This is a genomic window from Dysosmobacter sp. Marseille-Q4140, assembly GCA_018228705.1.
Taxonomy (GTDB): domain Bacteria; phylum Bacillota; class Clostridia; order Oscillospirales; family Oscillospiraceae; genus Oscillibacter.
This window is the reverse complement of record CP073694.1, coordinates 2385480-2616165: the sequence shown is the minus strand read 5'-3', so window position 1 is coordinate 2616165 and position 230686 is coordinate 2385480. Positions and strand designations below refer to the sequence as shown.

Sequence of the window (230686 nt, the reverse complement as noted above, 5' to 3'; positions counted from 1 at the left end):
GAGCCGCTCTGCGCTGCCGCGGCCAGCTCCTTGCTCTCTTTTGCGATTTCGCTGAGAGATTTGCAGTCGGCATTAAAAATCGTGGGCACGATCAGGCCGCGGGGCGTGTCCACCGCCATGCCCAGGTGCACGTGGTCGAAATACCGGATTTTGTCCCCCAGGAAGTGGGCGTTGAGCGCGGGATGATTTTTCAGAACCCGGGAAACCGCAAAAAGGACCATATCATTGTATGTAATAGACGGCAGGCCCAGCGTTTCCTGCGCACCCTTGAGCTTCTTGCGGTACGCAATGATCTCACTGGCATCAAAAGATGTGTGATGCGTCAGCTGAGCCGATGTGCTAAGCGATTTCTGCATGGATGAGGCAATCAGCTTGCGGATGTTGGGCAGGGGCTCATCGCGGTAACCTGCGGAAGGAACTTCCGCGGCCGTTTGGACGGGCTCCGGCTCACAGGAGCCAGTGCGGGGCGCCATCAGGATATCGCGCTCCAAAATCCTTCCGTGGGGCCCGGTGGGTACGGCCGCGGCGGGATCTACGTGAATCCTCTCTGCGGTTGCCCGCGCGCGGGGAGAAATACCGGTTATGGAAGAGGCGGCCGATTGGCGTTCGGGCGTGGCTGCGGAGGCAGGCGTTGCCGGCGGGGGGGCAGGGGAATTTTGCGCTTGCGAAGAATCCGCTTCTTTTTTGTTTAAAAATGCGGAGATATCTTCCCCCTGCTCGCCGATTACCGCGACGGTATCCAAGCAGGGAATATCATCTCCGGGTTCGCACAGCGTTGCCAGGAGAATGCCCGCTGTTTTTGCTTCTTCCTCAAAGGTGGCCTTGTCCGTCTCGTAAGAGAACAATACGTCCCCGATTTCGACGGGATCACCAACTGCCTTTTTCCATTCGCCAAACAGACAGCTCTCTACGGACTGCCCTTGCCTTGGCATAATGACTGCTGTCGCCATGTTTTAGCCTCCATTTACCACAGTGATTAACATTATAACTATTACGTGTTATAAATGTTATATAAAACGTTATCATTTAAGAAATGAAAAGTCAAGCGTTTTTAAAGAAGTTTTTTCAATGTTACTACTTTTTGCATAATATTTGGCGTTTTTTACAAAAAATTTTTTAAAAATTTATCAGAGAAAGCAGAACGCAAGAAGGATATTTTCCTTGACCTTTTTTATGTTCTATGATATCAATATTATAACGAACGTTATGATTGTTTTCATTTATAACATCTAAATGTTATAGATATGTGTTTGAAATCCAATCAATAGGAAAGAGGGATTGCTGACATGATTGGTTGCTTACCTGAAAGCCCCACGGAACGTGTCAAACAGTTAAAGGATGAATTTCTCTCTTTAACTCCGGAGATGTGCTGTGAGCGCGCGGTCATTTATACAAAGGTCTATCAAGAAAATGAGTCTTTACCCACCGTTTTGAAACGGGCCAAGGCCCTGCGGAAGACCCTGGAGGAAATGAGCATCTTCATTCAGGACGGAGAGGTGATTGTAGGACATCCCGCCTCCCAGCCACGGTCTGCGGAAGTGTTTCCGGAAGTGAACATCGAGTTCATGAAGGAAATCGATTTGTTTGAAACGCGGGAATATAACCGTTTGAAGGTTTCCCCTGAGGTAAAGGCGACGCTCCTGGAGCTGGAGCCCTATTGGCAGGGGAAGTGCCCGCACGATTATCTGATGCAGCGGCGCAGCGAAGCCATCCGGCAGGGTTTTGCCATGGGGCTGCTCTCAGACCCCCACGAGTGGAGCGGATTTGCCCATGTCGCTATGGATTACCGCAAGCTTCTGACGTGCGGCGTGGAAGGAATGCAGGCCCAAATCGCGGCTGCGAAGGGTTCTCTGAAGCCGGAAGACCCGATGTATGAAGACAAGCTGGCCTTTTACCAGGCGGAGGAAGAGATCTGCCAGGGGATGCTGGCCATCGCCAGAAGATATGCCGCTTTGTCCAGAGAGAAGGCCCTGCAGGAGAGGAATCCGGAGCGCCGTCAGGAATTGCTGACGATGGCAGAGGTTCTGGATCATGTCCCTGCGAAACCTGCCGCCACTTACCAGGAGGCACTCCAGACCGTTTGGCTGATGCAGGTAATCCCCCAGATTGAATCCAATGGTTTTTCCATTACACCGGGCAGATTTGATCAATACTGCAATTCTTACCTGGAAAAGGATCTCCAAGCGGGGACCATCTCCCTGGAGTACGCACAGGAGCTGACGGACCTGTTTTTCCTGAAGTTCTGCGAAATTCTGCGGGTTGACAGCAAGGGAGCCGCGGAGGTAAATGCCGGTTATGCCTCCGGACAGAATTTGGTGGTAGGCGGCGTAGACGCCGACGGCAATGACGCCACCAATCTCCTGTCCTATGTATGCCTGATGGCCAATCGCCATATTCGTCTGAATCAGCCGAATTTTACAGTCCGGCTGCATGAAAACACACCGGAAGAGTTTCTGGCCAAAGTGGTTGAGAGCATCGGAAGCGGCAACGGAATGCCGCAGGTTTTGAATGACAACTGCATCATTCCCTCTTTGGTGGAACACGGCATCCCGCTGCGGGAGGCGCGGGATTACATACCGGTGGGCTGCGATGAAATCAGTGTGCACCGGCACTGGGCCAGGTGCAACGGCGGGTATATCAACCTTGCCAAGCTGCTGGAAATCGCCATGAATCACGGAACGGATATTAAATACGGAATTTCTCTTCTGGAGCTGGATAAGGAACAGCCCGCCACCTTTGAGGATTTCTATCAGCGCTATCTGCATTGCCTCAAAGTGGGGGAGCAGCTTCAGATTGAAGAGTCCCTCCTAAGCGACCAGATCCACCGGGAGATTCTGCCGCTTCCCTTTGTCAGCCTCTTCTTGGATGACTGCGTCGCCAGAGGTTTGGATTGTACCAACGGAGGCGCCGTGTACAACACCACCGGCCTTGTGGCTGTGGGAACCGCCACGGTTGCGGATTCTTTGTATGCCATCAAGCGGCTCGTTTACGATGAAAAGAAGATGACGTTGGATTCACTGACCGAGATTTTGCGCAGCAATTTCGCGGGTCAGGAATATCTGCGGCAGTTCATTATGAACCGCTTCCCCAAATTCGGAAATGACGAAGACTGCGTGGATCGTCTGGCTGTCGGGATCACGGATGCATTTGCGGATGAATTGGAGAAACACCGCAACGGCCGGGGCGGGGCGTTCTGGGGAGCGCTGTACTCCGTAAGCGCGCAGGTGGGCCTTGGCAATGTCTGCAGCGCTACCCCGGATGGCCGGCTGGAGGGGTTGCCGCTGTCTGACGGCCTCACCCCCATGTATGGAATGGACCGCAGCGGACCGACGGCTGTCCTGGCGACGCTTGCCAAGATCCATCAAAAGCGGTTCCCCAATGGCATCATTGTCAACCAGCGGATGAACGGCACCCTGTTTAAGACGCCGGAAGGGCGGCGGAAAATGGCACAGCTGCTGCGGGCGTTTGTGGCCTCCGGGTCTTTCCACTGGCAGTTCAATATTGTAGACAACCGCGTTTTGCTGGCCGCGCAGGAAAATCCCGATGAATATCGGAGCTTGGTCGTCCGGGTTGCTGGATACAGCGCCATTTTTGTGGAACTGTCCCTCAAAGCCCAAAATTCGATTATCGAGCGTTACGAAGCGGATCTGGCATAATGTGAGGTATCTATGGGGGTTATTTTTGATATCCAGCGTTTCTGTATTCACGACGGCCCGGGTATTCGGACAACGGTATTCCTGAAGGGATGCCCTCTGCACTGTATCTGGTGCTCAAACCCGGAATCCCAGCAGGCGGGTCCGCAGCTGATGTTCAGCAAGGACCGCTGCATGGCCTGCGGCGCATGCGTCAGTGTTTGCCCGCAGCATCAGCCGCCCTCCTGCGAAACCTACCAGCCGGATCTGTGCTGCCTTTGCGGAAAGTGTGAAGCGGTCTGTCCCAAAACCGCCATTGTGCAAAAGGGCCGCAGCCTTTCTGCGGCAGAATTGGTGGAAGAGGTCCTCAAGGACCGCACGGTTTTCCAATCCACCTGCGGCGGCGTCACATTCTCCGGGGGAGAGCCCTTCGCGCAGCCGGAGTTTTTGCATGAGTGCCTCACCCTATGCAAGCAGGCGGGGTTGGATACCTGCATTGAGACCACGTGCTATGCGCCCTGGAAAGCCATTGCTGCTTGTGCCCCGTACATCGATCACTTTTTGTGCGATGTAAAAAATCCGCGCAGCGACCGGCATCAGGAATTCACTGGGGTTCCCTGTGAAATGATTTTGGAAAATGTGTCGCGCCTGATTGCGACACAGGCGGATGTCACAGTCCGGATTCCCGTGATTCCCGGCTTCAATACGGATCAGGAGAGCATATCCGCATTTATTACGTTTTTCCGCGCCTGCCAGCCCCAACAGATTGAGCTGCTTCCCTACCATTCCTTTGGAGAGAAAAAGTATGAACTGCTCCGGCGCTCATACCCAGGAGCTGCGATTCCGGGCGAACAGGCCCAGGATTGCGCGCAAGAACTCCAACAGGCACTGCAAGCGGCAGGATTCTCTGTTTGCATCAGCGGATGATCTCTGCTTTTGGCAGATGTCCGTCTGCAACGATTTTCTTAAAAACCCAAAAAAGGAAAGGTGATTTGCTATGAAATTCTTTTTGGACACCGCGAATCTGGACGAGATTCAACAGGCTTTTGAGCTGGGCATTATGGATGGTGTGACGACCAATCCGGCGCTGCTGTCCAAGCAGTCTGGCTCTTACAAGGAAGGCGTTCAAAATATCGTCTCTCTGACGGGCGGGGCCATTGTTTTTGCGGAGGTGCTGGCCACGCAGCCCGCTGAGATGATCCGGGAAGCGAAGGAGATTTCCTCCTGGGGCCCCCAGATGATTGTCAAGCTGCCGATGACGCCCGCGGGCATTCAGGCTTGCGCCGCCTTGTCCAAAGACGGCATCAACTGCGCCATTACTCTGGTTTATTCCGAGCCCCAGGCCATTGTTGCCGCTAAGGCCGGCGCCAAGTACATTGCGCCCTTCATCGCCCGCGCCAACGAGGTGGGTATGGACGGAACCAAAACGATTTCCAAGATTGCCCAATCGTATAATTCCCACAATATTCCAACGGAAATTCTGGCGGCTTCTGTGCGGAACGGGTACGATGCAGCCAAGGCGCTTCGCTGCGGCGCCACTTCCGTGACACTTCCGTACGGCGTCCTGATGGGCATGATGAAGAACCCTGTTACCGATATGACCCTCAACAGCTTTTTGGACCTTTGGAGCAATAAGAACGCCGGGGGCGTCTTTTAACAAGCAGATACAGTCCATTTCGTAAATAAGCCGCTTTGGTTTATTTAAATAAAAAAGGAGAAAGGAACCTTATCATGAAAAGAAAGCTCTTCGCATTGATGTTGGCTCTGGCTATGATCTTCACCATGTCCGCTTGCGGCGATTCCTCCACATCTTCGGACACTTCCACTGATACGGATTCGTCTGAAGAGACTGCTGCGTGGACCCCGACTGAAAATATCACGGTTGTCGTTCCCTATGGAGCAGGCGGTACGACAGACCTGAGCACCCGCGCACTCTTGGATATCGCGGGCAAGTCCCTTCCCAGCGGAGTGAACTTCGTCGTGGAAAACGTCGCCGGCAGCGGCGGTATGGTTGGCTGCGAGCAGGTGGCAACCGCCAAGGCTGACGGGTATACGCTGGTTGCAATGTCCTGCGACCTCCCGCTGAACCGTGCGCTGGGTGTTACCGACATGGTGGCCGAAGAGGCCTTCATTCCCCTCTGCCGCACGCAGAACGAGCCGTATGCCATCATTGTCCGCAGCGATTCTGAGATCCAGTCCCTGGAGGATATGGTGGAAGTAGCGCAGTCCGGCCCTGAGGCGCTGAGCATCGGCATTACTGGAATCGGAACCGGCAACGGCCTTGCCTGCCTGACCTTCCAGGATTACTTTGACTGCACCCTGAAGCTGGTTCCCTTTGACTCTGCCGCCGACGCCATGGTGGCTGTTGTCAACGGCCAGGTGGATATGACCATTAACTCCGCCGTTTCCGCCGCTGGCCAGGTTGAGGCCGGTGAGCTGAAGATCATCGGCGTGACCGCCAACGAGAAGTCTCCCACGATGCCTGAAGTGCCTGCTTTGGGCGAGGTGTTTGACGAGGCCGCTGAAATGGCCGTGTACTCTTGGATCACCATTGCTGCTCCTGCCGGGACTCCCGATGAGGTTGTGACCTATTTGAATGAGCTGCTGAACACCGCCTGCAAATCCGATGAGTATGCCGCCGCGGTGGAAGGGTTCTATATGACTCCCCAGCCTCTGGATACCATTGACGAGATGATCGATTACTGGAAGACCCAGTATGAATACTATGTGTATGCCCTGGGCGATCAGGCCGCGGGCTAAGCGATAGTCGGCTGATACCCTGCATCCAGCATTTCTTATGTGAGAGGAGAAAGGGCAGACGCTCTTTCTCCTCTCCAAGAAACGGAGGCTTCAAGTGAAAAAATATAATACCATTACGGGAATTATTTTCTTAATTATTTCCATTGGCGCCTACGCCATTGGCACGTCATTTGTGGCAAAACTTCCCACTGACCCTTTAGGACCCGCTTGGTGGCCTGAATGCCTTTCCATTGCTATGGGCATTTTCTCTGTACTTTTGATTTTGCAAGGAATCCTTACGCCCAAGGAGAAGGAAAAACCCGCTCCCATTCAATTCAAATCAGAAGGCTTTCACCGTGTCATGAAGCTCAGCGGTGTTTTGATTATATTCGCCGTCATCACCTATGTGGTGGGTATCTACATCGGCCTGCTGCTGATGGTACCTACGGTCATGTATCTGTTGGGAGAACGTAAGAAACCGGTTATGGCCATCTTTTCGGTGGGTACGTGCGTGTTTGTGTATGTAGTTTTCAAGCTGCTGCTGATGGTACCTCTGCCCACGGGCCTGGTATTTAACTGAGAAAGGAGACTGACGTATGGAATATATCCTGCCTGCTTTGCAAATTGTCTGCACGCCGCACGGGCTGGCCGTCATTTTCCTGGGAGCGCTGTTTGGCATCCTCTGCGGCGCAATGCCGGGCTTGTCCTCCATTATGGCCATGACCATTTTGATGCCGTTTACTTTCTCCCTGGATGGCCTGTATGGAATTTTGATGCTGTTGGGCGTGTTTTGCGGTTCCGTGTATGGCGGATCGATTACCGCCATCCTCATCAATACGCCCGGCACGGCCAACGCGGCCGCCACTTGTTTGGACGGATATCCCATGGCGCAGAAGGGACAGCCGGACCGGGCCATTTCCATTTCCACCAGCGCTTCCTGCTTCGGCGGCCTGTTTGGCTCTTTCTGCCTCCTTTTCACTGCGCCGCTGCTGGCCTCCGTATCCATTAAATTCGGCGTCACGGAGTACTTTGCCCTGGGAATTTTCGGCCTGAGCATTGTCACCGGCGTCTCCTCCAAATCCGTCATCAAAGGCGTTTTGGGGGCGATTCTGGGCCTGCTTCTGGGCACCGTGGGAATTGATACCCTGTCCGCCACGTTCCGTTATACCTTTGATATTACATACCTGGTGGCGGGCGTCGCCTTTGTCCCTCTGCTGATCGGCCTGTATGCCCTGGCCCAGTGCTTCACCACTTCTGAGGGTGACCTGGATGAAATGACCCGGGGCAGAAACGTGAAGCTCAAGCAGATCCTGCCCAGCCGCCATGATATTAAGCGCTGCACCCCGGTGGTCCTGGGCTGCTCCGTTCTGGGCACCATCATTGGAGCAATCCCCGGCACAGGCGGTGATATCGCCTCCTGGGTGGGATATAACGAGGCCAAGCGCTGGGTGAAGAAGAACGAGGTCCCCTTTGGTGAAGGAACTCCGGAGGGCATTGCCGCTCCGGAATCCGCCAACAACGCCATTGTGGGCGGCGCGCTGATCCCGCTGCTCACTCTGGGCATTCCCGGAGATGCCGGCACTGCTTTGCTGCTGGGCGCCCTGATGCTGCAGGGAATCACCCCCGGACCGCTGCTGTTCACCAACCAGGGAGAAAAAGTCTACACCATTATTGTGGGCCTGTTTATGGCGAACATCGCCTTCGCAATTTTGGGATTCTGCGGAATTCGTATTTTCGCGAAGATCGGAAATTTGCCGCAAAAGTGGCTGACGCCCCTGATTTTCACCTTCTGCACAGTGGGTACGTTTGCCCTGAACAACAACTTTGGCGACGTTATTTTCATGCTGATTGCCGGCATTCTCGGCTATTTCCTGCTGAAGTTGGATTTCTCCATGCCGCCGATTATTTTGGGCCTGCTGCTGGGAGAGACCGTGGAGAGCAATCTCCGGCGAGCGATGACGCTTTCCGGAGGAGATTTGGGATATTTTTTGACTCGTCCCATCGCTATGGTACTGCTGGTTATTTCCGCGATTTCCCTGTTCTACCCCATCATCGTCCCTGCGATTTCACGGCATAACGCGAAGAGGGCCGCTCAAAAGCAAAACGCTCAGGCCGATCGGTAAGTGTCATGCATGAAAGTGGACAAGTGAACCGCTGAGCGATCACTTGTCCACTTCTTTTTGAACGATTATGGATTTATTTTGGCGTCCAATTAGCCTTTTTTCGATTATCCTCTTAACTAGTTATTTTAAGCGGCACGGCATTTTCCCGGAGGAGAGCGGCACCGTGATTACAAAGGTTGCGTTGAATTTTACAATTCCCGCAACCATTCTCTGTTCCTTTCAGGATTACTCCTCCAATATGCACTTTGCGTCGACGGCCCTGCTGTTTTTGACATTCACCCTGTTGTCTCTGGGGCTGTTTTCTCTGCTGTACCTGAAATCCGGAGAAGACCTGCGCATGTTTGCCATGATGAACACCACCGGCTACAACATCGGCAGCTTTGCGCTGCCCCTTATCCGCTGTTTTTACGGGGACAGCGGTGTAATTGTTGCATGCATGGCCGATTTGGGGAATTCTGTCATGGTAAACGGCGGGACGTATGCGTTAACTTGCTCGCTGCTGAATCGAAAGTCGGATTCCCGGGGCTTTTTAAGGGATCTCATCAAACACCTGATTTGCTCGCCGCCCTTTGTGGCGTACTTGATTCTCCTCCCTTTTTTGGCGTTCAAGTGGCATTTGCCAGCCATTGTGAACACCTTTTTGTCCCCGGTCGCGGATGCAAACAGCTTTGTTTGCATGGCGATGGTGGGCTTTTCCATGGAAGGGCGGCTTGATTGGGCTGAGATTCGAAAGATTGCACCTTTGCTGGTGCAGCGCTTTTGCTTCGGCGCGATCACAGCGGTCTGCACGTATTGTTTTTTGCCATTTGACCAGATGACCCGGCAGGTCTTGGCGCTGTTGTGTATTTCCCCGATCTCTGGACTGGTAATTGTCAATACCCGCCGTTATGGAGGAGATATCGCGCGGTCCGGACTTTTGGTAACCGCATCCATTTTCGCGGGTATGGTCGGGATGCTTATCCTGGCAAGTCTGTTTCATTTTTTTTGATTTGGAGGTCAGAAAACAATGATCATCGCTCCCAAAACACTTCTGCAGGACGCGCAGGAAAAAAACTATGCGGTTCCAGCATTCAATTTTTATAATTTGGACGGCCTCTTTGCGGTGTTGGAAGCTGCGGAAGAGGAAAAGGCTCCAGTCATCGTAGAACTCTATCATATGTACTATCCTTTCCTGCATCAGAAGGTCCTCTCCAGCGCTGTCCAGGAGGCCCTGCGCGCCGCTAAAATTCACGCTTATCTGCATCTGGACCATGCCACGGATCAGCAGGTGCTGACGGATGCCATCCAGGACGGATTTCAATCCGTTATGGTGGACGGTTCCCTGGCTCCGTTGGAGGAGAATATCGCCTTTACCCGGCAGATTGTGGATCTGGCGCATGCCCACGGGGTTTATACGGAAGCGGAAGTGGGGCATGTGGCGAAAGCGGGGGAGGCAGATGCCACAGGAGCGCTTGCGGCTGTGGATGACTGCGTGCGGTTGGTATCGGAGACGGGCGTAGACTCTTTGGCGGCGGCCGTTGGAACTACCCACGGGATGTATCGGACACTGCCGCACATCGATTTTCGCCGGATTCAGGAAATTAAGGCGGCCGTGAAGATTCCCCTTGTCCTGCATGGAGGTTCGGGGACCCCTGATGAAGCCATCCAAGAGGCGATCCGCTGCGGGATCACAAAGATAAACATCGGCACGGAGTTAAAGTACGCTTGGTCCGCCGCCATGCTGAAGGGACTCTCGGAGGGAGAGAAAGAGCCCCGCATCCTTTCCGCCTACGCAAGGGAACAGGTCAAAGAAGTGGCCCGCCAGAAGATCCGGCTTTTGGGAGCCGCGGGGAAAGATGCGCTGCTGTGAGGATTCTCCGGTGAACCTGTGACTCCCCGCAAAAGCCTTCGCGTTTGCGGTCAGTGCGCGGAGGGGCGCAGGCATGGGCGCATAATAAGGGGTGCGCTCCCTAAAACTTCCCTGAGAAAGCTGCAAAGGAGCTGACGGCCCTTGAAAGGGCGCCAGCTCCTTTTTTACGCGGCAGATTGCAGGGCGCTTCCCCTGGAGCAGGAGCCGCAAACCCGCTGGGAACCGGCTCTCCCGCTTTTTCAGCGCTTACCCGGGTGCCTGTTCCGCGGTTACCGGTGGAGGGAAAAGCATGGGCGGATCTTGCCCACGGGAATGCCGTGATCGTTGAGGTTGTCCGGCTCAGAGAAGGCCTGCAGGGCAGTTCGTTCCTTCTCATCCAGCAGCTTCAGCTGGATCAAAACACTCATCACAGCCGGGTAGAGCGCGCGATAATTCCCGTCCTCGATTTTCACTGCGATCCCCAAGTCCTGCCCTGCCGCGCCGATGCAGTAAACCGCCTCGGCTCCCAGCTTGCCGCAGAATCGCCCGTGCGTATGCCGGAGAAACTCCGTGCAGAACCCGCCGGTTCCGGCAATCATTTCTGGATAGGCGGCCATGGCCGCGGTGATTCTCTTGGCGGCACTGCGATAGGGTTCTTCCAACTGTGCCGGAGCGGTGAGGCGGGCGTAGCCCATGGCCATGTTACGCAGCGGCATCGCGTGGACCGGAACGCCGCAGCCGTCAATTCCGATGGCAATCTCTGCCTCTGGAATGCTGCACATAGTGGAGACAATGTGCAGAAGTTCCTTCTGCATGGGGTGCTGCGGAGAGGTATAGTTCTCAATGGGATAGCCTTTCTTCCTGCAGACGGCGAGAAAGCCGCAGTGCTTTCCGGAACAGTCCGAATTAGTCTCATCAATGGGCAGATGCTCCCATAGCTGGCGGTCCCTGTATGCCGGGTTGATGGACAGCGGAGCTCCGCATAACAGGTCCTGGTGGGACAATCCCAGCTTCTTTAAAATTCCTTGGATGGTTTCCCGGTGAAAATCTTCTCCATAGTGGGAAGAGCACATAATGGCCAGCTCTTTCTCCGTAAAGCCAAACGCCTCCCATGCGCCGGAGAAGAGGATGTTCATCGCCTGAAAGGGCTTTGCCGCGGAGCGGATATAGGTGACAAAATCCGGGTTCCCCGCATAGGCAATCAGATCTCCCCTCCCATTTGTGACGGCGACAGATCCCCTGTGGCAGGATTCTACAATGCTCCCTCTGGTGACCTGTACGATAGCTTCGGACATAACCATGCCTCCTTGTGTAATATAAATTACGATTGTACTTAATAATATATATTTGTAATTTATATCTGTCAAGTGTATAATATATTAAACTGTATGAAACAGGGGAGGAGACTGCGTGAATCCGAATGAGATCTTGGGAATGAATCTAAAACGACTGCGAATGGCGCGGCAGCTCAGCCTGGGGCAATTATCCGCACTTTGCGGTGTCAGCAAGATCGTTTTATCCCAGATGGAGCGGGGCGAATCCAATCCCACCATGAATACCATTTGGAAAATCGCCGCTGGGCTGAATGTGCGCTATACGGAATTGATAGATCCGCACGAGCCGAATTTTAAAGTGGTCCGGAAAGAAAATGTGGTGGTCCAGGCGGAAAACCAGGGCAGCTATAAAAGCTACAGCTATTACAGCGCCTCTCCGGAGCGGTCCTTCGACCTCTTTGGGATTGAATTGGCGCCTCTGTCGTCCTATTCCTCATCCGGCCACCCCTCCGGCACGGAAGAATACATCTTGCTGACCAGCGGGTGTCTGGAAATAGAAATCGGGGGGATTACGTATCGATTGGAAGAGGGGGACGCCTTTCGCTTCGATGGGGAAAAGCCGCATATTTACCGCAATCCGGAGGCCGGACTGACCAAGGCGGTTTCTTTAATCCAATACTGATGCGGACCGTCAGAAGGGGCGCGGGGTGCCCCCTAGCAGGCCGGGCGCTATACTGCGCCCGGCCTGGGGCGGAAAACGCCGGACAGACGCTTCAGAAAAGAGCCCGGAGTATCCGTATGAAGCGGATACTCCGGGCTCTTCGTGTCTGTCAGGGAGCGGTTGGGATTTCGGCTGCGGTATGGCAGCTCTCATGCGGCGGGGATACGCGGTGCATTCCCCTGCCCCGCGGCCCCGTGTATAGCCAGCGGGACTGCGCAGGGCGCTGAGGACTCTGGGGGATTAGTCCAGGGCAGGCACTTTCGGCAGTTGGGAGAAGCTCTTTTCCAACTCCTCATCGGAGGGGATATAGTCGGTCATCTGGCCGTTGTGGAACTTCTCATAGGCCACCATGTCGAAGTAGCCGGTGCCGGTGAGGCCGAAGAGAATGGTCTTTTCCTCGCCGGTCTCCTTGCACTTCATGGCCTCGTCAATGGCCACCCGGATGGCGTGGCTGGACTCCGGGGCGGGCAGGATGCCCTCCACCCGGGCGAACTGTTCCGCGGCCTCAAAGACCTTGGTCTGTTCCACGGACACGGCCTCCATGTAGCCGTCGTGATAGAGCTGGGAGAGAACGGGGCTCATGCCGTGGTACCGCAGGCCGCCGGCGTGATTGGCGGAGGGGATGAAGTTGCTGCCCAGGGTGTACATCTTGGCCAGGGGGCAGACCATGCCGGTGTCGCAGAAGTCATAGGCGAACCTGCCCCGGGTGAGGCTGGGGCAGGAGGCGGGCTCCACGGCGATGAAGCGATAGTCCTTCTCACCCCGGAGCTTCTCGCCCATAAAGGGGGAGATCAATCCGCCCAGATTGCTGCCGCCGCCGGCACAGCCGATGATGATATCGGGGGTCACGTTGTACTTGTCCAGGGCTGCTTTGGCCTCCAGGCCGATGATGGACTGGTGCAGCAGCACCTGGTTCAAAACGCTGCCCAGCACGTAGCGGTAGCCTGGCTGGCTGGCGGCGGCCTCCACGGCCTCGGAAATGGCGCAGCCCAGAGAGCCGGTGGTGCCGGGATGGGCCTTCAAAATGGCCCGGCCCACGTTGGTGGTCTCGGAGGGGGAGGGGGTGACGGCGGCGCCGTAGGTCCGCATGACCTCCCGGCGGAAGGGCTTTTGCTCGTAGCTGACCTTCACCATGTACACCTGGCAGTCCAGGCCCAGATAGGAACAGGCCATGGAGAGGGCCGTGCCCCACTGGCCGGCGCCGGTCTCAGTGGTGACGCCCTTGAGGCCCTGGTTCTTGGCGTAGTAGGCCTGGGCAATGGCGGAGTTGAGCTTGTGGGAGCCGGAGGTGTTGTTGCCCTCGAACTTGTAGTAGATCTTGGCGGGAGTCTGGAGCTTTTCCTCCAGGCAGTAGGCGCGGATCAGGGGCGCGGGCCGGTACATCTTGTAGAAGTCCCGGATCTCCTGGGGAATGGGGATCTCCCGGTCATCGTTGTTGAGCTCCTGGCGGATCAGCTCGTCGCAGAACACGGGGCGCAGGTCCTCGTAGCCCATGGGGGCGCCGGTGGCGGGATTCAGCAGGGGAGCGGGCTTATTCTTCATATCGGCCCGCACATTGTACCAATTCCGGGGCAGCTCGTCTTCAGACAGGTAGATCTTGTAGGGGATTTTTTCGAATGTCATGGGGATTCTCCTTTCGATTCCGGGGCCCCTGGGGGAAAGAAAAAAGACCTTCGTCCCGCAAGGACCCATCCAATGGTTCCTTGGGACAAAAGTCTGAAAACTTCTGCGGTGCCACCCAATTTGGCGAAGATCTCGCCCGCTCGGCGACGTGCCGTCACACGTCTTTCCCTGGTAACGGGGGAAAAGCCCGTCGTCCTTACTGGCCTTCCGGCGTTCAGTCCGCCCTCGGCGGTCCATTCGGCGGGGCCTCCTCTGCTGCCATCCCACCGCCGGCAGCTCTCTTGGAAAGGCGGTATCCCGTGTACTCGTCCGCGTCATCGGTTTGTTGCTGTGAATTTGGGGTGAGTGTAACGCGGAACAGACCGATTTGTCAAGGACCAAAATTTTTTTCGTGGCGCTTTCACAAAAATACAAAGAAAAATTTATCACATTTTGCCAGGAAAATGGTGAAAAACCGGTCCGGCGCCATCGGCGCCGGACCGGTTGCGTTACCGCTGATATTCGAATTCGAAGTCGTACATGGACACGGTGTCCCCGTCCTGGATGCCCATGTCCTCCAGCTGCTGGAACAGGCCCGACTGGCGCAGGGTCTTATCGAACCACATGCGGCTTTCGTAGTCGGCGAAGTTGACGTTGGCCATGAGCCGCTGGAGCCAGGGACCCTCCACCAGCCAGGTGCCGTCGTCCGCCCGCTGGATGTCCAGCGGGGCGGAGGCGTCGATGACCGGGGGCTTGGGCACGTACTCCGGCTCGTATACCGTGACGGGCGGCAGGACGGAGAGCATCTCCGCTACCTTCTTCACCAGCTCCGCCGTGCCCTGATGGGCCGCCGCGGAGATCTCCAGCAGGGTGTAGCCCTGGGCCTCCACATGGGAGCGCAGGCGGGTCAGGTTGTCGCTGTCGGGATCCAGGATGTCGGACTTGTTGGCGCAGACGATCTGGGGCCGCTTTGCAAGGTCCGGGCTGTACTGGGCCAGCTCTGCGTTGATGGCGTCGAAGTCCGCCACCGGGTCCCGGCCCTCGCTGCCGGACACGTCCACCAGATGGACCAGCAGGCGGCAGCGGTCGATGTGCCGCAGGAAGTCGTGGCCCAGGCCCGCGCCCTCGCTGGCGCCCTCGATGATGCCGGGGATGTCGGCCATGACGAAGGAGACGCCCTCCTCCACCCACACCACGCCCAGGTTGGGGTACAGGGTGGTGAAGTGGTAGTTGGCGATCTTGGGCTGCGCCTTGGACACCACGGACAGCAGGGTGGATTTACCCACGTTGGGGAAACCGATCAGGCCCACGTCCGCCAGGAGCTTCAGCTCCAGCAGCACGTCGTGGCTCTCACCGGGCAGTCCCGCCTTGGCGAAGCGGGGCACCTGCCGGGTGGGGGTGGCGAAGTGCATATTGCCCCAGCCGCCCCGGCCGCCCCTGCACAGGACGTAGGGCTCGCTGTCGGACATATCCTTGATGATCTCGCCGGACTCGGCGTCCCGGACCAGGGTGCCCCGGGGAACCCTGATGGTAAGGCTGGCGCCGTCCTTGCCGGACTTGCGGCCGCCCATGCCGTCGGCACCGTTGGGGGCCACATATTTGCGCTTGTAGCGGAAGTCCATCAGGGTGGACATGTTGTCGTCCACCCTGCAAAATGATGGAGCCGCCCTTGCCGCCGTCGCCGCCGTCGGGGCCGCCGGCGGCCACGTATTTCTCCCGGTGGAAGGCCACCGCGCCGTTGCCGCCGTTGCCTGCCCGGACGGTGATCCGGGCCTTGTCAATAAAGGATGTCGCCATATTGGCATCTCAACTCCTCTTATATTGTATCAATAGGATTTCTAATTCCGCCTATTTTACCCGAAATCCCTGAGTCCGTCAAGGGCAGCCGTATTAGCCGCTGCTTCCGGAAACCTTGCTGAAAGAGAGGGGGAAAGCGGCCAGACAAAAAACATGGTACGGGTAGTGGGACTCGAACCCACAAGCCTTGCGGCACTGGAACCTAAATCCAGCATGTTTACCAATTTCATCATACCCGCATATATGAGCAGCAGGAACATCCTGCCGCTATTTTTACGCAAATTTCTTCACTGAGGTGACAGCACCTAAATCTCGCATGTCTACCAATTCCATCACAGGCGCGGATCACGGCGGCGGTCTCCGGCAGAACGGCTCGTCCGCGGATGGGCCGGGCGCCGGGATATGTGCAGTATAACACATTCCCTACTCTTGAACAATAGGCAAAACTGCGTTAAAATAGGACCCGTTACGAAGTTTTCTGCTGAAAAGAGGAAATCCGCCATGATGACACCCCGCGTCGCCGCCATCCACGATATGTCCGGCTTCGGCCGCTGCTCATTGACCGTGGCCATCCCCATCCTCTCCGCCATGGGCGTCCAGTGCTGCCCCCTGCCCACTGCTTTTCTCTCCACCCATACCGGCGGGTTCGAGGGCTTCACCTTCCTGGACATGACCGACGAGATGCCCAAGGTGGCCGCCCACTGGAAGCAGCTGGATCTGGGCTTCCGGGCCCTGTACAGCGGCTTTCTGGGCAGCGAGCGGCAGATCGGCATTGTGGAGGACTTTATCCAAAACTTCCGCGCCGACGGCACCATCGTGGTGGTGGACCCGGTCATGGGCGACCATGGGAAGGTCTACCAGACCTACACCCCTGCCATGTGCGCCGGCACCGCCCACCTGGCCGCCCAGGCCGACGTCATCACCCCCAACCTCACCGAGGCAGCCCTGCTGCTGGGCATCCCCTACGAGGACCTGCCCGCCGGAGAGGCCGGCTGCCGGGAGATCGTGGAAAAGCTGAGCCTGGAGGGCCGGCGCTCCGTGGTGCTGACCGGTGCCGCCGCCGGAGAGGACGCCACCGGCGCCGTGTGCTTTGACGCCGCCGACGGCCGCGTCCACACCGTCCAGACGGAGCGGGTGCCCCGGGAATTCCACGGCACTGGAGACGTGTTCGCCAGTGTCCTCACCGGCGCCCTGGTTCAGGGCGCCAGCCTGACCGAGGCCGCCCGGGCCGCCGTGGATTTCGTGAAGCTCTGCGCGGAGCGGACGGCAGCGGAGGGCCTGCCCATGCGGGAGGGCGTGGACTTCGAGCCCCTGCTGGGGGCGCTGACCGCCTGGGGGGCACGGACGTGAGCGCGTTTCCCTCCCTGCGGCGGCTCAACGGGCTGTACATCCTGCTGCACCTGGTCTACTGGGCCATGTTCGCAGCCTTTGCCGGATACCAGACCGCCCTGGTGCTGAACCGCGGCTTTTCCAGCGCGGACGCCGGGGTCTTTGTGGCCATCCGGTGTCTGGCGGGGATCTTTGCCCAGCCCCTGATCGGCAGCTGGGCCGACCGGCACCGGACGGTGCCTCTGAAACGGATTCTGGTGGTGTGCCTGCTGGCAGCCCTGGCCGTCAACGGCGTGCTGATCGCCGCCCGTCCCGGCTTCTGGGGCATGGCGGCCATCTTCCTGGCCCTGGGCGTGCTGGAACTCAACGCCTATCCCCTGCTGGACTCCATGGCGGTGCAGTTTATCAGCGTGGGGCTGGAGATACGGTACAGTCTGTGCCGGGGTCTCGGGTCTTTGTCCTATGCCGTGTCCTGCGTGCTGCTGGGACGGCAGGCGGCGGCCCTGGGGGTGGAGACGCTGCTGTGGACCCACCTGGGCCTGCTGATACTGATGATCCTGGTCTCCGCCGCCTTTCCGGCCTTCCCCCAGGAGGCGCTGCCGCCGCTGGCCGAGGGGGAGCGGCCCCACTCCGTGTGGTATCTGATCCGCTCCAGCCGCTCCTTTGCCTGGATGCTGGCGGCGGTGTTTTTCGCCCTGGCGGCGGTCATGCCCATCGTCAGCTTCATGGTCTCCCTGGTAGGCGAGCAGGGCGGCGACGAGAGCCATCTGGGCCTGGCCCTGTTTTTGATGGCCGCCTCGGAGCTGCCGGCAGCCCTGCTGTTCCCGGCCCTGCACCGGAGGCTGGGCAGCGGCGGAACTCTGGCGCTGTCCGTGGTGTTCATGGGGCTCAAGCCGCTCTTCTTCCTGCTGGCGCCGGACCTGTGGTGGCTGCTGGCGGTCCAGCCGGTCCAGATGCTGGGCTACGGCCTGTTCACCCCCGCCTCGGTATACTACGCCAACGAAAACGTGTCCCAGGCGGACCGGATCCAGGGCCAGTCGGTGATGATGATGGCCTCCAACGGCCTGGGGGCCATGTTCGGCAACCTCCTGGCGGGCTATGCCGTGGACTGGGGCGGCTGCGGCGCCATGCTGGGGCTGTGCCTTGGCCTGGGCGTCGTGGGTATGGTCTGCTGCGCCGTGTCATTGCGGACCGGACGGAGAAGATAAGCAGAACGCCCTCCGGCGCGAAGAATCGCGCCGGAGGGCGTCTTTCTATCGGTTCGTCTCCCGGACGTCCGTCCGACCCAGCAGATCATCCACGCTGACGCCGTAGAAGTCTGCCAGGGCACAGAGCACCTGGGGCGGGAGCATCCGCTGTCCGCTCTCATAATAGGCATAGGTCCGCTGGGGCACATTGATGGCCCGCCCCACCGCCGCATGGGTCAGGTCCGCGTCCTCCCGGAGGGCCCGAATCCGCTCAAATCGCCGTGTCTCCATCTCCATCACCGCTGTCAGTATAGTCAAGTACAGATTGTTCTATTGACCTTTTGAATAAGTTGTTTTAAACTGTCGGCAGTTCCGGTCTCCGTGAGGACCGGGGGCGATCCGGACCGTCCCGGTGAAAACTTTTACTTGACCTTCCCCCTGGGGGAGGGTATATCCTAGAAAGCAGAAACAGGCCGGCTGCCGGCCATACGCCCTGCGGGGCAGGAAAGGAAGAACACATATGAAGCAGCGAACCCGTTGGAGCGCCCTGCTGTTGGCGCTGACCCTGGCCCTGAGCCTGACGGTCTCCGCCGCCGCGGAGGAGACCACCGCGGATCCGGTGGAGGAGGCCATCGCCGCCGCGGCCACCTTCGGCGGTGCCGTCAGCATCCAGTATGCCCTGTGGCAGGACGGCGCCGTCACCGACACCGGCGCCAGCGGCGTCTACTCCAAGACGGAAAACCGGGCTCTGACCGAGGACAACCTCTACGGCATCGGCTCCGTCAGCAAGATCTACACCACCGTGGCGGTGATGCAGCTGGCGGAACAGGGCAAAGTGTCCCTGGACGCCCCGGTGACCCGCTACCTCAAGGACTTCCGGATGGCCGACAGCCGCTACAAGGACATCACCGTCCGGATGCTGCTGAACCACTCCTCCGGCATCATGGGCACGGGCCTGGCCGGCGCCATCCTCTTTGACGACGCCGACCCCTCCGCCACCGACGGTCTGCTGGAGGCCCTGTCCACCCAGCGGCTCATCGCCGATCCCGGCGCGTACAGCGTCTACTGCAACGACGGCTTCACCCTGGCGGAGCTGGTGGTGGAGGCCGTCAGCGGCATGGACTTCATGGATTACGTGGACCGGTACATCCTGGACCCCATCGGTCTGGACGACACCTACGCCCCCGGCGGCGACTTCGACACCGCCCGACTGGCCAAGACCTACTCCGGCAGCAGCACCGAGGCCCTGCCGGTGGACTCCCTGAACGCCATAGGCGCCGGCGGCCTGTACGCCACCGCCTCGGATCTGGCATCCTTCGGCGGCGCCCTGACCGGCACCAAGCTGCTCAAGGAGTCCTCCCTGGAGGCCATGGCCTATCCCGAGTACAGCCGCGGCATCTGGCCCGACGACACCCTGGATACCCTGGCCTACGGCCTGGGCTGGGACAACGTGGAGGGGTTCCCCTTCTGCCAGAGCGATATCACCGCCCTGACCAAGGGCGGCGACACCCTGCGCTATCACGCCGCCCTGGTGGTGCTGCCGGAGTACGGCATGGCGGCGGCGGTGGTCACCTCCGGCGGCACCTCCACCTATAACCAGCTGGCCGCCACGCAGATCCTGGCCGCCGCCCTGGCGGAGGAGGGCGTGAGCGTGGACCAGACCATCCCCGCCCTGCCGGAGGCGGAGCCCGCTCCCCTGCCGGCGGAGCTGAAGCAGTACGCCGGGTACTACGGCTCCACCTCCCTCCAGTACCACATCGAGCTGGCCGACGACGGCACGCTCACCATGACCTGCCCCACCTATCCCACCATGGTCCCGGCCCAGACCTTCACCTACTGCGCCGACGGCACCTTCCGGGATGCCACCGGCACCGCCGCGCTGTCCTTCGTGAAGGAGGACAACGGGGAGATCTACCTCTATCAGAAGGCCGTCTCCGCCCTGCCGGGCCTGGGGGCGCTGCCGGTGTCCAACTACGCGGCGGTGAAGCTGCCGGACAACGCAGTGACGGAGGAGGTCCAGGCCCTGTGGGACCAGGTCCTCACCATGAGCATCCTGCCCATGACTGAGAAATACAGCTCCCAGGTCTACCTGTCCCTCAGCGAGACCGCCGCCGAGGCCTCTGCGCCCATTCCGGGCTATCTGGGACCGGACCGGATCGCGGATGAGACCAGCGCCCTCTTTGCCGTGGCCCTGCCCGGCGTGGGCGGCCGGGACGGCATGGACTACACCCGTCAGGTCCGGGACGGCGTCACCTGGCTCACCGTCCGGGGCAGCGTCTACATGGAGGCCTCCGGCGCGCCGCAGCTCTTCACCGGCTCCGGCTGGGCCTACTCCACCATCCAGCCCGACGGCTACGCCCGCTGGTATCAGGTGGGCTCCGCCGCCGGAAAGACCATGACGGTCCAGGCGCCGGAGGACGCCGGCTTCTGGGTCTACGACGCCTCCGGCAAGGTGGCCGCCTCCTCCGTGCTGGGTGACACCGGCGCCGTGACGCTGCCGGAGGGCGGCATGGTGGTCTTTGCCGGCGAGGCCGGCGCCCGGTTCCACCTGCGCTTTGCCGCCTGAGCGGTCCAAATGCATCAAACGCCCCCGCTGCGAAAGCAGCGGGGGCGTCTTTCCTCTCTCAGCGCTCCGAGTGGGTCCAGGAGCGGGTCTGGTTATAGGGCTTGTAGGCGGAGGTCAGCACCTTTTCAAAGATAGGAGCATCCGGCTCCTCCACCCGGCGGAGGATCTGCTCCCCGGCGGCCTCGCCCAACTCCTCCACCGGCTGGATGATGGTGTCCATCTGGTCGGCATAGAGCGCGTAGACGTCGGAGTCGTAGTCCACAAAGCTGACTAGGTCGATGTCCTGGGCCAGCTGGATGCCCTTCTGGTGCAGGTAGATAATGGTCTCCGAGGCCATGAGGCCCTGGCAGACGATGATGGCGTCGCACTGGCGGTCCAGCAGCTCCTCCAGGCAGCCGGCGGCGCTCTTTTCCATGGAGTCGCCGTAGCGGATCAGATCCGGATCCTCCGGCAGTCCGCAGTCGGCCATGGCCTGCTGATAGGCGGAGATGCGCTCCGTGGTGGTGGACAGGCGGGGCAGGCCGCCGATGATGCCGATGCGGCGGTCGCCCTTTCCCGCCAGGCGGCAGACACTGCGGTAAATGGGCTGGAAGTTGGACACGCAGATGGAGGAGTACTTCTTCGCCGGGAAGGTCCGGTCCACCAGCACCACCGGGAAGCCGGCGGGGATCAGCGCGTCAAAGCGCTGGAAATCATCCATGGTGCTGGCGATCAGCAGTCCGTCCACCAGCCCGGCGGTCAGCAGGCGGATGTTGGTCTCTTCCCGCTCCATATTCTCCTTGGTGTTGGCGATGATCAGCTGATAGCCGTGGGCGGAGAGATAATTTTCCACCGCCTCGATCATGGTGGCGAAGAATTTATTGGCGATATCGGGCACAATAAAGCCGATGGTCCGCTTCTTTCCGGTGCGGAAGCTGCGGGCGGAGGCGTCCGGCGTGTAGCCCAGCTCCGCAATGGCCTTGTAGACCTTCTCCTTGGTCTCATTGGAGACGTAACGGGTGTTGTTGATGGTGTGGGAGACCGTGGCGGTGGAGACCCCCGCCAGCTTGGCCACATCCGAAATCGTAACTTTCATGGACCTCTTCCTTCTTTGCGCAAAGATGTGTTACCTTGCGTAAACAATTAGCTACTCCAGTATAGGACAGCTTTTCTCCGCCGTCAAGGCCTTTTTCCCCTTCAGTCCGGGATTTTTTTGGTTTTTCGTGGTTTTATTATTAAATATTCACAACCAACCTTCAAAAATGTTATCAGAAATGACGATTGTCAAATATCAAACAGTATGCTAGTATACCAATATAAACGATTACATGAAACGTTTGCGCAATCGTTTCAAATGGACGCCGAGGAGGCGTACCCGTATTTGTGAAAGGAGTCTTTCCATTATGAACACCAAAATCGGCATCAATGGCTTTGGCCGCATCGGCCGTCTGGTCTTCCGCGCTGCCCTGAACCGGGACGACGTGGAGGTCGTCGGCCTGAACGATCCCTTCATGAACCCCGAGTATATGGCCTATATGCTCAAGTACGACAGCGTGCACGGCAAGTTCCCCGGCGAGGTCTCTTCCGAGGACGGCGCTCTGATCGTCAACGGCAAGAAGTATCCCGTGTTCACCGCCATGGACGTCAAGGACATTCCCTGGGCCTCTGTGGGCGCTGAGTATATCTGCGAGTGCACCGGCAAGCACCTGAGCAAGGACCTGTGCCAGGGCCACATCGACGCCGGCGCCAAGCACGTCGTCATGGGTGCCCCCTCCAAGGACGACACCCCGATGTTCGTCATGGGCGTCAACCACACCAAGTACACCTCCGACATGACCTTCGTGTCCAACGCCTCCTGCACCACCAACTGCCTGGCTCCCATCGCCAAGGTCCTGCATGAGAACTTCGGCATCGTGGAAGGCCTGATGACCACCGTGCACTCCGTCACTCCCACCCAGAAGCTGCTGGACGGCGCTTCCCTGAAGGACTGGCGCGGCGGCCGTGCCGCTACCGGCAACATCATCCCCTCCTCCACCGGCGCCGCCAAGGCCGTGGGCAAGGTTATCCCCGAGCTCAACGGCAAGCTGACCGGTATGTCCATGCGCGTTCCCACCCTGGACGTGTCCGTCGTGGACCTGACCGCCAAGCTGGCTAAGCCCGCCACCTATGAGCAGATCTGCGAGGCCATGAAGGCCGCCTCCGAGGGCGAGCTGAAGGGCGTTCTGGGTTACACCGACGAGGACGTTGTCTCCTCCGACTTCCTGGGCGATCCCCGCACCTCCATCTTCGACAAGAAGGCCGGCATCGCTCTGACCGACACCTTCGTGAAGGTCGTCTCCTGGTACGACAACGAGTGCGGCTACTCCAACAAGATGGTGGACCTGATCCGCTACATGTCCTCTGTGGATCACAAGTAAGAAACGCCTTCGCGTTTTGTATAGTGCCGCGGCGGCCCGGACCGAATGGTCCGGACCGCTGTGTTTTTTGTAAAATACTTGCTGACGAAGATCTCTGGATCCCGACGGAGAGAGGGCAGAGTACTTCCGCGGCCAACAAGCCTATAGGGTAGTCCTTCCCGTAATCGCCCACCCCATGCAAAGCCGCAGCGCCCAACCGGTGATCCGGTCGGGTGCTGTTTTGTTCTTTCATATCCTCGGGCTGCTCTCTGTCAGCGAAAAACCGCGGCATATGCAGGAAAAGCGGAACCTAGCCAAGGCAGGCGCCTGCTTATCGCCGCAGGCGGGAACGCCCTCCTCTGCTCAGCAGCTTTGCCCCCATTCATCTCACCTTCCGCCTTTTCCCCTTATAAAAAACAAACCTCCGGCAGGCCGTGTCAAACAGACGGCCACCGCAGGCACTGATCGGTCCCCCATTCATAACACAACCCCCCGCTCGCTCCAACGACGAACGGGGGGTCTACTCCTGGATCGGATTTTCCAATACTGCTTACCTCTTGCTTTCTTCGGTTACCGTTCGGAAGCTTGGGAACAATGCTGGGGTAATGGGAAACTCAGGTTTGCCAATCCATAAAACATCAGGTACACGCAGACGTCTGCTCTGGTTCTTACCAAAACGCTTGTTCTCGTGTTGCTCATCAGAGTGAGGTGTGTTTCGTCTTTGGGTCTTCCGGAGTCTGCTGAGAATTTGCTGGGTTTTGAGGAATTCCTCTGTTCCGAACGGCGCTGGGATTCAGGATCATTTTGGGACCTCTGAGCTAGCTAGCCCATTGGACTCACTCCTTTCCTGTGTCTATAATGTACAATACTTTCTCTCTTTTGTCAATCCCTATTGTGAGATTTTACAATTTTCACAAAGGAATCACCTTTGGAAAAGCAAAACGCACAAATCTGCGGCCGGGGGTCTCACGCCTCCCGCAGGGTCCGGAGAAAGGCCGCCGGAGACAGCCCCCCGTCCTCCAGAAAGGCCTGCTGCAAAACCTCCAGGTTCTCCTCGCTGTGCTCGATCTCGCTGCACAGCCGCCGCACCGCCTCGGAGAGGCCGCACACGGCCGCCAGACGCCGGGCCAGGAGCACCATCAAAACGCACAGCTGCACCCGGCCCAGCAGGTCGCCGTCGTTGACCGCCTTGAGGGGATACCGGAACAGGAAGTATGTTCCCACCCGCTCCAACAGCCGCTCCGGCACGGGCACCGCCTCTGCCGTCTCCGCCCGGCGCAGCAGCTCCCGCCAGTCACCGTCCAGCGCCTCCAGTCCGGAGAGGACTTCCAGGACCCGTGGAAAGATCCCAGGGCCCTCCGGGAGTTCCACCGGGGGCGCCTCCCACACCTCCGCCAGGGCCGCCAGCTCCGCCGCCCGGTCCTCCTCCAGCAGGTCCTGGGCCTCCAGCGCCAGCAGCAAGACCCCCTCCAGCCGCTCTCGGAGGGGCCGGGAGCGGTCCGTCAGCTCCCGGAGCATCCGGTCCCGCAGGGGCACCAGACCCGTGAGCCACGGGTCCCCCGGCTCCTCCGGCTCCGCCGTCTCCGTCTCCCGGAAGGTCAGGGGCGCGTCAGACCCCAGCAGCAGCGCCAGCGCCGCCGGGCAGGAGGCGCACAGCGTCACCTCCCGGAAGGGGCCGTAGTCCTCCGTGAAGCGGGGATGGCTGCGGCAGGTGACGGAGGTGGACTCCGGACCCAGCTGCCGGTGGATCTCGCAGAGGTTTTCTCCATCCAGAAAGGGACACCGCCCGCCGGAGAGGGGAAAGCAGACATCCCCCTCCGCGTCCGTCTCCATGGCGGCGCGGAGCTTCTCCCCCAGATCCCCCGGGACGGCATCATAGAGGCGAGCCGTCTCCTCGTCGATGACCACCTCCCACTTCTCGCAGCAGGTGTGGGGGCACTCCCCCGCCAGACAGTGAAACTGCTCATAGTAGTCCGGTACGCGGATGCGCATGGTGTCCTCCTCTCACTCCGGCAGCTGCTCCGGGCGGAGCAAGCGGAAGTGGTTTTTGTGGAATTCCAGGACCCCCTCGTCCCGGAGACGGCTCAGCACCGCCGACAGGGCGCTGCGGTCCACCGCCAGATAGTCCGCCAGCTGTTGGCGGTCCAGGGGGATGTCGAAGGCCGGTCCCCCGGCCCGGAGGGCCTGGGCGGAGAGGAAGCTGAGCACCTTGTCCCGGGTGGTGCGGCGGGCCATGTGGCCCATCTTCCGCGTCAGGGCCAGGTTCCGCCCGGCCAGCAATGCCAGCAGGTTCCGGGACAGCTGCGCGTGGGCGGCGCAGCCCCGGCCGCAGCCGGCCACCGCCCGGCCGGCGTCCAGAAACAGCACCTCCGTCTCTACCGCCGCCAGGGCGGAGACCTCCAGCGGCTCCGAGCCCAGGCAGGCGTAGGACTCGGCGAACACCTCCCCGCTCTCCGCCAGACCCACGATGGTCCGGTTGCCCCAGAAGTCCTCCCGGACGATGTGGACGGCGCCGGAGAGCACCAGGCCAAGCCGCTGCGCCAGGTCCCCCCGGCGCAGGATCAGCTCCCCCCGCCGGTATCGGCGCCGGGCGGCGCCCATGCAATCCAGGAGCGCGTTCAGCTCCTCCGAGGGAATGCCCCGGAACAGGGGCGAGACGGCCATGGCCGGGGTGATCTCCATATGCGTTTCCCTTTCTTTCGTTGGAAATCCAACAGACTATTCCCTTCTATTGTAGGATACTGTGTCCAGAAAGGCAAGGGGAAACCCGTTTGAAATGAAAAAAAGGAGAAACACTATGGTACGCAGGATCATTGAGATCGATCAGGAAAAATGCAACGGCTGCGGCGCCTGCGCCGCGGCCTGTCACGAGGGCGCCATCGGCATGGTGGACGGCAAGGCCAAGCTGCTGCGGGACGACTACTGCGACGGCCTGGGCGACTGCCTGCCCACCTGTCCCACCGGGGCCATCACCTTTGTGGAGCGGGAGGCCGCCCCCTATGACGAGGCAGCGGTCCAGGCCAAAAAGGCCGCCGGAGACACGCTGCCCTGCGGCTGCCCCGGCTCCATGACGCAGACCCTGTACCCGGCGGAGGAGGCTCCTCACGGCTGTCCCGGCTCCCGGACACAGGACCTGACTTCCGACGGCACCCATCACCCGGTCCCCCCGGCGGCGGAGGGTCCCGTGTCCTGCCTGCGGCAGTGGCCGGTACAGATCAAGCTGCTGCCGGTGGAGGCGCCCTTCTATCAGGGGGCAAAGCTCCTGATCGCCGCCGACTGCACCGCCTTTTCCCGGGCGGACTTCCACCAGCGCTTCATGCGGGGCCGGATCACCCTGATCGGCTGCCCCAAGCTGGACGAGGGCGACTACGCCGAAAAGCTCACGGAGATCATTCGCCGCAACGACATCCGGGAGGTCACGGTGGTGCGGATGGAAGTTCCCTGCTGCGGCGGCATCCAGCGGGCCGTGGAGACGGCCCTGCGCAACAGCGGCAAGTTCATTCCTTGGCAGGTGGTGACACTGGGCCGGGATGGAAATATTCTGGATTAAAGGAGATATGGATATGAACGCGATCGTCAGCGACGCCTGCATCGGCTGCGGCCTGTGCGAGGGCACCTGCCCGGATGTGTTCCACATGGGAGACGACGGGCTGGCCCACGGCAGCGGCGTGCCTGCGGGCCAGGAGGATCTGGCCCGGGAGGCCCGGGACAACTGCCCCGTGTCCGCCATCACCATTGAGGAATAAGAACAGCGGGGCCCGCGCCGGATCGGCGCGGGCCCCGCTGTATCGTCATCATAGTCATCGTCTCATCTGTCGCCGGGCCGCCTCAGGGGGCGCGGCGTTTTTCCTGGTACATCCGGCGGTCCGCCTGGTCCAGCAGCTCCCGCAGCATTTCCACTGAGGGGGAGAACTGGTCCGTGTAGGCATAGCCAAAGTCCGCCTCCGCCACCGGCACCAGAGCCGCCCGCAGCTCCTCGATCTTCCGGCAGACAATATCCTCCCCGCAGTCCAGCAGGATGACCACGAACTCGTCGCCGCCCAGACGGATCACCGAGTCCTGGCCCCGGACATGCTCACCCAGCACCCGGGCCACCTGCTCCAGCGTCCGGTCTCCGGCCAGGTGGCCGAAGGTGTCATTGACCTCCTTGAAGCGGCGCAGGTCCATCATGATGACACCCACCCGGGTCAGCCGGTCCATCTGGCGGCGCAAAAACACAAAATCGTTGAGATAACGGCGGTTGAACACCTGGGTCAGCTCGTCCCGGTACAGCTCTTCACGGGCGGCAGACGCCTTTTCCAGGGAGAAGTGCCCGCGCCGCCGCTCCACCAAATGGGAAGGCGCCCAGCCGGCCAGCTCCAGAACCAGGGGCACTTCCCGGCCGTTTTCCGTCAAAAACAGCGGGCGGGACAGGGCGTGGACCGGACGGCGATGGTCCGGGCTCTCGCCGCTGACTCCACCAGGAGTGTCCAACAGTACGTACAATTCATCCCAGGGCCCCCGCTCCAGCCTGTCCTCAGATATGGGTGTCAGCCGCTCTTCCGCCGCCGGATCCAGCAGGCGCACCACCTCAAACAGACGTTCCATCTCCCGAACCAACAGGCACAGCTCTCTTGTTGTGTAGCGGTCTCCGCTCTTCATGGGACCTCCTTCTGGCGCAGGGGCGTCCATCTTTTCTTTGCTCGTACCATTATACAGGCAGCGCGCAGAAAAGGCAAGCATGTACATTGGCAGATCCTTACAAATATATTACCCGCTTTCTAGGGATTATGTCAAATTTGTGTGCATATGTAACCAAATCGCTCGAAAAAAACCTTGTTTTTTGTCAAAAATATGCAAGGAAAAATGTTCACCTTCAGTGAACACCCCCCGTCCTGCAGGACGGGGGGTGCTGCAGACCAAGAGGCGCTCACTCCTCCCGCCGGAACACAGGCATGGACCAGCCCCGATGATCCGTGTGGAGCAGATGATGGGACTTCTCTCCCAGGGGCGCCCCCAAAAACTCCCGGTACAGCGCCTGTACGTCGGGGTTTTCGTGGGAGAAGCGGACGGGCGCGTCGGCATCCAGCTGCCACAGGCGCGCGCCTCGCTCGGCGGCCAGCTCCTCGCCCTCGTGGATGGGCTGACCGCCGCCGCCGGCACAGCCGCCGGGACAGGCCATGACCTCCACAAAATCGTACTCCGCGCGGCCCTTCTCCAGGGCCTCCATCAGATGGCGGGTATTGCCCAGGCCGCTGACCACGGCCACCTTCACCTCCCCGGCGCCGGGGATCGTATAGGTCGCCTCCTTCCAGGGCTTGTCTCCCCGGACCTCTGCGAAGGCGTCCGGATCCGGGTTCCGGCCGGTCACCAGGAAGTAGGCGCTGCGCAGGGCCGCGTCCATGACGCCGCCGGTGGCGCCGAAGATCACCGCCGCGCCGGTGCCGGAGCCCAGGGGCGAGTCGAAGCTCTCCTCCGGAAGGTCGGCGGGCACGATGTGCTCGCTGCGCAGCAGCCGCCCCAGCTCCCGGGTGGTCAGCACAACGTCCACGTCCGGATCGCCGCAGGCATCGGCCATGGTGGGCAGGCGGCACTCGCTTTTTTTGGAGATGCAGGGCATCACCGACACCACGAACATCCTGTGGGGATCGATGCCCTTGCGCTGGGCGAAATAGCTCTTGGCCATGGCGCCGAACATCTGCTGGGGGGACTTGGCGGTGGAGAGATTGTCCGTGTAGGCGGGGAACTGCCCCTTCACGAACCGTACCCAGCCGGGGCAGCAGGAGGTGAACATGGGCCAGGCGTACTGATCCCGGTGAGTGAAGCGGTGGAGGAACTCGCTGCCCTCCTCCATGATGGTCAGGTCTGCGGTGAAGTTGGTGTCAAACACGTAGTCAAAGCCCACCCGCCGCAATGCCGCCACCATGCGGCCGGTGGTGGCGAAGGCCGGGTCCAGCCCAAAGCTCTCCGCCCAGGCCACCCGCACCGCCGGGGCCACCTGGATGACGGTGGTGATATTGGGGTCCTCCAGGGCCCGGAACACGGCGTTGGTGTCGTCCCGGGCCGTCAGGGCGCCGGTGGGGCAGTGGGTGACGCACTGGCCGCAGTAAGTGCAGTCGGTGTTTTTCAGCAGGCGGTTGAAGCTGACGTCCACGGTGGTCCGGGAGCCGGTGCCCGCCACATCCCAGATGTGCATACCCTGTACCTTGTCGCAGATCTGAACGCAGCGCATGCACTTGATGCACTTGCCCGCCTCCCGGATCAGGGGGGCGTCCAGGTCGATCCGGGACCGCTCAGGCTTGACGGCATAAGGCTGGTAGTGGATATTCAGCTCCTGGGAGAGGGTCTGGAGCTCACAGTTGCCGCTGCGGATACAGGTGGTGCAGCTGGTGTCGTGCTGGCTGAGCAGCAGACGCAGGTTGGTCCGCCGGGCCCGGCGGACCCGGGGGCTGTTGGTGGAAATCACCATACCCTCCAGCACCACATTGTCGCAGGCAGTGACCAGCCGCTCGATGCCCTCCACCTCCACCACGCACATGCGGCAGGCGGCGATCTCGTTGATGCCCTTCAGATAGCACAGGTGGGGGATGGGGATGCCGGCGGAGCGGGCGGCGTCCAGGATGGTGGTGCCCGCCTGCACGGAGACGGCGCGGCCGTCGATGATCGCATTTACCATTTTTCCACACGTCCTCCCTTGAAAACTCCATATCCGAAGTGGTCGCACCGCAGGCAGCGGGAGGACTCCTGCTCCGCCTCCTCCGCGGTCAGGCCGCACTCGATACAGGTGAAGTCATGCTTGCGCTCGCAGGCGTCCCGCTCGGTGGTGTTGACCCGGCCCCGGGGCTTGAGGTCGGAGAACCGGGGCGCCGGCACCTGGACGGGCGAGGCGATCTCGTGGTGGAAGCCCAGGTACTCGTCGATGTTGGCGGCCGCCGCCTTGCCGGCGGCGATGGCCCGGATGACCGTGGCGGGGCCGGTGACGCAGTCGCCTCCGGCGAACACACCCTCCAGATCCGGCAGCTTGGTGTCGGACCCGGCCAGCAGCGTGCCGCCCCGCTGGATCACCACGCCGGACTGCTCAAAGCCCAGGGACTCCACGCCCTGTCCGATGGCCACGATGATGACGTCCGCCTCAATGCGGCGCTCCGCCGCCCGGGCGGTGCCGGGCTTGGGACGGCCCTGGCGGTCCATCTCGCCGATGATCTGGGGCTGAGTCCAGAGGGCCACGGCGTTGCCGCTATCGTCGCTCTCGATCCGCACCGGGGCGTGGAGGGTCAGCAACTCGGCCCCCTCGGCCTCGGCGCCCTCCACCTCCTCGGGCAGGGCGGTCATGTCCTCCTTCCGGCGGCGGTAGACGCAGGTGACCTTCTCGGCTCCCAGACGGATGGCGCTGCGGGTCACGTCCATGGCCACGTTGCCGCCGCCGATGACCACCACCCGCTTGCCGGTGAAATCCGGCTTTTCGCCGTCACCGATGCCCCGCAGCAGCTCCACCGCAGAGACGACGCCGCGGCTGTTCTCGCCCTCGATGCCGGTCTTTTTGTCCGTGTGGGCGCCGATGGCCAGGTACAGGCAGTCGTACTCCTGCTTCAGCTGATCCAGCGTCACGTCGGTGCCCACGTTGATGTCGGTATGTACCTCAATGCCCAGGGACAGGATCGAGGCGATCTCGGCGTCCAGCAGCGTCCGGGGGAAGCGGTAGTCGGGGATGCCGTAGCGCAGCATGCCGCCCAGGGCCTTCCGCTTTTCGTAGACGGTGACGCTGTGGCCCATGAGGGCCAGATAGTATGCGGCGGAGAGGCCGCCGGGGCCGCCGCCGATGACGGCCACCTTCTTCCCCGTGGCCGGGGCGCAGGGGGGCTGGGGCACCTGGCCGGCCTGGTCCACGGCGTAGCGCTTCAGGGCCCGGATATTCACCGCGTCGTCCACCATGCGGCGGCGGCAGCGGGCCTCGCAGGGGTGCTCGCAGATGTAGGCACAGGCCACCGGGAAGGGGTTGTCCTTGCGGATCAATCGCACGGCGTCGGCATAGCGTCCGGCGTGGACCAGGGCGATGTAGCCGGGGATATCCACGCCCGCGGGACACAGCGCCACGCAGGGCACCGGGTTTTTCAGGCTCCCCAGGCACCGGTGGCGGAGGATGTGCTCCTCATAGTCGTCCCGGAAGCCCTGGAGGCCCATGAGCACCAGCTGGGCGGCATTGATGCCGATGGCGCAGTCAGCGGTGTCCACGATGGTCTGGGCGGTCTGCTCAATGCGGCGGAGGATCTGAATGTCCGGCTGGCCGTCCAGTACCTCCCGCAGCATCTGGGCCAGCTGCCCAAGACCGATCCGGCAGGGCACGCACTTGCCGCAGGTCTGGGCGTGGCACAGCTCCAGGAAGTTCAGAGCCATGTCGATGGGACACAGGCCCGGGGGGCTGGAGGCGATCCGGTGCTCTACATTCCGGTAGAGCTGATCCACCACCGCCTGGGCCTGGCTGGGGGTCTTGATATCCAGTCTGCTCATGGGGCGTTCACTCCTTTTTCCTCAACCTGTGCCGTCCGGCAAAGCCGGGCGGCGTTCCTCCTTGTTTAAGCATACCGGATTTTTGTGGAATGTGCAATAAAGCGGCAGAAAAATGGCGGCAAAATTCCGTAAAACTTTTACCATCTTCTTTATCCAAAAACACGACGGCGGCGTTTCTTTCTTGCGCCGGTCCCGGGAGACTGATATACTGGGGAAAATCATCGAAAGCGGGGGGACTGGCTATGGACAAAGCGGAGACATACCGATATCTGGACAGCCGGGGCATCGCCTATGAGGTCACGGAGCACCCGGCTGTGTACAGCATGGCCCAGCTGGACCAGGTGGCGCTGCCCTACCCGGCGGACGACGCCAAAAACCTCTTCGTCCGGGACGACAAAAAACGGGCGTACTACCTCATCACTGTCCGTGGGGACAAGCGGGTGGATCTGAAGGCGTTCCGCCGCCGCCATGGCACCCGGCCGCTGACCTTTGCCTCGGCGGAGGATCTGGCGGCGCTGCTGAAGCTGACCCCCGGGTCCGTGACGCCCCTGGGCCTGCTGAACGACACGGAGCGCCGGGTGACATGGTTCCTGGACCGGGACTTTACCGGCCGCATCGGCGTCCACCCCAACGACAACACCGCCACCGTCTGGATGCAGGCGGCGGACCTGGCGGATCTCATCCGGGACCACGGCAATCCGGTCCATCCGGCGGACATGGAATAACATGGAATAAGAGGAAGGCGCGGGGCCCCACCTGTCCGGGGCTCCGCGCCGTGTCGTTTTGTCCTCAGGTATTGTCCCGGCTGATGGGCTCCCGGATCAGCAGCCGCCGCAGAGCGGTGGCGTTGAAGGGGATCAGGGGGTAGAGATAGGCCTTGCCCACCAGGGGCTTGGTGGTGGCCAGCAATATCAGAATCCCCAGGGAGCCCAGGAAGAAGCCCCATGCGTCGAACACCGCCGTGACCAGCAGCAGCGTCACCCGCAGCAGCTTGAAGGCGTAGCCCAGCTCATAGCTGGGCTGGGCAAAGCCCGCCACCGACACGAAGGCCATATACACCAGCACCTCCGGCCCCAGCCACCCGGCCTGGACGGCGAAGTCGCCCAGGATCAGCGCCCCCAGCATGGAGAAGGAGCTGGAGAGGGAATCCGGCGTGTTGAGGGACGCCAGCTTCAGCACGTCGATCAGAAACTCCACCACCAGCAGCTGCCACAAAAGGTCCAGGGACGCCGGCTCCGGGGAGGACAGGAAGTCCAGCCATCCCGGCAGCCGCCCCGGCTCGTTGACCATCATATACCAGGCGGGCGTGATGAACAGCGAGATCAAAAACACGATGATCCTCAGCACCCGCAGGTAGGTGCCCACCAGGGGCGGGAAGTAGAACTCGTTGGCCTCCTGGGTAAAGTCGAAAAAGGAGGTGGGCAGAATCATCACCGACGGGGAGTTGTCCACCATGACGATGATATACCCCTCCATGACGCAGGCGGCGGCAGTGTCCGGCCGCTCGGTGTAGCGGACCTTGGGAAAGGGGTTGTACCACTGCTTGGGCCGGATGCTCTCCGACACGCTCTCCTGCCCCATGCTGAGGGATCGCATCTTGATCCCCCGCAGCTTCTCCCGGACCTGCTCTAAAAGCTCCTGGTCCACCCGGTCGTCCAGATAGCACAGCACCACGTCGTTGTGGCTGCGGGTGCCCACCTTCATGCCCTCCATGGTCAGGTGGGGGTCCCGGATGCGGCGGCGCAGCAGGGCCATGTTGGGCACCACCGCCTCGATGAAGCCGTCGTGGGCACCCCGGAGGACCTTGCCGTCCAGCGGCTCCGCCACCCCCCGGCTGGGGTACTCCTTGGCGTCGATCAGCGCCGCGCCCCGGGCTCCCTCCAGCAGCAGCAGGCTTTTGCCCAGCAGCACCGAGGTGACGATGTCGTCCCGGTCGAAGCTGACCTCCACCTCCATGAATGTGACGAACCGGTCGGTGAACTCCTGCATCTTTGTGATGGTCCCCACCTGCTCCGGCTTCAGGGACAGCCAGAAGGCCCCCATCCGCTCCAGGATGGCGTCGCCGCCGAAGCCGTCGATGACCCAGATCCGCCCCCGTCGGCCGCCGATCTGCAAATCCCGGCAAACCATGTCGCAGCTGCGGCCGGCGCCCAGGGTCTCATCGAACCAGCGGACGTTATCTGCATAGTGTTCTGAAATCTGTTCCATGCGGCACCTCCATTGCTCAAGCAAAACCCGCCGGACCGCGGGCCTCCGCGGTCCGTATCAGGGGTAGTATGTGCCGCCGGAGCGTGCCGTATCCCATTCCTTTCAGTTATATTCACATCTGTTTCTACAATTTGTTATGGATCTTGACAAAAAGAGACCGCCCGCAGGCGGTCTCTTTCACAGATATGCAGGAAAGCGCCGGCGGGGCAGGCACTCTCACGCCGTCTGCCGGACCGGCTCCAGATGCTCCCGGGCAAAGTCCCGGAAGGCATCGCCGATGAGCGCCTGGCCGGCGGAGTTGGGGTGGGTGCCGTCCTCGCACAGAAGCTGACCAAGGTGGCCGTGGGCCAGGAAGGCCCCCCGGATGTCCACCAGCGGGGTCTCCGTCTGCCGGGCCAGCTGCTCCACCGCCCGGGAGTAGTTCTCCTGATGGGCGTAGATGTTGGTGAGGCTGCCCAGCCAGCGGCGCACCGCCGCCTGGTCCAGCTTGCCGCACCACCAATGGAAAAACCGCTCCGGCTCCAGCGGCGGCAGGGTGGTCAGCACCGGCGTGATGCCGTGGAGCCGCAGCTGGGCGATCATCTCCCGATACCGCTGCAAAAACTCCTCCAGGGGCACGTTGGGCCGGTGGTCCCCCTCCGGGTCCGCCGCCACCTGGTCCCAGCGGAAGTCGCAGTCGTTGCCGCCGAAATCCATCACCACCGCGTCGCAGGGCGTCTCCCGCTCCAGCAGCCGCTCCAGCAGCCGCTCCCCCTTCACCACCGTGGCGCCGAAGTGGGAGCCGTTTTTCACCGTCAGTCCGAAGTCCCGCTCCAGGCCGGGAATGCCGATCTCGTTCCGGGTGACGTACCGCCCGGTGGCGGGCTCCACCTGGATGCCCTTGAGGATGGAGTCCCCTAGCAGCTGGATCTGCGATACACGTTTCATAGCAAGACCTCCAAACCGTGTAATCTAGTTTCTAAAACTATATTATGCGGTTTTATCAAATTTGTCAAGTCGTCCGCGCCGACTTTTTGCGCCGCAGCCAAAAAAAGCGGCCGCCCGGAGGCAGCCGCTTTGCTGTATGGTCCGTCACCGGTCAGGATGCCCGGTTTTCCGGCGGTCCATTCCCCTTGTCCCTCTTTTTCCGCAGCAGGCGCCACAGCACCGTGCCGCCCACGGCCAGCAGCACCAGCACCGGCACCCAGGCGTAGGCCAGGATCATCACGATGGCCTCCAGGAAGTCCACGAATCCGTTCCAGCCGGCGGCAAAGGCCCGGCCCAGGCGGCTTGCAAACGTGGTGGGCGGCTCCTCCGCGTTGGAGAGCTTGTAGACCTCCTCCAGGGAGATGGTGACGGTGGAGTAGTCCACCAGGCTGTCGTACTGGCGTAATGTCCCGGTCAGCTGCTCGATGGCCAGCTCCGTCTCGGAGATGGCGGACTCGATGGTGATGATGTCCTCCATGGTCTCCGCCTGGCTCAGCAGGGTCTGGAGCCGCTCCAGCTTGGTCTGCTGGGTCACCAGGCGGCTCTCCACGTCGTAGTACTGCTCACTGATATTGTCGCTGCCCTCCTCCTGGCGGACCACGTGGCACAGCTCCCCCACCTGCTCCAGCAGATCCCGGAAGTTCTCCGCCGGCACCCGGATGGTGTAGGAGGCGCTGCGGTAATTGCCGCCGTGGTTGTAGACCGAGGCGGACTCGAAGTAGCCGCCCAGGTCCTCCACCATCTGCCGCAGGCTGGCCGCGGCGTCGTCAAAGGCGGTGGTCTCCACGCTCAGGTCCGCGGTGTAGATCATCTTGGCGTTGCGGAGCCGGTCCTCCCCGCTCCCGTCCTCCGCCGGGGATTCCGGCATCTGAGCCGCCATGTTCCCGCCGTAGCTGCCGTTGTCAGCCGACTCCTCCGTCGCCACCATGTCTGAGGCAGTGGCGCCGGACGTGTCGCTGCCGCCGCAGCCGCTCATGAGACCCAGCAGCAGCAACAGCACCGTCAGCATTGCAAGTCCTCGCTTCATGTCGTTACCTCCTTTTTTTCTCCATCCGTTCTTCCATCATGGTCATTTGTCTGTATAGACGAGATTTTTTGCAGAAGGTTCCGCCGAAGGCAAAATTTTTCCCTGGTTTTGGGAGGGACGGTTGCCTTTTTCCCCCACGGGAGGTAAAATGTCGATGTATAAATGCCCGCTCGGCGGGCCGCAAATCGATTCGGAGGGGAAAACCATATGACTTATCAGGAAGCTTTGGAAAACGCCCGGGGCAGCATCGGCCCCTACTGCAAGTCCTGCCCGGTCTGCAACGGCCTGGCCTGCAAGAACACCATCCCCGGCCCCGGCGCCAAGGGCATCGGCACCGGCTTCATCCGCAACTACCAGAAGTGGCAGGAGCTGTGCGTCAACATGGACACCATCTGCGAGAACAAGCCGGTGGACACCTCCGTGGAGCTGTTTGGCCGGACCTTTGACCTGCCGGTGTTCGCCGCTCCCGTGGGCGCCATGCAGCTGCACTACGGCGACAAGTACGACGATTTACAGTACAACGAGATCCTGGTGCCCGCCTGCGCCCAGGCCGGCATCGCCGCCTTCACCGGCGACGGCACCAACCCCGCCGTGGTGGAGGGCGCCGTGAAGGCCATCTCCGCCTGCGGCGGCCACGGCGTGCCCACCATCAAGCCCTGGGACGTGAACACCCTGAAAACCAAGCTGACCCTGGCCCGGGAGGCGGATCCCTTCGCCATCGCCATGGACATCGACGCCGCGGGCCTGCCCTTCCTGAAGAACCTGACCCCGCCCGCCGGCAGCAAGACCGTGGAGGAGCTGCGGGATGTGGTGGAGATGGCCGGAAAGCCCTTCATCCTCAAGGGCATCATGACCGTCCGGGGCGCCCAGAAGGCCCTGGAGGCCGGCGCCAAGGGCATCGTGGTGTCCAACCACGGCGGCCGGGTGCTGGACCAGTGCCCCTCCACTGCCGAGGTCCTGCCCGGCATCGTGGACGCGGTGGGCGGCAAGCTGACCATTCTGGTGGACGGCGGCATCCGCTCCGGCATGGACGTGTTCAAGGCCCTGGCTCTGGGCGCCGACGGCGTTCTGATCGGCCGGCCCTTCGTCAATATGGTCTACGGCGGCGGCGCCGAGGGCGTCAAGGCCTACGTGGACAAGCTCAAGGCGGAGCTCAGCGACACCATGGCCATGTGCGGCGCCCACAGCATCGCGGACATCAACCGCTCCATGCTCTACGGTTTCTGAGCCCAAATGCATCCAAAAACAGCGCCCCCGGCGAAAGCCGGGGGCGCTGTTTTGCTGTTTGGATTTCTTCCGGGGAAACGGGGATCACTCCTCGTCCCGCTTCTTGCGGCCCAGGAAGGTCACACCGGCAAGGCCCGTGCCGGACAGGGCGGTCATGGCCAGCCACAGGGCGGACATGTCGCCGGTCTCGGGCACTTCCGCCAGGGGAGTCTCCTCATCGGGGAGCTCCGTAGGCTCCTCAGGCAGCTCCGTCGTGGGAGTCTCCTGATCGGGCAGGTCCGTGGTGGGCGTGTTGCCGTCGGGGATGTCGGTGCCGCCGTCGCCGCCGGGAGGCGTGGGATCAGTGCCGCCGGGAGGCGTGGGATCGGTGCCGGGACCCTCGGGACCGGTGCCGCCGCCGACCGTGTAATCCACCTTGGGCTTCTCGAAGTCCTCAGGATCGCCGGAAGTACCGTCGGAGTTCACCGGGTGGAGGGTGGCGATCTGGTTGGTATCCAGCTTGTAGTCGCCGGGCTCGGTGGGAGGCGTGACCAGCTTGACGGTGTAGGTCAGCTGGACGGGAGCAAAGTTGCTGACAGCCTCTCCGATGTGCCAGGTGAAGTGCTCCTCATTCAGGCCGTTGCCTCTCTCATATTCGAGGGTGAAGGCACAGGTGCCGTCGCTCGCCGGCTTGAAGCCGTAGCGGTTATCGGCCAGTTTCACGGCGGGATAGGTCGTATCGCCCACCTTCAGGCTCATGGCGGAGACATCGTTCACGAAGTCGAAGTCGTAGCTGCCGGCCACATAGCCGATGTAGTCCACGACATAGGAGCCCTTGTCCACCGCGTAGAGGATGTCGTTCTGGATGTCGTCGAAGTCCAGGGTCTCGCCGTTGCTGAGGGTGGACATGAAGCTGCTGCCCAATTCGGAGGAACCCGTGTAGATAGCGTAACAGTGGTACGCCGTGCTCAGGTCCAGATACGCCTGATACGCGTCATAGAACGCGCGGTCGATCGCCTGTGCGTGATCCTGCACTTCATCAAGAGGAATGTACTTCTCAGGCACAGTATCAGTCATGATACTGGCGCCGTCAAAGTCCATCACATAGGTATCGCCGTCGGCTTCCACCTGGGGTTTGATCACCGTGGTGTAATAGGTGAGCCAATCGACCCCACCGGGCACCTTGTACTCGCCGTCCCCGAGGCCGTTGCTCAGGCACCAGGTCGTATACTCGCCGAAGTACCGGGTGCCGTCGGCCTCCAGCTGGTTGAAGATGATCTGCACCGTCTCACCGTCCGGGCCAGTGAACAGGCGGGTGAGGCCGTCGCTGACCAGGATCACGTACTTACGGTTGTTGGCCACGCTGGTATGCTCCTCCAGCATCGCCTGCGCCGCCAGCAGGCCCGCCTCGATGTTGGTGCCGCTGGTATCCTCTTCCAGAGGGATCTCGGCGCTCATTTTTTCCGCCACATCGGCAGCGTCATAGGGAGAGAGCTCCCGCATCACATGATAGGTACCGTCAAAGACAACGATGCCGACATTGATGACCGCCTTGGTGGACTCCAGGGAGCTGTTCAGCGCTTCCAGCATCGCCAGACCACCCTCGGTAGATTCATCTCGGCTGCTGGTGGACTTATCCACGACAAACACGATGTCGCTCTCCAGCGCCTCCTCCGCGGAGGGCAGGGACAGCGTCACCTGGGACTTCAGATCCTCGTCCAGAGGAGTGGCCGTCTTGGACTTGGAGGTATCCCACTCAAAGGTGGGCTCCTCCACTTCGACCGTGCGGTCATACCGCAGGACGATCACGTTGTCCGCCGCGTTGGGGGTCAGGGTCAGGGTCTCGTCGGGGGTGGTGCTGGTATACTTGTAGTCGTTGCCATCAAAGCTGGGCACCTGCTCAATGTCGGCCACGCTCACGGGACTGCCCACCAGAAGGCCGGAGACCGGATCGCTCTCGATGAAGCCGGTCAGCTTGCCGTTGGTGTAGTACTCATGCCGGACGGTGTAGGAGGTGTCCAGCTGCTCCAGCTCGATGACGTTGTAAAAAGAAAAATAATATCTCTGATAGGGATTGGTCATGTTGGGTCCGTTGAGGCCAAAAGCCATATTGAAACTCACAGACTCGCCATTCTTCAATCCGCCTTCGGGAAGGGCAGCGGCCATGAACGCATTGGCCTCCTGGTAGGTAGCCTCGTCCCGGTAATTGGCCAGGGCGTGGGTGTCGTTGAACAGATTTTCTCCAACTCTGTCTGACATATCCAACTGGTCAATCGCATCATCGCCATAAGCGAAATAGAAAATGCACTCATAGAAATAGTCATAGCTGAGGCTGGCCAGCTGAGATTCCGGCCATTTGATCTGGACCTTGAGGTTGCTGCCGCTCTGCTCAACAAACAGGAAGGGGTCGATCCAGGGGTATTTCGCAATCATCTCCAGCAGATAATCCTCTGTCATGGTGTAGATGCCGTTATTGGTAGTACCCTCTGCGAACATCTTCTTTGCAATCGTTATGGGATCCTGCTCATACATCTCTCTGAGAGAGCTGTACTGACCAGCAGGATCCATCTGGTGCAGCACATACCGGGACATGGCGTCCTCGCCGGTGTATCCGGCTCTTTCCAGGTACTCATAAATCTGGCACATCATCTCAAATGTCACATTGCCAGAGGTTTCCACGTTGAAGAGATCCCGATAGAAGTACTCAGGGATCATGGACCCGGTGTTGTAAATAAAGATATACTGCCCATCAGAACCCAGTACAGGCAGGAGCCCATTTCCCAAGCTGCCGAATTCAGAACTATCGGCGGTGGAGAGTACAAAGCTGTTGTCCTTATATCCGAAAGTATGTCCGGAATTGTTCTGGATCGTGACTTCAAACTTCTGCTTAACGCCGGGCATATACGTAATGCCACTCGCTTCATTGATCACCTTGCTCAGATCCAGCACCAAGTCCCCAGATGCCTCTTCGCCGATGACAAGATTCAGCTTGATGACACTGCCGTCCTTCTCCGTTGTGAAGGTGACCCCATCGGACATCTGCTTATACTCCACATCGCAGGTCTCCTCGGGGATCTCGGGGGTCTCCTGCTCGGGGGCAGTCACCTCAAAGGTCCAGGTCTCCGAATATGCAGGCACAGTACCGGGATCCAGGGGATCGTTAAAGACAAGAGCCGCCTCGGTCGTCTGGGTAGTGGTATCACCGGAGGTGGTATCGCCGGAGGTGGTATCGCCGGAGGTGGTATCGCCGGAGGTGGTATCGCCGGGGGTGGTGTCACCGGGGGTGGTATCACCGGAGGTGGTGTCGCCGGGGGTGGTATCCGAAGGCTGCTGCTCCTCCTCATTCACCGGAGGCTCCGGAGCGGGCGCAACCAACACGTCATAGCGGTGGGTGATGGTAACCTGGCCCGCACCCACGCCGGTGACGGTCACAGCGCCGGTCTCTTCATCCCAATCCACAGTCGCCACACTAGGATTACTGGTCTCCCACTGGTGGTTCACGACCTCCTCAGTCTCAGAGGCGGACACGCCTTTGTAATCGCTGATCGTCGTGGTCTGGCCGACTTCCAGGAGGTACACATCGTCCTCGTCCTCCGCGAACGCCGTGACGCCCAGCAGGCTCATGGTCATGCTGAAGGTCAGCAGCAGTGCGAAGAGTTTTTGCAACTTCTTTCTTGCCATCTTTCGTTCTCCTTTCGTTATCGTGAGATCGAATATATGGCGGCCGGGCCGGCGTGGCGGCGATGCCGCTTTAGCCCCCTTGCTTTGCGTCCCGCCGTTTCCGGCGGTTTGCCTTTGCATCTATTCTTGCGCGGCTCCCCGCGCTGGGTTTACAAAGTCCCTTCGGCTTTGCACAGCAAAGCCGGAGATCCGGTACCGGATCTCCCCGACACCGAGCGGTTTTTCGGTCCACTCGCGGCCCCTGCGGCTCCGCGCGCCGCAGGAAAAACCACCTCCCAATTTCTGTCTACGATGTCAGTATACCACAGACCGGTTACAAAACCGGTTACAAATCCACCTTTTTCCTTCAAAATTTGTTTGTCAGTTTTAATAAAAATCTCTTCTATTTTTGTGCATCTTTTGCATTTTGTCCTTGAAAACATGAAAACCGCCGTTTTCCGGCGGTTTTCGACGTTTTATTTGCTGAATTCGCAGCGGCAGGTGAAGCAGGTGCCGCCCGGGCCCACGCCCTCCATGAGGTAGGCGGCTTCCCCGTCCCGGATGCCCAGCAGCCGCAGCTCCTGGTCCAGGGTGGCCTCCCGGCTGTAATTGATGTAGAAGGCCGAGGGGGTCCGCTCCCGCAGGTCCGCGGGGAGGAAGTCCCAGACGATATCGCCGTAGTTGCCGCTGTACAAGTGGCCGTTGCCGTCCAGGTCGGACCAGTAGACAGGGCGGGTGCCCAGCTCCTCCAGTCCCGTCCGGGGCAGGAGCACCTTCCGGGTGGGCGGGCAGTCGATGTCCACCGGGCAGGTGGTGATGGCCTTGGCGGTGAAGCTCTCCGGCCGCAGGATGCGCCGGGTCCGCGGATCCACCAGCACCCAGTCGCTGCGGATGGCGCAGCGCAGCGCCCCCGCCTGGTCCCGCAGCTCATAGACCCGCTGCATGTGGGCGCCCTTGGTACCGTCCTCCCAGGTGGTCACGTCCAGCACGTCCCGGACCCGGGGACAGTCCTGGATCTTCAGGGCGATCCGGGACAGGAGGAACACCTCTCCCCTGTCCCAGAGCACGTCGTGGGTCAGGCCCCGGGCGTCGTAGTCGTACCCGGCCATGGCCGCCGCCAGGCTCAGCAGCGTGCTCACCCGGGCGCGCTGATGCCGGTCGCAGCGGGCAAAGTTCATCTCCTCCTGACGGGTGCAGCTGTTCTCCGTCAGGCTCTGCCGAAAGCAGTCCATACATCCTCCTCCGGCCCGGCGGACCGGGCCTGTGGTCGTTTTTTCCCCTTTATCATAGCACAATTCGCCCCGGCGCTCAAGGGACGGCGATTGACTTTTCTCCTCCATATGGTATGATAGGTGTACCTATTACAAATAAAGGAGGACGATTCCCATGAATAAGACCGTCATTTCCACCACCGCCGCCCCCGGCGCCATCGGCCCCTATTCCCAGGGCTGGACTGTGGGCGAGTTCGTGTTCACCTCCGGCCAGATCCCCGTGGACCCCGCCACCGGCGCCGTTCCCGAGGGCATCGCCGCCCAGGCTGAGCAGAGCTGCAAGAACGTGGGCGCCATCCTGGAGGCCGCCGGCGTGAATTATGAGTCCGTGGTCAAGACCACCTGCTTCCTGGCCGACATGGGCGATTTCGCCGCCTTCAACGAGGTGTATGCCAAGTACTTCACCTCCAAGCCCGCCCGCTCCTGCGTGGCGGTGAAGGAGCTGCCCAAGGGCGTGCTGTGCGAGATCGAGGCCATCGCCGTCAAGTAAAGACGCCTGACAAAAAAGACAGAGGGCAAGTGCCCTCTGTCTTTTTTTGCTCATTTCCGCAGGAACACCAGACCCAGGGTGTCCGGCCCGCAGTGGCAGAAGATGGTGCAGCCGGCCTTGCCGCAGATGATCTGGCCGAAGCGGCCGTCCTCCTCCAGAATGGCCCGGACGCTCTCCGTCAGACCCGGCGTGCGGCAGGTGTCCACCAGGAAGATGCGGCGGGTGTCGATGTCCGTGCGGCCCGCCAGCCGCTCCCGCACATACTCGCCCAGGACCTTTTCCATGGAGCCCCGGTACTTCTTGGTGACGGACATCCGGCCGTCGATGACCTCCACGCAGGGGTGGAGCTTCAAAAGGTTGGCGCCCAGGGCCGTGACGGCGGAGCAGCGGCCGCCCTTTTTCATATAGTCCAGCCGGTCCAGCACGAAGCTGGTCTCGATCCGGGGGATCATCTCCTCCAGCAGCGCCAGGATCTCCCCCACGCTCTTTCCGGCCTCGGCGGCCTCTGCCGCCGCCAGCACCAGCATCCCATGGCCCATGGTCAGGTTGCCGGAGTCCACCACATAGACCTCCGGCACCTCCTCCGCCGCCAGCTTGGCGTTCTGGTGGCAGCAGGAGAAGCCCATGCCGATGTTGATGTGGATGACGGCGTCGTACCGCTCCGTCTCCCGGCGGAACACCGCCTCGTAGTCCGCCACGTTGACGGCGTTGGTGGTGGTGATCTCGCCGCCGGCGTCCACATGGGCGGCGATGTCGGCAGTACGGATGTTGATGCCGTCCTGATACAGCTTGCCCGCTTTCACAATACCCAGGGGCAGGACGGTGATATGGTGCTGTTCCAGCAGCTCCTCCGGCAGGTCGCAGGTGGAGTCGGTGGTAATTTTGATCATAAGGATCTCCTTCCGGTATGCCGGCGCCCTCTTCCCCGCGGGACGGGCGGCACGGACGATATACCCTGCGATTTTATCACAGTCTCCCCCGGATTGCCACCCCTAATCGGAACTTTTTTTCAAAAAATCCGGCGCCATCCCCGAAAAAAGTCGAAGATGGCGCCAAAATCGCTGTGCAAAGGTTTTCAATGTCCGCCCAGGGTCACGATCCGGGCCCCCAGGGCCGCGGCGTCGCCGCCGCTGTGGCTGGCCAGGATCAGCAGCCGCCCCGCCGCAAGACGGTCCACCGCCGCAAGACAGCAGTCCCGGGATGCCTCGTCCAAACCCGTGAAGGGCTCGTCCAGAGCCAGGGCGTCGGCGGGCGAGAGCAGCGCCCGGGCCAGGGCCAGGCGGCGCTTCATGCCGCCGGAGTAGTCCCGGACTGGCTTGTCCCCCACGTCCCCCAGGCCCAGCTCCGCCAGCAGCGCGGCAGCCCGCTCCGCCTCCAGGGCGGCCCCCAGGGCAAAGCGCAGGTTGCTCCGGGCGTCCAGATGCTCCAGCAGCCGGTCCTCCTGGAACACGGCGGCCCACCGCAGGCCCGGCGGCGCCGTAATGCGGCCCAGGTCCGGCCGCTCCAGGCCCATCAGCAGCCGCAGCAGCGTGGTCTTGCCGGTGCCGGAAGGAGCCATGAGGCACACCGGCTCCCCGACCGTCACAGCAAGGGACACGTCCCGCAGGACCTCCGCGCCGCCGTAAGACTTCCACAGATGTTCCGCGCGCAGCTCCATCAGCACCCCGCCTTTCCCGCCAGGGCGTCCACCGCCCGCAAAAACAGCTTCTCAAAGCCAACAGACACCGCCACGATCACGGCGGTCCAGGCAAAGAGGTCCCCGGTCTCGAAGTACACCTTGGCGGTGTAGAGCCGCTCGCCGATGGTCCCGGCGGGCAATCCGATGACCTCCGCCGCGGCGCCGGCCTTCCAGCAAAGCCCCAGGGACACCGATACCGCCGCGCGGAAAGAGGGCAGCACTGCCGGCAGGTAGATCCCCGCCGCCCGCCGCCCCCAGGGCACGCGGAACACCTTCGCCATCTCCAGCAGCTGCCGGTCCGCCCGGCCGATGCCCTCCAGCACGCTGAGGTATACCGGCGGGAACACCATCAGCGCCGAGATAAAGAGGGGCAGCGCCGCCGTATTCAGCCAGAACAGCGCCAGGATGATGAAGGACACCACCGGCACCGCCTTCACCACCGCCACCAGCGGCCCCAGCAGCTCCCGCACCGCCCGGCACCGGGCGGCCAGGGCGGCGCAGGCCACGGCCAGGGCGCAGGAGAGGAGAAAGCCCCCCAGGATGGCGGCGGCGGAGCGGCCCACGGCGGTCCAGAAGGCGGCGGTGACCGCCAGCTCTCCCAGCCGCCCCAGGGCCGTCAGAGGCGAGGCCAGCAGCAGGCCGCCGTGGCGGTAGGCCGCGGCCATGGCCATGGCCGCCAGCTGCCACATCGCCAGCCAGAAGGCCACCGCCCACAGCCGCAGGGGCGTTTTTCCCTTGTGCATGACCGGTCGCCTCCCTACATTTTGTATACTTTCCTGTCGAAATTACGCGCCGTAATAGAAATTGTCCCCCGGCAGGGCGCCGCCCACGGAGCTGGCGTCGGCGTCAAAGAGCACCTGGAGGTAGCCGGAGAGCTTGTCCTTCATCTCCGCGCCGGTGATGCAGACGATGTTGCAGTGGGGCAGGGCCTTCTCCGCCACCGCCGCCTCCACGATGCCGTAGGAGCCGATCAGCTCCGCCGCGTCGGCAGGGTTGGCGTTGACCCACTCCACGCTCCCGGCGTAGTCCTTGAGGAAGGCGTCCACGGCGGCGGGGTTTTGTTCCACCACCTCCCGCCGGGCCACGATCACACCGGTGAGCAGGGCGGAGCCGTTGTCCAGGGCGTCCCACTGCTCCGTCAGGTCCAGGGCGGTCCGCAGGCCGGAGATCTTGTTCTCCGCCACGGTGACGAAGGGCTGGGGCAGCATGGCGATGGTGGCGGCGCCGGTGGCCAGGGCGGTGACGCACTCGGAGTGCTCGCTCTTCCAGTCGATGGTCACGTCGGCGTCCGGGTCCAGGCCGTTCTCAGAGAGCAGGTAGCGCAGGGCATACTCCGGCGTGGACCCCTTGCCGGAGGCCACGATGGTCTTGCCCGCCAGGTCCGCCATAGACGTCACGGCGTTGCCGTTCTCCACGATATAGAGCACGCCCAGGGTGTTCACCGCCAGCGTCACGATGTCCCCCTCGGTCTTTTGATACAGCACCGCCGCCAGGTTGGCCGGCACGCAGGCCATGTCCAGCTCCCCCTTCATCAGCAGGGGGCTGACCTCATCGGCAGAGGCAGCCAGGGTGAAGGTGTAAAGGTTGCCCACTTCCCCCTCATAGGGTTTGCTGGAGTCCAGCATTTGGGCCGCCTTCTCGTCCGTGTCGCTCATCAGCTTCACCAGGCCCATGGCGGTGGGGCCTTTCAGGGCGGCGATAGCGTAGCTCTCGCTCACGGGCTCCTCCGTCTGCTCCTCCGTCTGAGTCTGGTCCTCGGCCCCAGTATCCTGGGGATCGGTCTTGCCGCACCCGGCCAAGGACAGGGCCAATGCCAGGGTCAGGGCCAGGGACAGCAGCTTCTTCCAGTGTTTCATGTCCGTTACCTCTTTTCTCATGATGTTCCCGGCAGGCTCACAGGGCCTCCTCCGGGGCGCAGACGGTCTTGGCGGTGACCCCCGCCAGCCGCCCGATCTTGCCCGACAGGGCTGAGATCTCGTCGGCCGGGGCGTCCATGGCCACGCTGATGATGTTGACCCCCCGGGCGTGATAGGGCACCCCCATCCGCCCGATGATGCGGGAGGCGTACCGGTGCAGCAGGTCGTTGAGGGCCGGCACCGCCTCCGGATTTTTCACGATGATGGCCAGCACCGCCACCCGTGTCTCCATGGTGATCGCTCCTTCCGGTGAGAATTCACGCGCGGCGTCACGCCCAAAACCGGGCGGGACCGGCGCGCTTCGCGGTTCGCCGTGGACTCCACGGCCAAAAACAAGCGTCCCCTCCGCCGTCGTGGCGAAGGGGACGCGGACAGTCTTGCCCAGGCGCGGAGGTCCCTCCGTGCCCACTCCCCGTCTCACGGCTCGGAAAACGCCTCGCCGCCAGAACGACAGAACTCCGGCCCGCCGGTTCCGGCGGCCTCGCTTGTTGGGTCCGCCGGTCAGAGTCCGTCTTCCCGGGGACGGGGAAATCATATCATGTTCCCAAACCGCCGTCAAGCCTCAGCAGCGGCTGGCGGCGGCGGTCAGGGCGCGGATCTCTTCAGCCAGCTCCGCCGTGGCGGCGCCGGAGGCCATCCGCCAGCGCCAGTTGCCGCTGGCCACGCCCGGCACGTTGATCCGGGCCTCGCCGCCAAGGCCCAGGTAGTCCTGCATCTGGGCCACGAACAGCACCGCCATACTGGTCTGCCCGACGCGCAGCAGGGCCCGCCGGGCGCTCTCGCCGTCCTCCGCCCCCAGGTAGATCTTTGCAAAGGCCTTTTCCTGGTCAGAGGCCCCGGCGTACCAGCCCAGGGCGGTGTCGTTGTCGTGGGTGCCGGTGTAGCACACGCAGTTGGGGTTGGTGTAATGGTGGGGCAGGTACGCGTTGTCCGGCCCGGAAAAAGCGAACTCCAGCACCTTCATGCCCGGAAGGCCCGAGGCGTCCCGCAGCCGGTGGACATCGTCGGTCAGGATACCCAGGTCCTCGGCGATGTAGGTGATCTGGGGGAACCAGTTGGTGAGGACCCCCAAAAGGTCCATGCCGGGGCCCTTTTCCCACTGGCCGGTCTTGGCGGTCTTGGACCCGGCGGGCACGGCCCAGTAGCTCTCAAAGCCCCGGAAGTGGTCCAGGCGCAGTGCGTCGAAGCGGGCGGAGGCGCCCTCCACCCGGCGGATCCACCAGCCGAAGCCGTCGGCCTTCTGGGCCTTCCAGTCGTACAGGGGGTTTCCCCAGAGCTGGCCCTCTTCAGAGAAGTAGTCCGGCGGGACGCCCGCCACCTTGGAGGGTCTGCCGGTCTGGTCCAGCAGGAACTCCTTCCGCTCGGCCCAGACGTCGGCGCTGTCCAGAGAGACGTAGATGGGCAGGTCCCCGATCAGGCCCACGCCCAGGCTGTTGACATAGGCTTTCAGCGCCTCCCACTGGACGGCAAACCAGTACTGCACGGCGGTGTGGAAGGCCACCTCCTCCGCAAGAACCCCCCGCCAGTGCTCCACGGCGGCGCTCTCGTGGCGGCGCAGGGGCTCGTCGGGCCACTGGTACCAGGGCTGCTGGCCGAAGTGGACCTTGGCGGCCTGGTACAGGGCGAACTCCCGGACCCAGGGGCGCCGGTCCGCAAACTCCCGCATCGCCTGGGCCTTGTCGCCGCTGAGGCGGGAGAAGGCGGTGCGCAGCATCCGCTCCCGGCTCTCATACAGGGCGCCGTAGTCCACGGGACCCTCCGGCACCCGGAGCCGGTCCAGGTCCTCCCCGGTCAGCAGTCCCTCCGCCGCCAGGGCCTCCGGGTCCAGCAGCAGCGGGTTGCCGGCGAAGGTGGACACGCTGGTGTAGGGGGAGTCCCCGGCCCCGGTGGGGCCCACCGGCAAAATCTGCCACCAGCGCTGGCCGGCGGCCTTCAAAAAGTCCGCAAATGCCCGGGCCTCCTTGCCCAGGGTGCCGATGCCGTAAGGCCCCGGCAGGGAGAACACGGGCAGCAGAATGCCCGCGGAACGCTGCATTTTCAAAGTCTCAAACCCCTCTCCTCTTGTGGTCGTAAATGACTGTTTTATTGTATGCGAAAGAGTTGGATTTGTCAAGTCGCACAAATGAAGCGCATTTTTACCGCTTATTTTTGGACAGTATATGGTTATTTTGACCGGTTTCGCCGTACTTTTCTGCCGCCGCAATCACTGGTTGACACGCTGGAAGGCCGCCGGTGGTTGCCTTGCCGGCCCGATTTTGGTATGCTGAGGGCACAAAAAGGAGGTGTCCCCATGGAAGAAGCCAAAACCCTGGGCGGCCGCATTCAGGCGCACCGCAAGGCCGCCGGGCTCAGCCAGGAGGCCCTGGGGGAGCGCCTTGGCGTCAGCCGCCAGGCGGTGAGCCGCTGGGAGGCCGACGCCGCCGTGCCGGAGCTGGAGAAGCTCATCGCCATGAGCCGCCTGTTCGGCGTCACCGTGGGGACGCTGCTGGGGGTGGAGCCCCCCGCCGGGGAGGCGGGGCCCGCCAAAGGAAGCGGAGTTGGAGCCGCCTCAGCGGAAAACGGCGGCGCGGCGCCGGATGGGCCCTCCACCGCCCCGGAGCTGTCGGGCCGGGAACTGACGGCGGCGGAGGCCATCGCGGAGAAATACCTGGCGTCGTTCCGGCCCCGGTGGAGCCGGAACAGGAAGCTAGCCGCAGCGGCGGCGCTCTGTGCGCTGGTGCTGGCGATATCGCTCTGCGATGCGTTCCTTTGGGGACAGCTGCTGGAGGTCCGGCAGGAGCTCTCTTCCCTGAAGGCCTCCACCTACCAGCAGGCCCAGTCTGCCGCCGGGAAAACAGACATTATAATGAGTGAAAACGACAATATCTTCCACGATTTTACCATTCAGGTCACAGATTATGATCTGGAGGCACAGACGCTGACCTTGCGGGCCGGCGTTCAGGCAAAGGCCTGGGAAGCGGACACCGCCTGCGTCTTTACCGCCATCTTGTCCGACGGGCAGCAGTTCCAGGCGGACGCCCTCCGGCAGGAGGGGGCCTGTTCCGTGGAGGACTGGGTCCTGCCCATGGATGGGGAGATCCGCCTCTCCGCCGCCCTGACCACGGCAGGGGCGTCTGCCAGCCAGCCCCTTGCCAAACTGATTAACTGCCAGCCGGAGGATTTTCAGCTGGAGATCAACTGCCATTGGGATGCTGTCAGGCACTCCGGCACCGACCCCCTCCACCTGGACCTGAAAGGTCTGCGCCTGGACATCCGGTATCCCGACAACACTTTCTACGACTATCCCATCACCTACGCCTTCCACGCCCCCACCGCACTGGACCTTTGCTTCTACCGAAATGAGCGTACCGCACCGGAGCTGGTGCTCCCCATGGAGGAGGTGCTGGATGACCTGACGCAGGCGCAGTCGGCGGAGTGCTTCAACGATCCCGACTACCGGGCTTCCTTCGATCTGGCGCCGGAGGAGACCCTGGTATCCGCTCTCCGGGTCCGGGATGACCGGGGAGACACCTTCTGGTATGTTGTGGGGACGTTTCAAAACCGCGGCGGCACGCTTCTTTCCAAGCCGTTTCTGGACCAGGCGTGGGACGGCTGGCAGCCCGGCAGCTTCCCGCAGGCGTAACATCCCGTCTGTTCTGCAAAAGAAACAGCGCCCCGGAGCAGTCGCTCCGGGGCACTGTTTTGGCGCATAAAAGGTTACTTCATCAGCTCATACATGACGGCCTTGATGGTGTGCATGCGGTTCTCCGCCTCGTCAAAGACGATGGAGGCATCGGACTCGAACACCTCGTCGGTGACCTCCATGGCGTCCCGGCCGAACTTCTCACCCATCTCCTTGCCCACCTGGGTCTTGTGGTCGTGGTAGGCGGGCAGGCAGTGCATGAACTTGCACTGGGGACCGCCATTGTCCATCAGAGCCTTCGTCACCTGATAGGGGGCGAGAGCCGCAATGCGCTCCTGCCACACCTCCACGGGCTCGCCCATGGAGACCCACACGTCGGTATAGAGCACGTCGGCGTTCTTGGTGGCGGCCATGGGGTCCTCAATGAACTCCAGCACGGCGCCGGTCTCGGCGGCGATGGCCTGACAAGTGTCGATCAGGGCCTGGTCCGGCATATACGCCTTGGGCGCGCAGGCCACGAAGTGCATGCCCATCTTGGCGCAGCCCACCATCAGGCTGTTGCCCATGTTGAACCGGGCGTCGCCCAGGTACACCAGCTTCACGCCCCGGAGCTTGCCGAAGTGCTCCTGAATGGTCAGGAAGTCCGCCAGGATCTGGGTGGGGTGGAACTCGTTGGTCAATCCGTTGAACACGGGCACGCCGGCGTACTTGGCCAGCTCCTCCACGATGGTCTGGCCGAAGCCCCGGTACTCGATGCCGTCGTACATCCGGCCCAGCACCCGGGCGGTGTCCGCGATGGACTCCTTCACGCCGATCTGGGAGCCGGTGGGCCCCAGGTAGGTGGATCCCATGCCCAGATCCTGGGCGGCCACCTCAAAGGCGCAGCGGGTGCGGGTGGAGGTCTTTTCAAAGATCAGCGCCACGTTCTTCCCCTCCAGGTAGCGGTGGGGGATGCCGGCCTTCTTCTTGGCCTTCAGGTCGGCGGCGGTGTCCAGGAACTGCTGGATCTCGGCGGGAGTGAAATCCAGGAGTTTGAGAAAATGGGTGTGGTTTTCCATGGGCGTCTCCTCGCTTCTTCAGAATTGGCCGCGCGGTGCCGCGCAGTCTCCCGGGAAAATTTTATAAAATCCTCCCGTTACTGTTACTGTAACTGTAACTGTAAATGTAAATGCTACTGTTACTGCCACTGTAAATGGCAGTGCCTCCCTGGGCGTCGCGGGACGGAGAGAACAGAGGTCTTTCTTTTTTCTCAGCCCAGGACCTGCTTCATGACGGTCAGGCCCTGGTCCATCTCCGCCTGGGAGATCACCAGCGGCGGCAGCAGCCGCATGCCGGGGCCGGCAGTCAGGACCAGCAGGCCGTTTTCGATCAGCTTGCCGGCGATGTCCTTGTTGGTCCAGCCGTCCTGCACGGCAATGCCGATCATGAGGCCTAAGCCCCGGGTGGCGCCGAAGCAGGGCAGGTCCAGCTCCTCGATCTTCTGCCGCAGGTACGCGCCCTTCTGCTCCACCTGGGCAAGGAACGCATCGCTCAGCTTCTCCTGGACCACCAGACCGGCGGCGGCACAGATGGGATTGCCGCCGAAGGTGGTGGCGTGCATGCCCGGGCCCAGCACCTCCCGGCACTTGGCATTGGCCATGATACCGCTCATGGGCAGGCCCCCGGCGATGCCCTTGGCGAAGGACACCACGTCGGGCAGGATCCCGTAGTGCTGGAAGGCAAACAGCCTGCCGGTCCGGCCCACGCCGGTCTGGACCTCGTCCACCAGCAGCAGCCAGTCGCGCTCCGCGCAGAGCTTGGAGAGGGCCTGGACGTAATCCCTGTCCAGGGGCAGCACGCCGCCCTCACCCTGGACCAGCTCCACCATGACGGCGCACACGTCGTCCCCGGCGGCGGCCTCCAGGGAGGCCATGTCGTTGGCGTCGGCGTAGCGAAAGCCCTCGGTGAAGGGGAAGAAGTAGTTGTGGAACACCTCCTGGCCGGTGGCGGTCAGGGTGGTGATGGTGCGGCCGTGGAAGGAGTTGTTGAGGGTGATGATGGTGGCGCGGCCCTTGCCGTACTTGTCAAAGCTGTACTTCCGGGCCAGCTTGATCATGCCCTCGTTGGCCTCGCCGCCGCCGTTGGCGAAGAACACGCCGGCCATGCCGGTGCGCTGGCAGAGGAGCTGGGCCAGTTTGGCGGGGGGCTCCGTGTAGAAGAGGTTGGAGCTGTGACCCAGCTTCCCGGCCTGATCCGTGATGGCCTTGACCCAGTCGCCGTCGCCGTAGCCCAGGCTGGCCACGCCGATGCCGCTGGCAAAGTCGATGTAGGCCTTCCCCTCGGGATCATAGAGCGTGGCGCCCTGTCCGTGGTCCAGGGCCACCGGGAAGCGGCCGTAGGTGTTGAGGATGTACTGGCCCGTCAGGGCCTTGATCTCCTGGCTGTTCATAGGTTCAGTCCTCCTTTTTCAGCATGGTGCCGATGCCCTGGTCGGACAGCAGCTCGATCAAAATGGAGTGAGGGATACGGCCGTCCAGGATGTGGACCCGCTCCACGCCGCCGGCGATGGCATCCACGCAGCAGTCCATCTTGGGGATCATGCCGCCGGAGATGACGCCCTGGGCCACCAGCTCCGGCACCTCGTAGGTGTGGACCACGTGGATGAGGGTGTCCTCGTCGTGGGGATCCCGGAGAAGGCCGCGGACATCGGTCAGCAAAATGAGCTTTTCCGCGCCCATGGCGGCGGCCAGCTTGGCGGCGGCGGTGTCGGCGTTGATGTTGTAGGCGGTGTCGGCATCCATGCCCTGGGCCACGGTGGACACCACCGGGATGTATCCGTTTGTCAGGGCGTTTTCCACCGGGTCTGCGTTGACGCCGGTGATGCGGCCCACCAGGCCGTACTTCTCATCCAGCCGCTCCGCCTGGAACAGCTGGCCGTCCATGCCGCAAAGGCCGATGGCCCGGCCGCCCAGCCGGTTGAGCTGAGCCACCAGGTTCTTGTTGACCTTGCCGCACAGCACCGACTGGACGATGTCCATGGTGGTCTCGTCGGTATAGCGCAGTCCGTCCACAAAGCGGCTCTGGTGGCCGATCTTCTTCAGCATATCGCTGATCTCCGGCCCGCCGCCGTGGACCACCACCACCCGGATGCCCACCAGGCTCAGCAGGATGATGTCGCTCATGACGGCCTGGCGCAGCTTGTCGGAGACCATGGCGTTGCCGCCGTATTTGACCACGATGGTCTTGCCGGTGAATTTCTGGATATAGGGCAGGGCTTCCACCAGGGTCCGCGCCTGCTGTGCGTGAGAGGACATGGGATCAACTCATTTCTATTCAGGTTTGCCCACAGGGGCGAATGGGTCCCGCCGTTTTACGGCGGGGAGTGCAGTTCCCGGGAACCTCCCGGTACCCGCCCGGGCCTCCGGGCAAAGGTCGATCCCGTGAGGACATCTGACAGGGCGAGAACAGGCGGATGCAGGATCCGCCCCTACGGGTGCGCTGACGAAAGGCCGGGTTCTTGCAGGCCCCTCATCCGTCCGGCCTCCGGCCAGCCGCCTTCCCCCCAGGGGGAAGGCGTTTGGGAGGGGCGGCAGATCCCGCCCCCGCAGCGCTCAGGGCGACGGCTTTTGGGCCATCAGGTCCGGTAATCGCCGTTGATCTTCACATACTCATAGGTCAGGTCGCAGCCCCAGCAGGTGCAGCTGGCCGCGCCCTCCCCCATGGTGATGGCGATGGTGACATCGTGCTCCGTCAGGACCTTCTTGGCTTTGGTCTCGTCGAAGTCCAGGCCCCGGCCCTTGGCGCACACCTGGACAGAGCCCGCATCGCTGACAAAGGAGATGTCCACCTTGTCCGGGTCGAAGTCCTCTCCGGAGTAGCCCATGGCGCACAGGACCCGGCCCCAGTTGGCGTCGGCGCCGAAGATGGCGGCCTTGGTCAGGGCGGAGCCGATGACGGACTTGGCGATGGTCTCCGCGGACTGCTCACTGGCGGCGCCGGTGACGGTGCAGGTGATCAGATGCGTGGCGCCCTCGCCGTCGGAGGCCATCTTCCGGGCCATCTCCATGCAAAGGGCCTGGAGAGCGGCCAGGAACGCCTCGTAGTCGGGGCCCTTCTCCGTGATGACCGGGTTGCCCGCCAGGCCGTTGGCCAGGACGCAGCAGGTGTCGTTGGTGGAGGTGTCCCCGTCCACGCTGATGCGGTTGAAGCTGACGTTCACCGTCTCCAGCAGGGCGGTGCGGATCATCTCCGGAGAGATGGCACAGTCGGTGGTCAGGAAGCACAGCATGGTGCCCATGTTGGGATGGATCATGCCGGAGCCCTTGGCGATGCCGCCCATCCGGACGGTCTTGCCGCCCACGGTGGTCTCCACCGCCGCCTCCTTCTTCACCGTGTCGGTGGTCATGATGGCGTGGGCCGCGGCGTCGGACCCGGCGGCGCTGGCCTCCACGGCGGCGTACAGGTCCGGCATACCGGCCTCCATCACCGCCACGTTCAATGTCTGGCCGATGACGCCGGTGGCGGCGCAGACCACGTCCTCCGCCGGGCAGCCCACGGCCTTGGCGGCGGCGGCGCAGACCCGCTCCGCGTTCTCCTCCCCGTGGGGGGTGCAGGCGTTGGCGTTGCCGCTGTTGATGACGGCCGCCCGGGCCTTGCCGTCAGCCAGGTGGGCCTTGTCCACGTGGATGTGGGCTGCCTTCACCACGTTCTTGGTATACACGGCGGCGCAGGCGCAGTCCACGTCGGAGACGATCATGGCCATGTCCTTCTTCCACTCCGCGTGGGTCTTGACGCCCACGTGGATGCCGCCGGCCTTAAAGCCCTGGGCGGCGCAGACGCCGCCTTCGATAAAGTTCAGCATAGAGATCCCCCTTTTCGGATCAGAGATAAAAAGTGGTTCCGTCCGGCGCGGACTGCCGGAGTTACACCAGGCCCGTGGTCTCGTCCAGGCCCAGTAAAATGTTCCTATTCTGGACTGCGGCGCCCCCGGTGCCATGCCGCCCGGTTGTCCCCAAAGGGGACGAGGGCGGCGGCATCAGATCGCCCGTCAGGGCGCGTCCGGCGCGGACCATCCGCTTTACAGCAGGCCGGTAGTCTCAGGAAGGCCCAAAAGAATGTTCATGTTCTGGACAGCGGCGCCGGACGCGCCTTTGCCCAGGTTGTCGAACAGGGCCGTGACCGTGAAGGCCTCATCGCTGCCCGCCACCACGATCCGGAGGTCGTTCCGGCCGGCCATGGCGTTTGCGTACAGCTTGGCCGCGGGCGATTCCGCCGGGTCCGGGTCCACGTGGACCATGGCCTGCCCCGCGTAGTAGTCGGCGTAGGCCCGCCACAGGGCGTGGAGACTGGGCACCGCCCGCAGCTGGCTGCGGTGCAGGGCCACGGTGGTGGCCATGCCCTTGTAGTAGTCGTCCACGATGGGCACGAACACCGGGGCTTTGGCAAGACCGCAGATCTTCTGCATCTCCGGCAGGTGCTTGTGGCCCTGGCCCAGACCGTAGGGACAGGGGGCGGAGAGGGCCGCGTCCCGGTCCTCCGCCTCATACTGGGCGATCATCTTCTTGCCGCCGCCGGAGTAGCCGGTGAGAGAGAAGCAGCTGAGGTCCGCGTCTTTGGGCAGCAATCCCAGTTCCACCAGGGGTGCCGTCACGCTGATGAAGCCCGTGGCATGGCAGCCGGGGTTGGCCACCCGCTTGGACGCCGCGATGGCCTGGCGCTGGCCGGGCTTCAGCTCCGGAAAGCCGTAGACCCAGCCGGGGGCGGTGCGGTGGGCGGTGGAGGCGTCGATGATGCGGGTGTCCGGGTTCTCCACCAGGCCCACGGCCTCCACGGCCGCTGCGTCCGGCAGGCAGAGAAAGACGATGTCGGCGGCGTTGAGCAGTTTCTTCCGCTCATCCGTGTCCTTGCGCTTGTCCTCGTCGATCAGCAGCAAGTCGATGTCGTCCCGGGCCGCGAGCCGGTCGTAAATCTGGAGGCCGGTGGTGCCCTCCTTGCCGTCGATATAGACCTTCGGTTTCAATGGGGTCATCTCCCTTGACGTGGTATGGGGCCATTCATCGCAGACGCGGGGCGAAGAAACTCTCCGTCCCGCGGTCTGTCCTGTATATTCCCCCTCCGCGGAGGGGGGCCAGGGGGAACCCTTGGGTTCCCCCGGTTGATTTGCCGGAGGCAAATCAAGAATTTTCAATCATTTTCGCCGCGGCGTGTACGTGGCGAAAATTCCCCGACCCGTGCGCCCCCGGGGCGCACACACCAGTGACGCGGCGTCACTGGTGGTGGGGTGGTCAGGAGGGGAGCCTGCTCCCCTCCTGGGTATCTCAGAGCTTCCCCTGATCCCGCAGGGCCAGGATGGTGTCGGGCAGGCCCCAGAGGTTGATGAACCCGCCGGCGTCGGCCTGGTTGTAATCGCTCTCCTGGAAGGTGACGATGTTCTCGGAGTACAGCGTCTCGGGAGAGGTCACGCCGGAGGTGATGATGTTGCCCTTATAGAGCTTCAGCTTCACCTGGCCGGTGACGTGCTTCTGGGTGTCCATGACGAAGGCGGTCAGGGCCTCCCGCAGGGGGGTGTACCACTTGCCGTTGTAGACCAGGTCGGCGAAGTCCACGGACAGCTTCTTCTTCATGTGGGCGGTGTCCTTGTCGATGGTGATCATCTCCAGGACCTCGTGGGCCCGGTACAGGATGGTGCCGCCCGGGGTCTCGTAGACGCCGCGGTCCTTCATGCCGGTCATCCGGTTCTCCACGATGTCCAGCAGGCCGATGCCGTTGGCGCCGCCGATCTCGTTGAGCTTGGCGATCATGGTGCTGGCCTTCATCTTCTCGCCGTTGAGGGCCACGGGCCAGCCCTTCTCAAAGTCGATGGTCACATAGGTGGGCGCGTCGGGCGCCATGGCGGGGCTGACGCCCATCTCCAGGAAGCCCGGCTTGTCGTACAGAGGCTCGCTGGCGGGATCCTCCAGGTCCAGACCCTCGTGGCTCAGGTGCCAGAGGTTCTTGTCCTTGGAGTAGCTGGTCTCCCGGCTGACCTTCAGAGGCACGTTGTGGGCCTCGGCGTAGTCGATCTCCTCGTTCCGGCTCTTGATGTCCCACTCACGCCAGGGGGCGATGATGGTCATTTCGGGGGCGAAGCGCTTGATGGCCAGCTCGAAGCGGATCTGGTCGTTGCCCTTGCCGGTGCAGCCGTGGGCGATGGCGTCGGCGCCCTCCTTCTTGGCGATCTCCACCAGGCCCTTGGCGATCACGGGCCGGGCGAAGGCGGTGCCCAGCAGGTAGTCCTCGTACTTGGCGCCCATCATCATGGAGGGGATGATGATCTCGTCCACCATCTCGTCCACCAGGTCCATGACATACAGCTTGGAAGCGCCGGTCTTGATGGCCTTTTCCTCCAGGCCGTCCAGCTCGTCGTTCTGGCCCACGTTGCCGGCCACGGCGATGATCTCGGGGTTGCCGTAGTTCTCCTTCAGCCAGGGGATGATAATGGAAGTGTCCAGACCGCCGGAATACGCCAGCACGATCTTCTTGATCTCTTTCTTGTTAGCCATGGTATGTACCTCCAACAGCGTTTGTTTGATGATGGTTGAATTATACGCCTGATGTGAATATTTATTCAAGTAGTAACTTGCACAACAATTCCGTTTTCTCTTGGTTGCTTTTGCATATTTTGACAAGAGAGGGCCTGTATTCCAGGGCCTGCCGGCCTTTGCCGCCCCGGCCAGGGGCCGCCCGGGGCGGTGAAATGGATATCCTGCTGTATATATTCACTCCTTCATCCGCACGCTGTCACCGGCACAGGAGGGGCGGCATAGAATGGTCCGCGGGGCGCGGGCCCCGCCGGACGGTGCTGCGCGGCGCCAAGGAAAGGCGGGTCTATGAACTGCTGCTTTGACCTTTTGACGCTGGCCCTGGGGGCGGTGGCCCTGGCGATCCTGGTGTCCGTACTGCTCTGGGCCTCCTCGGTCCTGGCGCCGCTGGCGGTGGGACTGGGGATCTGCCTGACCGCAGCCCTGGCTCTGCTGGCGCCGCTGCTGCTGGCGGCGGCGCTGGTATGCCTGTGGCGGCGGTACCGGGACCGCCGCTGAGAAAGCCGAAGGCGCCCCGGCGTACCTGTGTACGCCGGGGCGCCGGGATTTTATTCAGACCATCTTCTCCGGGCGGACGGTCTCGTCGAACTCCTCCGCCGTGAGGAGCCCCAGGGCCAGCACCGCCTCTTTGAGGGTGGTGCCGTCGGAGAGGGCCTTCTTGGCGCACTTGGCCGCCGCCTCGTAGCCGATCTTCGGCGTCAGGCAGGTGACCAGCATGAGGGAGTTCTGGAGGTTGTACGCCATCCGCTCCGCGTTGGGGGTGATGCCCTCCACGCAGTGGACCCGGAAGGAGTCCATTACATCCGTCAGAAGCCGGGCGGAGAGCTGGAAGTTATAGGCCGAGACCGGCAGGAACACATTGAGCTGGAAGTTGCCCTGGCTGGCGGCAAAGCCGATGGCGGCGTCGCCCGCCATGACCTGGACGGCCACCATGGTGACGGCCTCGCACTGGGTGGGGTTCACCTTGCCGGGCATGATGGAACTGCCGGGCTCGTTTTCCGGGATGTGGAGCTCGCCCATGCCGCAGCGGGGGCCGCTGGCCTCGAAGCGGATGTCGTTGGCGATCTTCATGAGGTTGGCGGCCAGGGCCTTCAGGGCCCCGTGGGCAAAGACCAGGGCGTCCTTGCTGGTAAGGGCGTGGAACTTGTTGGGGTCCGGCTGGAAGTCCAGGCCGGTCATCTCCCGGAGCCGGGCGCAGACCATCTCGTCGTACCCCTTGGGGGCGTTGAGGCCGGTGCCCACAGCGGTGCCGCCGATGGCCAGTCTGCACAGCTCCGTCAGGGCCAGGCGCAGCATCCGCACCGGGGCCTCCACCAGTTCCCGCCAGCCGGAGACCTCCTGGGCAAAGCGCAGGGGCGTGGCGTCCTGGAGGTGGGTGCGGCCGATGCGGATGAGGTCGGGATACGCCTCCTCCAGCTGCCGGAAGGCCGCCGCCAGCCGCTCCGCCGCCGGGATCACGTCGTTGGCCACGCTCAGGGCCGCGGCGATGTGGAGGGCGGAGGGGAAGGTGTCGTTGCTGGACTGGGAGGCGTTGACGTGGTCGTTGGGGTGCAGGGCCACGCCCCGCTCCGCCGTCAGGTGAGAGATGACCTCATTGACGTTCATATTGGTCTGGGTACCGCTGCCGGTCTGCCAGACCACCAGGGGGAACTCCTCGTCCCACTTCCCCGCCCGGATCTCGGCGCAGGCGGCGGCGATGGCGGCGGCCTGCTCCGCCGTCAGCTTGCCGCACGCGGCGTTGGCCAGGGCGCAGGCCTCCTTCAAATAGGCGAAGGCGGTGATGATCTCCCTGGGCTGGCGCTGGCCGCCGATCCTGAAATTCTCCAGGCTCCGCTGGGTCTGGGCGCCCCAGTGCCGGTCCGCCGGCACGGCGATGGAGCCCATGGTGTCGTGTTCCATCCGGGTGTTCATGGCAAAGTCCCCCAATTCCTTTTGATCTGGGGCTATTATATCGGCCCCCGGCGGGAATTGCAAGGGCCGGACGGCAAAGGCCCCCGGCGGAACCGCTCCGCCGGGGGCCTTATGATGCGCGGTCAGTGTCAGGAGCCGCTGTCCCCGGCGCCCTGCAGCACCAGCGTGACCTCCAGCTGCTCTCCCTCCCGCCAGAGGGTCAGGGGCAACTCGTCCCCCACATGGAACTGGCGCCGGATACGCAGCAGATCCTGGCTGGAGGTGACCTCGGCGCCGGCGGCGGAGACGATGAAATCCCCCACCCGGACGCCGGCCTTTTCAGCGGCGGAGCGGGGATTCACCTCCACCACCTCCACGCCCCAGAGGTCCTCGTCCAGCCGGACGCCCAGCTGCAGCACGGACACGCCCAGCTCCGGCTCCGGCCGCACCTGGCCGCACTCCAGCAGGTCGTTGACCAGATACTGGATGGAGGAGCTGGGCAGGGCGAAGCCCAGGCCCTCGACATTGGAGTAGGCGGAGCTCATCTTGATGGTGTTGATGCCCACCACCTGGCCGTAGACGTTGATGAGCGGACCGCCGGAGTTTCCGGAGTTCAGCGCGGCATTGGTCTGGATCAGGGTCATCTTCCGGCCCTCCACCCACACGTCCCGGTTGATGGCGGAGACGATGCCGTCGGTGAGGGTACCCCGCAGCTCCACGCCCAGAGGGTTGCCGATGGCGTAGACCTTGTCGCCCACGGTCAGGGCGTCCGAGTCGCCGAATGCGGCGGCGGGCAGGCCCGTCAGGTCCACCTTCAGCACCGCCAGGTCATTTTCCGCGTCTCCGGCCACGTATTTGGCCTCGTAGCTGCGGCCGCTGTCCAGCGTGACGGAGGCGTCCCGGCCGCCGGAGACCACATGGTAGTTGGTGAGGATGTAGCCGTCCTGGGTGAAGATGACGCCGGTGCCCACGGACACCCCGTCCTCCAGCTGGGCCAGCACCGTCACCACAGAGGGGTTCACCAGCCGGTAGATCTCCTGGGCGGTCAGCTCCGTACCGCCGGCGGGGGCCACCTCCAGGGTCACGCCCTGCCCGTAGGGATAGGTGGGAATGGTGACGGCCTCCGTGTCGGCGGAAGATTCCTGCTCCTCATAATCAAAGTAGAACCGGTCCAGCCGGACCTCTCCGGCGGTGTTCCAGGCCCAGGTCCCCACGGCCAGGGCCAGCGTCACGCCCAGGCACAGGAGAAACACCCACAGCCCGGTGCGGCCGCGGCGGCGGGAGGGGCGGGCGGGCGCGCTTCTCCGCCCGGGCAGGGGGCGGACGTAGCGTTCCACCACCTCCCGGGGGTCCGGCTGGATATAGCGTTCGACCACCTCGCCGGGAAGGCGCTGCTCCGGGGAGGCGTGCGTGTTGTCGTTCATGCGTTCCTCATTCCATGGCCAGGGAGAAGGAGAAGGTGGTCACGCCGTTCTCGCTGGTCACATTGATCTTTTCCTTGTGCTGCTCCAAAATGGTCTTGACGATGTAGAGCCCCAGGCCCACGCCGTCCTTGTCCTCGCTGCGGGACTTGTCGCTCTTGTGGAACCGCTCGAACAGCAGCGGCAGTTCCTCCGGGGAGATGGTCTCCCCCAGGTTCCGCACCGTCACCCGGGCCTTGCCGTCGATGGTGGTCACGCCCAGGTACAGCGTGGTGCCGGGGGTGGCGAACTTGGCGGCGTTGTCCAGCAGGTTGTAGATCACCTGGGTGATGAGGTCCTTGTCCCCCAGCACCAAAATGGGCTCGTCAGGGATGTCGGCCTCCACGTCCAGCTCCCGCTCGGTGATCTTCTTCTCCAGGGAGATCAGCACCCGGCGCATGCTCTCGCACACGTCGAAGCGGCTGCCGCCCCGGAGGGGGTCCATGGCCTGGAGCTGGCTCACGTCCAGCATCCGCCGCACCAGGCGGCTCAGGCGCCGGCTCTCGTCGGAGATGATCTGGAGGTACTGCCGCTCGTTCTCCGGGGGGATGGTGCCGTCCAGGATGCCGTCGGTATAGCCGGCGATGGTGGTCATGGGGGTCTTGAGCTCGTGGGAGATGTTGGCGATGAACTCCCGCCGCTGGCGCTCGGTCTGCTGCAGCGTCTCGGCCATGTTGTTGAAGGAGGCCGCCAGCTCGCCCACCTCGTCGTCCCGGCCGTAATCCCGCATGCGCACGTCGAAGTCGCCCTCGGCGTAGCGGCGGGTGGCCTGTGCCATCTCCCGGATGGGCTGCACCTGCCGCATGGCGGTGACGGAGGAGGCCATGAAGGAGATCATCAGCACGACGAAGGCCGTCATGAAGAACAGCCCGATGAAGCCCTGCCACATGGAGTCCAAAGACGCGCTGGTGGACACGGCAAAGGCGATGCCGGCGGGCTCGCCGGTGTCGCCGGTATAGATGGGCACGCCCACGATGAACCGCTTGGCCTCATAAAAGCCGTCCAGGTCGCTGCGGCCGGCGGAGATGTGCTCCTCCAGCACCTCCCGGGTCATCTCATCCGGCACGGTGACCACCAGGCCCTCCATGGCCGGATCGGTGGAAAGGCCCACGTGGCCCTCGGTGTCGCAGATCAGGAAGTCCACCTCCGACACCGTGGCGGCAAAGGTGGCCAGCTGGCGCAGGTCGTCCTCCTGGCCGGTGCGCAGGTATCCGGCCGCGATCTTGGCCACCATCTCGGCCTTTTCCCCCAGCTCCTCGCTCTTCTGGCTGCGGGCGTAATTGTAGCTCAGGGAGAAGAAGGACGCGCCCAGCAGAAACAGCGTCAGCATCACCATGCCGGCGGTGACGAACAGCTGCCGCCAGTACAGCCCGCGGAACCGCTTTTTCAGTCCCTTCATCCGTCCGCCTTCTCCGCCGGCCGGGCGCCGGTCACTTCAAACTTGTACCCCACGCCCCAGACGGTCTTGAGGGCCCACCGGTCGCTGACGCCCTCCACCTTCTCCCGCAGGCGCTTGATATGCACGTCCACGGTCCGGCTGTCGCCGAAGTAGTCGAAGCCCCACACCTCGTCCAGCAGCTGATTGCGGGTGTAGACCCGGTTGGGCGTGGAGGCCAGGTGGTAAAGGAGCTCCAGCTCCTTGGGGGGCGTGTCGATCTTCTTGCCGTCCACGATCAGCTCGTAGGAGTCCAGGTCGATGACCAGTTTGTCGAAGGTCAGCCGCTTGGTGGTGTCGTTGGGGATCTCCGTCCGCCGCAGCACGGCGTTGATCCGGGCGATCAGCTCCTTCATCTCGAAGGGCTTGACGATGTAGTCGTCGGCGCCCATCTCCAGGCCCTGGATCCGGTCGAACACCTCGCTCTTGGCGGTCAGCATGATGATGGGGACCTTGCTGGTCTCCCGGATCTTGGCGCAGACGGACCAGCCGTCCATCACCGGCAGCATGATGTCCAGCAGGATCAGGTCCGGCGCCTGCTTCTTGAACTCCTCAATGGCCTTTCCCCCGTCGCCGGCGATGCGGACGTCGAAGCCCTCCTTCACCAGATACATGTGGATCAGGTCGCAGATGTTGCGGTCGTCCTCTACCACCAGAATGTTACGGCCCATGGCGATCCCTCCAGTTTCTTACAGTTCTGTCTCTCATTATACCCGTTTTGGCCGGGCGGTGTTGAATATTCTGTGAATTCCCCGCTCAGGTGGTCTCCGTCAGGGCCAGGCAGCGGTCTCCGGACTGGCGCAGGCCGGTAAGGAAGGCCCGCAGCCCGGCGGCGGTGGCGCCGTCGCCCAGCCATACGCTGACACTCCCGCTCCGCTCGCCTACCCGGCGCGCCAGCACCTCGGCGGCAGAGCTGTTGGACAGCGGATAGATGGAGCGGTCCAGATCCTCCCACAGACACACGTAGCCCATCTGCTCCACCTCGGCGGCGGTCTGGTCGGAGACGTTCTCCAGCCGGGCCAGGCGGGTCCTGCCGCAGGTGGCGGCCTCCAGGGCGGCGTTGCCCGCCGCCAGCTGCTCGGCCACGGTCGGCCCAGCCGCCGCGTCCGCCAGGATGCCCACGGCCTGTCCCGTGGCGGTCATCCGCCGCAGGAGAGCTCCCTCCCGCTCCAGAAAGTCCACGGTGCAGTAAAAGGCCGCCTGGCTGCCGTACTGGTCCAGCGCGTCCAGCAGGGCAGACACCGCGGAGCCGTCCGCCGCCTCCAGGCACAAATACACCCGCTGGCCGGAGGTGGTCTGGGCGGCGCCGCCGGTGCTCTCCTCCCCGGAAGAGGCGTCCCCCTGGCCCTGCTCCTTCAGATACTGGCTGTACCGGCTCTCCATCTGGTAGCTGGCGGCGTCGGCAAAGATCCGCTCCGACATATCCGCGCTGTGGGTCCGCACCCACACCAGATACCCCCGGGACACCTCGATGACGGTGTAGACCAGGTCGAACACCCGGGCCACCAGGGAGATGGGCAGGAACGTGACGCCGCCCCGCTGGATGGCCTTCTGGAAGTACATGTTGCCGTTTTTGTCCACGGCGAAGTCCTTGCTCAGGTCAAAGCTGAGGGTCTGGAACTCCGTGCCGCCTCCGTAGAGCAGCAGCGTGGTGCCGCCGCCGGAGCTGGTGACGGTCACTCCCACCTGCAGGTCCCGGTTGGCGCCGGTAAAAATGCTGGAGGGCACATACAGGTAGCCGCCGGACCAGAAGGGCATGGTGGCGTCCGACAGTTCCAGGACGTTTTTGTTGACGGCGGTGAAATACACCGACCCGGCGGCGCCCGCCGGCACCGCCAGCTGCAGCATCAGCGCCGCGCAGAATAGCGCCGCCAGCAGTTTTCGTCTCATGGGCCCCGCCTCCTCTCCGCCGGCTCCACCGGCAGCTTTAAACAAGTTATTTTAGCATATCCGGCCGTTCCTTGTAAAGCCTTCACCCCTCCCCGGGGACATAGGGCTCCACGGTGACGCCGGTGTAGTAGTGGGTCAGGATCTCCCGGTAGTCTGCCCCCTCCGCCGCCATCTGGTTGGCGCCGTACTGGCTCATGCCCACGCCGTGGCCGAAGCCGGTGACGTAGAACACCAGCGTCTGCTCCTGGATCTCCCACTCGAAGCAGGCGGACCGCAGGCCCAGGATGCTGCGCACGGTGCTGCCCTTGACGGCCACGCCCCCCACCTCCACGGTCTCCACGCTGCCGGCAGTGTCGGTGACGGCGTTTTGGAGCCAGGTGTCCATGGGGCCTGACAGGTCTGCCTCCGGCAGGGCGGAGAGGACCTTCTCCCGGAACTGCTCCGCCGTGAACTCCGCCCGGCTGTAATAGTTGGGGATGGCGTCTCCCTGCTCCGGGGACGACACCGCCTGGAGGTAGGGCAGGTCGCTGACCCACACCTCCCCGGCGGTGCGGGTCTGCCCGGCGGAGGAGGAGTGGAACACTGCCAGGATCGGTACGCCGTCGTAGAGGATGGTCTCTCCGTCGGTGTCGTGGACCGCCGCCTCGATCTTGGCCTCGTTTTCATCGGCGTCCGCGCCCCAGTTCTCCCGGGCCCGGTCCTCGGCGATGTAGGCCTGGCAGCAGGTGGAGTCGGTGCAGATGTCGGCCTCCTCGCCGTGGTTGCCGCCGGTGCGGATCTTATACAAGGTATAGGTCCGGGCGGCCACCGCCTGGGCCTTCAGGGCCTCCGGCTCGAAGGAGGCGGGCATCTCCGCCCGGACCACCGCCACCAGATAGGTTCCCAGGTCCATCTCCTCCACCGTGTCCCCGTCCAGCACCCGCAGCGTGACGGAGGCGTCCAGCTCGCCGGGGACAAAGGGCTCCGCCTCGTGCTCGTCCACCGTGTCCCGGGCGGAAAAGAGGCTGTCCCGGAAGGGGACCACCACCGCCAGGGGCAGCAAAAACAACAGCGCCAGCAGCGCCGCGGACACCGCGGCGGTCTGGCGGAACTGAGATGTGCGCTTCATGTACTTCCTCCTCTTTCGTCTCCGGGCCTGTCCCTTTCCTCACTGTATGCGCCTGGCCGGGAGAACATGAGACCGGCATGGACAAATATTTCCCGCCGTGGTATACTGTCCTTTGAAATTCCAACAGACAAGGAGATCTCTCCTATGAGACGATATGCTGTGTTCCCCATCCTGGCCCTGGGCGGCGGCTGCGCCGCCTTTGCCCTGCGGCTGGCCCAGTGGCGCACCGGCTTCGAGCCGGACACCGGCCTGCCCGTCCCCGGCTGCCCCTTCGGCATCGCCGCGGCGGTGCTGGCAGCGGCGGTCTTTGCGGCGGGCCTGCTGCTGGTCCGGCGGCTGCCGGAGCAGGCGGAGGACGCCCCCCTCTTTCCCGCGGGCTTCTCCACCGCCGACGCCGGGCTGCTGACCCTGGCGGTGGCGGGCGTGTTTTTGATCGCTGCGGCGGGCCTGGCGGACCTGGCCGCCGGTATGGGGGTGCAGGGCCTGCCCGGTATGGCGCTGCTCTCCGCCGCGGACCGGCGGGAGCGGCTGCTGCTGGGGGCGCTGACGGCGGCAGCAGGCGTATTTCTGTTCCCCGCAGCGGCGGCCTGCCGCAGAGGCGGCCGCGAAAAGCCCAGAGCCTTTAACGGCGCGGTGCTGCTGGCGCCGGTGGTGTGTCTGGTGGTGCGGCTGGTGCTGGTGTACCGGCAGGACTCCACCAATCCGGTCCTGGCTGCCTTCTGGGTGGAGGTGCTGGCCCTGGTGCTGACGATCCTGGCCCTGTACCGGCTCTCCGCCTTCGCCTACGGCGCGGGCCGGACCCGGCGCTTCGTGCTCTATGCCGTGCCCGCCGTGACGCTGTGTCTGGCCTCCCTGGCCGACGGCGGCCTCAGCGCGGTCCTCTTCAACGGCGGCGCCGCCCTGACCCTGACGGGCTTTCTGCTCCAGCATCTGGCCGTCCTGGGCCGCTGCGGAGACGCTCAATAGACAATATACCACAAAAACCCCGCCGGAAACACCTGTTCCGACGGGGTTCATGGTTCTTTTACAACTTTTCCAGAAACAGGAATCGGTCCGGGCGGCAAGCCTCCCCTCCGCCCGGCGGACAATGAGAACAGGGCCAGCCTTCCGGCTGGCCCTGTTCCCTATTTTTTGGAAGATTGGATGAAAAGAAGTTTTGTCTCTTGCAAGTATCACGATACCCGAGAGTTGTTAACCAAACCAGCGGCAATTGTTACAAAAGTATTAAATCCCATCAGAGGCATCGGTTTTTTTCTCCCGCAGCCCGGCGAAGAACTTCGCCAGCTCCGCCCGGCATTCCTCCCCCAGCACGCCGCCCACCAGGGCGGGGCGGTTGGGGAACTCCTCCATGAAGAGGTTCGTCACGCCGCCGCAGGCGCCGAAGGCCGGATCCCGTGCACCGTACCACACCCGGGCGATCCGGGCGTTGAGGATGGCCCCGGCGCACATGGGGCAGGGCTCCAGGGTCACGTACAGCTCGCAGTCCTCCAGCCGCCAGGTGCCAAGGGCCTCGTTGGCCCGGGCGATGGCCTCCATCTCCGCGTGGGAAGCGGTGGCGCGCTTTTCCTCCCGCCGGTTGCGGCCCCAGCCCACGATCTGCCCATTCCGCACGATGACGCAGCCCACCGGCACCTCCCCGGCGGCCGCGGCCTCCCGGGCCAGGGCCAGAGCCTCCTCCATGAAGCGCTCCTGCTCCGAGTGCATCTTGTCCCCTCCTGTCGTATGAAATCTGGCATATTTGTCCAAACTTCCCATACATAAACCATAGGAGGGACACTGCCATGAAAACCGTTCTCTTTTCCGGAAAGACCCGGCCGGACCCGGAGCTGCTGATCCTGAAAGAGGAGCTGCTGGCGGCCCAGGCGGACCTGGCCAACGCCTACCGCCAGTTCGACCAGGCCCTGGACCCGGAGCTGGTGGAGTCGTGCATCTATCAGATCAGCGCCGTGAAAGCCCGGTGCAACTATCTCATCCGCGCCATCAAGGAACGCAGCCCCACGGCGGAGGCCGCGGCGGGGCTGGAGGGGGAGGCCGCATGGACCTGAACCAGAAGATCATCGCCGCCATCCTGGCGGGGTTCTTTCTCATCGCCCTGATCCGCGTGTTCAGCGCCCCCCTGCGCCTGGCGCTGAAGCTGCTGGCCAACACGGCCCTGGGGTTCCTGGCCCTGTGGGCCGTGGGCCTGACCTCCGGCGTCACCGGCATCGCCCTGGGGCTGAACCTTTGGAACGCCCTGGTCATCGGCATCCTGGGCCTGCCGGGCTTCGCCCTGCTGCTTCTGGTCCAATGGGTGCTCTAGCTACATACGCTTCCCCCATGCCGGGCGGTCCAGGGCCGTCCGGCGCTTCTTTTTTTGGAAAGAAAAAATCGAGCATCAGCATTTGCGAGATATCGCGAGAAAATCAAAGATATTACGAGCTTTCCGCGTGGTAAATCAAATTCCTGTTGACAAGCCCGTTTCCCGGTGATATAAATAGTGATGCTCCGATTTTAACCCGGAGCTCTTGATTTGTAAAGCGAATACAAATATATCATACGGAGGAAACACCATGTCCACTTTTATGGCAAACAAGGCCAACATCGAGCGTAAGTGGTACATCCTGGACGCCGCCGGCAAGCCCCTGGGCAAGACCGCCGTCCGGGCTGCCGACCTGCTGCGCGGCAAGCTGAAGCCCACCTACACTCCCCACGCCGACTGCGGCGACAACGTCATCATCATCAACGCCGGCAAGGCTGTCCTGACCGGCAAGAAGGGCGAGCAGAAGTTCTACCGCACCCACTCCGGCTGGGTGGGCGGCCTGAAGGAGACCCCCTACCGCATCCTGATGCAGGAGAAGCCCGAGCTGGCCCTGCGCGTGGCCGTCCGCGGCATGCTGCCCAAGAACACCGTGGGCAAGGATTCCCTGAAGCGCCTGCACATCTATGCCGACGCCAACTACGAGCAGCAGGCCCAGAAGCCCGTCGCCCTGGACGTGGAGTAAGGAGGATATCGAGAATGTATCAGTCTAAGAAGCCCTACCTGTACGGTACCGGCCGCCGGAAGTCCTCCGTGGCCCGCGTTCACCTGTTCCCCAACGGCACCGGCTCCATCACCATCAACGGCCGGGACATCGACGATTACTTCGGCCTGGACACCCTGAAGATGGTGGTCCGTCAGCCCCTGGAGGCCACCGGCAACACCGGCAAGATGGACATCGTGGCCACCGTCACCGGCGGCGGCGTCTCCGGTCAGGCCGGCGCCCTGCGCCACGGCATTGCCCGCGCCCTGCTGCTGGCCAGCGAGGACAACCGCCCCATCCTGAAGAAGGCCGGTTTCCTGACCCGCGATCCCCGCATGAAGGAGCGCAAGAAGTACGGCCTCAAGGCTGCCCGTCGCGCGCCTCAGTTCAGCAAGCGCTGATTTCAATTCAAAACAGCTCAAAAACCCCGAAACCATGCGGTTTTCGGGGTTTTTCCTTTTCAGATTGTTTGCCCTGTTTTGGCATAGTCTGACCCGTTTTGAACCATTTTTTATGGGTTAAATTAAGGACAACCCCCCCAAAAACGGGGGCTAATGGGTTAAATCATAGGACAACTTTTTTGCCCCTGCCCCCTCCCAAGAGGTCATTTTTGCTTTTTTGCCCCTCTGAAATTTTATGCAAAATCGGTTTGGCAGAGTTTGGCCAAATCTGAACAAATGAATATGATTTTATTGCGAAAGCGTTCAGCCTTCCAGCTGGGCGATTTTTGCATTTCCGGGAACCGACGTTCCGGGATCAGAAAAAGCCGTCACTCTTTTTTTCAAGAAAGCAGTGGCGGCTTTTTCTATTTCCAGAACCAAACACGACCAACAGAAACGAGGTGAAATATGATGAACACGCAAATCATCGCCGTCGCCAACCAGAAGGGCGGCGTCGGCAAGACAACGACCTGCGCCAACTTAGGGATAGGGCTGGCCCAGGCCGGGAAGAAGGTCCTGCTGGTGGACGCTGACCCCCAGGCCAGCCTGACCATCAGCCTGGGTAATCCCCAGCCGGACAAGCTGCCCTTTACCCTCTCGGACGCGATGGGCCGTATCCTGATGGACGAGCCGATACGCTCCGGCGAGGGCATCCTGCACCACCCGGAGGGCGTGGACCTGATGCCCGCTGACATCCAGCTCTCCGGCATGGAGGTATCGCTGGTGAACGCCATGAGCCGCGAGACTGTCCTGCGGCAGTATCTGGACACCGTGAAGGGACAGTATTCCCATATCGTGATTGACTGCCAGCCCTCCCTGGGAATGCTCACGGTCAACGCCCTGGCAGCCGCCAACCGGATCATAGTCCCCGTCCAGGCGGAGTATCTGCCTGCCAAGGGCCTGGAACAGCTGCTCCAAACCGTAAACAAGGTGAAGCGGCAGATCAACCCCAAGCTCCAGATCGACGGCATACTGCTAACGATGGTGGACAACCGTACCAACTTTGCCAAGGAGATCGCCGCCCTGCTGCGGGAGACCTACGGCAGCAAAATCACGGTTTTCAAAAGCGAGATTCCCCATTCTGTCCGGGCCAAGGAGATCAGCGCCGAGGGCAAGAGCATCTTTGCCCATGACCCCGGCGGCAAGGTGGCCGAGGGCTACAAAAATCTGACCAAGGAGGTGTTGAAACTTGAAAAGCAGCGCGAAAAAAGTAGAGCTGGCATCGGTAGATGATTTGTTTACCACCGAGCAGGAGCGCCAGCAGGCTGGTGAGGAGCGTGTTGTCCGTGTTCCGCTCTCGCAGCTCCATTACTTTAAGGGCTATCCGGCAATGCAGACAGAAGTGCCTTTTGCTGGTCAGCCCTACCGTGTCAAGGACGACGATCCTAAAATGTTAGAAACGCTGGATAGCGTCAGGCAGCGCGGTGTTCGCACTCCTGGGCTTGTGCGTCCCGACCCGGATGGAGGGTATGAGATCATTTCCGGCCATCGGCGGCACCGTGCCAGCGAGTTAGCGGGTTTAGAGGATATGCCCGTCATTATCCGAGAAATGAACGATGAAGAAGCTGTCATTGAGATGGTGGACGCAAATATCCAGCGTGAAGATGTTTTGCCCAGCGAAAAAGCATGGGCTTATCGCATGAAGCTGGAGGCTATCAAACGGCAAGGAGAACGGACCGATTTAACTTCGGCCCAAGTTGGGCCGAAGTTGACTGCGGCAGAAAAAATTGCAGAAAACAGCCCTGATAGCAAATCACAGGTCAAGCGATATATCCGCCTGACGGAGCTTATCCCCGAACTGCTGGATATGGTGGATGAAAGGAAAATTGCCCTTAATCCGGCCTATGAGCTGTCTTTCCTCAAAAAAGAGGAACAGCGGGATTTGCTGGACGCGATGGACAGCGAGCAGGCCACCCCCTCCCTCTCCCAGGCCCAGCGGCTCAAGAAATACAGCCAGGAGGGGCACCTGACCCTGGATATGATGCGCGTCATCATGGGTGAGGAAAAGAAAAGCGACCTGGACCGGGTGACTTTCACCTCCGACACCCTGCGGAAGTATTTCCCCAAGAGTTACACGCCGGCCAAGATGCAGGAAACGATTATCAAGCTGCTGGAACAGTGGCAGCGCAAGCGTCAGAGAGACCAGCAGCGGTGAAAGGAGCGCCTATGAGGGATATTTCAGCCCGTGAGCTGAAAGGACACAACATTTTGGCTGTGGAGCGTTTTCGGGACAACACCCGCTGGATGATCGAGTTTTCCGTCCTGCGTCCCTGCTCCTACGGCAGCCCCGGTGATGAAATGCGGCTGTTTCTCACGGAGGACGGGTATCAGGCCGCCCTTCTCAGGCAGAAGCGCCGGGAAATCAAAATCAAGCGGTATGCCCATGTTGTGGAAGGGCATATCATCGACTTCAAGCCGAAAAAGAATCGCCACCCGTAAACCACCCCTACCAAGAAAGGACTGAACTATGTGTACCGTTAAAGACATCCAGGAAGCGATCCGGGAACACTGCCAATCTCAGCAGGACATGGAAAGCGTCGAGATCGACCGGGTGATGCAGCGCCTGCCTTTTGGCACCGCCCAGGACATCTTCTACCGGCCACCTGCGCCGAGGCCGCCCTATGCTTCGCACAGCTGGAAATACAGAATCTGACCGCCGCAGTCTTTTTTTGAAGATTGCGGCTTTTTTCATGCCACAAATGCCGAGAGGAGTGATGAAATGGCCGTTTTTCGCATTGAGCGGACCCGTGATTACACCGTGATGAGCAATCACCATTTACGCAACCGTGCGTTATCCCTGAAGGCCAAGGGGCTGCTCTCCATGATGCTGTCCCTGCCGGATGACTGGAACTATACCACCCGCGGCCTTGCAAAAATCTGCAAGGAGGGCGTGGACGCCATCGGCGGCGCGCTGCGGGAACTGGAGGGTGCCGGTTATATCGTGCGCCACCAGCTGCGGGACCGGCAGGGCCGGATCAGCGACACCGAGTATGTGATTTATGAGCAGCCCCAGCTACCGGAGACGCCTGGGCCGGATACGGCTGGGCCAGATACGGATTCACCAGATACGGAAAACCCGTATATGGATAAACCGGATACGGAAAAGCCCGCAGAATTAAATATAGAGAAATCAAATACCCAAAAATCAAAAACTGATCCATCAAGTACCGATTCCATTCCCTTCCGGGGAACAGCGGCGGCCAGGCCGCCGGAACGGAAAGGAAGGGATGCGATGTCGATGGAGGAAATGCAGAATTATCGGGAATTGATTTTGGACAACATCGAGTACGACCACCTGTGCCGGGAGTTTGCCACCTACCGGGAGGATCTGGACGAGATCGTGGAGCTGATCGTGGAAACGGTCTGCGCCAAGCGGAAAACCACCCGGATCGCAGGTGGTGACTTTCCCCATGAGGTTGTACGGTCCCGATTTTTAAAGCTGGACAGCAGCCACATCGAATTTGTCATGGAGTGCCTGCACAACAACACCACCGAGGTCCGCAACATGAAGCAGTACCTGCTGACCGTGCTGTTCAATGCGCCCACCACCATGAGCAACCATTACACTTCCCAAGTAAATCACGATATGTATGCAGGCGGCTGGTAAAGGCCGCTTTTTTACTGCATCGCCCAAGGAGGCACGATATGAATCAGATGGAAATTTTCAAAAACCCGGAGTTTGGCAGCATCCGCGCCGTAGAGATTGATGGCGAACCCTGGCTGGTGGGCAAGGACGTAGCTCTGGCGTTGGGGTACAAAAATGCCAAGGATGCGCTGTCAGCCCACGTCGATGCCGAGGACAAGCGGATTGTCCAAAGGTCGGAAAACGCGACCTTTGACATCCCGAACCGTGGAATCACCATCATCAATGAATCCGGTCTGTATTCCTTGGTGTTGTCCAGCAAGCTCCCCAAAGCAAAGCAGTTTCGCCGGTGGGTTACGTCTGAGGTGCTGCCCTCTATCCGCAAGCACGGGGCCTACATGACCAAGGAAAAGCTGTGGGAAGTCGCCACCTCGCCGGAGGCGCTGATGAAGCTCTGCTCCGACCTGCTGGCTGAGCGGGAGAAAAACGCGGCGCTGCGGGCGGACAATGCCCGCCTGAAAGGCAAAGCGGCTTACTACGACCTGTTCATCGACCTGCACCACAGCACCAACCTGCGTACCACCGCCAAAGAGCTGGTCGTGCCGGAGCGGCAGTTTGTCCGGTTTCTGCTGGAACAGCGGTTTGTCTACCGCACCCCCTCCGGCTGCGTGCTGCCCTATGCCAAAAGCAGCAATGAGGGCCTGTTTTGCGTGAAGGACTACTACCGCAACGGCCATTCCGGCTCCTATACCCTGGTAACGCCCAAGGGCAAGCTCTACTTTGCCGATCTGCGTGACCTGATCCTGGTGACAGTATGAGGCACCGGCATCTGCTGCGGCGGCTGGTGGTCCCGCCTTAGTATCAAGCGCCACCCCTGCAAACCCCGGAGAAAGGAGGCGATGACCTATGCAGGAGGAAGTAGAAAACAGAACTTTGACGCTGGTAGTCAGCGGCACCAAGTTCACCGGACGGCTGCTGAAAGCCGCCGTTACCAAGTACATGGCCCACCGCAGGGAGAAAAAGCTGGAAAAGCAGCGCAGCCGGGATTCCCCCGTCACCCCCAAGGGCAAACAGACGGTCAAGCAGCTGATCGGCCAGAATCAGGGTGTGTCCAACATCGAGATCACCGATCCGTCCATCAAGGAGTTTGAGAAGATCGCCCGGAAGTACGGCGTGGACTATGCGGTGAAAAAAGACCGCAGCAGCTCCCCGCCCAAGTATCTGATCTTCTTCAAGGCCCGCGATGCGGACGCCCTGACGGCTGCATTCTCGGAATACACCCAGAAGAAGGTCAAGAAGGCAGACCGCAGCGAGCGCCCGTCGGTGCTGGCCAAGCTCAGCCACTTCAAGGCGCTTATCAAAAATGCGGTTGTGGACCGGAACAAGCGGAAGGAGCTGGAACGATGAAGCAGCTGAATGTGAAAAAGCTGGTTCTTCTGAACCTGCCCTATATCCTGCTGGGCCTGTTCGCCACCAACTTCGGGGAGGCGTGGCGGCTGGCTGCGGGGGCAAATGCTTCCGAGAAATTTCTTTCCCTGTTCTCTGTCCTGCCCGGAGCGCTGCAAAGTTTCTGGCCCAGCCTGCACCCGCTGGACCTGGCTGTGGGCCTGTGCTGCGGCGCTGGCCTGCGGCTGGCGGTGTACCTGAAATCCAAGAACGCCAAGAAATACCGCCACAATGTAGAGTACGGCAGCGCCCGTTGGGGCACCCATGACGATATTGCCCCTTACATCGACCCGGTGTTCCAGAATAACGTCATCCTGACAAAAACCGAGAGCCTGACCATGAACAGCCGCCCCAAGGACCCCAAGACCGCCAGAAACAAAAATGTGCTGGTGATCGGCGGTTCCGGTTCCGGCAAGACCCGCTTTTGGCTGAAACCGAACCTGATGCAGATGCACAGCAGCTATGTTGTCACCGACCCCAAGGGCACCATCCTGGTGGAGTGCGGCAAAATGCTCCAGCGGGGTGCGCCCAAGCTGGGCAAGGACGGCAAGCCCATGAAGGATAAGCGCGGCAAGGTCATCTATGAGCCGTACCAGATTCGGGTGCTGAACACCATCAACTTCAAGAAGTCCATGCACTACAACCCCTTTGCCTACATCCACTCGGAAAAGGACATCTTGAAGCTGGTCACAACGCTGATCGCCAACACCAAAGGCGAGGGCAAGGCCGGAGACGATTTCTGGGTCAAGGCGGAAACGCTTTTATACTGCGCCCTCATCGGGTATATCCACTACGAGGCCCCGGCAGAGGAACAGAACTTCTCCACCCTCATCGAGATGATTAACAGCATGGAGGTCCGGGAGGACGATGAAGAATACAAAAATGCTGTGGACTTGATGTTCGATGAGCTGGAATCCAGAAAGCCCAACCACTTTGCGGTGCGCCAGTATAAGAAATACAAGTTGGCGGCGGGCAAAACAGCCAAGTCGATCCTGATTTCCTGCGGTGCGCGCCTGGCCGTGTTCGACATCGCGGAGCTTCGGGAGGTCACATCCTACGACGAGCTGGAGCTGGACACCCTGGGAGACCGGAAAACCGCCCTGTTCCTCATTATGAGCGACACGGACGACAGCTTTAACTTCCTGATCTCCATGTGCTACACCCAACTGTTTAACCTCTTGTGTGAAAAGGCCGACGATGTGTACGGCGGTCGGCTGCCGGTCCATGTGCGGTGCCTCATTGACGAGTGCGCCAACATCGGCCAGATTCCCCGGCTGGAGAAACTGGTGGCGACCATCCGAAGCCGTGAAATCTCCGCCTGTCTGGTGTTGCAGGCACAGTCCCAGCTCAAGGCCATCTACAAGGACAACGCCGATACCATCATCGGCAACATGGATACCTCCATCTTTCTGGGCGGCAAGGAGCCGACCACCCTCAAGGAGCTGGCCGCCGTGCTGGGCAAGGAGACAATCGACACCTACAACACCGGCGAGAGCCGTGGGCGGGAGACTTCCCACTCGCTTAACTATCAAAAACTGGGGAAAGAGCTGATGAGCCAGGATGAGCTGGCCGTCATGGACGGCGGCAAGTGCATCCTCCAGCTGCGTGGTGTGCGTCCGTTTTTGTCGGACAAGTACGACATCACCCAGCACCCCAACTACAAGTACACCGCTGACGCCGACCCGAAAAACGCCTTTGACATCGAAGGCTATCTCAAGGCCCGGCTGAAGCTCCGTCCCAACGAGGTCTGCGACGTGTATGAGATCAACGCCGCAGCCAATGAATGATGTTCCGCTGTGAAGGGAGTGATCGTATCTATCCGCCTCAACCGCCCCAAAAGGGGCCATCGGCGTACAAAGCGGACGATCTCTATAAAAATAATGAAAAAGGAGGAAGGCCGGAATCGGACCCCGGACACCGGGGCGATTGTCCGGCTTTTGTATGCCTATGAACCATGACTAAATCAAACTGTTCAAACTGATTCCGGCCAACTTTATTTATGGAATTTTTCAATCAGGCAATCACCGTTCTCCAGACCCTCGTCATTGCCCTGGGTGCCGGTCTCGGCGTGTGGGGCGTCATCAACCTGCTGGAAGGTTACGGCAATGACAACCCCGGCGCGAAAAGCCAGGGAATGAAGCAGCTCATGGCGGGCGCTGGCGTCGCCATCGTCGGCATGGTGCTGGTGCCCCTGCTGTCCGGCCTGTTCACTGTCTGATCGTTTCCCGCAAGCAGCCCTGAGAAATCCTCTTGCCGCCCCTGCCCCCAGCGGGGGCGGCTGAAAGGAGGTTAGCACCGTATGGATTTCTTACTGGATGCCCTTACCAACTGGCTCAAGGAAATGTTGGTGGGCGGCATTATGAGCAACCTATCGGGGATGTTCGACAGCGTGAACCAGCAGGTAGCGGATATATCCGTGCAGGTGGGGCAAACGCCGCAGGCGTGGAACGGTGACATTTTCAGCATGATCCAGAATCTGTCCAACACCATCATGGTGCCGATTGCAGGTGTGATCCTGGCCATCGTGATGACGCTGGAACTGATTCAGATGATTACCGACCGAAACAACCTGCATGATGTGGACACCTGGATGATCTTCAAGTGGGTGTTCAAATCCGCCGCAGCCATCCTGATTGTCACCAACACATGGAACATCGTGATGGGCGTGTTTGACGCCGCCCAAAGCGTGGTGGCGCAGGCGGCGGGCATCATCGGTTCCGACGCTTCCATCGACATCTCCTCTGTCATGACCGATATGGAGTCCCGGCTGATGGATATGGAACTGGGGCCGCTGTTCGGCTTGTGGTTCCAGTCGCTCTTTATCGGCATTACCATGTGGGCGCTGTATATTTGTATCTTTATCGTGATCTATGGCCGTATGATTGAGATTTACCTTGTCACGTCCGTGGCCCCGATCCCTATGGCCACCATGATGGGCAAGGAATGGGGCGGTATGGGCCAGAACTATCTGCGCTCTTTGATCGCCCTGGGATTTCAGGCATTTCTCATCATCGTCTGCGTGGCGATCTACGCCGTTCTGGTGCAGAACATCGCCACCGAGGATGACATTATCATGGCCATCTGGAGCTGCGTGGGCTACACGGTCCTGTTGTGCTTTACCCTCTTTAAGACCGGCAGCCTCGCAAAATCCGTGTTCAATGCACATTAACCAGGAAGGAGGAACCCGAAAATGGCTTATGTACCCGTACCCAAAGACCTGACGAAAGTCAAAACCAAGGTCGCGTTCAATTTAACCAAGAGGCAGCTGGTCTGCTTCGGCAGCGGGGCGCTCATCGGCGTGCCGCTGTTCTTTTTGCTCCGGGAGCCTGCGGGAAACAGCGTGGCTGCCATGTGCATGATGCTGGTCATGCTGCCCTTCTTCATGCTGGCGATGTACGAAAAGCACGGCCAGCCCCTGGAAAAGATCGTGGGCAACATCCTCAAGGTGGCGGTCATCCGGCCCAAGCAGCGCCCGTTTAAGACCAATAACTTCTATGCCGCTCTGGAGCGGCAGGCAAAACTCGACAAGGAGGTGTATGACATTGTTCGCGGAAAAGAAAAAGCGGCAAAACGAAAAGGCGGAACCGCAGATAAAAACCCGGCGTAAGCTGTCCCGCGCCGAGCGAAAACAGATCGAGGCAGCGATTGCCCGCGCCAACCGCACGGATAAAAAGGAAAAATCGGCCCAGGACAGCATCCCCTATGAGCGGATGTGGCCGGACGGCATCTGCAAGGTGGCGGATGGCCGCTACACGAAAACCGTCCAGTTCCAGGACATCAATTACCAGCTCTCGCAGAACGAGGACAAGACCGCGATTTTTGAGGGCTGGTGTGATTTTCTCAACTACTTCGACAGCTCGATTCAGTTCCAGCTGTCTTTTCTGAACCTCGTGGCCTCGGAGGAAACCTTCGCCCGCGCTATCAACATCCCCCTCCAGGGCGATGATTTTGACAGCATTCGGACGGAGTACACCACCATGCTGCAAAACCAGCTGGCGCGGGGCAACAATGGCCTTATCAAGACCAAGTATCTGACCTTCAGCATCGAGGCGGACAGTCTCAAGGCCGCCAAGCCCCGGCTGGAGCGCATCGAAACCGACATTCTCAACAACTTCAAGCGCCTGGGCGTGGCCGCCGAGGTGTTGGACGGCAAGGCGCGGCTGGCCCAGTTCCACGGAATCTTCCACATGGACGAACAGATTCCGTTCCGGTTTGAGTGGGAGTGGCTGGCTCCGTCCGGTCTGTCCACCAAGGACTTTATCGCGCCGTCCGGCTTCGAGTTCCGCACCGGCAAGCAGTTCCGTATGGGGAAAAAATACGGAGCTGTTTCTTTTTTGCAGATTTTGGCCCCGGAGCTGAACGACCGGATGCTGGCAGATTTTCTGGATATGGAAAGCTCTCTGATCGTCAGCCTGCACATCCAGTCGGTGGACCAGATCAAGGCCATCAAGACGGTCAAGCGGAAAATCACTGACCTGGACCGCAGCAAGATCGAGGAACAGAAAAAGGCCGTCCGTGCCGGATACGATATGGACATCATTCCGAGCGACCTTGCTACCTACGGCAATGAGGCCAAAAAGCTCTTGCAGGATTTGCAGAGCCGCAACGAGCGAATGTTTCTGGTTACCTTCCTGGTGCTGAACACGGCGGACAATCCCCGGCAGCTGGACAACAACATCTTCCAGGCATCCAGCATCGCGCAGAAGTACAACTGCCAGCTGACCCGGCTTGACTTCCAGCAGGAGGAAGGGCTGATGTCCTCTCTGCCCCTGGGCCTCAATCAGATCGAGATTCAGCGGGGGCTGACCACCAGCTCCACGGCCATCTTTGTTCCGTTCACCACCCAGGAGTTGTTCCAGAGCGGCAAGGAGGCACTGTACTACGGCATCAACGCCCTGTCCAACAACCTTATCATGGTGGACCGGAAGCTCTTGAAAAATCCCAACGGCCTGATTCTCGGCACGCCGGGTTCCGGCAAGAGCTTTTCCGCCAAGCGCGAGATCGCCAACTGCTTCCTGCTCACCAGCGATGACATCATCATCTGCGACCCGGAGGCCGAGTACGCGCCCCTGGTGGAGCGCCTGCACGGGCAGGTCATCAAGATTTCGCCCACCAGCAGCAACTACATCAACCCGATGGACCTGAACCTGGACTACTCGGACGATGAAAGCCCGCTGTCCCTCAAGTCTGACTTCATTCTCAGCTTGTGTGAGCTGATTGTGGGCGGCAAGGAGGGCTTGCAGCCGGTGCAGAAAACCATCATCGACCGCTGTGTGCGGCTGGTCTATCAGGAGTACCTCAATGACCCGCGCCCGGAGAATATGCCGATTTTGGAGGACCTTTACAACCTGCTGCGGGCGCAGGACGAGAAAGAGGCCCAGTACATCGCCACGGCGCTGGAAATCTACGTCACCGGCTCCCTCAACGTGTTCAACCACCAGAGCAATGTGGACATTCACAACCGCATCGTCTGTTACGACATCAAGGAGCTGGGAAAGCAGCTCAAAAAGATCGGGATGCTGGTGGTCCAGGACCAGGTGTGGAACCGTGTCACCATCAACCGCGCCGCCCATAAGTCCACCCGCTACTACATCGACGAGATGCACCTGCTCTTGAAAGAGGAACAGACCGCCGCCTATACGGTGGAGATTTGGAAGCGGTTCCGCAAGTGGGGCGGCATCCCCACCGGCATCACGCAGAACGTCAAAGACCTGCTTTCTTCCCGCGAGGTGGAGAACATCTTTGAGAACTCCGACTTCGTGTATATGCTCAACCAGGCTGGCGGGGACCGGCAGATTCTGGCCAAGCAGCTGGGCATTTCTCCGCATCAGCTGTCCTATGTGACCCACTCCGGCGAGGGCGAGGGGCTGCTGTTCTACGGCGCGACCATCCTGCCCTTTGTGGACCACTTCCCGAAGAATACCGAGCTGTACCGCATTATGACCACCAAACCCCAGGAACTGAAAAAGGAGGCTGAATGACCATGAAACCCAATACCTGTGAACTGAATTCTATGATGTTTTTTGAGGCGGCGCAGGACGAACAGCGCGCCAACCTGCTTACCGAACTGGCGGATGCTGTCAGTGAGACCCGCACGGCGGCGAATCAGGCGGCGGAACTGACCGGGGACGGCGAGGCCGGGCTGCTGCGCCTGACGGAAATCTGGTGCGCCGTGAACGGCGTTCCCGATGCCCCCAGCGTCATCATCTTTGAGGGGGACCAGATGGAGCTGCTGGCGAATCTGGTGGCGCAGATCTACGCCCATCTGCTCCGGCATCCCTCCGGCGGTCCCCTGGGGCTGGTTCTCTATGTGGAACTGCGCTACATGATGGCCTCCCTGATGCTGGGGGAATGGTTTGACTAAGGAACCGCGCCTGCGCTTTACGGACGAGGAACGGGCTGACCCGGCGCTGGAGAAGCCCATCCGCAAGGCGGAGAAGGCCGCCGCCAAAGCGGATAAGGCGCAGGCCAAAATCCCGAAAAAAACGGTCAAGACCAGGGAAACGGTCGTGGACCCGGCCACCGGCAAGAAAACCGTCCGTCTCAAATTTGAGGAAGTGGATAAGAAAAAACCGCCCTCCAAGTTGTCTCATGCGGTGCGAGATGCGCCCGCCAACGCTGTGACGGGGAAAATCCACAAGGAAATCCGGGAGACTGAACAGGACAATGTGGGCGTGGAGAGCGCCCACAAGTCCGAGGAAGCGGTGGAGACCGGCGTACATCTGGTGCAGGAGGGCTACCGCAGCCATAAGCTGAAACCCTACCGCAAGGCGGCCCAGGCGGAGCGGCGGCTGGAAAAGGCCAACGTGAACGCCCTGTATCAGAAGTCTTTGCAGGAGAACCCCCAGCTTGCCAGCAACCCCATTTCCCGCTGGCAGCAGAAACAGCAGATTAAAAAGCAGTACGCCGCCGCCAAGCGCGCCGGTCAGGCTGCCGGGAATACCGCCAAGACTGCGGAGGCCACCGGCAAGGCGGCCAAGACGGTCAAGGAGAAGGCCCAGCAGGCCGGGGCCTATGTGATGCGTCACAAGAAAGGCTTCGGCATCGCCCTGGCGCTGTTTCTGATCGTCTGCCTGCTGCTCAACACCATGTCCTCCTGCTCCATGATGGCACAGAGCATCGGTTCAGCCATATCCGGCACCACCTACCCCTCCGATGACCCGGAGCTGGTGGCGGTGGAGGCCGACTATGCCGCCAAGGAGGCGGCGCTGCAAGCCGAGATCGACAACATCGAGAGCAGCCACCCAGGGTATGACGAGTACCGCTATGACCTGGATATGATCGGCCATGACCCCCATGAGCTGGCGGCCTATCTGTCCGCCGTGCTGCAAGGCTACACGCAGGCGAGCGCCCAGGCCGAGCTGGACCGGGTGTTTGCGGCACAGTATGAGCTGACGCTGACCGAGGAAGTGGAGGTGCGCTACCGCACTGAAACCCGGACGGACAGCGAGGGCAACGAATATGACGTTGAGGTGCCCTACAACTACTACATCTTAAATGTCACCCTCACCAGCAAGCCCATATCCTCTGTGGCTTCGGAGCTGCTGACAGCGGAACAACTGGAAATGTACCAGGTGTACCGGCAGACGCTGGGCAACAAGCCGCTGATCTTCGGCGGTGGTTCCGCCGACACCAGCGATTCCGAGAGTTTGGCCGGTGTGGAGTTCGTAAACGGCACCCGTCCCGGCAATCAGGCGGTGGTGGACATCGCCAAAAGCCAGGTGGGCAACGTGGGCGGCCAGCCCTATTGGAGCTGGTACGGCTTTAATTCCCGCGTGGAGTGGTGCGCTTGCTTCGTGTCCTGGTGTTACGGCCAGATGGGCCTTTCCGAGCCGCGCTTTGCCGCCTGCCAGTCCCAGGGCATCCCCTGGTTCCAGTCGCACGGACAATGGGGCGGGCGGGATTACGCCAACATCGCCCCAGGCGACGCTATCTTCTTCGATTGGGACTTGGATGGCAGCGCCGACCATGTGGGCATCGTAGTGGGCACCGACGGCAGCCGGGTTTACACCGTAGAGGGTAATTCCGGCGACGCCTGCAAAATCAAGAGTTATTCCCTGACCTACGAGTGCATCAAGGGCTACGGCTTGATGAACTGGTGACAAATTTTTATGAAGAATAGGAGTGATTTGACTATGGCTAAAAACAAAATCGAGCGCATTGACCAGGAGATCGCCAAGACCCGCGAGAAGATCGCGGAACAGCAGGAAAAGCTGAAGGCCCTGGAAGCGCAGAAAACCGAGGCGGAGAATCTGGAGATCGTCCAGATGGTGCGCGCTGTGCGCATGACCCCGGCCCAGCTGTCCGCCATGCTGTCTGGCGGCATGGTGCCCGGCCGGGACGCGGTTCCCGCCGATCCCGAACAGGAGGATATGACCCATGAAGAATAAGAAAATTTGTAGAACCCTTGCCGCCCTTTGCACCTGCCTGGTGCTGATGGGCGGCTTCTCTGTGACCGCCTTTGCCCAGGGCACCGACCCTGCGCCCACGGCCACACCGGCTGCGGACGCCACCAACGACAGCAACGTGGTGGTGGAGGAAACCGAGGACAGCCCGCCCCTGACCCCGGAGGGCAACGCCGCCCTGGTGGATGACTTTGGCGGCAACAAGCAGCTCATCACCGTCACCACCAAGGCGGGCAACTACTTCTATATCCTCATCGACCGTGCCAACGAGGACAAGGAAACCGCCGTCCACTTCTTAAACCAGGTGGACGAGGCCGACCTGATGGCGCTGATGGAGGACGGAGAGACTACGGAGGAAACGCCCGCTGTCTGCAACTGCACGGAAAAATGCGCCGCCGGTGCGGTGGACACGGCCTGCCCGGTGTGCGCCGTGAACATGGCAGAGTGTACGGGCCAGGAACCGGAACCCACCCCTGACCCGGAGGCAGAAACTGAGCCGGAACAGGAACCGGCAGGGCTGAACCCGACGATGTTGCTGGTGGTACTGGCTGTGCTGGGCGGCATCGGTGCGCTGGTCTACTTCAAATTCATCAAGCAGAAGCCTAAGACCAAAGGCAGCGATGACCTGGATGATTACGACTACGGCGAGGACGAGGAACTCCCGGAGGATGAGACCTGGGAGACTGAGCCGGAGGACGCCGACGGGGGCGGCGGTGAGGAAAGCGAGAACCCGGCCAAATGACCCGGTTCACCGACAGCCCCTTTGAACCCATGATGACACGCAGGCCGGAGGGCGGGAAGGCAGCTTCCCGCCCTCCCTCTTTATCTCCCGGCCACCCCTGTTATGGCTGTGGAAACTACCGCCCCGGCCAGCCCTGCGTGGGTTTTTGCCACAAAGAGCTGACTGCCTGGCTGCGTGAAAGGAGAAAAGCAAAATGAATGATTTTATCCAATTTCTCATTGTGTTCGACCTGATCTGTTTCGGCGTTTACTTTGGCGGCGACATCATTTGTACGGCGCTCGCCAAGGTGCGCAAAAAACCGGGCCAGAAAGACCCCTATGAATTTGAGGTGGAGGACGAACCCGCTGAACCGCCGCTGTCTATCGACGCCATCCGCCACTTGTTCCGCGGCGAGGTCCGCGATTTTGTCTGCAACAAACTTCTGCCCAGTGGGCAGGAAACCCTTTCCGCCCTGACCGAGCCGGAGCAGACAGCGGCCAGGTTCCTGTTCTGCGCCTTGATCGGCTATCTCAAAGAGGAAGCCCCGATGGATGAGCAGAGCTTCCCGATGGTGATGGAGATGCTGAACTACGCCGAGGGCGCGAAAGAGGACGGCGACAAGGACGTGATTGACATTCTGATGGAGGAAACCGCCGCCCGGACCCGCCAGCGCGAGGAATATTTCAGCGATTACCGCCGCTACCAGCTCATGCAGGTGGATAAGGAGCGTGTGCTGCTGGCCTGCCGGGTCATCATCAACGACCTGCTGGGAAAGCTGTACCGTTATGATTACAACGTCGGCTATGACTGCCTTCTGGACGATGGCAACAGCGTTTCCAGAAAACTGAAAAAATCCAACGAAGAAATGGAGGTTGAGGAAGATGCGCCTTGTGATCGCTGAGAAGCCCTCGGTGGCAAAATCCCTGGCCGCCGTGCTGGGGGCCGCCACCCGCAAAGACGGCTACTTAGAGGGCAACGGTTGGCTGGTGAGCTGGTGCCTGGGGCACCTGGCCGGGCTGGCAGATGCCGCCACCTACAACCCCGACTACGCCAAGTGGCGCTACGATGACCTGCCCATTCTGCCGGAGTCCTGGCGCTTTACCATCGCCAAGGATAAGCGGGAACAGTTCGACGTGCTGCGCACCCTGCTGCGTCGAGATGATGTGACAGAGGTGGTCAACGCCTGCGACGCCGGGCGCGAGGGCGAGCTGATCTTCCGCACGGTCTACTGTCTGGCGGGTTGTCAGAAGCCCATGAAACGGCTGTGGATTTCCAGCATGGAGGATTCCGCCATCCGGGAGGGCTTTGCACACCTGCGGCCCGGCGCGGACTATGACGGGCTGCACCAGGCAGCCCTCTGCCGGGCCAAGGCCGACTGGCTGGTGGGCATCAACGCCACCCGACTGTTTTCGGTGCTGTACCACCGCACCCTCAACATTGGCCGCGTCATGTCCCCGACGCTGGCCCTCATCGTCCAGCGGGAGGCTGAGATCGACGCTTTCAAGCCGGTGCCGTTCTATTCTGTGGCGCTGGACCTGCCCGGTTTTACCGCTGCCAGCGCCCGCATGGACAAAAAAGCCGATGCCGAACAGCTGAAAACTGCCTGCCAGGGCAGCACGGTGACAGTCAAACAGGTGGAGCGCAGGGACAAATCTGAGAAGCCGCCCGCCCTCTATGACCTCACCACCCTCCAGCGGGACGCCAACCGCCTGCTGGGGTTCACGGCGCAGCAGACGCTGGACTATCTGCAAAACCTCTATGAAAAGAAGCTCTGCACCTATCCCCGGACGGACAGCCGCTATCTGACTTCGGATATGACCGAGGGCCTGCCGGTGCTGGTGAATCTGGTTGCCAACGCCATGCCGTTCCGCAAGGGTATCGCCATCTCCTGCGATGCAGCGGCGGTCATCAACGACAAGAAAGTGACCGACCACCATGCGGTGATTCCCACCCGGAACATCCGGGAGGCGGATCTGACCGCGCTGCCGGTGGGCGAACGGGCGATTTTGGAGCTGGTGGCCCTGCGGCTGCTGTGCGCTGTGGCCCAGCCCTATACCTTTGCGGAAACTGCCGTTGTTGTGGAGTGCGCCGGTGCGGAGTTTACCGCCAAGGGCCGCACGGTGAAGCAACCCGGCTGGCGGGCGCTGGATGCCGCCTACCGGGCCAGCATGAAAAGTGCGCCGGAACAGGACGGCAATTCCGAAGATAAGGCGTTGCCTGAACTGTCCGAGGGCCAGGAGCTGCCGGTCGCCGGTGCCGCCGTCAAGGAGGGCAAGACTACCCCGCCCAAGCATTTCACCGAGGACACCTTGCTCTCCGCGATGGAAACTGCCGGGAAAGACGATATGCCGGAGGATGCCGAGCGCAAAGGGCTGGGGACGCCTGCCACCCGTGCCGGGATTTTGGAGAAGCTGGTGTCCACCGGCTTTCTGGAACGGAAAAAGAGTAAGAAAACCGTGCAGCTCCTGCCGTCCCACGATGCCATTTCCCTGATTACCGTCCTGCCGGAGCAGCTTCAATCCCCGCTGCTGACCGCCGAGTGGGAGTACCGACTGGGTGAGATCGAGCGCGGCGAGCTGGCCCTGGAGGACTTCATGGCAGAGATCACCGCCATGCTGAAGGAGCTGGTGGGGACCTATCAGGTCATCAAGGGCAGCGAGTACCTGTTCACCCCGCCCCGTGAGGTGGTGGGCAGATGCCCCCGCTGTGGCGGCGAAATTGCAGAAATGCAAAAAGGCTTCTTCTGCCAGGACAAATCTTGCAAATTTGCAATCTGGAAAAACAGCAAGTGGTGGGCCGCCAAGCGCAAGCAGCCCACCAAAGCCATTGTGGCGGCGCTGCTGAAAGATGGCCGCGCCCATGTGGCGGGGCTGTACTCCGAGAAAAGCGGCAAGACTTACGACGCCACCGTGGTGATGGAGGATACCGGCCAGTACGTCAACTTCAGGCTGGAGTTTGACCGGCAGAAAGGCGGCGGCAAATGAAACTGAGTTTGTATGAACAGGAAACGATTATCCTCTATAACCAAGCCGAGGCCACCGCCGAGGTCTATTCCCACGACCCGCGCCTGCTGGAAAAGCTGCGGCGGCTGGCCGAGAAGTACCCGGACCAGATTGTGAAAAAGGACCGCCAGACCTTCACAGTGCCCAAACGCTGCGTGTCGGTGCGGGAGCCGTACAGCGCCGAGCGCCGCAAGGCCGCCAGCGAACGGGCCAAGGCTGCCGGGTACAGGCCGCCCATCCCTAAAGCGAGCAGCAAGTGAGTATGGGCGAGAGCGTATTTGAAGTCGTAAAACAGTCCGTCACCGTCCGGGAGGCGGCAGAACTGTACGGCATCGAGGTCAACCGGGGCGGCATGGCCTGCTGTCCCTTCCACGATGACCGGCACCCCAGCCTGAAGCTGAACGAGGACTACTTCTACTGCTTTGGCTGCGGGGCCACCGGCGACGTGACCGACTTCACCGCCCGTCTCTATGACCTGTCCCCCAAGGAGGCCGCCGAGAAGCTGGCCCAGGATTTTGGCCTTTCCTATGACAGCAAGGCCCCGCTCCGGCGAAGCTATGTCCGGCAAAAATCTGAGGCGCAGGTGCGGAAAGAAAAACGAGAACACGGCTGGCGCGTCCTGACGGACTACTATCACTTGCTCCGAAAATGGGAGGCCGACTATTCCCCCAAGACGCCGGACGAGGACCCGCACCCGCGCTTTTTGGAGGCCGTCCAGAAAAAAGACTACATGGGCTATCTGCTGGACACCTTTCTCGACAGCAGTACCGAGGAACAGGACCAGTGGATCGCAGAACATACCGCTGAAATTTCGGCCATAGAAGGGAGAGTGAAAATCATGGCTGACAAACCCACCAACCGGGAACGGTTGCAGCAAATCACGGTGGGCATCGAGCAGGGCATCAAAGAGCTGTTTGAGAGCGAAAAGTATATGCGTTACTTGTCTGTGATGTCCCGGTTCCACCGCTACTCCGTCAACAACACTATGCTCATCTATATGCAGAAGCCGGACGCCACGCTGGTGGCCGGATACAACAAGTGGAAAAATCAGTTTGAGCGCCATGTGAAGCGCGGTGAGCATGGCATTACCATCATCGCGCCCACACCGTTCAAGAAAAAGATCGAGGAACAGAAACTGGACCCGGACACCAAAGCCCCCATGCTGGATGCAGAGGGCAAGATCATCATGGAGGAACGGGAAGTTGAGATTCCCATGTTCCGTCCGGTGAAGGTGTTCGATGTAAGCCAGACAGACGGGAAACCGCTGCCGGAGCTGGCGTCCTCCCTGTCCGGGAACGTCCAGAACTACGAGGCTTTCATGGAAGCCCTGCGCCGGTCCGCGCCGGTGCCGCTTTCTGTGGAGCCGATGGCCGCCAACATGGACGGGTATTTCTCTCCGGACCAGCAGCGCATCGCCATCCGAGCAGGCATGAGCGAGGTACAGACCGTTTCCGCCGCCGTCCATGAGATCGCCCACAGCAAGCTGCACGACCCCAAAAAGTATGAGGCGGAGCCGACCTGGAAAATCGTGATGGTGAGTGGGGGCGGTGTCAAGCACGATTATCGCCTGGACTTCGCCACCGAAGCAGAGGCAGAACAGGCCGCCGCCGAGGATGACTGGCGCTATGTGGACGAAAATCAGTTTGAGTGGCGGCTGGAGGTGGAGGAAGATCTGACGGCGGTGAAACAGGCTGTCAAGAACCGCAACACCGAGGAGGTGGAGGCCGAGAGCATCTCCTACGCCGTCTGCCAGTATTACGGCATCCAAACCGGCGAAAACAGCTTCGGCTATATCGCCACCTGGAGCCAGGACAAGACGCTGCCAGAGCTGCGGGCCAGTCTGGAAACCATCAACACGGCCGCCGGAGAGCTGATCACAGATATTGACCGGCACTATAAAGCAATCTGCAAGGAGCGCGGTATTGACCTGACCGCCCAGCCGGAACAGGCTGAACCCCAGCAGCCCGCAGAAGAAATGCCCGACACACCTTCCCCCAGCACCGAAGCCCAGGAGGCCCTGTTGCTGGTTGATGAAGCCACCTATCTTCATGTTCAGTCCTGCGACACCGGCTGGGATTACACACTCTACGATGCCGCCACCAGGAAGCAACTGGACGGCGGCCAGAAGGACGCGCCGGAGCTGCCCCTGTCCACCGCCGCACTGAAAATCTGTGAGATGCACGACATGGGCAGCAAATCCGTTCAGTATGCGCCGCTGTCCATGATCGAAACTTTGCAGGAGGCGGCTGTCCAACAAATGCAGGCAGCGGCCCAAGCCACCACGCCGGAAACTACCATGCTGCCGGACGCCCCGGAACAGCACCTGGACGAATACCCTATGCCCGACCCCTCGCTGACCCAGGACGATCTGGAGAAATGCGGCTATCTGGACGGGGACCTTCTGCCCCTCTCTAAAGAACGCGCCTATGAGCTGATGGCGCAGGACCTGACCGTTTACATGGTTCAGCAGGGCGAGAATCCGGCGATGGCTTTTGATACCACTGACCTGGACGCCCATGACGGGATCTTCGCCGTCACCCGCGAGGAATGGGAGGAAAGCCCGGCTTTCGATGCCCAGGTTAAGGAGCGTATGGATCACCAGCAGGAACGGGAACAGGCGTTCCTCGGCCACAAGGGCGACTGCTTTGCCATCTACCAGGTGAAGCACACCGATGAGCTGCGGGACATCCGCTATGAGGGGCTGGAATGGATCAAGTCCATCGGACGCACGGTGCAGCGGGACAATTATGATCTGGTCTACACCGCGCCGCTGGCCCCCGGCGACCTGAAAGGCAGCGTGCTGGACAATCTTGAATACCGCTTCAACAACGAACACCCCGCCGACTACCGCCACCCGTCCATGAGCGTCAGCGACATTGTTGCCATCAAGAAGGACGGCAAGGTATCCTGTCACTACTGCGACAGCTTCGGCTTTGCCGAGGTGCCCGGCTTCCTGCCGGACAATCCGCTGAAAAATGCAGAGATGGCCGTGGAGGATGACTACGGCATGATCGACGGGATTCTCAACAACGGCCCCAAGGAGCAGACGGTGGCCCAGCTGGAACAGCAGGCCCGCAGCGGCCAGCCCATTTCCCTGATGGACCTGGCTGCCGCCGCTCACCGGGAGGACCGGGACAAGAAGAAATCCGTTGTGGAGCAGCTGAAAAGCCAGCCCAAACCCGAACATAAAAAGACAGCGCCAAAAAAGAGCGCGGAAAGGGAGATCTGATATGAACACTTTGACCTTTGAGGAAACCAACCTGCTGTGCATCTACAACCCCGGCACCCGCCAGGGGGCCATCGAGGCCCTGACCGAGATGCGCGGCCACTTGCAGGCGGACGAGGCCGAGCTGCTGGCCCTGACCGACAGCACCCTCGCCAAGCTGCGCGCCATGCCCGACGCCGAGTTTGACGAGCTGGAGCTGTACCCGGATTTTGACGAGTAAACCCCTGTTTTAACCAGCCGGGGCGGCCGCCGTGCCGCCCCATTTTCATATCCGAAGGAAGGGAGGATAGAACCCCATGCCAACCAAAGCAGAACAATATGCGCAGATGGCCGACCAGGTGGCGCGGCAGCTCACCGGCAGCTGGCAGGAGTGGGCGGGCTTTCTCACCACCGCCGCCCGGCTTTACAAATATCCGTTCCATGAGCAGCTGATGATCTACGCCCAGCGCCCGGACGCCACCGCCTGCGCCGAGTACGACCTGTGGAACAACCGCATGGGCCGGTATGTGCGGCGCGGGTCCAAGGGCATCGCCCTGGTGGATGATTCCGGGGACCGGCCCCGGCTGCGGTATGTGTTTGATATTTCCGACACCGGCACCCGTGAACACTCCCGCACACCCTGGCTGTGGACGATGAACGAGGAACACACCGCGCCGGTCATGGCGATGCTGGAGCGAAACTATGACGTAGGCGGCGGAGACCTGGCCCAGCAGCTGGCCGATGTGGCTGCCGGTCTGGCGGAAGAATACTGGACGGACCACCGGCAAGACATTCTTTACATCGTTGACGGTTCCTTTTTGGAAGAGTACGATGAAGAAAACATCGGGATGCAGTTCAAATCCGCCGCCACGGTCAGCATCACCTACGCCCTGATGTCCCGCTGTGGGCTGGAGCCGGAGCAGTATTTCAGCCATGAGGATTTCATGGCGATTTTCGACTTCAATACCCCCGCTACCGTGGGGGCGCTGGGCACGGCGGTCAGCCAGATAAACCAGCAGGTGCTGCGGCAGATCGGCGTCACCATCCAGAACTATGAGCGCGCCAAGAGCGCGGAAAGGAGTGCCACACATGGAGAACAACCTGACTTACACGAGGAACGGCGATTACCTGATCCCCGACCTGAAGCTGTCCGAACAGCCGGAGAAGCCCCTGGGCAAGTACGGCAGGATGAGGAAAGCGTACCTGAAAGAACACCGGCCCATCCTCTACAACCAGCTGCTGATGAGCGAGAAGCTGTACCCGCATCTTCGGGAGATCGACGAGACCGCGAACAGCCGTCTGGATCAGATGATGCCCCGGCTGGCAGAGTCGGCGGGCGCGACGGAGGAACTGAAAGCCCGCGACCCGATGGCCTGGGTGGGCCTGATGAACACCTGCAAGGCCCAGGCGGAGGAGATTCTGCTGGCGGAGCTTATCAACAGCTGACCCTAAACCTGTTCCTCTCCGAAGCGGAACAAATCCAGAATATCGACGAAGCAGAGAGTGTGAAAACGCCCTCTGCTTTTTCTATGTCCAAGCCCGCTGCGCAGGCGGAACCTGTGCGCCGGGCGCTAACCCAGGCGGAGATCGACGCCGCCATCCAGGAATGGAACGGCAAGATCGAGAGCAAGCACGCAGTTGTCCGCTACATGAAGGACCACGCCCGTGAAAAGGACACCGCCGCCTGGTTGCGGCAGGAGTACGGCGATGACCTCCCGGCCCTGCCTGTGACGGTGGACGGCGCGGCGGGCGATGTGCCCTGGCCCAAGGTGCAGCGCCGGATCGCACAGCTCATCAAGGAAGATCGGTTTTACACCGAGGCGGAGCAGGACCGTTTTGACAACATCGACCCCATCGCCATCCGGGAGGTCCTGGCCGAGCGCGGGATCGTGAACGGCCAGGTGGTGGACCCGGAAAAGCTGGACAACGACCCGTTCATCCAGCAGGTCATGCGGGATGTGGAGGCCGTCGCGGCAGAAGAACAGGCCGAGGCCGCATCGAAGCCGCCTGTGCCGGACTTATCCGGCCAGCCCGTCACCCGCGAGGGAGACACCCTCACCATCGGCAGCGGTGAACCCACCCATGAGATCGACATCACGGTGTCGGACGAGGAATATGCCGCCATCCGGGGCACTATCCCGGAGCGCACCTCTTACGACCCGTCCGCCCCGGTCTACAACGTGGGCGATACCGTCTATCTGGATGACCGCGCCCACCAGATTACCGAACTGCGAGAGGATACGGTGCAGCTGCTGCCCACCGGCATGAGCTATCCCATCTACCGGGCCGAAAGCCGGGAACGGTTCGAGCAGCTTCTGCGGGCAGACAACCGCAACGACTTTTACACCGAGTTCCTGCCTGTCAACCCCGACACGGCGGACCAGGACCTACGGGACGTGCTGACCCACGGCCTCATCGGCGCGCCGGACAAGGCGGAGCTTTCCGAACTGCTGCGTACCGGCAAGAGCAACCGGGAGGTCGCCCTGTGGCTGAGCCGGGCCTATCCTGACATCATCGAGACGATGGAGCTGGAGACCGGCGATACCTCCGACTACCGCACCATACCCGAAGGCATTGAGCTGGAAGTGCTGGACGCGGACGAAAAGCGGCTGGCCATGCTGTTCTTCCGCTGGGATGAAGTCGCGCCGCTGCTGCGCGGGTTGTATGCCCGCCAGCTGGACGGCTTCGTACAGGAGCAGGATGAACCGTATATGGAAGTCCCTGCCGCCGTGGAAGAACCTGCCGAACCCGCCAAGCCCATTGAAGAAGCCGCCGAGGCACCGGCGTTCCACTCCGAGACGGTGGCTGTCTACCCCGGCGACAAAAACGGACTTCCCTATGACGTGGTGGTGGAGCGGCTGCACGTTGACCGGCCCGAACCCACGCCGCCCGAACAGCGTCCGCCTGAGAATTTCCGCATTCTGGACGATGACCTGGGGAAAGGCGGGCCAAAGGAAAAGTTCTGGCGCAACATCAAAGCAATCGCCACACTGAAGCAGATCGAGCAGGAAAATCACTATGCCACCCCAGAAGAACAGCATATTCTCTCGCAATATGTAGGCTGGGGCGGCGTGGCGGATGCCTTTGACCCGGACAAACCCGCGTGGGCCGCCGAGTATGCGGAACTGAAGGAACTGCTGACCCCGGAGGAATATGAGGCGGCACGTGCCTCCACCCTCAACGCCCACTACACCAGCCCCACCGTTATCCGCGCCGTTATCCGCGCCGTTTATGAGGCCGTGGAGCGGATGGGCTTCCGTACCGGCAACATTCTGGAGCCGTCCTGCGGCGTGGGCAATTTCTTCGGGATGCTGCCGGAGAGCATGACCGAGAGCCGTCTGTACGGCGTGGAGCTGGATTCTATCAGCGGCCGGATTGCTAAACAGCTCTACCCCAAGGCCGACATCACCGTGGCGGGCTTCGAGACCACCGACCGGCGGGACTTCTATGACCTTGCCATCGGCAACGTCCCTTTCGGCCAGTATCAGGTGAACGACAAAGCCTACAACAAGCTGGGCTTCAACATTCACAACTACTTCTTTGCCAAGGCGCTGGATCAGGTGCGTCCGGGCGGCGTGGTGGCTTTCGTCACCAGCCGCTATACAATGGACGCCAAGGATTCCACCGTGCGCCGGTATTTAGCCCAGCGGGCCGAACTGCTGGGGGCGATCCGCCTGCCCAACAACGCTTTCCGCGCCAACGCCGGGACCGATGTGGTATCCGACATCCTGTTTCTGCAAAAGCGGGACCGTCCGCTGGACATCGCCCCGGACTGGACCCAAACCGGCCGGACCGAGGAAGGCTTCACGGTCAACCAATATTTTCTCGACCACCCGGAGATGGTGCTGGGCCGTCCCACCGCCGAAAGCACCCAATACGGCAAGCAGGACTACACCGTGGCCCCCATCGAGGGGTTGGAGCTGGCCGATCAGCTGCACGACGCCGTACAGCACATTCACGGCACCTACCAGGAGGCCGCGCTGCCGGAGCTGGGCGAGGGCGAGGACATCGACGAATCCCTCCCGGCTGACCCCAATGTGAAGAATTACTCCTACACGGTGGTGGACGGCGCGGTGTACTTCCGGGAAAACAGCCGCATGGTGCGCCCTGACCTGAACGCTACCGCCGAAGCACGTGTCAATGGGTTGGTGGGGCTGCGGGATTGTGTGCAACGGCTCATCGACCTGGAGATGGACGCCGCCGCGCCGGATGCCGACATCCGGGCGCAGATGGCCGAACTGAACCGCCGCTATGACGATTTCTCTGCCAAGTACGGCCTTATCAATGACCGGGCGAACCGGCTGGCCTTTGCCGATGATTCCAGCTACTATCTGCTCTGCGCGCTGGAGGTACTGGACGAGGATGGCCGGTTGGAGCGCAAGGCAGATATGTTCACCAAGCGCACGATTAAGCCCCATGAGGCCGTCACCACCGTGGACACGGCCAGCGAGGCCCTGGCAGTCTCCATTTCTGAAAAAGCCTGCGTGGATATGGCCTACATGGAACAGCTCACCGGCAAAACCGGCGAAGAATTGGCTGACGAGCTGCGCGGTGTCATCTTCCGTGTACCGGGCCAGACTGAGCCGGACGGAACGCCCCATTATATGACCGCCGACGAGTACCTGTCCGGCAACGTGCGGCGCAAGCTCCGCCAGGCCCAGCGGGCAGCGGAGCAGGACCCGGCCTTTGCGGTCAACGTGGAGGCTCTGACCGCCGCCCAGCCCAAAGACCTGGACGCTTCCGAGATCGAGGTGCGGCTGGGGGCAACGTGGATCGACAAGGAGTACATCCAGCAATTCATGTACGAGACCTTCGACACGCCTTTTTACCTCCAGCGCAGCATTGAAGTCCACTACACCCCCTTTACGGCGGAGTGGCAGATCTCCGGCAAAAATGTCGTGGGGCAAAACAACGTGGCCGCCTACTCGACCTACGGGACCGGCCGCGCCAACGCCTATAAAATCCTCGAAGATTCCCTCAATCTGCGGGACGTGCGTATCTACGACACTGTGGAGGACGCGGACGGCAAGGAGCGCCGGGTGCTGAACGCCAAGGAAACCACCCTGGCCGCGCAAAAGCAGCAGGCCATCCGAGACGCTTTCCGCGACTGGATTTGGCGTGACCCAGAGCGTCGGCAGGCGCTGGTGCGCCAATATAACGAGGAAATGAACGCCACCCGGCCCCGCGAGTATGATGGCAGTCACATCGTTTTCGGCGGTATGAACCCGGCCATCACCCTGCGGGAACATCAGAAAAATGCCATCGCCCATGTGCTGTACGGCGGCAACACGCTGTTGGCTCATGAGGTGGGCGCAGGCAAGACGTTTGAAATGGTGGGGGCCGCGATGGAGGCCAAGCGGCTGGGTCTGTGCCAGAAATCCCTCTTTGTGGTGCCCAACCACCTGACCGAACAGTGGGCTTCGGAGTTCCTGCGGCTGTACCCGTCCGCGAACATCCTGGTAACGACCAAAAAGGACTTCGAGAAGCACAACCGCAAGAAGTTCTGCGCCCGCATCGCCACCGGCGACTACGACGCCATCATCATGGGTCACTCCCAGTTCGAGAAGATTTCCATCAGCAAGGAACGCCAGGAGCGGCTGCTGCATGAGCAGATTTGGGAAATCACCGAGGGCATCGCCGAGGTGGAGGCCAGCGGCGGGGAACGGTTCACCGTCAAGCAGCTGGAACGCACGAAAAAGTCTCTGGAAGCGCGGCTGGAAAAGCTGCAAGCCGAGGGCCGCAAGGACGATGTGGTGACGTTTGAACAGCTGGGCGTAGACCGGCTGTTCGTGGACGAGGCACACAACTACAAGAACCTCTTTCTCTACACAAAAATGCGCAACGTGGCGGGCCTCTCTACGACGGACGCGCAGAAATCCTCGGATATGTTCGCCAAGTGCCGTTACATGGACGAGATCACCGGCAGCCGGGGCGTCATCTTTGCCACCGGCACGCCGGTTTCCAACTCCATGACCGTGCGCCCGTAAGGGGCTGTAATAATCTTACCTTGAGCAAGTAATAGGGCAAGGTATCAAAGCGGAATAATCCGCACCCTATCGTCACCCGACTTATCCAAAAGGGGAAACCCGATGGGGAGTGTAGCATGTCGGAGGGCACGAAACACGGAAACTTCCAAAGTGTTTGCGTGGTAGTGGCGAAAAGTTATGAATAAGGATGAAAGCTAAACTGCCTGAATGACAGTCGGAGATTGGGCAAAATGTTGCTCCATGCGTAAGGAAGTTATACTCGCATGTACTCTGGTGGATATGAGTCGGCCATGCGTATCCACAAGATACCCAGAGTAAATCAGCCATAGGATAATGGAAAACGACGAACGTCACATCCGAAATCATAACAGGCTTATGTTATTACAGTTCTAAACGGGGATTGCCTAAGGTAAAATGCCGAAAATCGGCTATGAGTGCTATGAGAAAAGTGACTCTGAATATTTACTATGGCAACAGAGTCTCCGTAGTAGTCCGAGGACGGGAAAGCCGTCCACATGGCGAAGGGAGACAGTCTTTCTTCAATACAAATAATAAGGAAAGGTGCGTGAGGCATTATGAGAAGTCCCGAAAATGTATTGAAAAGTTTAAGTGAAAAAGCAAAAAACAAAGAGTACAGGTACGAGAGATTATACCGTAACCTGTACAACCCAGAGTTCTATCTGCTTGCATACCAGAATATTGCGACCTCTCAGGGGAGCATGACGGCAGGTGCAGACGGATTCACTCTTGACGGTATGAGCATGGAGCGCATTGAAAAGCTCATTCAGAAGCTGAGAGACCACTCATACCAGCCGAACCCTGCAAGGCGTGTTTATATTGCGAAGAAAAACAGCAGTAAAAAGCGCCCATTGGGGATTCCGTCAACGGACGATAAACTGTTACAGGAAGTTGTCCGTATGATACTTGAAGCAATCTATGAGCCGACATTCTCTGATAATTCACATGGTTTCAGACCGAAAAGAAGTTGCCACACAGCGTTAAAAGAAATCGTAACGCTGTTCACTGGTGCAAAGTGGATAATCGAAGGAGACATTAAGGCTTGTTTTGACAGCTTCGACCACCATATCACAATACAGCTTTTGAGAAAGCGCATAAAAGATGAAGCGTTCATATCGCTGATGTGGAAGTTTCTAAGGGCAGGATATATGGAACAGTGGACATACCATGAAACGTACTCCGGCAGTCCACAAGGCTCCGGTGTCAGTCCGATACTTGCCAACATCTATCTGAATGAACTTGATGAGTTCATGGCAAGGATGAAAAAGAGTTTTGACAAAGGCGATACAAGAAGCCGTAAAGTCCACAAAGACCATGATAAGGTACGCTGGGCTTATCGGAAAGCGCAGAAAAATCTGGAAATAGAGCGCACAGAAGCAAACCTAGCAGCATTTAAAGAAGCAAGGAAAGTGATGTTGTCCACACCACATTTAGACGAGATGGATGAGAATTACAAAAGACTTCAATACAACCGTTACGCTGACGATTTCCTGATTTCAATAACAGGTTCAAAGCAGGATGCTGAAAATATCAAGGAACAGGTAAAGATATTTCTAAAAGACAAGCTAAATCTCACAATGTCGGAGGAGAAAACTCACGTTACCCATTCCTCTGAAAAGGTGCGGTATCTTGGATACGACATAAGAATATCAAGAAGTCAGGACACAAAGCGGACGAAAAAAGGTCTGCAACGGGTGTGGTATGGAAAAGTGCAGTTATATATGCCGAAAGAAAAATGGATTGCGAAACTGCACGAATACGGTGCGTTTAAAATCAAAAAAGACGAAAACGGCAAAGAGATTTGGAAGCCACTCCACAGAGGGGCGCTTATGCCATTAGACGATGTGGCAATCATCAGTAAATATAATTCTGAAATCAGAGGATTGTACAATTATTACAGGTTAGCAATCAATGTATGCAATCTGGGGAAATTTCATTCTATCATGCGTGGAAGCTGTTTAAAGACGTTGGCGGCAAAATATAATTCTTCTGTTATGAAGATGTATAAGAAATACCGTAGCGTAAAGGGCGACTTTGGCGCAGATTACAAAACCAAGAGTGGAACAAAGCGGTGTGAGTTTTACAATGAAGGATTTAGGCGTAATAACAATATCGCACCTGAATTTGTAGACATTATGCCGAAATACAGAGGGCAGATAAAACCGAATAGTCTTGCAGGACGTTTAAAAAGCGGACAATGCGAGATGTGCGGAGCAAACCCCGTGAAAGTGTATATGCACCATGTAAAGCGCTTAAAAGATTTGAACGCTGATAATGAATTTGATGAACTGATGCTACTGAAAAGGCGGAAGTCATTGGCTCTCTGCCCGAAATGCTACGAAGAAGCAAAGACAAAATCACTTAAACTATGAAAGATGGCGAGCCGTGTACATCGAGAGGTGTAAGCACGGTTCTGGAGGGGGTTACGCCAAGACCACGGACGAAAGGAAGTATGGCGTGGCGTTTCCTACCTTATGAGCTTTACACCATGCAGCGGTATCTCCAATATGACCGGCTGCAAGAGCTGGGCATGGCCCACTTTGACTGCTGGGCGTCCCGGTTTGGCGAAACCGTGACGGCGCTGGAGCTGGCCCCGGAGGGCACCGGCTACCGGGCAAGAACAAGATTCAGCAAGTTTTTCAACCTGCCGGAGCTGATGAACCTCTTTAAGGAGGTCGCGGACATCAAAACCGCCGACCAGCTGCACCTGCCCACGCCCCAGGTGGAGTACCACAACATCGTGGCCCAGCCCACCGAACAGCAGCAGGAAATGGTGAAGGCGCTCTCGGAGCGCGCTTCCCTGGTACACAGCGGTACGGTGGACCCGTCCCAGGACAATATGCTCAAGATCACCAGCGACGGACGCAAGCTGGGCCTGGACCAGCGGATCATCAACCAGCTGCTGCCGGATGAGCCGGGCACCAAGGTCAATCAGTGCGTGAACAACATCATGCAGATCTGGCGGGACGGCGAGGCTGACAAGCTGACCCAGCTGGTGTTCTGCGACATCTCCACGCCCCAGGCCCGGCCCGCCAAAAAGGTAGCCAAGGCGCTGGACAACCCGACCCTCCACGCTTTGGAGGACGCGGTGCCGCTGGATGAGCCGGAACCGGCCTTTACCGTGTATGAGGACATCCGGCAGAAGCTCATCGCTAAAGGTGTGCCCGCCGAGCAGATCGCCTTTATCCATGAGGCCAACACCGAGGTGCGCAAAAAGGAGTTGTTCTCCAAGGTCCGCACCGGCCAGGTGCGCGTTTTGCTGGGCAGCACCGCCAAGATGGGCGCGGGCACCAACGTCCAGGACCGCCTGGTGGCGCTACATGATCTGGACTGTCCGTGGCGGCCCGGCGACCTGGCCCAGCGAAAGGGGCGCATCGAGCGCCAGGGCAACCAGAACGAGACCGTCCATGTGTACCGCTATGTCACCGAGGGGACGTTTGACGCCTACCTCTGGCAGACGGTGGAAAACAAGCAGAAATTCATCAGCCAGATCATGACCTCCAAATCGCCGGTGCGAAGCTGCGACGATGTGGACGAAACGGCGCTGTCCTTTGCCGAGATCAAGGCGCTGTGCGCCGGGGACCCGCGCATCAAAGAGCGCATGGACCTGGATGTGGACGTGGCGCGGTTAAAGCTGATGAAGGCCGACCACCAGAGCAAGCAGTACCGCCTGGAGGACCAGTTGCTCAAAACCTTCCCGGAGGAGATCGAGAAAAACAAGGGATTTATCGCCGGGCTGGAAGCGGATATGAAAACGCTGGCGGAACACCCGCACCCGGAGGACGGCTTTGCCGGGATGGAAGTCCGTGGCGACACCCTCACCGACAAGGAGAACGCCGGGGCCGCGCTGCTGGACGCCTGCAAGGAGGTCAAAGGGACCGACCCGGTGCCGGTGGGCAGTTACCGGGGCTTCGCTATGTCGGTGTCGTTTGACGCTTTCCGGCAAGAGTATATGCTCCTGCTGAAAGGCCAGATGACCCACCGGGCGACGCTGGGCACAGACCCCCGCGGCAACCTCACCCGTATCGACAATGCGCTCAGTCAGATGCCCCAGCGGCTGGAGGCGGTGAAGAACCAACTGGACAATCTCTACCAGCAGCAGGCCGCCGCCAAGGCGGAGGTGGGTAAGCCATTCCCTTTTGAGGATGATTTGCGGGTAAAGTCCGCCCGGCTGGCCGAACTGGACGTACTGCTGAACATGGACGGCCGGGGCCGCCCTGCGCCGGAGGCGGTTCTTGCCAAGAGCAGCCGCCCCTCGGTGCTGGAGGGCTTGAAACGCCCGGTTCCGCGCAATCCCGAAAAGAAACCAAAACACCACGAACAGGAGGTGCGATAACATGAATACCGATAAAAACACGGCCCTCTATGAGAAGATGGCCGCCGAACAGGATAAGTTCCGGGACTGGCTGAAAAGCCAGCCCCTGGAGGAAATTCTAAAGCATACCTATGAGTACACGGTCCGGGAGGACATCCTGATGGCGATGGAGGAGCTGGACCTGCCACAAAGCCGGGCCGCCGCGCTGCTGGCGTCGCCGTCCCCGCTGGCCGATGTCTACAAGGAGTTTTCTGATCGGGAGACTTCCTACATGGATGTGGTGCGGGACAGTATCGAGCAGCGGGCCGAGGCGGCGCTGGACGCCCAGCGGGAACTGCCGCTCTACCGGCACGACGCCGCCCATGCCCGCGAACAGGGCGACCTGGATTTGTACCGGGCGTCCCGCCGCGCCAACATCGCCTGCAAGGAGGCCATCGAGGCGTCCATTTCAGAACATTACCGGGACAACCGGCTGGACAAGGACGCGGTGCCCCAGGTGATCGAGCAGTTCGGCTACACCCGCACCCTCTATGTGCTGGCAAACACCGTGCAGCAGAAAGAGTGGGATGAGCGTTTCAGCCCGGCCAACAAGACGTGGGCCAGGACGGTGGACATCCCGCCCAACCCGGACGGCTTTGGCGGCGAACGCAACCTGGACTTTGTGGTGGACAGCCACTCCGGCTTGGTCGATCTGTTCTTGAGCCAGGCGCGGCAGGACTATCTGCGGCTCCAGCCGCTGACGCCAGAGGAAATCCGCGCCGAGGCCGCCCGGCTCTTGCAGGAGCTTCGTGCGCCGGATACGCCCAACAGCCCCCACGGCACCCACTACATGGCCCGCGTTTCGCCGGATTTTCTGGCCCGCGCAGGCACCCAGGCCCACGACCAGCTGATAACGCTGCTGCCATTCCGCAGTCTGGCGATCACCGGCATGAAGGACCTGCCCGGCACCTATGTCACCATCCTGGCCAGTGAGGACCGCTCCAAGGAGCTGCGTCAGCGCCGCCCCTCGGTCCGTCGCCAGCTGAAACAGGAGCCGCGCCCCGCTGAAAAGCCGGAGAAAAAATCCCCCATCCATAAGAAAAAGGAGCCGGAGCGATGAGCGCCCCCAAGCGCAAGCGGGAGGTGCAGCTGAACTTCCGGGTCTCGCCGGAAGAACTGGCGCTGATCGAGCAGAAGATGACCCAGCTGGGGACAAAAAACCGGGAGGCGTACCTGCGCAAGATGGCCCTGGACGGCTATGTGGTGCGCCTGGAATTGCCGGAGCTGAAGGAGCTGGTGTCCCTGATGCGCTATTCCAGCAATAACTTGAACCAGCTGGCCCGCCGTGCGCATGAAACCGGGCGCATTTACGACGCCGACCTGGAGGATATATCCCGGAGGCAGGAGGCTTTGTGGGACGGGGTGCATCAGGTATTGACCCAGCTGGCAAAGCTGACGTGACAGGGGCATACGCCCCTGCTGTGAGGGAGGTCCGGCGCGTGCAGGCTGCATCGCCGGGCCTCCCTCTTTTTTTCTTTGCCGGTATCGTTGCGTTTTGGCGGGCTGTGATTGATAATGGAGTCAGAAACGAGGTGATGGCTGATGTTAACGTTTGAAAACGTCTTAGAGATTTTTCAAGAATACCTGCTGCGCGACCCGGAGGAAGAAGTTCTTCCCTGCAAACGCGGCTACGTCCGACTGGCCTGGGACAAGGATTCCCGCTACTGCGTGGACGGCATTCTCTGCCGGACCCCGGAGGAGCTGTTCGATATACTTCTCTCGGATTTTCAGGACTTTGCCATGATCTGCCGGACGCGGGGACGCCGGGAGGTCACAGAGGCGGACGAAAAGGCCGTAGAGGAACTGTGCCAGCCATACCTGGACTGGCGGAAGGAGGCGCTGAAATGAGAGCGGTGCTGTTTATTTTGAAATTGGGGCTGAAAATCCTTGCTGCGCCGGTAGTGCTGGCGCTGATGCTGTTCACCTGGCTGTGCTTCGGGCTACTGTATGTGTCCAGCTTTATCTTCGGCTTGGCCTCCACAGTGGTGGCGCTGCTGGGGATCGCGGTGCTTGTGACCTACTCGCCGCAAAACGGTGTGATCCTGCTGGTGATTGCCTTCCTGGTCAGCCCGCTGGGCCTGCCGATGGCTGCTGCATGGTTGGTGGGCAAGGTGCAGGACCTGCGGTATGCGATCCAGGACGCGGTGTACGGCTGAATAGGAAGCGAAGAATTGCCGGGAGTGATTGCCCGGCAATTTTTTGACTTTACTTTCGCGCTAATTTCGCGTATAATATTAGCATGAAAGGAAGGTGAAGAACATGAGCAAATTTCAACAGCTGGACCAGCTGATGGAACGTCAGGATGGGATGCTGCGCACCGGGCAGGTCCTCGCGGCCGGGATCTCAAAACCTGTTTTTTATCAATTCGTGCAGTCTCGTGGGCTGGAACAGGCGGCGCATGGGATTTATCTTTCCAAAGATGCCTGGGTGGACGCCATGTATCTGCTGCATCTTCGCTGTCCGCAGGCGGTTTTTTCCCATGAAACGGCGCTGTTTTTCCACGACCTGACCGACCGGGAGCCGCTGGCCTATTCTGTCACGGTCAAGACAGGGTACAACCCCACCCGGCTTAAAGGTGAGGGCGTCCAGGTCTTTACCATCAAGGCGGAGCTGCATGAGGTCGGCCTGACAGCCGCGCAGACCCCCTTCGGTCACGATGTGCCGGTCTATGATATGGAACGGACGATCTGCGATGTGCTGCGCAGCCGGAGCCACATCGAGATGCAGACATTTCAGGACGCTTTGAAAGCGTATGCCCGCCGGAAAGACAAGGACCTGCGGACGCTGATGCGCTATGCCAGGCTGTTCCGTGTCGAGAAGATTTTACGCCAGTATTTGGAGGTACTGCTATGATAAAGACAGCCAGACAGCTGAAAGATTTGATCCGCAACCTGTCAAAGAAAAATGCTGCGGATGCGCAGATTTTGATGCGCAACTATATGATGGAGCGTTTTCTGGAACGCATTTCTCTCTCGTCCTACCGGGACAAATTCATCCTCAAGGGCGGGATGCTGGTGGCCGCGATGGTCGGCCTGGACGCCCGCTCCACGATGGACCTGGACGCAACGGTCAAGGGAGCTAACGTCAGCATAGAGGATGTGGAGAACATGATGGCCGAGATCATCGCTGTTCCCATTGACGACGGCGTTACCTTCCAGGTGAAAAGCATTTCGGAAATCATGGATGAAGCGGAATATCCCGGTATCCGGGTCACGGTGACAACGCTCTTTGACGGGGTGCGCACCCCGCTGAAAATCGACATTTCAACCGGCGACGCCATCACCCCTAAAGAGGTGCGGTACAGCTTCAAGCTCATGCTGGAGGACCGCTCCATCGACGTTTGGGCCTATAACCTGGAGACCGTGCTGGCCGAAAAGCTGGAAACCATCATCACCCGCACTACGACCAACACCCGTATGAGAGATTTTTACGACATCGCCATCCTGCAACAACTCTATGGCAGCACTCTGGACCCGCACGTTCTCCATGACGCGCTGCTGGCGACAGCCCACAAGCGCGGCACCGAGCGCCATCTGGCCGAGGCCGCCGAAGTCTTTGATGAAGTGGAGAACAGCCCGGTCATGCAGGACCTGTGGGCGGCCTATCAGAAAAAGTTTTCCTATGCGTCCGACCTTGACTGGAATACGGTCATGGCTGCGGTGCGGCAGCTGTTCTCTCGTTGCGAGGGTGAGGTATGAAAAAACGTGGACACTACTGCAAGGTCTGTGGCGAGTATAAGGCAAACGAAAAGTTTTCCAGCAAGGGTCACGCCGCGCACATTTGTAAAACCTGCGCCGCTCTCCCGCCAGAAAAGCAGGCGGAAGAAATGACACTTACCCAGCTTGTCAACCTTCCCTGGCGATTATCCAAAGGACAGCTTTCGTGGCTGAGGAAGCGGATGAAAGACCGACGGGACACCGTGCGGGCCTTGGCAACGGAACAGTATGAAATGAGGTTCCCGCCCAGGATAGAACTGGATGAATTGGAAGATGACTTTGAGTAAGATTTCGATTTTTATATGGACGAGGAAACTGATATAGAGTAAACCGATGCGGTCTGTGATGAGCAGGCCGCTTATTTTTTGGAAAGGAGGCGGACCCCGCATGGCCACCACCCGCATCATACCGCTGCACGCCGGCAAGGGCCGCATGGTCGGCAAGGCGATCAGCGACATCATCGACTATGTAAAAAATCCAGAAAAGACCGACCACGGCAGGCTCATTACCAGCTACCAGTGTGACAGCCGCGTGGCCGACGCGCAGTTCCTGCTGGACAAGCAGACCTACGCCGCCCGCACTGGCCGGGTGCGCGGTGCGGACGACGTGATCGCCTACCACCTGCGGCAGTCCTTTGTGCCGGGCGAGATCACGCCGGAGGAAGCCAACCGCCTGGGCGTGGAGCTGGCCCGGCGCTTTACCAAAGGCAAGCACGCTTTCATCGTCTGTACCCACATCGACAAGGCTCACGTCCACAACCATATTATATGGAACTCCACCACGCTGGAGTGTGACCGCAAGTTCCGCAACTTTTGGGGCAGCACTCGCGCTGTCCACCGTCTGAGCGATACCATCTGCATCGAGAATGGCTACTCCATTGTGGAGGCTCCCAAGCGGCGCGGCCAGAGCTACAACAAGTGGCTGGGCGATGCGGCCAAGCCCTCCCACAAGGAGCTGCTGCGCCAGGCCATTGACCGGGCGCTGGCACAGAAACCGGCCAGCCTGGAGGAGCTGCTGTGCCTGCTGGAACAGGACGGCTTTACCGTTCACCAGCGCGGCAAAACCATCTCCATCGGCGCGGAGGGCTGGGGCAACAACGTCCGCTTTGACCGGCTGGGGGACGGCTACGCGCTGGACGATCTGCTGGCGGTCCTCTCCGGCCAGAAAGAGCATACGCCCCGCAAGAAAACCGCTGTACAGACCGCTCCACCCAAGGTCAATCTGTTGGTGGACATCCAGGCAAAACTCCAGGCCGGAAAAGGCGCCGGGTATGCTCGCTGGGCCAAGGTGTTCAACCTCAAACAGATGGCCCAGACCCTCAACTACCTGTCTGAACACGGGCTGCTGGATTATGCCGATTTAGAAACCAAAACAGCAGAGGCGACGGCCCGCTACCATGCGCTGTCCGATCAGATCAAGGCCGCCGAGAAGCGCATGGCCGAGATCGCCGTGCTGCGAACTCATATCGTCAACTACGCCAAGACCCGCGACACCTATGTGGCCTACCGCAAGGCCGGGTATTCAAAGAAATTCCGGCAGGAGCATGAGGAGGAAATCTTGCTGCACCAGGCCGCCAAGGAAGCCTTCAACGAGCTGAATGTGAAGAAGCTGCCCACCATCAAGGAGCTTCAGACCGAGTACGCCCAACTGCTGGCGGATAAGAAAAAGGCTTATGGCGAGTACCGACAGGCCCGCACTGCCATGCGGGAGCTGCTGACGGTCAAGAACAATGTGGATAGGGTCTTGGCGATGGAGCAGACCGAGCCGCAACAGAAAGAAAAAGACCACGGCCAGCGGTGAGCTGGTCGCGGTCAAAAGCGTTCGCAAGAACGCGCAGCCACAGATTGAAAATCTGTGTTCAAAGGGGCTTGGGGGACTTCCCTCAACAAGCGCGTGGGGCTATCTGGATAGCCACAGGCATCGCTTGCCGCTTTCTTTGCAGAAATGAAAAGAGCCAGAGAGGAAACCGTCAAATTTCACTCACTGGCTCAATTCGCTTCAATTTTCTTAGATAGCTCTGTTAATTCCTGCATGGTCTCCTGTGTATGGTGCAGCAGGGTTTCACGCATTTCTGACGGGCAGCTGGAATAAAGCATTTTCATCTGGTTGGCTCCCTCATCTTCTGGAGAAACATCCGGATTTATCAGAGAATCCAGAGAGATGTTCAAAACCTTGGCCAATGCTCTTAAAATCAAATAGGAAGGATTCATCTGCCCTTTTTCAATGTTGGCAATTTGTTTTACAGAAACATGGCTCTGGTCTGAAAGCTCCTGCTGTGTCAGGTCTTTTTTCTTTCGGGCCTCCCGCATTATTTGACCCAAAGCGGTTAAATCGTCAATCGGCATAATCATTCACCTCAATAACATTGTATCGTGCCGATTTGTTTTGAGGAATAACCTTATTATGCCCGCTAAAAGGTATGATAATGCCGATTTTGTAATATAAAAAACGAATAGGGCGCAAAGACCCTTGATATTTTTATATCATGAGTCCTTACACCCTACTATGAGTTTTTATCTTGAGATAATTTTTTTAGGATATATTCTGTTTATGTGAATTACCCATCTGCTCTTTTTCTTGTGTTTTCAGATGCGTTTCCCGCTTATCGGTTGCTTCTTTCAAAAGAGCGTAAGTGGCTGCTGCGGCAGGTACGCCAAGCAACATACCGATTGGTCCAGCCAGATTGCCACCTATTGTGATTGCCGCTAAAACCCACATGGCAGGAAGGTTGATTTTTGCGCCCACAACTTTCGGATAGATTGCATTTCCTTCGATCTGTTGCAAAGTAAGCAGGAAAATAATGAATACCAGTGCCTTAAAAGGATTGACTGTCAGAATCAAAAATGCACCCACAAGTGTAGCAATCCAGGCACCGACATAGGGAATCAGTGCTGTTACCCCAACAAGCGCACCGATCATCGGCGCATATGGTATTCTCAGAATTAACATACCGATTGCACACAGGCTGCCTAAAATTATTGCCTCAGTCGTTTGCCCTGCTACAAAAAGCTTGAAGTTTTTTTCACAGACAGCTGCCACATGAATGCCCCGCTCGGCAAAACATGCTGGAATCCATACACGGACAATTCGGGTGATCTGACTTTTTAATTTCTCCTTATTGGCCAAAATATAAATTGAGAACACAAGACCAATCGCAAAATCGACTGCCGTCGCAACCACGCTTCCAAATGCGGAAGCAGCAGTGTCCATAATGGTGGTTCCCAATTGATTCAACCATTCATTCAAATTGTCTTTCAGTTCAAGAAAATCAATATCAATTTGGGACAGCTGTTCTCCGAATGGGATTTTAGAATAGTCAGCCGTGCTTTCAAATGCCACCAGTTGATCCAGACCATTCGTCAAGGATGATATGACAATAGATACTGCATCGATCAATTCGGGAATAACAAGAAAAGCAACACCGACAAAGACCCCTATCACCAAAATAAATGAAAGCAGGATCGCAAGCGGGCGGCGCATTTTCGTTTTCCTAGATGTCGGATGTTTGGGGAACAGATGTCTTTCAATAACCCCCAACGGAACATTCAGAAACAACGCCAAAATCAATCCAATTAAAAGTGGGTTCAGCAGGTCTTTCAACCACATCACGGCATCAGCTACATGACTAATATGTCGGATGCCAAGATAAATCAAAATGCAGGCTGTAAACGTTCCGATAATCCACTTTGATAATTTTTTGTGTGTTTCAATATCTTCAAACATTCAAGACCCTCCTTACATTAGTGGTGCAAATAGCCGCAGTATATCCTGGAGCAGATGCACTACGATATTTGTTTTGCAATCCTTTTCTGTCACCTGTTGGCATATCTCCAGCGTTTGCAGAAAATCCTCCTTGACTTCCATAACAGCTTTGGCCTCATAGAGCAGAGCACCACATTCATAGTGCAGATATAAGCTGCGAAAATCCAAATTTGTTGTCCCGACTGTTGCAGTACGGTCATCGGACACAAAGGTTTTGGAGTGGATGAAACCATTGGTATATTCGTAGATTTTAACGCCTGATTTTATCAGCTCTCGGTAATACGAGCGTGTGGTCATGTGTACCCACCATTTATCCCAGCGGTGGGGTGTGATGATGCGTATATCCACACCACTTTTTGCCGCAAGACGCAAAGCGGAAAGCATACTATCATCGACAATCAGATATGGGGTGTTGATATACACGTACTTCTTTGCATTGTTTAAGATATGCAGGTAAACGTGTTCGCCCACATTTTCTTCATCCATTGGACTGTCAGCGTATGGCTGAACAAACCCCTTTGCAGTAACAGGGCACTCTTGTTCTTTCCATGGGTAGAAGATTTCGTAGTCCTCGTCTGTATGGGTACAAATTTCCCACGTCTGTAAAAAAATTAGTGTGAAACTCCATGCGGCTTTGCCTTTCAGCATGATCGCTGCATCTTTCCAGTGTCCGTGTTTCTCAATGGCGTTGATGTATTCATCTGCCAGATTGATACCTCCGGTAAAAGCCACCTTTCCATCAATGACCGCTATTTTTCGGTGATCTCTGTTATTTTGCTTTACGGTCAGAACAGGTCGGAAGGGATTGAATACGGCGCACTGGATACCGTGTTTTTTTAGCTGCTTTGCGTAGTCTTTCGGAAGAGTGAGAAAGCAACCCATATCGTCATAAATCAGTCGCACAGTTACGCCTTGCGTGGTTTTTCGCTTCAAAACTTCCAAGATGCTGTTCCACATAACGCCTTCCTGCACGATGAAATATTCCAGAAATATGTACTTCTCGGCTTTTTCAAGTTCTGCCAAAAGTGTTTCCAGCTTTCGTTCACCCGGTGTAAGGTAATGTGTTTCTGTATCTGCATATATTGGAAACCCCGTGTATTCCTGCAAGTAATGAATTTGAGGGTAATATTCAGGCAGTTGTTTTGTTGCGCTTTCATAGCAAATGCCGGGGAGTGCATAGAGTGGTTTTGCCTTTTGTTGTGTATGGAGGACACTTTTTGCAAAGCGCCATTTCGAGGATTGTGCATTAGACAAAAGATACATCAGTCCACCAAACAACGGGAAGGTTAGGATCAGGATCGCCCATGCAGTTTTGTAGGCGCCTTTGTCTTTCTGGGAAACGATATAAAGCACCGCAATGATACTGACGATTGTCAGTAGGCGACTGAAATTTCGGGAAAGCTGACTTCCCCCAAGTACAAGGCATATAAGAAAATATACCTGTAAAAGTAGCAGGAGTATCGTCAACATCCTTCTACGGAATAAGACACGGAGCCAACGCTGGCGCATAATGATTCCCCCCCTTCAAACTCAAATCTACGGATTCTTTTTCCGCTGTTCGCAAAATTCCCAAAACTCTTTTGCAATGCGCTCGTAGGTGCTTTTTCCTACGAGATAGCTCATACAGTGGTCAGCGCCCGGAACAATCAGCAGACGCTTTTCTGATGTACAGGCTTTATAGTTTTCGTATGTCATTTCAACCGGAACAAAGTGGTCATCTGTTCCGTGGACAAAAAGAACAGGAATTTGGCAGTGCTTCAACGCTTCTGTAGTTGAGGCAGCATCAGCATCCATTTGGATGCGCTTTTTGCACATCCTATCGGCACCTGTTTTATGCAGAGCATAAGGAATATGCAGATTGCTTTCGGAGACATGTTTCCAAATTGCATGGAGCGAAGTAAATGCACTGTCCGCTGCGATTCCAAATACATTATCCGGCAGTTCCAGTTCGGACGCCATTAGCACAGAGGTTGCACCCATGGATACCCCGGCAAGATAGATGGGAATGCTTTTTCCTGTTTTCTCGTTTATCCAATTTGTCCATGCCAGGCAATCGTAGCGTTCCAGCAAACCTAAACTCATATGGTCGCCGCCGCTATTATTTTGTCCCCGCTGCTCTGCGTAGAGTACAGAACAATGATTATTGCGCCAGAAATCTGCGATTAGACCAAAATCATGTGACCAGGAGGAACGCCACCCGTGCATGGCAACTATAGTTCTTTTCGGTTCTTCGCAGGGACACCAATGCCCAATCAATGAAATTCCGTCGTGAGCAGTGATTTCCACCACGTCACAGCCGCTTTTTTCGAGCTGACCAGCTGCCTTTTTTACAATTTCAGTGGTTTCTATCATTTCAGGTGAACCGGACACACGCATTTTTCCGTTGCTTCTGTCCTGCGGCGCAACCCGATCCATGGCGAGCTGCATCATCTTTTTGGTTAGAAGATGATGCCAAAGCACACAAATCGCACTACCGGCAGCACCTATTATCAATCCTTTTTTCAATGAATCCTTCATAGCACGTCCTTTCATAACGTGGGTATAACTTACTCTTTGTCATTGGCAGTTTTCTTACTTAATTTTCTGCGATATGCGTAATATAACAGAATCGACATTGAGGCTTTTTCATAACCAAACTTGCCGAAGCACTGGAACGCCGCATTGAGAATGGTCAATCTCTTTTCTTCGGTCAGGGCCAAAAATTTGTTCAATTCATTTCCTTCTTCTTACACAATAACCGTTTCGGTTATTCAGAGTATAGCACCAATAACCGAATCGGTCAAGTGTTAATGCAGCAAGTGTATTGATGCGCTTTTTGCAAGCGTCATCTGCGCTCATGTCTGGATAAAAGAACTGATCCACCGATATATCGAACATTGTCACCATCTGATAAAAAGTGTTCAAGCTCGGATGCTGACCGTCGTTTTCGTTATATATGATGGTGCGGGGATCACGGTCAATGATAAGGGCCAGTTGATCCTGTGTCATCCCGCTGGTTTCTCTTTTGCGCTTTATCTCGCACCCTATATCGTGGAAATCAAATTTGCGCTCATCGCGTTCAAATTTCATAGACATCACCCAATGTAATTTTATATTTCAGGTAGTAGTATTTGAACGAATTACATTTTCGTGCAACTGCTGACTTGAACACACCGGTACTTTCGAGACTAATCTTCGTTGGTCTAACAGTATAAAAAGAAAACTTTTGAATCATACTCCAAAATACTTGACCGTTTCGGTTATTGGTGCTATACTCTAAATAACCGAAACGGTTATTGTGTAAAAAGGAGGAAATGAATTGGACAAATTTTTGGCCCTGACCGAAGAAAAGAGATTGACCATTCTCAATGCGGCGTTCCAGTGCTTCGGCAAGTTTGGTTATGAAAAAGCCTCAATCAATGATATTGCGGTAGCCGCACACATTTCCAAAGCGTCTGTGTTTCAGTATTTCGGCAGTAAAAAGCAGCTCTACATTTACCTGCTGGAATACTGCAAGAAAATCATAGAGGGACTATTTGATAAGGAAGCCCTCGATTCCGAAACAGATTTGTTCGACAGGATTCTGGCATCCAGCCGCATGAAAATGGAGGGGCTCCAAAATCAGCCTTTTATCTTGCAGTTTATTACCAGTGCCTGGGAGGAAAATTCTCCCGAGGTGACGGATACGCTGGCGATCCTGACGGAGGAGACCGGCAGATTCCGAAACGATCTTGTTCTGCGGGAAGAGGATGCTTTGAAATTCAAAGACCCAGAGGATGCCCAGCCGGTCTTTCAGATGCTGCTTCTGATGGCCGAGGGCTATGCGGCCGGGTACCGGGGGGCGGCGGCTTTCGATTTTCAGGCTGTCATGGAGGATTTTGAGAAGAACATCGCAATTCTGCGGAAAAATTTTTATAAGGAGGAGTATTTGAAATGAGTGAACAAGCGATTGTCTTGAATGAATTGACCAAGCACTATGGGAAGCATCGAGGAATCAATAACCTCAGTTTCTCTGTCAACCAGGGAGAGTTTTTCGGCTTTATCGGCCCCAACGGTGCGGGTAAGTCCACCACGATCCGCACCCTAATGGGGCTGATCCGTCCCACCGGAGGCAGCGCATCTATCTTCGATTTGGACTGTCACTCCAAGGCCAGCGTCATCGCCAGGGATGTGGGCTATCTGCCCAGCGAGAACAGCTATTACGAAAACATGAAAGTCCGTGAACTTTTGCAGTACACCGCCGATCTGTACGGCATGGACTGCAAGACAAAGATGAAGGAGCTTGCCGACAGGCTCAATCTGGATTTGTCCCGCAAGATTGCAGACCTTTCTCTGGGCAACAAGAAAAAGGTGGGTATCGTGTCTGCCATTATGACTTCGCCCAAACTGATTATTATGGACGAGCCCACCAGCGGATTAGACCCACTGATCCAGCAGGCTTTCTATGATATTCTGAAGGAGGAAAACAGCCGGGGCGCTACCGTGTTTTTTTCCTCCCATGTGCTGAGTGAGGTGCAGAAACTGTGTGACCGGGTGGCCATTCTGAAAGAGGGACAGCTTATTGGCATACAGTCCATCAAAGAACTGCGTGAGAGCGGCTATAAGAAAGTCTCTCTGAGCGCAAAGGAGGCTATCCCTCGCGATTTCTTTGATTTGTCCGGCATTGCGAACTATGCGGAGACTGCGGATAAGACCTCTGTTTCCTTTATGTATAACGGAAATATCACGGCGATTATTGACAAGCTTCACCTGCTGCATTTGGACGATGTGCTTTTGGAAGAGCCCTCTTTGGAGGAAATCTTCATGCACTACTATGCGTAAGGAGGTGTCGGGCATGGTCATTTTGAAATATGAACTGAAAAGGCACCGCAAATATATTTTGGGTTGGGCCATCGCCTTGGCTCTGTGTGTTTTTGTGATGACGCCTACCTATTACAGCTTTATGGATGTTTCCACCGGAGACCTCTATGAAACGCTGGGTACGAGTGATTTTTACAAAGGCGTTGGTGTGTCCATGGAATATCTGACCTCACCGTTGGGCATTTATGCGTTTCTTACCAGCTTTTTTATGATTGCGTCCGGTATTTTCGGGATGCACTTCGGTATCGCCATTCACACCAAGGAGTGCTCGGAGCGAACCTCTGAATATCTGTTTACAAAACCCCATACCCGAAAAACGATTTACTGGGCAAAGGCGTTCACGGTTTTTTTCGGCGTAGTGGTCGTGAGCATGGTATATCTTCTCGCCTCTTTTTTGGCGCTGGCCCTGTTCCGCTCCGGCATTGACTGGGGAGAGTTCTTTCTGATTGCTCTTTCCCTCATGCTGGTCACGCTGTTCCTTGCAGCTATGGGGCTTTTGGTTGGAATTCTATTTTCACGCAATCGAAGCCCACTTTTGACTGCCGGGTTAATTGTCTTTGTCGAGTACTGCGTCACCAGCTTCTCCAACATTGTCAGCAACCGTGCCATTAGTTTTCTGTCCCCGTACTCGTTCTTTAGTGCGGCTGAGATTTCCAAATCTGGCTTTTATGAGTTGGATTACTTGGGATGGTGTGTACTGCTGTTTGCCCTGTTTTTGGTGCTGTCTTATCGTGTCTTTTTGAAAAAAGACATCCAGTTCCGCTCATGAGGGGGTGCAAAGATGAAAACATTGGTGAAAAACGAATTCCGCCAAACCAGAAAGACCCTGCTGATCTGGCTGGGGATCATGTTACTGCTGTGCGGATTCTGCTATTTTGAACTTTTATCCTTGAAGGACAGTCTGGATGAGATGGCCCGGACAGTCGGCCAATTTCCTCGCTTGATCATGATCATGTTCGGTGTGAAAGGGGATCTCACGACTGCCCTTGGTTGGTACGCGTGTATCTATTTTTGGGAGGGGCTGTTGGCCTTTGCCTATGCAATCTCTCTGGGCCTGTCCTGTGTGGCGAGGGAAAAGAAATTTGGAACATCCGAATACCTGTTCACAAAGCCTGTGGAGCGGAAAACCATTGTTCTGGCGAAGGTGATCGTTTCAGCAGTGAACCTGCTGGTGTTCGCCCTGTTCAGCGGCGTGTGCAATTATTTCACGATCGTTCTTCCTTTGGGCGGTCTGGATCAGCCGGGAGCGGTGCTTTCCACAACGATGGGAATGTTCTTTACCCAGCTTCTCTTTTTTGCCTTGGGTCTGCTGTTTGCCAGCCTTTTCAAATCTTATAAGGCCGCGGTACGCGCCGGTACGGTTTTCGTATTGGCCGCCTATGTGTTGGCCTTTACTGCCGAGTACACAGGGAATCGTTTCTTGGATTATCTGACCCCTCTGCGGTACTATGATGTGTATGAAGTAGCACTAAATGGCGTCTATCTTTCCTACATCGTCTTAACAGTACTCATTGTGGGCGCGTGTGTAATGGTTTCTACAAGGCGGTGGAAACTGCGTGAGTTGTAAATGTAATTGTCCATAGATATTCTATTATCTGATGAAAAACAAAGAATGAAAAAAAACGAATGGCTATTATGCCCCAACTGCAACAACAAAACGAGAATTAAAATCTGTGATAATACAGTACTTGAAAATTTTCCGCTATACTGTCCGAAGTGCAAACGGGAAATAATAATCAGCGTAAAACAATTCAATACCACAGTTATCACAGAGCCAGACGCATAGACGCAGAGCCGATAACCCGTTAGCCCGTTAGCCTTGTGCTGCGGATTATCGGCTCTTTTTGCTTTTAAGATAGAAAAGGAGACAAAACCATGAGTAATTCTATTAAAGACAGCGCACAGGCTTTCGCCGTCAATCAAGTGCTGAAATATGTTGACAGCAATCCGCAGGAAGCATTCCCCAAGTTGTTAGATTGGGCGGATAAGTTCGATAAGGATAACCTCTATCTCACACAGCGCCAGCAAATCCGTAAGGTGATGGAGCAGCCTGACAGCAACTGGATGCGCCTGATCAACAGCCTTTGGACGGACATTGATTCTGAAGTCCGCAAAGTGTTCTTCCGCAATTTTATTGTCAATGCATCTCTCTTAGGCAGCCGCAAGCAGGTGGCTAATCGTGAAAAGTACGGCTGCAATATCCCCTGGGCAATCCTGATGGACCCCACTTCCGCCTGCAACCTTCATTGCACCGGCTGTTGGGCGGCAGAATACGGTAATAAGCTGAATCTGAGCTATGAGGAACTGGATGACATCATCAATCAGGCCAATGAACTGGGAACCTATATGTTCCTCTACACCGGCGGTGAACCTATGGTACGCAAGAACGATCTGCTCCGCCTGTGTGAAGCGCATCCTGACTGCGTATTCTCTGCCTTTACCAACGGTACCCTTATCGATGAGAAGTTTGCCGATGAGATGCTGCGGGTGAAGAACTTCTACCCGGCCATCAGCATTGAAGGCTTCGAGGAAGCTACTGATTTCCGCCGTGGCAAGGGTACTTATCAGGCTACTATGCGGGCGATGAAGATTCTGAAAGAAAAGAAGCTGCCTTTCGGCGTATCTGGGTGCTATACCAGCAAGAACATCGACTCCATCAGCTCGGATGAGTTCTTCGATCATCTGGTGGAGTGCGGTGCGAAGTTCGCATGGTTCTTCCACTATATGCCTGTGGGCAACGATTCCGCTGTGGAGCTGCTCCCGTCTCCTGACCAGCGTGAAAAGATGTATAACCGCATCTGCGAATACCGTAGCACAAAGCCTATTTTCACAATTGACTTTCAGAATGATGCGAAATTTGTAAACGGCTGTATTGCTGGTGGCCGCAACTATCTGCATATCAATGCCAATGGTGACATTGAGCCTTGCGCTTTTATCCATTACTCTGACTCCAACATCCGTGAAAAGACCCTGCTGGAAGCATATCAGTCTCCGCTGTTTATGGCCTATCACGACGGTCAGCCCTTTAATGATAATATGTTCCAGCCGTGTCCTATGCTGGAAAATCCTGAATGTCTGCGTAGCATGGTAAAGAAATCCGGTGCCCATTCTACCGAGTATCAGTCCCCGGAAAGTGTTGACCATCTGTGTGATAAGACTACACTTTATGCAGAAACCTGGAAGCCGAAGGCCGATGAGCTGTGGGCTGCTTGTCAGGGCTGTAGTGGGTGTAAGAAGTGATGGACGGCTATCAAATTTTCACAGATGCCACCTCAGATCTCGCACCGGAGTTAACCGCAGGTCTGCCATCTGTTGAAATGATTCCTATGAATGTTGAGATCGGCGGAACAGAATACTCATATGGTTCCCCGGAAGGAATCACAGCCAAGGAGTTCTACCGCTTGCAAAGAGCTGGGAATTTTGCAACGACCTCACAAATCAACCCAACGATTTATTTTAAGCATTTTGAACCCTGTCTGCGACAGGGAACCGATATTCTGTATCTCTGTTTTTCCTCTGGTCTGTCAGGTACATATCAGTCTGCGTTTTTAGCGGTTGAAGAACTACAGCAGGAATATCCGGAAAGAAGAATCATCTGCATTGATACGCTTGCTGCCGCAGTGGGTGAAGGGTTTTTAGTCAGAGAAGCTGCGAAAAAGCAGAGGGAAGGACTGTCTATTGATGAATTGGCTTCTTGGGTCATGGAACACCGATTAGAGGTATGTCATTGGTTTACGGTTGATACCTTTACCCATTTGAAACATGGCGGGCGGGTTTCAGGTGCCGCAGCCGCAATGGGAACGGCTTTGCAGATCAAACCGTTGCTTCATGTGGACAGCGAAGGAAAGCTGCAAGCAGTGGAAAAACCTCGTGGAAGAAAAAAGGCTGTTACCACTCAGATTGCCCGAATGGAACAGGGCTGGAAACCTGAACTTGGTAAATCGATTCTGATAGGTCATGCCGATGACCCTGAAGCAGCAGATATGCTGAAAGAAAGGTTGTTGGAACAATTCCCGGATTCTGAGATTTGTATTGCTTATATTGGCCCTATCATCGGAGCACACACCGGTCCCGGCGCACTGGCATTGATTTACTGGGGAAATAATCGATGACGGAGGATTTGTAGATACGCAAAAAAGCATTCTCCATCATAGAAAAATATAGTTTTGTTTAGAGCTGCCGGGTAACTTATGCTCGGCAGCTTTGAACTGTCTGCTAGAAGTAGTAGGAGGTGAACATATGGTTCCGCATGTATTGGGCGTAGGATACGCCTATAATGAATATGAGGTTACTGCTGGCCGATGGAAAGAATTTGAAATTGAATTTGACTATGCTGATAATATTAAACAAGCGGCCGCAATGCTGTCTTTTAAAGAATATATATGCGTAGCTATTTGCTCTGATGTGATTCCACAAGACGATTTGGATATCTTGAGACAAAAACGTGCGGTACCAATTATTGTTGTGCCACCTTCATATTCGGAGGAACAGCGGTATGCATGTGTCCATTTTGGTGCTGCTCAATATTTACATACCTATAATCATCCTATGGTAGAAATGTTTTCAGAGAAAAATAGTATGAGAAATTGTTTGAAAATACCAAAAGATAAAAGAAGACCGCTAACAATCATCACTGTGAAAGACTTGTCTTTCTGCTTAGAGTACAGGTCTGTAGAGATAGCTGGGGTATGCATTGATTTGACCGAAAAAGAGTTTGATATTCTTGCGCTGCTAATTATGAATCAACGGCAAGTCTATACTTATGAAATGATAATGGATTCTGTTTGGCATGATGATTTTTCGTTTTATTCACGCAATGCGATTTCAAGCCATATAAGTAATTTACGGAAAAAGTTAAAAAGTTCGGAAACTGCATCAGAACATATTAAAAGCATTCGAGGAATAGGCTACAAATTCGAAGTATAGGTATTTCTTGTGCAAATCTTGTATAAATCTAAAGTAAATCTTGCTTTCTGTTCTATACCATAGCTCTCAATAATGGCGAGCAGCTGTTAATTGAGTAATGGTTCAATGAAAACGCGGCTTGCTGAATAGCTGCCGCTTTATACTGCGTAGACAGAAAGGTTATTTACAGCGGCATATAGGAGGATGCCGCTTTGTTTGTTTTAACCTTTTACAGTTCTCATAATCTTCACTTGCTAAAAAAAGTGTAGCTTCCCCTCCGGGGCAGTTCGGCAACCTGTCGGTATTATCGTTCTGCGCAAACCGGAATAATAATGATCTTTTTTGTTGCGCCAGTTTCCTGGAATGGGAGACTGGCGCTTTTGCTTGTCGTTTTTTGCCGAATGTCCCCAAACGGCCTCGATGCCGTTCCCCGCCTCCATTCGATTCACCCGCTAATCACCCGTGAATCGAAATGGAGGTACATAATGAAGAAAGTCAATCTTCGGGATCTGTATCCCGATGTTTATAAAACCGATGCCTTTTTGGAAGTAACCGATGAAGTACAAGCGGTGTTTCAGTCTGACGAGCGAGCTGAAGCAGCCTATGAGCGAAAAATGTATCGCTATAAGGCGCAGTACTCCCTGGACTGTGAGAATGGAATTGAAAATGCGGTCCTGCGAAAGCTGGAGACGCCGGAGATGCTTCTGGAGGAAAAGCAGCTGCGCGAGCAGATTTACTCCGCCGTGATGGCTTTGCCGAAGAAACAGGCAAGGAGAATTTACGCCCGGTACTATCTGGGGATGAGCGTAAATGAGATTGCCAGAGCCGAAGGCGTAGATCCGAGCCGTGTTCGTGACAGCATCCGGCGTGGGTTGAAACAGTTAGCAAAATATTTTTGATAAAGTTTCATTTGAAGCGCCTGTTTTTCACTCTTTTTGTCAGTGTTAATAAGAAGGACAAGTTTCTCCCCTTCGATGTACTTTGACAATCGAATAGACGGCATTTCTGGTACATAACCCATGTACGAGCGAATCAGGCGCGCCGCCAAGATGGACAGCCCAAGGAGGTGATAAACAAGGCTGTTCCCAGCGATCAACGCCAGCCTGAGACCCGGAGGTGGCACTTCGGGCGCGAGGACTCCATGGGGGCTTAAAGATACTTGTTCACACCCGCCCACGGACTTGAGGCGGAACCCTGCGGCGCACGAATAAAACGACGCTGCGGAGTTATGACAGCCGCGCCAGCGGAGATCAGGAATGTCCCCATCGTCAGGGATGCGTGGCAAATGTGGCGAAAGCAAAACTAAAATTCAAGAGAGCTGCGTCCATTTGTTGTAAACAACAGCTCAGTATTCAGATGCAGTTTTCTTTTCAAAGTTAGATACCATGCACTGGCAGTTTCGGCTGCCAGTGCATTCATGTGATTTTGAAAGCACGATGACAACCTTGACAGAATGGAGGGAATATGATTTATGGAAAAACTGATTACACGAAAAGAAGCTGCCAAAATCTTGGGGATCAGTATTACGACCTTAGATGCAGCCCGTAACAATGGCTTGATTTCTTATGTTCAGTATGTGCAGAACGGTTGTGTATATTTTACTGATATGGGCCTTCAGGAGTATATCGCAAAATGCACACACCGGGCAAAACCTATGGAAAAGAGCGCAACTTACCGCAAGCCCCGGAACGCCAAAGCATGAGCCAATCCGTATCCTTGCTGGAATTGAAGAAGTTTGATAAAACAAAGATACAGCGCTGGAGATTATTTTTTGGAGGTGACGGAATTGGCAAAAAGAAAAATGATGATTCCAGAATACGGTACAGTGATGCTCAATGGTATTGAGTATTACAGAACAAGGATTGAAGATGCAGATGGGAAGCTCGTAGCCCTTTATGCAAGAACGCCCGAAGAACTTTATAATAAGGAAACAAATGCGTTGGAGCAGATCAACAACGCCACATTCCATCGGAAATCGCCCACGGTTGCAGAATACTGTGAGAAATGGCTGCTGATGCAGTCTGTCCATGTACGGGCAACTACTTTGACGGATTACACCTCAAAGGTCAGGCGGCACATCATTGCGGAATTGGGAGATAAGCGGATGGGAGAGGTTAGCCTGGATGATATTCAGCTTGCGCTTGTCCCTGTCTCAAAAAAATCCGCATCGGTATATAAGTCAGTCGTGATTCTGTATAAATCTATTTTTCGTGCAGCAAAGGAAAGCCGAATCATTGATGATAACCCGACGATTTATCTTACGACAAAAGGTGGCGGCGTTCCGCAGAAAGATAAAGCGGCACTGACAGACGATCAGGCCGCGCGCTTATTGGATACCGTACAGGGACTTCCCCCTTATGTATTTGTTATGCTTGGCCTGTACGCAGGCTTGAGACGTGAAGAAATACTTGCCTTGAAATGGGATGCGGTTTATCTGGATGGAGACTTCCCTTACTTAGCAGTGCGGCGGGCATGGCATACTGAAAATAACAGGCCGGTGATTCTCGACGAATTAAAGACAAAGGCTGCGGAGAGAAATATCCCCCTTCCGACCTGCTTGGCAGAATGTCTGAAAGAAGCAAAAGCAAATTCGACTTCGGAGTATGTGGTCGCAAACCGGGATGGAGAACCTCTGTCTTATACGCAGTTTAAGCGGCTGTGGCAGTATATTGTGACGCGAACCGCGAAACCGAGAATGGCCCGCAAACTGGTGGACGGAAAATATGTGAAGTATATGCTTTACCCGGAGCTTGGAGAAAAGGCCCGAAACAACGGCCATGTGGTTTACAGCTTGGACTTCGAGGTTACACCGCATCAGCTGCGGCACACCTACATCACGAATCTTATTCATTCATCGGTAGACCCCAAAACGGTTCAATATCTGGCAGGCCATGAAAGCAGCAAAATTACCATGGACATCTACGCAAAGGTCAAATACAACAGACCGGATGAGCTGGTCAGAACGATGGGCAATGCATTTGCTCAATGGGATGCTGTACGAGCATAAGGCGAAACAATAAAATAGGAAATGGAGCAGGAGCGAGGCAAGGATGTCTCGCTCTTTGTTTTACATAGGCCGTATCTTTGATTAAATTTGGACTTTCTGATAAAAAGAGAGTGTAGATACGGAAACTGCACGTAATCAAGAAAGGAAGGTCAAAGATGGCTAAGAAAAAAACGGAGGTTCCGCAGTACGGAACTGTTATGAGAAAAGGAATCCCATATTACAGAACCCGGATTCTGGATGCGGATGGCAAGCAGGTGAGCTTGTATGCTGCCACCTGCGAGGAATTGTATGAAAAGCAATTAGAGGCGCGGCGCGAGGTAGAGGAGATTATCTTTCGCCGGCAGCATCCGACGGTGGCTGAGTATTGCGAGAAGTGGCTACTGATGCAATCAGCAAAGGTATCTACGGCTACATTGAAGGGATATACCACCGACATGAAGAATTACATCATCAAACCTTTGGGAGAGATGTATATGGAGGAAGTGACGGCTGATGATATTCGACTGGCACTTGTGCCGCTGTCGAATAAATCGGAGGGGTTATACAGTACGGTGAATATGCTTCTCAAGTGTATTTTCTACTCGGCGGAGCGCAGCCAAATACTTGAGTATAACCCCTGTGTAGGAATATCGGGAAAGGGCGGAAAGCCAGCGAAAAAGAAGGATGCACTGACAGACCAGCAGGTAGAGGTGCTTCTGGATACGGTCCGGGGACTTCCACCTTATCTGTTTATTATGCTCGGCCTGTATTCGGGCCTACGCCGGGAAGAAATCCTTGCACTGCAATGGGACTGTGTATTTCTGGACGAGTCTACGCCTTATATCTCGGTGAGGCGGGCATGGCGCACAGAGCATAACAGGCCCGTGGTTTCTACGGTGCTAAAGACTAAGGCGGCAAAAAGAGATATTCCAATCCCCAAGTGTTTGGTTGATTGCCTGCGGGAAGCCAAGGCAGTCTCCAGATCAGACTATGTGATTGCGGACAGCGAAGGACAGCCTTTAGCTGCATCGCAGTTTCAACGGGTGTGGCAGTATGTAGTCGTCCGGTCCACCAAACCCCGCAATTACTATAAGTATGTGAATGGGCAGAGCATCAAATACACAGTGGAGCCAACGCTGGGTATGACACAGAAGAACAATCCCAATATCCAATATACGCTGGATTTTGATGTTACCCCACACCTGTTACGGCACACTTACATCACGAACCTTCTTTATGCAGGCGTTGATCCCAAGACAGTTCAGTACCTTGCAGGACATGAAAACAGCAAAACAACTATGGACATTTACGCAAAGGTGAAATATAATAAGCCAGAGGAGTTGTTCGAGGTAGTGAACAGCGCGCTTTAACTGGCGGGATGCTGATTGAAAATGCACCATTTTCCTTGGTTAAGGAATAGGACAACTGAACATTGAAAAGCCGGAAAAGCCCGGAATACCAAGGAAAATCGGCGCTCAAAGGAGTTTAGTACGGCCTCAAGGCTGCCCGTCGCGCTCCCCAGTTCTCCAAGCGCTGAGTTTTTATCCAGTCTCTCAAAATGCCGCCCAACCGGGCGGCATTTTTTTGCGCTCCTTCGGGGCCCCGCAGCGCGGGGCGGCGCACCGCGCCGTACAAGCGTTTTGGGCCCCGCCCAAAACCTTGGCGCAGGGGCAATTCACTTGCCCCGAGCATATTCCATCCACCGGGGGTCCCCGGGCGGCAGCGCCGCACGGGGCGCGCAAGAAGTGCGGCCTGAAGGCTGCCCGTCGCGCTCCCCAGTTCTCCAAGCGCTGAGTTTTTACCCAGGCTCTCAAAATGCCGCCCAACCGGGCGGCATTTTTTTGCGCTCCGGGCCTTCAAACGACCGGCCCCTGCGTGCCCGATCGCCTTTTCCCATTCCCCCGGCGGGTTCTTCCTTGACTTTTACCCCGAAGGCCTTATAATGGGATATCATACCGTTTACCTAAGTTGAGTATCACGGAGGGGAGGACGCCATGACCGACGGCTGCGGACGGACCATCGACTACCTGCGCCTGTCCGTCACGGACCGGTGCAACTACCGCTGCCGGTACTGCATGCCGGAGGAGGGCGTGTGCAAACGGGAGCACCGGGAGATGCTGACCCTGGAGGCGCTGGCGGAGGTGGCGGCGGCCTGTGTGGGCTGCGGTGTGCGGAAGATCCGCCTGACCGGCGGCGAACCGCTGGTGCGGCGTGGCATCGTGGAATTGTGCCGCCAGCTGCGGGCCATCCCGGACCTCCGGGAGCTGTGCCTCACCACCAACGGAAGCCTCCTGCCGGACCTGGCCGCCCCGCTGCGGGCGGCGGGAGTGGACCGGCTGAACATCAGCCTGGACACCCTGCGGACGGAGCGATTTGCCCAAATGACCCGGCTGGGGCAGCTGTCCGACGTGCTGGAGGGCATCCGGGCGGCGGAGGACGCCGGATTCCGGGACCTGAAATTCGACACCGTCCTCATCGGCGGCTTCAACGACGACGAGATCGCCGATTTCGCCGCCCTGACCCGGGACCACCCCTGGGAGATGCGGTTCATCGAGCTGATGCCCATGGGCCCCTGCGCGGACTGGGACAGGGCTTGCTTTCTAAGCGCGGACACGGTGCTGGAGCGCCTGCCGGAGCTGGAGCAGATTGAGAGCAGCGGCGTGGCCCGGCGGTATCGGCTGCCGGGGGCGGCGGGTACCATCGGCCTGATCTCCCCGGTGAGCCACGACTTCTGCGCCGACTGCCGCCGCATCCGGGTGACGGCGGACGGTAAGCTGAAGGGCTGCCTTCACAGCCGGGAGGAGATCGACCTGAGGGGTCTCCACGGCTGGCAGCTGCAAAATGCTATCCGGCAGGGCATCACCCAGAAGCCCCAGCGTCACCATCTGGCAGAGCGGAAGAGCGACACCCCCCGGAACATGAACCAAATCGGAGGCTGAACCATGGGAGAACTGACCCATTTCAACGAGCAGGGCCGGGCGAAGATGGTGGACGTGACGGACAAGGCCGTCACCCACCGCACCGCCGTGGCCGCCGGGGAGATCCACATGGCCCCGGAGACTCTGGAGAAGATCAAAGCCGGCACCATGAAGAAGGGCGACGTACTGGCGGTGGCCCAGGTGGCGGGCATCCAGGCGGCCAAGCACAACTGGGAGCTGATCCCCATGTGCCATCCCCTGCCTCTGACCGGCATCGACATCACCTTCGCCCTCTCCGACGAGCCTGCCATGGTGGAGATCCGGGCGGCGGTCACCTGCACCGGCGTCACCGGCGTGGAGATGGAGGCGCTGACCGCCGTGTCCGTGGCGGCCCTCACCATCTACGACATGTGCAAGGCCGTCCAGAAGGACATGCGCATCACCAACATCCGCCTGCTGGAAAAGTCCGGCGGCAAAAGCGGAGATTACAGAATAAAGGAGTGAGCCCCTTGGCCACGGTGGTTTCCGTCAACATCAGTGAGAAAAAAGGGACCGTCAAGCACCCGGTCCCGGAGATTCAATTAAAGCTGCGCCACGGCATCGTGGGCGATGCCCACGCCGGAGACTGGCACCGGCAGATCTCCCTCCTGGCGGAGGAGAGCGTGGACACCATGCGCGCCGCCTGCCCCATCCCCCTCAATGAGGGCGTGTTCGCCGAGAACATCAACACCCGGGGCATCGACCTCAAGCACCTGCCTGTGGGCACCCGCCTGCGCATCGGTGAGACCGAGGTGGAGGTGACCCAGATCGGCAAGGAGTGCCACAGCGACTGCGCCATCAAAAAGGCCGTGGGCAAGTGCGTCATGCCTACGGAGGGTATCTTCGCGATCGTGGTGAAAGAGGGCACCGTCCGCCCCGGAGATGAAATCGAGATTCTGGAGGCGAAGGCATGAAGCTGATCAAAACCGAGGAGGCCGTGGGCCATGTGCTGTGCCACGACCTGACCCAGATTATCAAGGACCAGTACAAGGACGCCCGGTTCCGCAAGGGCCATGTGGTGACGGAGGCGGACATCCCCGTCCTGCTCTCCATGGGCAAGGAGCACCTGTACGTCTGGGAGATGACGCCGGGGATGCTCCACGAGAACGGCGCCGCCGAGCGGCTGTACGCCCTGTGCGCCAATACCAATATGGACCGCAGCGAGGTCAAGGAGGGCAAGATCGAGCTGAAGGCCGCCTGCGACGGCCTCTTCCGGGTGAACTCCGAAAGGCTGATCGCCGTCAACACCGTGGAGGACATCATGATCGCCACCCGGAAGGGCGGCACCGCCGTCCGCAAGGGCGACAAGCTGGCGGGGATGCGGGTCATCCCCCTCATCATCCCGGAGGAGAAATTACAGGCGGCGGAACAGGCCGCCGGGGACGCCCCCCTGCTGGAGCTACGGCCCTGGGTGCGGAAAACCGCCGCCATCGTGGCCACCGGCAGCGAGGTGAAAAAGGGCCTCATCCAGGACACCTTCACCCCGGTGGTGAAGGACAAGCTGGCCGCCTACGGCATCGAGACGATCTCTGTGGCCTACTCCGGCGACGGGGTGGAGAACGTGGCAAGCGCCGTCACCGAGGCCCGCTCCACCGGCGCCGACGTGATCCTCTGCACCGGCGGCATGAGCGTGGACCCGGACGACAATACCCCCGGCGGCATCAAGCAGAGCGGGGCGCAGATCGTCACCTACGGCGCCCCGGTGCTGCCCGGCGCCATGTTTTTGCTGGGCTACTACGACGACGGCACCCCGGTGATGGGCCTGCCCGGCTGCGTCATGTACGCGGGCGCCACCATCTTCGACCTGGTGCTGCCCTTCGTGGCGGCGGACGTGCCGGTGACGCGGCAGCAGGTCGTGGCCCTGGGCGAGGGCGGGCTGTGCCTGGGGTGCAAGCCCTGCCACTGGCCGGACTGCCCCTTCGGAAAATAACGCACTCCGGACATGCGCCGATTCATCGGCGCATATCCTTCCCTGTTCGTTATCCTCGCTTGAATATCACGAAGATTCCATCCCGCCCTTGCATCGGCGATAAGAACATATTATCATCAGAAAGGAAGATTCCCCCATGAAAAAAGCACTGTCTTTGCTGCTGGCCCTGACCATGGCCCTGGCCCTGACCGCCTGCGGCGGTACGGAGACCGCGGATACCCAGGAGGCCGGCACCGAAACCGAGGACACCGCCGAGGTGGTGGAGCTGTACGTCTTTGCCGCCGCCTCCCTGACCGAGTCCCTGGACCAGATCATCGAGCAGTACAAGGAAGTGGCGCCGGGTGTCACCATCGTGCCCACCTACGACTCCTCCGGAACCCTCAAGACCCAGATCCAGGAGGGCGCCGACTGCGACGTCTTCCTCTCCGCGGCCCCCAAGCAGATGAACCAGCTGGACGCCGAAGGCGGCGAGGAAAACACCGAGGGCCTGGACTTTGTGGACAGCGCCACCCGGCTGGACCTGCTGGAGAACAAGGTGGCCCTGGCGGTGCCGGAGGGCAACCCCGCCGGGATCGAGACCTTTGACCAGCTGGCGGAGCTGCTCAAGAGCGGCGGCGTGGCCCTGGCCATCGGCAACAGCGACGTGCCTGTGGGCCAGTACACCCAGAAGATCTTCGCCTACTACGGGCTGGACGAGGCCGCCATCGCCGGATGTCTGACCTACGGCTCCAACGTCAAGGAGGTCACCACCCAGGTCAGCGAGGGGGCTGTGGACTGCGGCATCATCTACGCCACCGACGCCTTCTCCGCGGGCCTTGCCACCGTGGACGGCGCCACCGCCGAGATGTGCGGCCAGGTGATCTACCCGGCGGCGGTGCTGAAAACCAGCCAGCACCCCGACGAGGCCAAGGCCTTCCTGGACTATCTTAGTTCTGCCGACGCCTCCGCCGTCTTTGAGAGCGTGGGCTTTACCCCGCTGGGCTAAGGCCCGGCGCTGACCCCCGGATCCATCCTGACCGGCCGGGCTTTGCCCGGCCGGTCCAAGGCCGCAACGCACTTGACGCCGCGGCGGCCCGCCTTCGGCGGGCGGAAACGGTGTCCCCCATCATCCCCTCAGGAGGTCCCGCGTATGGACTGGTTTCCCCTTCTGAATTCTTTAAGAATTGCCGCCATTGCCCCATTGGACTGACGTCCAACGGGGTCCCCGGATCTGATTTTGGTCAGCCGGGCCAAGCCCGTCCTCCCCAAGGTTTCCCTGCAGGAAACGCTTGTACGCCGCGCCGCGGCGGCCCGCCTTTGGCGGGCGGAAACGGCGTCCCCCATCATCCCCTCAGGAGGTCCCCTGTATGGACTGGTTTCCCCTTTACAACTCACTGCGCATCGCCGCCATTTCCACAGTGGTCGTGTTCTTTCTCGGCATCTGGGCGGCATACTACATCGCCAGGCTCCCCCGGCTGGTGAAGGGCGTGCTGGACGTGGTGCTGACGCTGCCCCTGGTCCTGCCGCCCACGGTGGTGGGGTGGCTCCTGCTGATGCTGCTGGGTCCCAAGCGGCCTTTGGGGGCCTGGGTGCTGGAGACCTTCGATGTGAAGCTGGTCATGACCTGGTGGTCCGCCATCTTCGCAACCGTCGTGGTGGCCTTCCCCCTGATGTACCGCACCGCCCGGGGCGCCTTCGAGAGCTTCGACAAAAATCTGGCCGACGCGGGGCGGACGTTGGGCCGGTCCAACACGTGGGTATTCTGGCGGGTGCAGATGCCGGTGTGCCGGCAGGGCATCCTGGCCGGGACCGTGCTGGCCTTCGCCCGGGCCCTGGGCGAGTACGGCGCCACCTCCATGATCGCGGGCTACACCCCCGGCCGCACCGCCACCATCTCCACCACCGTCTACCAGCTCTGGCGCACCAACGACAACGCCGGGGCCGCCATGTGGGTGCTGGTGAACATCGCCATCTCCGCCGTGTTTCTGCTGGCGGTGAACCTGCTGGAGACCCGGCAGAAGGCGGAAAAAGGAGGGCGGCGCGGATGAGTCTGTCTGTGGACATCGAAAAGCGCATGGGGGACTTCCATCTGGAGGTCCGGTTTGAGGCGGAGGGGGAGACCCTGGCCCTGCTGGGGGCCTCCGGCTGCGGCAAGAGCGTGACGCTCAAGTGCGTGGCGGGCATCCTGACCCCGGACCGGGGCCGGATCACCCTGGACGGCGTGCCCCTCTTCGACAGCGCCGCCCACATCGACCTGCCGCCCCAAAAGCGGCGGGTGGGCTATCTCTTTCAGCAGTACGCCCTGTTCCCCAACATGACCGTCCGGCAGAACATCGCCGCGGCGGTCCGGGACCGGAGGCAGCGGGCCTCCGTGGCCGCGGACAAGCTCCGCCAGTTCCAGCTGGAGGCGGTGGCGGACCTGCGGCCGGGCCAGCTCTCCGGCGGGCAGCAGCAGCGCTGCGCCCTGGCCCGGATCCTGGCCTCGGAGCCGGGAGCCATCTTGCTGGACGAGCCCTTCTCCGCCCTGGACAGCTACCTCAAGCACCAGCTGGAGCTGGAGCTGTGGGAGACCCTGTCGGCCTTTCCCGGCCCGGTGATCTGGGTATCCCACGACCGGGGGGAGGTGCTGCGCAACTGCCCCCGGGTCTGCGTCATGGACCATGGCCGGTCCCAGGCCGTGCGGCCCATGGCCGACCTGATGGCCCGGCCCGGCACGGAGGCGGCGGCGCGCCTGTCCGGCTGCGAGAACTTTGCGGATGCCCTCCCCCGGGACGGCGGGGTGTACGTGTCGGCGTGGGGCGTGACCCTGGCCTGTGAGAGCCCGGTGCCGGAGCAGGTGCGCCGGGCGGGCATCCGGGCCCGGAGTTTTCATCCGGCCCAGGCCGGAGCGGTGAACGCCCTTTCCTGCCGGGTGGTCCGGGTGGTGGAGGATGTGAACGCCCTTACCGTGCTGCTGCGGCCGGAGGCCGCGGCGGCGGACGTGCTCCCCATCCGCATGGAGGCGGACCGGGAAACCTGGACAGCCCGGGCCGGCGAGACGGTCACCGTGGCCGTGGACCCCGGCGGCATCCTGCCCCTGGAACAGCAGTGAACAAAGCCCGGCGGACCTTTTGGAAGGTCCGCCGGGCTTTTATGGAAAACAGGGATGCCATGGTCCGCGGCCGGCATCTCCGCCGCCGTTCAGGGCTCTGTGCCCAGCCGCCGGAAGGTCTCCGCCGTCCGCCACAGCTGGACCCAGCGGACCACCCACAGCACCGCGGCGCATAGCTTCACCGCCAGAAGCACCATCGCCAGCGCATATGCCAGCACGAATACCGCAGTGGGCAGGCTGTCCACCCACGACCAAAGTTGCAGCGTTTGCCAAACTTCCACGTAGGGCACTGGCACGGACATCAGACATATCACCGCTCCCACCGCCACGGCCCACCGGGCCAGGCACCGCCAGAGGACGGCCCGCCGGTCCCCGATCCGCTCCAGCAGGGCCCCGTTGGCCCGATACAGCCGGAAGATCCACACCAATTCCAGACCTCCCTGGAGGAGGGTCAGCGCCGCCAGCACCGGCAGGGAGGACACGGCGCCGCTCACCGCCCGCACCGCACCGTAGGCCGTCAGAAACGGCGGCACTGTACGATATGCCTCTCCCAGCCGGCTCAGGGTCCGGCCCATGGCCAGGCACACCGCCAGCTCCAGGGCCCCGGGGATCAGCCCCAGGACCCAGGTACAGCCGTGCGCCAGCAGGACCGACGCTATCCCGGCCGCCAGATAGACGGCCGCATCTCCCCCCAGCCAGATCCAAAACAGGCGCCGCAGTCCCGCGCCCAGCTCCGCCGCCCGGTCCGCGCCGCCCAGGCCCTCCCGCCGCAGCGGCGCCAAACGGGACGCAGCGCGCGGCCCGCCTTCCCGCTCCGGCAGAAATGCGCAGTCCAGCGCCTGACAGTCTCCGCACTTCTCCAGATCCCGTTCCCGGCAGCAGGCCGCCACGGGACAGGGGCCGTGGGGCGGGACCCCTCCGCTCTCGCGGCACCCGGCGCAGCCGTACGCCTCCCGGACGTCGCAGACGCCGCAGTCCCTTCCGCAGAACCCCAGTTCCATTCCCGCTCCCCCCCTTCAAAAAGCAGCGGAAGAAAGGCGCCCGGCCGCGCCCCTCTTCCGCGTTTCATTATGTATAGGACCGCTCCACCTTCACCACGGCGTAGTAGTTGCCGTCCAGCGCCCGGACGGCGGTGCGGATCTTCTTTGCCACGTCCTCGTCGCTGAGGCGGAAGCCGAAGGGCACCACCGCGTCGAAGATCACGTTGGTGTGGGTGGGGCCCTTCACCATCCGGAAGTCGTGGATGGAGATGGCGTCGTCGATGCAGTGGACCAGGGCGGCCACCCGCTGGCGGGTCTCCTGGGTGAGCCCGTCGTCGGTGACGATGGGGTCCATGTGGATCACCGCCTCGCAGCCCAGCTTCTCCCGCAGCTCGTTTTCCACGTTGTCGATCTCGTCGTGGAGCTCCAGCACGTCCCCGGAGGCGGAGACCTCCGCGTGGAGGGAGATCATCATGCGGCCGGGGCCGTAGTCGTGGACGATCAGGTCGTGGATGCCGATGATGGTCTTGTGGGCCAGGACCAGATCCCGGATCCGCTCCACCAGCTCCGCCGTGGGCGGCGCACCCAGCAGGGGGTCCAGGGTCTCCTTGGCGGCGCTGATGCCGGACCAGAGGATGAAGGCCGCCACCAGCAGTCCGCACCAGCCGTCGATCTTGAGCCCGGTGAAGTGGCCCACCAGGGTGGCCAGCAGCACCGTGGAAGTGGCCGCGCTGTCGCTGAGGGAGTCCAGGGCCGTGGCCTCCATGGCGGTGGAGCCCAGCTTCTTCCCCAGGCGCCGGTTATAGAAGAACATGTACAGCTTCACGGCGATGGAGGCGCAGAGGATGGCCACCACCAGGGGGCTGAACTCCACCGCCTCCGGGTGGAGGATCTTGTCCAGGGAGGACTTGCCCAACTCCACGCCCATCAGCAAGATCAGCACCGACACCACCAGGCCCGACAGGTACTCGATCCGCCCGTGGCCGAAGGGGTGCCCGGCGTCGGCCTTCTGCCCCGCCAGCTGGAAGCCCAGCAGGGTCACAAAAGAGGACCCGGCGTCGGAGAGGTTGTTGAAGGCGTCCGCCGTGATGGCGATGGACCCGGACAGCAGTCCGGCGAAAAACTTCCCTGCGAACAGCAGCACGTTCAGGCAGATGCCCACCGCGCCGCAGAGGACGCCATAGGCCCGGCGGACCGCGCCCTCATCCCCCTGATGTTTGATCAGCAGCCGTGCCAGCAGTGTGATCACGGCACATTCCTCCTTTTTGGGAGCCTCCGGCTCCGTCTCGTTAAAAGCGCCCCGCCTTGGCGGCGGGGCCCTGCCTGTCGAACCAGTTCGACAGGCAGGGCAAGTTTTTTTGAAACAAAAAAACTTATGATTGAAAACGAAAGACACCCCTCCTGGGTTTCTTTCGTAACTATCTTCCTTCCCGTCTCACAAGCTCGTCAAACATTTCAGCAAATCGCGCCCCGCCTTGGCGGCGGGGCCCTGCCTCATCCCCGGTTCCCGGGGATCACCAGTTTCATGTGACAGCACAGATCGTCCAGGTCCGCGTCCGTGGCGGCGCTGATGCGCAGCTTGGCGCCGCAGTCCCGGCAGATCAGGTCCACGGCGCTGCGGCGGATCTCCATGCCGTAGCGGCGGGAGCCGCAGGCGCAGGTGATGCCGCCGGGCCGGGCGGCGATCTCCTTGAGCTCGGAGAGGACCTCGTACATGATGACGCTGTCGGCGAAGGCCTCGGGGCCCTCCTCCTGGCGCTTTTCCTTCTCCGCCAGGATCTCCAGCTCCCGCAGGTGCTTTTCCACCGTGCCCTCGTCCCCGATGAAGCAGCAGAATTGCTTCGTCTGGGGGCAGGCCAGGGCCGTGCCGCCCCGGAGCACCCGCTCCGGCGGGCACACCGCCTCGTGGGTCTCGCTGCAGAGGCCGCAGGGCACCGTCAGGTGATACCGCTCCCCGTCAAAGCCCACGCTCAGGGCGGACTTGCCGCATTCGCACTCCACCTCCGCGTTGGAGGCCTCCAGGGCGAACACGGACCGAGCCGCCATAACGGGCTTGCCGCACGCCGGGCAGAGGTATCCGAAGGTCCGCATCTCCTCACTCATGCCGTCTGTCTCCTTTTTCTGGGATCTGTTCATTAAGTGGTGATTATACCACGGCACCGGGCGGATGTACAGGGGATTTTTGAAACATTAGAGCGGGCTAACCCCACTTTTTTGCCGCAGGTTTTCCCTTTTCATTCCCCGCCGCCTGTGGTAGAATGGTCCGATCCCGTCAAAAGGAGGCGAGAGCCGTGTCCTTTCCCTGGTATCTGAAGCCGGACCTGTTCCTGCACGCGGAGATGCTGGACAAGCAGGAGGCGCTGGAGAGCGCCGCCAACAGCTCCTATGCCACGGACCAGCGGCAGGACAAGGAGATCCAGTCTTTGAAAAAACGGGTCACGGAGCTGGAAAACCAGCTGCTGGCCCTGGAGAAGATCCTCTCGGAACACGGCATCCTGCCGCCCATGCCGCCCGAGCCGGAGACTCCGCCGCCGGACGCCCCCGCCCGCTTCCCCTCCAGGACCCTGGAGACCGTGGCCTGTCCCCGGTGCGGCCGCCGCCAGCGGGGCGACCGGAACTTCTGCTACGCCTGCGGACTGCCCTTTCTGTATGAGCACGAATGAAGGAACGCTTTGGAAGCCCGGCAAACGCCGGGCTTCATATTTTTGCCGTCTTTCGGACAACCTATGGAAAATCCTCACGAAAAGGCGGCGACACCATGAACGAAAAACGTCTGGGCAGCCGGACCGTGGCCCTGGCCCATCCCCCCTCCGTGCTGGCCTTCTCCAACATCGGCGGGAAATTCGAGGGCCAGGGCCCCCTGGCGGACTGCTTCGACCGGCTGGAGACCAGCTCCTTCTTCGGGGAAAAGACCTGGGAGAAGGCGGAGTCCGCCATGCAGCAGGCGGTGCTGCGCCAGGCCCTGGACAAGGCGCGGCTCAAGCCGGAGGACCTGGACTATGTGCTGGCCGGAGACCTCCTCAACCAGTGCATCGGCTCCTCCTTCGGCCTGCGGGACTTCGGCATCCCCTTCTACGGCCTCTACGGCGCCTGCTCCACCATGGGCGAGTCCCTGTCTCTCGCGGCCATGCTGATCGACGGGGGCTTTGCCCGCCGCTGCGCCGCCATGACCTCCTCCCACTACTGCACCGCCGAGCGCCAGTACCGGATGCCGGTGCCCTACGGCAACCAGCGCACCCCCACCGCCCAGTGGACCGCCACCGCCGCCGGGTGCACCATCCTGGACCGGGAGGGCCCCGGGCCCTACGTCACCCACGTGACCTGCGGCCGCATCGTGGACAAGGGCATCCCCGACGCCAACAACATGGGCGCCGCCATGGCCCCCGCCGCCTACGACACCCTCTCCGCCTTCTTCCGTGACACCGGCACCGGCCCCCGGGACTTCGACCTGATCGTCACCGGGGACCTGGGCGAGCTGGGCCACGCCATCGTCCGGGACTTCTTCGCCCGGGACGGCATTGACATGGGCGCTCACTTCCAGGACTGCGGCCTTCTGCTCTACGACCGCCAGCGGCAGGACATGCACGCCGGGGCCTCCGGCTGCGGCTGCTCGGCGTCGGTGCTCAACGGCTACCTGCTCTCCGGGATGCGGGCGGGCCGGTGGAAGCGGCTCCTCTTCGCCCCCACCGGGGCGCTGCTCTCCCCCATCTCCGCCTGTCAGGGAGAGTCCATCCCCGGCATCTGCCATGCGGTGTGTCTGGCCGCGGAGCGGTGATGTTCGCCGCCGGCGCACATTTTTCCCCGTATGGAAATTGCACAAAGGTGATTTTTTCCCTCCCCCACATTTTAGAACAACCCATAAAATCTGCCGCCAGCCCGTCCCGGAAGCGCCGAAAGCGTTGACAGGACGGGCTTTGCGACGGTATAATCCCTCCCAAGGGAGAGCAACGGGGCCCCCCTCAGGGTCCGTCGCGCTCTTTTTGTTTTTTGTAAAATACCGCTTTAAAGCGATAAATCGACCGGTTCCGCGGCCGGTGAAAGGAGATCGAGCCATGGGCAAGTACACCCGGGAGGACATCCTCCGCCTGATCCGGGAGGAGGACATCCAATTCATCCGCATGCAGTTCACCGACATCTTCGGCCAGCTGAAAAACGTGGCCATCACCGCCTCTCAGATCGGGAGGGCTCTGGACGGGGAGATCATGATGGACGGCAGCTCCATCGAGGGCTTCGTCCGGGTGGAGGAGTCCGATCAGTACCTACGGCCGGACCTGGACACCTTCGCGGTGCTGCCCTGGCGGCCCCAGTACGGCAAGGTGGCCCGGCTGATCTGCGACGTCTACAATCCCGACGGCACGCCCTTCGTGGGAGACCCACGGGGCGTGCTGAAGCGGGCGCTGCGGCAGGCGGAGGACATGGGCTTCACCTTCAACGCCGGGCCGGAGCTGGAGTTCTTCCTGTTCCAGACCGATGAGGACGGCCGCCCCACCACCCGCACCAGCGACGAGGCCGGGTACTTCGACCTGGGCCCCCTGGACCACGGGGAGTCCACCCGCCGGGAGATCTGCCTGTGCCTGGAGGAGATGGGCTTCGAGATCGAGGCCAGCCACCACGAGGTGGCCGCCGGCCAGCACGAGATCGACTTCAAGTACACCGGCGCCCTCCGCTCCGCCGACAACATCATGACCTTCAAGCTGGCGGTCAAGACCCTGGCCCAGAAGAACGGCCTCCACGCCACTTTCATGCCCAAGCCCGTGGCGAATGCCGCCGGCAGCGGCATGCACGTGAACATGTCCCTCTTCCGGGACGGGGAGAACGCCTTCTACGACCCGGCGGACCCCCGGCAGCTGTCCCCCCTGGCCTATCAGTTCATCGCGGGGCTGCTGGACCACGTGCCGGGCTTCTGCGCGCTGACCAATCCCTTGGTCAACTCCTACAAGCGGCTGGTCCCGGGATATGAGGCCCCCTGCTGCGTGGCCTGGTCCACCGGCAACCGCTCCGCCCTCATCCGCATCCCCACCCCCCGGGGCCGGGGCACCCGGGTGGAGCTGCGCAGCCCCGACCCGTCCTGCAATCCCTACCTGACCTTCGCCGCCTGCCTGACGGCGGGCCTGGACGGCATCCGCCGGGGGCTGACGCCGCCGCCGGAGATCACGGAGAACCTCTACGAGATGTCCCCCGCCGCCCTGGCGGCCCAGGGGGTGCCCCTGCTGCCGGACTCCCTGGAGGCGGCCCTGAACGCCCTGGAGGCCGACGGGACCGTCACCGCCGCCCTGGGCCCCCACGTGGCCGCCCAGTACCTCACCGGCAAGCGGCGGGAGTGGGAGGAATACCGGAGCCAGGTCTCCCAGTGGGAGCTGGAGAAGTACCTGGTCACCTACTGACCTGACCGGTCCGCCCGGCGGACCGGAGAACTGCCGAAAGGGGGTGCTGTGCCATGGAGCGGATCGTGACGGCCTTTGCCCATGAGGACGCCCGGCGCCGGATCCAGCGGCTGCTGGAGAGCGGCGGATATCCTGTGGCCGGCGCCTTCGCCTCCGGGGCCGAGGTGCTCCGGGCGGTAGGCAAGCTGGGCGGAGCCGCCGTGGTGTGCGGCTTCCGCCTGCGGGACATGACCGCCCCGGAGCTGGCGGCGGACCTGGGCCCCGGGACCGGGGTGCTGGTGATCGCCTCCGCCGCCAATCTGGACCTGTGCCAGGGGGAGAACCTCTACCGGCTCCCGGTCCCGGCCAGCCGGGCGGACCTGTACGCCTCCCTGGACACGCTGCTGCATCAGCGGCGCCGCCGCCCGCCTCCGGCCCGGCAGGAGGAGGCCCAGCGGCTGATCCGCCGGGCCAAGGAGCTGCTGATGGACGTCAACCGCATGAGCGAGGCGGAGGCCCACCGCTTCCTCCAGAAGCGCAGCATGGACACGGGGCTGCGGCTGGAGCAGACCGCCCGGCTGGTCATCGAGACCTACACCCGGTGAGCGGCGCCGATCCCGGTCCAAATACACACTGACAAGAGAATGGAGGGGTTCCAATGGCGGGACCTGAATACAAGCACTATCCTCTCTATGACCCGCGCTTCGAGCACGACGCCTGCGGCATCGGCGCGGTGGTGGACCTGAAGGGCCGCTGCTCCCACAGCGTGGTGGACGACGCGCTGAAGATCGTGGAAAAGCTGGAGCACCGGGCCGGCAAGGACGCCTCCGGCCAGACCGGCGACGGCGTGGGCCTCATGATGCAGATCCCCCACGCCCTGATGGTCCGGGCGGCCGCCGCCGAGGGCATCGCCCTGGGCGGACCCAGAGACTACGGCGTGGGCATGTTCTTCTTCCCCACGGACCCCCTCAAGCGGGCCCAGGCCCAGAAGATGCTGGAGATCATCGTGGCCAAGGAGGGCATGGAATTCTTGGGCTGGCGGCAGGTGCCCACCCACCCGGAGGTGCTGGGTCAGCGGGCTCTGGACTGCATGCCCGCCATCTTCCAGTGCTTTGTGAAGCGTCCGGCGGACTGCGCCCCGGGGCTGGACTTTGACCGGAAGCTGTATGTGGCCCGGCGGGTGTTCGAGCAGTCCAATGTCAACACCTATATCCCCTCCTTCTCCAGCCGGACCATCGTCTACAAGGGCATGTTCCTGGTGGGCCAGCTGCGCCGGTTCTACGCTGACCTGGAGGCGGAGGACTGCGAGAGCGCCCTGGCCCTGGTCCACTCCCGCTTCTCCACCAACACCAACCCCAGCTGGGAGCGGGCCCACCCCAACCGCTACATCCTCCACAACGGCGAGATCAACACCATCCGTGGCAACGTGGACCGGATGCTGGCCCGGGAGGAGACCATGCGCTCCCCCATCCTGGAGGAGGACATGGACAAGATCCTGCCGGTGGTGGACCAGAACGGGTCCGACTCGTCCATGCTGGACAACACCCTGGAATTCCTGCTGATGAACGGCATCGAGCTGCCCCGGGCGGTGATGATGTGCATTCCCGAGCCCTGGGCCAACGACCGGCGGATGGAGCGGGAGAAGCGGGACTTCTACCACTACTACGCCACTATGATGGAGCCCTGGGACGGCCCGGCGGCCATCGTGTTCTCCGACGGCGACACCGTGGGCGCCGTGCTGGACCGCAACGGCCTGCGGCCCTGCCGGTGGTATCTCACCGACAGCGACCGGCTGATTTTGTCCTCGGAGGTGGGCGTGCTGGACCTGCCGCCGGAGACCATCGTGAAAAAGTCCCGGCTCCAGCCCGGCAAGATGCTGCTGGCGGACCTGCGCCAGGGGCGGCTGCTGGAGGACGGGGAGGTCAAGGGCCGCTGCGCCGCCCGCCAGCCCTACGGCGAGTGGCTGGACGCCCATCTTGTTTATCTCAAGGACCTGCCCATCCCCAACCGGCGGGTGGAGCGCCACCCCCAGGAGCTGCGGGACCGGCTGTACAAGGCCTTCGGCTACACCTATGAGGAGGTCAAGGACTCCATCCTCCCCATGGCCCGGGACGGGGCGGAGCCCACCTCCGCCATGGGCGTGGACACGCCGCTGGCGGTGCTCAGCGAGCACCATCAGCCCCTGTTCAACTACTTCAAGCAGCTCTTCGCTCAGGTGACCAATCCCCCCATGGACGCCATCCGGGAGGAGATCGTCACCGACACCACCGTGTACGTGGGCTCCGGCGGCAATCTCCTGGAGGAGCGGCCGGAAAACTGCGCCGTCCTCCAGATCCACAACCCCATCCTCACCTCCGTGGACCTCATGAAGATCCGCTACATGGACCGGCCCGGCTTCCGCGTGGAGACCATCTCCCTGCTCTACTACAAGGGCTCTCCCCTGGAAAACGCCCTGGACCGGCTGTTCGTCAACGTGGACCGGGCCTACAAGAAGGGCGCCAATATCCTGATCCTCTCCGACCGGGGCGTGGACGAAAACCACGTGGCCATACCCTCGCTGCTGGCGGTCAGCGCCCTGGAGCAGTATCTGGTCCGCACCAAGAAGCGCACCGCCGTGTCCATGATCCTGGAGAGCGCGGAGCCCCGGGACGTGCACCACTTCGCCGCCCTTCTGGGCTACGGCGCCCAGGCCATCAACCCGTATCTCGCCCAGGAGTGCGTGGAGGAGCTGATCGCCGTGGGCCTTTTGGACAAGGACCCGGCGGCGGCCGTGGACGACTACGACCGGGCCATCCTCCACGGCATCGTGAAGATCGCCTCCAAAATGGGCATCTCCACCATCCAGTCCTACCAGTCCGCCCAGATCTTCGAGTGCGTGGGCATCTGCAAGGACGTGATCGACAAGTACTTCACCAACACCGTCAGCCGGGTGGGCGGCGTGGGCCTGGAGGAGATCGGCGAGGGCGTGGAGTGGAACCACAACCAGGCCTTCGATCCCCTGGGCCTGGGCTACGACACCACCCTGGACTCCACCGGGTCCCACAAGCTCCGCTCCGGCCCCGACAAGGAGGACCACATGTACAACCCCCGGACCATTCTGCTGCTGCAGAAGGCAGCCCGGGAGGGCAGCTACGAGACCTTCAAGGAATACGCCGCCCTGGTGGACGACGCCGATAAGCCCCACACCCTCCGGGGCGTACTGGACTTCCGGTTCGACGAGCACGGCGGCATCCCCCTTGAGGAGGTGGAGAGCGTGGAATCCATCGTCCGCCGGTTCAAGACCGGCGCCATGAGCTACGGCTCCATCTCTCAGGAGGCCCACGAGTGCATGGCCATCGCCATGAACCGCATCGGCGGCAAGTCCAACTCCGGCGAGGGCGGCGAGGCCCGGGAGCGGCTGGGCGACGAGCGGTGCTCCGCCATCAAGCAGGTGGCCTCCGGCCGCTTCGGCGTCACCAGCGAGTACCTTTGCAGCGCCCAGGAGATCCAGATCAAGATGGCCCAGGGCGCCAAGCCCGGCGAGGGCGGCCACCTGCCGGGGAAGAAGGTCTACCCCTGGATCGCCAAGACCCGGTACTCCACCCCCGGCGTGAGCCTGATCTCGCCCCCGCCCCACCACGACATCTACTCCATCGAGGACCTGGCCCAGCTGATCTACGACCTGAAAAACGCCAACCGTCAGGCCCGGATCAGCGTCAAGCTGGTCAGCGAGGCGGGCGTTGGCACCATCGCCGCGGGCGTTGCCAAGGCAGGCGCCCAGGTGGTGCTGATCTCCGGCCACGACGGCGGCACCGGCGCAGCCCCCCGCAACTCCATCTCCGGGGCGGGACTGCCCTGGGAGCTGGGCGTGGCGGAGGCCCACCAGGCCCTGCTGCAAAACGGCCTGCGGACCCAGGTGGTACTGGAGGCCGACGGCAAGCTGATGACCGGCCGGGACGTGGCCATCGCCTGCATGCTGGGCGCCGAGGAGTTCGGCTTCGCCACGGCCCCCCTGGTGGCCATGGGCTGCTGCATGATGCGGGTGTGCAACCTGGACACCTGCCCCGCCGGCATCGCCACCCAGAACCCCCAGCTGCGCAAGCGCTTTGCCGGAAAGCCGGAGCACGTGATCAACTTCATGACCTTCGTGGCCCGGGATCTGCGGGAGTATATGGCACACTTAGGCATCCGCACCGTGGAGGAGCTGGTGGGCCGCAGCGATCTGCTGCGGGTCCGGGAAAAGCTGGTGACCCATCGGGCGGAGACATTGGACCTGGGCGCCCTGCTGCAAAACCCCTGGGGCGCGCACGTGCCCCGCTTCGATCCCAAGGACGCCTACGACTTCCACCTGGAGCGCACCGCCGACATGCGGGTGCTGCTGGAGAAGCTGGGCAAGGCCCTCAAGGCCGGGAAACCCGGCCGCCTCAGCGTGGACGTGTCCTCCACGGACCGGTCCTTCGGCACCCTCTTCGGCTCCGAGATCACCCGCAGGCGGGGCGATACCCTGCCGGACGACACCTACGTCATCTCCTGCAAAGGCGGCGGCGGACAGTCCTTCGGTGCCTTCATCCCCAAGGGTCTGACGCTGGAGCTGGAGGGCGACTGCAACGACGGCTTCGGCAAGGGTCTCTCCGGCGGAAAGCTGATCCTCTATCCGCCCAAGGGCTCCGTTTTCGACCCCGGCGAGAACATCATCGTGGGCAATGTGGCCCTCTACGGCGCCACCGGCGGCGCGGCCTTCATCAACGGCCGGGCCGGCGAGCGGTTCTGCGTCCGCAACTCCGGCGCCGTGGCGGTGGTGGAGGGCGTGGGCGACCACGGCTGCGAGTATATGACCGGCGGCCGCTGCGTGATCCTGGGCCCCACGGGCAAGAACTTCGCCGCCGGCATGTCGGGCGGCATCGCCTACGTGCTGGATGAACACCACGACCTGTACCTGCGCCTCAACAAGGAGCAGGTGCTCACCGACACCCTGACCGAGAGCCACGACATCGCGGAGCTGCGCTCCCTGATCGAGGCCCACGTGGCCGCCACCGGCTCCCCCCGGGGCAAGAAGATCCTGGCGGCCTTCAAGTCCTATATCCCCTGCTTCAAGAAGGTCATGCCCCGGGACTACGACCGGATGCTCAAATCCATCGCCCAGTACGAGGAAAAGGGCATGAGCCGCGAGCAGGCGGAGATCGAGGCGTTCTGCGCCAACGCCAGAGGCTGAGGAAGGAGGCACGCACAATGGGAAAACCCACTGGATTTCTGGAATACGCCCGGAGGGACGACCTGCGGCGGCCGCCGGAGGAGCGGGTGCGGGACTGGGAGGAATTCCACATCCCCCTGCCCCAGGCCGTCCGGGAGCAGCAGGGCGCCCGCTGCATGAACTGCGGCGTCCCCTTCTGCCAGACGGGCATGGTGTATGAGGGGCGCACCTTCGGCTGCCCCCTCCACAATCTCATCCCCGAGTGGAACGACATGATCATGAGCGGCAACCTGGGCCACGCCCTGGCCCGGCTGCTGAAAACCAACAACTTCCCGGAGTTCACCGGCCGGGTCTGCCCGGCTCCCTGCGAGAGCGCCTGTGTCTGCGGCATCTATGGCCAGGCGGTGTCCAACCGGGACAATGAGCTGTCCATCATCGAGGGCGCCTTCTCAGAGGGGCTCATGCGGCGGCGCCGCCCGCCCCAGTGGTCCGGGAAGAAGGTCTGCGTGGTGGGCTCCGGCCCGGCGGGCCTGGCGGCGGCGGATCAGCTGAACCACCGGGGCCACTCCGTCACGGTGGTGGAGCGGGAGGCCCACCCCGGCGGCCTTTTGACCTACGGCATCCCCTCCATGAAGCTGGACAAATCCATCGTCAAGCGGCGGCTGGACCTGATGACCGACGAGGGCGTGAGCTTCGTCACCGGCGTGGACGCCGCCGACGAGGCGGTGGCCCGGCGGCTCATGGCGGAGTACGACGCCGTGATCCTCTGCTGCGGCGCGGGCCGTCCCCGGCCCCTGGGGCTGGACACCTCGGCCGTCACCGGCGTTTACTACGGCACGGAGTTCCTGAAAGCCGCCGTGGAGCGGCAGGTGTTCGGGCAGACCCCCGCCGTGCCCACGGCGGAGGGCCGCCATGTGGTGATCGTGGGCACCGGCGACACCGCCAGCGACTGCGTGGCCACCGCCCTGCGCCAGGGCTGCGTCTCCGTGACCCAGCTGGTGCGGCGCAGGCGGGAGGACTACCTGGTGGACGGGGCGCTGCCCCTGGACTACGCCCACGAGGAGGCCGCGGCCGTCACCGGCGCCGATCCCCGGCGCTTTTCCGTCCAGGTGAAGGAGTTGACGGTGGATAAGGACGGCGCCCTCACCGGCGCGGTCACCACCAGCGGCGACACCCTGCCCTGTGAGCTGCTGATCGCCGCCACGGGCTTTGCCGGGTGCGAAAGGGGCGTGTGCGAGGCCTTCGGCGTGGAGGCGGGGGACACCGTGACCACCGCCCCGGGCCGCCACGCCACCAGCGTGGAGAAGGTCTTTGCCGCGGGCGATATGCGCCGGGGCCAGTCCCTGGTGGTCTGGGCCATCGCCGAGGGCCGGGCCGCCGCAGCGGAGGCGGACGCCTTTCTCAACGGCTACACCAATCTGGTGCGGCCCCTGTGACAGGCGGAGAAATTTTCAAAAAATCCCCAAAAAGCGTTGTGAAAATCGCACGTTGACGATTTCCCGTCCCCCGTGGTAAAGTCTTTGCATCAAAAGGCAAGGGCGCCTGTGAGAAGATCTCTCAGGCGCCCTTGCCCTTTATTTTTTCCCGGCGCGGGTCGGAAGCCGGCCCGGCCCGCCGCCGGTGGTCAGGGAGGGAACACCATGTATTCATCCGTCAACACCATCTGGGTCCTGCTGGGAGCAGCCCTTGTCTTTTTGATGCAGGCCGGCTTTGCCATGTGCGAGGCGGGCTTCACCCGGGCCAAGAACACCGGCAACATCCTCATGAAAAACCTCATGGACTTCTGCATCGGCACCCCCACCTACTGGATTTTGGGCTTCGGCCTGATGTTCGCCGGGTCCGGGGCCATCATCGGCGGCTTTGACCCCTTTGTCCGGGGCGACTATTCCGCCATCCTGCCCGCGGGCGTGCCGCTGCTGGCCTATCTCATTTTCCAGACCGTATTCTGCGCCACCTCCGCCACCATCGTCTCCGGTTCCATGGCGGAGCGGACGAAATTCGTCTCCTACTGCATCTACTCCTTCTGCATCTCCGCGTTCATCTACCCCGTCTCCGGCCACTGGATCTGGGGCGGCGGCTGGCTGAGCCAGCTGGGGTTCCATGACTTCGCCGGATCCACGGCGGTCCACATGGTGGGCGGCGTCTGCGCCGCCATCGGCGCCGCCATCCTGGGGCCCCGGATGGGCAAGTACGACAAGGACGGCAAGCCCCGGGCTATCTTAGGCCACAACCTGTCCCTGGGCGCCCTGGGGGTGTTTATCCTCTGGTTCTGCTGGTTCGGCTTCAACGGCTGCTCCACGGTCTCCATGACCGGGGACGACGCCATCGCCTCCGCAGGCCTCATCTTCGTCACCACCAATATGGCCCCCGCCGTGGCCTGCGTGGTCACCATGGTCTACACCTGGCTGCGCCACGGCAAGCCCGACGTGGGCATGACCCTCAACGCCGCCCTGGCGGGCCTGGTGGCCGTCACCGCCGGGTGCGACGTGGTCTCCCCCGCCGGCGCCGCCGTCATCGGCATCGTAGCGGGACTGCTGCTTCCCATCTCCGTTGGCTTCTTCGATTCCGTTTTGAAGATCGACGACCCGGTGGGCGCCATCTCCGTCCACGGCGTGTGCGGCGCGGCGGGCACGCTCCTCACCGGCCTGCTCTCCACCTCCGAGGGCCTGCTCTACGGCCACGGCGCCTCCTTCTTCCTGACCCAGTGCATCGGCGTGGGCGCCACGGCCCTCTGGGCCGCGGTGATGATCACCATTGTGTTCCTCGTCATCAAGCACACCATCGGCCTGCGAGTCAGCCCGGAGGAGGAACTCAAGGGCCTAGACGTCACCGAGCACGGCCTGCCCTCCGCCTACGGCGGCTTCGCCTTCGTCTATGACGACACCCCCGACGGCCTGCCCCTGCCCGCCGTTCCGGCGGCAGCGGAGGTGCCGGTGGAGAAGGCCGTTCCGGTGGAGACGGTGCCCTCTCCCGTGAAGGCCGCCCCGGGCGGCGTGAAGATCACCCGGGTGGAGATCCTGTGCAAGATGGAGCGGTTCGACGCATTGAAGCGGGCCATGTTCGACATCGGCATCACCGGCATGACCGCCACCAACGTCATGGGCTGCGGCGAGCAGCGGGGCAAGACCGAAGGCTACTTCCGAGGCGCCAGGGTGGAGGCCACCATGCTGCCCAGCATCCAGGTGTCCATCGTGGTGTGCAAGGTGCCCGTGGCCCTGGTGGTGGAGACCGCCAAGCGGGTCCTCTACACCGGCCACATCGGCGACGGCAAGATCTTCGTGTGCGACGTGGAGAACGTCATCAAAGTCCGCACCGGCGAAGAGGGCTACGACGCCCTTCAGGACGCCGAGTGAATAAACGCATCCCTTTTTCCTCTTAAACAGGACGGACGGGGCCGGAAATTCCGGCCCCGTCCGTCCGTTTCCGGCCTCTTGCGCATAATCTCCCGGCGACGGGGAAACCTGTGAAAAACAGATTTCCGGGAGGCAGGCATATGGACTATCTCAAGGCGTTCCTCTGCGGCGGCATCCTCTGCGCCGTGGGGCAGATCCTCATTGACCGGACCCAGCTGACCCCCGCCCGCATCCTCACCGGGTACGTGGTGGCCGGGGTGGCCCTCAGCGCCCTGGGGCTGTATCAGCCCATCGCCGACTGGGGCGGCGCCGGGGCCACGGTGCCCCTGACCGGCTTCGGCCACGCCCTGGCAAAGGGCGTGGAGACCGCCGTGGCGGAGGAGGGCTGGCTGGGGGTCCTGACCGGCGGCCTCTCCGCCACCGCCGGGGGCATCGCGGCGGCGGTGGTGGCGGGGCTGGTCATGGCCCTGGTGTTCCGGCCCGGGGACAAGCGGTAGCGGCTCGGTACGGGGCCCTCGTATACGGTGAAAGGCGGCTCCGCAAGGACCGTCTTTTTACCATCCTGTTTCTTTTGTCATCTTTTTGTTCTTCTCTCCGGCGGGAATTCCTGATATACTGAGATCGACTAAATTCGACAGAAAGGAACGTCCCGCCATGCGCCGCTTTCTCTCATTCCTGCTCGCCTGTTTCCTGCTGTTCTCCCTGACCGCCTGCGGCGGATCCCCGGCCCCGTCAGAGGACCCGGATGCCGCTGAAGAAGATACCTCCGCCCAGGAGGCGGAGGAAGAGCCCGCGCCCCCGGAGCCGGAGCCCTATGACATTTACGACCCCACGGTGATGCCCGAGGGCGGCACCCGGGACGGGGTGACCTACGCCGCCTACGACGGCATCGTGGAGCACCTGTTCTTCCACCCGGTGGTGGCCTACCCGGAGCTGGCCTTCGACGGGGACAATCAGGCCAACGGCATCGACGACTACATGGTCACCGTGGATGAGTACAACAAGATCCTCCAGAGCGTCTATGACAAGGGCTACGTGCTGGTGGACATCGCCGACGTGTGGAGCGAGACCACCGGCGAGGACGGCACGCCCAAAATGGTGAAGAACACCCTCTACCTCCCCGAGGGCAAGAAGCCCCTGATCCTCTCCTACGACGACGTGAACTACTACGAGTATATGCTCACCAACGGCTTTACCTGGAAGCTCATCCTCGGGGAGGACGGCAAGATCGCCTCCTACGGCAAGGACCCCCAGGGGGCGGAGGTGGTCAGCCGGGACCTGGACGCGGTGCCCATCCTGGACAAGTTCGTGGAGGAGCACCCGGACTTCTCCCCCTTCGGCGCCAAGGGCTGCCTGAGCCTCACCGGCTATGAGGGGATCCTGGGCTACCGCACCCAGACCGACACCAAGAGCTGGACCGAGGCCCAGGAGGCCAATCGCCAGAGGGAGATCGAGGCGGTCAAGCCCATCATCGCCGAGCTCAAGCGCACCGGCTGGACCTTCGGCAGCCACACCTGGGGCCACATCCGCCTGGGCGCCAAGTCCCTGGAGTCCATCCAGGCGGACACGGAGCGGTGGCTTGACGAGGTTGGCAGCCTGGTGGGCCCCACCACCATCCTCTTCTACCCCCACGGCGAGCGGCCCGACGGCAACGACTGGCAGAACACCGGCCCCGTGTTCCAGTACCTCCAGAGCCAGGGCTTCCGGGTGTTCGCCTCCGTTGGCATCGAGAGCTTCAGCTACATCAAAAAGGACATCTGCGCGGTCATCTGCGACCGGCTCCACCCGGACGGCACCACCCTGCGCCACTCCCGGGACCGGTACTTGCAATTCTACGACGCAAAGGATATTATGGATGTAGCAGTCCGGCCCCAGCGGGAGATCGACTGGGACTGAACATGAAAAAGGAGGCGTCCTCCCATGAGACAGCGCGTCTTTTTGTTCCTGCTGTCGCTGCTGGCAGTGACGGCGCTGACCGCCTGCGGCTCCGCTGAGAAGGCGGCGGAGGTCCCCCCTCTTTCAGAGGTGGAGGCCATGACCGACGAGGAGGCCACCGAGGCCCTGGCCGGGTTCCGCCGCCAGGACCTGCTGGACGCCTGGGGCGAGCCCCAGGACGTATCCGACGCCCTGTCCAGCCTGTGGGTGGACCTCTATGACGCCCCCACGCTGGGCGGCTGGGTGACCGTCCGGTACGACACCTCGGAGATCTCCGACCCGGACACGGAGCTGGACACGCTGCCGGTGGCGGCCGTGGAGCTCCAGACCATCGGCTGAGCGTATTTTCTTGAAGGAGGGGTTTCATGACCCGAGACGAACTGAAGGCCGCGGCCGTCGCCATGCTGGACCGGTCCTACTGCCCCTACTCCCACTTCCCCGTGGGCGCCGCCCTGGAGTGCGCCGACGGCACCGTGTTCACCGGCTGCAACATTGAAAACGCCGCCTTCTCCCCCACCATCTGCGCCGAGCGGACGGCGGTGGCCAAGGCCGTCAGCGAGGGGCACCGGGACTTTGTGCGCATCGCCGTAGCCGGCCGGTGCGACGATTTCTGCGTGCCCTGCGCCGTGTGCCGCCAGGTGCTGCGGGAGTTCGCGCCGAATATCGAGATCATCTGCCTCAACGGCGCCGGGCAGGAGCGGACCTTCACCCTCCCGGAGCTTCTGCCCCACAGCTTCGGCCCGGAGTATCTGACCCCGGAGAACTGAACCGCAAAACAAGGCCCGGACGCATATGCGTCCGGGCCGTTTTCGATATATCTGCCTGTATGGGCCTACCGGGCCCGGAAGAGGCGGACCAGCCAGTAGATCATGTCCCCGAACAAGGCGATCAGCACCACCGGCAAAAACCACACCGGCAGGGGCCGGGCCAGGGCGCACCAGACGGTGATCCAGGCAAACAGGACCACCATCAGGAATTTCAGCGTGCTGAGCATGTGGGCCAGCAGGGCGTAGACCCGCTCCCGGTTCTCCTCCGTCACCTTCACGCCGGTGTTCCAGGCGCTTGGGAACTGCTCCACCACGGTGAGAAGGCCGTACATCAGCCAGGCGATCACCGGCAAAATCAGCAGCTCCGCCTGACTGCCCCAGCGGTCGATCTGGCCGGCGGCGTTGAAGTGCATGGGCACCCGGGCCGGGATGCGGTGCCAGTACGCCGCGAGGAACACGGCGGCGCCCGCCAGCACCAGCAGACTCAGCCGGTTCATCAGTTTGTCCAGGGGATGCTTTTTCATGGCGCCGCCCTCCTTCCCTCGTTCTGGTCCCAGCATAGCACACCGCCGCTCCCGCCGCAAGGGCGCAGCGCCCCGCCGCAAAAAAGGGCCGCCCTTCGGGACGGCCCTTTCCGCACGCTTCACACCAGCTTTTCAAAATAGAAGAAGGTCTCGTCCTCTCCCTTTTTCCGCATACAGGACGAGAGCATCTTGTAGGAGGCCTGGTTCTCCTTGTAGCACTTGGCCACCACCCGGCTCAGGTGCACCTTGTACAGCGCCCAGTCCGCCACGGCGGCAAAGGCCTCGGTGCCGTAGCCGCAGCCGGCGTGGGCGGCGTCGACGCGGCAGCCCAGCTCCGCGCCGCCACGGCAGTCGAAGCGGTAGAGCACCGCCTCGCCGATCAGCTGCCCGTCCAGCCGCACGGCGAAGTTCACCGCCTGGCGGTTTTCAAAGTCCCGGCGGGCCACGTCCAGGAAGCTGGTCTGCGTCACCGGTCCGCCCAGGCCGCCCACGTCGTCATAGCCCCACCAGCGGTTCCGGCCAGCGTCCAGCACCAGGGCGTTGTAGGCGGGCAGATCCGCCTCGGTGATGGCGGAGAGGGTCAATCGCTCCGTTTTCAGCCCCGGGATGGCCGCCACATGGCGGATCAGCTCGTTCTGGGGCTCGAAGCGGTACTTGGGGGCCAGCTTGGCAGGGCCGTACTGGAGCTTGGAGGTCCGCAGGCCGCGGTCTGCGGCGTCGTCCTCCCGGTTGATCCACTGGCAGCCCTCGCCGAATGCATCCGCCACCAGCTGCACCAGGGTGGGGTACACGCCGGTGTAGGAGTACAGGGCCTTTTCGATGTGGATGATCAGCGTGTCGCCGCACTTTTCCGACAAAGACAGGCCGATCAGCTTCTCTCCGTCAAAAAGCCCCCCCGTAAAGAAGCAGGATTTCCCCGCCAGCTTCAGCATCTTCCGGGCCAGGGCCAGCTCGTCCAGGGCCTTGGCATTGTTGCCCTTGGGGAACTCCGCCTCATAGTCCTGCCAGAACCGCTCGATTATCGCCTCATCCGCCGCCGTCAAGGGCCGGAAGGCGGCCTCCGGCCAGCCGGCGCGGAACTTGTTGATATGATTGCGCTGACCGGAGTAGCGGCGGCCGGTGAAAAACTGCAGGTCCTCCCGGTAGTACACATAATCCTGCCAGGTGCGTACATTGCTGACCTGGGCGTAGGGATAGCGGGCCAGCAGCCGGGGAGCCCTGCTCTCCGGAACCACGGAGATCACCGGCGGGAGCCCCTGCTCCAGGCAGTAAGTCTCAATGGCCTCCAGCGCGGCGTCCTCATCGCCCTCCGGCCCGGGCACCGGGTAGTCGAACACCACCTGGCCGTCGATCTCGTTGCGGACTACCAGGCAGCCCGCCGCCTCGGTCCAGCTGGGATGCAGCGCCCGGCGCCACATGAGCTTGGTGCCCACGGAGTACTCGCAAAGGCCGAAATCACAGCCCTGATAGTACCGCCGCAGCCGGGCCGCATCTCGTTTTGTCACTGACTGAAACTGCAACATACTTTCAAACCCTGTCCTTAATTGTGAAATATTTGTCCATGGCAAAAAGACACATCTGGGCACTTCCCACGAAAGACACTTGACGGGAGCACCGGAACGTAGTATATTTTTAACAGAAATCCATATAGGAAAGAGGGGAAATTTTATGTCAAATGAGCGAGGTTCCTGGGGCAGCAATATCGGCTTTCTGCTGGCTGCCATCGGCTCCGCCGTCGGCCTTGGCAACATCTGGGGTTTCCCGTACAAGATGGGCAAGTCCGGCGGTTTTACCTTCCTGATCGCATACCTGTTCCTGGCCATCTTCGTGGGCTTTGTGGTCATGGTCAGCGAGCTGGCCATGGGCCGGAAAGTCGGCAAGGGCGTCATCGGCTGCTATCGCACCCTGTCCAAAAAGTTCAAATGGGTGGGCTGGCTGGCAGTCTTTGCCCCCTTCATCATCATGAGCTTCTACTCGGTTCTGGGCGGCTACTGCATTGAGTACATGTCCCTGAACATGAGCAACCTGGCCTTCGGCGGTACGGAGGTGCTCTCCACCGGCTCGGAGCTGTTCAGCGCCATGCTGACCAATCCCTTCGGCTGCGTGGTGTTCACCCTGCTGTTCCTGGTAATCTGCTTCCTCATCAACCGGGGCGGCATCTCCGGCGGCATTGAGAAGTTCAACAAGATCGGCATGCCGGCCCTGTTCGTGATGCTGGTCATCATTATCATCCGGGCCCTGACCCTGCCCAACGCCGTGGAGGGTCTGAAGTTCATGTTCGTCCCCGGCTACGCCGTCAGTGCCGGCTTTATTGCGGAGGCGCCCAACTTCATCACCGTCCTGGCCACCGCCGGCGGTCAGATGTTCTTCTCGTTGTCCCTGGCCATGGGCGTCATGTTCACCTACGGCTCCTACCTCAGCAAGCAGGAGAACCTGGTGAAAAACTCCGTGGTCATCGTGTTCTCCGATACCCTGGTGGCCCTGATGGCCGGCCTCGCCGTCATCCCCGCCGCCGTGGCCAACGGCATCAACCAGGGCATGAACGTGGCCGACATCAAGCTCAGCGGCCCCAACCTGCTGTTCGTCACGCTGCAGGACGTGTTCAACGCCATGGGCACCGCCGGTCCCCTGTTCGGCGTGATCTTCTACCTGCTGGTCCTGATCGCCGCCATCTCCTCTGCCATCTCCCTGGTGGAGGTGGTCGCCACCTTCTTCCTGGACCGCGCCGCGGAAAAGGGCAAAACTGCCAGCCGCCACAAAGTGGTCCTGATCGTGTGCCTGGCCATCACCGTGGAGGCCATTCTGGTTGCGGTGGACGGCCTGGGCTCCAACGGTCTGTGGGTTCCCGGTCAGGCCACCTTCGGCATCCACACCTGGAACGACTGCTGGCTGGACTTCATGGACATGATGTCCGAGGGCATCGCCATGCCGCTGGGCGCGCTGCTGATGAGCCTGATGGTAGCCTGGGAGCTCAAGCCCAAAACCGTACTGGAGGAGGTCCATCTGAGCAGCAGCGCCAAGATCGACCTCTTCTACAAGATCTGCATTTACATTGTCACTCCGCTGGGTATGTTCCTGATCCTGCTGGGCCAGCTGAACGACTTCGGCTTCATCCACCTCTTCGGCTGATCGGCACTTGTACATCAGAAAACGGCGCGGCCTGCGGGCCGCGCCGTTTTTTCGGCCTTATGGGAAGTATACCCCAAAAGGAGGCCGAACGCAGTCGTTTTGGCAACATCCAGTTTATTTCAGGCCAATGTAGGCCATGCCGTAGCAGCCGGGCCCGGCGTGGGTGCCGATGACGGGACCCAGCTCGTCCTGGGCCCAGTCCCGCAGGCCCAGAGCCTGGATGCACTTGTCCCGATAGGGCTCCATGGTCTCCAGGCACCGGGAGTGTCCGAACACCACGCAGTGGCGGCTGTCCACGGGATAGTGCTGGGCAAAATCCATGGTGTAGCTGAAGATCTTCTCCCGGCCCCGGACCTTGCCCACGGCCTTGACCTCTCCCTCCACCAGGGCCACCACCGGGGAAATGTGCAGCATCCCTCCCAGCGCGGCAGCGGAGGCGGACACCCGCCCGCCCATTTTCAGATACTTCATGGTGCCGATGAAGGCCAGGAACCGCACCCGGCGGCGCAGATCCTCCAGGGCGGCGGCAATCTCCGCAGCGGACTTTCCCGCGTCCCGCATCCGCACAGCCTCCCGCACCAGCAGCCCCTCGCCGATGGTGGCGTTGAGGGAGTCCACCAGATGCAGCCGCTCCCCGGCCTCCTCCAGCATCTCTTTGGCGATGCAGGCGGACTGGTAGCAGCCCGACAGCTTGGAGGACAGCAGCACGGCCACCACCTCGTCCCCGCTCTCCAGCAGCGGGCCGAAGGCCTCGCAGTACTCCTGGGGGTTGACCTGGGTGGTCTTGGGCAGCGCGGAGGCCGCGGCCTGCTTGGCGTAGAACTGCTCCTTGTCCATATCCACGCCGTCGGTGAACACACCGTCCTCGAAAATCACCCGCATCCGGATGACGTGGACGTTCAGCTCCCGCAGCTCCTCGTTGGTCAGGTCGCTGGTGGAATCGGTGATGATCTGGACAGCCATGGCTCCTCCTTCTCCGGCGGAGCGGGCCGCCGGCAATCCTGAAAGGTTGGTTCCATGATACCAAATCCCCCGGAAATTGCAAGGACTTTCCGTTGACAGCGGCGGCAATTTCTGCTTTACTGGCCTTATCAATCTCACAGTCCACAGGAGGGGATCGACCTTGACAGAGCGGGAGCGGATGCTGACCGGACAGCTTTACAACGCCGCAGATCCGGAGCTGGCGGCGGCGCGGCTGCGGGCCAAGGAGCTGTGCCGGGCCTTCAACGACACGGCCACGGCGGACAGCGCCGGACGGGAGGCCATTTTGCGCCGCCTGCTGGGCCATATGGGCGCGAACTGCTGGATCGAGCCCAGTTTCCGCTGCGACTACGGCACCAACATCACCATCGGCGACCACTTCTACGCCAACTACGACTGCATCATTCTGGACGTGGCGTCCGTCACCATCGGCTCCCACGTGTTTTTCGGCCCCAGGGTGAGCCTCTTCGCCGCCGGGCACCCCATTGACGCCGGGGTGCGGAACACCGAGCTGGAGTTCGGCGCCCCCATCACCATCGCCGACAACGTCTGGATCGGCGGCAGCGTGACGGTGCTGCCCGGCGTCACCATCGGGGCGGGCACCATCGTGGCCGCCGGGTCCGTGGTGACAAAGGACCTGCCCGCCGGCGTCATCGCCGCCGGGAACCCCTGCCGGGTGCTGCGGCCCATCACCGACACCGACCGGGCGTACTGGGAGGCCCAGCGGGCCGCCTACGAGGCGGAGCGCGGCATCCACCTCACCTGAGCGGCCCAGGTGCCCCATCCGGCCCGCAAACGCACAGAGACCTCCAAAAAGGCCGCCCTGCCGGGCGGCCTTTTCCTGCGTCTGTTCAGTTCATCTGCTTGCGGCGGCTGAGGTTCATGGTGCCGTCCTGCATGGCGTTGAGGGAGTCCAGGCTCTTGCCGGTACCCAAGGCCACGCAGGAAATGGCGTCCTCGGCGATGACGGTGTGGATGCCGGTGCGGGCGGTGACCAGCTTGTCGAAGCCGGAGACCAGGCTGCCGCCGCCGGTCATGACGATGCCGTTGGTGGAGATGTCCGCCACCAGCTCCGGGGGCGTGCGCTCCAGCACGGAGTGGATGGCCTCCATGATGCGCTCCACCGGCTCTTCAAAGGCGTCCATCATCTCGGTGGAGCTGACGGTGACCACCTTGGGAAGGCCCGTCAGCAAACACCGGCCCTTGACGTCCATGGTCTCCTCTTCCTCCTTGGGGAACACACAGCCGATCTGCTTCTTCATCTCCTCGGCGGTGCGCTCGCCCACCAGCAGGTTGTGCTTGCGGCGCATATACTTCACCACGGACTCGTTGAGCTGGTCGCCGGCGATCTTGATGGAGGCGCTCTCCACCACGCCGCTGAGGGAGATGACGGCGATGTCGGCGGTGCCGCCGCCGATGTCCACCACCATGTGGCCGTCGGGCTGGGTGATGTCGATGCCGGCGCCGATAGCCGCGGCCACGGGCTCCTCGATCAGATACACCTTCCGGGCGCCGGCCTGGATGCCGGCGTCGATGACGGCGCGCTCCTCGACCTCGGTGATGCCGGAGGGCACGCAGATGATGACCCGGGGCTTGAAGAAGGACACGCCAGCCACCTTGTGGATGAACTCCCGCAGCATCCGCTCGGTCATGTCGTAGTCGGAGATGACGCCCTCCCGCAGGGGACGGATGGCGATGATGTTGCCGGGGGTGCGGCCCAGCATGGCCTGGGCCTCGGTGCCCACCTTCAGCAGCTTGCCCGTGGTCTTATCCATTGCCACCACGGAGGGCTCGTTGAGCACGATGCCCTTGCCCTTTACATACACAAGTACCGACGCGGTACCAAGATCGATACCGATATCCTTCGTCATGGACATAGTTCCACCTCATTTGATCTTTCTAACAGGTATTATGAACGGGTTTTCCCGAACGCAATCATACAAGGTACATTATACTGACAGTTTTCGCCGATTGCAACCCTATTCTTTGGCCGGATTGTGAACTTTTTCCTTCTCCCGGGTCAGCGCGGCGGTCACGCAGGCCACGGACTCCGCTCCGGCGGCGCGCAGGGTCCGGGCGCACTCGGCCAAAGTGGCGCCGGTGGTGCAGATATCGTCCACCAGCAGCACCCGCCTTCCCCGGAGTTTATCCGCCTCCGCCGCCTCGTAGACCCCCAGCACGTTGGCCCGGCGGGCGGCGGCCTCATGGAGTCCCGACTGAGCGGGGTTGTCCAGGGTCTTGCGCAGCAGCCGCTCCGGTCTCACGCCCCAGACCCGGCAGGCGCTCTCCGCCAGCAGCCGGGCCTGGTCGTAGCCCCGTTTGCGCAGCCTGCGGCGGCTGACCGGCACCCAGGTGACCACGTCGAACGCCCCGGAAAACCGCTCCGCGGCGCACTGGGCGATCAGCTCCCCCAGGGGCTCCGCCGCGGCGGCGGCGCCCTGGAACTTGAAGCGCAGGAGGCCCTCCCGGGCCAGGTCCTCGTACCACAGCGGCGCGGCGCAGACGGTGCCTCCGGGCAGCGTTTTCAGGCCCTGGTCCCCTTCTGTCCAGGGCAGGGCCTTGCGGCAGGCGGGGCAGATGCCCCGGGTCTCCTGAACCTTGCCGCAGAAGGGGCACTTGGGCGGGTAGAGCAGGTCCAGAAAACTCTCCCAAATTTTCATGGGTTATTTCTCCGCCGGGAATAAGGGCGCTTTTCGTCCGTCAGTCCTACCAGATAATCCAAGCTGACGCCGTAATAGTTTGCCAGCGCAATGGCGTAGCGCAGCGGGAGTTCCCGCTCTCCCCGTTCATACTTCGAGTACAGCGACTGGTCACAAAGCAGAACTTCCGCGATTTGCTTCTGCTTCAAATCACGGTCCTCACGCAGATCACGAATCCTCAAATTCATCAAACATCACCGAAGTGATTGTATTCTTAGGACACATTGTACTGCGCTATTTTGGACTATTTGTCCTATTATATGCAGTGAGCCGTCACTGTCTGGCGTAGGCCGGGAGTTTCCCGGAGGAATCCGCCCCCATTCTCTTTTGTCTTGACAAAAGAAAACGGCCGCGGCCGGTCAAAAGAAAACCGCCAGGACAAGAGGCCGGCCCAGAGGGCCGGCCTCTTGTAAATGCGGGGGTCGTGCGAATCGGTCCGGCGCGTATCGACGGCCCCGTCGGCCCTGCGCCTGACTCCGGAGTTTGAAGAGCCCTGTACCCGCATAACAACTGCGGTGGATAAGCGGGGGGAAACCTGAATCGGCGTATTCCCACTCCCGCGCGTTCCGCTTCGCTACGCGCTGCCCTGGCACTTGCAGACGCCGCCAATAGCTGCGCGCTTCCCGACGGGCACGGTAATTGGGACCGGCGATTGATGTTGGTCCCCGCTTACCGCACGGGTAGATTCTATATCCTCCTGCTGAGGCCCATGCGTCCACCCCCTGAGCATTCCCCTGTTCGTCAAAACTCTTGCCGCCACCGGGCCAGCGCCTAGCAGCTGCGCAGCCGTTGGCAGCTCTGCTGCCTTACGGATGCGGCGTACCCCTTGCGGGTAAAGCGGAAGGCGCGGAAAGAGAAGCAGGGGCAAATCCGATTTTGCACCCCGAACAATCGCCGCAGTCGTTATGCGGGGACGCAGCTCCACAACCGCCCGGGTAAGGCGCAGGGTCGACGGGGCCGTCGATACGCGCCGGACCGATTCGCACGACCCTCGTTGCACGAAGAGACGGCCCGCACGGGCCGCCTCTTCGTCTCAGCGATTTTCTCTTCCACCGGGCGCGGCGCATTCTCTTTTGGCAAGACAAAAGAGAATGGGGGGCGCATCCCCCGCGGGGACCCCGCGCCGCCCTCCCGGCCCGCCGGGAAAAGGGACATCCCACGAACGCCCCTGCCGGAAACGCTGGCGGCAGACTGCCTCCTCACTCCCCGCTGTGGGCCAGCCGCCACCGCAGCCCCGAGTACCGCTTCTGCTGGCGGTCGTTGGCCGCCATGGCCCGGATAGCGGCGTCGTCCCCCACCAGGATCAGCAGCTCCCGTGCCCGGGTCAGGGCCGTGTACAGCACGCCCCGGACCATCAGCGACGGGGCGGCGGGCATGACGGAGAGCACCACGCAGCGGTACTCGCTGCCCTGGGCCTTGTGGACCGTCTGGGCGTAGGCCAGGTCGATCTCACTGAGCTGCTCCGCGCCGTAGACGGCCGCCCGGCCGTCGAAGTCCACCTCCAGCCACTCGCCGGAGGGGTCGATCTTCAAAATCTTCCCCACGTCGCCGTTGAACATCCCGGTGCCCACGGTGCCGTCGGCCTTCTCCCAGACCACGTCGTAGTCGTTGCGGGTCTGCATGATCCGGTCCCCCTCCCGGAACAGCCGCTCGCCCCACTGGAGCTCCCGCTTGTCCTCCGCCGGGGGGTTCAGCGCCGCCTGGAGGCGGCGGTTGAGGCTGATGGTGCCGGTGGGGCCCTTGCGGGTGGGAGTCAGGACCTGGATCTGGTCCGCCGGGACGCCCATCTTCTCCGGCAGGCGGCTGCCGCACAGCTCCACCACCGTGGATACCACCCGCTCCGGATCCCGGCGGCACAGGAAAAAGCAGTCCCCCTGGTCGTTGGTCAGCTGGGGCGGCTGCCCCAGGTTCACCGCGTGGGCGTTGCGGATGATGGCGGATGCCGACGCCTGGCGGAACACCTCCCGCAAAAATACCGTCTCCACCTTGCCGCTGCGGATCAGGTCGGAGAACACATTCCCCGCCCCCACCGAGGGCAGCTGGTCCGCGTCCCCCACCAGCACCAGCCGGGTCCCGGGCCGCAGGGCCCGGAGCAGCGCGTCGAACAGCGTCAGGTCCACCATGCTCATCTCATCCAGGATGACCGCGTCGGCCTCCAGGGGCTCCTTCTCCGACTTGGCGAAGGTCACCTCCCCGGTGCTCTCGCTCCAGTTCATGCCCAGCATCCGGTGGATGGTCTGGGCCTCCCGGCCGGTCAGCTCACTCATGCGCTTGGCGGCCCGGCCCGTGGGCGCCGCCAGCAGGATCTCCAGCCCCATCTTCTCCAGCAGGGCCACGATGCCCCGGACCGCCGTGGTCTTGCCGGTGCCGGGGCCGCCGGTGAGGATCACCACGCCCTGCCGGGCGGCCAGCTCCACCGCCTGGCGCTGAAGGGGCGCGTAGGTGATGCCCTGCTCCCTCTGGATCTCCTCCACGGCCCGGGCGGCCTGGGTGCTGGTGTCCGCCGGGGAGGCCAGCAGGCCCAGCAGCCGCACGCAGGCGGACCGCTCCGCCTCCCACAGCCGCCGCAGGTAGCAGGCGTCCACGTTGGCCACCCGCTCCTGGACCACGGCGCCCCGTTCCACCAGCGTGTCCAGGGCCTGCTCCACCGCCTCCGTGCCGCAGGAGAGCAGCTGGGCCGTGGCGGCGATCAGCTTGTCCCGGGGGAGAAAGACGTGGCCGTTGTTCTCGTTGTGGCTGAGCTCAAAGGTCACCGCCGCCTGGAGCCGCTGGCTGCTGTCCGGGTCGATGCCCATGCCAAGGGCGATCCCGTCGGTGACGGAGAAGGCCACGCCGCAGCTGTCGCCGGAGAGCAGGTACGGGTTCTCCCGGATCTTCTCCAGGGCCGCGTCGCCGTACTGGCGGCGCAGCTGCATGGCCAGCACCGGCGGCAGCTGATACCGGGCCAGGAAGGCCATCAGCCGCCGCAGTCCCATGTGACGACGGAAGCTCTCCGCGATCTCCTGGGCCTTTCGGGCGGTGATGCCCTTGAGCTCCGTCAGCCGCTCCGGCGAGAGCTCCAGAATGTCCAGCGCCTGGGTGCCGAAGCGGTCCACGATCCGCTCCGCCGTGGCGGGGCCCACGCCCTTGCACACGCCGGAGGACAGGTAGCACACGATCTCCTCCTCGTCCTCCGGCAGGCTCCGCTCCAGCTCCACCGCCCGCAGCTGCTCGCCGTGCTGGGGGTGGGTCTCCCGGACGCCGGTCACCGTCAGGTGCTCGCCCGGCGCGGCGCAGGGGATGCACCCCACCACCGTGACCACCTCGCCCTCCTCGGTCAGGAGGCGCAGGACCGTATAGCCGTTCTCGGCGTTTTGAAAGATGACGCTATGTACGGTGCCCTCGCAGGCGGTCAGCTCTTCCATATCCTTCGTTCACTCGCTTTCGGGGTCTCACCCCAGTTTAATCTCCGGCCCCTCCGTCAGGGCCACGCCCTCGGTCCGGTCCGCCAGGTACGCGGCCAGAGCCCGGGCGTCGGCGCTCATGCCGCAGTCCGCCAGGAGGATCCCGGCCCCCGGCAGCTGGCGGCGCAGACGCCGCAGCTCCCGCACGTCCGCCTCCATGGCCAGGGCCTCCCCCCGCAGGGGCAGCACCAGCAAAAGCCCGGGGATCGCGGGCCGCCCGGCCCGGAGCACCGCCCCCGCCAGGAGCCAGACCACGGTGGTCACGCCCACCGCTGAGAAAAAGGCCAGCAGGCCGTCATGGAACCATACCATCCCAATCACCTCGGGACAGTATATGCCCCGCCGGGCGGCGGGGTGCGGGGGTCGTGCGAATCGGTACGGCGGGAATCGGCGGCCCCGTCGGATCCCCGTATCTGCCTGGGGAAAAGGCATTTCGGAACCGGGGGATTTACTCCCGGGTGATCCCCAGCTGGGCCAAAATGGCCTCCTCCCGCGCGCGCATCTGGGCCTTCTGGGGTCCCTCGTCCAGGTGGTCGTAGCCCAGCAGGTGCAGCGCCGAGTGAACCACCAGATACGAGAGCTCCCGGCGCCGGGTGTGGCCGTACTCCCTGGCCTGGGCCGCCACGTGCTCCATGGAGATCACCATGTCCCCCAGGGGCACCAGGCCCGTGCCCGGGTCGGCGTCCTCCGCGCCCGGCAGCTCGCCGGGCGTCAGGTCGAACTCCGGAAAGCTCAGCACGTCCGTGGGCCGGTCCACCTGCCGCATCTCCCGGTTGATCTCGTGGATGCGGGCGTCGTCGGTCAGCAGCACGTCCACCTCGCAGGGGAAGTCCACCCCCTCCGCCTCCAGCGCCGTGCGGATGACCTTGCGGATCAGGGCGCAGTTGCCCTGGCTGGCGGCGCCGGGAATGTCCGCGGTGACCGGAATATAATGCCGCTTTGCCATCACTTCTTCCCCTTTCCGCCGTTTCTGGCGTTCTCGTACTCCTCATAGGCCGCCACGATCCGCTGGACCATGACGTGGCGGACCACGTCGGCGTTGGTCAGCTCGCAGATGCCGATGCCCTCCACCTTCCGCAGCACCCGCATGGCCTCCCGGAGGCCAGAGGCCTTGCCGTCGGGCAGGTCGATCTGGGTCACGTCGCCGGTAATGACGATCTTGGACCCGAAGCCCAGGCGGGTCAGGAACATCTTCATCTGCTCCCGGGAGGTGTTCTGGGCCTCGTCCAGGATGATGAAGCTGTCGTCCAGGGTGCGGCCCCGCATATAGGCCAGGGGCGCTACCTCGATGTTGCCCCGCTCCAGGTACTTCTGGTAGGTCTCCGCCCCCAGCATGTCGAACAGGGCGTCATACAGCGGCCGCAGGTACGGGTCCACCTTGCTCTGGAGGTCGCCGGGAAGAAAGCCCAGCCGCTCGCCGGCCTCCACCGCCGGGCGGGTGAGGATGATGCGGTTGACCTGCTTGTCCCGGAAGGCCTGGACGGCGGCGGCCACGGCCAGATACGTCTTGCCGGTGCCCGCCGGGCCCACGCCGATGGTGACGGTGTTTTTCAGAACGGAGGCGATATACTCCTTCTGGCCGATGGTCTTGGGCTTGATGGGCCGGCCCTTGGCGGAGATGCACAGCACGTCCCCGGTCAGCTGGGTGATCTGCTCCTCCTTGCCGGAGCGGACCAATCCGATGACGTAGCGCACGTTCTGCTCGCCGATGGCCTCTCCCCGGGAGGAGAGGGTCAGCAGGGCCTGGATGGCCTTGCAGGCCAGCATCGTGTTCTCCGGCTCGCCCTCCACCCGGAGCTCTCCGTCCCGGTTCACCACCGTGACGGAGAACTCCTGCTCCAGCAGGCGGATGTTCTCGTCGAAGGACCCGAAGATGTTCACGGCCTGCTCCAGCCGCTCAATGCTGATTCTCTGTTCCAAAGTATCACTCCTGTGCTTTTTACGGGCGGTCTCCGTCCGGTTCTTCCGTATAGATGGGCACCGTCTGGGCGATCTGCTCCACACACTCCGCCGTCAGCGTCACTGTCAGCGTCTCGCCCCGCTGGCGGGAGGAGCAGAGGGTGGAGGACACGGTGCCGTAGTCGTCCACCAGGGTGTGAAGGTAGTCGGTCAGGGCCGCCTCGGCCGCGTCCTCCGCGGCGGCGATATCCACGGCGGCGGCCTGGGGCTCATAGTACCGGCACGTCTCCCGCTCCAGCGTCACCGGCAGCGGCACGCCAAAGAAGGTGAGACGGTCTCTGGTGGTTATTTTATCATAAGAACCGGCCTCCATGCCACTGTTTGAGAAGAATTTTATCCGCTCCGTCCCCAGGACCAGGGAGTAAAAGGTCCGCTCCTCCCCGGTGTAGCGCTTCACCGGCGCCGAAAGGGGCAGGTCGGCAGTGAGCGTATACCAGGTCCGGGCCTCCACGGTGCCCATGCCGGTGAGGACCCGGGCGCCCAGGGTCTGCGTGTCCTCCACGCCGGAGATCAGGATCTGCCCCTCCGTCACAGCCGTGCCCGGCAGGACGCAGGCGGTGCCGTCCAGCGCCTGGATCTCCAGCACCAGACCGGCCCGACGGGCCACTACGTTGGCCGGTTCCCGTTTGCTGACCAGCTCCGGCACCGGCCGCCGCTCCTGCACCTGGACCGTGGCCCGGCAGCCGGAGACGTTGACGGTGAGCCAGTTGAGCTCCGGGATCTCCAGCAGGATGTGATTGCGCAGGTCCTCCGTGTCCAGGCCCAGGCCCAGCGTACCGATGCCGATGCCGTTTTTCTCCAGAGCCCTTAGGATCTCCTCGTCCGAGACGGTCTCGTTGCCCTCCACGGTGAAGTCCCAGATGAAGAAGGACCCCACCGTCACCCACAGCACGCACGCCGTGAGGCCCGCCAGCAGCACCTGCCGCCGGCGGAACCGGCCCAGGAAGAAGGGCACGCCCTCGCCCCGGACCACGGTCATCTCGCACTCCATCCTCCGCAGAGCCCGCCGCAGCCGCCCGCAGTCCCGGCGGCTGAGGCGGCAGGTGAAGGCGGTCTCCGACTGCCACTCCAGGTCCCAGAAGGCCAGCCCCCTGGCGCTGCACAGGTTCAGCACCCGCTCCGGGAAGGGGGCCTCCACCCGCACCCAGGTCTGGCCGCGGAGGCGGTTGACGATCTCTTTCAGCATGGCCTACACCCACTCCACGGCGGCGATCCGCCCGCCGATCCGCAGCTCCTCCGCCGTCATGGCCATCAGGGACAGCCGCTGCCCCCGCACCCGCAGCACACCGCCGGAGGTGTTCACGTCGATCTGCTCCTCCCCATAGGACAGGATCCCGGCGTGGTGCTCCAGATACAGCTGGCGGCTGCCCACCATCTCCAGGTGGGGCAGGCCCGCCACCACGTCCGCCGGCAGGTCGAACAGCTCCGCCACCGTGTCCAGGACCCCCGCCTTGTCTTTTTTGTTCCGCTCCATCGTCTCACCTCTCCCCCGACTGTATGCGCCGCCGGGGAGAAACTTGCGTGTCCCACGGCGGCATAGCCGCCGCCGGCGGGGCATAGACTCAGGCGGGGGGTGACGGGGGAATGAGACTGCGCTGGCGCCTTTTGGCCTGTCTGGGACTGTGCGGACTGCTGCTGTGGATGCTGGCGGACGCCGCCGCGGTCCGGGCCTCCGTGGAGGAGGCGCTGGACCTGTGCGCCCGGTCCGTGGTCCCGGCGCTGTTCCCCTTCCTGGTAGTCACCTCCGCCCTGCTGTCCCTGGGCTTCGGCGAGCTGGCAGCCCCCTGGCTGGCGGGGCTGATGGAACCGCTCTACCGGGTGCCCGGGGCCGGCAGCGCCGCGCTGGTGCTGGGGCTGGTGGGGGGCTACCCCATCGGCGCCTCCACCGCCGCGCAGCTGTGCCGGGCGGGACTGGTATCCCGGGAGGAGGGGGAGCGGCTGCTGACCTTCTGCAACAACTCCAACCCGGTGTTCCTCATCAGCGTCCTGGGCGTGGGGGTGTTCGGCAGCGTGCGGACGGGGATCTGGCTGTGGCTGATCCACCTGCTCTCGGCGCTGCTGACGGGCCTTTTGTTCCGGGGCCGGGCGCGGCCCGCCCGGCGGCGGCAGCTGACCCGGCCGCCGGCCTTCCGGGCCGTGTCGGCCCCCGCCGCCCTGGTGGAGGCGGTGGCAGCGTCTCTGCGGGGCATGGCGTCGGTGTGCGCCTTCGTGGTGTTCTTCTACGTGCTGGCAAGGCCTCTGGCGGCCCTGGGGGGCCGGGCCGGGGCGGCGCTGGTGGGGCTCACGGAGCTGTTCTCCCTGACGCCCCTGCTGACGCCGGACCGCTTCGGCTTCATCCTGGCCTCCGGCATGGCGGGCTGGGGCGGGCTGTCGGTGCTGTGCCAGACGGCGGCGGTGCTGGAGGGCAGCGGCCTGTCCCCGGCAGCCTGTCTCCGGGGCAAGGCGGTCCAGGGCCTCCTGGCGGCGGCGCTGGCGGCTTCACTGGCGGGGTACGTGCTGGGATAGGCAATCCCTCCTCCGGCGTCCCGGTCCGGCCTCCCCTGCGACGCACCGCACCCCCGGCGCCCAGGCGCCGGGGGTGCGGTTTCGCTGCGTCATATGACAGAATAGCCGAAGCTGTTGACCACCGCGTCCAGGGGCACGCCCCGGCGGCAGAAGGGACACTGGTCCGGCGGATAGCTGGCGTAATCCGGCAGGTCCGTGTAATCGAACAGCGACGCCACGGGCACGTCCTCCATGACCGTCTTATGGCTGTAAATGGCGGCCACGCCGGCCACATGGCCGCCGTAGTACGCCACGCACTCCATGCCCCGGCGGGCGGTGGTGCCGGTGGTCAGAGAGGCCACCAGGAGCAGCACGTTCTTCCCCCGGATCATGTGGCGGGCATTGTCCCGAATCAGGATCTTGCCCTCGCCGTCGGCCTCCGCCCGGAGGACATACATGTCCCGGCCCTCGTTCATGGAGCGGTAGCCGGACTGGGTCAGCTGCCGGGCAAGGCAGGTGCCGATGACCCGGGTGCCGTCCAGGCACAAAATGGTGTCCACCAGGCTGTTGGACAGGTGCCGCTCCGCCAGCTGCTGGGCCACGGCCTCCGCCTCCCGGAGGCTGGCCTTCTGGGCGGTCACGTCGATGAGATAGTTGATGTGGCTGTGACGGGTGGCAAAGTGGCCCCGGGCCACCCGCAGCGTCACGTCTCCCACACAGACGGGGAGCTGGAAAAAGTTCGGTTCCATGGCGCTCCCCCCTCTCTCAGCGCTGGCCCTTGTCGTAGGGGATGCCCTCGGCCTTGGGGGCCCGGGACTTCTTGGAGGTGAAGGCCAGCACCACCAGGGTGATGATATAGGGCAGCATCCGGTAGAAGTGGGGGCTCACGCCGATCTCCTTGAGCAGGAACACGCCGTCGCCGTTGATGTCGATGCTGGAGTAGGAGGCGGCGATGCACTTGAACAGGCCGAAGATCAACGCCGCGCCGGCGATGTTCAGGGGCTTCCAGTTGCCGAAGATCATCACCGCCAGGGCCAGGAAGCCGAAGCCCGCCACGTCGCCGGTGGAGGCGCAGTTGGCGGTGGTCATGGCGTAGACGAAGCCGCCCATGCCCGCCAGGGCGCCGGAGATGGTGGTGCCGGCGTAGCGCATCTTGTAGACGTTGATGCCCAGAGAGTCCGCCGCCTGGGGATTTTCACCGCAGGAGCGCAGCCGCAGGCCGAAGCGGGTCTTGTACAGCAGGATGGACAGCACCACGAACAGCAGGATGCAGATGTAGGTGGCAAGGTAGGTCTTGTCGACGAAGGTGGAGCCCAGGAAGCCCATCTCATCGCCGCGGCCGTAGCCGAAGAAGCTCTTTTTGATCATGAACCAGCTGGCGGAGTCGCCCTCGGCCATCTGGAGGGTGTTCTGGTTGGCGATGATGCGGATGAAGAACAGCACCAGGGCGGGGGCCAGCAGGTTCAGCGCGGTGCCGCCGATGGTCTGGTCCGCCTTCAGGTTCACGGAGGCAAAGCTCAGCAGCAGGGAGAACACGGCCCCCATCACCGCCGCCGCCAGCATGGCCAGCAGCATGAAGCCCTGGAGGGCCACCCAGTCGCCGGCAGCCTTGGCCTCGGCGAAGGTGCCCGCCTGCTGGGTCACGTTGACGAACAGCACGCCCACGAAGGCGCCGAAAATCATGATGCCTTCCAGCGCCAGGTTGATGATGCCGCTGCGCTCGGCGAACACGCCGGCCAGGGCCACGATCATCAGGGGGACGGCGTAGATCAGGGTCTGCTGGATCAGAAACGTCATACCCCATCGCCTCCTTTCCCATCCGTTCCATCCGGCCCGTCCTTTGCCGGTGCGGCCGCCGGGGCCGCCTGCTCCGCCGCCGCAGCCCGGCGCTTGCCCCGGGCGCTGAGCAGCATCTTGATCACCAGGGAGAAGGCGCTGAGGTACACGATCACCGCGATGATCACGTCGGTGATGTACTCGTTGTAGGCCGTCAGGTTGGTCATCTGCAGTCCCACGATGTCCAGCATGGACATGAAGCAGCCGGTGAACACCACCGCGATGGGATGGCTGGCCGCCAGCAGGGCCACGGGGATGCCGTTGAAGCCCGTGGCGGGCAGGGACTGGTAGGTGGACCAGAAGAACTCGGTGTTGCCGGAGAGGTAGTACAGCGACGCCGCGGCGCCGGAGAGGCCGCCGGCGATGGCCATGGACAGCACGATGTTGCGCTTGTCGGCGATGCCGGCGTACCGGGCGGCGTGGCGGTTGGCGCCGCAGGCCTTGAGCTCATAGCCCAGGGTGGTCTTGCTCATAAGGATGTAGATCAGCACCGCGATGACGATGGCCACCAGGATGCCGCCGTTGACCTGGGAGTTGGGGAAGAGCTTGTCCAGCCCCAGCTTGGGCGTCTGGACGCCGTTGAAGGAGGTCTTGTAGATATAGCCGCTCTTGGTGTTCTCCACCAGGTTGCGGTAGTCGCTGCCGTCGAACATCCAGGTGACCAGATTGGCGGCGATCCAGTTGGTCATGATGCAGGCCAGCACCTCGTTGATGTTGAGGAAGGCCTTCACCAGGCCCGGGATGCAGCCCCACACGGCGCCGGCCAGGATGCCGCCCAAAAAGGCGATCACCCAGATCAGCCCGGCGGGGACGGTCTCGGAGGGGATGCCCAGGGCCAGCATCAGCGTGGCGGCGGTGCCCATCAGGTACTGGCCCGGCGCGCCGATGTTGAAAAGGCCCGTCTTGAAGGCCACGGCCACGGAAAGGCCCGTCAGGATCAGCGGCGTGGCCCGGAAGAGCATATTGCCCATGTTGGTGGGGTTGAAGCCGAAGGTCAGGGCGCCGGCGGCGTCCCGTCCGGTGGCGAAGAGGCCGCAGAACACCAGCCGGATGCCGTCCCAGGCACCGGTGATGCCCAGCTCCGGAGAGCCCAGGCCCACGATCAGAATGATGACGCCGCCCACGATCAGGCCGATGAAAATGGAGATCAGGGACGCCAGCACGGATTTGGTGCCGTCCCGCTCCAACAGATTGGAACCCTTTTGCTTCACGCCGTCTCACCTGCCTTCGTCGTTCTCTTGGCGCCTGCCATATACAGGCCCAGCTCCTGCACGGTGGTGGTCCGGGGATCCAGCTCGCCCACGATCTCGCCCTCGTACATCACCAGGATCCGGTCGCTGAGGCTCATGACCTCGTCCAGCTCCAGCGACACCAGCAGCACGGCGCGGCCCTTGTCCCGCTCCGCCACCAGCTGGCTGTGGATGTATTCGATGGCGCCCACGTCCAGGCCCCGGGTGGGCTGGACGGCCACGATCAGCGGCTTGTCCCGGTCCACCTCCCGGGCGATGATGGCCTTTTGCTGGTTGCCGCCGGACATGCTGCGGGCCACGGTGACGGGCCCCTGGCCGGAGCGGACGTCATACTGCTCGATCAGCTTGTCGGCGTACTCCCGCACGGCACCGTTTTTGATGAAGCCCATGTGCTGGAACCGGGGCTCACGGAACCGCTGGAGCACCATGTTCTGCTCCAGGGTGAAATCCAGGATCAGCCCGTGCTTGTGCCGGTCCTCGGGGATGTGGCTCATGTCGTCCCCCCGGTGGCGGATGGAGGCGTGGGAGATGTCCCGGCCGCACAGCTTCACGGTGCCGCCGGAGCACTTCTCCAGCCCCGTCAGGCCGTAGATCAGCTCGCTCTGGCCGTTGCCGTCGATGCCGGCGATGCAGACGATCTCCCCGGCCCGCACCTGGAAGGTGACGTCGTTGACGGCGTTGCGCTTGTGGCTCTTGGAGGGCACGGTAAGGCCCGCCACATCCAGCACCACGTCGGTGGGCCGGGCGGGGGCCTTGACCACCTCCAGCTGCACGGGGCGGCCCACCATCATGTTGCTGAGGGACTGCTTGTCCGTGTCCCTGGTCTCCACGGTGCCGATGCACTTGCCCTTGCGCAGCACCGTCACCCGGTCGGCCACGGCCATGATCTCATTGAGCTTGTGGGAGATGAAGAGGATGGACTTGCCCTCCTTGGCGAACTCCTTCATGGTGGCCATGAGCTCGTCGATCTCCTGGGGCGTCAGCACGGCGGTGGGCTCGTCGAAAATCAGGATCTCGTTGTCCCGGTAGAGCATCTTCAGGATCTCCACCCGCTGCTGCATGCCCACGGTGATATCCTCCACCCGGGCGTCCAGATCCACCTTGAGGCCGTATTTCTCCGACAGGGCCTCCACCTTCTTCCGGGCCTCCTTCTTCTGCAAAAAGCCCAGTTTGGTGGTCTCCGCCCCCAAAATGATGTTGTCCAGCACCGTGAACACGTCGATCAGCTTGAAGTGCTGGTGCACCATGCCGATCCCCAGGGCGGTGGCGTCGTTGGGGTCGTGGATCTTCACTTCCTGCCCGTTTTTCTTGATGACGCCCGCCTCCGGCTGATACAGGCCAAACAGCACGCTCATCAGTGTGGACTTTCCGGCGCCGTTTTCGCCCAGCAGCGCGTGGATCTCTCCCCGCCGCAGCTGGAGCGTGATGTCGTCATTGGCGATGATGCCGGGGAATTCCTTGGTGATGTGAAGCATTTCGATGATGTTCTCCGCTTCCATAAGCCTCATCCCGCCCTCTCCTGAATAGATAGAGCTATTATATAATATTTGGGGAAAAAACACAAGAAATTCATGCCCCGGAACGCCGGGGCCAAAAGAAAGAGGGCGCGTTCGCGCCCTCTTTCCCCAGTGAAATATTGCCTTAGATAATGCTCAGGTTCACGTTGCTCCACTCGGTGGTCTCCAGCTTGGAGAAGTCGTTGTCCACCACCAGGGTGCCGTCCAGCATCTGCTGATACAGATCCTCGTACTCCTCCACGGTGAAGGTCTCGAAGCGCCAGGAACCCTCGGCGGTGGGCAGCGCCACGGCGTTGTCCTTCACGCCCAGAGAGGTGCCGGTGCCGCCGATCTCAGAGAAGGTACCGTCATACACATGGCCAACGGCCCACTGCACGGCGTCAGACAGACCCTTCATGGCGGAGGTGACCACGTAGTCGGACTCGCCGGACTGGTCCACGTCCACGCCGATCACATAGCCGTCGTTGGCGGAAGCCGCGGCGGCGATGGACTGGAACATGGAGCCGCCGCAGGCAAAGACGATCTCAGTGCCGTTGGCATACCAGCCGCTGATCATGGTCTGCAGCTCGGTGGAGGCGGAGAAGGTGGCGCCGTACTCCCAGGAGTAGTTCATGTCGACGGTGACGCCCAGCTCCTCAGCCGCGGCGTTGGCGCCCTGGACATAGCCGTAGCCGAACCGGCAGCAGGCATCGTTGGTGCCGCCGCCGCCGCCGGAGAAGCCCAGCTTGGTGAAGCCGTCCTTCACAGCGGCGAAGCCGGCCAGATAACCGGCCTGCTCCTCCTGGAAGGAGATGCCGGCCACGTTGGCCAGGACATTGCCGTCGTCATCGGTCAGGGGATAGCCGTCGATGAACACGAAGGGCACGTCGGGGAACTCCATGGCGGCGCGCTTGAGGGCGGCCTCCTGCAGGTAGCCGGCGCACACGACGACCTCAGCGCCGCCGTCCACGGCGGCCTTCATGGCGTCATAGCGGTCATCGTCGGTGGCCTCGCTGGAGTTGGCGGGCTGATAGTACTTGTAGCTCAGGCCGTTGGCGGCGGCATACAGCTTCACGCCGTCAAAGGTGCCCTGGTTGAAGGACTTGTCCTTCAGCTGGCCCACGTCGGTGACGAAGGCCACCTGATACTTGCCGTCCTCGCTGGTCATGGTGTCGGGGATATCGTCGGCGCTGGCGGGAGCCTCGGTCGTGGTCTCGTCAGTGGCGGTATCCTCGGTCGTGGCGGTATCCTCGTCCGTCTGAGCGGTATCGCTGCCGCCGCCGCAGGCGACCAGGGACAAGGCCATCACCAATGCCAGAGTCAATGCAAGAAACTTCTTCATTGGAATCTACCTTCTTTCCATATTTTTCCGGTTTCAACCGGGTCCGATCCGTTTCGGATCAGCTTGCATTATACCAGTTCTTTACCCGGATTTCAACTAGGAACCCCCATCGTTTTCGTTTTGGACACATTTTCCCCCATTTTGACGAAAGCGGGAGGCCGTTTGCCTCCCGCTTTCTCTATCCGCCCTTAGGCGGCGCAGTTCACTTCTTCGCCATTTCCACGGCGGTGCCCAGGGCAATCTCCATCATCCGGGTGAAGGTGGTCTGCCGCTCGGCGGGAGGCAGGGCCTCCCCGGTGACCAGGCTGTCGGAGATGGTGCACATGGCCAGGGCCCGCTTGCCGGCCTCGGCGGCGTTGCAGTACAGGGCGGCGGCCTCCATCTCCACGGCCAGCACCCCCATCTCCCCCCACTTCAGGGTGTCTCCGGACTTGTTGTAGAACACGTCGGAGCTGAGCAGGTTCCCCACCGGGGGCTCCACGCCCAGCCGCCGGGCCACGGCCACGGCGGTCTCCAGCAGGGTGAAGTCGGCGATGGGGGCGAAGGTGCCGCCCAGGCCATACTGGTGGGCGTAGCGGGAGTCCGTGCAGGCCCCCTGGGCCAGGACCACGTCCCGGAGCTTCAGCTTCGGGGAGATGGCACCGGCGGAGCCGATGCGGATGATGTTGTCCACGTCGTAGACGTGGAACAGCTCATGGGAGTAGATGCCGATGGAGGGCATGCCCATGCCGGAGGCCATGACGGACACCGGCGTGCCCTGATAGGTGCCGGTATAGCCCTGGATGCCCCGGACGTTGTTGACCAGCACGGGGTTTTCCAGGAAGGTCTCGGCGATGAATTTGGCCCGCAGGGGATCGCCGGGCATCAGGACCGTCTTGGCGAAGGCGCCCGCGGCCGCCTCATTGTGGGGCGTGCCCATGGCTCAGCCCTCCATGGCCTTGACGGCCTTGACGATGCGGCTGGTGCCCAGGCGGGAGGCGCCCAGGCTGATGAAGTCCTCGGCGTCCTTCAGGTCGGCGATGCCGCCGGCGGCCTTGATCTTCACGTCGGGGCCCACGTGCTTTGCGAACAGGGCCACGTCCTCCCGGGTGGCGCCGCCTCCGCCGAAGCCCGTGGAGGTCTTGATATAGTCGGCGCCGGAGGCGGTGACGATCTCACACATCTTCACCTTCTCCTCGTCGGTGAGGAAGCAGCACTCGATGATGACCTTCAGGAGCTTTCCCTTGCAGGCGGCCTTGACGGCCTTGATCTCGCTGAGCAGGTCGTCCCACTTCCGGTCCTTGACCCAGCCGATGTTGATGACCATGTCCACCTCCTCGGCGCCGTTGTCCACGGCGTCGGAGGCCATGAAGCACTTGGCGGCGGTGGTGTCGTAGCCGTTGGGGAAGCCGATGACGGTGCAGATGGGGAGCTTTCCCTCCACGTACTGCGCCGCCTGCCGGACGTAGCTTGCGGGGATGCAGACGCTGGCGCAGCCGTATTTCATGCCGTCGTCGCAGATAGCCTGGATCTCCTTCCAGGTGGCCGTCTGGGCCAGCAGGGTGTGGTCGCACTTGCTCAAAATCTCGTTCAGTTCCATTTCAGCACGCTCCTTTATTTGAAGTAGGTCTCTTGGGTGATCCTGCCGCCGTCGGCGGCGAAATAGACGTCGTGTTCCCGCTCCGACCGCCGTTCCACCAGGCCCCGGACCTCCAGATAGTCCAGGTGGGACAGGGCCTCGCCCACGGCGAAGAACTTCTGGGTCACGGGGAAGTCCCCCCAGTCCCGGCAGCGGATGCTCCAGCGCATCTCGCCGGCGATGTCGTAGGCGGTGAGGCCCGGATGGCGGCGGACGATGTCCAGGGCGTTTTCCAGGCGGCGCAGGTGGTGGAGCCGCAGCTCCTCCGCCCGGGCGCGGAGATCCCCCGTCTCGGCCCGGTGGGCCGGCAGCAGCCGCTCCACCGGCAGCTTCTTCACCCGCTCCAGGCTCTCGAGATAGTCCCCCAGGGAGTCCCGCACGCCGCTCCAGCGGCAGATATTGGGGGTGATGTGGAACAGCACGTGGTCCCCGCAAAAGAGCCACCGCCGCTCCGGCTCGTACAGGCACAGGTGCCCCGGCGTATGGCCCGGGGTCAGGATGCACCGCAGCCGGCGGCCGCCGTACGTCAGCTCCGCCCCGTCGGCCAGGGCCGTGTACAAAGACGGGTCCCACCGCCCGGCGCCGGCGTTCTGGGCCGGATTGCCGCACCAGAGCTGGGCCGTCTCCTCCGGGGAAAAGCCGTTTCGCTCATACTCCCGGTACATCCGCCGCCATCGCTCCGGGCTCATGGCGTCCTCCAGCCCCGGCAGGTCCGTGCCGCTGATGAAGATGCGGCAGCCGGGCCGGATCAGCTCCGGGGCCAGGCCCGCGTGGTCGCTGTGGAGGTGGGTAAGGAAGATATCCGTCCGGTCCGGGTCCGCGCCGATCTCCTGAAGCTGGCGGGCCATGGCCTCCCGGCAGGGGTCCTGGCGGAAGCCGGTGTCGATCAGCAGGTTCCGCTCTCCCGTGAGCAGGTAGCTGTTGAGATTTTTCAGCGGGTTCCCCACCAGCGGGATGTCCAGGCGCCACAGGCCCGCTTCGATCTGTTCCGCCATGGTCTCCCCCCCTTCCGTATGGGGCCAGTATAGCAGTTTTCCCCCAGCCTGTCCAGTGACGCGCACTTGCCTGCGGAGGGGATATGCCGTGCGCCGGGTGCGATCCTGGCCCGGGCAGCCGCCGTCAGCTGCGGAGGCTGACCCTCCGCAAATCCCCTCCCCTCCGGCCGCAGGTTGGTTCGGACAGGCGCTTTTTCCGTGGGCGCCGGAGGCGATTTTCTCACGGGGTGACAAAATTTCGCCGGTGATTTTCTCCCTCCTGCCCAAAACGGGAAAGATGCCAAAATTTTTGTTGTATTGCCCCGGCAAACGTTGTATAATTTCTACATTAGGCATTCCCCCGCGCTTATGATCCGGCCCTCTGGGCCAGGAGGCAGCACAACATAAGGAGTGGAACGAACATGAGCTATTCTGTACAAAACATCCGCAACGTCTGTCTGCTGGGGCACAGCGGAAACGGCAAGACCGCCCTGGCGGAGAGCCTGCTGTATATGACCGGCGCCATCGACCGCATCGGCCGCGGCGCCGACGGCAATACCGTCTGCGACTACGATCCGGAGGAGACCAAGCGCCAGATCTCCATCTCCGCCGCTGTGGCGCCCCTGGAGTACAAGGGCTGCAAGATCAACCTGCTGGACACCCCGGGCGCCTTCGACTTCGCCGGCGAGGTCATGGAGTCCCTGCGGGCCGCCGACGCGGCCATCATCGTCTGCTCTGCCAAGGACGGCGTGTCCGTGGGTCTGGAGAAGGCGTGGAAGTACTGCGAGGAGCGGAATATGCCCCGCTTCATCTACATCTCCAAGACCGACGAGGACAACAGCGATTACAACGCCACCTTCGAGGCCCTGCGGGAGCGCTTCGGCAACAAGATCGCCCCGGTGGTGGTCCCCATCTGGGACGCCGACAAGAAGGTCACCGGCATCATCGACGTGCTGAACAAGCGCGCCTATGAGATGCAGAACCTCAAGCGGGTGGAGATCGAGATCCCCGAGGGAAAGGGCGAGGTCATTGAGGAGTTCAACAACGCCCTCAAGGAGTCCGTGGCCGAGACCAGCGAGGAGTTCATGGACAAGTTCTTCGGCGGCGAGGATTTCACCTACGCCGAGATGATCCAGGGCCTGCGCCAGGGCGTCCGGGAGCTGAGCCTGTTCCCCGTGCTGTGCGGCTCCGCCGTCAACTGCATGGGCTCCCTCATGCTGCTGGACAACATCGTGGACCTGCTGCCCAACCCCATGGAGGGCAACTATCATAAAGCTACCAAGGCCGACGGCGAGACCGAGGAGTTCGTGGTCTCCCCCGGCGGCGTGCCCACCGCCTTCGTCTTTAAGACCGTCTCCGACCAGTACGGCAAGTACTCCTTCGTGAAGGTCCTCTCCGGCTCCATCACGCCGGATATGCCCATGGTCAACGCCCGCACCGGGTCCTCCGAGAAGCTGGGCCGGCTGTACGCCATGCGGGGCAAGAAGGCCACCGAGGTCAAGGAGCTGGTCTGCGGCGACATCGGCGCCATCGGCAAGATGGACAAGGTCAAGACCGGCGACACCCTGTGCGACGCCCGTAAGGTCGTGGCCCTCAAGCAGATCCCCTTCGCCGAGCCCTGCTACTCCGTGGCCATCGTGCCCAAGACCCGGGGCCAGGAGGACAAGATCGCCCAGGGCCTTGCCCGCCTCAACGAGGAGGATCCCACCTTCACCGTCTCCAACAACGCCGAGACCCACCAGATGGTCCTCTCCGGCTCCGGCGACATGCAGATCGACGTGCTGGTCAGCAAGCTCAAGAGCCGCTTCAACGTGGAAGCCGAGCTCAAGCCCACCCGCGTGCCCTACCGCGAGAAGATCCGCAAGACCGTCCAGAAGCAGGGCCGTCACAAGAAGCAGACCGGCGGCTCCGGCCAGTTCGGCGACGTGTGGATCCGCTTCGAGCCCCAGACCGAGCAGGACGACATGATCTTCGCCGAGGAGGTCTTCGGCGGCTCCGTGCCCAAGAACTTCTTCCCCGCCGTGGAAAAGGGCCTGCGGGAGGCCTGCGCCCACGGTCCCCTGGCCGGCTATCCGGTGGTGAACCTGAAGGCCGTGCTGTACGACGGCTCCTATCACCCCGTGGACTCCTCTGAAATCGCCTTCAAGACCGCGGCCCAGCTGGCCTACAAGGCCGCCATGCCCGAGGCCAACCCCGTGCTGCTGGAGCCCGTGGGCGAGCTGAAGGTCACCGTGCCCGACAGCTACATGGGCGACGTCATCGGCGACCTGAACAAGCGGCGCGGCCGCGTCATGGGCATGGATCCCACCGGCGACGGCGAGCAGGTCATCACCGCCGAGGTCCCCATGGCCGAGATGGGCAGCTATGCCATCGACCTGCGGTCCATGACCCAGAGCCGCGGCAGCTTCGTGTTCCACTTCGTCCGCTACGAGGACTGCCCGCCCGCCGCCCAGGAGAAGGCCATCGCTGAGGCCAAGGCCCTGGCGGAGGAGCAGTAACTTCATTCAAAACGCGCCAAAACGGCGGGACCCCCGGGTCCCGCCGTTTTCCGAAGGGAGGAAAGTGAATGTACGAGTACAAATATCTGCCAGTGGAGACCGGCGGCGGATTTCTCTCCGGCTCCCGGGAGCACCGGGAGCTGATCGACCGGTACGCCGCCGAGGGGTGGCGGTACGTGGGCTTCTTTCCGGTGGCCTTCACCGGCCACGGCGGCATCAGCAATGTGGACCTGATCTTTGAGCGGGAAAAAACCACATAAAATTTTTGCGCCTGTTGCATAAGCAACTTCAAATATTCGAATATCCTGTTATACTGTGACCATCCCAAGCGCAATGAATGATTCAAAGAACATAAAACAATAAGGAATATGTTGAGGAGGAAATTACTATGAAGAAGTGGGTCTGCTCTGTTTGCGGTTATGTGTTTGAGGGTGCCAATCCCCCCGAGAAGTGCCCCCAGTGCGGCGTTCCCGCCTCCAAGTTCACCGAGCAGAAGGGTGAGATGAGCTGGGCTGCCGAGCACGTCGTGGGCGTGGGCAAGTCCTTCGGCGAGGGTGTCCCCGCTGAGGTCCAGAAGGAGATCATCGACGGTCTGAACGCCAACTTCATGGGCGAGTGCACCGAGGTCGGCATGTACCTGGCCATGGCTCGCGTGGCCCATCGCGAGGGCTATCCCGAGATCGGCCTGTACTGGGAGAAGGCCGCCTACGAGGAGGCCGAGCACGCCTCCAAGTTTGCCGAGCTGCTGGGCGACGTGGTGACCGACTCCACTAAGAAGAACCTGGAGATGCGGGTTGAGGCCGAGAACGGCGCTACCGCCGGCAAGTTCGAGCTGGCCAAGCTGGCCAAGCAGTACAATCTGGACGCCATCCACGACACCGTCCACGAGATGGCTCGCGACGAGGCCCGCCACGGCAAGGCTTTCGAGGGCCTGCTGAAGCGCTACTTCGGCTAATCCAAACCGCATAAATAAGCACTTTTCGAGAGGGAGAGGCATTGTCCTCTCCCTCTCTTTTTGCGCTTGCGCCGCTCAGGTGTGCAAGTTGGTGTGCAACTTTTCTCCGTATCACACTTTTTTGACTTTCACATGTGCAACTCCCGTGAATTACACCTATATCAAGCGGTTTTTACCGCTTAATACCGAAAAATGAAGAGAAATTAACAACTTTTGAGAAGTTTTTGCTTTGCCGGGACAAAAATCAAGAAGTTTTGAAGTGTTTTCCTTGACTTTCACCGATTTTTTGAGCTGCCAGAGCAAAAAATCCCCGCCGCCGATGGATTTTTCACCGTCCCTCCTTCGTTTTGCAGCCGTTTTCCGGCTGCTTTTTTCTTGTTTCTATTATACAACATGTGCTGATTAAAGTACAGGTTTTTCTTTGGCCGGTGCTATACTTAAAGCACAAAGAGGGACAGAGAACAAGAAAAAACAAAGCCCCTCAAAACAAAAAATAAAATGAAAAAGGAGATTACCACCATGAAAAAGAACGCTATCATCTACATAGACGACACCCACGCCCAGGTCACCAAGGCTTTCGAGAAGCAGGCCCGTATCTTTGGCACTCCCGAATACAGAGAGTGGAGAGCCTACCGCCAGGACTTCCCCAACGCCCAGATGGTACCCAAGACCATCAAGAAGGCGAAGAACAAGAAGAACGACGCCAAGAACAGAACTTATGAAAAGATGGCCGAGTATATCAGCTTGCAGAAGAACGCCGCCGAGCTGATGAAGGAGTTCGAGGCGCAGAAGAAACTGGCTGTTGTCCAGAAGAGCCGCTACCGCGCCGTGCTGAATTGGTTCCTCGCCACCTTCCCCGAGTTGAAGGAGGACGAGGACAAGAAGGAGGGCCAGGAGGACAAGGCCACCGCCGCCGAGGAAGCCGCTCCCGCCAGCGAAGCCGCCACCGAGCTGAAACTTGCTGCTAATCTGTAAGCGTTACTTGAAGTGTATTTTTCAAAAATCAGAAAGGAGCTTGATACTATGGAATACAGCCGCCCCGCTATGATTGACTATCTGCTGTACTTCTGCAAGACCTGCGACGAGTACGACAAAGAGAAAGAGCGTTTGAACGCCATGACCGACGAAGCGCTGGAAGCGGAGTTCACCGCCCAATACAACAGCCTGCAAGGTGCCTGCCCCAGCCATCCCCTCTGCGAAGGCGATACCCCCGACCTCTACCTGGACTTTTAAGACAACTCAAAATTCAGATCAAAATTTTAAGGAGGAAAATACCATGAAGAACAACACTTACAAGATTGATTTTGTGAACAACACCCTGACCATGAGCAAGGCTTTCGAGGAAGCCCTCAACAATCCTAACTCCGAGGAATACAAGCTGTTTCTGCAACTCCGCGCCGACTTCCCTGGCCTGACAATTATCCGCAAGACCCGCCGCGCTCCAAAGAAGGCCCGTCCCACCAAGAACCTGACCTACAAGCACATGGAGCAGTACATGAGCGTGTTTAAGAACGCCGACGAGCTGCTGGCCCAGTTTAAGGTGGTTAAGGAGTGCTCCCAGCAGCAGCCCAGCCCCTACAAGTTCGTGTTGGATTGGTTCAAGGCCCAGTTCCCAAAGTACAAGGAGCTGCCCGACTTCGGCAACAACGCCCCCAAGGTGATTGACCTTGCGGCCTTCCAGAAGAAGCAGGAAGAGAAGAAGGCCCAGGCCGAGCAACTGGAAAAGAAGGATGCCTAATTTGAAGTGCATTTTTCAAAAATCAGAAAAGGAGTAAAGTCAGTATGAATACGAATTATATAGCGGATGAAACGATTGGCATGATTGAAGGTGTGTGTTTAGCGATTGAAGAGCATGGCTGGCTATGTAGCGACGGACACTGGCTCACCGATGAAGAACTTGAAAAATGGACAGATGAAATGTTTATTGAAGCCTACCATTTAATCTATGGCTGCTGAATATCAGAAAGAAATGGAATTGCCAATGGAATACAAAATGAGAGAGGGCGGTACGCTGGTGTACCGTCCTCTCTGTGCTTTTTGAATTGTTTTTTCTAATTGTTCGTGGTAAAATAACTTTGCGACGCAAGTTCATACCGTTTTAGTTGCTGCTATGTATAGCTGTGTCGCCAAGTTCATACTATGCAGTGAGATTTCTTGTATGTATTCAACTTGTTCGTCCACATTTTCGACGTTTTCTTTGATTAACCTCAACGCACTTTTAATACAATTAGCTACAGAGATTGCCGCAGATTGTATTTGAGCTATTCTACAGTTGCTCGCTTGAAAATACACTACGTAGAAAGTCGCCTCCCAGCTCGTAGGGTCTTTAACTAAAATCATATCGTAGTATTTGGCTGCATTTTCAGCATTATTTTCATCTCGTGCGCGACGTGCGATTTGGTATAAATTGTTGAGCTCGTCGGAACTATCAACCTTAACTGTACTGCCAGAAACATCAACAGTTCCTTCCACCATCATTTTCTTTGCTTCTTCAATGGAGTATTTCGTGCCGCAGGACTGGCAGACAAATACCCCGTCCTGTTTTACCAAATCCGTGCTACCGCACATCTCACATGTGAGCTGCTTCATGTTTCTCCCTCCTTATAATTCTGTATGGTGATTTTTTTGGCGTTTGTCCACATGCGATATATAATTACGCCCAATACCGGAAAAAATCAAAAAAGAAAATATCGCAAGAAGCAACAGGGAATTTACAAGAATTGCAACTTTAATAAGCGGGACAATTATCGCAAACACAACACATATAGCAAGTTGTCCAACCAGATAAACAACAGAAAAGAGAAACATTGGCATGTGATAAAATTGCTCCGTATGTGAAAGTGGTTGCTTCCAAATAACTATCCACAAAATGAGTTGAGAGAAAAAGGCGAATAGAGTAAAGCCGTATGTAATCCACAGCGCTACTGTCCGTTTTGATGGTAATAAAAACAAAATCAAGTGTATTGCTACAAGACCGATCAACCAAAGAGAAATGCCTAACGCTTAGAGATTGTAATCAAAAATACAGAAAAACAAACTTTTATTATTTAGAAGAAAGGATATAAAAATGAAACGTTTACCTAAATATACGCCTGCGGAAGTACGGAATGATCCATACGGATTTACTTACAAAGAAATGTCGGAAGTTATTGGCGAGAATGAAGCAAAAGCCTTATATGAAGAATTATATAAGCAATTACCACGCAAAAAAAATCTATCAATGTTGGTAAAAAATATTTGCAAAAGCAGTGATACTGAAAAGTATGTTTACGAACTGAAAGACAACAAATACATTGAAACGGTTTTTATCAAGCGGCGAGATGGTGGAACTGTTTGCGTGAGCACACAAGTCGGTTGTCCTGTTGGTTGTATTTTTTGTGAGTCCGGGCGAAATGGCTTTGTTCGTAATCTAACATCGTCAGAAATCGTACAACAGATTATATTGTTGCGTCGAAAAGTAAACCGTATCGTTTTTATGGGTATGGGAGAGCCTTTATTCAATTATGACAACTTGATAAAAGCAATCCATATTCTCCGAGATAGATATGGGCTCAACTTTCCAACCGACGGCATTACCATATCAACAGTTGGTCCGGTCGATCAATTAAAAAAATTGCGCGAGGAACATCTTAAAATTCAGTTGACAATATCTTTACACGCAGCAACACAATCTGCAAGAAATCGTATTATTCCTCACATGCGCATATATGCTATTGAAGATGTTGTTAAGCAAGCCTTATCCTATTCTGAAAGGCATAATCGCAAAATTGTCTTTGCGTATTTGCTTTTACCGGGTATAAATGACCGGCCCTCAGATGTAAGACAACTTGCAAAATGGTTTCGGGGCAAAAAAGTTATGATTAACGTGTTACAATACAACCCAACAAGCAATTCAAGAATTAAAGCACCACAGAAACGGGAAATAGTTGCATTCAAACATCAATTAGAGCAAGCAGGACTTGAAGTTACTATGAGAGTTTCTCATGGCAGAGAGATTAACGCGGCTTGTGGACAGTTAGCTAACACATATAATAAATTCAAAAAAAAATGATTAAAAGTGCCAGACGCATAGACGCAGAGCCGATAACGCATTAGGTCAAAAAACCTATGTGTTATCGGCTTTTTTATTTAATATTGCGCAAAAGCCGCTGTTCCCTATTATAGAATGGATTGCGGGTAGTGTATTAAAGTCGCCCTTTTTTAAGGATACGGCGGTATCGGGGAGGTATCGCCGTGTCCATTTTTATTTACTGTAACCCGCCTAATGCTTTGCGGTCAAAAAAAGCTATGCTCCGCAAGCGGGATATTCCGGCTATGAATGTGAACTGTCAATACATTTAGCTACTGCTTACATTTCCTTTGCGCCCGTCCGCGTCTTGCGGACGGGCGCATTTTGCTTTTTTCAACTTTTTTCTGAAAAGCGCACTCAAGAGCCATCTCCCGAACGGGTACGGAGCGAAAGGGGCAGAGAGGACAAGCCCTTAACTCCCGTCCTCTACTCCACGCGGGAAGGAGGTGAACTCTATGGAGCTATCTTCTTCCGACAAGGAAAGAATACAACATCAGTACGACGCATTAGCAAAGAAAACTTTGGTCGGCGAAGCGAAAAGCCACCGCCGCACTCTTGCGAAACGCGCAGCACGCGAAGTTACTTTTTCGGATTTGAGCGAAAGCGAACTCGCGCAGCTTTTCACAACGGACAATCATTATGCTGGGATTGACTTTAACATTAGAAGCAATTATGCGATTGAAATGGTGCATAATTGTGAAGCAGCACTCAATATTTTCAAAGTCGTCGGTGACCAAACGGATTTGCTTTTTGGAAGCCAGGAGAAATTTCATCATATCTCTGTTGGCGCGTGGAAACTCGCTATAGAGTTGGGTAATAAAGGGAATGGAACATGGAGTTCTCCGCAAACAGTACAAGAGTATGCACCTAAAGTACAAAAATATGAAGCGGATTATACACCGCCCCAAAAGCCCCAGCAAAGCGGGGGCTGTTATGTAGCTACCGCTGTTTACGGCTCTTATGATTGCCCACAGGTATGGACGCTTCGCCGCTTTCGGGATTATACTCTTGCAGAAACATGGTATGGTCGCGCTTTTATCTATACCTATTATGCAATCAGTCCGACGCTGGTAAAATGGTTTGGAAAAACAGAATGGTTTCAGAAAATATGGAAAAGAAAACTTGACCGCATGGTAACAAAACTCCAAAATAGGGGTGTTGATAGTACGCCGTATCAAGATAGAACGTGGTGATTTATGTAGCTGGGGTATAGACTGTGCCCCAGCTATTATTTTATCCGCCACCTTCCGTCCCCGCCCGTGTTCTCCGTGATTTATCAGCGGTCGGGAAAACTCCCAAGAAAATCTGCCGCCGCGAATTCTGTCTGTATCTTCCCGAAACCGGCCCCCGCCTGGGGAGGGTTCTCCCTGTTCCGCTCCACCTGGGGGTACTCCCAGCCTCCTCTTTGACCTCCTTGTGAGCGAAATTGTCAGCCGCTCGCGATCTGCGGTTCCGCTCCAAATTGAAGCTACACTTTCAGAAATGGATTTCTACCAGCAAATCGGCAACTTGTGAGAAGAACCAACAACTCCGAAACAACTTTTGAGAAGTGGCGACAACTCTGTATGATGAACCATCAACTTTTAGAGTAAAGGTAACAACTTTGTTGCAGAATGAGGCAAATACAAGGCGGAAACCGCTTCTTTGACACAAAAAAATTTTTATGTTATAATATTAACAGAAAAAGGAAAAAGAGATTTGTAATTCATCATTCCCTTTGTAGGCTTAAACAAGCAGTAGGATGAAGGCGCTGCGGCCTTCCATCTTGTAGAGCGCTTCCGTTCTATGCTTCCGGGCAGCAACGCCAAGTGCTGGCAACACGCTTCCTACTGTTTGCTTAAATCTACAAAGAAAGGAAGCCAAAAGATGGAAAATTAGAACCTGTCGCCATCAGGGGATAGCATGACCTATGAGGATAAAATCACTCGCCTTAATCCAGAAGAGTTCTTTTCCCTGTTTGAAGACCTTCATGCAGAACCACGATGGGTAAATAGCAGAGGCAAACAGTCTATTCAAGTTTTGGGCCTTTGTCACCATGGCGAAAATCATTCAGCGTTGTTTGACCCTACCACGCTAAAGGTCAACTGTTTCAGTGAGTGCGGCGGCGGTATGTTGCTCCACACATGGGTAAAGCGAACATTGGATTTGCCTGACCCTGACCTCGCAAAACAATACATCGAAGATTGGATTGATGGAGAGCGGCATCAATCTGGAAAATGTAGAAAGCCGATTGATTTATCAAATCGCCGTCCAGCCAAAGTGGATTTTGATTACAAAGAGCGTCCTTTTGAGCTGGAACACATTGAGCCGCTAAAGGGTATTCCTCAACACATTATTGATGAACTCTATTCCGAGTTTGACAATACACCAGAAACTTTGGCAAAGCTGAGATGGCACACGGAAGATGGTATTTCCGTTGAAATGCTCCAAAAATACCAAGTAGCTTATTACCCGGAGAACGGTTCCATTGTTTTTCCACACCACAATATCAACGGCGAAATTGTCGGCCTGTATGAACGAAGTTTCCGAATGCTGCGGAAAGAGTTCTATAAGAAATATCCAGGCGCACCTTATAAGGTTGCGATGTTATTTCCAAGAGCAAAATATGTGCCCTTAATCAGAAAAGAAAAATACCGGGAAATGCTTCCAGACGAAGAAAAAACGTCATGGAGCTTTCCCAATAGCCTGAACCTCTACGGCTTGCACATCGCCGCTCCATACATCAAGGAAAGCGGCGAGGCCATTATTTTTGAGGGCGCAAAGAGTGTTATGCTGGCCCACCAATGGGGTATTAAGAACACCGTGGCGTCACACACCTTTGGTTGTCACTTCAACCACATTAACATGCTCTATGAGTGCGGAGCCAGAAAGATATATTTTGCGTTTGACAAACAATATCAAGAGCAATCAGAATATGACCACGATTGGTATTTGTATAATAAGAGAACCAAGGGAATGGCCGAAAAAATCAAGGATATTGGCGGAATGGAATTCCGCCGTATCATTGATTTGCCAAACACCGGGGTTCCGCTCGACCACAAGGACGCGCCCGTGGACAAGGGGAAGGAAAAGTTTCTGGCCCTTTATGAAGCTGCAAAAGCATCTCCGCCCCTTTGGGTTCCAGAAGTAAAACCAGCAGCGCCACAACTCCCGCTGCCGCTCGAAGAGGATACTTCCGCCGCGCTGGAAGAAGCTGCCGCCGAGCCGACATTCCGCGACCTTCCGATTGCCTGGGAGAATGTGACAACAGAAGAGAACGGCAAGCAGAGAACCGGGCATTGGATTGTCTGGAACGGCAACCGCTCCAAACGGGAAGAATTCTTCAAGCTGGCCTTCCCCGACCAATACAACAAAGTCAAGAAGCGCGTGAAGTTCCTGGGGCAAGCTGCGGATGATGTGCTGCGGCTGACAGGCGGACAGCGTACCAAATTGATGTATGAAATTTTGGCGTGGAAATATGGATTGGAAGAAGTGAGCGAACAGGACAGATGGAACTTGATTTTCTTTTGCCAGCGCGAAGAGGACAATAAAACCGCCGATGATTTACTGTCCCGCTTGCATTGGCCCAACGGTTTAGCCAAGCTGGTGACCTTTGGCGTGGGGATGAAGCTGGATGGTGCCGCACAGCAGACATGGTGCTATTCCGTTGACTACCAGGAGGACAGAGCGCTTTTCACGGGAAGCTCAATGACCTGGGAGCGCTGGCAAGTAAAGCTGATTGAAGTTTTAGATCGGTGCCGGGCCTTCCGTTGCAGCTATTTAGAAATGTGGAAATAGGTTCGGCCCACCATGTATTATCAGTTTGACCGTTACGGTAGATACCTCACCCTTACACAAGAGGATTGCAAAGCAATAACAGAGTGGATAAATGAATATTTTGTGGGCGGTTCCGCTCCATTCCCTCTGTCCGGGGCAATACCCGCCGCCGATTACAAATTTGTGATTGATTACTATACCGATGTTGAATTTGTGGACAACCGGGACTTGAAGGCCCCCGGCGAGATGGCAAAATACAACCAGGAAACCAACGCCGCCAGGAACAAGGAGAAGGGCAAGAGAAGAGTGCAGGAGCGTTTCTCCGCCGCATGTGGGGCAGTAAAGGTAGGCGATACCTTGACAACGAAACAGCTCGTAGAAATGGGGTACACCGATGATAAAGCGAGAAAGAGGCTGATTGATAGCGGTGTCCTAAAAAGGATAAAACGAGGTTACTATTTGGTGCTTTCAGTGTAATTCCAGCGGAAACCCGGCACGCCCCGAAGGGGTTAAAAGAGAAAGATATAATCCCCACGGGGTACGCCGGGTTTCCGCTTCCGCACTTGAAAGTACACTTTCAAAAAAATCAATGAAGGAGGAACACAACAATGTTCAAAGAATTACTTCAAATTTTGTAGGATTTCGAGCGCCAAGACAAGGCCAACCGTACCCACTGGATTGAAAGCGTCCTTGCCGCACAGAGCGGTTCCGCTCCAACTGCTTTAGAGAATTACAAGAGGGCAAAAGAGAGCTGGCAAGACGAACAGAGCCGCCGCCAAAGGTTCTATGACTATCTCATGCAGCGCCGCGATTTGGTGAACGCCCTGGCCCAAAGCGTGATAGACAGCAGCGCTAAGGAGATACAGGTCAAAGCCGAACAAGAGCTTGATAAGGCCGTGAAAGAAAAAATAGATAAGACCGTTCGCCTTTATTTCAAATGAGAGCCGCGCTGATCTGACAAAGATGTGTCGTTAAATCAAGAAGTCGGGGAAAGATGTAAAATCTTTTCTCCGACTTCTCTTTTTGTGTTCAAGACTTTTTGGAAGTTGATGAAAGTTGTGTGTTTTCTTTCTCTTCTTCATCCTTTTCGCCGGGCTTCTTCTCCCAGCCGAGTATTTCTTCCATGATAAGGGCAAGGGGCAAATCCGTATCTCCGAACATGGCGGCACCTCCCAAGTATTGCTTGAAGCTGGCGCGTCGTGGCGAACGTCACGACGCGCACCCTGTTTTTTGCGCTGCGCTGGATTTTCGTACTACCGTAATCCACATTAGTGGTCTTTTGTAATTCCCATAAATTACCTATCGCCCGGGGCCTCTCTGACGTATTCCAGTAAATCGCCAGGCTGACAGTTGAGCAGCCCACAAATGGTTTCAAGGGTGGCCCACGACACCATTTGACCGCTGCGGATTTTTTGCAGCATGGCCTCTCCCATGATTTTCTCTTTCCGTATTCTGGTAGTATTGTACCCGGCTTCTTTCAGCGCGGCGATTACATCAACCTTGTATTTGATTGGCATGTTTGGCCCTCCCTCCGGGGCGCTCCAAAAATTGCGCCTCTTTTCCATTGTCCTTATTCTAACACAAAATTACACCTTTTTCAAGTGCTAAAATTACACATAATTTGAGTGTAAAACTTGTGTATTTTGCGAATTGAATTACACTTAAAAAAGGTGTAAACTATAATCAGTTAAGGGGAACACCCCAAATAAAAAGCAAAGGAGAATGAGCTATGAGCAAGAATGAACTGGTAGCCAAAATCGAGGCGCTGAACGAGTGGGAAGCCGTTATCGAGGAAGCCAAAGCAGAGGCAGAGGCCATTCGGGACAGTATCAAGGCTGAAATGATGGAGCGCGACACCGAGGAAATGACCGCTGGAAAGTATATCGTGCGCTGGACTTCGGTTCTTTCCAATCGGTTTGACACTACGGCCTTTAAGAAGGCCCACGGCGAACTGTATAAGGAGTACACCAAACAGAGCGCCAGCCGCCGCTTCTCCATCAGCGCCTAAAGAAAAGCCCCTTGTCCCACACGCCGACCAAAGCAGAGGACAAAGAGCTTTACCCAAACCGCAACGGAGAGGGCAAGACCATTATAGCTTGCCCTCTCCCCAAAATCAAGAATAGGAGAGAAAAAGACATGAAAGAACTGACAAGCTATAACCGCGTGGCCGGGTACCTGAATAAGGTTTTTGATCTGCTGAACGCTGAATTTTTTGAAAATGCACTTTCAAGGCCGACGATCACCATTCAATCCACGCCCCGCGCCTACGGCCATTTTTCCCTGCGGGAAGATACCTGGGTGTCCAAGCTGGGCGGCACCCACGAAATCAACATAGGAGCCGGGACACTGGCCCGGCCCATCGAGGAAGTGGCCGCGACCCTGCTTCACGAAATGGTACATTACTACAACTACGAGAACGGCGTGCAGGATTGCAGCCGGGGGAACACCTACCACAATCGCCGCTTCAAGGCCGCCGCCGAAGCCCACGGCTTAATCGTGGAGCACAGCGACAAATACGGGTGGAGCCACACAAGCCCCTCTGACGAGCTGCTGGACTTCATATTGGAGAATGGTTTGACCGACATTCTCATAAGCCGCAACGAGTTTGCCGGGTTCCATATCACCGGGACAGGGACACACAGCGGAACAGGCACCACACCACCGCCGCCGCGCACGTCCAGCACACGGAAATATATCTGCCCCTGCTGCGGGAATTCCGTCCGAGCGACAAAGGAAGTCCACATAGCCTGTTTAGATTGCAGCGCACCGATGGTACTTGCGGGGTGACAGGGAAGGGTGGGGAGCAATCCCCACCCAATTCCCCAAAGTTCGTATAATTCAACAAATACGAACACCAAAATCAAGGTATTCCGGGACTTTTCCGCCGCCGCTTCAAATACACGAACTTTCCCGCTTGAAATAACGAACTTTTGACGATGGAGGCCACCATGAACAAGAAAACAAAGGCGCTCACCACCGAGCAATATAAAGAGATAATCCAGACCATGCGCGAGGGGTTCAGCGGTTGCCGCTCCAATGAGCGCATAGCCACCGCCCTTGTGCTGGAAGGGAATTTGGGCTTGCGTATCAGCGATATATTGAAGCTGCGGCCTTGTGATATTGTACGGGATGGTGACAGATACCGCCTGGAAATCACCGAGCAAAAAACAGGCAAGCGCCGCGTGTTCACGGTTCCGCTTGTTATCCAGCAATATATCGAAAATTATTGCTTGCGCAACGGCATAGACAGAAATGCGCTGATTTTTCCCATCACCGAGCGAGCCATACAGAAGCAGCTTCATATCGTGTGCGACTATTTAGGATTTGAGGGTATCAGCACACACAGCTTCCGCAAGTGGTACGCCACCGAGATTTATAAGGCAAACGGCTATGATATTGCCCTGGTGCAGAGGCTACTACAACACAGCTCCGCCGCCGTGACACAGCGCTATATCGGCATTGAGCCACAGCGGATAGAAACGGCAATACAGAACCACGCACAGCTTATTTGACAGGGGGGCCGCTCATAGTGGAGCGGCCCCCTATAACTTCGCTGCTGCCTTTTCCCTGATTTTATGGTACACTGGATATAAGACCGGGAAAGCGAGGCGGCACACATGGCAAGAGCAGAAAAGCAAAAAGTGAAAACGCTCTTTGTGGCGAAATACTTTCTGGAAAATTCAGATGAAAACCATCCAGTCACCGCCGGGGACATTGTGGATTATCTGCGGGAAGAGTGCGGGATTGATGTAGAGCGCCGCGCCATCTATCGGGATATAGCCGCCCTGCGGGATGTGTATGGGATGGACATAGCCGGGGGACAGGGCGGCAAATACCGGCTATTGTCCCGCCAGTTTGAATTTGACGATTTGCGGCTGCTGGCCGAGTGCGTACATGCGGCCAAGTTTATATCCGCGTCCAAGGCCAAGGAGCTTGTGCAGACCATCAGCGAGTTTTGCAGTATCTACCAGGCGGAAGAGCTGCAAAAAGAAGTGTTCCTCTGTGACCGTGTGAAAACGACCCGTAACAACATTTTGCTGACTGTCGGCGTTATCTATGCGGCTATGGCTACCAAGCAGGACGGAAAGCCCCACACTCCGCAAAAAATCACCTTCAAATATCTGAAATATACACTTCAAAATAAGGGTGAACAGGTGGAGCGCCGCAAGGGGGCCACCTATAAGGTCAGCCCCTATAAGCTGCTGATAAATGAGGGTAACTATTATCTGCTGGCCTTTGACGATAAAGCCCAGGACATGCGGACATACCGCATTGACCGCATGAAGGAAGTAAATGCCGTTGATGAACCGAGAGAGGGCGCAAAGGTGTTTGCCGAGCTGGATATGGAGAGCTATACTCGCCGCGTGTTCTCCATGTTTGGCGGGACGCAAAAGCGTGTCAGTATCCGCTTCATCAATTCGCTGCTTGATACGGCGATTGAACGCTTTGGAACAAGCCCCGATGTATTTTACAGGCAGGATGATGAAAAGCATTTTGTTGTGACCGCCAATGTGGAAGTCAGCGACCAGTTTTTCGCGTGGGTTTGCGGTTTCCGTAAAAGAGCGGCGATTATAAATCCTCCCGATGTGGTGGAGAGTATGAAAAAGTTTCTGGAAGATATTGAAACAAGATACCAAGTTGAAGAGAGTTGATAGAACGGGGCCGGAAGTTGTCACTTCTGGCCCCGTTCTTTTCAAAAGTTGTTAGTTATAGCCGATTGAGATTTTCCCGCAGAATATCAATCCCCGCTTTGGAGAGGGCGATATAATACCGCTGTGTGACCTGGATATTGCCGTGCCCCATTTGCGAACAAAGTAGGTGCTGGGGTGTATTCAGCTCCGCCATCATAGTCCCGTATGTGTGGCGCAGATAATGATATTTGAACATTATCCCGCATTTGGCCTTAACCGCCCGCGTGTGGAACTTCATGGAGTTCACCGTCTGGATTTTCCCATCAGGCAGACAGTTCACAAGCTCCGTGGAGGAAATTTTACTCCCGTCCAAATCCTCAATAATACGCTGGTTCTGTTCCCGTAAGTCAGCAAGGCGGAACTGGTCTTGCTCCCGCCGCTCCGCCAGACCTTGAAAGTACACTTTCAATTTGTCGCACATCTGGATTGTACGCTTTGCGTTGCGGGTTTTGAGGGACACCAGCTTGATACGCCCCTGCTGGTATTGCATTTGTCGGTCAATCAAAATCGTGCCGTTTTTCAGATCAACATTCGACCATTTCAGGCCGTAGCACTCATTGATACGCAGACCGCAATACCGGCCCAGCAAGTACGCCGTTTCCGCGTTGGTACCGTGGAAGTAATCATCCAGCACAACAAGCTCTTCCCGGTTGAATGACACAATATCCAAATCATCATCCGTTTTCAGTTTTGGCATGTGGATTTTCGTATCTTTGTTGACACAGAGCTTGTTGTAGCTGTCCACATCGAGATAGTTCCGGGAATAGGCTTGCCCGAAGAGCAGATAGAACATCTTCAAGAAGCCCTCCACATAGCGATAGGAGAGACCCCGGCTGCAATACAACTCCGTCAAGTAGTCCACCACCTCCGCCGCGCTGATTTCATCAATGTACCGCTCCCCAAACCGGGCGCAAAGGTGGTTTTTCCAAAGGCTGTCTTGCTTGCGTTTGGTGGTGTATGCCCGGTCACTTCGGCCATTGGCACAGTATTCTTGATAGACCTCTTGAACAGTTTTCCGTACCGTGGGCTTTGGCTTGCGGGCATTCAATTCATTGTCAATGGCAATTTGCCGCGCCCTGGTTGCTGCCCTCCGACTTTTCAGCGGATTTCCACTTTCATCTTTGCTGACCTGTTTTGATACCCGTTTCCCATTTTTGGTGAAGGTGTAGCGAAACGCCCACATCCCGCTTGCAAGCTGGAATACGCTTGCGCTGCTTTCAGTTCCCATGTGATTGCCTCCCAATGTGCAAGTTTGGGTGCAACTCTATGGGAATTGCAGCATGTGAAAAGTTGCACATGTGCAACTGATTTTTTATGTGAATAGGGGATTTTCATCTGTTCCCCGGCGCCGAACGGCGAAGCCGTTTGGCTACTTCACCGGCGAGTGCACCGAGGTGGGCATGTACCTGGCCATGGCCCGTGTGGCCCACCGGGAGGGCTACCCCGAGATCGGCCTGTACTGGGAGAAGGCCGCCTATGAGGAGGCCGAGCACGCCGCCAAGTTCGCCGAGCTGCTGGGCGAGGTGGTGACCGACTCCACCAAGAAGAACCTGGAGATGCGTGTGGACGCCGAGAACGGCGCTACCGCCGGCAAGTTCGAGCTGGCCAAGAAGGCGAAGGAGCTCAACCTCGACGCCATCCACGACACCGTTCATGAGATGGCTCGCGACGAGGCCCGTCACGGCAAGGCTTTCGAGGGCCTGCTGAAGCGCTACTTCGGCTAAGAGATCGATTCCCCCTTTCAATCATAAAGAGCGCGCCTCCGGCCACCGGCCGGGGGCGCGCTCTTTATGCGTTTGAAGGCCGCTCAGGAAAATACCGCCTGGGAGATGTCCAGGCTGTGATCGCAGCGGTTGTCAATATCGATACCGTTGCCGGTGAACACTGAACCCATGAAATCCAGGGTCATGTCCGTGGGCACGCTCTCCAGCAGCACGGCGGTGCCGTTGTTCTCGAAGCGGTTGTCGTTGTACAGGGAGTGATTGGCGCTCTGGCCGGTGCTGTTGAAGTGGAAGCCCACCTGATTGTCCGCCAGATGGCAGCCGATCACGTTGACCCAGGCGTAGCCGTAACCCAGCACGGCGGTCTTCCAGCCGGTGAAGGTGCAGTCCGTGGCCCGGCCGCTGACGGAGAAGGACAACCCCACACCGGAGCCGTCCCCCACAAAGTCGATGTCGTAGAAGAAATTCAGCCAGTAGGCCTGCTCCGTAGCCACGTGGACGGTGTCGGTGAACACCGTGCGGCCGGTCCCGTCGGTGCAGCCGTGGAACTCATAGGAGCGGCCGGTCAGCTCCAGCTTCCCGGTGTAGGTGACCGGAGGCAGGTAGACCAGCACCTCGTCCAGCCGGTCCGTCTCCGCCTCGATCCGGTCCAGCAGGGTCCGCAGCTGCTCCAGGGTCTCCATGGGGTAGTCGTGGTAGTCGTAGACGTAGGTGTTGATAAGCGTCACGTGCATGGTCTGCCGGACCCGGATCACGTCCCCGTTGGTCAGCTCCAGGACCCACACCACCTGGGGCTCCCCGCAGTCCCCGGTGAAGTCCAGGGTGGAGACCATGGCGGCGTCCGGAGAGTAGTCGTCCCGGACTGTGGGGGCCTCCGCGGTCAGCTCCGAGGCGCCCCGGGCGTCCTGTTCCACCTCCACCCGGAAGCTCTCCACCCGGGCGGAGAACTCGTCCCAGGCGTCGGCGCCGGTATCCTTGTAGTTGACATACAGCCGGGAGGGCCAGCGGGTGGTCTCCTCCGCCCGCCCGTTCTGGTAGATGTCCGGCGCCGGGGCGCAGCGGTCGTTGGGCCAGGCCACCAGCACCTGATAGGCGGTGTCTCCGTCGGTGTAGATCACCTCGCCCACCCCGTCGTAGACCTGAGGCGCACGGGCCTGGAGCGCCCAGTATACGCCCCCGGCGATCAGCGCCGCCAGGACCAGCAGGCCCAGCAGGCGCTTTTTCCGCAGGGGCGCCGGGGGCTTCGCCGTCCTGCGGGGATGGATGTCCCGGGCGCAGCGGGGGCAGAAGGAGGCCTCCTCCGGCAGAGGGGCCCCACAGTGGGGACAGATGCGTTCCAAATCCGGTCTCCTCCTTACTCAAAGACGGCCTGGGCGATCTCCAGCGAATGGCCGCAGCGGTTGTCGATGTCGGTGCCGTTGCCGGTGAACCGGCAGCCCTGGAAATTCAGCGTCTCCTCTGTGGGCACCCGCTCCAGCAGCACAGCGGTGCCGTTGTGTTCAAAGAGATTGTCGTTGTACAGGGTGTGGGTGGCGTATTTGCCGGCACTGTTGAAGTGGAACCCCACGCCGTTGCCCGTGAAGCGGCAGCCGATCACGTTGACCCACACGTCCCCGTAGCCCAGGACGCCGGTTTTCCAGTTGGTGAAGGCGCAGTTCTCCGCCCAGAAGCGGGACGAGGCGGACACGCCCACGCCGCTACCGTCCCCGGTGAAGTCCAGGTCGTGAAAGTAGCAGATGGGCCCGTCCGGGGCGGCCACCCGGACGGTGCCGGTGAAGGCGGTGCGGCGGCCGGAGGCGTCGGCGGAGCCGAAGAGGTTCATGGGCCGGTCCCCGATGGTGAGGCCGCCCTGGTAGGTGACGGCGGGCAGGTGGAGGTTCACCACGGCGGGCAGAGGGACCTCCTCTGCGATCCGGTCCACCAGGGCCTGGAGGTCCTCCGTCGTGTCCATGGGGGCGTCCTCCGGGCCGAAGTCATAGGTCTCCACCAGTTCCGCCGCGATCTTCTGCCGCAGGCGGATGGTGTCCCCGTTTTCCATGCGGAGGGTCCACACCAGCTCCGCCGGGGCGCTGCGGCCGGTGAAATCCACCAGGGAGACCAGGGCGGAGTCCGGGGAGAAGTCCCGGTACTCCGGCTGGGAGCAGACCATGGGAGAGGGGCTGTCCTCCGGCTGGAGCAGCTCGGCGGAGGCCCACTCCACCTTCTGCAAGAAGATCTGCCCGGCGTTGGCACCGGTGTCCACATGGTTGATGAACAGGCGGGAGGGCATCCGGTATTCCCCGTCCGCCTCCGCCTGCTCCGTGATCTCCGGCTGGGGCGTGAAGCGCTCGTTCTGAAAGGTCACCAGCAGCTGATAGGTGCCATCGGCGTCGGTGTAGGTCACCTGGCCGTAGGCGTCGAATGTACGGGGAGCCAGGCAGCGCCAGCCCGCCAGCATGGCCGCCGCCAGCACCGCCAGGATCACGGCAGGCCGCAGGAGCCGCCGCCACCGCCGGAGGGGCGGCGCCATGGTCCTGCGGGGCCGGAGGCTTTGGGCGCAGTGGGGACAGAAGGCGGCGGCCCGGGGCAGAGGCGACCCGCAGTAGGGGCAGGATTTTGAGGTCTGATCCATGTCACAGCGCCTCCATCAGCCGCAGCACGTTCTGATAGCGCTGCTGGGGATTGACGTGGGTGCACCGGTCCACCACCCGGCCCAGCCGCCCCTCCGCCAGCTTCCGGGAGGGGTGCTGGCCGGTGAGCATCACATTGATGAGGATACCCACGGAATAGATGTCCGCCCGGGGGTCGGACTGGGACAGGCCGTACTGCTCCGGGGCGGCGAAGCCGGTGGTACCCAGGATCTGGGTGTCGGCGCTGAGGGCGGGCTTGTGGAGCCGGGCGGCGTCGAAGTCGATCAGCACGGCCTCATCCCCCCGCAGGAGGATGTTCTCCGGCTTCACGTCCCGGTGGACGGCGCCCAGGGAGTGGAGCACCCACAATGCCCGGCAGACCTGGAGGACGATCTTCCGGGTCTGCTCCGGGGGGAACAGGCCGCCCTGCAACAAAAAGCCCAGGGTGTCCCCCTGGATGTACTCCTCCAGCACGGCGGTCTCGCCCTCGCCCTCCGCCACCTCGTAGATCATAGGAAGATTGGAGCAGGCGCAGTCCAGCAGCTTCCGGTAGACCTCCCCGCTGCCGGTAAAGCGGCGGAGGACAAAGCGCCGCCCCGTGGCACGGTGGCGCAGCAGCCGCACGCTGCCACGGGGGCCCTCCTTGAGCAGGCGCACCTCGTCGTATTCGGTTTTCAGGATGTCCAACAGCCAGGTGTAGATGGGAAATCCCTCCCCCAAACCGCGGATACTATGCAGAGAGCATATTGTATCGCCTTATAAAACGTTGTAAATTTAGTATATACAATTTCACTTTGGAAGTAAAGAGGGGGGAAAAAGTGTGGAGGAGAAGAGTACAGGGGAACTGATCCAGGAGCTGATGAGCGAATCGGAGATCGACGCCTATCTGACGGAAAACCAGCCGTTTTTTGCCGATCAGAGCGTCTCCGAGCTGCTCCAGGCGCTCTACGAGAAGAAGTCCCTGTCCAAGGCGGCCCTGGCCCGGAAGGCGGGCATGAGCGAGGTGTACCTCCACCAGGTGTTCTCCGGCCGGCGCAAGCCCTCCCGGGACCGGCTGCTGTGCCTGTGCATCGGCCTGGGCGCCACGCTGGAGGAGACCCAGCGGCTGCTTCAGCAGGCCTCCTACGCCCAGCTCTATCCCCGGAGCCGGCGGGACGCCATCATCAGCCACGGGCTCCTGCACGGAACGGAGCTCAACGCCATCAACGATATGCTCTTTGCCCAGGGAGAGGGGACGCTGTTCTAGGCGGCGCCTCTGGAGAAAGCACCTGAATACGCCGGGGGCGGGAGCGATCCCGCCCCCCAACAACTGCGGATGGGAGAAATGCATCATGCCGACCAGTGTATCCACCCTTTGCTACAACTGCTTCCAGGAGCGGCCGGAGGGCGGGGGTCCCTGCCCCCACTGCGGCTTTGACCTGGCGGAAAACGAGAAGAAATTCCCCACGGCCCTCCGGGCCGGGACAGTGCTCAATGGCCGCTACATCGTGGGCCGGGTGCTGGGTCAGGGCGGCTTCGGCATCACCTACCTGGCCCTGGACACCCAGCTGAACGCCAAGGTGGCCGTGAAGGAGTTCATGCCCAGCGAGCTTGCCACCCGTGTGGACGGGACCACCGTCTCCGTCCTGGCCGAGAGCAAAACCGAGGCCTTCACCTACGGCGCGGAGCGCTTTCTGGAGGAGGCCCGGACCCTGGCCAAGTTCATCGGCCACCCCAACATCGCCGGCGTCACCAGCTACTTCGACGAGAACGACACGTCGTACTTCGTCATGGACTACATCGAGGGCATCTCCTTCAAGACCTATATCGCCAACCACGGCGGCAAGGTCAGCGTGGAGGAGGCGCTCAACGTGATGATCCCCGTCCTCCAGGCCCTGACGGCGGTCCACGCCGAGGGCTTCATCCACCGGGACGTGACCCCGGACAACATCTACATCACCAAAGACGGTATGGTCAAGCTCCTGGACTTCGGCTCCGCCCGGTACTCCATCGGCGACAAGTCCAAGAGCCTGGACGTGATTTTGAAGGTGGGCTACGCCCCCAAGGAGCAGTACATCCGGAGAAGCCGCCAGGGCCCCTACACGGACGTGTACTCCTGCGCGGCCTGCTTCTACGCGGCCATCACCGGGTATCTCCCGCCGGAGAGCCTGGAGCGGCTGGACAAGGACGAGCTGGTGCCCATCTCGCAGCTCGGCATCGAGATCCCGGAGTATCTGGACAAGGCCATCCTCAAGGGCCTGGCGGTCCAGCCGGAGGACCGGTTCCAGAGCGCGGCGGAGTTTCTGGAGGCCATTGAGAGCCAGCGGGTGGTGGACCTGCCCGGCGCGGCCCCGGCGGCGCCCACCGCCGGCAGCCAGCTGGATGAACTGATCGGGAAGGTGAAGAAGCGGCCCAAATTCTTCGGCGCCATCGCCGCGGCGGTGCTGGCGCTGGTGATCGCCTCCAGCTTCCTGGGCGGCGGCAGCGGCGGAGACGGAGGCGGAGGCAGTCCCCTCAAAAAGTCCGCGGTGCCCTCCATCACCATCCAGGGCCAGACATACAGCACCGACGAGCGGCGGCTGGAGCTGGAGAACATGGGCCTGACGGACAGCGATATCCAGGATCTCCAGTACATGATCAACCTGACCTATCTGAGCCTGGAGGGCAACGAGATCACGGACCTGACCCCCCTGGAGCCGCTGACGGAGCTGAACAGCCTGCGCCTGGGGAGCAACGACATCACCGACGTCTCGCCCCTGGCGGGCCTGGAGAAGCTGGAGTACATCGACCTGCGGGAAAACCCCAACCTGACGGATCTGAGCCCCCTGTCGGGCCTGACCAACCTGACGGAGTTCAACTACTACGGTTCCCCGGTGGAGGACCTGTCCTTCATGTCCGGCTGGACCAAGCTGGAGTACCTCCAGCTGAACGATGTGGGCGAGGCGGACCTGAGCGTGCTGTCGGGCCTTGTCAACGTGAAGAACCTGAACTTCAACGGCAGCAACAACTACATCTCCGACCTTTCCTTCATGGAAAATATGACCAAGCTCCAGGAGGTCTATATCTGGGGCGATTTTGAGGACCTGGACCTGACGCCGCTGAAAAACCTGACGGGCCTGACCCGCCTGGAGATCGGGCGCAACAACGGCACTTCCGGCGCCAACGGCGTCACCCATCTGGAGGCCCTGTCCGGCATGACCAAGCTCCAGGAGCTGCGGCTGAATGTCAGCGGCATCATCAGCCTGGCCCCCCTGGCGGGCATGACGGAGCTGCGGACGCTGAATCTGGACGACTACAACAGCAGCGGTTACTACTCCCTGTCGGATATCAGCGCCCTGGCGGGCATGACGAAGCTGACGCAGCTGTACCTGAACGTGGGCAACGTGACCGACCTGAGCGTGCTGTCGGGCCTGACGAAGCTGCAAAATCTGAACCTCTCCGGAAACTACTATGTGGAGGACCTGAGCTTCCTCTCCGGCCTGACGGATCTGCGGGAGCTGCGGCTGAGCGGCAGCGACTCCGGCATTTCCTCCCTGAAGGGCGTGGAGGGTCTGACGAAGCTGCAGTCCCTGTCCGTGCGGACCGAGGGGCTGAAGAGCCTCCAGGGCCTGGAGAACCTGACGGAGCTGCGGGAGCTGCAGCTCTACGGCTCTGGCGCTATGTATACCGACGTGACGCCTCTGACCAACCTGACCAAGCTGCAGTCCCTGGACCTGCCCAGCCGGGACTATGATTTCAAGACGCCGATCAACATCGAGGGCCTCGCGGGACTGACGCAGCTGCAATCCCTGGATGTGGACGGTCCGGTGGAGAGCCTGGCGCCCCTGAAGGGCCTGACGGGGCTCAAGACCCTGCGCTATTACGGCAACAACGGCTACGACGACCCGGGCATCTCCCTGGCCCCCCTGAGCAGCCTCACGGGGCTGACGGAGCTGTACATCAACAGCAATGTCGTCAACAACGACCTCTCCGCCCTGGCGAGCCTGACGGAGCTGCAGACCCTGACGCTGTATATCGGCAATTACGACCATCCCGTCCGGGACATCAGCGCCCTGTCGAACCTGACGAACCTCAAGAGCTTTACCCTGAACAACAGTGCCGATAATCTGGACACCTCCCCGGTGTCCCATGTGACCAACGTGGATATCAGCTGACCCATCAGAGATAGGAGGAGGGAACCCCATGGCACAGATCGAATGCGGGCGGGGACATCTCTATGACCCGGATAAGTACCCTACCTGCCCCTACTGTAAGACCAACCAGCAGATCACCGTGGCCGCGGCGGGCCGCACCGCCCCGGTCCGGACCACCGCCGTCAATCCCACGGCCCCGGTGCCGGTGACGGCGCCCCAGCCCACGGCGCCGCTGTCCCGGACGCCGGTGACGGCGCCCCAGAAAACCCAGCCGCCCAAGGGCTATACTCCGGCCACGGAGGACAGCCGGACCCAGCCGCCCCGGGGCTACGCCCCCACGCCGGTGACGGCCCCCTCCAAAACCATGCCCCCCAGGGGCTACGCGCCTCAGCCTGCGCCGGAGCCCACGGCGCCGCCCAGGGGCCTGGGCGTCAGCGTGGCCCAGGCGGGCAAGACCGTGGCCATGATGCAGCAGGAGATGGGCTTCGACCCGGTGGTGGGGTGGCTCGTCTGCGTGGAGGGCCCCAGCCGGGGCAAGAGCTACACCGTCCGGGGCGGCATCAACGCCATCGGCCGCAGCGAGCGCATGGACATCACCGTCACCGGGGACATGACCATCTCGGCGGAGAACCACGCCCGCATCAGTTACAGCGACCGCAACAACCGCTTCAACCTCATCCCCGGCGAGGGGCGCAACATCGTCTATCTCAACGGGGAGGAGCTGTTCTCCCCCATGCCGCTGAAGGCCTACGACCTCATCGACTTCGGCCAGACCAAGCTGCTGTTCGTCCCGCTGTGCGGCGAGCGGTTCCGCTGGGAGGACAAAGAGGGGGACCGCCATGGGTCTGCTACATAACCTGCTGGGCCGCTCCCGGCGGGTCACCGAGCCCTCCGTCACCCGGGAATTGCCCCGGGAGCCGGGCGGGCTGACGGTGGAGGTGGGCAACATCCAGGGCGTGGGCCGGCGGGAACGGCAGGAGGACTCCTTCGCCGTGGTGAACGCGGCCAGCCCCGACCTGCGCCGCAGCCAGGGCCTCCTGGCCGTGGTGGCCGACGGCATGGGCGGCATGGCCGACGGCAAGGAGGCCAGCCAGAGCGCCGTGGAGGACCTGCTGGCCCGGTTCCGGGACTGCGGCCCCGACACGGACATCCCCGCCTGGCTGGCAGAGAGTGTTCACGCCGTCAGCCGGGAGGTGTTCCGCCGCTTCTCCGGCGCCAGCGGCACCACCCTGGCGGCGGTCCATCTGCGGGGCAGCGCCCTGCACTGGGTCAGCGTGGGAGACAGCGCCATCTTCCTCCTGCGGGACGGGGGCGTGTTCCAGCTCAACCGGGAGCACACCTTCCTCAATACCCTCTACGCCCGGGAACTGGAGCAGGACGTCATCTGCCGGGAGCGGGCGGAGCAGGACGAGGACGCCCACCGGCTGACCTCCTTCGTGGGCATCGACCGCCTGGAGGAGGTGGACCGCAGCCTGCGGCCCCTGGCGCTGCTGCCCGGCGATGCGCTGCTGCTGTGCTCCGACGGCGTCAGCGGCGTGCTGACCCCTCCGGAGCTGATGGAGGCCATGGCCCTGCGGCCGGAGGAGGGCTGCGCCCTGCTGGAGCAGATGGTGCTGGAAAAGGACCTCCCCGCCCAGGACAACTTCACCGGGATCCTGATTTCCTGCAAATAAAACGATTTGGAGTGTGTGGTATGAGAAAACTTCGTCATCTTGCGGCCCTGGTGCTGGCCGCCGTCCTGGCGCTGGCGTGCGCGGCCCCGGCCAGCGCCGCCTTCGATCAGAACACCCTCAACGGCATCGTCATGATCCGCACCGGCGCCCCCGACGACGACGGCACCATGAACTACTGGCAGGGCACCGGCTTCTTCGTGGGCCCTCAGGGGGAGGATCCCCAGTACATCGTCACCAACTGCCACGTGGTGGAGGAATTCATCCTGGTGGGCAAGGCTCTGGGCGGCGGTGAGCTCTATGCCGTCTTTGACAAGGACAGCGAGCAGGAGGCCTATCTGGTGGACTACGACGCCGAGAAGGACGTGGCCCTGCTGAAGCTGGAGAAGGCCACGGACCTGCGGGAGCCGCTGCTGCTGCGGGAGCCCGAGGAGGCCATGCTGGGCAGCGAGGTCTACGCCGTGGGCTATCCCCTGGCGGCAGACATCACCATCCAGGCCGTCACCTCCTTCAGCAAGGACGACGCCACCGTCACCACCGGCAGCGTCAGCCGCTTCCTCACCGAGAGCGGCACCGGCCGCCGCCTGATCCAGACCGACACCGCCATGAGCGGCGGCAACTCCGGCGGTCCCCTGGTGGACAGCAGCGGCGCGGTGCTGGGCATCAACACCGCCGCGTCCAACCTGGACCAGAACCTGTTCTACGCCGTGAGCATCAGCGAGATCCTGCCCATCCTGGACCGCAACAGCATCCCCTACGCCCTCTATGAGGCCGACACCGGCTCCAACCTGGCCCTCTACGGCGGCATCGCCGCGGCCGTGGTGGTGATCGCCGTGGTCCTGGTGCTGGTGCTGCGGAAGAAGAAGGCTCCCGCCCCGGCGGCGGAGGAGCCCAAGGAGGCCCAGGGCACCCCCGTGCTGCGGTCCACCGCTCCCCAGCACGCCGGACAGGCGGTCCAGCTCCACCACCAGCCGGTCCAGATCGGCCGGGACGCCGCCGTGTGCCGCCTGGTCTATCAGGAGGGCACCCCCGGCGTCAGCGCGCGCCACTGCCAGATCTACTTTGACCGGCGGGAGGGCGTGTTCGTGGTCACGGACCTGGGCTCCACCTACGGCACCTTCCTGGCCGACGGCCAGCGCCTGACCCCGGACACCCCGGTGAAGCTGCCGCCCAAGAGCGCCATCTACCTGGGCGAGGCGGCCAACACCGTGTGCCTGGAAGTGGAGTGAGTATGACGATCACCGCCTATTCCTATACCAACCAGGGCGGCCGGGTTCACAATGAGGACAGCCTCCGCCTGGGCCACGGCAACGGCCGGGAGGTGTTCGTCCTGGCCGACGGCCTGGGCGGACACGGCCGGGGGGAGGTGGCCTCCGCCCTGGCGGCGGAGGCGGTCTGCCGGGCCTGCCTGTCCGCCGGCGAGGCCGGAGAGACCGCCCTGCGGGAGGCCTTTGTCCGGGCCAACGGGGATATCCTGGAGGGGCAGAAGCTCCCCGGCCAGGAGGAGATGCGCACCACCGCCGTGGCGCTGTGGCTGGAGGGGGACACTGCCCTCTGGGGCCACATCGGGGACTCCCGGCTCTACCGGGTGGCGGAGGGCGGCTGCACCCAGCTGACCGCGGACCACTCCGTCACCTACCGCAAGTTCCTGGGGGGCGAGATCTCCCGGATGGACGTCTACCACGACGACGACCGCTCCAGTTTGCTGCGGGTGCTGGGCCGGGAGACCTGTTCCCCGGAGACCGCCTCGGCGCCCCTGGCACCGGGCCAGGCCTTTTTGCTGTGCTCCGACGGCTTTTGGGAGTATGTGTACCGGGAGGAGATCCTGGCGGACTGCCTGAAGGCGCAGACCCCGGAGCAGTGGGCCCGGCTGATGCTGCTGCGGCACATCCGCCGCACCCCGCCGGGCAACGACAACTTTTCCCTCATCACCGTATTTGTGGAGGAATGACCATGAGACGACTGCTTGGGGCCCTGGCGGCCTGCGCCGCGGCGGGTCTGCTGTGCGTAAACGCCCTGGCGGCGGAGGGCGCGGAGATCGTCCGGGCCTTCGTGCAGGGCAGCACCCTGTATACCTACGTGGAGCTGTCGGAGACCGACCGGCCCGTCACCCAGGCCCGGGCCGGGATCGGCGGCCAGACCTTCTCCGCCGCCCACGCCCTGGAGACGGTGCGCCAGGCCGGATCCCCCGTGACCTATCTGCTGCTGGTGGACAACTCCACCTCCATGCCGCCTTTCCGGGAGGAGCTGGCGGCCTACGCCGGGGCCCTGGCCGCCCAGGGGGGCGAGCACACCCGCTACCTCCTGGCCACCTTCGGCGACGCCTTCTCCCTGTCGGCGGAGGAGATCCCGGCGGAGGACCTGGCGGAGGCCATGGAGGCCCTGCCCTTTGACGAGGACGTCACCCGCCTCCACAGCTGCATCGACCAGGCTCTGGACGCCTTCGAGGCCATCCCCCGGGAGGGCAGTGAGCTGCGGTGCATGGTGGTGCTGTCCGACGCCGTCCAGTACGACCCGGCGGGCGGCGTCTCCCACGAGGACCTGCTGGAGCGGCTGAGCGGCTCGGACGTGATGCTCCACGCCGTGGGCGTGGGCGGAGACAGCGGGGCCATCGAGTCCCTGGGCCTGCTGGCGGAGGCCTCCGGCGGCACCAGCTGCGCGGCGGCGGATCCCGCCGCCGCGGCCGAGGCCGCGGAGCAGCTGGCCGCCCTCAACGGGGCCATGCTGGTCACCGGCTTCGACCTGACCGGCTGCACCGCCTCCGGCGCGGACCAGCCCCTCACCGTCACCTTCGCCTCCGGCGGCGAGCTGCTGTGCCGGGCGGAGAGCACCGTGGACCTGCCGGAGCAGGCGGAGACGGCGGACGGCCAGGCGGAGCCGCCGGTCCAGCTGCCGCCCTCCGGGAACACCGGCGCGGCGGCCCAGGCCGCCCCGGCGGAGGAGCCGGACGGCGGCCCCGCCGTGCCGCCCCTGGTGTGGATCATCGGGGGAGCCGCAGTGCTGGCGGCGGCCCTGGCCGCGGTGCTGCTTCGGAAAAAGAAACAGCCCGCCGCCCCGGCGGCCCCGGCCGCGCCTCCGGCTCCGGAGGCGGCGGGGATCTTCCTGCGGGTGGAGACGGTCTGCGGCACCCTGGCCGGGGACAGCCCGGAATACACCCTGGTCCGGGAGCTGACCGTGGGCCGGGACGGCACCTGCGACATCGTCTTTGACGACCCCTCCGTCTCCCGGCGGCACGCCCGGGTGTTCCTGGCGGAGGACACCGTGTACCTGGAGGACCTGGGGTCCCAGAACGGCACCCGGGTCAACGGCACGGCCATCTCCATGCCCTGCGCCCTGCGCAGCGGGGACACCCTGACCACCGGCGAGGTGGTCTGGAAGCTGAAGTTCTGAGCGCCTTCTCCGGCGCCTCCGGCCCCTCGTGGGACTGGCGCGGGAGGCGGACACACTGTCTGGGGATCTTTCGGGAGGGGACCGCAATGCGGTCCCCTCCCTTTTCCCTCCGGCGGGCAGGTTTTTCTTGAATCCGGCCGAAGGCCGTACTATCATGGAGAAAAACGCCGCAAAAGACCGGTGCGGCGGATCGGGAGGAACCGGGATGCTTCATTTGCGCAAACGGGACGGCACGGACTATCCGGAGAGCCAGCGGTGGTGGATCTTCACCATCCTGATGTTTGTGGGCGGCTACTTCGGCGCCTTTACCTACACCATCCGGGGCGGCGTGTTCTGCAACGCCCAGACCGCCAACTTCGTGCTGTTCGCCATGGCGGCCGGCGACGCCCACTGGGGAAAGGCCCTGTACTATCTGATCCCCATGAGCGCCTATTTCCTGGGCGCCTTTTTGTCGGAGGCCGCCCGGACCTCCGACCGCTGGCGCCTGCCCACCCAGTGGGAGACGGTGCTGGTGGCCGTGGAGATGGCAGCTGTGTTCGTCCTGGGTCTGCTGCCGGAGACGGCGCCCTTCCAGATCTCCCAGGTGGCCATCAACTTCATCTGCTCCATGCAGTACAACACCTTCCGGGCGGCGGAGGGCGTTCCTATGGCCACCACCTTCTGCACCAACCACCTGCGCCAGACCGGCATCGCCTGCTGCATGGCCCTGCGGACCCGGGAGCGGCAGTACGTCCGGCGGAGCCTGTGCCACCTGGGGATGCTGGCGGTGTTCGTGCTGGGCGGTGTGCTGTCCACCGTGCTGTGCCGCCGGATCCAGGGCAAGGCCATCTGGGTGGCCCTGATCCCCCTGGCCTGGGTGCTGGCGGATCTGCTGTGGGCGGATCTGAAAACGGAGAGCGGCGCGCCGGGAGCCCTGTGATCCCAGGGAGTTGGAGGAAGTCTGCGCTCCGCAGAGTCCGCTTCCGCCAGCGGGGGTGGACAGTTTCCGCCCCATCCGGTAGCATGGACCCAGAGAGAAAGGAGGACGGCCATGGACACCAACAAGACCGGGGCGTATCTCGCCATGCTGCGAAAGGCCAAGGGGCTGACCCAGGAGGCCGCGGCGGAGATCCTGGGCGTTTCCAACAAGACCGTCAGCAAGTGGGAGACCGGGGGAGGGCTCCCGGAGATCACGGTACTGCCGGCCCTGGCGGAGCTGTACGGCGTCACCGCCGACGACATTCTGGCGGGCCAGACCCTGCGGCAGGAGAGCCCGCCGGAGACGGCGGCGCTGAAGCGGCGGCTCATGTCCCGGCTGCGGCTGCGGTTCGACGTGTGTTTTGCCGTATCCCTGGCCCTGGCGGTGACGGCGCGGCTGGGCATTCCCTATGTGAGCCTGGCGGCGCTGCCCCTGTCGGTGGCTATGGGGTGGATCGGCTTCGTGCTGGCGGCCCACCCGGTGCGGTACGGCGGCGTGGAGGCAGAGGGCGCCTTCTGGCTGAACCTGCTGCGCAAGCTCCTGCTCTCCGCCGCCCTCCAGTGGTACGCCTTCGTGTGCCTGCTGCGGCTGGGGACGCCGGACTGGGAGAGCGTGGACCTGGGGACCTTGACAGTCCCCTATACCCACGACCAGTGGAAGCCCGTGATCTTCTGCGCAGGGCTGCTGGTGCTGATCGCGGGTTTCACCCTGGCAGGGCGGCGCCTGGCGGGGCCGGAGCGGGGGCTTTTGGGACCGCGCCTGAATCGGGGGCAGAAGGCCCTGCTCTTTGCCGCCGGAGTGTGGCTGGCGGCGTTCTGGGCGCTGTGGGTCTGGGCGGACGGGAAGTTTGACGCCGCCATCGCCCCCTGGATCCAGCGGTTCGGAGAGGACGTGATGCAGGACGCCCGGTTTGACGAGTGGTGGCCCCAGATGAAGGCTCAGCGGGACGGAGAGGTGCTGCCCTGGCTGCGGCTCCGGCGGGCGGTGCTGGCGGCAGGGGGCCTCACGGGGCTGGGACTGCTGGCCGGCGGCGTGAAAAGCATCCTCTCCCGACGGAAGCGGGCACGCTCCACCGGCGGGGACGACGGAGAAGCCGGCCGCCCGGCTTGAGTGCCGGGACGTCATGCCGGGGCGGTGCTTGGCACCGCCCCGGCATTTGTTTGCGGATGTTTTCCAAAAGAATCCCCCGGAGGCACTTCCTTTTTGCCCAAAGAGGAAAAACGGCTCCCGCCCCCTTGCGAAAGCGGAGCGGGCATGATAGAATTTTCTCCGTGAGAGACAAGAGGAGAAGATTTGATGTATCACTACATATTTTTTGATCTGGACGGGACCCTGACCGACTCCAAGGAGGGCATCCTCAACTGCCTGCGCTACGCTCTGGAGAAGATGGGACGGCCCGTCCCGCCGACGGAGACGCTGCTGAACTTCATCGGCCCGCCCCTTCAGGACTCCTACATGGAGTACTGCGGCTTCACCGAGGAGGAGGCCCTGGAGGGCATCCGTCTGTTCCGGGAGCGCTACGCGCCCATCGGGAAGTTTGAAAACGCCGCGGCTCCCGGGATGCCGGAGCTGTGCGCGCGGCTGAAGGAGCGGGGCTTCGTGCTGGCACTGGCCTCCTCCAAGCCGGAGGAGATGTGCGTGCCCATCTGTGAGAAGTTCGGTTTCGCGCCCTCCATGGCGGCCATCACCGGCAGCCCGCCGGTGGGAGACTGGAGCAAGGCGGACGTGATCCGGGAGACCATGCGCCGCCTGGGCCTCACCGAGGCCGACAAACCCGCCATTTTGATGGTGGGCGACCGGAAGTTCGACGTGCTGGGCGCCCGGGAATGCGGCATCGACTGCGTGGGCGTGGAGTTCTTCGGCTACGCCGCCCCCGGCGAGCTGGCGCAGGCCGGCGCCGTGGCGGTGGTCCGGACGGCGGAGGAGCTGGAGGCGTTCCTGCTGGATCACGGGGACTGCCGCTGACAAATACCACAGACGGAAAAAGCCGCCCCGAAAGGGGCGGCCTTTTGCTGCGCGGAGGGCGGCCTCAGGCGGCGCCGGAGGCCTTTGCCAGGGGCTGGCCGGGGACCGTCAGGTCCGCGGTGAGGACCGGGTCGATGGGGACGGCCAGATACATGTTGTTGCCGTAGAGGTAGGCGCCGGAGGTGACGGCGATGGCCTGGCCATACTCGTTGAGCAGCGCGCCGCCGCTGCTGCCCTGGGAGATGTCGGCGGTGTTCATGATGCAGGGCAGAGCGTAGCGCTCCACCTCCCGGTCTGTGGCGCTGATGACGCCGGTGCTGACGGCCAGGCCCATGCCCAGGGGGTTGCTGATGGTGTAGACCGTGTCGCCGGGGCGGACGTCGGCGGTGGAAACCATGTCCAGATGGTTGAAAGCGGAAACAGCGGTGCCGTCCCGGGTGGTCCGGGCGATCCGGAGCACCGCGATGTCGATGCCGCTGTCATAGTAGACCACGCTCTCCACGGCGCAGACCTCTCCTGTGGAGAGGATGGCGAAGGCGGTCTCCCCTCCTTCGATGGAGTGGTAATTGGTAACCGCCAGTCCGTCCTCACGGATGAAGAAGCCGCTGGCCGCGGCGGAGGGCGTATTCTCCCGAAGTGCCTCCTGGCTCTCGTAGACCTGGAGGCAGAACACGGCGGAGGCGTACCGGTCCGCCGCCTGCCGGGCGGTGAGGGTGGGGGTCAGGAGCCCCAGGGCGTTGGCCGCGGAGCGGGTGACGGCACCCTGTTCCACCATGCGGCCGATCACGGTGCCGCTGCCGTCCCGGTAGGAGAAGGTCAGAGCCGCGGCGGCGGTCTCATACAGGTCACCCAGGGTCATGGCGCCGTCCCAGGCGGCGGGAAAGAGCCCGATCCGCTGGGCAAAGCGGGCGGCGTCAGTGACGGTGAAGTCCCCGTCCTTGTCGCTGTATCCCAGCATCCGCAGCAAAAAGGCGCTCCAGGCATTGGCGGTGACGGTCCTGCCGGGCTGGAAGGCCGTGGCCGTAACGCCGCTGATCCAGCCCTGGCGGGCGGCGTAGTTCACGGCGGCGGCCGCCTGGGCCGTCACGTCCAGGAACCCGGCGGTCCAGCGGGAGGCCGCGGCCTCCTGCTCCGCTCCGGCCAGCTTCACCAGCAGCTCCGCCGCCTGGCCCCGGGTTGCGGGGGCGGTAAGATCGCCGGCATCGTCCGTCAGGCCCAGGGTCACCAGGATATCGGCGGCGCGCCGGGCCTCCCCCTCCAGGGCGCCGGCGGCGGGAACGGCACCCAGCACCAGGGCCAGGGCACAGCATACGGCGAGGAATCTTCTTTTCATGGCAGCTTGCCTCCATTCACATGAATTTTATAACAGCCCCGGTGCCGCCCGGAACAGGTCCCACTGCTCCCGGGCGTTTTTGTGCCCGCGCAGCGTTCCGGCAGACAATGGGGGCCTTACGGCATTCTTCCAATCAATCAATGAAGGGCCGCCCGGCGGGCGGCCCTCCGCTGTTTTTCGGGTGGGTTCCGGCTCAGTAGCGGCCGGTCCAGTCGGCCATCAGCAGCACCGGCGCCGTCCACAGCAGGCTGAACACCAGCAGCGCCAGCGGGGAGAGCAGGTCGTAGGACCCCTGGAACGCCAGATAGGACGTCAGCAGCGTCCCGGCGGCACTGGCGAAGAAGGACAGCCCCGCCGCCCGCCGCACCGCCCGGCACAGCCGGCGGCTGCCGCACACGGCCTCAGCATAGGGCAGCAGGCCCTCCCGGAAGATCAGCGCCCGGGGCAGTCCCCGGTCCTGCTCCGCCTCGCTGAGGGCCACCCGGTCCGTCAGGTCCGGGTACTCCACCTTCACGCCCTTGTGGAACTTGCGCTTCAAAAGGGCCGGGGTGATGTTGGGGTCCCGGGACGCCAGCACCGGCGTCACCCGGCTGCGGCGCATCATCCGCAGAGCGAAATCCACATTCTCGGCGGCGTGGTACTTCACCGCGAAGGCCGCGGCCAGCTGCCGGTCCACCGCCAGGAAGATCCCGGTCTTGAGGTTGATGTTCCCCGGCAGGCGCACCTCCATCTTCCGCATGAAGGAGGCGGTGCCCAGCAGCACCGTCTCACCGTGGATGGTGGCGGAATAGCCGCCCTCCTCGTAGAAGCTGAAGTCCTGGGCCTCCTGATAGCGGCCGCCCTCGCTGCGCAGCAGCCCGTCAAAGACCCGCTCCAGGCCGCACCCGGCGCACCGGGCCAGCGTGGCCGCGTAAGAGGCGGCCTGTCCCAGCTCCTCGCCAAAGACCTTGACGCCGTTGAGCTGGATGGTGCCCGGGGGAAAGAGGTCCCCGTCGGTCAAAATCATGCGGCGCTGGCTGCTGATCTTCTCCGCCCCGCTCCAGCCGGCCACGGCGCAGCCGGTTTTTTGCAGGTGGCGGGCCAGCTTGGAAAAGGGCAGCGCCCAGCAAAGGGGCAGGGCGAAGGTAGCTCCCGCCGCCAATATGGCGGACCAGTTGAGCAGGAAGTCCGCCCCCCTGCCCTGGCCCAGGGAGCTGAGCCCGGCAAACACCACCGTGGCCACCAGCACCACCGGCAGCAGCACCGCCTGCCAGACCGTCACCGCGTCGTCCCGGACGGCGGTGGTGTAGAACCCCCGCACAGCGCCCCGCTGCTTGCAGGCGCCCCGCTCCGTCTCCGTCACCAGGTACGGCGGCTCGTCGTCCACAGCCGCCGCCCGAAAGGTATCCCGATAACCCTCGCCCTCCCGGGCGGCGCCCCACAGGGCGAAGGTCAGCGCCATACAGCTGACGGCGGCGTAGGGCATGGCGGCGGAACGGGCCTGGGACGTCAGATACAGCACACAGTCCGCCGCCGAGGCCAGAGCCGACAGCACTGCCAGCAGCTGGCTGGAGCAGCGCCTGCGGCTCAGCAGCCGGAACGCCCGCAGGTACACCCGCCGGGCCAGCAGCGACACCACCGCCAGACAGCCCAGCAGCACCAGGCACTGGTTTTTCACCTGTCCGGTCCAGAAGGGGATCTCCAGCCCGTAGGTCTCCGCCGCCAGCAGCACCGCCGGCAGCAGCGACACCACCGCCGCCGCTGGCAGGGGTGCGCTGAGGATCCGGCTCTCCCGGCGGCAGGCCTCCGACACATCCACAAGGTCCGGCTCCGGCCCGATGGGCTCTGCCTCCGGCTCCGGCTCAGGGGCCGGAGGCCGCTGGTACAGCTCCTCCGTCTCCTCTTCCTCCATGGGCTTGCGGGAGAACAGGCCCCGGCGCCGCCGGGGCTTGAGCAGAGGCTCCCGGCTCTCCTCCATCACCGCGTCCACGGTGCTGCCCACCACTTCCTCCAGCGGGATGGGCCGGGGGGCGGGGGGCAGCTCCGCCTCCGGCGGCTCCGGCTGCGCCGGGACGGCCGGGGCGGCCTCCTTTCGCCGGGGCTGCGCCGGGGCTTGAGCAGGAGCGGCCTCCCTCTGCCGGGGCTGCGGCGGAGCGGAGGGCGGTGTCTCCTCTGCCTCGGTGCCCCGCAGCAGCCGCTGCTCCTCCCCTGCGCCGAACTCCGCCAGGATCTCCTCCAGAGAGTAGTCCTCCGAGGCGGCGGGCACGCCGCCGGAGAGCAGATCGTCATATCGATTGTCCGCGTCCTTTGGAACCATATCCAACCTCTTTATTCCGTGGTTTTCGTAAAGGTCAGCCTCTCTGGCGCACCGCCTCGTACAGCAAAATGGCAGCGGCGGCGCTGGCGTTGAGGGAGTTCAGCTTGCCCCGCATGGGGATACTGACGAGAAAGTCGCACGTTTCCATGGCCAGGCGGGTCATGCCGTCGCCCTCGCTGCCGATGACGATGGCGGCAGGGCCCTTCAGATCCGCGTCATAGAGGGAGGTGGTCCCTCCGGCGGCGGTGCCGAACACCCACACCCCCTGCTTTTTCAGATCCTTGAGCAGCGTGGGGATGTTGGGCACCCGGGCCACGGGCATGTGGGCCACGGCGCCGGCGGAGGTCTTGGCCACCACGGCGGTGAGCCCGGCGCTGCGGCGCTTGGGGATCACCACCCCGTGGGCCCCGGCGCACTCGGCGGTGCGGATGATGGCGCCCAGATTGTGGGGATCGGAGATCTCGTCGCACACCACGATCAGCGGCGCCTCCCCCTTCTCTGCCGCGGCGGAGAGGATGCTCTCCACGCTGACATATTCCCGCACCGCCGCCAGGGCGATGACACCCTGGTGGGCGTGGGTGCGGCTCATGGCGTCCAGCTTGCGCTTGTCCGCCTCCACCACCACCACGCCGGCGGCGCGGGCCGTGGAGGCGATGTGGCCCAGGGTCCGGTCCGTCTCGCCCTTTTGCAGGTAGATCTTATCAATGGTCTCCCCGGCCCGCAGGGCCTCGATGACGGCGTTGCGGCCCTCGATGATGCCGTCGGCTCCGGCGGTCAGGTCGTTTTTTCTCTGTTGGTCCATGGTGTCTCCCCCAAGCAAACTACTTCACCCCGCCGGAGCGGTCTTTCCAGCGGGCTCTTTTTCTCACATTTGCAGTTTAGTATACCATAGCCGCCGGACACAATAAAGTGGAATTCACAGAAATTTCATCAAAAATCCAAGGCTTTTCCTTGTAGCCCCGCCGCTTCTGTGTTATACTTGCAAGGATTTCATCCCTTTATTTGTAAGGGTATTTTGCCTTTCACCTGAGAGGAGTTCCATACATGAACCAAAACGACAACAAAAACAACAAAAACGACAAAAACAGCAACTGGCGGGGCGTGATCTCCCTGCTGTGCTGGGCGGCGCTGCTGACCATCGTCATCAGCTATGCCAGCAATTACCTGGGAAGCGCTGCCAGCCACACCGGCTCCGCGGAGATCCGGTACACGGATTTCCTGGACCTGCTGGAGGAGGGCCAGGTCCGCGAGGTCCAGGTGGACAGCACCGAGGGCACCCTGGTCATCACCCCCGTGGAGGGGTACGTGTACAAGGACCCGGAGACCGGGACCACCTATGAGACGGACTACCACCTCTACTGCGTCCCCACGGAGAGCGGCGACGCCATCACCGCCCGCTGCGAGGAGGCCGGCGTCCCTCTGGGTGAGCCCTATCAGGCCGCCATGAACCCCATTCTGGCGGTCCTCATCAGCTATGTGGTGCCCTTCGTGTTCATCTTCCTGATGTTCTCCCTGGCCATGCGCTGGATCAACAAAAAGGGCGGCATGGGAGGCATCGGCGGCATCGGCGGCGTGGGCAAGGCCAACGCCAAGGTGTACATGGAGAAATCCACCGGCGTCACCTTCCGGGACGTGGCCGGTCAGGACGAGGCCAAGGAGTCTTTGACGGAGATCATCGACTTCCTCCACAACCCCCAGAAATACACGGAGATCGGCGCCAAGCTCCCCAAGGGCGCGCTGCTGGTGGGCCCTCCGGGCACCGGCAAGACCCTGCTTGCAAAGGCCGTGGCCGGCGAGGCCAACGTGCCCTTCTTCTCCATCTCCGGCTCCGACTTCGTGGAGATGTTCGTGGGCGTGGGTGCATCCCGCGTCCGGGACCTCTTTAAGGAGGCCAGCAAGGTGGCCCCCTGCATCGTGTTCATCGACGAGATCGACACCATCGGCAAGTCCCGCGACAACCGCATGGGCGGCAATGACGAGCGGGAGCAGACCCTCAACCAGCTGCTGGCGGAGATGGACGGCTTCGACCCCACCAAGGGCGTCATCCTTCTGGCCGCCACCAACCGCCCCGAGGTCTTGGACCAGGCATTGCTCCGGCCCGGCCGCTTCGACCGGCGCATCACCATCGACCGGCCCAACCTGGCCGGGCGCATCGCCACGCTCCAGGTCCACACCCGCAACATCAAGCTGGGCGAGGACGTGGACCTCAAGAAGGTGGCCCTGGCCACCGCCGGGTGCGTGGGCGCGGACCTTGCCAACCTGGTCAACGAGGCGGCCCTCCGGGCCGTGCGCAAGGGCCGCAAACTGGTGACCCAGGAGGACCTGCTGGCCGCCTTTGAGCTGGTCATCGCCGGCACGGAGAAAAAGGGCAGCGTCCTCACCGAGTTCGAGAAGAAGCTGGTGGCCTACCACGAGGTGGGCCACGCCATGGTGGCTTACAAGCAGAAGAACACCGAGCCGGTCCAGAAGATCACCATTGTCCCCCACACCCAGGGGTCTCTGGGCTACACGTTGCTGATGCCCGAGGAGGACAAGACGGAGCTGCGCACCAAGGACGAGCTCATGGCCAAGATCACCGTCTCCATGGGCGGCCGCGCCGCCGAGGAGGTGGTCATGCACACCATGACCAACGGCGCCAGCCAGGATATCCAGGACGCCACCAACGTGGCGCGGAACATGGTAGCCATGTTCGGCATGAGCGACGAGTTCGGCATGATGGCCCTGGCCTCCCGCCGCAACCAGTACCTGGACGGCGGCTACGGCATGGACTGCGCCCAGGACACCGCCGCCCGCATGGACCAGGCGGTCAAGGAGCTGCTGGACAAGTGCTACAAGGCCGCCGTGGAGGTCATCCAAGAGAGCCGGGATGACATGGACAAGGTGGTGGCCTACCTGATGGAGAAGGAGACCATCACCGGCGCGGAGATGGTGGCCATCATCGAAGGCCGGGACCCCGCTCTGGTGGAGAACCCCTACGCCTCCACCCGGCAGGACGGCTTCCGTCCCTCCACCCCGGACGTGATCGAGCCGGCGGCCAAGAAGGTCCACATGATCTCCCAGAAGATCGAGGCCCCGGAGCTCCCGGAGGACCAGCCCGTCCAGGCGGAGGCCCCGGCGGAGCAGCCCTCCGCCTCGGACGCCCCGGCGGAAAGCACTCCGGCGGAGAACAAGTCGGACGCCCCGCAGAACTGATCCAAAAAAGCAACGGCGCGCTGCCCCGGCGGCGCGCCGTTTTCATCCTCCCCGGTCTGCCGCCGGGGCGGCGAAATCCATGAGGAGGTACATCCATGATCCGAAAAGCCACGGCCGCCGACCTGCCCGGCGTGGAGGCCATCTACAACGCCATTCTGGACCGGGAGGAGCAGGGCCCCGTCTACACCAACTGGCAGCGGGGCAAATACCCCACCGCCGACACCGCCCGCGCCGCCCTGGAGGCAGGGACCCTGTACGTGGGCGAGGAGGGCGGCGCCCTCTGGGGCGTGGTGAACCTCAACGGCGATCAGCTGCCGGAGTACGACGCCATCCCCTGGTCCATCCCGGCCCGGCGGGACCAGGTGGGCGTGATCCACACGCTGTGCATCCACCCGGACTGGTCCGGGCGGGGCCTGGCCCGGGAACTGGCGGCCTTCTGCGAGACCGAGTGCCGCCGCCAGGGCAAGACCGTCATCCGGCTGGACACCTGGGAGGGGAACCTCCCCGCCAACCGCCTCTATCCCTCCATCGGCTACCGGTACGCCGGGGCGGCGGAGTTCTTCTTCATGGGGTTCATCCATGAGACGCTGAACTGCTACGAAAAGCTGCTGTGACCGGAACGTCTTGGGGCGCAGCGGGTTTCCGCCTTTGCTAACCGCAGGTTGACACGGTGCCGCCCGGCGGTTGGTGGCCCGGAACGGGCTGTTTCTGTTACGCTGGCACCGAAAAGGAGGGATCGCCCATGACCATTGGACAGCGCGTGGGACAAAAGCGAAAGGAGCTGGGGCTCAGCCAGGAGGCCCTGGGGGAGCAGCTGGGCGTGTCCCGGCAGTCCATCTACAAGTGGGAGAGCGACTCCGCTCTGCCGGAGATCGACAAGCTGATCGCCCTCAGCCGCCTCTTCGGCGTGTCCGTGGGGTGGCTGCTGGGAGTGGAGGAGCCGCCTCAGGACGATGGAGCGGATGCGGAGTCCGCCCCGGAGGCAGGCGAGCTGACGGAGGCCCAGCTGCGCATGGTGGAGGAGATCGTGGCGCGGTACACCGCCGCCCTGCCCAAGCCCCCTTCCCGCCGCAGGCGGAAGTGGCTGAAGGCGGCAGTGATCGCTGCGGCGCTGTGTCTGGTGGGCGGCCTTTACAGTCTCTCCAAACAGCTGGATCGGATGGATCAGCAGTATGGCACTCTGCAAAACAACATCACCCGGGTGGAGAGCACCGTCAACAGCCAGATCGGCTCCATCTCAAGCCGTGTGGAGGAGATTTTGAAGGCCCAGAACAGTCTCACCGCCGACTACGGCTGCGAGCAGACCGCCCTGGACCCTGCCGCCAACACGGTATCTTTCCGTGCCTGGGCCGTGCCCAAGACCTACGTGGAGGGCATGACCGCCGTGTTCCAGACGGACAGCGGCAGCGGCCCCGTGGAAACAGCGGCGGAGCTGGAACCGGGGCAGACCTTCTCCGCTGGCCTGACCGCAGAACTGACGGACAGCATCACCGTCTCGGTGGTGTTCATCGCCCCGGACGGCACCCGCTCCACCCAGCTGCTGGACCAGTTTTACAGCCTGTACAGCGACACTATGCCCGCCGTGGATGTACAGAGCAATCTCATGTGGATGGACCTGACAGACGGAGCCCTGGTTCTGACGGAGCACAGCCACGAGCGCTATCTCTGGACCCGGGAGCAGATCTGGTCCGACAGCGCCGCTGCCATCGCCGACGTGCGGGTGGGACTGTTCAAAAACCGGCAGCTGGCCGCCTGGGCGGAGCCCTGCGAACAGCCCGACAGCTTCCACGGCTTTGAGGACTGCTCCTTCTACTGTCTGCCGGAGCTGCACCTGGATCTGACCGCTCAGGACACCGTCGAGATCGCCGCGGTGGTGACGGACGTATACGGCAGGACCATCATCTGCCAGGACGTGCCCTATGTTCCCGACGCGGAGGCAGCCGAGCTGGTCCACCCGGACATCAGCTCTTCGGACAGCGACCCGGCCAACTGGCACTGCTGACGCAAAACAGCGCACCCGGAATTCCGGGTGCGCTGTTTCTCTGTTTTGGGTTTGGGGAAAGCGGCGGTTAGTCCAGTTCCGCCTGGCCGGTGTAGAGCTGGTAGTACCGGCCGTGCTGGGCCAGCAGGTCCTCGTGGTCGCCCCGCTCGATGATCTCGCCCTGCTCCAGGACCATGATGGCCTTGGCGTTGCGGACGGTGGAGAGCCGGTGGGCGATGACGAACACAGTGCGGCCCGCCATGAGCCGGTCCATGCCCTGCTCGATGAGCTTTTCCGTGCGGGTGTCGATGGAGCTGGTCGCCTCGTCCAGGATCAGCACCGGCGGGTTGGCGCAGGCCGCCCGGGCGATGTTCAAAAGCTGCCGTTCGCCCTGGCTCAGGTTCCCGCCGTCGCCGGAGAGGACGGTCTGATAGCCCTGGGGCAGGCGGCGGATGAAGGCGTCGGCTCCGGCCATGGCCGCGGCGGCCTCCACCTCCTCGTCGGTGGCCTCCAGGCGGCCGTAGCGGATGTTGTCGGCCACGGTGCCGGTGAAGAGATGGGTGTCCTGGAGCACGATGCCCAGGGACCGGCGCAGGGAGTCCTTCTCGATGTCCCGGATATCGATGCCGTCGTAGGTGATGGTGCCGGACTGGATCTCGTAGAAGCGGTTGATGAGGTTGGTGATGGTGGTCTTGCCGGCGCCGGTGGAGCCCACGAAGGCGATCTTCTGGCCCGGCTTGGCGTACAGGGAGATGTCGTGGAGGACGGTCTTTTTCTCGTCATAGCCAAAGACCACATGGTCAAAGCGCACGTCGCCCCGGACCTGGATCAGCGTGCCATCGGGCTGCTTCCAGGCCCACTCGCCGGTGTCGAAGTCCGCCTCGGTCAGACTGCCGCTGCGGTCCTCGGTGACCCGGACCAGCTTCACCTTGCCCGCGTCGGTCTCGGGCCGGGCCTCCATGACCTCAAAGACCCGCTCGGCGCCGGCCACGGCGGAGAGGATGGTGTTCACCTGCTGGGAGATCTGGGTGATGGGCTGGCTGACCTGCCGGGTGTACTGGAGGAAGGCCGCCAGGTCCCCCAGCTGGAAGGTTCCGCTGCCGATGGCCAGGATGGCGCCCACGCCGCAGGTGATGGCGTAGTTGATATAGCTGAGGTTGCCCATGGCGGGCATCATGGCGCCGCCGTAGGCCTGGGCCCGGGTGGCCGCGTGGCGGTAGTCCTCGTTGAGCTTGCGGAAATCCGCTTTGGCGGCGTGCTCGTGGTTAAAGACCTTGATGACCTTCTGGCCCTCGATCATCTCCTCGATGTAGCCGTTGACGGCGCCCAGGGCCGCCTGCTGGGCGGCAAAGTACTGCCGGGAGCGGCCGCCGATGACCTTGACCACCCGCAGCATCACCACCAGCATCACCAGAGTGATGAGGGTCAGGGCCGGGCTCAGCACGATCATCATGATGATGGTGCCGGTGAAGTTCAGCGTGCAGGAGATGAGGCTGCCGAAGCTGTTGTTCAGGGCCTCGGAGATGGTGTCGATGTCGTTGGTGTAGCGGCTCATGAGCTCGCCGTGGGTGTGGGTGTCGAAAAATTTCAGCGGCAGGGTCTGCATCCGGTCAAAGAGGTCGGCACGGATCTTGGCCACGGTGTTCTGGGATACATGGACCATGATGCGGGCGTAGCCGAAAGAGCAGGCCGCGCCGGTGATATAGACCGCCGCCATGATGGCCAGCATCCTGGCAAGGCCCGGGAAGTCGCCGGGGAGGATATAGTCGTTGATGAGGGGCTTGATGAGGTAGGACCCGCCCACGGTGCACACGGAGCTGATGACCAGCAGCACCGCCACGATCACCAGCAGGTGGGTGTACCGGCCCAGATACCGCATCAGCTTTCCCAGGGTCCCCCGCAGGTCCTTGGGCTTCTGGAAGCCGTGGCGGCCGGGTCCCCGTCCGGGGCCGCCGGGGCCCATGGGGCGGGAATTGTTTTGACGCTGTTCAGCCACCGATGCTCACTCCTTCCTGCTGGGACTCATAGACCTCGCGGTAGATGTCGCAGGTCTTCATCAGTTCTTCATGGGTGCCCTGGGCCGCCACCCGGCCGCCGTCCATCACCAAAATCAGGTCCGCCTCGCACACAGAGGTGACCCGCTGGGCGATGATGAGCTTGGTGGTGTCCTTGAGCTCATTGGCAAAGGCGCTGCGGATCTTGGCGTCGGTGGCGGTGTCCACGGCGGAGGTGGAGTCGTCCAGGATCAGCACCTTGGGCCGCTTCAAAATGGCCCGGGCGATGCACAGCCGCTGCTTCTGGCCGCCGGAGACGTTGACGCCGCCCTGGCCCAGGTCGGTGTCCAGGCCGTCCGGCATCCGCTCCAGGAACTCGTCGGCGCAGGCGGAGCGGCAGGCCGCCCAGAGCTGCTCGTCGGTGGCGTCGGGATCACCCCAGAGGAGGTTCTCCCGAATGGTGCCGGAGAAGAGGGTATTCTTCTGCAGCACCACGCTGACCTCATCCCGCAGGTGCTCCATAGTATACTCCGCCACCGGCCGGCCGCCCACGGAGACGGTGCCCTCCGTGGCCTCGTACAGCCGGGGGATCAGGGACACCAGGGTGGTCTTGGCGCTGCCGGTGCCGCCCAGGATGCCCACGGTCTGGCCGGAGCGGATGTGGATGTCCACGTCCCGCAGGATCCACTCGGCGGCCTCGGTGTTGTACTTGAAGGAGACGTGGTCGAAATCGATGCTGCCGTCCTTTACCTGGGCGGGGACGGCAGCGCCGCTGTCATCGGTGTCGGTGACGGCCCGGTCGTCGGTGATGGCGGGCCGCTCCTCCAGCACCTCCCGGATGCGGCGGGCACAGGCCACAGACCGGGTCATCATCATGAAGATCATGGATACCATCATCAGGGAAATCATGATCTGGGTGATGTAGGTGAAGAAGGTGATGAGCTTTCCGGCCTCCAGGGACCCGGCAAAGACCATCTGGCCGCCGAACCACATAACGGCAATGATGGTGCCGTAAACAATGAGCATCATGATGGGCATATTGATGACCACCATGCCGAAGGCCCGCTGGGCATTGGACCTGAGATCCTGATTGCGCTTTGCGAACTTCTCCCGCTCGTGGTCCTCCCGCACAAAGGATTTCACCACCCGGATGCCGGTCAGATCCTCCTGGACCACCAGGTTCAGCGCGTCGGTCTTTTCCTGCATGGAGCGGAACAGCGGGCTGGCCTTGGAGAGGATCAGCGCCACGGACACCGCCAGCAGCGGCAGCGCCACCAGAAAGACATTGCTGAGCTGACGGCTGATACGGATGGAGAGAAACAGGGCGCACACCAGCATCACCGGGGCCCGCACCAGCAGCCGCATACCGAACATCAGCGTCATCTGCAGGTTGTTGACGTCGTTGGTCAGGCGCGTCACCAAAGAGGCGGTGGAAAATTTCTCGATATTGGAAAAGGCGTATTCCTGGATGTGGTCATACTCCGCCGCGCGGAGACCCGCGCCGAAGCCCATGCCCGCCGTGGCGGAGCAGGCGGCGGCTCCCAGGCCGAAGGCCAGGGACACCATGGCCATCACCACCATCAAAATGCCCTTGCGCAGGATGTAGCCCTGGTCCCCGGTGGCGATGCCCACATCCACAATGTCGCTCATCACCAGCGGGATCAGCAGCTCAAAGATCGCCTCCGCCGCACTGCACCCGATGCCCAGGGCAATCCAGCCGGCGTAAGGCCGCATATATTTCGTCATGTCGCTTGATCCTCCTCCAAATTCCGAATGACCCTGTCCAGGAGCTCCCGGAGCTGCTCCGTCTCCTGGGGAGTAAAGCCCCGCACCATGGCGGCCTCCGACTCCCGAAAGGCCTGCTCAAACAGGGCCTGCTGCTGGCGGCCCTTGTCGGTGAGCGTGATGAGGCGGCGCCGGGCGTCGCTGCCGCTGACGCTGCGGACCACCAGCTCCTTCTCCGCCATCCGATCCAGGATACCGTTGGCGGTGGAGGGCTTTACCTTCAAAAAGTCCGTCACCTGGCACTGGGGCGCCTGGCCGCCGTGGCGGAACAGATACAGCAGCACGTGGGTCTGGACCGGAGTGACCTCGTACCGGCTGAGCCGGGCCTCCATCCCGGCCCGGGCCAGGTGGGCACACCGCCCCAGCGTGGGTCCCAGGGCGTTGGCATAAAACATGGAGACACCTCCCGTTTTTATTTAGTGTGCTAAATATTAGCACGCTAAATACTAGCACAGTGCAGCGCCCTTGTCAACGCGGAATCAGGCGGAACTTTTTGAACGATTTATGAACGAATTTTGACGAATTCTGCCGTTCTGTAAACAAATTGTGAAGCTTCACTCCAGCCTGTTGACTTTCCGTGGGCAGGCGGCTATGATGAGTTCAACAAGCAGGAAGCTTGTGAACACACACACCATTTTCCCTCTCCTTTCTCTATATCATACAGGAAAGCGGGCAGTCCCAACGGGCTGCCCGCTTTCCTGTTTTTCCGGCCTCTGCGGATCGCTTGCCTCCTCCAAATTTATCGAAAAACAATAAATAATCGTTGACAAACAATAACATCCCGTGGTAGGATACAGCCAAAAGGAGGAGTGGCCATGGAGGGTTCCCACGTGCAGAAGATCGCCCGGGTGCTGAATGTCCTGGTAATCGCCGCCCTGGTGTGCAACATCATCATCTTATATCTGGTTCCGGTGGCCGTGGTGTCCCTGGAGCTGTCGGAGGGGTCCGGCCTGCTGGAGGGTGTCGCAGCCTATCTGCGGGACTTTCTCCACCCCGGACAGGACGACATCCTGACCGCCACCGCGGCTGCCAGCTTCCTGGCCTGGTTCTGGTGCTGGAAGAGTACCCGCGCTCTGGTGCTGACGCTGTTTCTGCTGGTGGCCGGTGTGTGCACGGCTCTGATCCTCTGGCAGGGGCGGCGGGTGCTGCGCACCATTCTGCGGGGCGCGCCCTTCTCGGCGGAAAACGCTGTCAGCCTGCGGCGGGCCGCGGTGTGTTCCTTCGTCGTCTCCGGCGCGGCTCTGGCGCGGCTGGTGTTCAGCGTGTGCTATTTCCGCTCGCCCCAGCCCCTGCTGTCCTACAACGCCCTGTTCGTCCCCATCTTCGCCATGGCGGGGCTTCTGTGCCTGGTCATGTCCGCCCTGTTCCGCCAGGCGGCGGAGATGAAGGCGGAAAACGACCTGACGATCTGAGGAGGTGGGCGGAATGATACGAACGCCTGCGCAGAAGATCGCCGACGCCCTGATCTGCCTGTCCATTCTGGCGCTGATCACAGAGGCCTTTCTGCTGCCCTGGATCAACGCGTTTGCCTACTTCCAGGTCAATGTGGCCGGCGGGCCCACGCTGGAGCATCTGATGGGGGTTTTTGCCTATGATTTTGACGACGGCCTGGGGAATCTCCTCCGGATCTCTCTGGAGAGCTGGAGCCACGCCCACTCCGCTGTCCTGGCCCTGTTTTTATGGCTGGTGTCCATCTGCGGCGCCGTCATTTTGATCCAGGGCATCCGTATTCTGGCCACGGTGGCAGACGGCACGCCCTTCTCTCCGAAAAACGCGGTTTCTCTCCGCCGCGCGGGCGAGGCCTGCTTTGTCATCGCCGCCGGAGCCCTGGGCCGGACCATGTTTACCCTCTTCCGGGAGGGTTCCGCCGCTCTGGCCTCCTATACCGCCCTGCTGGTCCCCCTGTTCGCCATGGCGGGGCTTCTGTGCCTGGTCATGTCCGCCCTGTTCCGCCAGGCGGCGGAGATCAAGGCGGAGAATGACCTGACGATTTGAGGTGAGTCTATGGCGATCGTAGTGAATTTGGACGTGATGATGGCCAGACGGAAGATGTCCCTGAGCCAGCTGTCGGAAAAGGTAGACATCACCCTGGCCAATCTGTCGATTCTGAAAAACAACAAGGCCAAGGCGGTGCGCTTTTCCACCCTGGAGGCCATCTGCGCCGCCCTGGACTGCCAGCCGGGGGACATCCTGGAATACGTGCCGGATCAGGGAAGCTAAATCCCTCTCCGCGCTTCCCTTCCCCTGCCTCTGACCCCACAAACTATGTCCGCCTGCGGCGGACCCGATCATAAGGAGAATTGCATATGTCTGTTCCTGAAAACGCCCTCCCCGCGGGAGGGCCGGCGAAGCCTACCCAAAATCCCGGAAAACCCTACGCCGCCGACCGGCAGGACCGGCGGGCGCTGCTCCTGACGCCGGTTTGGTGTTTCCTGTTGGTGGACAGTTTCTTTTGGCACTGGCCCTGGGGCCTGGGGCTGACCGCCGCGGGCTTTCTGTGGTACGCCCTGGCGCTGGGCTATCTGGGCCGGGCGTGCCTGCGGCGGCGGGAGGACCGGGTGCTGCTGGTGATGAACCTGGCGCTGCTGGCCTCCTTTGCCCTGACCTCCAACAGCTGGTTCCGGTGGTGGAACCTGCTGGCGCTGCTGGTCCTGGTGCCGGTGCACCTGATGTCCCTGTCCGGGGCGGGACGCCTGCCCTGGCAGCAGCCGGTCATGCTGTGGGAGCGGCTGTGTCTGCTTTTGGTGGGCCTGTTCGGTCAGTTGGGCGCCCTGGGCGCGGTGCTGACCGCCTCCTCCGCCCCCCGGCGCCGGACCTGGGCGGCGGTGCTGGGCGCCGTGGGAGCCCTGGTGCTGCTGGCGGTGCTGGTGCCGGTGCTGGCCTCCGCCGACGCCCTCTTCGCCGCCGCCACGGCGGAGGTGCGGATCTTCCTCCGGGAGCACTTCACCTCCACGGTGTGGAAGCTGGTCTGGGCGCTGATCCTGACGCCCTTCGTATTCAGCCTGCTGTACTTCCTGCGGCGCCCCACTCCCCTGTCCCGGTCCGCGGAGCGGACGGGCCGGACCGTGGACGGTCTGGGCTTCGCCGTGGTGCTGGCGGCGGTGGCCGCCCTCTACGCCCTGTTCCTGGCGGTCCAGTCCGCCGGGCTTTTCGGCGGGGAGGCATACCTCGCCAGCCGGGGCCTTTCCTATGCCGAGTGGGCCCGCAGCGGCTTTTTCCAGATGGTGGGCGTCACGGCGGTGAACCTGACGGTGCTGCTGGTCTGCCTGACCTTCTCCCGCCGCAGCGGCGGCAGTTACGCGGCGGTGCGGCTGCTGGGGGCGGTGCTGACGGCGGAAAGCTTTTTGCTGCTGGCCTCCGCCGCCTGGCGGATGACACTGTACGTGGAGGCCTACGGCCTGTCCTTCAAGCGCTGCATGACCTACTGGGGCATGGGGATGATGGCTCTGTTTTTCCTGGCGGCGGCGGTCAAGCTGGCGCGGCCGGACTTCGGCTTCTTCCGGGCGGCGGCGCCGGTGGCCCTGGCCGGGTGGCTGGTGATCAACTGCGTGCCGGTGGACTACCTGGTGGCAAAGGACCAGGTGGACCGCTGCCTCTCCGGCGAGAGCCAGACCATCGATGTGGAGTACCTGCTGTACAGCCTGTCCTACGACACCCTGTCCCAGCTGGAGCGGCTGGACGGGGATCTGATCTGCCAGACCTGGACGGACTGGGGGGACAGCTACGGGCAGACCCGATTGTCCACCCTGCTGGATGAGCGCCGGGCGGAGGCCCGGCGGGACTGCGCCGGCTGGCGCAGCTGGGACCTGTCGGCGTGTCTGGCGGCCATGGGAGGGGACTGAGATGAGGCGAAAAATGGTCGGGATCTCTCTCCTTTTGCTGGTCCTTCTGGCGGCAGTTTCCGTTTCGCTGACGGTCCTTTTCTCCGGCGGCTATGAGCGGATCATCGGCCTCAACTGGGATCCGGACCTGCCCCGCAGCAGCGGCTGCCTTTACGAGACGGACAGCGGCGCCAGCCCCCATGGGGACGGTTTGCGGTACCACGTGCTGGAATACGCCCCCGGCAGCGGACTGGCGGCGGCGCTGGAGGAGCAGACGGAGGAATGCGCCCCGGCGGAGTGCGGAGCGGCGTTCATCTGGGACGGCCTGTCCGTTCCCGCGGACTGGCGGCCGGACCCGGCGCAGTGCCGCTGCTTCACCAAGGCCCATCCCTCAGACAGCCGCAATGAGCTGTGGCTGCTGCTCTCGGCCGACGGCACCCGGCTGTACGCGGCGGAGTCATTCCTCTGAATATCCCTGAAAAAGAAGCGGCGGCGGACACCGAAAGGTGTCCGCCGCTGTTTTTTCACGCTGTTCACCGGGACCGCTCACGGCGCCTTCTACCGCAGGCCACATAGGGGGCAGTCCAGCCGCCGCTTCTCCTGTCCGGCCACGGCGCCGCCTCTCAGTCCCGCAGGCTGGCGGGATAGACCCCCCGGGCGTGGAGTTTTTTCAGTTCCTCCGCCACCAGGGCCCGGTCCTCCTGATAGGTCATGCCGAACCACTTGTCGGCGGAGTGGAGCACGGAGACCTCCAGAGCCCCCTTCTCCAGCTGCTCGCCCACCATCAGCGGCAGCAGGCACTCGGCCTTGATGTTGTCCCCGGCCTCGTGGCGCAGGAAGTTCTCAAAGTAGTCCTTCAGCGCCGGGAAAATGCTGGGGGCAAAGCCCCAGAAGTTCATGGACACCACCGTGTCCGGCGCCAGGGAGCGGTCCTCCGCCAGGTCCTTCAGGGACCCGTCGGGATACAGCTGGATCTTCAGCGCCTCCCGGATGGCGCGCAGCTTCCCGTCCTCCACGGCGCAGACGCCCCGGGACACGGTGCCGTGGAGGCTGGCGGTGTTCTTGAGGAGGTATCCCACCATGGTGGCCCTGCCGTTTTCAGGCAGCTTCACCAGCTCGTCGTAAATGGTGCGGAAGGCGTCCACACCGTAATAGTCGTCGGCGTTGATGACGCAGCAGGGCTCATGGACCACGCCGGCGGCGCACAGCAGGGCGTGGACCGTGCCGAAGGGCTTGGTCCGCTCCGCCGGGATGTGATAGAAGTCCGGCACCGAGGTAAAGTCCTGGAAGGCGTAGGCCACCTCCACCGGCGAACCGTCGGCGGCGGTGCGGCGGGCCAGAGCGTCGCCGCACAGGCGGCGGACCATCTCCTCCATTTCCGGCTTGATGATGAACACCACTTTATTGAACCCGGCCCGGAGGGCGTCGTAGATGGAGTACTCCATCAGGATCTCCCCGTTGGGGCCGATGCCGTCCACCTGCTTGCTTCCGCCGTACCGGGAGCCCAGGCCCGCGGCCATGATCACCAAAGAGACTTTCATGGGATCCTCTCCTGCATTTCATTAAAATTGGATTTACGCAACCATGCGCAAATCCCGTATAGCTCTACCATACCCTATTTGCCGGACTTTTGCAACCGCTCTTGACTTTTTTCTCCCGCTGTCTATAATACGAGAACGAGAATCATTTTCAAATTGAGGAGGGTGCGCCATGCCCTACACCACCAGACAGCGCCAGGCCATTTTGCAGTGCCTCCAGCGGCGGGGGGACGCCTCCGTCACCGCCGGGGAGCTGGCAGAGGACCTGCGCTCCGCCGGGTGTCCCGTGGGCCTCGCCACCGTCTACCGCCAGCTGGAGCGGCTGGAGGCGGCGGGCATCGTCCACAAGATCAACACCGAGGACGGCGCCTTTTACCAGTTCTGCGGCCGGGACGGCCACGGTCACCGGGACTGCTTTCTGCTCAGATGCGAGCGCTGCGGCCGCATCCGCCATGTGGACTGCGTCCAGCTCCAGGGGCTCTACGACCACCTGGAGCGGGAGCACCACTTCCGCATCAACCCCCGGGGCACGCTGCTCTCGGGGATCTGTGACCAGTGCGCCAAAGAGGAGGAAACGCGTGGAGAGCAATGAACTGATCGTCTGCCGGGACGTGTCTCTGGGCTATGAGGGTCAGAGCGTCCTGACTCATCTGGACCTGACGGTCCGGGCCGGGGACTACCTTTGCATCGTGGGGGACAACGGCTCCGGCAAGTCCACCCTGCTGCGGGGCCTGCTGGGCCTGATCGCCCCCCAGTCGGGCCAGATCCTCCGCTCGCCGGAGCTGGAGCGGGGGGCCATCGGATACCTGCCCCAGCAGACCCGGGCCCAGCGGGACTTCCCCGCCACGGTGTACGAGGTGGTCCTCTCCGGCTGCCTCAACCGCAAGGGGATGCGGTTCTTCTACTCCGCCGCCCAGAAGTCCCAGGCGTTGATGAACATGGGCAAGCTGGGCATCCTGGAGCTCAAGGACAAGTGCTACCGGGACCTCTCCGGCGGCCAGCAGCAGCGGGCCCTGCTGGCCCGGGCCCTGTGCGCCGCCGGGTGGCTGCTGATCCTGGACGAGCCGGTGACGGGTCTGGACCCCGCCGCCGCCCAGGACCTGTATAAGCTGCTGTCCTACCTCAACCGCAAAGAGGGCATGGCGGTGGTCATGGTGACCCACGACCTCAAGGCCGCGCTGAAGGGCGCCCGCCGGGTACTGCACATCGGCCACGACAGCGTCTTTCTGGGGACGGCGGCGGAGTATCTGGCCTCGCCCCAGGGGCGGCGGTTCCGGGAGGAGGACGTATGAATATTCTGGAAATGCTGACCTGGCCCTTCATGCAGCGGGCCCTGATCGCCGGCGTGCTGGTGAGCCTGTGCGCGGCGCTGCTGGGGGTGTCCCTGGTCCTCAAGCGCTACTCCATGATCGGCGACGGCCTCAGCCACGTGTCCTTCGGCGCATTGGCCATTGCCGTGGCGCTGGGGGTGACGCCCCTGTACTTCTCCATTCCGGTGGTGATCCTGGCGGCCTTCTTCCTGCTGCGCATGGCCAGCCATCCCCGGTGGAACAGCGACGCCGCCGTGGCGGTCATGAGCGCCTCGGCCCTGGCGGTGGGCGTCATCGTCATCTCCCGCACCACCGGCATGACCACCGACGTGGACAACTACATGTTCGGCAGCGTCCTGGCCATGACGGATCTGGACGTGCTGCTGGCGGCGGGGCTGAGCCTGGCGGTGCTGGTGCTGTTCGTGCTCTTTTACCACAAGCTCTTCGCCGTCACTTTCGACGAGAGCTTCTCCCGGGCCACGGGGCTGAAGGTGGACCGGTACAACACCCTTCTCGCGGTGCTGACGGCGCTGACCATCGTGCTGGGGATGCGGATGATGGGCGCCATGCTGATCTCCTCCCTGGTGATCTTCCCGGCCCTGACGGCCATGCGGCTGTTCAAGAGTTTCCGGGGCGTCATGATCTGCGCCGGGACCACGGCGGTGGTGTGCTTCTGCGCGGGGCTCACCGCCTCCTGGGTCTGGTCCACGCCGGTGGGCGCGTCCGTGGTGGCGGCCAACCTCACGGTGTTCCTGCTCTCCTGCGGCGCCGCCTTTGCGCGCAGCCGCTGAGGGCGGCGGAGGGGGCGAAACCGGCGGTCCCGTTCTCCGTTCCGGCCTCCATTCCCGCCCCGCGGCGGACCGAGCCCGCTTTTCGGCCCGCCGCGGGGTTTTTCGCCCGGTTTTTTCCTGTAAATGCAGAGGAATATGAAAGAAAAGTCTTGCGCTTTGATGCCTCCTGTGCTATGATGCATATGTTAGAAGTGTAAGGTATGTGGAGTGGGCCGCCGGTCCGCTCTTTTTCTTGACTTTTTTCGGTCTGTCAAAATCTGCATATTCTGCGGAAGAAGGGAGTCCTTCCATGAAAAAAATCACGGAACTGACCGTCGAACTGGCGGCCCCCGCCATCGCCGAGCAGGGCTGCACCCTCTGGGACGTGGAGTACGTCAAGGAGGCCGGCACCTGGTATCTGCGCATCCTACTGGACAAGGAGGGCGGCGTGGACATCCTGGACTGTGAGGCCGTCTCCCGGAAGGTCAGCGACCTGCTGGACGAGGCCGACCCCATCGAGGGCAGTTACACCCTGGAGGTGGGCTCCGCCGGAGCCGAGCGGGCCCTCAAGCGCCCCGGCGACTTCCAGCGGTATCTGGGCAGCCCGGTGCTGGTGAAGCTGTACCGGAACCTGGAGGGCCGCAAGGAGTTCCCCGGCGTGCTGAAGGCCTATGACGAGGCCAGCGGCGACGTGACCATCACCTTCGGCAGCCGGGAGCTGACCTTCCCCAAAAAGGACATCGCCCTGGTCCGCCTGCGGGTGGAATTCTAAGACCCCAACCGTCCAAAAAGACGTATATTTTATAACTAAGGAGAATCAGCGATGAAAGGCAAAAAGCAAAAGGAACCCGTGGGCTTCAACCCTGCGGAGATCTTTGCCGCTCTGGCTCTGCTGGAAAAGGAGCGGGGCATCCCCCAGTCCTTCATGATGGAGAAGATCATCCAGGCCCTGACCACCGCCTACAAGCGGGACCACGTGGACGTGGAGAACGTGATCGTGGACGTGGATGAGGCCCACCAGGACCTGAAGATGTTCGTCCAGAAGAACGTGGTGGACGAGGAGGACTACGTGGACCCGGCCAATGAGATGACCGTGGAGGAGGCCAAGAAGCTCTCCGCCAAGTATGAGATCGGCGACATCGTCAACATCCCCGTGGACACCGTGGAGTTCGGCCGCATCGCCGCCGGCAACGGCAAGCAGGTCATCATCCAGGGTCTGCGGGAGGCCGAGCGGGGCATGGTGTACGACGAGTTCAACTCCAAGCAGCACGAGATCCTCACCGGTGTGGTGACCCGCATCGATCCCCGCACCGGCAGCGTCTCCCTGCGCATCGGCACCGGCGCCGAGTCCACCGAGGCGCTGCTGATGTCCGGCGAGCAGGTTCCCGGTGAGGAGCTCACCGAGGGCATGCACGTGAAGGTCTACGTGGTGGAGGTCCGCCGCAGCACCCGGGGTCCCCAGGTGCTGATCTCCCGGACCCACCCGGGCCTTGTCAAGCGTCTGTTCGAGCTGGAGGTGCCGGAGATCTACGACGGCACCGTGGAGGTCAAGTCCATCGCCCGGGAGGCCGGCAGCCGCACCAAGATGGCCGTGTGGTCCAACGACGAGAACGTGGATCCCATCGGCGCCTGCGTGGGCCCCAAGGGCCAGCGGGTGGCCGCCATCGTGGAGGAGCTGCGGGGCGAGAAGATCGACATCATCAAGTGGAGCGAGGACCCCGCCCAGTTTATCGCCGCCGCCCTGGCGCCCGCCGACGTGGTGGACGTGTGGATGGCCGACGAGGGCAAGGCCTGCCGCTGTGTGGTGCCGGACGATCAGCTGTCCCTGGCCATCGGCAAGGAGGGTCAGAACGCCCGCCTGGCCGCCCGCCTGACCGGCTACAAGATCGACATTAAGCCCGAGAGCTACCAGGAGGGCGACGAGGCGGAAACCGCCCCGGAGATGCCGGAGGACGCGGCTGAAACCGCGCCCGTGGAGGAATAATATCAAAAAATCAACCAGAAAGGCGGCCTGACGGATGCCGAAAGTGAAAAAGATCCCCCAGCGGCAGTGTGTGGGCTGCCGGGAAATGAAAGACAAAAAGTCCCTGCTGCGGGTGGTGAAGTCCCCGGAGGGGACGGTCTCCCTGGACTTCGGAGGAAAGAAGCCCGGCCGCGGCGCCTATGTGTGCCACGATGTGGAGTGCCTGCGGCGGGCCCGGAAGTCCCGGGCCCTGGAGCGGGCCTTTGAGACGGCCATCCCGGCGGAGGTTTACGACGCCATGGAGGCGGAACTGCGAGGTGCGGATGAACAGCAATGACCGGATCCTCTCCCTGCTGGGCCTGAGCCTCCGGGGCGGAAATCTGGCGGTGGGCGAGGAGCCGGTGGACGCGGCCGCCAGGGCCAAGGACGCCCGGCTGCTGCTGCTGGCCGCCGACAGCGCCGACAATACCCGCCGCCGCTGCGAGCACATGGCCCTGGCAGGCAGCTGCCTGTGGGTCCGCCTGCCCTGCCCCAAGGAGCAGATGGGCCGGGCCCTGGGGCGGAATTCCGTGGCCCTGGCGGCGGTGACCGATATCGGCCTTGCCTCCGCCCTGGCGAAGCTCCTGGCGGAGCTGGACGTCGCCCAGTACGGCGACACCGCGGTGCGGATGGCCGAGAAGGCCCGCCGGGCGGCAGAGCGGAAGGCCGAGCAGGCCGCCCATGAGAAGAATCTCCGCAGGGGACGGCGAAAGCCCCCGGAGCCGGCTCCCCGGCCTCCGGAACCGGAGGCGCCCCGGCGTCCCGAGGCCCCCGGCCGTGCGCCGTCCCACAGACGGCCCGCCGGAGAGCGTCCGCCGGACCGGCGGAGCGCCCAGAACCGTTCCCCCGGCCGGAAAGCCCGTGACGGGCAGGCCCCGGACCGCCGCCCCTATGACCGTCGCGGCTCCGCAGGCCAGGCCGGCCGCCAGATCCATGGCCGGCGGAGTGCGGAACAGCGGACCCCAGGCGGAGCCGCCGGACGCGGGGACGCCCCGGCATCCAAGCGGTATTCCCGTCCCAGCAGGGACAAACGCCCCAAGCCGAAGGGACAGGCGCGTCCCTATGCCAACAGCCGCCCGGTGAAAAAGGGCAAGGGCTCCTTCCGCAAGAAGGAGGGCTGACGGGCCGCGCCGCTGCCCCGGCGCAGGTCCGGGGCGGCAACTGCAAATAAATTTCCCAGCCCTCGGGTTGGAGCAAGACGAGGTGTTTTGATTGGGTATTGAAAAATACAGAGTGCATGAGGTGGCCAAGGACTTCGGCCTTCCCACCAAGACCATTACGGAGATCCTGACGAAGTACGCCCAGGCCCCCAAGAACCATATGCAGGTTCTCACGGATCACGAGCTGTCGCTGATCTTCGACTATCTGACCCAGCACAACCAGGTGTCCAGCATCCAGGCGATCTTCGCAGACACCTTCAAGGAAAAAGAGAAGGAGGCCCCCAAGGCCCCCGCCGCCGAGAAGGCTGCTGCCCCCGTGCAGGACAGCAGCGCCGCCAAGCCCGCTCCCAAGCAGGCCGGCGCCGCGCCCGCGCAAAACGGCGGCAAGCCCCAGGCGGCCCCCCAGGGCGGCCAGCAGGCGGCGCAGCAGCCCCAGCAGCCCATGTCCCGGGTGCCCCAGAAGAAGATCGTCGATACCCGCAAGGGCGGCGACGTGAACCTGGCCAAGTATGACCAGAGGCTGGAGGAGCTGGCTCCCGAGCGGGCCAACCGGATGCAGCAGCGCAGCGGCAAGGAGAAGATCCGCACCAACAGCCAGCGCCGGGGCGGCATGACCTTCTCCAACAAGCGCCGCCAGGACGAGGCCGAGAAGATGCGCCGCCTCCAGCTGGAGATCGCCAAGAAGGCCCCCGTGAAGGTCATGATCCCCGACGAGATCAGCGTGGGCGAGCTGGCCAGCCGCATGAAAAAGACCGGCGCCGAGGTGGTCAAGTGCCTGATGAAGAACGGCGTCATGGCCTCCCTCAGTCAGATCATCGACTTCGACACCGCCGCCATCATCGCCGAAGAGATGGGCTGCAAGGTGGAGAAGGAGATCACCGTCACCATCGAAGAGCGTCTGATCGACGACCACGAGGATAAGCCGGAGGACCTGGTGCCCCGGGCCCCCGTGGTGGTGGTCATGGGCCACGTCGACCACGGCAAGACCTCTTTGCTGGACACCATCCGCAACACCTCCGTGGCGGCCGGCGAGGCCGGCGGCATCACCCAGCACATCGGCGCCTACCAGGTCCAGGTGAACGGCAAGCCCATCACCTTCCTGGACACTCCGGGCCACGAGGCCTTCACCTCCATGCGTGCCCGCGGCGCCATGATCACCGACATCGCCATCTTGATGGTGGCGGCGGACGACGGCATCATGCCCCAGACCATCGAGTCCATCAACCACGCCAAGGCCGCCAATATCCCCATCATCGTGGCCATCAACAAGATCGACAAGGAAAACGCCAACCCCGACCGGGTGCTCCAGCAGCTGACCGAGCACGGCCTGGTGCCCGAGGACTGGGGCGGCGAGACCATCTGCTGCAAGGTCTCCGCCAAGAAGAACATCGGCATCGACAACCTGCTGGAGATGGTGACCCTCACCGCCGAGATGGCGGAGCTGAAGGCCAACCCCAACCGCGCTGGTCAGGGCACCGTCATCGAGGCCCGGCTTGACAAGGGCCGTGGTCCCGTGGCTACCCTCCTGGTCCAGAACGGCACCCTCAAGCAGGGCGACATCATCATCGCCGGCACCGCCGTGGGCCGCGTGCGCACCATGCTGGACTACAAGGGCAACCGCCTGACCGAGGCCGGTCCCTCCGTGCCCGTGGAGATCGCGGGCCTCAGCGAGGCCCCCGAGGCCGGCAGCCCCTTCTTCGCCGTGGCCGACGAGCGCATGGCCCGGGAGCTGGTGGAGCAGCGCAAGGCCGAGGCCCGTGCCAAGGCCGCCGCGCCGGTGCAGAAGGTCTCCCTGGAGAACCTGTTCGACCAGATCCAGGCCGGTGAGCGCAAGGAGCTGGCTCTGATCGTCAAGGCCGACGTCCAGGGCAGCGTGGAGGCCGTGAAGGCCTCTCTGGAGAAGCTCAGCAACGACGAGGTCAACGTGAAGGTGATCCACGGCGGCGTGGGCGCCATCAACGAGTCCGACGTGATGCTGGCCGCCTCCTCCAACGCCATCATCGTGGGCTTCAATGTCCGGCCCGACGCCGCCGCCCGCGACGGCGCCATCCGCCAGAACGTGGATATGCGGATGTACCGGGTCATCTACGACTGCATCGATGAGATCACCGCCGCCATGAAGGGCATGCTGGCGCCCAAGTACCGGGAGGTGGTCCTGGGCCACGCGGAGGTCCGCCAGACCTACCGGGTGTCCAGCGTGGGCACCGTGGCCGGCTGCTACGTCCAGGACGGCAAGATCGTCCGTGCCTGCTCCGTGCGGGTGGTCCGGGACGGCATCGTGATCCACGAGGGCAGCCTCGCCTCCCTGAAGCGCTTCAAGGACGACGCCAAGGAGGTGGCCGAGAACTACGAGTGCGGCCTCACCGTGGAGAAGTTCAACGACATCAAGGAAGGCGACATCATCGAGGCCTTCACCATGGAGGAGATCCCCAGATAAACAGGGGCATTTCCAACCCAATCACTGCGCACGATAGGGGCGGCGACCGCGTCGCCGCCCCTGTGTTTTTCCCCGGCGGGCCGGGAGGACGTACGGGCTTCCCGCGGGGGATCCGCCCCCATTTTCTTTTGTCGTGACAAAAGAAAACGGTCGCGGCCGGTCAAAAGAAAACCGCTAGGTGCCAAACCTTGCACCTGTAGTGCAAGGTTTGGAAAATACAGGGGTCGTGCGAATCGGTCCGGCGAAGATCGATGGCCCCGTCGTCCCTGTGTTTTACCATGGCACTTGAAGAGCCTGGTCCCCGCATAACAACTGCGGCGGAGGGACGTGGGTAGTCAACGAATTGACCAGCGTCTCTTTCCGCTGCCGCTCACCTGGTGCCAGCGGAGCACCTGGCGGCGGGCCGATATGGAATCGGCCCCTACGGAAGGCCCGGAAGACCCGGCATCGCCGTGCCCCGCGCCCCGGGCGGTGGTAGGGCGGGACCCGCGTGTCCCGCCGTCTCTGCCCGCACCCGCCGGGGCAGCACCTAGCGAAGCGGAAGGCGCGGAACGAGAAGCCGGGGCAAATGCGATTTTGCACCCCATCTGCCCGCCGCACGGTCTGTACGGCCCAAGGGTCTTTCGACCACCGGAGCAAGGCGCAAGGCAGACGGGGCTGTCGACACCCGCCGCACCGATTCACACGACCTCCACATTTGCCAAATCTTGCGCTCTCCGCGCGAGGTTTGGCACCCAGTGCCTTTTCTTTTGGACCGTGCACGGCCCGTTTGTCTCCGGCCCAAGAGCCGCCGCAAGCGGCGGTTGGCCTCCGACACGCGCCTGCGGACGCAGTCTTTTCGGCAAGACGAAAAGAAAATGGGGGGTGCATCCTCCGGGAACCTCCCGGCCTCCCCCACCGGTCCCGGTGGACATCCCCAACCCCTTCCACACCAAGGAGGTAACTTTTATGCCTAGCAATCGCATCGGCCGCATCAATGAAGAGATCCAGCGGGAGCTGGCGGACCAGCTGCGCCGCCTGAAGGACCCCCGGGTGGCCCAGGTGGGCATGGTCTCCATCACCCGGGTGGACACCACCGGCGACCTGCGCTACGCCCGGGTCTATATCTCCGTTCTGGACAAGACCCAGGAGAAGGACGTGCTCAAGGGCCTCAAGTCCGCCGCGGGCTTTTTGCGGCGGGAGCTGGGCCGGGCCTTGCAGCTGCGCTACACCCCGGAGCTCCAGTTCATCCCCGACGACTCCATCCTCCACGGCGCCCACATCCTGGAGGTGCTGCGGCAGGTGGAGGAGAAGGACGCGGCCCAGCAGGACGGCGCTCCCGCAGAGGAGGAGTGAGCCATGCTGACCGTGGAACAGACCGCGGCACTGCTGCGGACCTATGACAATGTGCTGATCCTGACCCACGTGCGCCCTGACGGGGACACCGTGGGCTGCGCGGCGGCGCTGTGCGCCGGGCTGCGGGCCCAGGGCAAGACCGCATACCTGCTGCCCAATCCGGAGCTGACCCGCACCACCGCCCCCTACTTCGCCCCCTACGCCGCGCCGGAGGGCTTTGAGCCCGCCTTCGTGGTCTCCACCGACGTGGCCACCGTCAGCCTGCTGCCAGAGAATGCCAAAGCCTATCTGGGGCGCATCGACCTGGCCATCGACCACCACCCCTCCTTCGAGCACTTCGGCAAAGCCAACATCGTCCGGCCCGAGGCCGCCGCCTGCGGCGAGCTGATCTACGACATCCTGGCCCGGCTGGGCCCCGTGACGGCGGAGATGGCGCTGCCCCTCTACGTGGCCGTGTCCACGGACACCGGCTGCTTCGCCTACGCCAACACCACCGCCTACACCCACGCCGTGGCGGCGGCGCTGCTGCGGACCGGCATCGACTACCGGACCGTCAACAAGGTGTTCTTCCGCACCAAGAGCCGCAAGCGGATGCAGCTGGAGGGCGCCATGCTGAGTGGCTGCGAGTTCTATGACAACGACCGGGTGGCGCTGCTGTCCGTGCCCATGTCCCTGATGGAGCGGCTGGGTGCCGACGAGACCGACGCCGAGGACCTCAGCGCCCTGGGCGGCCAGATGGAGGGCGTGGACTGCGCCGTGACCATGCGGGAGCTGCGGCCGGACGTTTGGAAGATGTCCGTGCGCACCGGCGCGCGGGTCAACGCCACGGAGGTCTGCCGTCTGCTGGGCGGAGGCGGCCACGCCGCCGCCGCGGGCTGCACCGTGGAGGCCCCCTGGCCCCAGGCCAAGGCGGCCATTCTGGGCGCCATTGCCCAGACCGTCCCCGACTATCAGGGCTGACACAGATCGGCCAAGAGAGGCAGGTGTTCCCATGCCCAACGGGATCCTCATCATTGACAAACCCGCCGGCTGGACCAGCATGGACGTGTGCGCCAAGGTCCGGGGCATCCTCCGCGAGAAGCGGGTGGGCCACGGCGGAACCCTGGACCCCATGGCCACCGGCGTGCTGCCGGTGTTCGTGGGGCAGGCCACCCGGGGCGTGGAGTTCGCGGAGAACGGCCGCAAAGAGTATGTGGCGGGTCTGCGCTTAGGGCTCGTCACCGACACCCAGGACACCACCGGCACCGCCCTGGAGACCCATCCGGTCACCGTCACGGCGGAGCAAGTGCGGCAGGTGCTGGAGCGGTTCCGGGGACCTCAGCAGCAGATCCCGCCCATGTACTCCGCCATCAAGATCGGCGGGCAGAAGCTCTACGACCTGGCCCGGAAGGGGCAGGAGGTGGAGCGCAAGCCCCGGTCCGTTATCTTTTACGAACTGGAGCTGCTGGAGCAGGTGAGCGAGACGGACTTCGTGCTGCGGTGCCTGTGCTCCAAGGGGACGTACATCCGGACATTGTGCCACGACATCGGCCAGGCCCTGGGCTGCGGCGGTGCCATGTACTCCCTGCGCCGCACCATGGCCGCCGCCTTCACGGCGGACCAGGCGGTGACGCTGGAGGACGTCCAGTCTCGGGGGGAAGAGCTGCTGCTGCCCACGGACAGCCTCTTTTCCGACCATCCCATACTGCTGCTGAAATCGGACAAGCTGGAAAAGCGGGTCCGCTGCGGCAATCCCATCACCCTGCCCGGCACCGCCGACGGCACCTACCGTGTCTACGGTCAGGGCCGGCAGTTCCTGTGCCTTTCCCGGGCGGAGGGCGGCGTCCTCACGTCCATCAAAAACTTTTTCGGAGCATAAGCATGAAAGAGAGAGTCATTGCCCTGGGCTTCTTTGACGGAGTCCACCTGGGCCACGCCGCTCTGCTGCGGCGCACCGCGGAGGAGGCCGCCCGCCGGGGCTGCACCCCGGCGGTGTTCACCTTTGACCGCCCGCCCAAGGAGGTGGTCACCGGCGTCCCCTGCCCCCTGATCAACTCGCCGGAGGACCGGCGGGACCTGATCCGGCGGCTGTACGGCATCCGGGACGTGCTGATGGTACCCTTTGATCAGGAGATGATGACCACCCCCTGGGAGCCCTACATCACGGAGATCCTGGTGGGACGGTATCACGCCGTCCACCTGGTGGCGGGCCACGACCACCACTTCGGCCACAAGAACGGGGGCAACCCGGAGCGGCTGGTGGAAAAGTGCCGGGAGCTGGGCCTTGGCTGCGACATCATCCCCAAGGTGGAGGTGGCGGGCATCACCGTCAGCTCCACCTACATCCGCCGTCTGGTGGAACTGGGGCAGATCGACCGTGCCAACCGCTTCCTGGGCCACCCCCACACCATGACGGGCACCGTCCGCCACGGCCGCGGAATCGGCTCCGCCCGGCTGTTCCCCACCGCCAACCTCACCATCCCGCCCCACGTGCTGGTGCCCAGCCACGGCGTCTACGTGACCCGGGCGTACCTGCCCGGCGGGGAGAGCTACGCCGCCGTCACCAACGTGGGCACCCGGCCCACGGTGAACAACGGCACCGACGTGACGGTGGAGGCCTGCCTGCTGGATTTCGAGGGAGATCTGTACGGCCAGACCGTCCGCCTGGAGTTTTTCCAGCACCTG

213 protein-coding genes, 1 tRNA gene, 2 pseudogenes and 1 riboswitch (2 of these 217 only partly in view) are annotated in these 230686 nt (G+C 61.3%); of the genes and pseudogenes, 137 read left to right on the top strand and 79 right to left on the bottom strand.

Going from position 1 to position 230686, the window contains the following annotated elements; translation table 11 throughout:
• Positions 1-950, bottom strand: partial view of a 2-oxo acid dehydrogenase subunit E2 gene (locus KFE19_12920; protein QUO37279.1) — the 5' portion only. 286 nt of this gene lie to the left of the window's left edge; 950 of the gene's 1236 nt are visible here — the first part of the coding sequence; it begins with the start codon at positions 948-950; its stop codon lies beyond the left edge, outside the window.
• A 336-nt stretch (positions 951-1286) separates the two neighbouring features.
• Between KFE19_12920 and KFE19_12915 the strand changes: the two genes are divergently transcribed.
• From KFE19_12915 to KFE19_12880, 8 genes are all read left to right on the top strand, one after another.
• Positions 1287-3656, top strand: coding sequence for a formate C-acetyltransferase/glycerol dehydratase family glycyl radical enzyme (locus tag KFE19_12915; protein ID QUO37278.1), 2370 nt, complete (start codon positions 1287-1289; stop codon positions 3654-3656).
• 12 nt (positions 3657-3668) lie between these two features.
• The gene (locus KFE19_12910; protein QUO37277.1) at positions 3669-4559 is read left to right on the top strand and encodes a glycyl-radical enzyme activating protein; all 891 of its coding nucleotides are present in this window, start codon (positions 3669-3671) and stop codon (positions 4557-4559) included.
• Between the two features lie 70 nt (positions 4560-4629).
• A complete protein-coding gene (locus KFE19_12905; protein QUO37276.1) occupies positions 4630-5289 on the top strand; it encodes a fructose-6-phosphate aldolase in 660 nt (219 codons plus the stop codon).
• A 323-nt stretch (positions 5290-5612) separates the two neighbouring features.
• Entirely contained in the window at positions 5613-6392 is a 780-nt protein-coding gene (locus tag KFE19_12900) for a tripartite tricarboxylate transporter substrate binding protein (GenBank protein QUO37275.1), read from the top strand.
• A 94-nt stretch (positions 6393-6486) separates the two neighbouring features.
• On the top strand, positions 6487-6951 hold the full coding sequence (locus KFE19_12895) for a tripartite tricarboxylate transporter TctB family protein (protein ID QUO37274.1): 465 nt from the start codon (positions 6487-6489) through the stop codon (positions 6949-6951).
• A 16-nt stretch (positions 6952-6967) separates the two neighbouring features.
• Positions 6968-8494, top strand: a complete 1527-nt coding sequence (locus tag KFE19_12890; GenBank protein QUO37273.1) for a tripartite tricarboxylate transporter permease — start codon at positions 6968-6970, stop codon at positions 8492-8494.
• A gap of 67 nt (positions 8495-8561) precedes the next feature.
• Positions 8562-9482 (top strand): AEC family transporter, encoded by a 921-nt coding sequence (locus KFE19_12885; protein ID QUO37272.1) that lies wholly within the window; start codon positions 8562-8564, stop codon positions 9480-9482.
• A gap of 18 nt (positions 9483-9500) precedes the next feature.
• Positions 9501-10343 (top strand): class II fructose-bisphosphate aldolase, encoded by an 843-nt coding sequence (locus KFE19_12880; GenBank protein QUO37271.1) that lies wholly within the window; start codon positions 9501-9503, stop codon positions 10341-10343.
• A gap of 269 nt (positions 10344-10612) precedes the next feature.
• On the opposite strand, the gene KFE19_12875 is transcribed toward KFE19_12880, so the two are convergent.
• Positions 10613-11617 carry an asparaginase gene (locus tag KFE19_12875; protein QUO37270.1) on the bottom strand — a complete coding sequence of 335 codons (1005 nt, stop codon included), beginning with the start codon at positions 11615-11617 and terminating at the stop codon, positions 10613-10615.
• Between the two features lie 115 nt (positions 11618-11732).
• On the opposite strand from KFE19_12875, the gene KFE19_12870 reads away from it, so the two are divergent.
• Positions 11733-12278 carry a helix-turn-helix transcriptional regulator gene (locus KFE19_12870; protein ID QUO37269.1) on the top strand — a complete coding sequence of 182 codons (546 nt, stop codon included), beginning with the start codon at positions 11733-11735 and terminating at the stop codon, positions 12276-12278.
• Between the two features lie 279 nt (positions 12279-12557).
• Here KFE19_12870 and KFE19_12865 read toward each other — a convergent pair whose 3' ends face one another.
• From KFE19_12865 to KFE19_12855, 3 genes and pseudogenes are all read right to left on the bottom strand, one after another.
• Positions 12558-13940 (bottom strand): TrpB-like pyridoxal phosphate-dependent enzyme, encoded by a 1383-nt coding sequence (locus KFE19_12865; protein ID QUO37268.1) that lies wholly within the window; start codon positions 13938-13940, stop codon positions 12558-12560.
• Between the two features lie 488 nt (positions 13941-14428).
• Positions 14429-15716 (bottom strand): annotated as a pseudogene (obgE, locus tag KFE19_12860) (GTPase ObgE).
• A 154-nt stretch (positions 15717-15870) separates the two neighbouring features.
• Positions 15871-15955: transfer RNA gene (locus KFE19_12855), tRNA-Leu, on the bottom strand.
• Positions 15956-16217: 262 nt separating this feature from the next.
• On the opposite strand from KFE19_12855, the gene KFE19_12850 reads away from it, so the two are divergent.
• Positions 16218-17066 (top strand): pyridoxamine kinase, encoded by an 849-nt coding sequence (locus KFE19_12850; protein ID QUO37267.1) that lies wholly within the window; start codon positions 16218-16220, stop codon positions 17064-17066.
• A complete protein-coding gene (locus KFE19_12845) occupies positions 17063-18253 on the top strand; it encodes an MFS transporter (GenBank protein ID QUO37266.1) in 1191 nt (396 codons plus the stop codon). The genes KFE19_12850 and KFE19_12845 overlap by 4 nt, the downstream gene beginning before the upstream one ends.
• 45 nt (positions 18254-18298) lie before the next feature.
• Here KFE19_12845 and KFE19_12840 read toward each other — a convergent pair whose 3' ends face one another.
• Positions 18299-18523 (bottom strand): helix-turn-helix transcriptional regulator, encoded by a 225-nt coding sequence (locus tag KFE19_12840; protein ID QUO39627.1) that lies wholly within the window; start codon positions 18521-18523, stop codon positions 18299-18301.
• A gap of 229 nt (positions 18524-18752) precedes the next feature.
• Between KFE19_12840 and KFE19_12835 the strand changes: the two genes are divergently transcribed.
• The gene (locus KFE19_12835) at positions 18753-20798 is read left to right on the top strand and encodes a beta-lactamase family protein (protein ID QUO37265.1); all 2046 of its coding nucleotides are present in this window, start codon (positions 18753-18755) and stop codon (positions 20796-20798) included.
• A 58-nt stretch (positions 20799-20856) separates the two neighbouring features.
• Here KFE19_12835 and KFE19_12830 read toward each other — a convergent pair whose 3' ends face one another.
• Positions 20857-21873 (bottom strand): LacI family DNA-binding transcriptional regulator, encoded by a 1017-nt coding sequence (locus tag KFE19_12830; GenBank protein QUO37264.1) that lies wholly within the window; start codon positions 21871-21873, stop codon positions 20857-20859.
• 307 nt (positions 21874-22180) lie between these two features.
• On the opposite strand from KFE19_12830, the gene gap reads away from it, so the two are divergent.
• Positions 22181-23194 (top strand): type I glyceraldehyde-3-phosphate dehydrogenase, encoded by a 1014-nt coding sequence (gene gap, locus KFE19_12825; GenBank protein ID QUO37263.1) that lies wholly within the window; start codon positions 22181-22183, stop codon positions 23192-23194.
• A gap of 945 nt (positions 23195-24139) precedes the next feature.
• Here gap and fliB read toward each other — a convergent pair.
• Both fliB and KFE19_12815 read right to left on the bottom strand, forming a co-directional pair.
• A complete protein-coding gene (gene fliB, locus KFE19_12820) occupies positions 24140-25165 on the bottom strand; it encodes a flagellin lysine-N-methylase (GenBank protein QUO37262.1) in 1026 nt (341 codons plus the stop codon).
• Positions 25166-25177: 12 nt separating this feature from the next.
• Entirely contained in the window at positions 25178-25855 is a 678-nt protein-coding gene (locus tag KFE19_12815) for a Crp/Fnr family transcriptional regulator (GenBank protein QUO37261.1), read from the bottom strand.
• Between the two features lie 115 nt (positions 25856-25970).
• On the opposite strand from KFE19_12815, the gene KFE19_12810 reads away from it, so the two are divergent.
• Both KFE19_12810 and KFE19_12805 read left to right on the top strand, forming a co-directional pair.
• Positions 25971-26723: a 4Fe-4S binding protein gene (locus tag KFE19_12810; protein QUO37260.1), complete on the top strand. Its 753-nt coding sequence runs from the start codon at positions 25971-25973 to the stop codon at positions 26721-26723.
• A 13-nt stretch (positions 26724-26736) separates the two neighbouring features.
• Positions 26737-26919, top strand: coding sequence for a ferredoxin (locus KFE19_12805; GenBank protein ID QUO37259.1), 183 nt, complete (start codon positions 26737-26739; stop codon positions 26917-26919).
• Between the two features lie 82 nt (positions 26920-27001).
• On the opposite strand, the gene KFE19_12800 is transcribed toward KFE19_12805, so the two are convergent.
• The 4 genes from KFE19_12800 to KFE19_12785 form a co-directional block, all read right to left on the bottom strand.
• On the bottom strand, positions 27002-27814 hold the full coding sequence (locus tag KFE19_12800) for a GGDEF domain-containing protein (GenBank protein ID QUO37258.1): 813 nt from the start codon (positions 27812-27814) through the stop codon (positions 27002-27004).
• Between the two features lie 268 nt (positions 27815-28082).
• Complete coding sequence (locus KFE19_12795; GenBank protein QUO37257.1) at positions 28083-29828, bottom strand: [FeFe] hydrogenase, group A; 1746 nt, start codon at positions 29826-29828, stop codon at positions 28083-28085.
• On the bottom strand, positions 29822-31660 hold the full coding sequence (locus KFE19_12790) for an FAD-dependent oxidoreductase (protein ID QUO37256.1): 1839 nt from the start codon (positions 31658-31660) through the stop codon (positions 29822-29824). The genes KFE19_12795 and KFE19_12790 overlap by 7 nt, the downstream gene beginning before the upstream one ends.
• Positions 31661-31667: 7 nt before the next feature.
• Positions 31668-31817: a hypothetical protein gene (locus KFE19_12785; GenBank protein ID QUO37255.1), complete on the bottom strand. Its 150-nt coding sequence runs from the start codon at positions 31815-31817 to the stop codon at positions 31668-31670.
• Between the two features lie 85 nt (positions 31818-31902).
• Between KFE19_12785 and KFE19_12780 the strand changes: the two genes are divergently transcribed.
• Complete coding sequence (locus tag KFE19_12780; protein ID QUO37254.1) at positions 31903-32385, top strand: prolyl-tRNA synthetase associated domain-containing protein; 483 nt, start codon at positions 31903-31905, stop codon at positions 32383-32385.
• Positions 32386-32449: 64 nt separating this feature from the next.
• On the opposite strand, the gene KFE19_12775 is transcribed toward KFE19_12780, so the two are convergent.
• From KFE19_12775 to KFE19_12765, 3 genes are all read right to left on the bottom strand, one after another.
• Entirely contained in the window at positions 32450-33868 is a 1419-nt protein-coding gene (locus KFE19_12775; GenBank protein ID QUO37253.1) for a spore germination protein, read from the bottom strand.
• A gap of 216 nt (positions 33869-34084) precedes the next feature.
• On the bottom strand, positions 34085-34795 hold the full coding sequence (locus KFE19_12770) for an SGNH/GDSL hydrolase family protein (GenBank protein QUO37252.1): 711 nt from the start codon (positions 34793-34795) through the stop codon (positions 34085-34087).
• 151 nt (positions 34796-34946) lie between these two features.
• Positions 34947-35861: a DUF4349 domain-containing protein gene (locus KFE19_12765; GenBank protein ID QUO37251.1), complete on the bottom strand. Its 915-nt coding sequence runs from the start codon at positions 35859-35861 to the stop codon at positions 34947-34949.
• 207 nt (positions 35862-36068) lie between these two features.
• Between KFE19_12765 and KFE19_12760 the strand changes: the two genes are divergently transcribed.
• A complete protein-coding gene (locus KFE19_12760) occupies positions 36069-37088 on the top strand; it encodes an alpha-hydroxy-acid oxidizing protein (GenBank protein QUO37250.1) in 1020 nt (339 codons plus the stop codon).
• Positions 37089-37172: 84 nt separating this feature from the next.
• On the opposite strand, the gene KFE19_12755 is transcribed toward KFE19_12760, so the two are convergent.
• The 3 genes from KFE19_12755 to KFE19_12745 form a co-directional block, all read right to left on the bottom strand.
• Positions 37173-40748: a VWA domain-containing protein gene (locus KFE19_12755; protein ID QUO37249.1), complete on the bottom strand. Its 3576-nt coding sequence runs from the start codon at positions 40746-40748 to the stop codon at positions 37173-37175.
• Between the two features lie 35 nt (positions 40749-40783).
• Positions 40784-40871: riboswitch (cyclic di-GMP riboswitch) on the bottom strand.
• Between the two features lie 26 nt (positions 40872-40897).
• Positions 40898-41170: a hypothetical protein gene (locus tag KFE19_12750; GenBank protein ID QUO37248.1), complete on the bottom strand. Its 273-nt coding sequence runs from the start codon at positions 41168-41170 to the stop codon at positions 40898-40900.
• A gap of 33 nt (positions 41171-41203) precedes the next feature.
• Positions 41204-41959: an acyl carrier protein gene (locus KFE19_12745; GenBank protein ID QUO37247.1), complete on the bottom strand. Its 756-nt coding sequence runs from the start codon at positions 41957-41959 to the stop codon at positions 41204-41206.
• A gap of 154 nt (positions 41960-42113) precedes the next feature.
• Between KFE19_12745 and KFE19_12740 the strand changes: the two genes are divergently transcribed.
• Entirely contained in the window at positions 42114-42488 is a 375-nt protein-coding gene (locus KFE19_12740) for a RidA family protein (protein ID QUO37246.1), read from the top strand.
• Between the two features lie 50 nt (positions 42489-42538).
• Here KFE19_12740 and KFE19_12735 read toward each other — a convergent pair whose 3' ends face one another.
• The 6 genes from KFE19_12735 to malQ all read right to left on the bottom strand — a co-directional run bounded on the left by KFE19_12735 (position 42539) and on the right by malQ (position 48117).
• Entirely contained in the window at positions 42539-43378 is an 840-nt protein-coding gene (locus KFE19_12735; GenBank protein ID QUO37245.1) for a DegV family protein, read from the bottom strand.
• A 185-nt stretch (positions 43379-43563) separates the two neighbouring features.
• Positions 43564-44145 (bottom strand): ATP-binding cassette domain-containing protein, encoded by a 582-nt coding sequence (locus tag KFE19_12730; protein ID QUO37244.1) that lies wholly within the window; start codon positions 44143-44145, stop codon positions 43564-43566.
• Complete coding sequence (locus KFE19_12725) at positions 44145-44909, bottom strand: ABC transporter permease subunit (GenBank protein ID QUO37243.1); 765 nt, start codon at positions 44907-44909, stop codon at positions 44145-44147. The genes KFE19_12730 and KFE19_12725 overlap by 1 nt, the downstream gene beginning before the upstream one ends.
• Positions 44910-44951: 42 nt before the next feature.
• Positions 44952-46022 carry an ABC transporter substrate-binding protein gene (locus tag KFE19_12720; GenBank protein QUO37242.1) on the bottom strand — a complete coding sequence of 357 codons (1071 nt, stop codon included), beginning with the start codon at positions 46020-46022 and terminating at the stop codon, positions 44952-44954.
• Between the two features lie 37 nt (positions 46023-46059).
• Positions 46060-46314, bottom strand: coding sequence for an iron-only hydrogenase system regulator (locus KFE19_12715; GenBank protein QUO37241.1), 255 nt, complete (start codon positions 46312-46314; stop codon positions 46060-46062).
• 330 nt (positions 46315-46644) lie between these two features.
• Entirely contained in the window at positions 46645-48117 is a 1473-nt protein-coding gene (gene malQ, locus KFE19_12710; GenBank protein QUO37240.1) for a 4-alpha-glucanotransferase, read from the bottom strand.
• Between the two features lie 225 nt (positions 48118-48342).
• Here malQ and KFE19_12705 point away from each other — a divergent pair, with 225 nt between their 5' ends.
• Positions 48343-49704: a helix-turn-helix transcriptional regulator gene (locus KFE19_12705; protein ID QUO37239.1), complete on the top strand. Its 1362-nt coding sequence runs from the start codon at positions 48343-48345 to the stop codon at positions 49702-49704.
• 74 nt (positions 49705-49778) lie between these two features.
• On the opposite strand, the gene argF is transcribed toward KFE19_12705, so the two are convergent.
• From argF to KFE19_12675, 6 genes are all read right to left on the bottom strand, one after another.
• Entirely contained in the window at positions 49779-50762 is a 984-nt protein-coding gene (gene argF / locus KFE19_12700) for an ornithine carbamoyltransferase (protein QUO37238.1), read from the bottom strand.
• A gap of 191 nt (positions 50763-50953) precedes the next feature.
• On the bottom strand, positions 50954-52132 hold the full coding sequence (locus KFE19_12695; protein ID QUO37237.1) for an aspartate aminotransferase family protein: 1179 nt from the start codon (positions 52130-52132) through the stop codon (positions 50954-50956).
• Positions 52133-52136: 4 nt separating this feature from the next.
• Positions 52137-52997 carry an acetylglutamate kinase gene (argB, locus tag KFE19_12690; protein QUO37236.1) on the bottom strand — a complete coding sequence of 287 codons (861 nt, stop codon included), beginning with the start codon at positions 52995-52997 and terminating at the stop codon, positions 52137-52139.
• A 320-nt stretch (positions 52998-53317) separates the two neighbouring features.
• Entirely contained in the window at positions 53318-54541 is a 1224-nt protein-coding gene (gene argJ, locus KFE19_12685; protein ID QUO39626.1) for a bifunctional glutamate N-acetyltransferase/amino-acid acetyltransferase ArgJ, read from the bottom strand.
• Between the two features lie 219 nt (positions 54542-54760).
• Positions 54761-55702 (bottom strand): N-acetyl-gamma-glutamyl-phosphate reductase, encoded by a 942-nt coding sequence (gene argC, locus KFE19_12680; GenBank protein ID QUO37235.1) that lies wholly within the window; start codon positions 55700-55702, stop codon positions 54761-54763.
• A 298-nt stretch (positions 55703-56000) separates the two neighbouring features.
• Positions 56001-57224: an argininosuccinate synthase gene (locus KFE19_12675; protein QUO37234.1), complete on the bottom strand. Its 1224-nt coding sequence runs from the start codon at positions 57222-57224 to the stop codon at positions 56001-56003.
• Positions 57225-57551: 327 nt separating this feature from the next.
• Here KFE19_12675 and KFE19_12670 point away from each other — a divergent pair, with 327 nt between their 5' ends.
• A complete protein-coding gene (locus KFE19_12670) occupies positions 57552-57761 on the top strand; it encodes a hypothetical protein (GenBank protein QUO37233.1) in 210 nt (69 codons plus the stop codon).
• Positions 57762-57815: 54 nt separating this feature from the next.
• On the opposite strand, the gene KFE19_12665 is transcribed toward KFE19_12670, so the two are convergent.
• The 6 genes from KFE19_12665 to spoIID form a co-directional block, all read right to left on the bottom strand.
• Positions 57816-59174: a class II fumarate hydratase gene (locus KFE19_12665; protein QUO37232.1), complete on the bottom strand. Its 1359-nt coding sequence runs from the start codon at positions 59172-59174 to the stop codon at positions 57816-57818.
• A 128-nt stretch (positions 59175-59302) separates the two neighbouring features.
• Positions 59303-60577 carry a trypsin-like peptidase domain-containing protein gene (locus tag KFE19_12660; GenBank protein ID QUO37231.1) on the bottom strand — a complete coding sequence of 425 codons (1275 nt, stop codon included), beginning with the start codon at positions 60575-60577 and terminating at the stop codon, positions 59303-59305.
• A gap of 7 nt (positions 60578-60584) precedes the next feature.
• The gene (locus tag KFE19_12655; GenBank protein ID QUO37230.1) at positions 60585-62012 is read right to left on the bottom strand and encodes a HAMP domain-containing protein; all 1428 of its coding nucleotides are present in this window, start codon (positions 62010-62012) and stop codon (positions 60585-60587) included.
• Complete coding sequence (locus KFE19_12650) at positions 62009-62719, bottom strand: response regulator transcription factor (GenBank protein QUO37229.1); 711 nt, start codon at positions 62717-62719, stop codon at positions 62009-62011. Before KFE19_12650 ends, KFE19_12655 begins: the two co-directional genes overlap by 4 nt.
• Before the next feature lie 85 nt (positions 62720-62804).
• Complete coding sequence (locus KFE19_12645) at positions 62805-63938, bottom strand: hypothetical protein (protein QUO37228.1); 1134 nt, start codon at positions 63936-63938, stop codon at positions 62805-62807.
• Positions 63939-64020: 82 nt separating this feature from the next.
• Positions 64021-65046 carry a stage II sporulation protein D gene (gene spoIID / locus KFE19_12640; protein QUO37227.1) on the bottom strand — a complete coding sequence of 342 codons (1026 nt, stop codon included), beginning with the start codon at positions 65044-65046 and terminating at the stop codon, positions 64021-64023.
• 144 nt (positions 65047-65190) lie between these two features.
• Here spoIID and KFE19_12635 point away from each other — a divergent pair, with 144 nt between their 5' ends.
• A complete protein-coding gene (locus KFE19_12635) occupies positions 65191-66012 on the top strand; it encodes a hypothetical protein (protein QUO37226.1) in 822 nt (273 codons plus the stop codon).
• Positions 66013-66270: 258 nt separating this feature from the next.
• On the opposite strand, the gene KFE19_12630 is transcribed toward KFE19_12635, so the two are convergent.
• On the bottom strand, positions 66271-66750 hold the full coding sequence (locus tag KFE19_12630; GenBank protein ID QUO37225.1) for a nucleoside deaminase: 480 nt from the start codon (positions 66748-66750) through the stop codon (positions 66271-66273).
• A gap of 77 nt (positions 66751-66827) precedes the next feature.
• Between KFE19_12630 and KFE19_12625 the strand changes: the two genes are divergently transcribed.
• The 36 genes from KFE19_12625 (at position 66828) to KFE19_12450 (ending at position 104722) form a co-directional block, all read left to right on the top strand.
• The gene (locus KFE19_12625; protein QUO37224.1) at positions 66828-67091 is read left to right on the top strand and encodes a DUF2508 family protein; all 264 of its coding nucleotides are present in this window, start codon (positions 66828-66830) and stop codon (positions 67089-67091) included.
• Positions 67082-67345, top strand: coding sequence for a pro-sigmaK processing inhibitor BofA family protein (locus tag KFE19_12620; protein QUO37223.1), 264 nt, complete (start codon positions 67082-67084; stop codon positions 67343-67345). Before KFE19_12625 ends, KFE19_12620 begins: the two co-directional genes overlap by 10 nt.
• 250 nt (positions 67346-67595) lie before the next feature.
• Positions 67596-68027 carry a 50S ribosomal protein L13 gene (gene rplM, locus KFE19_12615; protein ID QUO37222.1) on the top strand — a complete coding sequence of 144 codons (432 nt, stop codon included), beginning with the start codon at positions 67596-67598 and terminating at the stop codon, positions 68025-68027.
• Positions 68028-68041: 14 nt separating this feature from the next.
• Complete coding sequence (rpsI, locus tag KFE19_12610; GenBank protein QUO37221.1) at positions 68042-68446, top strand: 30S ribosomal protein S9; 405 nt, start codon at positions 68042-68044, stop codon at positions 68444-68446.
• Between the two features lie 450 nt (positions 68447-68896).
• Positions 68897-69718: a ParA family protein gene (locus tag KFE19_12605; GenBank protein QUO39625.1), complete on the top strand. Its 822-nt coding sequence runs from the start codon at positions 68897-68899 to the stop codon at positions 69716-69718.
• Positions 69675-70640 carry a ParB/RepB/Spo0J family partition protein gene (locus KFE19_12600; GenBank protein ID QUO37220.1) on the top strand — a complete coding sequence of 322 codons (966 nt, stop codon included), beginning with the start codon at positions 69675-69677 and terminating at the stop codon, positions 70638-70640. Before KFE19_12605 ends, KFE19_12600 begins: the two co-directional genes overlap by 44 nt.
• Positions 70641-70651: 11 nt before the next feature.
• Positions 70652-70924 carry a hypothetical protein gene (locus tag KFE19_12595; GenBank protein ID QUO37219.1) on the top strand — a complete coding sequence of 91 codons (273 nt, stop codon included), beginning with the start codon at positions 70652-70654 and terminating at the stop codon, positions 70922-70924.
• A gap of 28 nt (positions 70925-70952) precedes the next feature.
• Positions 70953-71138 carry a hypothetical protein gene (locus KFE19_12590; GenBank protein QUO37218.1) on the top strand — a complete coding sequence of 62 codons (186 nt, stop codon included), beginning with the start codon at positions 70953-70955 and terminating at the stop codon, positions 71136-71138.
• 66 nt (positions 71139-71204) lie between these two features.
• Positions 71205-72092: a helix-turn-helix domain-containing protein gene (locus tag KFE19_12585; protein ID QUO37217.1), complete on the top strand. Its 888-nt coding sequence runs from the start codon at positions 71205-71207 to the stop codon at positions 72090-72092.
• A gap of 38 nt (positions 72093-72130) precedes the next feature.
• Complete coding sequence (locus KFE19_12580; protein ID QUO37216.1) at positions 72131-72886, top strand: phage antirepressor; 756 nt, start codon at positions 72131-72133, stop codon at positions 72884-72886.
• An 88-nt stretch (positions 72887-72974) separates the two neighbouring features.
• Positions 72975-73475, top strand: a complete 501-nt coding sequence (locus KFE19_12575; protein QUO37215.1) for a PcfB family protein — start codon at positions 72975-72977, stop codon at positions 73473-73475.
• A complete protein-coding gene (locus tag KFE19_12570; protein QUO37214.1) occupies positions 73472-75301 on the top strand; it encodes a type IV secretory system conjugative DNA transfer family protein in 1830 nt (609 codons plus the stop codon). Before KFE19_12575 ends, KFE19_12570 begins: the two co-directional genes overlap by 4 nt.
• 212 nt (positions 75302-75513) lie before the next feature.
• Positions 75514-75732: a Maff2 family protein gene (locus tag KFE19_12565; GenBank protein QUO37213.1), complete on the top strand. Its 219-nt coding sequence runs from the start codon at positions 75514-75516 to the stop codon at positions 75730-75732.
• An 81-nt stretch (positions 75733-75813) separates the two neighbouring features.
• The gene (locus KFE19_12560) at positions 75814-76683 is read left to right on the top strand and encodes a hypothetical protein (GenBank protein QUO37212.1); all 870 of its coding nucleotides are present in this window, start codon (positions 75814-75816) and stop codon (positions 76681-76683) included.
• A 21-nt stretch (positions 76684-76704) separates the two neighbouring features.
• On the top strand, positions 76705-77121 hold the full coding sequence (locus KFE19_12555) for a PrgI family protein (GenBank protein ID QUO37211.1): 417 nt from the start codon (positions 76705-76707) through the stop codon (positions 77119-77121).
• On the top strand, positions 77051-79495 hold the full coding sequence (locus KFE19_12550; protein ID QUO37210.1) for an ATP-binding protein: 2445 nt from the start codon (positions 77051-77053) through the stop codon (positions 79493-79495). Before KFE19_12555 ends, KFE19_12550 begins: the two co-directional genes overlap by 71 nt.
• 2 nt (positions 79496-79497) lie before the next feature.
• Entirely contained in the window at positions 79498-79878 is a 381-nt protein-coding gene (locus tag KFE19_12545) for a DUF3851 family protein (GenBank protein QUO37209.1), read from the top strand.
• Complete coding sequence (locus KFE19_12540) at positions 79871-81616, top strand: CHAP domain-containing protein (protein QUO37208.1); 1746 nt, start codon at positions 79871-79873, stop codon at positions 81614-81616. Before KFE19_12545 ends, KFE19_12540 begins: the two co-directional genes overlap by 8 nt.
• Before the next feature lie 33 nt (positions 81617-81649).
• Positions 81650-81904 carry a DUF4315 family protein gene (locus tag KFE19_12535; GenBank protein ID QUO37207.1) on the top strand — a complete coding sequence of 85 codons (255 nt, stop codon included), beginning with the start codon at positions 81650-81652 and terminating at the stop codon, positions 81902-81904.
• Positions 81894-82661 carry a DUF4366 domain-containing protein gene (locus KFE19_12530; protein QUO37206.1) on the top strand — a complete coding sequence of 256 codons (768 nt, stop codon included), beginning with the start codon at positions 81894-81896 and terminating at the stop codon, positions 82659-82661. Before KFE19_12535 ends, KFE19_12530 begins: the two co-directional genes overlap by 11 nt.
• Positions 82662-82854: 193 nt before the next feature.
• Positions 82855-83541 carry a conjugal transfer protein TraG gene (locus KFE19_12525; GenBank protein QUO37205.1) on the top strand — a complete coding sequence of 229 codons (687 nt, stop codon included), beginning with the start codon at positions 82855-82857 and terminating at the stop codon, positions 83539-83541.
• Positions 83522-85624 (top strand): DNA topoisomerase 3, encoded by a 2103-nt coding sequence (locus KFE19_12520; protein QUO37204.1) that lies wholly within the window; start codon positions 83522-83524, stop codon positions 85622-85624. The genes KFE19_12525 and KFE19_12520 overlap by 20 nt, the downstream gene beginning before the upstream one ends.
• Positions 85621-85902 carry an immunoglobulin gene (locus tag KFE19_12515; protein ID QUO37203.1) on the top strand — a complete coding sequence of 94 codons (282 nt, stop codon included), beginning with the start codon at positions 85621-85623 and terminating at the stop codon, positions 85900-85902. The genes KFE19_12520 and KFE19_12515 overlap by 4 nt, the downstream gene beginning before the upstream one ends.
• A gap of 2 nt (positions 85903-85904) precedes the next feature.
• A complete protein-coding gene (locus KFE19_12510; GenBank protein ID QUO37202.1) occupies positions 85905-88871 on the top strand; it encodes a DUF4316 domain-containing protein in 2967 nt (988 codons plus the stop codon).
• A gap of 1 nt (position 88872) precedes the next feature.
• Positions 88873-89088, top strand: coding sequence for a transposon-transfer assisting family protein (locus KFE19_12505; protein ID QUO37201.1), 216 nt, complete (start codon positions 88873-88875; stop codon positions 89086-89088).
• Between the two features lie 76 nt (positions 89089-89164).
• Positions 89165-94834, top strand: coding sequence for a DEAD/DEAH box helicase family protein (locus tag KFE19_12500; protein QUO37200.1), 5670 nt, complete (start codon positions 89165-89167; stop codon positions 94832-94834).
• Between the two features lie 575 nt (positions 94835-95409).
• Positions 95410-97224, top strand: a complete 1815-nt coding sequence (locus KFE19_12495; GenBank protein ID QUO37199.1) for a group II intron reverse transcriptase/maturase — start codon at positions 95410-95412, stop codon at positions 97222-97224.
• Complete coding sequence (locus KFE19_12490) at positions 97221-99188, top strand: helicase (protein QUO37198.1); 1968 nt, start codon at positions 97221-97223, stop codon at positions 99186-99188. The genes KFE19_12495 and KFE19_12490 overlap by 4 nt, the downstream gene beginning before the upstream one ends.
• A gap of 1 nt (position 99189) precedes the next feature.
• Complete coding sequence (locus tag KFE19_12485) at positions 99190-100266, top strand: DUF3849 domain-containing protein (protein ID QUO37197.1); 1077 nt, start codon at positions 99190-99192, stop codon at positions 100264-100266.
• On the top strand, positions 100263-100607 hold the full coding sequence (gene mobC / locus KFE19_12480; protein ID QUO37196.1) for a plasmid mobilization relaxosome protein MobC: 345 nt from the start codon (positions 100263-100265) through the stop codon (positions 100605-100607). The genes KFE19_12485 and mobC overlap by 4 nt, the downstream gene beginning before the upstream one ends.
• 141 nt (positions 100608-100748) lie before the next feature.
• Positions 100749-101054 carry a hypothetical protein gene (locus KFE19_12475; GenBank protein QUO37195.1) on the top strand — a complete coding sequence of 102 codons (306 nt, stop codon included), beginning with the start codon at positions 100749-100751 and terminating at the stop codon, positions 101052-101054.
• A complete protein-coding gene (locus KFE19_12470) occupies positions 101051-101362 on the top strand; it encodes a succinate dehydrogenase (protein QUO37194.1) in 312 nt (103 codons plus the stop codon). The genes KFE19_12475 and KFE19_12470 overlap by 4 nt, the downstream gene beginning before the upstream one ends.
• Before the next feature lie 103 nt (positions 101363-101465).
• Positions 101466-102059 carry a type IV toxin-antitoxin system AbiEi family antitoxin domain-containing protein gene (locus tag KFE19_12465; GenBank protein QUO37193.1) on the top strand — a complete coding sequence of 198 codons (594 nt, stop codon included), beginning with the start codon at positions 101466-101468 and terminating at the stop codon, positions 102057-102059.
• Entirely contained in the window at positions 102056-102904 is an 849-nt protein-coding gene (locus KFE19_12460; protein ID QUO37192.1) for a nucleotidyl transferase AbiEii/AbiGii toxin family protein, read from the top strand. Before KFE19_12465 ends, KFE19_12460 begins: the two co-directional genes overlap by 4 nt.
• Positions 102901-103209, top strand: a complete 309-nt coding sequence (locus KFE19_12455) for a hypothetical protein (GenBank protein ID QUO37191.1) — start codon at positions 102901-102903, stop codon at positions 103207-103209. The genes KFE19_12460 and KFE19_12455 overlap by 4 nt, the downstream gene beginning before the upstream one ends.
• 100 nt (positions 103210-103309) lie before the next feature.
• Positions 103310-104722, top strand: a complete 1413-nt coding sequence (locus KFE19_12450; GenBank protein QUO37190.1) for a relaxase/mobilization nuclease domain-containing protein — start codon at positions 103310-103312, stop codon at positions 104720-104722.
• A 188-nt stretch (positions 104723-104910) separates the two neighbouring features.
• Here the strand turns inward: KFE19_12450 and KFE19_12445 are convergent, their stop codons facing one another.
• From KFE19_12445 to KFE19_12425, 5 genes are all read right to left on the bottom strand, one after another.
• On the bottom strand, positions 104911-105267 hold the full coding sequence (locus tag KFE19_12445) for a helix-turn-helix transcriptional regulator (GenBank protein QUO37189.1): 357 nt from the start codon (positions 105265-105267) through the stop codon (positions 104911-104913).
• 187 nt (positions 105268-105454) lie between these two features.
• Entirely contained in the window at positions 105455-106645 is a 1191-nt protein-coding gene (locus KFE19_12440) for an AI-2E family transporter (GenBank protein ID QUO37188.1), read from the bottom strand.
• 12 nt (positions 106646-106657) lie between these two features.
• On the bottom strand, positions 106658-108193 hold the full coding sequence (gene cls / locus KFE19_12435) for a cardiolipin synthase (protein ID QUO37187.1): 1536 nt from the start codon (positions 108191-108193) through the stop codon (positions 106658-106660).
• Between the two features lie 27 nt (positions 108194-108220).
• A complete protein-coding gene (locus KFE19_12430) occupies positions 108221-109201 on the bottom strand; it encodes an alpha/beta hydrolase (GenBank protein QUO37186.1) in 981 nt (326 codons plus the stop codon).
• Positions 109202-109396: 195 nt separating this feature from the next.
• Entirely contained in the window at positions 109397-109753 is a 357-nt protein-coding gene (locus KFE19_12425) for a helix-turn-helix transcriptional regulator (GenBank protein ID QUO37185.1), read from the bottom strand.
• Between the two features lie 229 nt (positions 109754-109982).
• Here KFE19_12425 and KFE19_12420 point away from each other — a divergent pair, with 229 nt between their 5' ends.
• The 19 genes from KFE19_12420 (at position 109983) to KFE19_12330 (ending at position 127371) form a co-directional block, all read left to right on the top strand.
• A complete protein-coding gene (locus KFE19_12420) occupies positions 109983-110600 on the top strand; it encodes a TetR/AcrR family transcriptional regulator (protein QUO37184.1) in 618 nt (205 codons plus the stop codon).
• Positions 110597-111484: an ABC transporter ATP-binding protein gene (locus KFE19_12415; protein ID QUO37183.1), complete on the top strand. Its 888-nt coding sequence runs from the start codon at positions 110597-110599 to the stop codon at positions 111482-111484. Before KFE19_12420 ends, KFE19_12415 begins: the two co-directional genes overlap by 4 nt.
• Positions 111485-111497: 13 nt before the next feature.
• Entirely contained in the window at positions 111498-112292 is a 795-nt protein-coding gene (locus KFE19_12410) for an ABC transporter permease subunit (protein ID QUO37182.1), read from the top strand.
• Between the two features lie 12 nt (positions 112293-112304).
• Positions 112305-113090 (top strand): ABC transporter permease subunit, encoded by a 786-nt coding sequence (locus KFE19_12405; protein QUO37181.1) that lies wholly within the window; start codon positions 112305-112307, stop codon positions 113088-113090.
• A 45-nt stretch (positions 113091-113135) separates the two neighbouring features.
• Positions 113136-113309 (top strand): cysteine-rich KTR domain-containing protein, encoded by a 174-nt coding sequence (locus KFE19_12400; GenBank protein QUO37180.1) that lies wholly within the window; start codon positions 113136-113138, stop codon positions 113307-113309.
• 89 nt (positions 113310-113398) lie between these two features.
• On the top strand, positions 113399-114763 hold the full coding sequence (locus tag KFE19_12395; protein ID QUO37179.1) for a radical SAM protein: 1365 nt from the start codon (positions 113399-113401) through the stop codon (positions 114761-114763).
• Positions 114763-115635 carry a DegV family protein gene (locus KFE19_12390; protein ID QUO37178.1) on the top strand — a complete coding sequence of 291 codons (873 nt, stop codon included), beginning with the start codon at positions 114763-114765 and terminating at the stop codon, positions 115633-115635. Before KFE19_12395 ends, KFE19_12390 begins: the two co-directional genes overlap by 1 nt.
• A gap of 127 nt (positions 115636-115762) precedes the next feature.
• The gene (locus tag KFE19_12385) at positions 115763-116449 is read left to right on the top strand and encodes a response regulator transcription factor (GenBank protein QUO37177.1); all 687 of its coding nucleotides are present in this window, start codon (positions 115763-115765) and stop codon (positions 116447-116449) included.
• A gap of 464 nt (positions 116450-116913) precedes the next feature.
• Complete coding sequence (locus KFE19_12380) at positions 116914-117327, top strand: sigma-70 family RNA polymerase sigma factor (GenBank protein ID QUO37176.1); 414 nt, start codon at positions 116914-116916, stop codon at positions 117325-117327.
• Positions 117328-117899: 572 nt separating this feature from the next.
• Positions 117900-118130: a DNA-binding protein gene (locus tag KFE19_12375; protein QUO37175.1), complete on the top strand. Its 231-nt coding sequence runs from the start codon at positions 117900-117902 to the stop codon at positions 118128-118130.
• Between the two features lie 84 nt (positions 118131-118214).
• Positions 118215-119435, top strand: a complete 1221-nt coding sequence (locus KFE19_12370; protein QUO39624.1) for a site-specific integrase — start codon at positions 118215-118217, stop codon at positions 119433-119435.
• A gap of 155 nt (positions 119436-119590) precedes the next feature.
• A complete protein-coding gene (locus tag KFE19_12365) occupies positions 119591-120784 on the top strand; it encodes a site-specific integrase (protein QUO37174.1) in 1194 nt (397 codons plus the stop codon).
• Between the two features lie 624 nt (positions 120785-121408).
• Positions 121409-122353: a GTP 3',8-cyclase MoaA gene (gene moaA, locus KFE19_12360; GenBank protein ID QUO37173.1), complete on the top strand. Its 945-nt coding sequence runs from the start codon at positions 121409-121411 to the stop codon at positions 122351-122353.
• A 3-nt stretch (positions 122354-122356) separates the two neighbouring features.
• The gene (gene moaC / locus KFE19_12355; GenBank protein ID QUO37172.1) at positions 122357-122836 is read left to right on the top strand and encodes a cyclic pyranopterin monophosphate synthase MoaC; all 480 of its coding nucleotides are present in this window, start codon (positions 122357-122359) and stop codon (positions 122834-122836) included.
• A 5-nt stretch (positions 122837-122841) separates the two neighbouring features.
• Positions 122842-123285 (top strand): MOSC domain-containing protein, encoded by a 444-nt coding sequence (locus tag KFE19_12350; GenBank protein ID QUO37171.1) that lies wholly within the window; start codon positions 122842-122844, stop codon positions 123283-123285.
• Positions 123282-124301, top strand: a complete 1020-nt coding sequence (locus KFE19_12345) for a molybdopterin-binding protein (protein ID QUO37170.1) — start codon at positions 123282-123284, stop codon at positions 124299-124301. Before KFE19_12350 ends, KFE19_12345 begins: the two co-directional genes overlap by 4 nt.
• A gap of 136 nt (positions 124302-124437) precedes the next feature.
• Positions 124438-125286 carry a molybdate ABC transporter substrate-binding protein gene (gene modA / locus KFE19_12340; GenBank protein ID QUO37169.1) on the top strand — a complete coding sequence of 283 codons (849 nt, stop codon included), beginning with the start codon at positions 124438-124440 and terminating at the stop codon, positions 125284-125286.
• A 361-nt stretch (positions 125287-125647) separates the two neighbouring features.
• Positions 125648-126328 carry a molybdate ABC transporter permease subunit gene (gene modB, locus KFE19_12335; protein ID QUO37168.1) on the top strand — a complete coding sequence of 227 codons (681 nt, stop codon included), beginning with the start codon at positions 125648-125650 and terminating at the stop codon, positions 126326-126328.
• Entirely contained in the window at positions 126325-127371 is a 1047-nt protein-coding gene (locus tag KFE19_12330) for an ATP-binding cassette domain-containing protein (protein ID QUO37167.1), read from the top strand. Before modB ends, KFE19_12330 begins: the two co-directional genes overlap by 4 nt.
• 89 nt (positions 127372-127460) lie before the next feature.
• Here the strand turns inward: KFE19_12330 and KFE19_12325 are convergent, their stop codons facing one another.
• The 3 genes from KFE19_12325 to KFE19_12315 all read right to left on the bottom strand — a co-directional run bounded on the left by KFE19_12325 (position 127461) and on the right by KFE19_12315 (position 130454).
• Positions 127461-128372 carry a DUF3795 domain-containing protein gene (locus KFE19_12325; protein ID QUO37166.1) on the bottom strand — a complete coding sequence of 304 codons (912 nt, stop codon included), beginning with the start codon at positions 128370-128372 and terminating at the stop codon, positions 127461-127463.
• Between the two features lie 67 nt (positions 128373-128439).
• On the bottom strand, positions 128440-129600 hold the full coding sequence (locus KFE19_12320; GenBank protein QUO37165.1) for a cation transporter: 1161 nt from the start codon (positions 129598-129600) through the stop codon (positions 128440-128442).
• 245 nt (positions 129601-129845) lie between these two features.
• Positions 129846-130454, bottom strand: coding sequence for a hypothetical protein (locus tag KFE19_12315; protein ID QUO37164.1), 609 nt, complete (start codon positions 130452-130454; stop codon positions 129846-129848).
• Between the two features lie 188 nt (positions 130455-130642).
• Here KFE19_12315 and KFE19_12310 point away from each other — a divergent pair, with 188 nt between their 5' ends.
• The 11 genes from KFE19_12310 (at position 130643) to cdd (ending at position 144939) form a co-directional block, all read left to right on the top strand.
• A complete protein-coding gene (locus KFE19_12310; protein QUO37163.1) occupies positions 130643-131014 on the top strand; it encodes a hypothetical protein in 372 nt (123 codons plus the stop codon).
• A 95-nt stretch (positions 131015-131109) separates the two neighbouring features.
• A complete protein-coding gene (spoVAD, locus tag KFE19_12305; GenBank protein QUO37162.1) occupies positions 131110-132126 on the top strand; it encodes a stage V sporulation protein AD in 1017 nt (338 codons plus the stop codon).
• Between the two features lie 277 nt (positions 132127-132403).
• Positions 132404-133735: a type I glutamate--ammonia ligase gene (glnA, locus tag KFE19_12300; protein ID QUO37161.1), complete on the top strand. Its 1332-nt coding sequence runs from the start codon at positions 132404-132406 to the stop codon at positions 133733-133735.
• A 53-nt stretch (positions 133736-133788) separates the two neighbouring features.
• Positions 133789-134319, top strand: coding sequence for an ANTAR domain-containing protein (locus KFE19_12295; GenBank protein QUO37160.1), 531 nt, complete (start codon positions 133789-133791; stop codon positions 134317-134319).
• A 53-nt stretch (positions 134320-134372) separates the two neighbouring features.
• Positions 134373-138905, top strand: a complete 4533-nt coding sequence (gltB, locus tag KFE19_12290; GenBank protein QUO37159.1) for a glutamate synthase large subunit — start codon at positions 134373-134375, stop codon at positions 138903-138905.
• A 17-nt stretch (positions 138906-138922) separates the two neighbouring features.
• Positions 138923-140320 carry a glutamate synthase subunit beta gene (locus tag KFE19_12285; GenBank protein ID QUO37158.1) on the top strand — a complete coding sequence of 466 codons (1398 nt, stop codon included), beginning with the start codon at positions 138923-138925 and terminating at the stop codon, positions 140318-140320.
• Between the two features lie 204 nt (positions 140321-140524).
• On the top strand, positions 140525-142237 hold the full coding sequence (gene amt, locus KFE19_12280) for an ammonium transporter (GenBank protein ID QUO37157.1): 1713 nt from the start codon (positions 140525-140527) through the stop codon (positions 142235-142237).
• 140 nt (positions 142238-142377) lie between these two features.
• Positions 142378-142734 (top strand): stage V sporulation protein AE, encoded by a 357-nt coding sequence (gene spoVAE, locus KFE19_12275; GenBank protein ID QUO37156.1) that lies wholly within the window; start codon positions 142378-142380, stop codon positions 142732-142734.
• 157 nt (positions 142735-142891) lie between these two features.
• Positions 142892-144133 (top strand): polysaccharide deacetylase family protein, encoded by a 1242-nt coding sequence (locus tag KFE19_12270; GenBank protein ID QUO37155.1) that lies wholly within the window; start codon positions 142892-142894, stop codon positions 144131-144133.
• A gap of 24 nt (positions 144134-144157) precedes the next feature.
• Entirely contained in the window at positions 144158-144511 is a 354-nt protein-coding gene (locus KFE19_12265) for a hypothetical protein (GenBank protein QUO37154.1), read from the top strand.
• 26 nt (positions 144512-144537) lie between these two features.
• Positions 144538-144939, top strand: coding sequence for a cytidine deaminase (gene cdd, locus KFE19_12260; GenBank protein QUO37153.1), 402 nt, complete (start codon positions 144538-144540; stop codon positions 144937-144939).
• 65 nt (positions 144940-145004) lie between these two features.
• Here the strand turns inward: cdd and KFE19_12255 are convergent, their stop codons facing one another.
• Together KFE19_12255 and KFE19_12250 are read right to left on the bottom strand one after the other, a co-directional pair.
• Positions 145005-145463: a DUF1648 domain-containing protein gene (locus tag KFE19_12255; protein QUO37152.1), complete on the bottom strand. Its 459-nt coding sequence runs from the start codon at positions 145461-145463 to the stop codon at positions 145005-145007.
• Positions 145464-145582: 119 nt separating this feature from the next.
• Complete coding sequence (locus KFE19_12250) at positions 145583-146986, bottom strand: GNAT family N-acetyltransferase (GenBank protein QUO37151.1); 1404 nt, start codon at positions 146984-146986, stop codon at positions 145583-145585.
• Positions 146987-147131: 145 nt separating this feature from the next.
• Between KFE19_12250 and KFE19_12245 the strand changes: the two genes are divergently transcribed.
• Positions 147132-148592 carry a sodium-dependent transporter gene (locus KFE19_12245; protein QUO37150.1) on the top strand — a complete coding sequence of 487 codons (1461 nt, stop codon included), beginning with the start codon at positions 147132-147134 and terminating at the stop codon, positions 148590-148592.
• 114 nt (positions 148593-148706) lie between these two features.
• On the opposite strand, the gene KFE19_12240 is transcribed toward KFE19_12245, so the two are convergent.
• Complete coding sequence (locus tag KFE19_12240) at positions 148707-149555, bottom strand: DegV family protein (protein QUO37149.1); 849 nt, start codon at positions 149553-149555, stop codon at positions 148707-148709.
• A gap of 178 nt (positions 149556-149733) precedes the next feature.
• On the opposite strand from KFE19_12240, the gene KFE19_12235 reads away from it, so the two are divergent.
• Positions 149734-150339, top strand: coding sequence for a sugar O-acetyltransferase (locus tag KFE19_12235; protein ID QUO39623.1), 606 nt, complete (start codon positions 149734-149736; stop codon positions 150337-150339).
• Between the two features lie 85 nt (positions 150340-150424).
• On the opposite strand, the gene mreB is transcribed toward KFE19_12235, so the two are convergent.
• The 9 genes from mreB to KFE19_12190 form a co-directional block, all read right to left on the bottom strand.
• A complete protein-coding gene (mreB, locus tag KFE19_12230; GenBank protein QUO37148.1) occupies positions 150425-151450 on the bottom strand; it encodes a rod shape-determining protein MreB in 1026 nt (341 codons plus the stop codon).
• Positions 151451-151552: 102 nt separating this feature from the next.
• Positions 151553-152233 carry a ComF family protein gene (locus KFE19_12225; protein QUO37147.1) on the bottom strand — a complete coding sequence of 227 codons (681 nt, stop codon included), beginning with the start codon at positions 152231-152233 and terminating at the stop codon, positions 151553-151555.
• Entirely contained in the window at positions 152230-152460 is a 231-nt protein-coding gene (locus tag KFE19_12220; protein ID QUO37146.1) for a helix-turn-helix transcriptional regulator, read from the bottom strand. Before KFE19_12220 ends, KFE19_12225 begins: the two co-directional genes overlap by 4 nt.
• 1011 nt (positions 152461-153471) lie before the next feature.
• The gene (locus tag KFE19_12215) at positions 153472-155676 is read right to left on the bottom strand and encodes an ATP-dependent RecD-like DNA helicase (GenBank protein ID QUO37145.1); all 2205 of its coding nucleotides are present in this window, start codon (positions 155674-155676) and stop codon (positions 153472-153474) included.
• A 27-nt stretch (positions 155677-155703) separates the two neighbouring features.
• Positions 155704-156027, bottom strand: coding sequence for a hypothetical protein (locus tag KFE19_12210; protein QUO37144.1), 324 nt, complete (start codon positions 156025-156027; stop codon positions 155704-155706).
• Positions 156028-156163: 136 nt separating this feature from the next.
• Positions 156164-156661, bottom strand: a complete 498-nt coding sequence (gene ybeY / locus KFE19_12205) for an rRNA maturation RNase YbeY (protein QUO37143.1) — start codon at positions 156659-156661, stop codon at positions 156164-156166.
• Positions 156661-157635 carry a PhoH family protein gene (locus KFE19_12200; protein ID QUO37142.1) on the bottom strand — a complete coding sequence of 325 codons (975 nt, stop codon included), beginning with the start codon at positions 157633-157635 and terminating at the stop codon, positions 156661-156663. Before KFE19_12200 ends, ybeY begins: the two co-directional genes overlap by 1 nt.
• A 19-nt stretch (positions 157636-157654) precedes the next feature.
• Complete coding sequence (locus KFE19_12195; protein ID QUO37141.1) at positions 157655-158860, bottom strand: sporulation protein YqfD; 1206 nt, start codon at positions 158858-158860, stop codon at positions 157655-157657.
• 3 nt (positions 158861-158863) lie between these two features.
• On the bottom strand, positions 158864-159148 hold the full coding sequence (locus tag KFE19_12190; GenBank protein ID QUO37140.1) for a sporulation protein: 285 nt from the start codon (positions 159146-159148) through the stop codon (positions 158864-158866).
• Positions 159149-159258: 110 nt separating this feature from the next.
• Here KFE19_12190 and KFE19_12185 point away from each other — a divergent pair, with 110 nt between their 5' ends.
• On the top strand, positions 159259-160179 hold the full coding sequence (locus KFE19_12185) for a sporulation protein (protein ID QUO37139.1): 921 nt from the start codon (positions 159259-159261) through the stop codon (positions 160177-160179).
• A gap of 89 nt (positions 160180-160268) precedes the next feature.
• Here KFE19_12185 and KFE19_12180 read toward each other — a convergent pair whose 3' ends face one another.
• The 8 genes from KFE19_12180 to KFE19_12145 form a co-directional block, all read right to left on the bottom strand.
• Positions 160269-160907, bottom strand: a complete 639-nt coding sequence (locus tag KFE19_12180; GenBank protein QUO37138.1) for an orotate phosphoribosyltransferase — start codon at positions 160905-160907, stop codon at positions 160269-160271.
• Between the two features lie 16 nt (positions 160908-160923).
• A complete protein-coding gene (locus KFE19_12175; GenBank protein ID QUO37137.1) occupies positions 160924-161955 on the bottom strand; it encodes an ABC transporter permease in 1032 nt (343 codons plus the stop codon).
• Entirely contained in the window at positions 161952-163205 is a 1254-nt protein-coding gene (locus KFE19_12170) for an ABC transporter permease (GenBank protein QUO37136.1), read from the bottom strand. Before KFE19_12170 ends, KFE19_12175 begins: the two co-directional genes overlap by 4 nt.
• Entirely contained in the window at positions 163202-164743 is a 1542-nt protein-coding gene (locus tag KFE19_12165; protein ID QUO39622.1) for an ABC transporter ATP-binding protein, read from the bottom strand. The genes KFE19_12170 and KFE19_12165 overlap by 4 nt, the downstream gene beginning before the upstream one ends.
• 142 nt (positions 164744-164885) lie before the next feature.
• Positions 164886-166082 (bottom strand): BMP family ABC transporter substrate-binding protein, encoded by a 1197-nt coding sequence (locus tag KFE19_12160; GenBank protein ID QUO37135.1) that lies wholly within the window; start codon positions 166080-166082, stop codon positions 164886-164888.
• Positions 166083-166284: 202 nt separating this feature from the next.
• Positions 166285-167001: a purine-nucleoside phosphorylase gene (gene deoD, locus KFE19_12155; protein QUO37134.1), complete on the bottom strand. Its 717-nt coding sequence runs from the start codon at positions 166999-167001 to the stop codon at positions 166285-166287.
• Positions 167002-167004: 3 nt separating this feature from the next.
• A complete protein-coding gene (deoC, locus tag KFE19_12150) occupies positions 167005-167661 on the bottom strand; it encodes a deoxyribose-phosphate aldolase (GenBank protein ID QUO37133.1) in 657 nt (218 codons plus the stop codon).
• Between the two features lie 14 nt (positions 167662-167675).
• Positions 167676-168695, bottom strand: a complete 1020-nt coding sequence (locus tag KFE19_12145; GenBank protein ID QUO37132.1) for an MBL fold metallo-hydrolase — start codon at positions 168693-168695, stop codon at positions 167676-167678.
• A gap of 401 nt (positions 168696-169096) precedes the next feature.
• Here KFE19_12145 and KFE19_12140 point away from each other — a divergent pair, with 401 nt between their 5' ends.
• The 7 genes from KFE19_12140 (at position 169097) to KFE19_12110 (ending at position 174083) form a co-directional block, all read left to right on the top strand.
• Positions 169097-171172 (top strand): elongation factor G, encoded by a 2076-nt coding sequence (locus KFE19_12140; protein ID QUO37131.1) that lies wholly within the window; start codon positions 169097-169099, stop codon positions 171170-171172.
• Between the two features lie 68 nt (positions 171173-171240).
• The gene (locus KFE19_12135; protein ID QUO37130.1) at positions 171241-171432 is read left to right on the top strand and encodes a DUF4177 domain-containing protein; all 192 of its coding nucleotides are present in this window, start codon (positions 171241-171243) and stop codon (positions 171430-171432) included.
• Positions 171433-171560: 128 nt separating this feature from the next.
• The gene (locus KFE19_12130) at positions 171561-172127 is read left to right on the top strand and encodes an NADH peroxidase (protein ID QUO37129.1); all 567 of its coding nucleotides are present in this window, start codon (positions 171561-171563) and stop codon (positions 172125-172127) included.
• Positions 172128-172646: 519 nt separating this feature from the next.
• A complete protein-coding gene (locus tag KFE19_12125; GenBank protein ID QUO37128.1) occupies positions 172647-173102 on the top strand; it encodes a hypothetical protein in 456 nt (151 codons plus the stop codon).
• A 69-nt stretch (positions 173103-173171) separates the two neighbouring features.
• Positions 173172-173360, top strand: coding sequence for a hypothetical protein (locus KFE19_12120; GenBank protein ID QUO37127.1), 189 nt, complete (start codon positions 173172-173174; stop codon positions 173358-173360).
• A 43-nt stretch (positions 173361-173403) separates the two neighbouring features.
• Positions 173404-173865 (top strand): hypothetical protein, encoded by a 462-nt coding sequence (locus KFE19_12115; GenBank protein QUO37126.1) that lies wholly within the window; start codon positions 173404-173406, stop codon positions 173863-173865.
• A 44-nt stretch (positions 173866-173909) separates the two neighbouring features.
• Entirely contained in the window at positions 173910-174083 is a 174-nt protein-coding gene (locus KFE19_12110) for a hypothetical protein (GenBank protein QUO37125.1), read from the top strand.
• A gap of 132 nt (positions 174084-174215) precedes the next feature.
• Here KFE19_12110 and KFE19_12105 read toward each other — a convergent pair whose 3' ends face one another.
• Positions 174216-174716, bottom strand: a complete 501-nt coding sequence (locus KFE19_12105) for a TFIIB-type zinc finger domain-containing protein (GenBank protein ID QUO37124.1) — start codon at positions 174714-174716, stop codon at positions 174216-174218.
• Between the two features lie 478 nt (positions 174717-175194).
• On the opposite strand from KFE19_12105, the gene KFE19_12100 reads away from it, so the two are divergent.
• From KFE19_12100 to KFE19_12080, 5 genes and pseudogenes are all read left to right on the top strand, one after another.
• Positions 175195-176178 carry a 23S rRNA (adenine(2503)-C(2))-methyltransferase RlmN gene (locus KFE19_12100; protein QUO37123.1) on the top strand — a complete coding sequence of 328 codons (984 nt, stop codon included), beginning with the start codon at positions 175195-175197 and terminating at the stop codon, positions 176176-176178.
• A gap of 473 nt (positions 176179-176651) precedes the next feature.
• A pseudogene (locus tag KFE19_12095) lies at positions 176652-176828 on the top strand (sigma-70 family RNA polymerase sigma factor).
• A gap of 1270 nt (positions 176829-178098) precedes the next feature.
• Entirely contained in the window at positions 178099-179973 is a 1875-nt protein-coding gene (locus KFE19_12090) for a hypothetical protein (protein ID QUO37122.1), read from the top strand.
• 12 nt (positions 179974-179985) lie between these two features.
• Positions 179986-180429: a type IV toxin-antitoxin system AbiEi family antitoxin domain-containing protein gene (locus KFE19_12085; GenBank protein QUO37121.1), complete on the top strand. Its 444-nt coding sequence runs from the start codon at positions 179986-179988 to the stop codon at positions 180427-180429.
• 320 nt (positions 180430-180749) lie between these two features.
• Positions 180750-180893 carry a hypothetical protein gene (locus KFE19_12080; protein QUO37120.1) on the top strand — a complete coding sequence of 48 codons (144 nt, stop codon included), beginning with the start codon at positions 180750-180752 and terminating at the stop codon, positions 180891-180893.
• Between the two features lie 354 nt (positions 180894-181247).
• On the opposite strand, the gene KFE19_12075 is transcribed toward KFE19_12080, so the two are convergent.
• The gene (locus KFE19_12075) at positions 181248-181469 is read right to left on the bottom strand and encodes a helix-turn-helix domain-containing protein (GenBank protein ID QUO37119.1); all 222 of its coding nucleotides are present in this window, start codon (positions 181467-181469) and stop codon (positions 181248-181250) included.
• 212 nt (positions 181470-181681) lie between these two features.
• Between KFE19_12075 and KFE19_12070 the strand changes: the two genes are divergently transcribed.
• From KFE19_12070 to KFE19_12055, 4 genes are all read left to right on the top strand, one after another.
• Positions 181682-181960, top strand: a complete 279-nt coding sequence (locus KFE19_12070) for a hypothetical protein (GenBank protein ID QUO37118.1) — start codon at positions 181682-181684, stop codon at positions 181958-181960.
• A gap of 128 nt (positions 181961-182088) precedes the next feature.
• Complete coding sequence (locus KFE19_12065; protein QUO37117.1) at positions 182089-182739, top strand: SprT-like domain-containing protein; 651 nt, start codon at positions 182089-182091, stop codon at positions 182737-182739.
• A 149-nt stretch (positions 182740-182888) separates the two neighbouring features.
• Entirely contained in the window at positions 182889-183464 is a 576-nt protein-coding gene (locus KFE19_12060; GenBank protein QUO37116.1) for a tyrosine-type recombinase/integrase, read from the top strand.
• Positions 183465-183569: 105 nt separating this feature from the next.
• Complete coding sequence (locus KFE19_12055) at positions 183570-184604, top strand: WYL domain-containing transcriptional regulator (GenBank protein ID QUO37115.1); 1035 nt, start codon at positions 183570-183572, stop codon at positions 184602-184604.
• Positions 184605-184659: 55 nt separating this feature from the next.
• Here KFE19_12055 and KFE19_12050 read toward each other — a convergent pair whose 3' ends face one another.
• Complete coding sequence (locus tag KFE19_12050; GenBank protein ID QUO37114.1) at positions 184660-185871, bottom strand: site-specific integrase; 1212 nt, start codon at positions 185869-185871, stop codon at positions 184660-184662.
• Positions 185872-185941: 70 nt separating this feature from the next.
• Between KFE19_12050 and KFE19_12045 the strand changes: the two genes are divergently transcribed.
• A complete protein-coding gene (locus tag KFE19_12045; protein QUO37113.1) occupies positions 185942-186367 on the top strand; it encodes an NADH peroxidase in 426 nt (141 codons plus the stop codon).
• A gap of 83 nt (positions 186368-186450) precedes the next feature.
• Here the strand turns inward: KFE19_12045 and KFE19_12040 are convergent, their stop codons facing one another.
• The 3 genes from KFE19_12040 to KFE19_12030 are packed head-to-tail and all read right to left on the bottom strand — an operon-like array spanning position 186451 to position 189675.
• On the bottom strand, positions 186451-187704 hold the full coding sequence (locus KFE19_12040) for a zinc ribbon domain-containing protein (protein ID QUO37112.1): 1254 nt from the start codon (positions 187702-187704) through the stop codon (positions 186451-186453).
• Between the two features lie 14 nt (positions 187705-187718).
• Positions 187719-188975, bottom strand: a complete 1257-nt coding sequence (locus KFE19_12035) for a hypothetical protein (GenBank protein QUO37111.1) — start codon at positions 188973-188975, stop codon at positions 187719-187721.
• A 1-nt stretch (position 188976) separates the two neighbouring features.
• Positions 188977-189675: a serine/threonine protein kinase gene (locus tag KFE19_12030; GenBank protein ID QUO39621.1), complete on the bottom strand. Its 699-nt coding sequence runs from the start codon at positions 189673-189675 to the stop codon at positions 188977-188979.
• 118 nt (positions 189676-189793) lie between these two features.
• Here KFE19_12030 and KFE19_12025 point away from each other — a divergent pair, with 118 nt between their 5' ends.
• From KFE19_12025 to KFE19_11980, 10 genes are all read left to right on the top strand, one after another.
• Positions 189794-190219: a helix-turn-helix transcriptional regulator gene (locus tag KFE19_12025; protein QUO37110.1), complete on the top strand. Its 426-nt coding sequence runs from the start codon at positions 189794-189796 to the stop codon at positions 190217-190219.
• Between the two features lie 85 nt (positions 190220-190304).
• The gene (locus tag KFE19_12020) at positions 190305-193106 is read left to right on the top strand and encodes a leucine-rich repeat domain-containing protein (GenBank protein QUO37109.1); all 2802 of its coding nucleotides are present in this window, start codon (positions 190305-190307) and stop codon (positions 193104-193106) included.
• Positions 193107-193134: 28 nt separating this feature from the next.
• Positions 193135-193941, top strand: a complete 807-nt coding sequence (locus tag KFE19_12015; protein QUO37108.1) for an FHA domain-containing protein — start codon at positions 193135-193137, stop codon at positions 193939-193941.
• Positions 193925-194758 carry a serine/threonine-protein phosphatase gene (locus KFE19_12010; protein ID QUO37107.1) on the top strand — a complete coding sequence of 278 codons (834 nt, stop codon included), beginning with the start codon at positions 193925-193927 and terminating at the stop codon, positions 194756-194758. The genes KFE19_12015 and KFE19_12010 overlap by 17 nt, the downstream gene beginning before the upstream one ends.
• Positions 194759-194778: 20 nt before the next feature.
• Complete coding sequence (locus KFE19_12005) at positions 194779-195984, top strand: trypsin-like peptidase domain-containing protein (protein ID QUO37106.1); 1206 nt, start codon at positions 194779-194781, stop codon at positions 195982-195984.
• A gap of 2 nt (positions 195985-195986) precedes the next feature.
• Positions 195987-196706, top strand: coding sequence for a serine/threonine-protein phosphatase (locus KFE19_12000; GenBank protein QUO37105.1), 720 nt, complete (start codon positions 195987-195989; stop codon positions 196704-196706).
• Between the two features lie 2 nt (positions 196707-196708).
• Positions 196709-198145, top strand: a complete 1437-nt coding sequence (locus KFE19_11995) for an FHA domain-containing protein (protein ID QUO37104.1) — start codon at positions 196709-196711, stop codon at positions 198143-198145.
• Positions 198146-198350: 205 nt separating this feature from the next.
• Positions 198351-199064, top strand: coding sequence for a DUF1275 domain-containing protein (locus KFE19_11990; protein QUO37103.1), 714 nt, complete (start codon positions 198351-198353; stop codon positions 199062-199064).
• A gap of 111 nt (positions 199065-199175) precedes the next feature.
• Entirely contained in the window at positions 199176-200213 is a 1038-nt protein-coding gene (locus KFE19_11985; GenBank protein QUO37102.1) for a helix-turn-helix transcriptional regulator, read from the top strand.
• Between the two features lie 186 nt (positions 200214-200399).
• The gene (locus KFE19_11980) at positions 200400-201068 is read left to right on the top strand and encodes an HAD hydrolase-like protein (GenBank protein ID QUO37101.1); all 669 of its coding nucleotides are present in this window, start codon (positions 200400-200402) and stop codon (positions 201066-201068) included.
• A 64-nt stretch (positions 201069-201132) separates the two neighbouring features.
• Here KFE19_11980 and KFE19_11975 read toward each other — a convergent pair whose 3' ends face one another.
• From KFE19_11975 to rlmB, 3 genes are all read right to left on the bottom strand, one after another.
• Entirely contained in the window at positions 201133-202401 is a 1269-nt protein-coding gene (locus KFE19_11975) for a trypsin-like peptidase domain-containing protein (GenBank protein ID QUO37100.1), read from the bottom strand.
• A 193-nt stretch (positions 202402-202594) separates the two neighbouring features.
• Positions 202595-204697 carry a hypothetical protein gene (locus tag KFE19_11970; protein ID QUO37099.1) on the bottom strand — a complete coding sequence of 701 codons (2103 nt, stop codon included), beginning with the start codon at positions 204695-204697 and terminating at the stop codon, positions 202595-202597.
• Positions 204698-204731: 34 nt separating this feature from the next.
• Entirely contained in the window at positions 204732-205499 is a 768-nt protein-coding gene (gene rlmB, locus KFE19_11965) for a 23S rRNA (guanosine(2251)-2'-O)-methyltransferase RlmB (protein ID QUO37098.1), read from the bottom strand.
• Positions 205500-205741: 242 nt separating this feature from the next.
• Here rlmB and ftsH point away from each other — a divergent pair, with 242 nt between their 5' ends.
• The 3 genes from ftsH to KFE19_11950 all read left to right on the top strand — a co-directional run bounded on the left by ftsH (position 205742) and on the right by KFE19_11950 (position 209891).
• A complete protein-coding gene (gene ftsH, locus KFE19_11960) occupies positions 205742-207889 on the top strand; it encodes an ATP-dependent zinc metalloprotease FtsH (protein QUO37097.1) in 2148 nt (715 codons plus the stop codon).
• A 95-nt stretch (positions 207890-207984) separates the two neighbouring features.
• Positions 207985-208503, top strand: coding sequence for a GNAT family N-acetyltransferase (locus KFE19_11955; protein QUO37096.1), 519 nt, complete (start codon positions 207985-207987; stop codon positions 208501-208503).
• Positions 208504-208631: 128 nt separating this feature from the next.
• Positions 208632-209891, top strand: a complete 1260-nt coding sequence (locus tag KFE19_11950; protein ID QUO37095.1) for a helix-turn-helix domain-containing protein — start codon at positions 208632-208634, stop codon at positions 209889-209891.
• Between the two features lie 67 nt (positions 209892-209958).
• On the opposite strand, the gene KFE19_11945 is transcribed toward KFE19_11950, so the two are convergent.
• The 3 genes from KFE19_11945 to KFE19_11935 are packed head-to-tail and all read right to left on the bottom strand — an operon-like array spanning position 209959 to position 214044.
• Positions 209959-211833 (bottom strand): ABC transporter ATP-binding protein, encoded by a 1875-nt coding sequence (locus tag KFE19_11945; protein ID QUO39620.1) that lies wholly within the window; start codon positions 211831-211833, stop codon positions 209959-209961.
• A 25-nt stretch (positions 211834-211858) separates the two neighbouring features.
• Positions 211859-213610, bottom strand: a complete 1752-nt coding sequence (locus KFE19_11940) for an ABC transporter ATP-binding protein (protein ID QUO37094.1) — start codon at positions 213608-213610, stop codon at positions 211859-211861.
• Positions 213607-214044 carry a MarR family transcriptional regulator gene (locus KFE19_11935; protein ID QUO37093.1) on the bottom strand — a complete coding sequence of 146 codons (438 nt, stop codon included), beginning with the start codon at positions 214042-214044 and terminating at the stop codon, positions 213607-213609. The genes KFE19_11940 and KFE19_11935 overlap by 4 nt, the downstream gene beginning before the upstream one ends.
• Positions 214045-214464: 420 nt before the next feature.
• On the opposite strand from KFE19_11935, the gene KFE19_11930 reads away from it, so the two are divergent.
• From KFE19_11930 to KFE19_11910, 5 genes are all read left to right on the top strand, one after another.
• Positions 214465-215061 carry a DUF2975 domain-containing protein gene (locus KFE19_11930; GenBank protein ID QUO37092.1) on the top strand — a complete coding sequence of 199 codons (597 nt, stop codon included), beginning with the start codon at positions 214465-214467 and terminating at the stop codon, positions 215059-215061.
• Positions 215062-215074: 13 nt separating this feature from the next.
• A complete protein-coding gene (locus KFE19_11925; protein ID QUO37091.1) occupies positions 215075-215644 on the top strand; it encodes a DUF2975 domain-containing protein in 570 nt (189 codons plus the stop codon).
• A gap of 9 nt (positions 215645-215653) precedes the next feature.
• Positions 215654-215869, top strand: coding sequence for a helix-turn-helix transcriptional regulator (locus KFE19_11920; protein QUO37090.1), 216 nt, complete (start codon positions 215654-215656; stop codon positions 215867-215869).
• A gap of 86 nt (positions 215870-215955) precedes the next feature.
• A complete protein-coding gene (locus tag KFE19_11915; protein ID QUO37089.1) occupies positions 215956-217491 on the top strand; it encodes a DUF4173 domain-containing protein in 1536 nt (511 codons plus the stop codon).
• A gap of 1 nt (position 217492) precedes the next feature.
• A complete protein-coding gene (locus KFE19_11910) occupies positions 217493-217939 on the top strand; it encodes a hypothetical protein (protein ID QUO37088.1) in 447 nt (148 codons plus the stop codon).
• A gap of 154 nt (positions 217940-218093) precedes the next feature.
• Here the strand turns inward: KFE19_11910 and KFE19_11905 are convergent, their stop codons facing one another.
• A complete protein-coding gene (locus KFE19_11905; protein QUO37087.1) occupies positions 218094-219011 on the bottom strand; it encodes a hypothetical protein in 918 nt (305 codons plus the stop codon).
• 169 nt (positions 219012-219180) lie between these two features.
• Here KFE19_11905 and KFE19_11900 point away from each other — a divergent pair, with 169 nt between their 5' ends.
• The 12 genes from KFE19_11900 to ribF form a co-directional block, all read left to right on the top strand.
• On the top strand, positions 219181-219600 hold the full coding sequence (locus tag KFE19_11900; protein ID QUO37086.1) for a transcriptional repressor: 420 nt from the start codon (positions 219181-219183) through the stop codon (positions 219598-219600).
• Positions 219587-220300 (top strand): ATP-binding cassette domain-containing protein, encoded by a 714-nt coding sequence (locus KFE19_11895; GenBank protein ID QUO37085.1) that lies wholly within the window; start codon positions 219587-219589, stop codon positions 220298-220300. Before KFE19_11900 ends, KFE19_11895 begins: the two co-directional genes overlap by 14 nt.
• A complete protein-coding gene (locus tag KFE19_11890) occupies positions 220297-221109 on the top strand; it encodes a metal ABC transporter permease (protein ID QUO37084.1) in 813 nt (270 codons plus the stop codon). The genes KFE19_11895 and KFE19_11890 overlap by 4 nt, the downstream gene beginning before the upstream one ends.
• A gap of 289 nt (positions 221110-221398) precedes the next feature.
• The gene (locus KFE19_11885; protein ID QUO37083.1) at positions 221399-221860 is read left to right on the top strand and encodes a ribosome maturation factor RimP; all 462 of its coding nucleotides are present in this window, start codon (positions 221399-221401) and stop codon (positions 221858-221860) included.
• Positions 221861-221911: 51 nt separating this feature from the next.
• The gene (gene nusA, locus KFE19_11880) at positions 221912-223072 is read left to right on the top strand and encodes a transcription termination/antitermination protein NusA (GenBank protein QUO37082.1); all 1161 of its coding nucleotides are present in this window, start codon (positions 221912-221914) and stop codon (positions 223070-223072) included.
• A gap of 34 nt (positions 223073-223106) precedes the next feature.
• Positions 223107-223388 carry a YlxR family protein gene (locus KFE19_11875; protein ID QUO37081.1) on the top strand — a complete coding sequence of 94 codons (282 nt, stop codon included), beginning with the start codon at positions 223107-223109 and terminating at the stop codon, positions 223386-223388.
• The gene (locus KFE19_11870; GenBank protein QUO37080.1) at positions 223375-224211 is read left to right on the top strand and encodes a hypothetical protein; all 837 of its coding nucleotides are present in this window, start codon (positions 223375-223377) and stop codon (positions 224209-224211) included. The genes KFE19_11875 and KFE19_11870 overlap by 14 nt, the downstream gene beginning before the upstream one ends.
• Before the next feature lie 91 nt (positions 224212-224302).
• The gene (gene infB, locus KFE19_11865; protein QUO37079.1) at positions 224303-226687 is read left to right on the top strand and encodes a translation initiation factor IF-2; all 2385 of its coding nucleotides are present in this window, start codon (positions 224303-224305) and stop codon (positions 226685-226687) included.
• A gap of 948 nt (positions 226688-227635) precedes the next feature.
• Positions 227636-228022, top strand: a complete 387-nt coding sequence (gene rbfA, locus KFE19_11860) for a 30S ribosome-binding factor RbfA (GenBank protein ID QUO37078.1) — start codon at positions 227636-227638, stop codon at positions 228020-228022.
• 3 nt (positions 228023-228025) lie between these two features.
• Complete coding sequence (locus tag KFE19_11855) at positions 228026-228982, top strand: DHH family phosphoesterase (protein ID QUO37077.1); 957 nt, start codon at positions 228026-228028, stop codon at positions 228980-228982.
• Positions 228983-229013: 31 nt separating this feature from the next.
• The gene (gene truB / locus KFE19_11850) at positions 229014-229880 is read left to right on the top strand and encodes a tRNA pseudouridine(55) synthase TruB (GenBank protein QUO37076.1); all 867 of its coding nucleotides are present in this window, start codon (positions 229014-229016) and stop codon (positions 229878-229880) included.
• Positions 229877-230686: the 5' portion of a riboflavin biosynthesis protein RibF gene (gene ribF, locus KFE19_11845; GenBank protein ID QUO39619.1), read on the top strand. The gene runs 93 nt beyond the window's last position; the window shows 810 of its 903 coding nt (coding positions 1-810); it begins with the start codon at positions 229877-229879; its stop codon lies off the right edge, out of view. The genes truB and ribF overlap by 4 nt, the downstream gene beginning before the upstream one ends.

Coding starts and splice junctions, on each gene's coding strand:
- KFE19_12840 (QUO39627.1), bottom strand. CDS start 18,523: ATGGAGACACGGCGATTTGAGCGGATTCGGGCCCTCCGGGAGGACGCG.
- KFE19_12890 (QUO37273.1), top strand. CDS start 6,968: ATGGAATATATCCTGCCTGCTTTGCAAATTGTCTGCACGCCGCACGGG.
- KFE19_12240 (QUO37149.1), bottom strand. CDS start 149,555: ATGGCTGTCCAGATCATCACCGATTCCACCAGCGACCTGACCAACGAG.
- KFE19_12325 (QUO37166.1), bottom strand. CDS start 128,372: ATGGAACTGGGGTTCTGCGGAAGGGACTGCGGCGTCTGCGACGTCCGG.
- KFE19_12125 (QUO37128.1), top strand. CDS start 172,647: ATGAAAAAGAACGCTATCATCTACATAGACGACACCCACGCCCAGGTC.
- gltB (QUO37159.1), top strand. CDS start 134,373: ATGGCGGGACCTGAATACAAGCACTATCCTCTCTATGACCCGCGCTTC.
- KFE19_12475 (QUO37195.1), top strand. CDS start 100,749: ATGTTAACGTTTGAAAACGTCTTAGAGATTTTTCAAGAATACCTGCTG.
- KFE19_12505 (QUO37201.1), top strand. CDS start 88,873: ATGAACACTTTGACCTTTGAGGAAACCAACCTGCTGTGCATCTACAAC.
- KFE19_11980 (QUO37101.1), top strand. CDS start 200,400: ATGTATCACTACATATTTTTTGATCTGGACGGGACCCTGACCGACTCC.
- KFE19_12675 (QUO37234.1), bottom strand. CDS start 57,224: ATGGCTAACAAGAAAGAGATCAAGAAGATCGTGCTGGCGTATTCCGGC.
- KFE19_12545 (QUO37209.1), top strand. CDS start 79,498: ATGAAACCCAATACCTGTGAACTGAATTCTATGATGTTTTTTGAGGCG.
- rlmB (QUO37098.1), bottom strand. CDS start 205,499: ATGGACCAACAGAGAAAAAACGACCTGACCGCCGGAGCCGACGGCATC.
- KFE19_12835 (QUO37265.1), top strand. CDS start 18,753: ATGAAGCAGCGAACCCGTTGGAGCGCCCTGCTGTTGGCGCTGACCCTG.
- KFE19_12120 (QUO37127.1), top strand. CDS start 173,172: ATGATTGACTATCTGCTGTACTTCTGCAAGACCTGCGACGAGTACGAC.
- malQ (QUO37240.1), bottom strand. CDS start 48,117: ATGCAGCGTTCCGCGGGCATTCTGCTGCCCGTGTTCTCCCTGCCGGGG.
- KFE19_12110 (QUO37125.1), top strand. CDS start 173,910: ATGAATACGAATTATATAGCGGATGAAACGATTGGCATGATTGAAGGT.
- KFE19_12555 (QUO37211.1), top strand. CDS start 76,705: ATGGCTTATGTACCCGTACCCAAAGACCTGACGAAAGTCAAAACCAAG.
- KFE19_12130 (QUO37129.1), top strand. CDS start 171,561: ATGAAGAAGTGGGTCTGCTCTGTTTGCGGTTATGTGTTTGAGGGTGCC.
- KFE19_12365 (QUO37174.1), top strand. CDS start 119,591: ATGGCTAAGAAAAAAACGGAGGTTCCGCAGTACGGAACTGTTATGAGA.
- KFE19_11970 (QUO37099.1), bottom strand. CDS start 204,697: ATGGTTCCAAAGGACGCGGACAATCGATATGACGATCTGCTCTCCGGC.
- KFE19_11940 (QUO37094.1), bottom strand. CDS start 213,610: ATGACGAAATATATGCGGCCTTACGCCGGCTGGATTGCCCTGGGCATC.
- KFE19_12530 (QUO37206.1), top strand. CDS start 81,894: ATGAAGAATAAGAAAATTTGTAGAACCCTTGCCGCCCTTTGCACCTGC.
- KFE19_12750 (QUO37248.1), bottom strand. CDS start 41,170: ATGTTTTCAAGGACAAAATGCAAAAGATGCACAAAAATAGAAGAGATT.
- KFE19_12910 (QUO37277.1), top strand. CDS start 3,669: ATGGGGGTTATTTTTGATATCCAGCGTTTCTGTATTCACGACGGCCCG.
- KFE19_12625 (QUO37224.1), top strand. CDS start 66,828: ATGAAAACCGTTCTCTTTTCCGGAAAGACCCGGCCGGACCCGGAGCTG.
- KFE19_12245 (QUO37150.1), top strand. CDS start 147,132: ATGTCAAATGAGCGAGGTTCCTGGGGCAGCAATATCGGCTTTCTGCTG.
- KFE19_12575 (QUO37215.1), top strand. CDS start 72,975: ATGCAGGAGGAAGTAGAAAACAGAACTTTGACGCTGGTAGTCAGCGGC.
- KFE19_12180 (QUO37138.1), bottom strand. CDS start 160,907: ATGGAACCGAACTTTTTCCAGCTCCCCGTCTGTGTGGGAGACGTGACG.
- KFE19_12740 (QUO37246.1), top strand. CDS start 42,114: ATGAATAAGACCGTCATTTCCACCACCGCCGCCCCCGGCGCCATCGGC.
- KFE19_12520 (QUO37204.1), top strand. CDS start 83,522: ATGCGCCTTGTGATCGCTGAGAAGCCCTCGGTGGCAAAATCCCTGGCC.
- KFE19_11885 (QUO37083.1), top strand. CDS start 221,399: ATGAAAAAAATCACGGAACTGACCGTCGAACTGGCGGCCCCCGCCATC.
- KFE19_12250 (QUO37151.1), bottom strand. CDS start 146,986: ATGTTGCAGTTTCAGTCAGTGACAAAACGAGATGCGGCCCGGCTGCGG.
- KFE19_12620 (QUO37223.1), top strand. CDS start 67,082: ATGGACCTGAACCAGAAGATCATCGCCGCCATCCTGGCGGGGTTCTTT.
- KFE19_12285 (QUO37158.1), top strand. CDS start 138,923: ATGGGAAAACCCACTGGATTTCTGGAATACGCCCGGAGGGACGACCTG.
- KFE19_12085 (QUO37121.1), top strand. CDS start 179,986: ATGTATTATCAGTTTGACCGTTACGGTAGATACCTCACCCTTACACAA.
- KFE19_12015 (QUO37108.1), top strand. CDS start 193,135: ATGGCACAGATCGAATGCGGGCGGGGACATCTCTATGACCCGGATAAG.
- KFE19_12780 (QUO37254.1), top strand. CDS start 31,903: ATGGACAAAGCGGAGACATACCGATATCTGGACAGCCGGGGCATCGCC.
- KFE19_12235 (QUO39623.1), top strand. CDS start 149,734: ATGCTGACCGGACAGCTTTACAACGCCGCAGATCCGGAGCTGGCGGCG.
- moaC (QUO37172.1), top strand. CDS start 122,357: ATGGGAGAACTGACCCATTTCAACGAGCAGGGCCGGGCGAAGATGGTG.
- KFE19_11875 (QUO37081.1), top strand. CDS start 223,107: ATGCCGAAAGTGAAAAAGATCCCCCAGCGGCAGTGTGTGGGCTGCCGG.
- deoD (QUO37134.1), bottom strand. CDS start 167,001: ATGGGCACGCCCCACAATGAGGCGGCCGCGGGCGCCTTCGCCAAGACG.
- mobC (QUO37196.1), top strand. CDS start 100,263: ATGAGCGCCCCCAAGCGCAAGCGGGAGGTGCAGCTGAACTTCCGGGTC.
- KFE19_12580 (QUO37216.1), top strand. CDS start 72,131: ATGAATCAGATGGAAATTTTCAAAAACCCGGAGTTTGGCAGCATCCGC.
- KFE19_12605 (QUO39625.1), top strand. CDS start 68,897: ATGAACACGCAAATCATCGCCGTCGCCAACCAGAAGGGCGGCGTCGGC.
- KFE19_12220 (QUO37146.1), bottom strand. CDS start 152,460: ATGAATTTGAGGATTCGTGATCTGCGTGAGGACCGTGATTTGAAGCAG.
- KFE19_12185 (QUO37139.1), top strand. CDS start 159,259: ATGAGACTGCGCTGGCGCCTTTTGGCCTGTCTGGGACTGTGCGGACTG.
- nusA (QUO37082.1), top strand. CDS start 221,912: ATGAAAGGCAAAAAGCAAAAGGAACCCGTGGGCTTCAACCCTGCGGAG.
- KFE19_12585 (QUO37217.1), top strand. CDS start 71,205: ATGGCCGTTTTTCGCATTGAGCGGACCCGTGATTACACCGTGATGAGC.
- KFE19_12665 (QUO37232.1), bottom strand. CDS start 59,174: ATGAACACCCGGATGGAACACGACACCATGGGCTCCATCGCCGTGCCG.
- KFE19_12450 (QUO37190.1), top strand. CDS start 103,310: ATGGCCACCACCCGCATCATACCGCTGCACGCCGGCAAGGGCCGCATG.
- KFE19_12770 (QUO37252.1), bottom strand. CDS start 34,795: ATGAAACGTGTATCGCAGATCCAGCTGCTAGGGGACTCCATCCTCAAG.
- KFE19_12075 (QUO37119.1), bottom strand. CDS start 181,469: ATGCCAATCAAATACAAGGTTGATGTAATCGCCGCGCTGAAAGAAGCC.
- KFE19_12215 (QUO37145.1), bottom strand. CDS start 155,676: ATGGAAGAGCTGACCGCCTGCGAGGGCACCGTACATAGCGTCATCTTT.
- KFE19_12725 (QUO37243.1), bottom strand. CDS start 44,909: ATGCACAAGGGAAAAACGCCCCTGCGGCTGTGGGCGGTGGCCTTCTGG.
- KFE19_12550 (QUO37210.1), top strand. CDS start 77,051: ATGACATTGTTCGCGGAAAAGAAAAAGCGGCAAAACGAAAAGGCGGAA.
- KFE19_12510 (QUO37202.1), top strand. CDS start 85,905: ATGGGCGAGAGCGTATTTGAAGTCGTAAAACAGTCCGTCACCGTCCGG.
- KFE19_12765 (QUO37251.1), bottom strand. CDS start 35,861: ATGAAGCGAGGACTTGCAATGCTGACGGTGCTGTTGCTGCTGCTGGGT.
- KFE19_12050 (QUO37114.1), bottom strand. CDS start 185,871: ATGGGAACTGAAAGCAGCGCAAGCGTATTCCAGCTTGCAAGCGGGATG.
- KFE19_12190 (QUO37140.1), bottom strand. CDS start 159,148: ATGGAGCGGAACAAAAAAGACAAGGCGGGGGTCCTGGACACGGTGGCG.
- argF (QUO37238.1), bottom strand. CDS start 50,762: ATGGAAAACCACACCCATTTTCTCAAACTCCTGGATTTCACTCCCGCC.
- KFE19_12010 (QUO37107.1), top strand. CDS start 193,925: ATGGGTCTGCTACATAACCTGCTGGGCCGCTCCCGGCGGGTCACCGAG.
- KFE19_12140 (QUO37131.1), top strand. CDS start 169,097: ATGAGCTATTCTGTACAAAACATCCGCAACGTCTGTCTGCTGGGGCAC.
- KFE19_12645 (QUO37228.1), bottom strand. CDS start 63,938: ATGAGACGAAAACTGCTGGCGGCGCTATTCTGCGCGGCGCTGATGCTG.
- KFE19_12485 (QUO37197.1), top strand. CDS start 99,190: ATGAATACCGATAAAAACACGGCCCTCTATGAGAAGATGGCCGCCGAA.
- KFE19_12655 (QUO37230.1), bottom strand. CDS start 62,012: ATGAAGGGACTGAAAAAGCGGTTCCGCGGGCTGTACTGGCGGCAGCTG.
- KFE19_12790 (QUO37256.1), bottom strand. CDS start 31,660: ATGAGCAGACTGGATATCAAGACCCCCAGCCAGGCCCAGGCGGTGGTG.
- KFE19_12065 (QUO37117.1), top strand. CDS start 182,089: ATGAAAGAACTGACAAGCTATAACCGCGTGGCCGGGTACCTGAATAAG.
- rplM (QUO37222.1), top strand. CDS start 67,596: ATGTCCACTTTTATGGCAAACAAGGCCAACATCGAGCGTAAGTGGTAC.
- KFE19_12270 (QUO37155.1), top strand. CDS start 142,892: ATGCGCCGCTTTCTCTCATTCCTGCTCGCCTGTTTCCTGCTGTTCTCC.
- KFE19_12830 (QUO37264.1), bottom strand. CDS start 21,873: ATGAAAGTTACGATTTCGGATGTGGCCAAGCTGGCGGGGGTCTCCACC.
- KFE19_12670 (QUO37233.1), top strand. CDS start 57,552: ATGAACTGCTGCTTTGACCTTTTGACGCTGGCCCTGGGGGCGGTGGCC.
- KFE19_11935 (QUO37093.1), bottom strand. CDS start 214,044: ATGTTTTATGCCAACGCCCTGGGACCCACGCTGGGGCGGTGTGCCCAC.
- KFE19_11975 (QUO37100.1), bottom strand. CDS start 202,401: ATGAAAAGAAGATTCCTCGCCGTATGCTGTGCCCTGGCCCTGGTGCTG.
- KFE19_12730 (QUO37244.1), bottom strand. CDS start 44,145: ATGGAGCTGCGCGCGGAACATCTGTGGAAGTCTTACGGCGGCGCGGAG.
- KFE19_12875 (QUO37270.1), bottom strand. CDS start 11,617: ATGTCCGAAGCTATCGTACAGGTCACCAGAGGGAGCATTGTAGAATCC.
- KFE19_12385 (QUO37177.1), top strand. CDS start 115,763: ATGGTTCCGCATGTATTGGGCGTAGGATACGCCTATAATGAATATGAG.
- KFE19_11920 (QUO37090.1), top strand. CDS start 215,654: ATGGCGATCGTAGTGAATTTGGACGTGATGATGGCCAGACGGAAGATG.
- KFE19_12760 (QUO37250.1), top strand. CDS start 36,069: ATGACTTATCAGGAAGCTTTGGAAAACGCCCGGGGCAGCATCGGCCCC.
- KFE19_12590 (QUO37218.1), top strand. CDS start 70,953: ATGTGTACCGTTAAAGACATCCAGGAAGCGATCCGGGAACACTGCCAA.
- KFE19_11900 (QUO37086.1), top strand. CDS start 219,181: ATGCCCTACACCACCAGACAGCGCCAGGCCATTTTGCAGTGCCTCCAG.
- KFE19_11910 (QUO37088.1), top strand. CDS start 217,493: ATGAGGCGAAAAATGGTCGGGATCTCTCTCCTTTTGCTGGTCCTTCTG.
- KFE19_12445 (QUO37189.1), bottom strand. CDS start 105,267: ATGCCGATTGACGATTTAACCGCTTTGGGTCAAATAATGCGGGAGGCC.
- KFE19_12695 (QUO37237.1), bottom strand. CDS start 52,132: ATGAACAGCCAGGAGATCAAGGCCCTGACGGGCCAGTACATCCTCAAC.
- modA (QUO37169.1), top strand. CDS start 124,438: ATGAAAAAAGCACTGTCTTTGCTGCTGGCCCTGACCATGGCCCTGGCC.
- KFE19_12425 (QUO37185.1), bottom strand. CDS start 109,753: ATGAAATTTGAACGCGATGAGCGCAAATTTGATTTCCACGATATAGGG.
- KFE19_12415 (QUO37183.1), top strand. CDS start 110,597: ATGAGTGAACAAGCGATTGTCTTGAATGAATTGACCAAGCACTATGGG.
- KFE19_12705 (QUO37239.1), top strand. CDS start 48,343: ATGCTGAGGGCACAAAAAGGAGGTGTCCCCATGGAAGAAGCCAAAACC.
- KFE19_11990 (QUO37103.1), top strand. CDS start 198,351: ATGCTTCATTTGCGCAAACGGGACGGCACGGACTATCCGGAGAGCCAG.
- KFE19_12635 (QUO37226.1), top strand. CDS start 65,191: ATGAGACGATATGCTGTGTTCCCCATCCTGGCCCTGGGCGGCGGCTGC.
- KFE19_11925 (QUO37091.1), top strand. CDS start 215,075: ATGATACGAACGCCTGCGCAGAAGATCGCCGACGCCCTGATCTGCCTG.
- ybeY (QUO37143.1), bottom strand. CDS start 156,661: ATGGCAAAGCGGCATTATATTCCGGTCACCGCGGACATTCCCGGCGCC.
- KFE19_11930 (QUO37092.1), top strand. CDS start 214,465: ATGGAGGGTTCCCACGTGCAGAAGATCGCCCGGGTGCTGAATGTCCTG.
- KFE19_12080 (QUO37120.1), top strand. CDS start 180,750: ATGCAGCGCCGCGATTTGGTGAACGCCCTGGCCCAAAGCGTGATAGAC.
- KFE19_12460 (QUO37192.1), top strand. CDS start 102,056: ATGATAAAGACAGCCAGACAGCTGAAAGATTTGATCCGCAACCTGTCA.
- cdd (QUO37153.1), top strand. CDS start 144,538: ATGACCCGAGACGAACTGAAGGCCGCGGCCGTCGCCATGCTGGACCGG.
- KFE19_12805 (QUO37259.1), top strand. CDS start 26,737: ATGAACGCGATCGTCAGCGACGCCTGCATCGGCTGCGGCCTGTGCGAG.
- KFE19_11890 (QUO37084.1), top strand. CDS start 220,297: ATGAATATTCTGGAAATGCTGACCTGGCCCTTCATGCAGCGGGCCCTG.
- KFE19_12865 (QUO37268.1), bottom strand. CDS start 13,940: ATGACATTCGAAAAAATCCCCTACAAGATCTACCTGTCTGAAGACGAG.
- KFE19_12000 (QUO37105.1), top strand. CDS start 195,987: ATGACGATCACCGCCTATTCCTATACCAACCAGGGCGGCCGGGTTCAC.
- KFE19_12405 (QUO37181.1), top strand. CDS start 112,305: ATGAAAACATTGGTGAAAAACGAATTCCGCCAAACCAGAAAGACCCTG.
- KFE19_12400 (QUO37180.1), top strand. CDS start 113,136: ATGAAAAAAAACGAATGGCTATTATGCCCCAACTGCAACAACAAAACG.
- KFE19_12380 (QUO37176.1), top strand. CDS start 116,914: ATGAAGAAAGTCAATCTTCGGGATCTGTATCCCGATGTTTATAAAACC.
- KFE19_12470 (QUO37194.1), top strand. CDS start 101,051: ATGAGAGCGGTGCTGTTTATTTTGAAATTGGGGCTGAAAATCCTTGCT.
- KFE19_12795 (QUO37257.1), bottom strand. CDS start 29,828: ATGGTAAATGCGATCATCGACGGCCGCGCCGTCTCCGTGCAGGCGGGC.
- spoVAD (QUO37162.1), top strand. CDS start 131,110: ATGAACGAAAAACGTCTGGGCAGCCGGACCGTGGCCCTGGCCCATCCC.
- gap (QUO37263.1), top strand. CDS start 22,181: ATGAACACCAAAATCGGCATCAATGGCTTTGGCCGCATCGGCCGTCTG.
- KFE19_12715 (QUO37241.1), bottom strand. CDS start 46,314: ATGGAGACACGGGTGGCGGTGCTGGCCATCATCGTGAAAAATCCGGAG.
- KFE19_11945 (QUO39620.1), bottom strand. CDS start 211,833: ATGGGCCCCGGCGGCCCCGGACGGGGACCCGGCCGCCACGGCTTCCAG.
- rbfA (QUO37078.1), top strand. CDS start 227,636: ATGCCTAGCAATCGCATCGGCCGCATCAATGAAGAGATCCAGCGGGAG.
- KFE19_12395 (QUO37179.1), top strand. CDS start 113,399: ATGAGTAATTCTATTAAAGACAGCGCACAGGCTTTCGCCGTCAATCAA.
- KFE19_12160 (QUO37135.1), bottom strand. CDS start 166,082: ATGAAGAAGTTTCTTGCATTGACTCTGGCATTGGTGATGGCCTTGTCC.
- KFE19_12810 (QUO37260.1), top strand. CDS start 25,971: ATGGTACGCAGGATCATTGAGATCGATCAGGAAAAATGCAACGGCTGC.
- KFE19_11905 (QUO37087.1), bottom strand. CDS start 219,011: ATGAAAGTCTCTTTGGTGATCATGGCCGCGGGCCTGGGCTCCCGGTAC.
- KFE19_12525 (QUO37205.1), top strand. CDS start 82,855: ATGAATGATTTTATCCAATTTCTCATTGTGTTCGACCTGATCTGTTTC.
- KFE19_12535 (QUO37207.1), top strand. CDS start 81,650: ATGGCTAAAAACAAAATCGAGCGCATTGACCAGGAGATCGCCAAGACC.
- KFE19_12800 (QUO37258.1), bottom strand. CDS start 27,814: ATGAAGAGCGGAGACCGCTACACAACAAGAGAGCTGTGCCTGTTGGTT.
- ftsH (QUO37097.1), top strand. CDS start 205,742: ATGAACCAAAACGACAACAAAAACAACAAAAACGACAAAAACAGCAAC.
- KFE19_12135 (QUO37130.1), top strand. CDS start 171,241: ATGTACGAGTACAAATATCTGCCAGTGGAGACCGGCGGCGGATTTCTC.
- KFE19_12560 (QUO37212.1), top strand. CDS start 75,814: ATGGATTTCTTACTGGATGCCCTTACCAACTGGCTCAAGGAAATGTTG.
- KFE19_11985 (QUO37102.1), top strand. CDS start 199,176: ATGGACACCAACAAGACCGGGGCGTATCTCGCCATGCTGCGAAAGGCC.
- KFE19_12315 (QUO37164.1), bottom strand. CDS start 130,454: ATGAGTGAGGAGATGCGGACCTTCGGATACCTCTGCCCGGCGTGCGGC.
- KFE19_12775 (QUO37253.1), bottom strand. CDS start 33,868: ATGGAACAGATTTCAGAACACTATGCAGATAACGTCCGCTGGTTCGAT.
- cls (QUO37187.1), bottom strand. CDS start 108,193: ATGCGCCAGCGTTGGCTCCGTGTCTTATTCCGTAGAAGGATGTTGACG.
- KFE19_12500 (QUO37200.1), top strand. CDS start 89,165: ATGCCAACCAAAGCAGAACAATATGCGCAGATGGCCGACCAGGTGGCG.
- KFE19_12650 (QUO37229.1), bottom strand. CDS start 62,719: ATGGGCCGTAACATTCTGGTGGTAGAGGACGACCGCAACATCTGCGAC.
- KFE19_12255 (QUO37152.1), bottom strand. CDS start 145,463: ATGAAAAAGCATCCCCTGGACAAACTGATGAACCGGCTGAGTCTGCTG.
- KFE19_12755 (QUO37249.1), bottom strand. CDS start 40,748: ATGGCAAGAAAGAAGTTGCAAAAACTCTTCGCACTGCTGCTGACCTTC.
- KFE19_12020 (QUO37109.1), top strand. CDS start 190,305: ATGCCGACCAGTGTATCCACCCTTTGCTACAACTGCTTCCAGGAGCGG.
- KFE19_12915 (QUO37278.1), top strand. CDS start 1,287: ATGATTGGTTGCTTACCTGAAAGCCCCACGGAACGTGTCAAACAGTTA.
- KFE19_12100 (QUO37123.1), top strand. CDS start 175,195: ATGAAACGTTTACCTAAATATACGCCTGCGGAAGTACGGAATGATCCA.
- KFE19_12115 (QUO37126.1), top strand. CDS start 173,404: ATGAAGAACAACACTTACAAGATTGATTTTGTGAACAACACCCTGACC.
- KFE19_12375 (QUO37175.1), top strand. CDS start 117,900: ATGGAAAAACTGATTACACGAAAAGAAGCTGCCAAAATCTTGGGGATC.
- mreB (QUO37148.1), bottom strand. CDS start 151,450: ATGTCCATGACGAAGGATATCGGTATCGATCTTGGTACCGCGTCGGTA.
- KFE19_12630 (QUO37225.1), bottom strand. CDS start 66,750: ATGCACTCGGAGCAGGAGCGCTTCATGGAGGAGGCTCTGGCCCTGGCC.
- KFE19_12905 (QUO37276.1), top strand. CDS start 4,630: ATGAAATTCTTTTTGGACACCGCGAATCTGGACGAGATTCAACAGGCT.
- KFE19_12570 (QUO37214.1), top strand. CDS start 73,472: ATGAAGCAGCTGAATGTGAAAAAGCTGGTTCTTCTGAACCTGCCCTAT.
- deoC (QUO37133.1), bottom strand. CDS start 167,661: ATGGAACTGAACGAGATTTTGAGCAAGTGCGACCACACCCTGCTGGCC.
- KFE19_12440 (QUO37188.1), bottom strand. CDS start 106,645: ATGTTTGAAGATATTGAAACACACAAAAAATTATCAAAGTGGATTATC.
- rpsI (QUO37221.1), top strand. CDS start 68,042: ATGTATCAGTCTAAGAAGCCCTACCTGTACGGTACCGGCCGCCGGAAG.
- KFE19_12815 (QUO37261.1), bottom strand. CDS start 25,855: ATGGAGATCACCCCGGCCATGGCCGTCTCGCCCCTGTTCCGGGGCATT.
- KFE19_12565 (QUO37213.1), top strand. CDS start 75,514: ATGGAATTTTTCAATCAGGCAATCACCGTTCTCCAGACCCTCGTCATT.
- KFE19_12330 (QUO37167.1), top strand. CDS start 126,325: ATGAGTCTGTCTGTGGACATCGAAAAGCGCATGGGGGACTTCCATCTG.
- KFE19_12850 (QUO37267.1), top strand. CDS start 16,218: ATGATGACACCCCGCGTCGCCGCCATCCACGATATGTCCGGCTTCGGC.
- KFE19_12210 (QUO37144.1), bottom strand. CDS start 156,027: ATGGTATGGTTCCATGACGGCCTGCTGGCCTTTTTCTCAGCGGTGGGC.
- spoVAE (QUO37156.1), top strand. CDS start 142,378: ATGGACTATCTCAAGGCGTTCCTCTGCGGCGGCATCCTCTGCGCCGTG.
- KFE19_12455 (QUO37191.1), top strand. CDS start 102,901: ATGAAAAAACGTGGACACTACTGCAAGGTCTGTGGCGAGTATAAGGCA.
- KFE19_12490 (QUO37198.1), top strand. CDS start 97,221: ATGAAAGATGGCGAGCCGTGTACATCGAGAGGTGTAAGCACGGTTCTG.
- KFE19_12105 (QUO37124.1), bottom strand. CDS start 174,716: ATGAAGCAGCTCACATGTGAGATGTGCGGTAGCACGGATTTGGTAAAA.
- KFE19_11955 (QUO37096.1), top strand. CDS start 207,985: ATGATCCGAAAAGCCACGGCCGCCGACCTGCCCGGCGTGGAGGCCATC.
- truB (QUO37076.1), top strand. CDS start 229,014: ATGCCCAACGGGATCCTCATCATTGACAAACCCGCCGGCTGGACCAGC.
- KFE19_12390 (QUO37178.1), top strand. CDS start 114,763: ATGGACGGCTATCAAATTTTCACAGATGCCACCTCAGATCTCGCACCG.
- KFE19_11870 (QUO37080.1), top strand. CDS start 223,375: ATGAACAGCAATGACCGGATCCTCTCCCTGCTGGGCCTGAGCCTCCGG.
- KFE19_12145 (QUO37132.1), bottom strand. CDS start 168,695: ATGGCGGAACAGATCGAAGCGGGCCTGTGGCGCCTGGACATCCCGCTG.
- KFE19_11995 (QUO37104.1), top strand. CDS start 196,709: ATGAGACGACTGCTTGGGGCCCTGGCGGCCTGCGCCGCGGCGGGTCTG.
- KFE19_12070 (QUO37118.1), top strand. CDS start 181,682: ATGAGCAAGAATGAACTGGTAGCCAAAATCGAGGCGCTGAACGAGTGG.
- modB (QUO37168.1), top strand. CDS start 125,648: ATGGACTGGTTTCCCCTTTACAACTCACTGCGCATCGCCGCCATTTCC.
- KFE19_12265 (QUO37154.1), top strand. CDS start 144,158: ATGAGACAGCGCGTCTTTTTGTTCCTGCTGTCGCTGCTGGCAGTGACG.
- KFE19_12515 (QUO37203.1), top strand. CDS start 85,621: ATGAAACTGAGTTTGTATGAACAGGAAACGATTATCCTCTATAACCAA.
- KFE19_12035 (QUO37111.1), bottom strand. CDS start 188,975: ATGGATCAGACCTCAAAATCCTGCCCCTACTGCGGGTCGCCTCTGCCC.
- KFE19_12055 (QUO37115.1), top strand. CDS start 183,570: ATGGCAAGAGCAGAAAAGCAAAAAGTGAAAACGCTCTTTGTGGCGAAA.
- KFE19_12880 (QUO37271.1), top strand. CDS start 9,501: ATGATCATCGCTCCCAAAACACTTCTGCAGGACGCGCAGGAAAAAAAC.
- KFE19_12595 (QUO37219.1), top strand. CDS start 70,652: ATGAGGGATATTTCAGCCCGTGAGCTGAAAGGACACAACATTTTGGCT.
- KFE19_12060 (QUO37116.1), top strand. CDS start 182,889: ATGGAGGCCACCATGAACAAGAAAACAAAGGCGCTCACCACCGAGCAA.
- KFE19_12720 (QUO37242.1), bottom strand. CDS start 46,022: ATGAAACACTGGAAGAAGCTGCTGTCCCTGGCCCTGACCCTGGCATTG.
- KFE19_12465 (QUO37193.1), top strand. CDS start 101,466: ATGAGCAAATTTCAACAGCTGGACCAGCTGATGGAACGTCAGGATGGG.
- KFE19_12430 (QUO37186.1), bottom strand. CDS start 109,201: ATGAAGGATTCATTGAAAAAAGGATTGATAATAGGTGCTGCCGGTAGT.
- KFE19_12345 (QUO37170.1), top strand. CDS start 123,282: ATGAAGCTGATCAAAACCGAGGAGGCCGTGGGCCATGTGCTGTGCCAC.
- KFE19_12660 (QUO37231.1), bottom strand. CDS start 60,577: ATGAACGACAACACGCACGCCTCCCCGGAGCAGCGCCTTCCCGGCGAG.
- KFE19_12165 (QUO39622.1), bottom strand. CDS start 164,743: ATGGAAGCGGAGAACATCATCGAAATGCTTCACATCACCAAGGAATTC.
- KFE19_12735 (QUO37245.1), bottom strand. CDS start 43,378: ATGATCAAAATTACCACCGACTCCACCTGCGACCTGCCGGAGGAGCTG.
- KFE19_12005 (QUO37106.1), top strand. CDS start 194,779: ATGAGAAAACTTCGTCATCTTGCGGCCCTGGTGCTGGCCGCCGTCCTG.
- glnA (QUO37161.1), top strand. CDS start 132,404: ATGGGCAAGTACACCCGGGAGGACATCCTCCGCCTGATCCGGGAGGAG.
- KFE19_12295 (QUO37160.1), top strand. CDS start 133,789: ATGGAGCGGATCGTGACGGCCTTTGCCCATGAGGACGCCCGGCGCCGG.
- KFE19_12885 (QUO37272.1), top strand. CDS start 8,562: ATGGATTTATTTTGGCGTCCAATTAGCCTTTTTTCGATTATCCTCTTA.
- KFE19_12175 (QUO37137.1), bottom strand. CDS start 161,955: ATGACGTTTCTGATCCAGCAGACCCTGATCTACGCCGTCCCCCTGATG.
- KFE19_12495 (QUO37199.1), top strand. CDS start 95,410: ATGAGAAGTCCCGAAAATGTATTGAAAAGTTTAAGTGAAAAAGCAAAA.
- KFE19_11915 (QUO37089.1), top strand. CDS start 215,956: ATGTCTGTTCCTGAAAACGCCCTCCCCGCGGGAGGGCCGGCGAAGCCT.
- KFE19_11855 (QUO37077.1), top strand. CDS start 228,026: ATGCTGACCGTGGAACAGACCGCGGCACTGCTGCGGACCTATGACAAT.
- KFE19_11950 (QUO37095.1), top strand. CDS start 208,632: ATGACCATTGGACAGCGCGTGGGACAAAAGCGAAAGGAGCTGGGGCTC.
- KFE19_12225 (QUO37147.1), bottom strand. CDS start 152,233: ATGAAAATTTGGGAGAGTTTTCTGGACCTGCTCTACCCGCCCAAGTGC.
- KFE19_12090 (QUO37122.1), top strand. CDS start 178,099: ATGACCTATGAGGATAAAATCACTCGCCTTAATCCAGAAGAGTTCTTT.
- argB (QUO37236.1), bottom strand. CDS start 52,997: ATGTCCTCTCACGCACAGCAGGCGCGGACCCTGGTGGAAGCCCTGCCC.
- spoIID (QUO37227.1), bottom strand. CDS start 65,046: ATGAAGCGCACATCTCAGTTCCGCCAGACCGCCGCGGTGTCCGCGGCG.
- amt (QUO37157.1), top strand. CDS start 140,525: ATGTATTCATCCGTCAACACCATCTGGGTCCTGCTGGGAGCAGCCCTT.
- fliB (QUO37262.1), bottom strand. CDS start 25,165: ATGCGCATCCGCGTACCGGACTACTATGAGCAGTTTCACTGTCTGGCG.
- KFE19_12745 (QUO37247.1), bottom strand. CDS start 41,959: ATGGACTGCTTTCGGCAGAGCCTGACGGAGAACAGCTGCACCCGTCAG.
- moaA (QUO37173.1), top strand. CDS start 121,409: ATGACCGACGGCTGCGGACGGACCATCGACTACCTGCGCCTGTCCGTC.
- KFE19_12410 (QUO37182.1), top strand. CDS start 111,498: ATGGTCATTTTGAAATATGAACTGAAAAGGCACCGCAAATATATTTTG.
- KFE19_12195 (QUO37141.1), bottom strand. CDS start 158,860: ATGCTGAAAGAGATCGTCAACCGCCTCCGCGGCCAGACCTGGGTGCGG.